The organism is Pseudomonas sp. ASL8 (assembly GCF_056680355.1).
The window spans coordinates 4,730,589-4,957,179 of record NZ_CM155278.1 but is presented as its reverse complement, the minus strand read 5'-3'; the positions used below and the strand labels follow the sequence as shown (position 1 = coordinate 4,957,179).

General features: G+C 57.6%; 216 protein-coding genes, 3 tRNA genes and 5 pseudogenes (2 of these 224 only partly in view). 143 read left to right on the top strand and 81 right to left on the bottom strand.

The window, feature by feature from the left end; all coding sequences use genetic code 11:
• On the top strand, positions 1-714 hold the end of the coding sequence (locus AC1MEA_RS22795) for an autotransporter assembly complex protein TamA (RefSeq protein ID WP_449633491.1). 1,026 nt of this gene lie to the left of the window's left edge; only the last 714 of its 1,740 coding nucleotides appear in the window; its start codon lies off the left edge, out of view; the stop codon is at positions 712-714.
• A gap of 14 nt (positions 715-728) precedes the next feature.
• Entirely contained in the window at positions 729-4,400 is a 3,672-nt protein-coding gene (locus AC1MEA_RS22790; RefSeq protein ID WP_480417497.1) for a translocation/assembly module TamB domain-containing protein, read from the top strand.
• 57 nt (positions 4,401-4,457) lie between these two features.
• Here AC1MEA_RS22790 and AC1MEA_RS22785 read toward each other — a convergent pair whose 3' ends face one another.
• Positions 4,458-5,453 carry an aldo/keto reductase gene (locus tag AC1MEA_RS22785; protein WP_480417496.1) on the bottom strand — a complete coding sequence of 332 codons (996 nt, stop codon included), beginning with the start codon at positions 5,451-5,453 and terminating at the stop codon, positions 4,458-4,460.
• 149 nt (positions 5,454-5,602) lie between these two features.
• Between AC1MEA_RS22785 and AC1MEA_RS22780 the strand changes: the two genes are divergently transcribed.
• From AC1MEA_RS22780 to AC1MEA_RS22745, 8 genes are all read left to right on the top strand, one after another.
• On the top strand, positions 5,603-6,526 hold the full coding sequence (locus tag AC1MEA_RS22780) for a LysR family transcriptional regulator (RefSeq protein WP_480417495.1): 924 nt from the start codon (positions 5,603-5,605) through the stop codon (positions 6,524-6,526).
• A gap of 65 nt (positions 6,527-6,591) precedes the next feature.
• Complete coding sequence (gene tpx / locus AC1MEA_RS22775) at positions 6,592-7,092, top strand: thiol peroxidase (protein ID WP_480417494.1); 501 nt, start codon at positions 6,592-6,594, stop codon at positions 7,090-7,092.
• 161 nt (positions 7,093-7,253) lie between these two features.
• Positions 7,254-8,558: an MdtA/MuxA family multidrug efflux RND transporter periplasmic adaptor subunit gene (locus AC1MEA_RS22770; protein ID WP_219060163.1), complete on the top strand. Its 1,305-nt coding sequence runs from the start codon at positions 7,254-7,256 to the stop codon at positions 8,556-8,558.
• The gene (locus tag AC1MEA_RS22765) at positions 8,555-11,665 is read left to right on the top strand and encodes an MdtB/MuxB family multidrug efflux RND transporter permease subunit (protein ID WP_219060162.1); all 3,111 of its coding nucleotides are present in this window, start codon (positions 8,555-8,557) and stop codon (positions 11,663-11,665) included. Before AC1MEA_RS22770 ends, AC1MEA_RS22765 begins: the two co-directional genes overlap by 4 nt.
• On the top strand, positions 11,662-14,769 hold the full coding sequence (locus AC1MEA_RS22760) for an efflux RND transporter permease subunit (protein ID WP_480417493.1): 3,108 nt from the start codon (positions 11,662-11,664) through the stop codon (positions 14,767-14,769). Before AC1MEA_RS22765 ends, AC1MEA_RS22760 begins: the two co-directional genes overlap by 4 nt.
• Complete coding sequence (locus AC1MEA_RS22755; protein WP_480417492.1) at positions 14,766-16,235, top strand: efflux transporter outer membrane subunit; 1,470 nt, start codon at positions 14,766-14,768, stop codon at positions 16,233-16,235. The genes AC1MEA_RS22760 and AC1MEA_RS22755 overlap by 4 nt, the downstream gene beginning before the upstream one ends.
• 183 nt (positions 16,236-16,418) lie before the next feature.
• Positions 16,419-18,521, top strand: coding sequence for a putative bifunctional diguanylate cyclase/phosphodiesterase (locus tag AC1MEA_RS22750; RefSeq protein WP_480417491.1), 2,103 nt, complete (start codon positions 16,419-16,421; stop codon positions 18,519-18,521).
• 80 nt (positions 18,522-18,601) lie between these two features.
• Positions 18,602-19,348, top strand: coding sequence for an SDR family oxidoreductase (locus tag AC1MEA_RS22745; RefSeq protein WP_219060158.1), 747 nt, complete (start codon positions 18,602-18,604; stop codon positions 19,346-19,348).
• 28 nt (positions 19,349-19,376) lie between these two features.
• On the opposite strand, the gene mapR is transcribed toward AC1MEA_RS22745, so the two are convergent.
• From mapR to AC1MEA_RS22725, 4 genes are all read right to left on the bottom strand, one after another.
• A complete protein-coding gene (gene mapR, locus AC1MEA_RS22740; protein ID WP_449633484.1) occupies positions 19,377-20,786 on the bottom strand; it encodes a GntR family transcriptional regulator MpaR in 1,410 nt (469 codons plus the stop codon).
• A gap of 58 nt (positions 20,787-20,844) precedes the next feature.
• Entirely contained in the window at positions 20,845-22,257 is a 1,413-nt protein-coding gene (ccoG, locus tag AC1MEA_RS22735; RefSeq protein ID WP_480417490.1) for a cytochrome c oxidase accessory protein CcoG, read from the bottom strand.
• A gap of 322 nt (positions 22,258-22,579) precedes the next feature.
• Positions 22,580-22,801: a DUF3203 family protein gene (locus AC1MEA_RS22730; protein ID WP_219060156.1), complete on the bottom strand. Its 222-nt coding sequence runs from the start codon at positions 22,799-22,801 to the stop codon at positions 22,580-22,582.
• Positions 22,782-23,000, bottom strand: coding sequence for a hypothetical protein (locus AC1MEA_RS22725; RefSeq protein WP_219060155.1), 219 nt, complete (start codon positions 22,998-23,000; stop codon positions 22,782-22,784). Before AC1MEA_RS22725 ends, AC1MEA_RS22730 begins: the two co-directional genes overlap by 20 nt.
• A gap of 270 nt (positions 23,001-23,270) precedes the next feature.
• On the opposite strand from AC1MEA_RS22725, the gene AC1MEA_RS22720 reads away from it, so the two are divergent.
• From AC1MEA_RS22720 to glgB, 3 genes are read left to right on the top strand one after another with little or no spacing between them, the layout of a single operon-like run.
• Positions 23,271-25,301: an alpha-1,4-glucan--maltose-1-phosphate maltosyltransferase gene (locus tag AC1MEA_RS22720; RefSeq protein WP_219060154.1), complete on the top strand. Its 2,031-nt coding sequence runs from the start codon at positions 23,271-23,273 to the stop codon at positions 25,299-25,301.
• Between the two features lie 12 nt (positions 25,302-25,313).
• Positions 25,314-28,637: a maltose alpha-D-glucosyltransferase gene (gene treS, locus AC1MEA_RS22715; RefSeq protein WP_480417489.1), complete on the top strand. Its 3,324-nt coding sequence runs from the start codon at positions 25,314-25,316 to the stop codon at positions 28,635-28,637.
• Positions 28,637-30,865 carry a 1,4-alpha-glucan branching protein GlgB gene (glgB, locus tag AC1MEA_RS22710; protein ID WP_449633479.1) on the top strand — a complete coding sequence of 743 codons (2,229 nt, stop codon included), beginning with the start codon at positions 28,637-28,639 and terminating at the stop codon, positions 30,863-30,865. The genes treS and glgB overlap by 1 nt, the downstream gene beginning before the upstream one ends.
• Before the next feature lie 36 nt (positions 30,866-30,901).
• On the opposite strand, the gene AC1MEA_RS22705 is transcribed toward glgB, so the two are convergent.
• Both AC1MEA_RS22705 and AC1MEA_RS22700 read right to left on the bottom strand, forming a co-directional pair.
• On the bottom strand, positions 30,902-32,119 hold the full coding sequence (locus tag AC1MEA_RS22705) for an MFS transporter (protein ID WP_480417488.1): 1,218 nt from the start codon (positions 32,117-32,119) through the stop codon (positions 30,902-30,904).
• 154 nt (positions 32,120-32,273) lie between these two features.
• Complete coding sequence (locus AC1MEA_RS22700; protein ID WP_219060149.1) at positions 32,274-33,863, bottom strand: ABC-F family ATPase; 1,590 nt, start codon at positions 33,861-33,863, stop codon at positions 32,274-32,276.
• A 581-nt stretch (positions 33,864-34,444) separates the two neighbouring features.
• Between AC1MEA_RS22700 and AC1MEA_RS22695 the strand changes: the two genes are divergently transcribed.
• From AC1MEA_RS22695 to kdgK, 8 genes are all read left to right on the top strand, one after another.
• Positions 34,445-35,296: a transporter substrate-binding domain-containing protein gene (locus AC1MEA_RS22695; protein ID WP_480417487.1), complete on the top strand. Its 852-nt coding sequence runs from the start codon at positions 34,445-34,447 to the stop codon at positions 35,294-35,296.
• A gap of 63 nt (positions 35,297-35,359) precedes the next feature.
• Entirely contained in the window at positions 35,360-36,022 is a 663-nt protein-coding gene (locus AC1MEA_RS22690; RefSeq protein WP_480417486.1) for an amino acid ABC transporter permease, read from the top strand.
• A gap of 9 nt (positions 36,023-36,031) precedes the next feature.
• Positions 36,032-36,694 (top strand): amino acid ABC transporter permease, encoded by a 663-nt coding sequence (locus AC1MEA_RS22685; RefSeq protein ID WP_480417485.1) that lies wholly within the window; start codon positions 36,032-36,034, stop codon positions 36,692-36,694.
• Positions 36,691-37,482, top strand: coding sequence for an amino acid ABC transporter ATP-binding protein (locus AC1MEA_RS22680; protein ID WP_219060145.1), 792 nt, complete (start codon positions 36,691-36,693; stop codon positions 37,480-37,482). The genes AC1MEA_RS22685 and AC1MEA_RS22680 overlap by 4 nt, the downstream gene beginning before the upstream one ends.
• Before the next feature lie 79 nt (positions 37,483-37,561).
• Positions 37,562-37,954, top strand: coding sequence for a RidA family protein (locus AC1MEA_RS22675; protein WP_219060144.1), 393 nt, complete (start codon positions 37,562-37,564; stop codon positions 37,952-37,954).
• 79 nt (positions 37,955-38,033) lie between these two features.
• The gene (locus AC1MEA_RS22670) at positions 38,034-38,798 is read left to right on the top strand and encodes an IclR family transcriptional regulator (RefSeq protein ID WP_219060143.1); all 765 of its coding nucleotides are present in this window, start codon (positions 38,034-38,036) and stop codon (positions 38,796-38,798) included.
• A 34-nt stretch (positions 38,799-38,832) separates the two neighbouring features.
• Positions 38,833-40,038, top strand: a complete 1,206-nt coding sequence (locus AC1MEA_RS22665; protein ID WP_480417484.1) for an amino acid deaminase — start codon at positions 38,833-38,835, stop codon at positions 40,036-40,038.
• Positions 40,039-40,059: 21 nt separating this feature from the next.
• Positions 40,060-41,007, top strand: coding sequence for a 2-dehydro-3-deoxygluconokinase (kdgK, locus tag AC1MEA_RS22660; protein ID WP_480417483.1), 948 nt, complete (start codon positions 40,060-40,062; stop codon positions 41,005-41,007).
• A 93-nt stretch (positions 41,008-41,100) separates the two neighbouring features.
• Here the strand turns inward: kdgK and AC1MEA_RS22655 are convergent, their stop codons facing one another.
• Positions 41,101-41,376: a peptidylprolyl isomerase gene (locus AC1MEA_RS22655; protein ID WP_219060140.1), complete on the bottom strand. Its 276-nt coding sequence runs from the start codon at positions 41,374-41,376 to the stop codon at positions 41,101-41,103.
• A 207-nt stretch (positions 41,377-41,583) separates the two neighbouring features.
• Between AC1MEA_RS22655 and AC1MEA_RS22650 the strand changes: the two genes are divergently transcribed.
• Positions 41,584-42,762, top strand: a complete 1,179-nt coding sequence (locus AC1MEA_RS22650; RefSeq protein ID WP_480417482.1) for a PilT/PilU family type 4a pilus ATPase — start codon at positions 41,584-41,586, stop codon at positions 42,760-42,762.
• 12 nt (positions 42,763-42,774) lie between these two features.
• Here the strand turns inward: AC1MEA_RS22650 and AC1MEA_RS22645 are convergent, their stop codons facing one another.
• The 11 genes from AC1MEA_RS22645 to AC1MEA_RS22595 form a co-directional block, all read right to left on the bottom strand.
• A complete protein-coding gene (locus tag AC1MEA_RS22645) occupies positions 42,775-44,730 on the bottom strand; it encodes an acetoacetate--CoA ligase (protein ID WP_480417481.1) in 1,956 nt (651 codons plus the stop codon).
• A gap of 12 nt (positions 44,731-44,742) precedes the next feature.
• Positions 44,743-45,513: a 3-hydroxybutyrate dehydrogenase gene (locus AC1MEA_RS22640; RefSeq protein ID WP_449633470.1), complete on the bottom strand. Its 771-nt coding sequence runs from the start codon at positions 45,511-45,513 to the stop codon at positions 44,743-44,745.
• Between the two features lie 10 nt (positions 45,514-45,523).
• Positions 45,524-46,915 carry a GntP family permease gene (locus tag AC1MEA_RS22635; protein WP_219060136.1) on the bottom strand — a complete coding sequence of 464 codons (1,392 nt, stop codon included), beginning with the start codon at positions 46,913-46,915 and terminating at the stop codon, positions 45,524-45,526.
• Positions 46,916-47,182: 267 nt separating this feature from the next.
• Positions 47,183-48,595, bottom strand: a complete 1,413-nt coding sequence (locus AC1MEA_RS22630) for a sigma-54 interaction domain-containing protein (protein WP_219060135.1) — start codon at positions 48,593-48,595, stop codon at positions 47,183-47,185.
• Positions 48,596-48,597: 2 nt separating this feature from the next.
• Positions 48,598-50,226 (bottom strand): ABC transporter ATP-binding protein, encoded by a 1,629-nt coding sequence (locus tag AC1MEA_RS22625; protein ID WP_219060134.1) that lies wholly within the window; start codon positions 50,224-50,226, stop codon positions 48,598-48,600.
• Positions 50,204-51,226, bottom strand: coding sequence for an ABC transporter permease (locus tag AC1MEA_RS22620; RefSeq protein ID WP_480417480.1), 1,023 nt, complete (start codon positions 51,224-51,226; stop codon positions 50,204-50,206). The genes AC1MEA_RS22625 and AC1MEA_RS22620 overlap by 23 nt, the downstream gene beginning before the upstream one ends.
• Entirely contained in the window at positions 51,226-52,299 is a 1,074-nt protein-coding gene (locus tag AC1MEA_RS22615) for a microcin C ABC transporter permease YejB (protein ID WP_219060132.1), read from the bottom strand. Before AC1MEA_RS22615 ends, AC1MEA_RS22620 begins: the two co-directional genes overlap by 1 nt.
• On the bottom strand, positions 52,300-54,168 hold the full coding sequence (locus AC1MEA_RS22610) for an extracellular solute-binding protein (RefSeq protein WP_480417479.1): 1,869 nt from the start codon (positions 54,166-54,168) through the stop codon (positions 52,300-52,302).
• Positions 54,169-54,458: 290 nt separating this feature from the next.
• Entirely contained in the window at positions 54,459-54,740 is a 282-nt protein-coding gene (locus AC1MEA_RS22605; RefSeq protein WP_219060130.1) for a peptidylprolyl isomerase, read from the bottom strand.
• A 106-nt stretch (positions 54,741-54,846) separates the two neighbouring features.
• Positions 54,847-55,728, bottom strand: a complete 882-nt coding sequence (locus AC1MEA_RS22600; RefSeq protein ID WP_480417478.1) for a lipase family alpha/beta hydrolase — start codon at positions 55,726-55,728, stop codon at positions 54,847-54,849.
• A 299-nt stretch (positions 55,729-56,027) separates the two neighbouring features.
• Positions 56,028-57,128: a 3-deoxy-7-phosphoheptulonate synthase gene (locus AC1MEA_RS22595; RefSeq protein ID WP_480417477.1), complete on the bottom strand. Its 1,101-nt coding sequence runs from the start codon at positions 57,126-57,128 to the stop codon at positions 56,028-56,030.
• 697 nt (positions 57,129-57,825) lie between these two features.
• On the opposite strand from AC1MEA_RS22595, the gene AC1MEA_RS22590 reads away from it, so the two are divergent.
• Positions 57,826-58,278 carry a GNAT family N-acetyltransferase gene (locus AC1MEA_RS22590; RefSeq protein WP_219060127.1) on the top strand — a complete coding sequence of 151 codons (453 nt, stop codon included), beginning with the start codon at positions 57,826-57,828 and terminating at the stop codon, positions 58,276-58,278.
• Between the two features lie 77 nt (positions 58,279-58,355).
• On the opposite strand, the gene AC1MEA_RS22585 is transcribed toward AC1MEA_RS22590, so the two are convergent.
• On the bottom strand, positions 58,356-58,589 hold the full coding sequence (locus AC1MEA_RS22585; RefSeq protein WP_219060126.1) for a DNA-binding protein: 234 nt from the start codon (positions 58,587-58,589) through the stop codon (positions 58,356-58,358).
• A gap of 81 nt (positions 58,590-58,670) precedes the next feature.
• Here AC1MEA_RS22585 and AC1MEA_RS22580 point away from each other — a divergent pair, with 81 nt between their 5' ends.
• The 5 genes from AC1MEA_RS22580 to AC1MEA_RS22560 all read left to right on the top strand — a co-directional run bounded on the left by AC1MEA_RS22580 (position 58,671) and on the right by AC1MEA_RS22560 (position 62,418).
• Positions 58,671-59,036, top strand: coding sequence for a helix-turn-helix domain-containing protein (locus AC1MEA_RS22580; RefSeq protein ID WP_219060125.1), 366 nt, complete (start codon positions 58,671-58,673; stop codon positions 59,034-59,036).
• A gap of 180 nt (positions 59,037-59,216) precedes the next feature.
• Positions 59,217-59,861, top strand: a complete 645-nt coding sequence (gene gacA / locus AC1MEA_RS22575) for a response regulator transcription factor GacA (protein ID WP_219060124.1) — start codon at positions 59,217-59,219, stop codon at positions 59,859-59,861.
• Position 59,862: 1 nt separating this feature from the next.
• A complete protein-coding gene (gene uvrC, locus AC1MEA_RS22570; RefSeq protein ID WP_219060366.1) occupies positions 59,863-61,686 on the top strand; it encodes an excinuclease ABC subunit UvrC in 1,824 nt (607 codons plus the stop codon).
• Positions 61,687-61,718: 32 nt separating this feature from the next.
• Positions 61,719-62,279: a CDP-diacylglycerol--glycerol-3-phosphate 3-phosphatidyltransferase gene (gene pgsA / locus AC1MEA_RS22565; protein WP_219060123.1), complete on the top strand. Its 561-nt coding sequence runs from the start codon at positions 61,719-61,721 to the stop codon at positions 62,277-62,279.
• A gap of 63 nt (positions 62,280-62,342) precedes the next feature.
• Positions 62,343-62,418: transfer RNA gene (locus AC1MEA_RS22560), tRNA-Gly, on the top strand.
• A gap of 344 nt (positions 62,419-62,762) precedes the next feature.
• On the opposite strand, the gene AC1MEA_RS22555 is transcribed toward AC1MEA_RS22560, so the two are convergent.
• The 4 genes from AC1MEA_RS22555 to AC1MEA_RS22540 form a co-directional block, all read right to left on the bottom strand.
• Positions 62,763-63,533, bottom strand: a complete 771-nt coding sequence (locus AC1MEA_RS22555) for a nuclease-related domain-containing protein (protein WP_480417476.1) — start codon at positions 63,531-63,533, stop codon at positions 62,763-62,765.
• 550 nt (positions 63,534-64,083) lie between these two features.
• A complete protein-coding gene (locus AC1MEA_RS22550; RefSeq protein ID WP_480417475.1) occupies positions 64,084-65,358 on the bottom strand; it encodes an MFS transporter in 1,275 nt (424 codons plus the stop codon).
• Positions 65,359-65,421: 63 nt separating this feature from the next.
• Positions 65,422-66,576 carry an acyl-CoA dehydrogenase family protein gene (locus tag AC1MEA_RS22545; protein WP_480417474.1) on the bottom strand — a complete coding sequence of 385 codons (1,155 nt, stop codon included), beginning with the start codon at positions 66,574-66,576 and terminating at the stop codon, positions 65,422-65,424.
• A gap of 59 nt (positions 66,577-66,635) precedes the next feature.
• Positions 66,636-67,502: an IclR family transcriptional regulator gene (locus AC1MEA_RS22540; RefSeq protein ID WP_480417473.1), complete on the bottom strand. Its 867-nt coding sequence runs from the start codon at positions 67,500-67,502 to the stop codon at positions 66,636-66,638.
• A gap of 237 nt (positions 67,503-67,739) precedes the next feature.
• On the opposite strand from AC1MEA_RS22540, the gene AC1MEA_RS22535 reads away from it, so the two are divergent.
• From AC1MEA_RS22535 to AC1MEA_RS22485, 11 genes are all read left to right on the top strand, one after another.
• Positions 67,740-68,525 carry an enoyl-CoA hydratase gene (locus tag AC1MEA_RS22535; protein ID WP_057006094.1) on the top strand — a complete coding sequence of 262 codons (786 nt, stop codon included), beginning with the start codon at positions 67,740-67,742 and terminating at the stop codon, positions 68,523-68,525.
• A gap of 3 nt (positions 68,526-68,528) precedes the next feature.
• The gene (locus AC1MEA_RS22530) at positions 68,529-70,058 is read left to right on the top strand and encodes a 3-hydroxyacyl-CoA dehydrogenase (protein WP_480417472.1); all 1,530 of its coding nucleotides are present in this window, start codon (positions 68,529-68,531) and stop codon (positions 70,056-70,058) included.
• Between the two features lie 23 nt (positions 70,059-70,081).
• Positions 70,082-71,284 (top strand): 3-oxoadipyl-CoA thiolase, encoded by a 1,203-nt coding sequence (locus AC1MEA_RS22525; RefSeq protein WP_480417471.1) that lies wholly within the window; start codon positions 70,082-70,084, stop codon positions 71,282-71,284.
• Between the two features lie 25 nt (positions 71,285-71,309).
• The gene (locus AC1MEA_RS22520; protein WP_480417470.1) at positions 71,310-72,548 is read left to right on the top strand and encodes a CaiB/BaiF CoA transferase family protein; all 1,239 of its coding nucleotides are present in this window, start codon (positions 71,310-71,312) and stop codon (positions 72,546-72,548) included.
• A 61-nt stretch (positions 72,549-72,609) separates the two neighbouring features.
• Positions 72,610-73,359, top strand: coding sequence for an electron transfer flavoprotein subunit beta/FixA family protein (locus tag AC1MEA_RS22515; RefSeq protein WP_480417469.1), 750 nt, complete (start codon positions 72,610-72,612; stop codon positions 73,357-73,359).
• A 15-nt stretch (positions 73,360-73,374) separates the two neighbouring features.
• The gene (locus AC1MEA_RS22510; RefSeq protein WP_480417468.1) at positions 73,375-74,313 is read left to right on the top strand and encodes an electron transfer flavoprotein subunit alpha/FixB family protein; all 939 of its coding nucleotides are present in this window, start codon (positions 73,375-73,377) and stop codon (positions 74,311-74,313) included.
• A 512-nt stretch (positions 74,314-74,825) separates the two neighbouring features.
• Positions 74,826-76,310, top strand: a complete 1,485-nt coding sequence (tcuA, locus tag AC1MEA_RS22505) for an FAD-dependent tricarballylate dehydrogenase TcuA (RefSeq protein ID WP_480417467.1) — start codon at positions 74,826-74,828, stop codon at positions 76,308-76,310.
• A gap of 20 nt (positions 76,311-76,330) precedes the next feature.
• Positions 76,331-77,170 (top strand): aspartate/glutamate racemase family protein, encoded by an 840-nt coding sequence (locus tag AC1MEA_RS22500; RefSeq protein WP_480417466.1) that lies wholly within the window; start codon positions 76,331-76,333, stop codon positions 77,168-77,170.
• Positions 77,167-78,537 (top strand): FAD-dependent oxidoreductase, encoded by a 1,371-nt coding sequence (locus AC1MEA_RS22495; protein ID WP_480417465.1) that lies wholly within the window; start codon positions 77,167-77,169, stop codon positions 78,535-78,537. Before AC1MEA_RS22500 ends, AC1MEA_RS22495 begins: the two co-directional genes overlap by 4 nt.
• Positions 78,538-78,576: 39 nt before the next feature.
• Positions 78,577-79,362, top strand: coding sequence for an electron transfer flavoprotein subunit beta/FixA family protein (locus AC1MEA_RS22490; protein WP_480417464.1), 786 nt, complete (start codon positions 78,577-78,579; stop codon positions 79,360-79,362).
• Entirely contained in the window at positions 79,359-80,360 is a 1,002-nt protein-coding gene (locus AC1MEA_RS22485) for an electron transfer flavoprotein subunit alpha/FixB family protein (protein WP_480417463.1), read from the top strand. Before AC1MEA_RS22490 ends, AC1MEA_RS22485 begins: the two co-directional genes overlap by 4 nt.
• A 1-nt stretch (position 80,361) precedes the next feature.
• On the opposite strand, the gene AC1MEA_RS22480 is transcribed toward AC1MEA_RS22485, so the two are convergent.
• Entirely contained in the window at positions 80,362-81,312 is a 951-nt protein-coding gene (locus AC1MEA_RS22480; protein WP_480417462.1) for a LysR family transcriptional regulator, read from the bottom strand.
• A gap of 100 nt (positions 81,313-81,412) precedes the next feature.
• On the opposite strand from AC1MEA_RS22480, the gene AC1MEA_RS22475 reads away from it, so the two are divergent.
• The 5 genes and pseudogenes from AC1MEA_RS22475 to AC1MEA_RS22455 form a co-directional block, all read left to right on the top strand.
• On the top strand, positions 81,413-82,858 hold the full coding sequence (locus AC1MEA_RS22475; RefSeq protein WP_480417461.1) for an FAD-dependent oxidoreductase: 1,446 nt from the start codon (positions 81,413-81,415) through the stop codon (positions 82,856-82,858).
• Between the two features lie 18 nt (positions 82,859-82,876).
• Positions 82,877-83,608 (top strand): SDR family NAD(P)-dependent oxidoreductase, encoded by a 732-nt coding sequence (locus AC1MEA_RS22470; RefSeq protein ID WP_219061910.1) that lies wholly within the window; start codon positions 82,877-82,879, stop codon positions 83,606-83,608.
• Positions 83,609-83,630: 22 nt separating this feature from the next.
• On the top strand, positions 83,631-84,224 hold the full coding sequence (locus AC1MEA_RS22465; RefSeq protein WP_480417460.1) for a cysteine hydrolase family protein: 594 nt from the start codon (positions 83,631-83,633) through the stop codon (positions 84,222-84,224).
• Between the two features lie 302 nt (positions 84,225-84,526).
• Positions 84,527-85,633 (top strand): annotated as a pseudogene (locus tag AC1MEA_RS22460) (methyl-accepting chemotaxis protein); the annotation flags it as partial.
• A gap of 387 nt (positions 85,634-86,020) precedes the next feature.
• Positions 86,021-86,539 (top strand): annotated as a pseudogene (locus AC1MEA_RS22455) (methyl-accepting chemotaxis protein); the annotation flags it as partial.
• 35 nt (positions 86,540-86,574) lie between these two features.
• Here AC1MEA_RS22455 and AC1MEA_RS22450 read toward each other — a convergent pair.
• Positions 86,575-88,416, bottom strand: coding sequence for a sigma 54-interacting transcriptional regulator (locus AC1MEA_RS22450; protein ID WP_480417459.1), 1,842 nt, complete (start codon positions 88,414-88,416; stop codon positions 86,575-86,577).
• A 494-nt stretch (positions 88,417-88,910) separates the two neighbouring features.
• Here AC1MEA_RS22450 and AC1MEA_RS22445 point away from each other — a divergent pair, with 494 nt between their 5' ends.
• From AC1MEA_RS22445 to AC1MEA_RS22385, 13 genes are all read left to right on the top strand, one after another.
• Positions 88,911-89,801, top strand: a complete 891-nt coding sequence (locus AC1MEA_RS22445) for a VOC family protein (RefSeq protein WP_480417458.1) — start codon at positions 88,911-88,913, stop codon at positions 89,799-89,801.
• Between the two features lie 25 nt (positions 89,802-89,826).
• Positions 89,827-90,714 (top strand): alpha/beta fold hydrolase, encoded by an 888-nt coding sequence (locus tag AC1MEA_RS22440; RefSeq protein WP_219061905.1) that lies wholly within the window; start codon positions 89,827-89,829, stop codon positions 90,712-90,714.
• Positions 90,711-91,247, top strand: a complete 537-nt coding sequence (locus AC1MEA_RS22435; RefSeq protein ID WP_219061904.1) for a flavin reductase family protein — start codon at positions 90,711-90,713, stop codon at positions 91,245-91,247. The genes AC1MEA_RS22440 and AC1MEA_RS22435 overlap by 4 nt, the downstream gene beginning before the upstream one ends.
• A 37-nt stretch (positions 91,248-91,284) precedes the next feature.
• A complete protein-coding gene (locus AC1MEA_RS22430) occupies positions 91,285-92,493 on the top strand; it encodes an acyl-CoA dehydrogenase family protein (RefSeq protein WP_219061903.1) in 1,209 nt (402 codons plus the stop codon).
• Positions 92,494-92,613: 120 nt separating this feature from the next.
• A complete protein-coding gene (locus tag AC1MEA_RS22425; protein ID WP_480417457.1) occupies positions 92,614-94,284 on the top strand; it encodes a DUF1302 domain-containing protein in 1,671 nt (556 codons plus the stop codon).
• Between the two features lie 10 nt (positions 94,285-94,294).
• The gene (locus AC1MEA_RS22420) at positions 94,295-95,668 is read left to right on the top strand and encodes a DUF1329 domain-containing protein (protein ID WP_219061901.1); all 1,374 of its coding nucleotides are present in this window, start codon (positions 94,295-94,297) and stop codon (positions 95,666-95,668) included.
• A gap of 80 nt (positions 95,669-95,748) precedes the next feature.
• Positions 95,749-96,843: a WD40/YVTN/BNR-like repeat-containing protein gene (locus AC1MEA_RS22415; protein ID WP_480417456.1), complete on the top strand. Its 1,095-nt coding sequence runs from the start codon at positions 95,749-95,751 to the stop codon at positions 96,841-96,843.
• Positions 96,844-96,863: 20 nt separating this feature from the next.
• Positions 96,864-99,287, top strand: a complete 2,424-nt coding sequence (locus tag AC1MEA_RS22410; protein ID WP_480417455.1) for an efflux RND transporter permease subunit — start codon at positions 96,864-96,866, stop codon at positions 99,285-99,287.
• Positions 99,284-99,739, top strand: a complete 456-nt coding sequence (locus tag AC1MEA_RS22405; protein WP_449633446.1) for a GlcG/HbpS family heme-binding protein — start codon at positions 99,284-99,286, stop codon at positions 99,737-99,739. Before AC1MEA_RS22410 ends, AC1MEA_RS22405 begins: the two co-directional genes overlap by 4 nt.
• Before the next feature lie 35 nt (positions 99,740-99,774).
• A complete protein-coding gene (gene dmpE / locus AC1MEA_RS22400) occupies positions 99,775-100,563 on the top strand; it encodes a 2-oxopent-4-enoate hydratase (protein WP_257604320.1) in 789 nt (262 codons plus the stop codon).
• A 16-nt stretch (positions 100,564-100,579) separates the two neighbouring features.
• Positions 100,580-101,515 carry an acetaldehyde dehydrogenase (acetylating) gene (locus AC1MEA_RS22395; protein WP_480417454.1) on the top strand — a complete coding sequence of 312 codons (936 nt, stop codon included), beginning with the start codon at positions 100,580-100,582 and terminating at the stop codon, positions 101,513-101,515.
• A gap of 11 nt (positions 101,516-101,526) precedes the next feature.
• Positions 101,527-102,555 carry a 4-hydroxy-2-oxovalerate aldolase gene (dmpG, locus tag AC1MEA_RS22390; protein ID WP_480417453.1) on the top strand — a complete coding sequence of 343 codons (1,029 nt, stop codon included), beginning with the start codon at positions 101,527-101,529 and terminating at the stop codon, positions 102,553-102,555.
• Positions 102,556-102,583: 28 nt separating this feature from the next.
• Complete coding sequence (locus AC1MEA_RS22385; RefSeq protein WP_449633442.1) at positions 102,584-103,429, top strand: alpha/beta fold hydrolase; 846 nt, start codon at positions 102,584-102,586, stop codon at positions 103,427-103,429.
• A 430-nt stretch (positions 103,430-103,859) separates the two neighbouring features.
• On the opposite strand, the gene AC1MEA_RS22380 is transcribed toward AC1MEA_RS22385, so the two are convergent.
• The 12 genes from AC1MEA_RS22380 to AC1MEA_RS22325 form a co-directional block, all read right to left on the bottom strand.
• Positions 103,860-105,152, bottom strand: coding sequence for an acetyl-CoA hydrolase/transferase family protein (locus tag AC1MEA_RS22380; RefSeq protein WP_480417452.1), 1,293 nt, complete (start codon positions 105,150-105,152; stop codon positions 103,860-103,862).
• 100 nt (positions 105,153-105,252) lie between these two features.
• The gene (gene catC / locus AC1MEA_RS22375; RefSeq protein WP_219061893.1) at positions 105,253-105,531 is read right to left on the bottom strand and encodes a muconolactone Delta-isomerase; all 279 of its coding nucleotides are present in this window, start codon (positions 105,529-105,531) and stop codon (positions 105,253-105,255) included.
• 14 nt (positions 105,532-105,545) lie between these two features.
• Entirely contained in the window at positions 105,546-106,850 is a 1,305-nt protein-coding gene (locus AC1MEA_RS22370; protein ID WP_480417451.1) for an MFS transporter, read from the bottom strand.
• 134 nt (positions 106,851-106,984) lie between these two features.
• Positions 106,985-107,863, bottom strand: coding sequence for an acyl-CoA thioesterase (locus AC1MEA_RS22365; protein WP_480417450.1), 879 nt, complete (start codon positions 107,861-107,863; stop codon positions 106,985-106,987).
• Positions 107,860-108,567, bottom strand: coding sequence for a 3-oxoacid CoA-transferase subunit B (locus tag AC1MEA_RS22360; RefSeq protein ID WP_480417449.1), 708 nt, complete (start codon positions 108,565-108,567; stop codon positions 107,860-107,862). The genes AC1MEA_RS22365 and AC1MEA_RS22360 overlap by 4 nt, the downstream gene beginning before the upstream one ends.
• Positions 108,564-109,268, bottom strand: a complete 705-nt coding sequence (locus AC1MEA_RS22355; protein WP_480417448.1) for a 3-oxoacid CoA-transferase subunit A — start codon at positions 109,266-109,268, stop codon at positions 108,564-108,566. The genes AC1MEA_RS22360 and AC1MEA_RS22355 overlap by 4 nt, the downstream gene beginning before the upstream one ends.
• 204 nt (positions 109,269-109,472) lie before the next feature.
• Positions 109,473-110,174, bottom strand: a complete 702-nt coding sequence (locus AC1MEA_RS22350) for an SDR family oxidoreductase (protein ID WP_480417447.1) — start codon at positions 110,172-110,174, stop codon at positions 109,473-109,475.
• A 21-nt stretch (positions 110,175-110,195) separates the two neighbouring features.
• Entirely contained in the window at positions 110,196-111,248 is a 1,053-nt protein-coding gene (locus AC1MEA_RS22345) for a cyclase family protein (protein WP_219061888.1), read from the bottom strand.
• A gap of 124 nt (positions 111,249-111,372) precedes the next feature.
• Positions 111,373-112,296, bottom strand: a complete 924-nt coding sequence (locus AC1MEA_RS22340) for a LysR substrate-binding domain-containing protein (protein ID WP_219061887.1) — start codon at positions 112,294-112,296, stop codon at positions 111,373-111,375.
• A gap of 91 nt (positions 112,297-112,387) precedes the next feature.
• Positions 112,388-113,278, bottom strand: a complete 891-nt coding sequence (locus AC1MEA_RS22335; RefSeq protein ID WP_480417446.1) for an MBL fold metallo-hydrolase — start codon at positions 113,276-113,278, stop codon at positions 112,388-112,390.
• A gap of 33 nt (positions 113,279-113,311) precedes the next feature.
• Complete coding sequence (locus AC1MEA_RS22330) at positions 113,312-114,172, bottom strand: alpha/beta fold hydrolase (protein ID WP_480417445.1); 861 nt, start codon at positions 114,170-114,172, stop codon at positions 113,312-113,314.
• Between the two features lie 13 nt (positions 114,173-114,185).
• A complete protein-coding gene (locus AC1MEA_RS22325; protein ID WP_480417444.1) occupies positions 114,186-115,382 on the bottom strand; it encodes an acetyl-CoA C-acetyltransferase in 1,197 nt (398 codons plus the stop codon).
• 264 nt (positions 115,383-115,646) lie between these two features.
• On the opposite strand from AC1MEA_RS22325, the gene AC1MEA_RS22320 reads away from it, so the two are divergent.
• Entirely contained in the window at positions 115,647-116,885 is a 1,239-nt protein-coding gene (locus tag AC1MEA_RS22320; protein ID WP_480417443.1) for an OprD family porin, read from the top strand.
• Between the two features lie 212 nt (positions 116,886-117,097).
• Here AC1MEA_RS22320 and AC1MEA_RS22315 read toward each other — a convergent pair whose 3' ends face one another.
• Positions 117,098-117,886 carry an IclR family transcriptional regulator gene (locus AC1MEA_RS22315; RefSeq protein WP_480918201.1) on the bottom strand — a complete coding sequence of 263 codons (789 nt, stop codon included), beginning with the start codon at positions 117,884-117,886 and terminating at the stop codon, positions 117,098-117,100.
• A 157-nt stretch (positions 117,887-118,043) separates the two neighbouring features.
• On the opposite strand from AC1MEA_RS22315, the gene AC1MEA_RS22310 reads away from it, so the two are divergent.
• From AC1MEA_RS22310 to AC1MEA_RS22265, 10 genes are read left to right on the top strand one after another with little or no spacing between them, the layout of a single operon-like run.
• Complete coding sequence (locus AC1MEA_RS22310; protein ID WP_480417442.1) at positions 118,044-118,430, top strand: Zn-ribbon domain-containing OB-fold protein; 387 nt, start codon at positions 118,044-118,046, stop codon at positions 118,428-118,430.
• The gene (locus tag AC1MEA_RS22305) at positions 118,427-119,578 is read left to right on the top strand and encodes a thiolase (RefSeq protein WP_449633431.1); all 1,152 of its coding nucleotides are present in this window, start codon (positions 118,427-118,429) and stop codon (positions 119,576-119,578) included. The genes AC1MEA_RS22310 and AC1MEA_RS22305 overlap by 4 nt, the downstream gene beginning before the upstream one ends.
• A gap of 30 nt (positions 119,579-119,608) precedes the next feature.
• Positions 119,609-121,759: an acetate--CoA ligase family protein gene (locus AC1MEA_RS22300; protein ID WP_480417441.1), complete on the top strand. Its 2,151-nt coding sequence runs from the start codon at positions 119,609-119,611 to the stop codon at positions 121,757-121,759.
• Positions 121,749-122,612 carry a MaoC/PaaZ C-terminal domain-containing protein gene (locus tag AC1MEA_RS22295; protein WP_480417440.1) on the top strand — a complete coding sequence of 288 codons (864 nt, stop codon included), beginning with the start codon at positions 121,749-121,751 and terminating at the stop codon, positions 122,610-122,612. The genes AC1MEA_RS22300 and AC1MEA_RS22295 overlap by 11 nt, the downstream gene beginning before the upstream one ends.
• A complete protein-coding gene (locus tag AC1MEA_RS22290) occupies positions 122,609-123,676 on the top strand; it encodes an acyl-CoA dehydrogenase family protein (RefSeq protein WP_480417439.1) in 1,068 nt (355 codons plus the stop codon). Before AC1MEA_RS22295 ends, AC1MEA_RS22290 begins: the two co-directional genes overlap by 4 nt.
• Positions 123,676-124,440, top strand: coding sequence for an enoyl-CoA hydratase/isomerase family protein (locus AC1MEA_RS22285; RefSeq protein WP_480417438.1), 765 nt, complete (start codon positions 123,676-123,678; stop codon positions 124,438-124,440). Before AC1MEA_RS22290 ends, AC1MEA_RS22285 begins: the two co-directional genes overlap by 1 nt.
• 3 nt (positions 124,441-124,443) lie before the next feature.
• A complete protein-coding gene (locus AC1MEA_RS22280; RefSeq protein WP_480417437.1) occupies positions 124,444-125,598 on the top strand; it encodes an acyl-CoA dehydrogenase family protein in 1,155 nt (384 codons plus the stop codon).
• Between the two features lie 30 nt (positions 125,599-125,628).
• Positions 125,629-126,549 (top strand): SDR family NAD(P)-dependent oxidoreductase, encoded by a 921-nt coding sequence (locus tag AC1MEA_RS22275; RefSeq protein ID WP_219061876.1) that lies wholly within the window; start codon positions 125,629-125,631, stop codon positions 126,547-126,549.
• A gap of 28 nt (positions 126,550-126,577) precedes the next feature.
• A complete protein-coding gene (locus AC1MEA_RS22270; protein WP_480417436.1) occupies positions 126,578-127,558 on the top strand; it encodes an NAD(P)H-dependent flavin oxidoreductase in 981 nt (326 codons plus the stop codon).
• A 50-nt stretch (positions 127,559-127,608) separates the two neighbouring features.
• On the top strand, positions 127,609-128,886 hold the full coding sequence (locus tag AC1MEA_RS22265) for an MFS transporter (RefSeq protein ID WP_219061874.1): 1,278 nt from the start codon (positions 127,609-127,611) through the stop codon (positions 128,884-128,886).
• 108 nt (positions 128,887-128,994) lie between these two features.
• Here the strand turns inward: AC1MEA_RS22265 and AC1MEA_RS22260 are convergent, their stop codons facing one another.
• Genes AC1MEA_RS22260 through AC1MEA_RS22250 form a run of 3 tightly spaced genes read right to left on the bottom strand, consistent with a single transcriptional unit; the run spans position 128,995 to position 131,841 of the window.
• Positions 128,995-129,813 (bottom strand): HpcH/HpaI aldolase/citrate lyase family protein, encoded by an 819-nt coding sequence (locus tag AC1MEA_RS22260; protein WP_480417435.1) that lies wholly within the window; start codon positions 129,811-129,813, stop codon positions 128,995-128,997.
• Between the two features lie 9 nt (positions 129,814-129,822).
• Complete coding sequence (locus AC1MEA_RS22255) at positions 129,823-130,986, bottom strand: acyl-CoA dehydrogenase family protein (RefSeq protein ID WP_480417434.1); 1,164 nt, start codon at positions 130,984-130,986, stop codon at positions 129,823-129,825.
• A 27-nt stretch (positions 130,987-131,013) separates the two neighbouring features.
• Positions 131,014-131,841, bottom strand: coding sequence for an HTD2 family dehydratase (locus AC1MEA_RS22250; RefSeq protein WP_480417433.1), 828 nt, complete (start codon positions 131,839-131,841; stop codon positions 131,014-131,016).
• 114 nt (positions 131,842-131,955) lie between these two features.
• Here AC1MEA_RS22250 and AC1MEA_RS22245 point away from each other — a divergent pair, with 114 nt between their 5' ends.
• The 3 genes from AC1MEA_RS22245 (at position 131,956) to AC1MEA_RS22235 (ending at position 134,357) form a co-directional block, all read left to right on the top strand.
• Entirely contained in the window at positions 131,956-132,663 is a 708-nt protein-coding gene (locus AC1MEA_RS22245) for a TetR/AcrR family transcriptional regulator (RefSeq protein ID WP_480417432.1), read from the top strand.
• 72 nt (positions 132,664-132,735) lie between these two features.
• Positions 132,736-134,019 (top strand): MFS transporter, encoded by a 1,284-nt coding sequence (locus tag AC1MEA_RS22240; RefSeq protein ID WP_219061870.1) that lies wholly within the window; start codon positions 132,736-132,738, stop codon positions 134,017-134,019.
• 11 nt (positions 134,020-134,030) lie between these two features.
• The gene (locus tag AC1MEA_RS22235; protein ID WP_480417431.1) at positions 134,031-134,357 is read left to right on the top strand and encodes an EthD domain-containing protein; all 327 of its coding nucleotides are present in this window, start codon (positions 134,031-134,033) and stop codon (positions 134,355-134,357) included.
• A gap of 43 nt (positions 134,358-134,400) precedes the next feature.
• Here the strand turns inward: AC1MEA_RS22235 and AC1MEA_RS22230 are convergent, their stop codons facing one another.
• Complete coding sequence (locus AC1MEA_RS22230; protein ID WP_480918231.1) at positions 134,401-134,859, bottom strand: hypothetical protein; 459 nt, start codon at positions 134,857-134,859, stop codon at positions 134,401-134,403.
• 165 nt (positions 134,860-135,024) lie between these two features.
• Here AC1MEA_RS22230 and AC1MEA_RS22225 point away from each other — a divergent pair, with 165 nt between their 5' ends.
• Genes AC1MEA_RS22225 through AC1MEA_RS22210 form a run of 4 tightly spaced genes read left to right on the top strand, consistent with a single transcriptional unit; the run spans position 135,025 to position 140,910 of the window.
• The gene (locus AC1MEA_RS22225) at positions 135,025-135,261 is read left to right on the top strand and encodes a hypothetical protein (protein ID WP_480417430.1); all 237 of its coding nucleotides are present in this window, start codon (positions 135,025-135,027) and stop codon (positions 135,259-135,261) included.
• A 42-nt stretch (positions 135,262-135,303) separates the two neighbouring features.
• Positions 135,304-136,251: a MerR family transcriptional regulator gene (locus AC1MEA_RS22220; RefSeq protein ID WP_480417429.1), complete on the top strand. Its 948-nt coding sequence runs from the start codon at positions 135,304-135,306 to the stop codon at positions 136,249-136,251.
• A gap of 8 nt (positions 136,252-136,259) precedes the next feature.
• Positions 136,260-136,928, top strand: coding sequence for a biliverdin-producing heme oxygenase (locus tag AC1MEA_RS22215; RefSeq protein ID WP_480417428.1), 669 nt, complete (start codon positions 136,260-136,262; stop codon positions 136,926-136,928).
• Positions 136,918-140,910, top strand: coding sequence for an EAL domain-containing protein (locus AC1MEA_RS22210; RefSeq protein WP_480417427.1), 3,993 nt, complete (start codon positions 136,918-136,920; stop codon positions 140,908-140,910). The genes AC1MEA_RS22215 and AC1MEA_RS22210 overlap by 11 nt, the downstream gene beginning before the upstream one ends.
• A gap of 43 nt (positions 140,911-140,953) precedes the next feature.
• Here the strand turns inward: AC1MEA_RS22210 and AC1MEA_RS22205 are convergent, their stop codons facing one another.
• Together AC1MEA_RS22205 and AC1MEA_RS22200 are read right to left on the bottom strand one after the other, a co-directional pair.
• Entirely contained in the window at positions 140,954-141,631 is a 678-nt protein-coding gene (locus AC1MEA_RS22205) for an RES family NAD+ phosphorylase (protein ID WP_480417426.1), read from the bottom strand.
• Positions 141,631-142,038 carry an MbcA/ParS/Xre antitoxin family protein gene (locus tag AC1MEA_RS22200; RefSeq protein WP_219061863.1) on the bottom strand — a complete coding sequence of 136 codons (408 nt, stop codon included), beginning with the start codon at positions 142,036-142,038 and terminating at the stop codon, positions 141,631-141,633. Before AC1MEA_RS22200 ends, AC1MEA_RS22205 begins: the two co-directional genes overlap by 1 nt.
• A 447-nt stretch (positions 142,039-142,485) precedes the next feature.
• Here AC1MEA_RS22200 and AC1MEA_RS22195 point away from each other — a divergent pair.
• The 6 genes and pseudogenes from AC1MEA_RS22195 to AC1MEA_RS22170 all read left to right on the top strand — a co-directional run.
• Positions 142,486-143,463, top strand: a pseudogene (locus tag AC1MEA_RS22195) (methyl-accepting chemotaxis protein); the annotation flags it as partial.
• Between the two features lie 59 nt (positions 143,464-143,522).
• The gene (locus tag AC1MEA_RS22190; RefSeq protein ID WP_480918200.1) at positions 143,523-143,735 is read left to right on the top strand and encodes an ATP-grasp domain-containing protein; all 213 of its coding nucleotides are present in this window, start codon (positions 143,523-143,525) and stop codon (positions 143,733-143,735) included.
• Between the two features lie 364 nt (positions 143,736-144,099).
• A complete protein-coding gene (locus tag AC1MEA_RS22185) occupies positions 144,100-145,236 on the top strand; it encodes a phosphoribosyltransferase domain-containing protein (RefSeq protein WP_480417425.1) in 1,137 nt (378 codons plus the stop codon).
• Complete coding sequence (locus AC1MEA_RS22180) at positions 145,226-145,984, top strand: HAD family hydrolase (RefSeq protein WP_480417424.1); 759 nt, start codon at positions 145,226-145,228, stop codon at positions 145,982-145,984. The genes AC1MEA_RS22185 and AC1MEA_RS22180 overlap by 11 nt, the downstream gene beginning before the upstream one ends.
• On the top strand, positions 145,977-147,074 hold the full coding sequence (locus AC1MEA_RS22175) for a cysteine protease StiP family protein (protein WP_480417423.1): 1,098 nt from the start codon (positions 145,977-145,979) through the stop codon (positions 147,072-147,074). Before AC1MEA_RS22180 ends, AC1MEA_RS22175 begins: the two co-directional genes overlap by 8 nt.
• Positions 147,071-148,021: an HpcH/HpaI aldolase/citrate lyase family protein gene (locus AC1MEA_RS22170; protein WP_480417422.1), complete on the top strand. Its 951-nt coding sequence runs from the start codon at positions 147,071-147,073 to the stop codon at positions 148,019-148,021. Before AC1MEA_RS22175 ends, AC1MEA_RS22170 begins: the two co-directional genes overlap by 4 nt.
• A 25-nt stretch (positions 148,022-148,046) precedes the next feature.
• Here AC1MEA_RS22170 and AC1MEA_RS22165 read toward each other — a convergent pair whose 3' ends face one another.
• From AC1MEA_RS22165 to AC1MEA_RS22135, 7 genes are all read right to left on the bottom strand, one after another.
• The gene (locus AC1MEA_RS22165) at positions 148,047-148,625 is read right to left on the bottom strand and encodes a TerD family protein (protein ID WP_219061857.1); all 579 of its coding nucleotides are present in this window, start codon (positions 148,623-148,625) and stop codon (positions 148,047-148,049) included.
• A 33-nt stretch (positions 148,626-148,658) separates the two neighbouring features.
• Positions 148,659-149,234, bottom strand: a complete 576-nt coding sequence (locus AC1MEA_RS22160) for a TerD family protein (RefSeq protein ID WP_219061856.1) — start codon at positions 149,232-149,234, stop codon at positions 148,659-148,661.
• A gap of 33 nt (positions 149,235-149,267) precedes the next feature.
• Complete coding sequence (locus AC1MEA_RS22155) at positions 149,268-150,296, bottom strand: TerC/Alx family metal homeostasis membrane protein (protein WP_449633413.1); 1,029 nt, start codon at positions 150,294-150,296, stop codon at positions 149,268-149,270.
• A gap of 11 nt (positions 150,297-150,307) precedes the next feature.
• Complete coding sequence (locus AC1MEA_RS22150; RefSeq protein WP_449633412.1) at positions 150,308-150,757, bottom strand: tellurite resistance TerB family protein; 450 nt, start codon at positions 150,755-150,757, stop codon at positions 150,308-150,310.
• 50 nt (positions 150,758-150,807) lie between these two features.
• Entirely contained in the window at positions 150,808-151,983 is a 1,176-nt protein-coding gene (locus tag AC1MEA_RS22145) for a TerD family protein (RefSeq protein ID WP_480417421.1), read from the bottom strand.
• On the bottom strand, positions 151,980-152,573 hold the full coding sequence (locus AC1MEA_RS22140) for a TerD family protein (protein ID WP_480417420.1): 594 nt from the start codon (positions 152,571-152,573) through the stop codon (positions 151,980-151,982). The genes AC1MEA_RS22145 and AC1MEA_RS22140 overlap by 4 nt, the downstream gene beginning before the upstream one ends.
• A 276-nt stretch (positions 152,574-152,849) precedes the next feature.
• A complete protein-coding gene (locus AC1MEA_RS22135) occupies positions 152,850-153,398 on the bottom strand; it encodes a DUF1523 family protein (RefSeq protein ID WP_480417419.1) in 549 nt (182 codons plus the stop codon).
• Positions 153,399-153,770: 372 nt separating this feature from the next.
• Here AC1MEA_RS22135 and AC1MEA_RS22130 point away from each other — a divergent pair, with 372 nt between their 5' ends.
• The 7 genes from AC1MEA_RS22130 to otnI all read left to right on the top strand — a co-directional run bounded on the left by AC1MEA_RS22130 (position 153,771) and on the right by otnI (position 161,767).
• Positions 153,771-155,918 (top strand): C1 family peptidase, encoded by a 2,148-nt coding sequence (locus tag AC1MEA_RS22130; RefSeq protein WP_480417418.1) that lies wholly within the window; start codon positions 153,771-153,773, stop codon positions 155,916-155,918.
• Positions 155,919-156,191: 273 nt separating this feature from the next.
• Positions 156,192-156,473 (top strand): hypothetical protein, encoded by a 282-nt coding sequence (locus AC1MEA_RS22125; RefSeq protein WP_480417417.1) that lies wholly within the window; start codon positions 156,192-156,194, stop codon positions 156,471-156,473.
• Complete coding sequence (gene ltnD / locus AC1MEA_RS22120; protein WP_449633408.1) at positions 156,470-157,375, top strand: L-threonate dehydrogenase; 906 nt, start codon at positions 156,470-156,472, stop codon at positions 157,373-157,375. Before AC1MEA_RS22125 ends, ltnD begins: the two co-directional genes overlap by 4 nt.
• 10 nt (positions 157,376-157,385) lie before the next feature.
• Positions 157,386-158,678 (top strand): 3-oxo-tetronate kinase, encoded by a 1,293-nt coding sequence (gene otnK, locus AC1MEA_RS22115; RefSeq protein WP_480417416.1) that lies wholly within the window; start codon positions 157,386-157,388, stop codon positions 158,676-158,678.
• On the top strand, positions 158,675-159,313 hold the full coding sequence (gene otnC, locus AC1MEA_RS22110; protein WP_480417415.1) for a 3-oxo-tetronate 4-phosphate decarboxylase: 639 nt from the start codon (positions 158,675-158,677) through the stop codon (positions 159,311-159,313). Before otnK ends, otnC begins: the two co-directional genes overlap by 4 nt.
• 189 nt (positions 159,314-159,502) lie before the next feature.
• Positions 159,503-160,963: a GntT/GntP/DsdX family permease gene (locus AC1MEA_RS22105; RefSeq protein ID WP_480417414.1), complete on the top strand. Its 1,461-nt coding sequence runs from the start codon at positions 159,503-159,505 to the stop codon at positions 160,961-160,963.
• A 21-nt stretch (positions 160,964-160,984) separates the two neighbouring features.
• Positions 160,985-161,767: a 2-oxo-tetronate isomerase gene (gene otnI, locus AC1MEA_RS22100; protein ID WP_480417413.1), complete on the top strand. Its 783-nt coding sequence runs from the start codon at positions 160,985-160,987 to the stop codon at positions 161,765-161,767.
• Between the two features lie 11 nt (positions 161,768-161,778).
• Here the strand turns inward: otnI and AC1MEA_RS22095 are convergent, their stop codons facing one another.
• Positions 161,779-162,597, bottom strand: a complete 819-nt coding sequence (locus AC1MEA_RS22095) for a DeoR/GlpR family DNA-binding transcription regulator (protein ID WP_480417412.1) — start codon at positions 162,595-162,597, stop codon at positions 161,779-161,781.
• Positions 162,598-162,796: 199 nt separating this feature from the next.
• On the opposite strand from AC1MEA_RS22095, the gene AC1MEA_RS22090 reads away from it, so the two are divergent.
• From AC1MEA_RS22090 to AC1MEA_RS22080, 3 genes are all read left to right on the top strand, one after another.
• The gene (locus AC1MEA_RS22090) at positions 162,797-163,696 is read left to right on the top strand and encodes a polysaccharide deacetylase family protein (RefSeq protein WP_480417411.1); all 900 of its coding nucleotides are present in this window, start codon (positions 162,797-162,799) and stop codon (positions 163,694-163,696) included.
• A gap of 289 nt (positions 163,697-163,985) precedes the next feature.
• Positions 163,986-164,059: transfer RNA gene (locus AC1MEA_RS22085), tRNA-Cys, on the top strand.
• Between the two features lie 138 nt (positions 164,060-164,197).
• Positions 164,198-164,284 (top strand) — tRNA-Leu (locus tag AC1MEA_RS22080).
• Between the two features lie 82 nt (positions 164,285-164,366).
• Here AC1MEA_RS22080 and AC1MEA_RS22075 read toward each other — a convergent pair.
• The 9 genes from AC1MEA_RS22075 to AC1MEA_RS22035 all read right to left on the bottom strand — a co-directional run bounded on the left by AC1MEA_RS22075 (position 164,367) and on the right by AC1MEA_RS22035 (position 169,974).
• Complete coding sequence (locus AC1MEA_RS22075) at positions 164,367-165,398, bottom strand: tyrosine-type recombinase/integrase (RefSeq protein WP_480417410.1); 1,032 nt, start codon at positions 165,396-165,398, stop codon at positions 164,367-164,369.
• A gap of 1 nt (position 165,399) precedes the next feature.
• Positions 165,400-165,609: a DUF4224 domain-containing protein gene (locus tag AC1MEA_RS22070; protein WP_480417409.1), complete on the bottom strand. Its 210-nt coding sequence runs from the start codon at positions 165,607-165,609 to the stop codon at positions 165,400-165,402.
• 36 nt (positions 165,610-165,645) lie between these two features.
• Entirely contained in the window at positions 165,646-165,891 is a 246-nt protein-coding gene (locus AC1MEA_RS22065; protein ID WP_480417408.1) for a hypothetical protein, read from the bottom strand.
• Between the two features lie 55 nt (positions 165,892-165,946).
• Entirely contained in the window at positions 165,947-166,840 is an 894-nt protein-coding gene (locus tag AC1MEA_RS22060; protein ID WP_480417407.1) for a phosphohydrolase, read from the bottom strand.
• Positions 166,841-166,889: 49 nt separating this feature from the next.
• Positions 166,890-167,636: a hypothetical protein gene (locus tag AC1MEA_RS22055; RefSeq protein WP_480417406.1), complete on the bottom strand. Its 747-nt coding sequence runs from the start codon at positions 167,634-167,636 to the stop codon at positions 166,890-166,892.
• 82 nt (positions 167,637-167,718) lie between these two features.
• On the bottom strand, positions 167,719-168,303 hold the full coding sequence (locus AC1MEA_RS22050; RefSeq protein WP_480417405.1) for a hypothetical protein: 585 nt from the start codon (positions 168,301-168,303) through the stop codon (positions 167,719-167,721).
• Positions 168,304-168,356: 53 nt separating this feature from the next.
• The gene (locus AC1MEA_RS22045; RefSeq protein WP_480417404.1) at positions 168,357-169,073 is read right to left on the bottom strand and encodes a hypothetical protein; all 717 of its coding nucleotides are present in this window, start codon (positions 169,071-169,073) and stop codon (positions 168,357-168,359) included.
• A complete protein-coding gene (locus tag AC1MEA_RS22040; protein WP_480417403.1) occupies positions 169,070-169,504 on the bottom strand; it encodes a hypothetical protein in 435 nt (144 codons plus the stop codon). Before AC1MEA_RS22040 ends, AC1MEA_RS22045 begins: the two co-directional genes overlap by 4 nt.
• The gene (locus tag AC1MEA_RS22035; RefSeq protein WP_480417402.1) at positions 169,501-169,974 is read right to left on the bottom strand and encodes a DUF4406 domain-containing protein; all 474 of its coding nucleotides are present in this window, start codon (positions 169,972-169,974) and stop codon (positions 169,501-169,503) included. The genes AC1MEA_RS22040 and AC1MEA_RS22035 overlap by 4 nt, the downstream gene beginning before the upstream one ends.
• A 134-nt stretch (positions 169,975-170,108) precedes the next feature.
• On the opposite strand from AC1MEA_RS22035, the gene AC1MEA_RS22030 reads away from it, so the two are divergent.
• Positions 170,109-170,387, top strand: a complete 279-nt coding sequence (locus AC1MEA_RS22030; RefSeq protein WP_480417401.1) for a hypothetical protein — start codon at positions 170,109-170,111, stop codon at positions 170,385-170,387.
• Between the two features lie 58 nt (positions 170,388-170,445).
• On the opposite strand, the gene AC1MEA_RS22025 is transcribed toward AC1MEA_RS22030, so the two are convergent.
• A complete protein-coding gene (locus AC1MEA_RS22025; RefSeq protein ID WP_480417400.1) occupies positions 170,446-172,251 on the bottom strand; it encodes a DNA cytosine methyltransferase in 1,806 nt (601 codons plus the stop codon).
• A gap of 49 nt (positions 172,252-172,300) precedes the next feature.
• Between AC1MEA_RS22025 and AC1MEA_RS22020 the strand changes: the two genes are divergently transcribed.
• A complete protein-coding gene (locus AC1MEA_RS22020; RefSeq protein WP_480417399.1) occupies positions 172,301-173,173 on the top strand; it encodes a hypothetical protein in 873 nt (290 codons plus the stop codon).
• 43 nt (positions 173,174-173,216) lie between these two features.
• Here the strand turns inward: AC1MEA_RS22020 and AC1MEA_RS22015 are convergent, their stop codons facing one another.
• The 5 genes from AC1MEA_RS22015 to csrA all read right to left on the bottom strand — a co-directional run bounded on the left by AC1MEA_RS22015 (position 173,217) and on the right by csrA (position 175,961).
• Positions 173,217-173,579, bottom strand: coding sequence for a hypothetical protein (locus AC1MEA_RS22015; RefSeq protein ID WP_480417398.1), 363 nt, complete (start codon positions 173,577-173,579; stop codon positions 173,217-173,219).
• Between the two features lie 84 nt (positions 173,580-173,663).
• A complete protein-coding gene (locus AC1MEA_RS22010; RefSeq protein ID WP_480417397.1) occupies positions 173,664-173,978 on the bottom strand; it encodes a hypothetical protein in 315 nt (104 codons plus the stop codon).
• Positions 173,975-174,262 carry a hypothetical protein gene (locus AC1MEA_RS22005; protein WP_480417396.1) on the bottom strand — a complete coding sequence of 96 codons (288 nt, stop codon included), beginning with the start codon at positions 174,260-174,262 and terminating at the stop codon, positions 173,975-173,977. Before AC1MEA_RS22005 ends, AC1MEA_RS22010 begins: the two co-directional genes overlap by 4 nt.
• Positions 174,263-175,268: 1,006 nt before the next feature.
• The gene (locus tag AC1MEA_RS22000) at positions 175,269-175,703 is read right to left on the bottom strand and encodes a tellurite resistance TerB family protein (RefSeq protein WP_480417395.1); all 435 of its coding nucleotides are present in this window, start codon (positions 175,701-175,703) and stop codon (positions 175,269-175,271) included.
• Positions 175,704-175,772: 69 nt separating this feature from the next.
• A complete protein-coding gene (gene csrA, locus AC1MEA_RS21995; protein WP_480417394.1) occupies positions 175,773-175,961 on the bottom strand; it encodes a carbon storage regulator CsrA in 189 nt (62 codons plus the stop codon).
• Positions 175,962-176,767: 806 nt separating this feature from the next.
• Between csrA and AC1MEA_RS21990 the strand changes: the two genes are divergently transcribed.
• Together AC1MEA_RS21990 and AC1MEA_RS21985 are read left to right on the top strand one after the other, a co-directional pair.
• Positions 176,768-177,055, top strand: a complete 288-nt coding sequence (locus tag AC1MEA_RS21990; protein WP_480417393.1) for a type II toxin-antitoxin system Phd/YefM family antitoxin — start codon at positions 176,768-176,770, stop codon at positions 177,053-177,055.
• On the top strand, positions 177,045-177,332 hold the full coding sequence (locus AC1MEA_RS21985) for a type II toxin-antitoxin system RelE family toxin (protein WP_480417392.1): 288 nt from the start codon (positions 177,045-177,047) through the stop codon (positions 177,330-177,332). Before AC1MEA_RS21990 ends, AC1MEA_RS21985 begins: the two co-directional genes overlap by 11 nt.
• A gap of 62 nt (positions 177,333-177,394) precedes the next feature.
• Here the strand turns inward: AC1MEA_RS21985 and AC1MEA_RS21980 are convergent, their stop codons facing one another.
• The 9 genes from AC1MEA_RS21980 to AC1MEA_RS21940 all read right to left on the bottom strand — a co-directional run bounded on the left by AC1MEA_RS21980 (position 177,395) and on the right by AC1MEA_RS21940 (position 182,743).
• Positions 177,395-177,871: a hemerythrin domain-containing protein gene (locus tag AC1MEA_RS21980; protein ID WP_447107967.1), complete on the bottom strand. Its 477-nt coding sequence runs from the start codon at positions 177,869-177,871 to the stop codon at positions 177,395-177,397.
• A gap of 305 nt (positions 177,872-178,176) precedes the next feature.
• Positions 178,177-178,518, bottom strand: a complete 342-nt coding sequence (locus AC1MEA_RS21975) for a helix-turn-helix domain-containing protein (protein ID WP_480417391.1) — start codon at positions 178,516-178,518, stop codon at positions 178,177-178,179.
• A 171-nt stretch (positions 178,519-178,689) separates the two neighbouring features.
• Complete coding sequence (locus tag AC1MEA_RS21970; RefSeq protein ID WP_447107965.1) at positions 178,690-178,902, bottom strand: hypothetical protein; 213 nt, start codon at positions 178,900-178,902, stop codon at positions 178,690-178,692.
• Positions 178,903-178,987: 85 nt separating this feature from the next.
• Positions 178,988-179,824, bottom strand: a complete 837-nt coding sequence (locus AC1MEA_RS21965; RefSeq protein WP_480417390.1) for a DUF3037 domain-containing protein — start codon at positions 179,822-179,824, stop codon at positions 178,988-178,990.
• Positions 179,821-180,567: a HipA family kinase gene (locus tag AC1MEA_RS21960; protein ID WP_480417389.1), complete on the bottom strand. Its 747-nt coding sequence runs from the start codon at positions 180,565-180,567 to the stop codon at positions 179,821-179,823. The genes AC1MEA_RS21965 and AC1MEA_RS21960 overlap by 4 nt, the downstream gene beginning before the upstream one ends.
• Before the next feature lie 169 nt (positions 180,568-180,736).
• Positions 180,737-180,940 carry a hypothetical protein gene (locus AC1MEA_RS21955; RefSeq protein WP_447107961.1) on the bottom strand — a complete coding sequence of 68 codons (204 nt, stop codon included), beginning with the start codon at positions 180,938-180,940 and terminating at the stop codon, positions 180,737-180,739.
• 89 nt (positions 180,941-181,029) lie between these two features.
• A complete protein-coding gene (locus tag AC1MEA_RS21950) occupies positions 181,030-181,257 on the bottom strand; it encodes a hypothetical protein (protein WP_480417388.1) in 228 nt (75 codons plus the stop codon).
• Positions 181,258-181,309: 52 nt separating this feature from the next.
• Positions 181,310-181,831, bottom strand: a complete 522-nt coding sequence (locus AC1MEA_RS21945; protein ID WP_480417387.1) for a DUF4124 domain-containing protein — start codon at positions 181,829-181,831, stop codon at positions 181,310-181,312.
• 96 nt (positions 181,832-181,927) lie between these two features.
• Positions 181,928-182,743 (bottom strand): S24 family peptidase, encoded by an 816-nt coding sequence (locus AC1MEA_RS21940; protein ID WP_480417386.1) that lies wholly within the window; start codon positions 182,741-182,743, stop codon positions 181,928-181,930.
• A gap of 38 nt (positions 182,744-182,781) precedes the next feature.
• Between AC1MEA_RS21940 and AC1MEA_RS21935 the strand changes: the two genes are divergently transcribed.
• The 32 genes from AC1MEA_RS21935 to AC1MEA_RS21780 all read left to right on the top strand — a co-directional run bounded on the left by AC1MEA_RS21935 (position 182,782) and on the right by AC1MEA_RS21780 (position 205,364).
• Entirely contained in the window at positions 182,782-183,021 is a 240-nt protein-coding gene (locus AC1MEA_RS21935; RefSeq protein ID WP_480417385.1) for a helix-turn-helix domain-containing protein, read from the top strand.
• Between the two features lie 36 nt (positions 183,022-183,057).
• Positions 183,058-183,261 carry a hypothetical protein gene (locus AC1MEA_RS21930; protein ID WP_480417384.1) on the top strand — a complete coding sequence of 68 codons (204 nt, stop codon included), beginning with the start codon at positions 183,058-183,060 and terminating at the stop codon, positions 183,259-183,261.
• Positions 183,262-183,668: 407 nt separating this feature from the next.
• Positions 183,669-184,094 carry a phage regulatory CII family protein gene (locus AC1MEA_RS21925; protein WP_480417383.1) on the top strand — a complete coding sequence of 142 codons (426 nt, stop codon included), beginning with the start codon at positions 183,669-183,671 and terminating at the stop codon, positions 184,092-184,094.
• 69 nt (positions 184,095-184,163) lie between these two features.
• The gene (locus tag AC1MEA_RS21920) at positions 184,164-184,871 is read left to right on the top strand and encodes a phage antirepressor KilAC domain-containing protein (protein ID WP_480417382.1); all 708 of its coding nucleotides are present in this window, start codon (positions 184,164-184,166) and stop codon (positions 184,869-184,871) included.
• Entirely contained in the window at positions 184,871-185,620 is a 750-nt protein-coding gene (locus AC1MEA_RS21915; protein WP_480417381.1) for a DnaT-like ssDNA-binding domain-containing protein, read from the top strand. The genes AC1MEA_RS21920 and AC1MEA_RS21915 overlap by 1 nt, the downstream gene beginning before the upstream one ends.
• Positions 185,620-186,303, top strand: a complete 684-nt coding sequence (locus tag AC1MEA_RS21910; protein WP_480417380.1) for a replication protein P — start codon at positions 185,620-185,622, stop codon at positions 186,301-186,303. The genes AC1MEA_RS21915 and AC1MEA_RS21910 overlap by 1 nt, the downstream gene beginning before the upstream one ends.
• Positions 186,296-186,499, top strand: coding sequence for a hypothetical protein (locus AC1MEA_RS21905; RefSeq protein WP_480417379.1), 204 nt, complete (start codon positions 186,296-186,298; stop codon positions 186,497-186,499). The genes AC1MEA_RS21910 and AC1MEA_RS21905 overlap by 8 nt, the downstream gene beginning before the upstream one ends.
• The gene (locus AC1MEA_RS21900; protein ID WP_480417378.1) at positions 186,496-186,867 is read left to right on the top strand and encodes a Ref family recombination enhancement nuclease; all 372 of its coding nucleotides are present in this window, start codon (positions 186,496-186,498) and stop codon (positions 186,865-186,867) included. Before AC1MEA_RS21905 ends, AC1MEA_RS21900 begins: the two co-directional genes overlap by 4 nt.
• A complete protein-coding gene (locus AC1MEA_RS21895; RefSeq protein ID WP_447107949.1) occupies positions 186,864-187,295 on the top strand; it encodes a VRR-NUC domain-containing protein in 432 nt (143 codons plus the stop codon). Before AC1MEA_RS21900 ends, AC1MEA_RS21895 begins: the two co-directional genes overlap by 4 nt.
• Entirely contained in the window at positions 187,292-188,572 is a 1,281-nt protein-coding gene (locus AC1MEA_RS21890) for a tyrosine-type recombinase/integrase (RefSeq protein WP_480417377.1), read from the top strand. Before AC1MEA_RS21895 ends, AC1MEA_RS21890 begins: the two co-directional genes overlap by 4 nt.
• A 220-nt stretch (positions 188,573-188,792) precedes the next feature.
• Positions 188,793-189,104: a hypothetical protein gene (locus AC1MEA_RS21885; RefSeq protein ID WP_480918199.1), complete on the top strand. Its 312-nt coding sequence runs from the start codon at positions 188,793-188,795 to the stop codon at positions 189,102-189,104.
• A 32-nt stretch (positions 189,105-189,136) separates the two neighbouring features.
• Positions 189,137-189,718: a hypothetical protein gene (locus tag AC1MEA_RS21880; RefSeq protein ID WP_480417376.1), complete on the top strand. Its 582-nt coding sequence runs from the start codon at positions 189,137-189,139 to the stop codon at positions 189,716-189,718.
• A 218-nt stretch (positions 189,719-189,936) separates the two neighbouring features.
• Complete coding sequence (locus AC1MEA_RS21875) at positions 189,937-190,263, top strand: phage holin, lambda family (protein ID WP_480417375.1); 327 nt, start codon at positions 189,937-189,939, stop codon at positions 190,261-190,263.
• Positions 190,264-191,230: 967 nt separating this feature from the next.
• Positions 191,231-191,599: an HNH endonuclease gene (locus AC1MEA_RS21870; protein ID WP_480417374.1), complete on the top strand. Its 369-nt coding sequence runs from the start codon at positions 191,231-191,233 to the stop codon at positions 191,597-191,599.
• 179 nt (positions 191,600-191,778) lie between these two features.
• A complete protein-coding gene (locus tag AC1MEA_RS21865) occupies positions 191,779-192,258 on the top strand; it encodes a phage terminase small subunit P27 family (RefSeq protein ID WP_480417373.1) in 480 nt (159 codons plus the stop codon).
• Between the two features lie 2 nt (positions 192,259-192,260).
• On the top strand, positions 192,261-193,979 hold the full coding sequence (locus AC1MEA_RS21860; RefSeq protein ID WP_480417372.1) for a terminase large subunit: 1,719 nt from the start codon (positions 192,261-192,263) through the stop codon (positions 193,977-193,979).
• 14 nt (positions 193,980-193,993) lie between these two features.
• Entirely contained in the window at positions 193,994-194,158 is a 165-nt protein-coding gene (locus tag AC1MEA_RS21855) for a hypothetical protein (RefSeq protein ID WP_480417371.1), read from the top strand.
• Positions 194,151-195,503, top strand: coding sequence for a phage portal protein (locus tag AC1MEA_RS21850; protein WP_480417370.1), 1,353 nt, complete (start codon positions 194,151-194,153; stop codon positions 195,501-195,503). The genes AC1MEA_RS21855 and AC1MEA_RS21850 overlap by 8 nt, the downstream gene beginning before the upstream one ends.
• Positions 195,500-196,183: an HK97 family phage prohead protease gene (locus tag AC1MEA_RS21845; protein WP_480417369.1), complete on the top strand. Its 684-nt coding sequence runs from the start codon at positions 195,500-195,502 to the stop codon at positions 196,181-196,183. Before AC1MEA_RS21850 ends, AC1MEA_RS21845 begins: the two co-directional genes overlap by 4 nt.
• 115 nt (positions 196,184-196,298) lie before the next feature.
• A complete protein-coding gene (locus AC1MEA_RS21840) occupies positions 196,299-197,462 on the top strand; it encodes a phage major capsid protein (RefSeq protein WP_480918198.1) in 1,164 nt (387 codons plus the stop codon).
• Positions 197,463-197,534: 72 nt separating this feature from the next.
• Positions 197,535-197,819: a hypothetical protein gene (locus AC1MEA_RS21835; RefSeq protein WP_480417368.1), complete on the top strand. Its 285-nt coding sequence runs from the start codon at positions 197,535-197,537 to the stop codon at positions 197,817-197,819.
• An 18-nt stretch (positions 197,820-197,837) separates the two neighbouring features.
• A complete protein-coding gene (locus AC1MEA_RS21830) occupies positions 197,838-198,314 on the top strand; it encodes a head-tail connector protein (RefSeq protein WP_480417367.1) in 477 nt (158 codons plus the stop codon).
• Positions 198,314-198,649, top strand: a complete 336-nt coding sequence (locus AC1MEA_RS21825; RefSeq protein ID WP_480417366.1) for a phage head closure protein — start codon at positions 198,314-198,316, stop codon at positions 198,647-198,649. Before AC1MEA_RS21830 ends, AC1MEA_RS21825 begins: the two co-directional genes overlap by 1 nt.
• On the top strand, positions 198,642-199,085 hold the full coding sequence (locus AC1MEA_RS21820) for an HK97-gp10 family putative phage morphogenesis protein (protein WP_480417365.1): 444 nt from the start codon (positions 198,642-198,644) through the stop codon (positions 199,083-199,085). Before AC1MEA_RS21825 ends, AC1MEA_RS21820 begins: the two co-directional genes overlap by 8 nt.
• On the top strand, positions 199,085-199,450 hold the full coding sequence (locus AC1MEA_RS21815) for a DUF3168 domain-containing protein (protein ID WP_323566213.1): 366 nt from the start codon (positions 199,085-199,087) through the stop codon (positions 199,448-199,450). Before AC1MEA_RS21820 ends, AC1MEA_RS21815 begins: the two co-directional genes overlap by 1 nt.
• Before the next feature lie 80 nt (positions 199,451-199,530).
• A complete protein-coding gene (locus AC1MEA_RS21810) occupies positions 199,531-200,037 on the top strand; it encodes a phage tail tube protein (RefSeq protein WP_323566212.1) in 507 nt (168 codons plus the stop codon).
• A 9-nt stretch (positions 200,038-200,046) separates the two neighbouring features.
• Positions 200,047-200,487 (top strand): phage tail assembly chaperone family protein, TAC, encoded by a 441-nt coding sequence (locus tag AC1MEA_RS21805; protein ID WP_480417364.1) that lies wholly within the window; start codon positions 200,047-200,049, stop codon positions 200,485-200,487.
• A 23-nt stretch (positions 200,488-200,510) separates the two neighbouring features.
• Positions 200,511-200,720, top strand: a complete 210-nt coding sequence (locus AC1MEA_RS21800) for a hypothetical protein (protein WP_323566210.1) — start codon at positions 200,511-200,513, stop codon at positions 200,718-200,720.
• 3 nt (positions 200,721-200,723) lie between these two features.
• Positions 200,724-203,519, top strand: a complete 2,796-nt coding sequence (locus AC1MEA_RS21795; RefSeq protein ID WP_480417363.1) for a phage tail tape measure protein — start codon at positions 200,724-200,726, stop codon at positions 203,517-203,519.
• A complete protein-coding gene (locus tag AC1MEA_RS21790) occupies positions 203,509-203,847 on the top strand; it encodes a phage tail protein (protein WP_480417362.1) in 339 nt (112 codons plus the stop codon). Before AC1MEA_RS21795 ends, AC1MEA_RS21790 begins: the two co-directional genes overlap by 11 nt.
• A 9-nt stretch (positions 203,848-203,856) precedes the next feature.
• Positions 203,857-204,606, top strand: coding sequence for a phage minor tail protein L (locus tag AC1MEA_RS21785; RefSeq protein WP_480417361.1), 750 nt, complete (start codon positions 203,857-203,859; stop codon positions 204,604-204,606).
• A gap of 2 nt (positions 204,607-204,608) precedes the next feature.
• The gene (locus tag AC1MEA_RS21780) at positions 204,609-205,364 is read left to right on the top strand and encodes a C40 family peptidase (protein ID WP_480417360.1); all 756 of its coding nucleotides are present in this window, start codon (positions 204,609-204,611) and stop codon (positions 205,362-205,364) included.
• A 188-nt stretch (positions 205,365-205,552) separates the two neighbouring features.
• On the opposite strand, the gene AC1MEA_RS21775 is transcribed toward AC1MEA_RS21780, so the two are convergent.
• A complete protein-coding gene (locus AC1MEA_RS21775; protein WP_480417359.1) occupies positions 205,553-205,738 on the bottom strand; it encodes a hypothetical protein in 186 nt (61 codons plus the stop codon).
• Positions 205,739-205,858: 120 nt separating this feature from the next.
• Between AC1MEA_RS21775 and AC1MEA_RS21770 the strand changes: the two genes are divergently transcribed.
• From AC1MEA_RS21770 to AC1MEA_RS21705, 14 genes and pseudogenes are all read left to right on the top strand, one after another.
• The gene (locus tag AC1MEA_RS21770) at positions 205,859-206,125 is read left to right on the top strand and encodes a hypothetical protein (RefSeq protein ID WP_480417358.1); all 267 of its coding nucleotides are present in this window, start codon (positions 205,859-205,861) and stop codon (positions 206,123-206,125) included.
• A gap of 342 nt (positions 206,126-206,467) precedes the next feature.
• Positions 206,468-206,812, top strand: coding sequence for a hypothetical protein (locus AC1MEA_RS21765; protein WP_480417357.1), 345 nt, complete (start codon positions 206,468-206,470; stop codon positions 206,810-206,812).
• Between the two features lie 53 nt (positions 206,813-206,865).
• Complete coding sequence (locus tag AC1MEA_RS21760; protein WP_480417356.1) at positions 206,866-207,462, top strand: tail assembly protein; 597 nt, start codon at positions 206,866-206,868, stop codon at positions 207,460-207,462.
• 56 nt (positions 207,463-207,518) lie between these two features.
• Positions 207,519-212,591 carry a TipJ family phage tail tip protein gene (gpJ, locus tag AC1MEA_RS21755; RefSeq protein ID WP_480417355.1) on the top strand — a complete coding sequence of 1,691 codons (5,073 nt, stop codon included), beginning with the start codon at positions 207,519-207,521 and terminating at the stop codon, positions 212,589-212,591.
• 8 nt (positions 212,592-212,599) lie between these two features.
• Positions 212,600-212,908 carry a hypothetical protein gene (locus AC1MEA_RS21750; protein ID WP_480918197.1) on the top strand — a complete coding sequence of 103 codons (309 nt, stop codon included), beginning with the start codon at positions 212,600-212,602 and terminating at the stop codon, positions 212,906-212,908.
• Positions 212,908-213,588, top strand: coding sequence for a hypothetical protein (locus AC1MEA_RS21745; RefSeq protein ID WP_480417354.1), 681 nt, complete (start codon positions 212,908-212,910; stop codon positions 213,586-213,588). The genes AC1MEA_RS21750 and AC1MEA_RS21745 overlap by 1 nt, the downstream gene beginning before the upstream one ends.
• A 63-nt stretch (positions 213,589-213,651) precedes the next feature.
• Positions 213,652-215,292 (top strand): hypothetical protein, encoded by a 1,641-nt coding sequence (locus AC1MEA_RS21740; protein WP_480417353.1) that lies wholly within the window; start codon positions 213,652-213,654, stop codon positions 215,290-215,292.
• Positions 215,292-215,726, top strand: coding sequence for a tail fiber assembly protein (locus AC1MEA_RS21735; RefSeq protein WP_480417352.1), 435 nt, complete (start codon positions 215,292-215,294; stop codon positions 215,724-215,726). Before AC1MEA_RS21740 ends, AC1MEA_RS21735 begins: the two co-directional genes overlap by 1 nt.
• A gap of 59 nt (positions 215,727-215,785) precedes the next feature.
• Complete coding sequence (locus tag AC1MEA_RS21730) at positions 215,786-216,223, top strand: cell wall hydrolase (protein ID WP_480417351.1); 438 nt, start codon at positions 215,786-215,788, stop codon at positions 216,221-216,223.
• Entirely contained in the window at positions 216,220-216,534 is a 315-nt protein-coding gene (locus AC1MEA_RS21725; RefSeq protein WP_480417350.1) for a ubiquitination-like system serine protease family protein, read from the top strand. Before AC1MEA_RS21730 ends, AC1MEA_RS21725 begins: the two co-directional genes overlap by 4 nt.
• Complete coding sequence (locus tag AC1MEA_RS21720) at positions 216,531-216,905, top strand: hypothetical protein (RefSeq protein WP_480417349.1); 375 nt, start codon at positions 216,531-216,533, stop codon at positions 216,903-216,905. Before AC1MEA_RS21725 ends, AC1MEA_RS21720 begins: the two co-directional genes overlap by 4 nt.
• Entirely contained in the window at positions 216,902-217,159 is a 258-nt protein-coding gene (locus AC1MEA_RS21715) for a hypothetical protein (protein ID WP_480417348.1), read from the top strand. Before AC1MEA_RS21720 ends, AC1MEA_RS21715 begins: the two co-directional genes overlap by 4 nt.
• Positions 217,160-218,156: 997 nt before the next feature.
• Entirely contained in the window at positions 218,157-219,095 is a 939-nt protein-coding gene (locus AC1MEA_RS21710; RefSeq protein ID WP_480417347.1) for a hypothetical protein, read from the top strand.
• 306 nt (positions 219,096-219,401) lie between these two features.
• A pseudogene (locus tag AC1MEA_RS21705) lies at positions 219,402-219,494 on the top strand (DUF4113 domain-containing protein); the annotation flags it as partial.
• Positions 219,495-219,959: 465 nt separating this feature from the next.
• Here the strand turns inward: AC1MEA_RS21705 and AC1MEA_RS21700 are convergent.
• The gene (locus AC1MEA_RS21700) at positions 219,960-221,552 is read right to left on the bottom strand and encodes a diguanylate cyclase (RefSeq protein WP_480417346.1); all 1,593 of its coding nucleotides are present in this window, start codon (positions 221,550-221,552) and stop codon (positions 219,960-219,962) included.
• Between the two features lie 533 nt (positions 221,553-222,085).
• On the opposite strand from AC1MEA_RS21700, the pseudogene AC1MEA_RS21695 reads away from it, so the two are divergent.
• Positions 222,086-222,199: pseudogene (locus AC1MEA_RS21695) on the top strand (hypothetical protein); the annotation flags it as partial.
• 172 nt (positions 222,200-222,371) lie between these two features.
• Here AC1MEA_RS21695 and AC1MEA_RS21690 read toward each other — a convergent pair.
• A complete protein-coding gene (locus AC1MEA_RS21690) occupies positions 222,372-222,704 on the bottom strand; it encodes a helix-turn-helix domain-containing protein (RefSeq protein WP_480417345.1) in 333 nt (110 codons plus the stop codon).
• A gap of 1,174 nt (positions 222,705-223,878) precedes the next feature.
• Here AC1MEA_RS21690 and AC1MEA_RS21685 point away from each other — a divergent pair.
• A complete protein-coding gene (locus AC1MEA_RS21685) occupies positions 223,879-224,358 on the top strand; it encodes a cupin domain-containing protein (RefSeq protein ID WP_480417344.1) in 480 nt (159 codons plus the stop codon).
• 1 nt (position 224,359) lies between these two features.
• On the opposite strand, the gene AC1MEA_RS21680 is transcribed toward AC1MEA_RS21685, so the two are convergent.
• Positions 224,360-226,591, bottom strand: partial view of an excinuclease ABC subunit UvrA gene (locus AC1MEA_RS21680; RefSeq protein WP_480417343.1) — the 3' portion only. Its footprint extends 447 nt past the window's final position; only the last 2,232 of its 2,679 coding nucleotides appear in the window; its start codon lies off the right edge, out of view; its stop codon occupies positions 224,360-224,362.

The following is a 226,591-nucleotide window of genomic DNA, read 5'->3' as shown; positions in this document are numbered from 1 at the left end:
GGCACTGACTCCGTGAGCAAGCTGTTGACCGTCGGCCCCGAGTGGCACAGTCGGCTGTCCAGCGGCTGGGACCGGGTGATTTCATTGAAGTGGCAGCGCGAGGAATATCGCCTGGGCGACGACTCCGGGATGAGTACGCTGCTGATGCCGGGCATCAGTTATTCACTCTTGCGCAGTGACAACCGTATCGACCCGCACAACGGCTATCGCCTGCAGTTCGATGGGCAAGTCGCCAAGGAGGGGCTGGCGTCGGACACCAACTTGTTGCGCGGCACTGTGTTGATTAAAGGCTTGACGACCGTGTGGCAAAACCACCGTTTTCTTGGGCGCGTGCAGTTTGGTGGCAGCGCGACCAACGGCTATCAATCGATCCCTCCCTCCTTGCGTTTTTTTGCTGGCGGCGATCAAAGCGTGCGTGGCTATGACTACCAGACCCTATCACCGACGAACTCCGACGGTGATCGCATTGGCGGACGGTACATGGTCGCTGGCAGCGCCGAATATCAATATTCGATCGCTGAAAAATGGCGCGTGGCGACGTTTGTCGATCAAGGCAACTCTTTCAATACATTGCAACTGCCAAGCTTGAAAACCGGTGTCGGTATCGGCGTGCGCTGGGTCTCGCCGGTCGGGCCGTTGCGCCTGGATCTGGCCCATGCGCTGGATGGTGATGGCGGGTTTCGTGTGCACTTTTCCATGGGCCCTGAATTATGAGGAGTGCCTGAACGGTGCGTCGTGCAACAAAAATTACCGGCCTGAGCCTGATCGCATTACCCGTGCTGCTGATCCTGAGTCTGTGCCTGATCCTGGGCACGCAAGCGGGCAGCCGTTGGGCGCTGGGGCTGGTGCCGGGGCTGAAAATCGAAAACTTCAGCGGACATCTGGCCGGTCAATGGCGCGCCGATCATCTGCTGTGGGTACAGGGCGATAGCCGCGTCGAAGTCGATGCGCCAGTCTTTGCCTGGTCGCCTTCGTGTCTGGCGAAGATGACGCTATGTGTCGATCAATTGCAGGCCGAGCGCGTCAGTTTACAGTTCCCTTCCGGTGCCGACCAAAGCCGTGGCCCCTTGAGCCTGCCGGATCTGAAGCTGCCGTTGGCGATCCGCTTGGGTGACGTGCGCATCGGCAGCCTGATGCTTAATGGCAGCGAGCAATTACGCGGTCTGCAACTGGCAGCGGAGTGGACGGCCAACGGCCTGCAGATCAATGCTGCGCATCTGCAACGGGATGATCTGGTGCTTGATCTGTCCGGGTTATTGCAGCCGAACGGCGACTGGCCGCTGACAGCCCAAGGTCAGCTGAAGCTGCCGGCACCGGGTAATCAGCCTTGGACGCTGGCCTTGAACATTCAGGGTAATCTGCTCAAGACTTTGCAGCTCAAGGCGGATAGCAGTGGTTATCTGCAAGGTCAATTGAGCGGGCAACTGCAACCGCTGATGGAGAACCTGCCCGCACAGATGAAGGTCACGGCGGATGGCTTCAAGGCCAGTGCCGATCTGCCGGACACCCTGCAACTCAATCAGATTGAGCTGGCAGCTCAGGGCGATTTGAAGAACGGTTATCAGGTCTCTGGCAACGCCAGCCTGCCTGCCGAGCAAGGTCCGGTCGCGCTGGTGCTGCAAGGCAGGGTCGATGCTCAAGGTGCGGACATCGCGGCGCTTGATCTGACGGCCAGCGCAGAACAATCACTGAAGCTCAGCGGTCGGCTGGACTGGCGCCAGGGCTTCAGCGCCGACGCAAAAATCGATTGGCTGAGCTTTCCGTGGCATCGGCTTTACCCGGCGATTGATGAACCGCAGGTGGCTGTGCGCACCTTCAACGGCGAAATCTCCTACACCGATGGCAAATACCTGGGCAATTTCAGCGGTGCTTTCGATGGACCCGCGGGGGCGTTCAGCCTAAGCAGCCCGTTCAGCGGCGATCTCAAGCAAATCTTTTTGCCTCAGTTAGAGCTGACTGCGGGACAGGGCAAGGCCGATGGTCATCTCAACCTGCAATTCGCCGATGGCATAGGCTGGGATACAGCGCTGGACCTGAGTGCGATTAACCCGGCGTATTGGCTGGGAGAATTGCCGGGCACCCTGGCTGGACCGCTGCGCAGCACCGGGGAATTCAAAAACGAGCGACTGAGCCTGAACGCCGACCTCGACCTCAAAGGTCGGTTGCGGGGGCAGCCGGCTGTGCTGCAGGCCAAGGTGGACGGCGCCGGTGATAAGTGGACGGTCAGTTCGCTGGATGTACGCCTGGGCGATAACCGCATTCAAGGCAAAGGCAGCTTGCAGCAACGTCTGCTTGGCCAACTGGACATCAATTTGCCGCGTCTGGGCCAGCTATGGCCGCGTTTGCAGGGGCAAGTCAAAGGGCGCCTGGACCTGGCGGGCACACTGCAAGCGCCGCAAGGTCAACTGACACTGCAAGGCGGGCAACTGGCGATGGCAGACAACCGCCTGCAAAGCCTGGCCCTGGCAGCAAAGCTGGACACAGCTCAGCGTGCGACCGTTGACCTCAAGGGTGGCGGTATTCAACTGGGCGACACGCAACTGGGCACGCTGAAGGTCAACGGTCAGGGCAATATCAAACATCAACAATTGGCGCTCGACCTGCAAGGCCCATTATTGAAACTGGGGTTGGCGCTCGACGGCGACCTGAGCAAAGGTGATTGGCGGGGCAGGCTGGTCAGTGGCGATGTGCAAACAGGGGGCCAGGATTGGCGCCTGCAACAGCCGACCAAACTCGAACGACTGGCTGATGGCAAAATCAATTTTGCCGCTCACTGCTGGGTTTCAGGGCAGGCAAGTTTGTGCGGTGAGGATCAGCGGCTGATGCCCGAGCCGAGCTTGCGTTATCACCTTAAGCAATTCCCCCTCGACAGCCTGGCTCAGTGGTTGCCCAAGGACTTTGCCTGGAAAGGCCTGCTCAACGGCAATGTGCAACTCGATCTTCCGGCTTCCGGCCCTAATGGTCAGGTTTCGGTGGAGACCAGTGGTGGCACTTTGAGCATTCGCGAGAAGGACCAATGGCTGGATTTCCCTTATGAAAGCCTCAGGGTAAGCAGCACCCTGACCCCGAAACGCATCGACTCCCGGCTGGACTTTCGCGGTGGAAAACTGGGCACGCTGTCAGTGACAGCGCAGATTGATCCGCTGGCGAAAAACAAACCGCTGTCCGGCGCGTTCAACCTCAGTGGGGTGGATATATCCATTGCCCGGCCTTTCGTGCCGATGGTCGAAAAACTCACCGGCAGGCTCAATGGCAGTGGGCGTTTGTCTGGTGGTCTGCTGGCACCGCAGGTTAATGGCAACGTCACCCTCAGCGAAGGCGAAGTGTCTGGGCCGGAACTGCCCGTCAGCCTGCATGACGTGAAGGTTCAGGCGCTGATCGCTGGCGAAAGCTTACGCCTGGACGGCGGCTGGAACAGTGGAGAGGCTGGGAAAGGTACGTTGGATGGGCAGATATCCTGGGGCGAAGCGCTCGCGGTGGACCTCAATCTGAAAGGCGCGCACCTGCCGCTCACGGTGGAGCCTTATGCGGTGCTGGAAGTGGCACCGAATCTGAACATCACCATGAAGAGCGGTAAGCTGGCGATTTCCGGCAAGGTGCTGATCCCCAAAGGCGCGATTACGATTCGTGAACTGCCGCCCTCGACGGTCAAGTTGTCGGGTGACACCGTGATCGTCGGTCATCAGACCGAACAGGGTGCGCCGCCGCTGATCATGGCCATGGATATCGACGTTGAAGTGGGCCAGGAAACGCTCAGCTTCAGCGGTTTTGGGCTCACCGCGAATCTGGCCGGGCATGTGCATATCGGTGACAACCTCGATGCTCGGGGCGAGCTGACCCTCAACGATGGGCGTTATCGGGCTTATGGTCAGCGTTTGACCATTCGTCGAGCACGGCTTTTATTTGCGGGCCCCATCGACCAGCCGTACCTCGATATCGAAGCCATTCGCAAAACCGATGACGTGGTTGCCGGTATTCGCCTGACCGGCAGCGCCGAACAGCCGACCACCGTCGTATTTTCAGAGCCGGCCATGAGCCAGGAGCAGGCGTTGTCCTATCTGATCCTGGGCCGCCCGTTGAGCACCACTGGCGAAGACAGCAACATGATGGCCCAGGCAGCGCTGGCATTGGGCCTGGCCGGGAGTTCGTCAGTCACGGGTACGCTCGCCAAGGATCTTGGCATCAAGGATTTCGAACTGGACACGTCAGGCAGCGGCAATACGACCAGTGTCGTTGCAAGCGGCAAGATTACTGACAAGTTGAGCTTGCGCTACGGCGTCGGCGTGTTTGAACCGGCCAACACCATCGCCTTGCGTTATAAGTTGAGCAAAAAGCTCTATCTGGAGGCCGCCAGCGGAATCGCCAGCTCGCTGGATCTGTTCTATAAACGGGACTTCTGAGTCGCACGCACCTCAATTGTGGGCGCTAATGAATTCGCGCCCACAATGGGTCTGCTGTTACTGGTTAACCAGTTTCAACGAGCTGTCGCTGTAACGCTTTCCGGCGATAGCGTCGGTGGGGAACAGGTCTTTGAGGGCCTGCAGTTCGTTCTGGCTTAGTTTTATCGCTAATGCTGCGACGTTTTCTTCCAGGTATTTACGTCGCTTGGTCCCCGGAATCGGCACGATGTCATTGCCTTGGGCAAGCACCCAGGCCAAGGCCAACTGCCCGGCGCTGACGCCTTTTTCAGCGGCAAGTTTTTGTACCTTCTCCACGAGTAGCAGGTTTTTCGCGAAGTTTTCACCTTGAAAACGTGGGCTTGAGCGACGGTAATCGTCAGCGGCAAAGTCGTCAGGGCTTTTCAGCGTGCCAGTCAGAAATCCACGCCCCAACGGGCTATAGGGCACAAATGCGATGCCCAGACGGCGACAGGTTTCGAGGCTGCCATTCTCTTCCGGGTCCCGGCTCCATAGCGAGTATTCGGTTTGCAGCGCGCTGATTGGATGCACTTTATGCGCCCGCTCCAGCGTACTGGCAGAGGCTTCGCTCAAACCGAGGTAACGAACCTTGCCAGCCTTGACCAGTTCAGCCATGGCGCCCACTGACTCTTCGACCGAGATTTGTGGGTCGATTCGGTGCTGGTAATACAGGTCCAGGGTGTCGATGCCCAAACGTTTGAGCGTGCCGTCGATGGCGCTGCGAATATATTCAGGGCTGCCGTTAACCCCTCGGGCAGTGGGGTCGCTAGCGTCGCGGACAAAGCCGAACTTGCTGGCGAGAAATACTTGGTCGCGTTTGCCGCGAATGGCCTGACCGATCAACTCTTCGTTAGTGTGCGGACCATACATGTCGGCGGTGTCCAGCAGCGTGACGCCCAGCTCCAGCGCGCGATGGAGGGTCGCTATCGCTTCTTTGGTGTCAGTGCCGGTGGTATAGAAGTCGGTCATGCCCATGCAGCCGAGACCGATGGCGGAAACCTGCGGGCCGTTTGTACCAAGTTGACGGGTTTGCATGGATAAACTCCTACCGATTAAAAGGTGCCCCATTGTTACGCTCGACAGAACAGAGATAAACCGGCTTAAAATGCTTTAACTGTTTAGATAATCTAAATAGTAGTGCCTAAAAATGCCTCCCTGACTTCACCTCACAAGGCCGTCGCCCCATGGATCGATTCAACGCCATGCGCGTGTTCACCCGCATCGTCGAACTCGGCGGGTTTGCCAAAGCCGCCGACAGCCTGCATATGCCGCGGGCTTCGGCGACAATCCTGATCAAACAACTGGAAGCACATTTGGGGGTGCAGTTGCTGCAACGCACCACCCGCCATGTCAGTCCGACCCTGGACGGCCAGGCGTATTACCAGCGGTGTGTCAGCCTGCTGACCGATCTGGAAGACACCGAAGCGGCATTCTCATCGGCGAGCAAGGCGCCACAAGGTGTATTGCGCATTGATATTCCGGTGGGTTTCGGTCGCTTGATCGTGATCCCCGCATTGCCGCAGTTCACTGACCGTTACCCGATGATCGAACTGGAAATCGGCATGAGTGATCGTCCTGTGCAGTTGATTCGTGAGGGCGTGGATTGCGTGGTGCGTGCAGGGCCGTCGCTGGATGAATCTCTGGTGGCAAGGCCGCTGGCGAACATGACGCAAGTGACCTGCGCGAGTCGCGAGTACCTGCAGCGTCATGGCGTACCGTTGACGCTGGAAGATTTGCCGCAGCACAAGGTGATCGAGTATTTCTCGGCCAGCTCCAACAAACGGTACGGCCTGGAGTTCCTGATTGACGGCCAGGTGCGTGATTTCAGTCTGCCCAAGGCGATGTCAATAAACAGCGCAGACGGCTATCTGGCTGCATGCGAAGCCGGGTATGGATTGGTGCAGACGCCGTACTACCATATCGTCGAGCAACTGCGCAGTGGATCGCTGGTAGAGGTGCTAAGTACGTTTCGCCCGCCGACGATGGCCTTGATGGCGTTGTACCCGCAGCATCGGCAGATGTCGCGGCGGGTGCGGGTGTTCGTCGACTGGTTGGTGGAGTTGTGCGCCCGGAACAATCGGTTAGACAAAATCCAGTCAGGCCCATAGGTCCCTACGCACTTTCGTGTTTAACTTCCGGCTCTTCCAAAAACCCTTTAAAAAGGACTCAGCTCATGGCTCAAGTGACCCAGAAAGGCAACCCTATTCAAGTCAACGGCGAACTGCCAAAGGTTGGTAGCTCCGCACCTGCATTTACGCTGGTGGCGGGTAACCTGGCTGACGTTACCCTGGCCAACTTTGCCGGAAAACGCAAAGTGCTGAACATTTTTCCAAGCGTCGACACCCCGACCTGCGCCACCTCCGTGCGCAAGTTTAACGCCCAGGCCAACGACCTGAGCAACACCGTCGTGCTGTGCATTTCCGCCGACTTGCCGTTCGCCCAATCCCGTTTCTGCGGTGCCGAAGGCCTGGAAAACGTCCAGAACCTGTCCACGATGCGTGGCCGCGAGTTCCTTGAAAACTACGGTGTGGCAATCGCTGAAGGCCCGCTGGTAGGTCTGACTGCGCGTGCCGTGGTTGTGCTCGACGAACACGACAAAGTACTGCACAGCGAGCTGGTCTCTGAAATCGGTCACGAACCGAATTACGACGCTGTTCTGGCTGTTCTAAAGTAACGCTTTGTAAAACATTAACGGCCTGGCCTCGTCCGGGCCGTTTTTATTTGTGCTTCAGGGTCTTATCGAAAGTAAGCGCTAAGTAAATTGCCGGTAAAGGCGCTTTGCTTGGGCCCCAACTGTGCTTATTGTTCAGCCTCCCGTAGAAGCTCACGCGCACAATGGTTGATTTATTCATGCAATCGTCTGGCCCCCGTAGTTCCCGTCGCTGGCTGATCAGCCTGGCAGTCCTGTTGATTATCATCGGCCTGTGCTGGTGGTGGTGGCCATCTTCAGCCACACACAAAAGCGCGGCAGCCACCCATCCAAAGTCCACGAGCGGTACGCCTCGTCCGGGTTTTGGCGGTGCAACCGGGCCGGTTCCTGTACGTGTGGCACCTGCCACCGTGGGTGACTTCCCGATTTACTACAAAGCGCTGGGCACTGTGACAGCGATGAACACGATCAATGTTCGCAGCCAGGTAGCGGGGCAGTTGGTCAAACTCAACTTCCAGGAAGGGCAGATGGTCAAGGCGGGTGACCTGCTGGCCGAGATCGACCCACGCAGTTACCAGATTGCGCTGGAGCAGGCCGAAGGTACGTTGCTGACCAATCAGGCGTTGCTCAAGAACGCGCAGATTGATCTGGAGCGTTATCGCGGCCTGTATGCCGAAGACAGTATTGCCAAGCAAACACTGGACACCGCCGCGTCGCTGGTGGGTCAGTATCAAGGCACGATAAAGAGCAATCAGGCAGCGGTGGGCGACGCTAAACTAAATCTGGAGTTCACCAAGATTCGTGCGCCTATCGCCGGGCGAACCGGGCTGCGCCAACTGGATGTCGGTAATCTGGTGGCGGCCAATGACACGACAGCGCTGGTGGTCATCACCCAGACCAAACCGATCACCGTCAATTTCACCCTGCCCGAAAAAGACTTGTCAGTGGTCATTGCGCGTTTTCGCAGTGGCGACAAGCTGCCGGCGGAAGCCTGGGACCGGGGCGACGTGAAACTGCAAGCCACCGGCGTGCTGTACAGCCTGGACAACCAGATCGACATCACCACGGGCACATTGAAGTTCAAGGCCCGTTTCGATAACCAGGACGAAGTGCTGTTTCCCAATCAGTTCGTCAACCTGCGCCTGCGTGCCGACACCCTTAAACACGCAGTGCTGGTGCCTTCTGCTGCGATCCAGTTCGGTACCAACGGGACATTCGCCTACGTGATGGACGGCGACAAGAAGGTCAAGATCCGCCAGTTGCAGACTGGAGCGAGCGACGAAAACGCCACCGTTATCACCAGCGGCCTGGCCGAAGGCGAGCGCGTCGTGCTTGAGGGTACTGATCGCTTGCGCGATGGCAGTGAGGTGGAAGTGGTCAACGATAGCAAGGACGTCCCCGCCACGCCGGTGCAAAAGTTGCAGGGTCAACCTTCAAAGGGTACCGATGAGTCGGCTGTAGCCAATAAGGCGGAAAAAAGCCGCGTATGAACATCTCCCGGCTGTTCATCCTGCGTCCGGTAGCGACCACCCTGAGTATGCTGGCCATCGTTCTGGCCGGCCTGATTGCTTATACCTTGTTGCCGGTCTCGGCCTTGCCTCAGGTGGATTACCCGACTATTCGCGTGCTGACGCTTTACCCCGGCGCCAGTCCGCAAGTGATGACCAGCGCAGTGACCGCGCCTTTGGAGAGGCAGTTCGGGCAGATGCCAGGGCTCACTCAAATGGCCTCGACCAGTTCCGGTGGTGCCTCGGTGATCACCCTGCGTTTCAGTCTCGACCTCAATATGGACGTCGCCGAGCAGGAAGTGCAGGCCGCGATCAACGGTGCGACCAACCTTTTACCGACGGATCTGCCAGCACCGCCGGTGTACAACAAGGTCAACCCGGCCGACACCCCGGTACTGACCCTGGCGATCACCTCCAAAACCATGCTGCTGCCCAAGCTTAACGACCTGGTCGATACGCGCATGGCGCAGAAAATCGCCCAGATCAGCGGTGTGGGCATGGTCAGTATTGCTGGCGGACAGCGTCAGGCGGTACGGATCAAGGTCAACCCTGAGGCGCTGGCCGCCAATGGCCTGAACCTCGCGGATGTGCGCACGTTGATCGGTGCGTCCAACGTCAACCAACCCAAGGGTAACTTCGATGGCCCGACGCGGGTATCGATGCTCGATGCCAACGACCAATTGAAGTCGCCGGAGGAATACGCGGAACTCATTCTTGCCTACAAAAATGGCGCACCGTTGCGTCTGAAGGACGTGGCTCAGGTCGTCGACGGTGCGGAGAATGAGCGGCTGGCAGCCTGGGCCAACGAAAATCAGGCCGTACTGCTCAATATTCAGCGCCAGCCCGGTGCAAACGTCATCGAGGTGGTCGACCGGATCAAGGCGCTGCTGCCCAGCATCACTGATAACCTGCCCGCCGGGCTTGACGTCACCGTCCTGACTGACCGCACGCAAACCATTCGCGCGTCGGTCACTGACGTGCAGCACGAGTTGCTGATCGCCATCGCGCTGGTGGTCCTGGTCACGTTTCTGTTCTTGCGTCGGGTCAGTGCCACGATCATTCCGTCGATTGCCGTACCGCTGTCGCTGGTCGGCACATTTGGGGTGATGTACCTGGCCGGGTTCTCGGTCAACAACCTGACGTTGATGGCGATGACCATCGCCGCTGGCTTTGTGGTGGATGACGCCATCGTGATGCTGGAGAACATCTCGCGACACCTGGAGGAGGGCGACACACCACTGCAAGCCGCGCTCAAAGGCGCGCGGCAGATCGGTTTTACCCTGATCTCACTGACGATTTCGCTGATTGCCGTGTTGATTCCATTGTTGTTCATGGCTGATGTGGTTGGTCGGCTGTTCCGTGAGTTCGCGATCACCCTGGCGGTGGCGATCCTGATTTCCCTCGTGGTGTCCCTGACCCTCACGCCGATGATGTGCGCCAGGTTGCTCAAGCGTGAGCCCAAGGCAGAGGAACAGGGCCGTTTTTATCGCGCCAGCGGGGCCTGGATCGATTGGATGATTGCCGCGTACGGCCGCAAGTTGCGTTGGGTGCTCAAGCATCAACCGCTGACCTTGCTGGTGGCCATTGCCACCTTGGGCCTGACGGTGTTCCTGTACATGATCGTGCCTAAAGGCTTTTTCCCGGTGCAGGACACCGGAGTGATTCAGGGCATTTCCGAAGCGCCGCAATCGGTGTCCTTCGCCGCCATGAGCGAGCGGCAACAGTCGTTGGCGAAAATCATCCTGCAAGATCCGGCGGTGGCGAGCCTGTCTTCCTATATCGGAGTGGACGGTGATAACGCGACACTCAACAGCGGACGCCTGCTGATCAACCTCAAGCCTCACAGCGAACGCGACCTGAGCGCCACGCAAATCATTCAACGCTTGCAACCGCAGCTCGACACGCTGTCGGGCATCCGTTTGTTCATGCAGCCGGTGCAGGACCTGACAATCGAAGATCGGGTCAGCCGTACCCAGTATCAATTCAGTCTGTCGTCGCCGGACTCCGATCTGTTGGCCGAGTGGAGCGGCAAGCTGTCTCAGGCCTTGAGTAAACGAGCAGAATTGACCGATGTCGCCAGCGATTTGCAAGACAAGGGTTTGCAGGTCTATTTGTTGATCGACCGTGACGCGGCCAGCCGCCTCGGTGTCAGTGTGGCGAACATCACCGATGCGCTCTACGACGCCTTCGGTCAGCGCCAGATTTCCACCATTTACACCCAGGCCAGCCAATACCGTGTGGTGTTGCAGGCGGTTTCCGGCAGCGATCTCGGGCCGCAGGCTCTGGATCAGATTCACGTCAAGACCACTGCCGGTACTCAAGTCAAACTGTCGAGTCTGGCGCGGGTCGAACAGCGCCAGGCGCAGTTGGCCATTGCCCACATTGGTCAGTTCCCGTCGGTCATGATGTCGTTCAACCTGGCACCGGGCGTGGCACTGGGCAACGCGGTGGAAGTGATCAATCAGGTGCAGAAAGACATTGGCATGCCGATCAGCGTGCAGACTCAATTCCAGGGTGCAGCACAGGCATTCGAGGCGTCATTGTCGAGCACCTTGCTGCTGATTCTGGCCGCGGTGGTGACGATGTATATCGTGCTCGGCGTGCTGTACGAGAGCTATATTCACCCCATCACCATTCTCTCGACATTGCCCTCAGCTGCGGTCGGTGCGTTGCTGGCGTTGCTGATCAGCGGCAATGACCTGGGGATGATCGCGATTATCGGCATCATTTTGTTGATCGGTATCGTCAAGAAGAACGCGATCATGATGATCGACTTCGCGCTGGACGCGGAGCGCAATCGAGGCGTCGATCCGGAAACGGCGATTTACGAAGCCGCGCTGCTGCGCTTTCGGCCGATCCTGATGACTACGATGGCCGCACTCTTCGGTGCCGTGCCGTTAATGCTCGCCAGCGGTTCCGGCGCTGAATTGCGTCAGCCGCTGGGCTTGGTGATGGTCGGCGGTCTCATGCTCAGTCAGGTACTGACGCTGTTTACCACGCCAGTGATCTATCTGTATTTCGACCGTCTGGCTAGGCGATGGGGGCACACACCGAATGCGCCCGCGAGCCTGGAGCAGGCTGACGTATGAACCTGTCAGGGCCCTTCATCCGTCGACCGGTGGCCACCATGCTCCTGAGCCTGGCGATCATCTTGCTGGGCGGTGTCAGCTTCGGTCTGCTGCCGGTATCGCCCCTGCCGAACATGGACTTCCCGGTGATTGTGGTCTCGGCCAGCTTGCCGGGCGCCAGCCCCGAGGTCATGGCCTCCACCGTGGCGACGCCTCTGGAACGCTCCCTGGGCACGATTGCCGGGATCAGCACCATGAGCAGCCGTTCGAGCCAGGGTTCGACCCGGGTGATTCTGCAGTTCGATCTGGATCGAGACATCAATGGCGCAGCGCGGGAAGTGCAGGCGGCGATCAATGCCTCGCGCAATTTGCTACCCAGCGGTATGCGCAGCATGCCCACCTACAAAAAGGTCAACCCGGCCCAGGCACCTATCATGGTCCTGTCGCTGACCTCCGACGTGCTGGAAAAGGGCCAGCTGTACGACCTGGCGTCGACGATCCTCTCGCAAAGCCTGTCTCAGGTGAACGGCGTCGGCGAAGTGCAGATCGGCGGCAGCTCGCTGCCCGCCGTACGGGTCGAGCTCGAGCCGCAGTTACTCAATCAGTACGGTGTGTCGCTGGATGAAGTCCGCACTACGATTGCTAACGCCAACGTGCGCAAACCTAAAGGGTCGGTGGAGGATGCCGAGCACAACTGGCAGGTGCAGGCGAACGACCAGCTGGAAAAAGCCAAGGATTACGAACCGCTGATCATCCGTTACCAGGACGGTGCGGCCCTGCGCCTGAGTCACGTGGCGAAAGTCAGTGACGCGGTGGAGGACCGCTACAACGCCGGTTTCTTCAACGACAAGCAGGCCGTGTTGTTGGTAATCAACCGTCAGGCCGGTGCCAACATCATCGAGACCGTCGCGCAGATCAAGGCGCAGTTACCGGCCTTGCAGGCAGTGCTACCGGCCAGCGTCAATCTGGACCTGGCCATGGACCGCTCGCCCGTGATCAAGGCGACCTTGCACGAAGCAGAAATGACCCTGTTAATCGCCGTGACCCTGGTGATCCTGGTGGTGTTCTTTTTCCTCGGCAACTTCCGCGCTTCGTTGATCCCGACGCTGGCGGTCCCGGTGTCGCTGGTGGGTACTTTCGCCGTCATGTACCTGTCCGGTTTTTCCCTGAACAACTTGTCGCTGATGGCGTTGATTCTCGCCACCGGCCTGGTGGTGGACGATGCCATCGTAGTGCTGGAGAACATATCCCGGCACATCGACAAAGGCGTGCCGCCTATGCAGGCCGCGTACCTGGGCGCCAAGGAAGTGGGCTTTACCTTGCTGTCGATGAACGTATCGCTGGTGGCGGTCTTCCTGTCGATCCTGTTTATGGGCGGTATCATCGCCAGCCTGTTCCGCGAGTTTTCCATCACGTTGGCGGCATCGATTGTCGTCTCGCTCGTGGTGTCCCTGACCCTGACCCCGATGTTGTGCGCCCGCTGGCTCAAACCCCATGATCCAGATCGGGAAAATCTTTTGCAACGCTGGAGTCGTCGCCTCAACGAGCGGATGGTTGCGGGCTACGACCGCAGCCTTGGCTGGGTGTTGCGTCATCGAAGATTGACCCTGTTGAGCCTGCTGCTGACCATTGGCGTCAACATCGCGCTGTATGTGGTGGTGCCCAAAACGTTCATGCCGCAACAGGACACCGGTCAACTGATCGGCTTCATCCGAGGCGACAACGGCCTTTCGTTTTCAGTGATGCAGCCCAAGATGGAAATTTATCGCAAGGCTGTGTTGGCTGATCCCGCCGTCGAGAGCGTGGCCGGTTTTATCGGCGGCAACGGTGGCTCCAACAATGCCACGATGATTGTGCGGCTCAAGCCCATCAAGGAACGCAATATTGCCGCCGATAAAGTCATTGAGCGTTTGCGCAAGAACATGCCGCAAGTTCCCGGTGGCCGTTTGTTTCTGATGGCCGACCAAGACCTGCAATTCGGCGGCGGACGCGAGCAGACCACCTCTCAATACCAATACATCCTGCAAAGCGGCGATTTGACCAGCCTGCGTCTCTGGTACCCGAAAGTGCTGGCGGCGCTCAAGTCATTGCCGGAACTGACCGCTATCGACGGGCGTGAAGGTCGCGGCGCGCAACAAGTCACCCTGCAAGTGGACCGTGATACCGCCAAACGACTGGGCGTTGACATGAACATGGTCACGGCAGTGCTGAATAACGCTTACAGTCAGCGTCAGGTTTCCACCATCTATGACAGCCTCAACCAGTATCAGGTGGTGATGGAGGTCAACCCTAAATACGCTCAGGACCCGGTCACACTCGAGCAGGTTCAGGTGATCACGGCCGCAGGCGAGCGCATTCCGTTGTCGAGTTTCACCCATTACGAACGCAGCCTGGAAAATGACCGGGTGACCCATGACGGTCAGTTCGCTTCCGAAGACATCTCCTTCGACCTGGCGGAGGGCGTGACGCTTGAACAAGCCTCTACTGCCATTGAGCACGCCGTGGCCAAAGTGGGCTTGCCCACCGATGTCATCGCCAAAATGGCGGGGACAGCCGACACCTTCGCCGCCGCCCAGAAAAGCCAGCCGTGGATGATTCTGGGTGCGCTGGTGGTGGTGTATCTGGTGCTTGGGATCCTCTATGAAAGCTACATTCACCCGCTGACCATTCTGTCGACCTTGCCGTCGGCAGGGGTCGGCGCGTTACTGTCGATCTATCTGCTGGGTGGCCAATTCAGCCTGATCTCGTTGCTGGGTCTGTTCCTGTTGATCGGGGTAGTGAAGAAAAACGCCATTCTGATGATCGACCTTGCTCTGCAATTGGAACGTGAGTCCGGGATGACGCCACTGGAGTCAATCCGCAGCGCGTGCCTGCAACGTCTACGGCCAATATTGATGACGACGCTGGCCGCTATTCTTGGCGCCTTGCCCTTGCTGCTGAGCAGTGCCGAAGGGGCAGAGATGCGTCACCCGCTGGGGCTGACGATTATCGGCGGCCTTATTTTCAGCCAGATCCTGACCCTGTACACCACCCCTGTGGTTTACCTCTATCTCGACCGTCTGCGCCGTCGCGTCAACCAATGGCGTGGCGTGCGCACCGATGCTGCTTTGGAAACTCCGCTATGACCGACCGCCTGCAAATCAAACCCGTTTTACAGCGGCCTGTGCGTTGGCTCGGTCTGGGGCTTTGTGCCGTGTTCCTCAGCGCCTGCGCGGTCGGCCCCGACTATAAAAAGCCGGAAATGACCACGCCCGCGCAGTTCAAACAGGCCGAAGGCTGGCGTCAGGCTGCGCCCAGCGATGCGCTGGCCCGGGGCGCTTGGTGGGAGTTGTATGGCGATGCGCAACTCAACGGTCTCGTGGAGAAACTCAACAGTTCAAACCAGACCGTCGCTCAATTTGAAGCCCAGTACCGGCAGGCCAAGGCTTTGGTGCGCAGTGCTCGCGGTGCGTTCTTCCCGACGCTTGATCTCAGTGCGAGTAAAAATCGCTCCAGTCAGGGGACAGGGAGCAGCAGTTCGAGCCTGACCAGTTCCAGCAGTGGTATCCGCGACACGTACAGCACTCAGCTGGGTGTCAGTTGGGAGGCCGATGTATGGGGCAAACTGCGTCGTGGTCTTGAGGCCGACAAGGCCAGCGCTCAGGCGAGCCTTGCCGATCTGGCGTCGATGCAGCTGAGTTTGCAGTCGGAATTGGTGCAGAACTACCTGCAACTGCGGGTGATCGACGAACAAAAACGCCTTCTCGAATCGACGGTCGACGCTTACCAGCGCTCGCTGACCATGACGCAGAACCAGTACCGTGCCGGTATCTCCGGCAAAGATGCGGTGGCGCAGGCGCAGACCCAGCTAAAAACCACCCAGGCTGATTTGATCGATTTGATCTGGCAGCGTGCTCAGTTCGAGAATGCAATCGCCGTGCTGATGGGCCAAGCCCCGGCGGACTTCAATCTGGCGGCCACCACCGTCATTCCCGCGTTGCCGCAGATCCCGCTGGAGTTGCCTTCGCAGTTGCTCGAACGCCGCCCGGACATCGCTGCGGCCGAACGCTCAGTGATGGCGGCCAACGCCAATATCGGTGTCGCCAAAGCTGCGTACTACCCCGACCTGACGTTGAGCATGAGTGGCGGTTATAGCAGCTCCACGTTCACTAACTGGATCAGCTTGCCGAACCGTTTCTGGTCTGTCGGACCGCAACTGGCGATGACCCTGTTCGATGGCGGCCAGCGCTCGGCGGAAGTCGATCGGACTGAAGCGGTTTATGACCAGACGGTGGCCCAATACCGTCAAACCGTGTTGAACGGTTTTCAGGAAGTGGAAAATTATCTGGTGCAACTCAAGGTCTACGAAGATGAGGCTGGCGTGCGCACCGAGGCCTTGATGTCGGCGCGGGAGTCCTTGCGCTTAACCAACAACCAATATAAAGCCGGCCTTATTGCTTACCTGGATGTGGTCAACGTGCAAACCACTGCGCTGAGTAACGAACGAAGCGTGCTGACGCTGTTGCAAAGCAGGCTGATCGCCAGCGTGCAACTGATCGCGGCGTTGGGTGGCGGCTGGAGTGCCGAGAGCGGATTGAATATTCAAGAGTGATTGATGACGCAGTGCGCCAGAAATGGCGCCATTGCAGGCGCGCCCGTTCCTACACAGCATTCGGGCTGTAGTGGGCGCGAAAAAATAATTAAACCAGCTGCGATTTTTTGTACAAGTTGAGTACAATCCTCGGCCTTTCAGCGGCATGAATGCTCATCATCTGCCACGGTCACGAGAACGCTCATGCTTATTGGCAGTTACACACCCTCGCTGGTTCTGATCTCTATTTTCGTGGCAATCCTGGCGTCTTATACGGCGCTGGACCTGGTCGGTCGCATTGCCACCGCCACGGGTCGCGCGGTTTATCTATGGATGGGCGGCGGTGCGCTGGCGATGGGCATTGGCGTCTGGTCGATGCATTTCATCGGGATGCTTGCGTTCCATCTGCCAGTCGAGCTTGGCTACGACCTGTCGATTACCTTGATGTCGCTGGCGATCGCGATTTTGTCCTGCGGTTTTGCCCTGTGGCTGGTCAGCCAACCGCAACTGCCAGCCCTGCAACTGAGCTTCGGCGCGCTGGTCATGGGCGCTGGAATCAGCGCCATGCACTATTGCGGCATGGCTGCGTTGCGGATGCAGCCAGGCATTGAATATGACCCCTCGTTGTTTGTGGGCTCCCTGCTGATCGCGGTCAGTGCTTCAGCGGCAGCGTTGTGGATTGCCTTTCGACTGCGTCGGCAAACCCCCTACGTGCGCTTGGCTAGAGGCGGGGCCGCAGTATTCATGGGCATGGCCATTGTCGGCATGCATTACACCGGTATGGCGGCGGCAGGTTTTGCCGATGGCAGTTTTTGTGGTGCTGTCGGCAGTGGGCTGCGGGTTGATGGCCTGGACAAGCTCGTGCTGGTCACCAGCCTTGCAGTCCTGACCATTGCCTTGCTGACGTCGATCCTTGATGCGCGCATGGAGGATCGCACTGCCGAGCTGTCCAACTCGCTGAGCGTGGCCAATCGAGAATTGACCCAGCTGGCTCTGCACGACACGCTGACCGGCCTGCCCAATCGTGTGTTGCTGGCGGACCGTATCGAACAAGCCATGGGCAAGGTCGACGAGCATGGCGGCTGTTTTGCATTGATGTTCATGGATCTGGATGGATTCAAACCCGTCAACGATGCGTTTGGTCACCATATGGGCGACTTGCTGTTGCGCCAGGTCGCGCTGCGCTTGCGGGAAGACCTGCACGGCAAGAATACCCTGGCACGTATCGGTGGTGATGAGTTTATCCTGCTGGTCGAACTGAGCGAGACAGAAGACGCCTCGAGCATCGCCGCCCGCCAGGTGGCCTTGATCGCCCAGCCCTTCATGGTCGCCGATCATAGCTTGCAAGTCTCCGCGAGTATCGGCATAGCCCTTTACCCCGGCAATGGCCAGACCCAGCATGAACTGCTGATGAACGCCGACGCCGCGATGTACCACGCCAAAGGTTCGGGGAAAAACGGTTACTGTTTTTTCGATGCGTCAATGAACACCAATGCACGCAACCAGTTGCAGCTGTTGCAGGACTTGCGTCGGGCGCTCAAACAAGAACAGTTTTGCTTGTATTACCAGCCAAAATTTGATGCCAATAGTGGCCTGCCATTAGGCGCGGAGGCCTTGCTGCGCTGGCATCATCCGCAGCTGGGGTTGCTGCTGCCAGACACGTTCATTGGGCTTGCAGAAAAGACCGGGTTGATTATTCCGATTGGCGAATGGGTGCTCAACGAGGCCTGTCGGCAAATGCGCGTCTGGCATGATCAGGGCTATACCCACTGGCGGATTGCGGTGAACCTCTCGGCGTTGCAGTTCTGCCATAACGATTTGGTCACCAGCATCGCCAAGGCCTTGGCGTTACACCGTCTGCCGGCGAACAGCCTGACCCTGGAAATCACCGAAACCACCGCCATGAGTGACGCCGACGTCAGCATGACCGTGCTGCAACAACTGTCGGAGATGGGTGTGGACCTGTCCATCGACGACTTCGGTACTGGCTATTCCAGCCTGATGTACCTCAAGCGCCTGCCCGCTAACGAATTGAAGATCGACCGGGGCTTTGTTCGCGATCTGGAGCACGACAGCGACGACGCGGCGATCGTTTCGGCGATAGTCGCCCTGGGCCAGGCACTTGGATTACGCATCGTCGCCGAGGGCGTCGAAACCGATAAGCAGCAAAGCTTTCTGACCGAACTCGGCTGCAACTCCCTACAGGGGTTTCTTTTAGGTCATCCGTTGCCGGCGGAACGCTTTATGGCACATATCAGTCAGGCGAAGCGCAAAGAGGGGGCTAAGCGTGTGCTTGATGAAGCGTGATCAGTGTCGGATCATGGCTTTCTCTCACCCCAAGCCTGCGCTAGGCTGACCACCATTAGCGATTGATCGGAAGCTCACCCATGGAAAAAGTTCTTCTCATCACCGGCAGCTCTCGTGGCATCGGGGCTGCAACTGCTTTGCTTGCCGCAGAGCAGGGGTATCGTATTTGCATCAATTATCTCTCCGACCATCAAGCGGCCGAGCGGGTGTGCGCACACATTCGCAAGCTCGGGGCGCAGGTGATGGCGGTGCAGGCAGATGTCAGCGATGAAGACGAAATTATCGGTTTGTTCGCCCGGATCGACGCCGAGTTGGGGCCTGTGACGGCACTGGTCAACAATGCGGGCACCGTTGCGGAGGCCTCCCGGGTTGAAGAAATGTCCGAGTTCCGCATGCTCCGAATGATGAAAACCAACGTGGTCGGACCGATGCTGTGCGCCAAGCACGCCTTGCTGCGTATGTCGCCACGTCATGGCGGCAAAGGTGGCAGCATCGTCAACGTCTCTTCGGTCGCAGCCCGCCTCGGGGCCTCGGGAGAATACGTCGACTATGCCGCCTCCAAAGGCGCGCTGGACACATTCACCCTAGGCCTGGCGCGGGAAGTGGCGGGTGAGGGGATTCGGGTCAACGCGGTGCGACCGGGCTATATTTTTACTGACTTCCATGCCTTGAGCGGCGATCCACATCGGGTCAGCAAACTTGAACCTGGCATTCCCATGGGGCGCGGTGGCTGCGCGGAGGAAGTGGCCGAGGCGATCATCTGGCTGCTGTCGGCAAAAGCCAGTTACGCCACGGGGACGTTTATTGATCTGGGTGGCGGTCGATAGCGTCGCGGGGTGCTTGACGCGAGCGCTGTCAGAACGAGCGAATAATCCGGCCCAGGGTCTCCATGGCCTGTTCCGACGCATCATTCCACGGGCTACCGTAGTTGAGGCGGATGCAGTTACGAAAGCGCTGGGTCGGGGAAAATATCGGCCCGGGAGCGATGCTGATGCCTTGGGCCAATGCCATCTGGAACAGCTTCAGGGAGTCCATGTGCTCTGGTAGCTCCAGCCACAGGAAATACCCGCCTGCGGGCTGACTGACCCGCGTCTGTGCGGGGAAGTGGCGGGCGATGGCGCTGAGCATGGCGCTTTGTTGTTCTTCCAGGGCGTAGCGCAGTTTGCGCAGATGCCGGTCGTAGCCGCCGTGCTGCAGATAGTCGGCGATAGCAGCCTGAGCGGGCATCGATGCGCACAGCGACGTCATCAGTTTCAGGCGCTCGATTTTCTGCGCATAACGTCCTGCAGCGACCCACCCGATTCGGTAACCCGGCGCCAGGCTTTTAGCAAACGAGCCGCAATGCATTACCAGCCCTTCAGTGTCGAAGGCTTTCGCCGGCTTCGGCGCTTGCGGGCTGTAATACAGTTCGGCGTAGACGTCATCTTCAATCAACGGCACTTGGTGTTGGCGCAGCAACTCCACTAACTCGCGTTTCTTGGCTTCGGGCATGGAGGCGCCCATCGGGTTCTGAAAGCTGGTCATGCACCAGCACGCTTTGATCGGGTGGCGCTCAAGGGTTTGTGCGAGCACGCCCAGATCGATGCCGTCGCGTGGGTGCACCGGAATTTCCACGGCTTTGAGCTTCAGGCGTTCCAGCACTTGCAGGCAGGCATAGAACGCAGGGGCTTCTATCGCCACCAGATCACCCGGCTCAGTGACCGCTTGCAGGCACAGATTCAGGGCTTCCAGCGCGCCGTTGGTGATCAGCAGCTCCTCCATGGGGAGCATCAGGCCGCCGACCATGTACCGTAGCGCTATTTGTCGACGCAATTGCGGGTTGCCCGGCGACATGTCGGTGACCACCATGCGCGGGTCCATCTGCCGGCTCGCGCTGGCCAGCGAGCGTGCCAGTCGTTGCAGTGGGAACAGCGTCGGGCTTGGGAATGCCGAGCCAAACGGCACGGTCTGCGGATCTTTGATCGAGTCGAGTACCGAGAACACCAACTCGCTGACATCCACCTCAGTGGACTCGCTGGCCTGTGTACTGATCACCGGCTCGGAAAACTGCCGTAGCGCATTATTGTTGACGAAGTAACCGGAACGCGGCCGCGCCCGGATCAGCCCGCGTCGTTCCAGCAGGTAATAGGCCTGGAACACCGTCGAGGGGCTGACCCCATAAGTCTGGCTGGCATAACGCACCGAGGGCACGCGCTGACCGGGGCCGAGCACCCCGGAGCGGATCAGTTCAGCGATATCGTCTGCAAACTTTTCATAACGTTTCATCGGTTCTCGCTGACTGGCGGTCTGACGGGGAGGTGAGGCAAGCACCACTTTAAAGGGATCAGCGATTGAGCGGGGCGACAAACCGGCTTTTTGCCAGACTGCGTACGCTGGCGTCATCGCTGTCCACCACTTCAAAGCTGATGGTTTGCGAACCGCTGCTCGGGTGCTCGGCGATCATTGTCACGGACACGGGGAAATCGAAGATTTCCCCCGCAGCGAGGCTGACCTCGGTTTTGCCCTGTAGCTGGAAGCCGTCCCCATCGACAAGCGTCAGATGATACTGCTGACGCTGCTGGGTTTTATTGATGATTTTCAGGCTGTAGATGTTTTCGATCTGGCCTTGGCTGTTTTCCCTGAACAGGCCCCGGTCCTTGCTGACGTCCAGCGAGACCATGGGCCGCTCGACCAGCGCCAGTACCAGCGCGCCGATCATCACCAGCAATACGGCGCAGTAGCCGATCAAGCGTGGCCGCAGCAGACGGGTCTGACCGCCTTGCAATACGGCTTCCGAGGTGTAACTCACCAGACCACGGGCATAGCCCATTTTGTCCATGATCGAGTCACACGCATCGATACACGCGGCGCAGCCAATGCACTCCATCTGCAAGCCGTCACGGATATCGATACCCGTCGGGCACACCTGCACACACATGTGGCAATCGATACAGTCACCCAGCCCCACCGACGCTGGATCGACTTCACGTTTACGCGGGCCACGGTTTTCACCGCGAGCGGCGTCGTAGGAAACGGTAAGCGTGTCTTTGTCGAACATCACGCTTTGAAAGCGCGCGTAGGGGCACATGTGCATGCAGACGGCTTCACGCAGCCAGCCAGCATTGATATAGGTCGCGCCCGCGAAAAACAGCACCCAGAACAGACTGACGCCACTCAACTGCAAGGTCAGCAGCTCATTGGCCAGCGGGCGAATCGGGGTGAAATAGCCGACGAAGGTCAGACCGGTCAATACGCTGATCGCCAGCCACAGACTGTGCTTGGCCGAGCGCCGCAGCAGTTTGTTCACGCCCCAGGGTGCAGCCTGAAGTTTGATCCGCTGATTGCGCTCACCCTCGGTGAGCTTCTCGCACCACATGAAAATCCAGGTCCAGGAACTCTGCGGGCAGGTGTATCCACACCAGACTCTTCCTGCGAATACCGTGATGGCGAACAAGCCAAAGGCACAGATGATCAGCAACGCCGACAGCAGAATGAAGTCCTGCGGCCAGAATGTCGCCCCGAAAATATGAAATTTACTGTCGGCCAAATCCCAAAGCACAGCCTGACGTCCGCCCCAATCGAGCCAGACGGTGCCAAAGAACAGCAGGAACAGAAACCCCGCGCCGCTCACACGTAAATTGCGGAACAGCCCGGTAAAGCTGCGGGTATGAATCAAATTATCACTGGACTTGACCTTCACATTTGCTCTGGAAGGTTCGACGCGTTCAATGATCTGGACAGGAATTCTTTCGCTCATGGTTGGATGCTCATCAGCCTGTATCAGGCCAATGAACTATGAGCGAGCAACTGATTGCATAACAGACTCAGGTATTTGATAAAAAAGCGGATCAGATGAGGTTTTGTCCCAGTGCTGTGCTGGGTTTTTTATCTGTATAGCGGCATGTGTTCACGCTGTTTTTCGCCTATCCCATCGAGGAGTTTCGAGTGTCAGCCGTTGAACCTCGGCGACCTGAGAGCTCGATAGTGGATTATTTTCTCGGCAGCACCGCCGCAGTAAACGGCAGTACTGTGCCGGGAAAAATCGTCGTAAGGTTGAGCGTGGAACAGAGTCTGGCGTGTCACTCCACAACGGTGTTATGCCGATCGTCTCGCGCGCCACGGGTGAGCAGGCTCTCGGCTTCGGCTTCGGTGATGGGCACGCTTTTGCCACCCACTTGCGCTTCAGACATGTGCGTGGCGTCATTGGTGACAATCACCACCTCGCTGACAAGGCTTTGATAGCGGACGTCCTCGATCAATGCGGAGCAATGCGTGTTGGTGCTATCGAATTCCAGAGGCATGGGTGTACTCCTTGAAAAAAATTGACTCAGGTAGATAACGTTCAAGAATAGCGGGAGGTTCTGCGGCAGGCGGATCGCCCTTAGGTGGCTCGGACGTTGGTGGCATCGTGGGCGGCGGCTCCTGCTCAGGCTTTGGCACGGGTAATGCTGGATCGTCGATCATCGGATCGGGCGTTTCGGCGGGGATAGGGATATTCATCAGTTTCATCTCCTGGTCCCTTCGGTTTATGGATTTTTCCTACGGTTGATGAGTTGGACATCTGAACTGTGCAAAAGACTCCGACCCTTGCTAAAGCTCGGACTAAGCTCATCCTCGCTGTTAAACCCTTTTGAACTTTTACTATAGGGTGGGGCTCGGAACCTATGCGGCCCGGCGAGGAATATCAGCGCAGGAATGGGCTCGCTCATTTTTTCAATCGCACATATTTTGCGCAAGAGCGTCTTTAAAGGGCGTGAGGAGTGATGCTCGATGAATGTGACCGCTGATCAGCCCTACGGCCCGGATTCTTTGGCCAGTGACGTTCCACACCCGACCCGACCTCTGACGTTGACCCAGGCCCTGCAATTACCGCGGATCGTGATCGAAAACACGATGCCAGTGATTGAGGGCGGGTTATTTGCGGTAAAGGCAATCATCGGGCAGCCGGTGAGTGTGACCAGTAAAGTATTTGCCGATGGCCACGACAAGCTGGCGGTGCTGATACGGTGGCGTGCCGCCGATGAAGAGCACTGGCACAGTACTCACATGCAAGAGCGGGTCAATGACAGCTGGGAAGGCGAGTTCACCCCGACGTCGGTGGCCCGTTACGTCTTCAGGCTCGAGGCCTGGATCGATCAGTTCGCCAGCTATCGCTATGAGCTGCGAAAAAAGCATGGCGCTGGGGTGCCGATCCATCTGGAGTTGGAGGAGGGCCGCGTTCATTTAGTCCAGGCCGCTGAACGCAGCCAGGCTGAACTACGACAGCAAATCAGTGCAGTGATCGAGCGGTTTGGGCAGAGCGAGCCCGCGGCTCAGGTCGCGTTGCTGCTGCACAGTGAAACGGCGGCGCTGATGGCCCAGGCCGAGAATCATGCCTACCTGAGCCGTAGCGTCGAATTCCCGCTGGATGTAGAACGTGAACGGGCGCAGTTCGCCAGTTGGTATGAGTTGTTTCCGCGTTCGGTGACTGAAGATCCAGCGCGCCACGGCACCTTCAATGACGTGCTGTTTCGTCTGCCAATGATTCGGGACATGGGTTTCGATGTGCTGTATTTTCCGCCGATCCATCCTATCGGCCGCGCCCATCGCAAGGGGCCGAATAACTCGCTGCAAGCGGGGCCTGACGACCCGGGTAGCCCTTACGCCATCGGTAGCGCCGACGGTGGGCATGACGCGATTCACTCGGAACTGGGTAGCCGCGAGGATTTCCGTAATCTGGTGAAGACCGCTGCTGAGTACGGCCTCGAGGTTGCTCTGGATTTTGCCATCCAGTGCTCACAGGATCATCCGTGGCTCAAGGAACATCCGGGCTGGTTCTCCTGGCGCCCGGACGGCAGCATCCGTTACGCGGAAAACCCGCCGAAGAAATACCAGGACATCGTCAACGTCGACTTCTATGCCCCCGACGCGATCCCCAGTTTGTGGCTGGAGTTGCGTGACATCGTCCTGGGCTGGATCGAGGAGGGCGTAAAAATCTTTCGCGTCGATAATCCGCACACCAAACCGCTGCCTTTCTGGCAGTGGATGATTGCTGATATTCGCAGCCAGTACCCTGAGGTGATGTTCCTCGCTGAAGCGTTCACCAAGCCAGCGATGATGGCGCGATTGGGCAAGGTCGGGTACTCCCAGAGCTATACGTATTTCACCTGGCGCAACACCAAATCCGAGTTGGCGGAGTATTTCACGCAGTTGAACCAGTTGCCGTGGCGCGATTGTTACCGGCCGAACTTCTTCGTGAACACGCCCGACATCAACCCGTTCTTTCTGCATGAGTCCGGCCGCGCAGGCTTCTTGATTCGTGCGGTGCTGGCAGCCATGGGCTCTGGTCTGTGGGGCATGTATTCCGGGTTTGAATTGTGCGAAGCAGCGCCGGTGCCAGGTAAGGAAGAGTACCTGGACTCGGAGAAATATCAGCTGCGGCCTCGGGACTACAACGCGCCGGGCAACATCATTGCCGAAATTGCTCAACTCAATCGTATCCGTCGACAGAACCCTGCGCTGCAAACGCACTTGGGCCTGAAAATCTACAACGCCTGGAATGACAATATTTTGTATTTCGGCAAGCGCAGCGCCGATGGCAGCAACTTTGTTCTGGTGGCTGTCAGCCTCGACCCTGTCAACGCCCAGGAAGCGCATTTTGAGTTGCCGTTGTGGGAAATGGGGCTGCCTGACGACGTGGCGACTTCGGGTGAAGACCTGATGACGGGCCATCGCTGGACCTGGTATGGCAAAACACAGTGGATGCGTATCGAGCCTTGGCATCAACCTTTCGGCATCTGGCGTATTCAGACCACGGATTAAAAGGAATCAACGATGGCAAAGAAACCCAGGCACGCAGCCTTCATCAATGACCCGCTGTGGTACAAGGACGCGGTCATTTATCAGGTTCATGTAAAGTCATTTTTTGATTCAAATAACGATGGGATCGGCGATTTTCCCGGCCTGATCGCCAAGCTCGACTACATCGCCGAGCTGGGGGTCAATACTGTCTGGCTGCTGCCGTTCTACCCCTCGCCACGCCGTGATGATGGCTATGACATTGCCGATTACCGAGGCGTGCATGCCGATTACGGGACGATGGCCGATGCCAAGAAGTTCATCGCTGAAGCCCATGCTCGCGGTCTGCGGGTGATCACCGAATTGGTCATTAATCACACCTCGGACCAGCACCCATGGTTCCAGAAAGCCCGTGCGGCCAAACGTGGCTCCAAGGCACGGGATTTTTACGTGTGGTCGGACAGTGATCAGAAGTACGACGGCACCCGAATCATTTTTCTCGACACCGAAAAGTCCAACTGGACCTGGGACCCGGTTGCCGGCCAATACTTCTGGCACCGTTTTTATTCCCACCAGCCAGACCTCAACTTCGACAATCCGCATGTGATGGATGCGGTACTGCAAGTGATGCGCTACTGGCTGGACATGGGCATCGATGGCCTGCGCCTGGATGCGATCCCGTACCTGATCGAGCGCGACGGCACTAATAACGAAAACCTGCCCGAGACCCATAAGCTACTTAAGCGGATCCGTGCCGAAATCGATGCCAATTACCCGGACCGCATGCTGCTGGCCGAAGCCAATCAATGGCCGGAAGACACGCAGCTGTACTTCGGTGATACAAAAGGCAATGACGGCGATGAGTGCCACATGGCATTCCACTTCCCACTGATGCCGCGCATGTACATGGCCGTGGCACAGGAAGACCGCTTTCCGATTACCGATATTCTGCGCCAGACGCCCGAAATTCCTGCGAACTGTCAGTGGGCAATTTTCCTGCGCAATCACGATGAGCTGACCCTGGAAATGGTCACTGATCGCGAGCGTGATTACTTGTGGAATTACTACGCTGCCGACCGCCGGGCCCGGATCAATCTGGGCATCCGTCGACGTCTGGCGCCACTGGTGCAGCGTGATCGACGTCGCGTCGAGTTACTCAACAGCATGCTGCTGTCGATGCCCGGCACGCCGACGTTGTACTACGGTGATGAAATCGGCATGGGCGATAACATTTATCTGGGCGACCGTGATGGCGTGCGCACGCCGATGCAATGGTCCATCGACCGCAACGGCGGCTTTTCCCGTGCGGACCCGGCAAGCCTGGTGCTGCCGCCGATCATGGACCCGCTGTACGGGTATCAATCGGTCAATGTCGAGACCCAGAACAACGACCCGCATTCGCTGCTGAACTGGAATCGACGGATGTTGACAGTGCGTAAGCAGCAGAAAGCATTCGGCCGTGGCACCTTGAAAATGCTTTCGCCCACCAACCGTCGAATTCTGGCCTACACCCGCGAGTACACGGGGCCGGACGGCAAGACTGAAATTATTCTGTGTGTGGCCAACGTCTCCAGCGCGGCTCAGGCGGCGGAACTTGAACTGTCGCCGTTTGCCGGCATGGTTCCGGTTGAGATGCTCGGTGGCAGCGCATTCCCACCCGTCGGCCAGCTTCCGTACCTGCTGACGTTGCCACCCTATGGCTTTTATTGGTTCCTGCTGGCGGCGGAAAACCAAATGCCGAGCTGGCATGTTGAACCAGCGAAAAGCATGCCGGACTTCCCGACCCTAGTGTTGAAAAAACGCCTCGAAGAGCTACTGGACGAGCCGTTGCGCAGCACCATGGAGAAGACGTCGTTGATGCTCTATCTGCCTAAGCGCCGTTGGTTTGCGGGTAAGGACAAGCCTATCGATCAGGTGAGTATTGTTTACGCAGTACGCTTTGGCGACGCGCAGCATCCGGTGCTGTTGAGTGAAATTGAAGTCATCGCGGGCGATCATCAAGGTCGCTACCAACTGCCCTTCGGTCTATTGGCCGAAGATGACATCAGCAGCGCGTTGCCTCAGCAGTTAGCGTTGGCTCGCGTACGGCGCGGCCGTCAAGTCGGCCTGATCACGGACGCCTTTACGCTGGAGACCTTCATTCGCGCAGTCATTCAGGGCATGCAGGCCAAGACGGTACTGCCGTGCAGTGAAGGCGAGTTGCGCTTTGAGTACACCCCGGCAATGGCCGGCTTGGGTTTGAACAACGAATCCGAAGTACGTTACCTCTCGGCTGAGCAGTCCAACAGTTCCGTGGTGGTCGGTGGCAGCCTTGTCCTGAAAATGATCCGTCGTGTCAGTGCGGGCACTCACCCGGAACTGGAAATGGGCGCGTACCTGACCGCGGCCGGCTTTGGGTATATATCACCGTTGCTGGGCTCGGTCGTGCGTATTGATAAGCAAGGGCAAAGCAATTTACTGATGATTGCTCAGGGTTATCTGAGTAACCAGGGTGATGCCTGGGAATGGACCCAGAACAACCTTGAGCGGGCAGTGCGTGATGAACTGTCCCACGGCCGTTCTGAGCAGGAACAGCATTACAACGCCTTGTTGGAACTGTCGGATTTCGCTGCCTTGTTGGGGCAACGTCTTGGCGAGATGCACCAAATACTGGCAGCGCCGACCGATAATCCGGATTTCGCCGCCGAACCCACCCGTGTCAAAGACAGCCAGCAATTGGGCAGCAGCGTGGCAGCTCAGCTGGAGCGTGCCCTGCAGTTGCTCGAACAACACGCCGTCAGTCTTGAGCCCGTCGACCAAGCCCTGGTTACTGAGCTGCTGAGCAAGCGCGAGCAGGTGATGGCATACATTCAGGCGCTGGCAAAACGTTCTGTGGGTGGCTTGCGCCTGCGCGTGCACGGTGATTTACACTTGGGCCAGGTGCTGGTGGTCAAAGGTGATGCCTATTTGATTGACTTTGAGGGCGAACCCGCGCGTTCATTGACCGAACGCCGAGCCAAATACAGTCCGTTCAAGGATGTCAGTGGTGTGTTGCGATCATTCGATTACGCGGCTGCCATGGCGGTGCGTAATGCGCGAAGCGTGGACACCTCGGCTGAAGCCGCGACCGCTCGACAACGCGTGGCGCAAACCTATTTGACCGAGGCTCGTCAGGCCTTTCTCGACGGTTATCGTCGGGCGACCACTGACCTGGCCCACGGCTGGGAAGACGCGAAGGGCGAGAGCGCCACGCTGGAATTATTTACCCTGGAAAAAACTGCCTATGAAGTTGTCTACGAAGCCGAGCATCGCCCCAGCTGGTTGGCCGTACCTTTGCAAGGCTTACGTGGGCTGCTGACCTTGTCTGATGGAGAATTATAATGAATGCACCTAAGGAAAACGGCAGGGGCATATCGGGATTGCTGCCCGGGGCCGCCGATATGGATGCGTTGATCCGCGCCGAACATCATGACCCATTCTCCATGCTTGGCCCCCGTGACGATGGTGCGGGCGGGCAGTTTATTCGTGCGTACCTGCCCGACGCGTTAAGTGTGAGCGTGCTGTCGCGCGAGGGTGAGCAGGAGCTGGGGACCCTTGAAATGAGCGAGGTCCCGGGTTTTTTCGCCGGACATTTCCCTCGCGCACAGCCTTACTTATTAAAAATCAACTGGGCTGGCGGCGAGCAAATCACCGAAGACCCTTACAGCTTCGGCCCGTTGTTGGGCGAGATGGACCTGTATTTGTTTGCCGAAGGCAATCACCGGGATCTGAGCAGTTGCCTGGGTGCGCAGGTCAAGAATGTCGACGGTATCGACGGTGTGCGCTTCTCTGTATGGGCACCCAATGCGCGGCGCGTGTCGGTGGTCGGCGGCTTCAATAATTGGGACGGTCGCCGTCACCCGATGCGTTTGCGTCACCCCACAGGGGTTTGGGAAATATTCATTCCCCGGCTCAAGCCCGGTGAAGCGTACAAATATGAAATTCTGGGTGCCAATGGAATTCTGCCACTCAAGGCCGACCCTATGGCCCTGGCCACCCAGTTGCCGCCAGACACGGCGTCGGTGGTAGCGGCACCGTTGCAATTCGACTGGCAAGACAATGGCTGGATGCAATCGCGGGGCGAGCGTCACGTGGCGAGCGCGCCATTGTCGATCTATGAGTTACATGCGGGCTCCTGGCAGCTTGATCACAGCGATGAGTTTGTTGTTCGCCAATACAACTGGCACGAACTGGGCGAGCGCCTGATTCCCTATATCAAGGAGTTGGGCTTTACCCATATCGAACTGATGCCAATCATGGAGCATCCGTTTGGCGGCTCATGGGGTTATCAGCCTCTTTCGCAGTTTGCCCCGACGGCTCGTTTCGGCTCGCCAGATGACTTTGCTGCTTTCGTCAACGCTTGCCACCAGGCCGATATTGGCGTGATCCTCGATTGGGTGCCCGCGCATTTCCCGACCGATACTCACGGTTTGGCGCAATTCGATGGCACCGCGCTGTATGAGTACGGCAATCCGCAGGAAGGTTTCCACCAGGATTGGGACACGCTGATTTACAACCTGGGCCGCACAGAAGTGCATGGCTTCATGCTCGCGTCGGCATTGCATTGGCTCAAGCATTTCCATGTTGATGGCCTGCGCGTGGATGCCGTGGCCTCAATGCTTTACCGCGACTACTCACGGAAAGCGGGGGAGTGGGTGCCCAATCGCCATGGCGGTCGAGAAAATCTCGAAGCCATTGATTTTTTACGCCATCTCAACGACGTGGTAGCACTGGAGGTGCCCGGCGCGATGGTCATCGCCGAAGAGTCCACGGCCTGGCCCGGCGTCAGCCAGAGCACGCAGCAAGGGGGGTTGGGCTTTTCCTATAAATGGAACATGGGCTGGATGCACGACACCCTGCATTACATGCAGCAGGACCCTATACACCGCGCCCATCACCATGGCGAGCTGAGTTTCGGCCTGATCTACGCCTGGTCCGAGAAGTTCATCCTGCCGATTTCCCACGATGAAGTGGTGCACGGCAAGCATTCGCTCATTGATAAGATGCCCGGTGATCGTTGGCAGAAGTTTGCCAATTTGCGTGCTTATCTGGCGTTCATGTGGACGCACCCAGGCAAAAAACTGTTGTTCATGGGCTGTGAGTTTGGCCAATGGCGCGAGTGGAACCACGACGAGCAACTGGATTGGTATTTGTTGCAGTACGCTGAACACATCGGCGTGAAGAAGCTGGTGAGCGATCTCAACCGTATTTATCGCGAAGTACCGGCACTTCACGAACAGGATTGCGTGCCTCAGGGGTTTCAATGGGTCATCGGTGATGACGCGGCCAATAGCGTTTTTGCCTGGTTGCGCTGGAGCAAGGAGGGCGATCCGGTGTTGGTCGTCGCTAACCTGACGCCTGTGCCTCGCGAGGGGTATCGCATCGGCGTTCCGTTCGCCGGGTTGTGGACCGAACTGCTAAACAGCGATGCGAGCACCTATGCGGGTTCTAACGTCGGCAATGGCGGCGGTGTGCAGACCGAAGACAGTAAAAGCCATGGGATGCCGGTGTCATTGGCGCTGAACCTGCCGCCTTTGGGTGTGTTGATCCTGCGGCCAAAGCTGGATTGATGTCGCCGGGTGCTGCGGCTTGACGCGCCGCAGCGCTCACCCTTCGTTCTTCACCGCGCCATTGCGGCGAGACAGCAGTAGCGTCAGTGACAGGCCGGCCACCGACAGCACCGCTGCAACGAAGAAAATCCACGCATAACCCAGCCCCAGGACGACGCTGCCCATGACCGGCCCGGCAATGGCCAGCGCCAGGTCGAAGAACACCGCATACGCACTCAAACCCGCGCCCCGACTGGACGTCGGTACCTGTTTGATCGCCTCGACTCCCAGCGCCGGATAGACCAGCGACAGGCCGACACCGGTCAGTCCCGCACCGATCAGCGCGACTGCGGTCGTGGGTGAGATCCACAGCAATACCAGACCGAGGGTTTCGATGGCCATACAGGCCATGGCCGCATTGAAGCCGCCAAATCGGTTGATCGTGTTGATGAAGACCAGCCGCGACAGGATGAAGCAAACGCCGAAGACCGTCAGGCAGTACGCCGCGCCATGCCAGCCCCGGCTTAGGTAGAACAGCGTGATAAACGTGGTGAGGGTGCCGTAGCCAATGGAGGCCAGGGTCAGGCTCAGGCCGAAGGGAGTAACCCGGCCAAACACCGACCAAAAAGGCAGGCGTTCGCCATGGATCACGGGTACTGACGGTTTGTTGCGAATCAGCACCAGCGCCAGCAACGAAACAACAGACAAGGCAATCCCCAGGCTGGCAAAGCCCAGGCTGTCGACCATCACCACGCCAACCGGCGCGCCGATGGCGATAGCGCCGTAGGACGCGATGCCGTTCCAGGAAATCGCCCGGGCAGTGTGTCCCATGCCGACCTGGCCGATGCACCAACTGATTGTGCCCACGCCGATCAGTCCTTGTGCCACGCCAAGACACACACGGCCGATGATCAGTATTGTCAGGCTCGCCATGGGCTGGCTGTCGAGCAGTGTCGCTAGCAAGGTCAGCAGGCCACTGACGGCAATGCCTGACAGGCCATAAACAATCGCGCGTTTGGTGCCGATACTGTCTGCAACACGCCCGGCCAAAGGCCGACTGAGCAGCGTCGACAAGTACTGTGAGCCGATGGTCACCCCGGCAATGACCGCGCTGAAACCCAATTGATCGTGGACGTAACCCGGTATCACTGCGATTGGCAGACCGATACACAGAAAGGCAATGAAGGTATAGAACACGATGGAGACGATCTGCAGAGTGATCGACATAGAGCTGGATGGTTGAGTCTGGAGGTGCGGAGGTTGTACGGCAGACATGGGGCTCGTTCGCTGGCAGGCGGGTGGAGAACGCCATCATCGCCTGAGCAGGCGGTAAAAGGAAGCAGGCTAACGATTGTCTGATGCTCATGATCCTCAGAACGAAAAAGCCCCGTCACATGGACAGGGCTTCTCTCACAGCGTTGACGCTAAATCAGAACACGACGCCTTGACTACGCAGGTAGTCATCGTAAGTGCCGCTGAAGTCGATAACACCGCTTGGGCTCAGCTCGATGATGCGCGTAGCCAGCGACGATACGAATTCACGGTCATGGCTGACGAAGATCAGCGTGCCGGGATAGTTTTCCAGGGCCAGGTTCAGCGCCTCGATGGATTCCATGTCCAAGTGGTTGGTCGGTTCGTCCATGATCAGTACGTTCGGCTTTTGCAGGATCAGCTTGCCGAACAGCATACGACCTTGTTCACCACCGGAAATCACTTTCACCGACTTGAGGATATCGTCGGCGGAGAACAGCATGCGGCCCAGTGTGCCGCGAACTACTTGCTCGCCACCTTGGGTCCAGCGGCCCATCCATTCAAACAGATTGGCCTCATCTTCGAAGTCAGACGCGTGATCCTGAGCGTAGTAGCCCAGCTCGGCAGCGTCGGTCCACTTGACCGTACCGGCATCGGGCGACAGTTCATTGACCAGCGTGCGCAGCAGGGTGGTTTTACCGATACCGTTCGGGCCGATGATTGCTACGCGCTCGCCAGCTTCAACGGTGAAGCTGAAGTCCTTGAACAGAGGCTTGCCATCGAAACCTTTAGCCATGCGCTCAACAATGACCGCCTGACGGTGCAGCTTTTTGTTCTGTTCGAAACGAATGAACGGGCTGACCCGGCTTGAAGGTTTGACCTCGGCCAGATGGATCTTGTCGATCTGCTTGGCGCGGGAGCTGGCCTGCTTGGATTTCGAGGCGTTGGCCGAGAAGCGGCTGACGAACGATTGCAGTTCGTTGATCTGAGCTTTCTTCTTGGCGTTGTCCGACAGCAATTGCTCGCGGGACTGGGTCGCCACGGTCATGTACTCGTCGTAGTTGCCCGGGAACAGACGCAGCTCGCCGTAATCAAGGTCGGCCATGTGCGTGCAGACACTGTTCAGGAAGTGCCTATCGTGGGAAATGATGATCATGAGGCTGCTGCGCTGGGTCAGAATGTTTTCCAGCCAGCGGATGGTGTTGATGTCCAGGTGGTTGGTCGGTTCGTCGAGCAACAGTACTTCTGGATTGGAGAACAATGCCTGCGCCAGCAACACGCGCAGTTTCCAGCCCGGCGACACTTCGCTCATCGGACCGTTGTGTTGTTCAATACCGATACCCAGGCCCAGCAGCAGCTCGCCGGCGCGGGATTCGGCGGTGTAGCCGTCCATTTCAGCGAACTCGGTTTCCAGTTCAGCCACGGCCATGCCGTCAGCTTCGGTCATTTCCGGCAGCGAGTAGATGCGGTCGCGCTCGGCCTTGACCTTCCACAGCTCTTCGTGACCCATGATCACGGTATCGATCACGGTGAATTCTTCGTAGGCGAACTGGTCCTGACGCAACTTGCCCAGACGCACGTTCGGCTCCAGCATCACCTGCCCACCCGAAGGCTCCAGATCATCGCCGAGGATCTTCATAAAGGTCGACTTGCCGCAACCGTTGGCACCGATAAGGCCATAACGGTTACCGCCAGCAAACTTGACCGAGACATTCTCGAACAAGGGTTTGGCGCCGAATTGCATGGTGATGTTAGCTGTGGAGATCAAAAGTGTGTCCTGCAGGTTGCAAAGGCATAGAGGCTCGAAGGCCCGGCACAATGGCGTTGGGCAACCGCCCAAAACAGCCAGAAAGCGCACGGGCTAAAGAAGGTTGAGCGCAGAAGGCGCAACCCAAAATCAGTCAGTGCGGCTTTAAAGGGGCGCAATAGTAACACTTGGCGCGGGGAAGGGCAGCCGGAGAGTGCTGAGCGGAGTGTCGGGAAGCGGTAAAGCCCCTGCAATAGCAGGCGCGCAGGTCGAATTACAGGTATTTGCAGATATACCTGAGCAGCTGGCTTTGCGACTTGCCCGGCGTTTGAACGGTCCCGCGAATAAATGCGCACCCTTCTGAAACATCCCCGCTCTCCATTGGGGCCTTGTTACCCACCCTCGTGGCGAACGGTAGCGGGCGCTTGTTTCAGGCTGTTGCTTCTGAAAAACATTCCCTTTGCGCCACCTCGTTGATCCAGAACACTTTTCTTCGTGCTTATTTTCCTGCTGTTCTCTGTGGCACACTTTCTGCTGTCTATTCCGTTGTTACATACACTATTCCGCTATAGCGGAATTAACATCACGGCGGAGTTCATGTCATGTATAGCGGACCTTCCTTTTTTAAAGCGTGTGCGTTTGTTCTTGCGGCCACGGCCACGTTGATTAACCCGGTGCAGGCGGCGGACGCCAGCAAGCTCGACAGCGTGTTGAAACGTGGCCATCTGGTTGTGGGTACAGGCAGCACCAATGCGCCTTGGCATTTCCAGGGTGCGGACGGGAAGTTGCAGGGTTTTGATATTGATATCGCACGGATGGTGGCCAAGGGCTTGTTCAATGACCCGAGCAAGGTCGAGTTCGTGGTGCAGTCGTCCGATGCGCGGATTCCCAACCTGCTGACCGACAAGGTCGACATGAGCTGCCAGTTCATCACGGTCACCGCCAGTCGTGCTCAACAAGTGGCGTTCACCCTGCCGTACTACCGTGAAGGCGTGGGGCTGTTGCTGCCGGCCAACAGCAAGTACAAGGAAATCGATGATTTGAAAGCGGCGGGTGACGGTGTGACCGTGGCCGTGTTGCAGAACGTGTATGCCGAGGAACTGGTGCATCAGGCATTGCCAAAAGCCAAAGTCGATCAGTACGACAGCGTGGATCTGATGTACCAGGCAATCAACTCGGGTCGTGCCGATACCGCTGCCACCGATCAGTCCTCGGTGAAATACCTGATCGTGCAGAACCCGGGGCGTTATCGCACCCCGGCCTTCGCCTGGAGTCCGCAGACCTACGCCTGTGCTGTTAAACGTGGCGATCAGGACTGGCTGAACTTCGTCAATACCGTGCTCCATGAGGCGATGACTGGCGTCGAGTTCCCGACCTATGCCGCATCGTTCAAGCAATGGTTCGGTGTGGACTTGCCAACCCCGGCAATCGGCTTCCCGATGGAATTCAAGTAACACGTCTCTGAAACTGATGGGTAGGGCGGGCTGTTGTGCCGCCCGATCCAGGTACTGCTGACCATGAACTATCAGTTGAATTTTGCAGCGGTCTGGCGTGATTTTCCGAACTTGCTGGCAGGACTGGGGTTGGGCCTGGAGTTGGCGCTGGTCTCGATTGCGATTGGCTGTGTGATCGGCCTGATGGCGGCGTTCGCGCTGCTGTCGAAATACCGTGCGCTGCGGGTTATTGCCTCGGTGTACGTGACCGTAATCCGCAATACGCCGATTCTGGTGCTGATCCTGTTGATCTACTTTGCGCTGCCGAGTGTGGGCATCCGCATGGACAAACTGGCCTCGTTCATCGTGACCCTGTCGCTATACGCCGGGGCCTACCTGACCGAAGTGTTCCGTGCCGGGTTGCTGAGTATTCACAAGGGACTGCGCGAGGCTGGATTGGCCATAGGCCTGGGCGAGTGGCAGGTCCGCGCGTACATCATCGTGCCGGTGATGATTCGCAATGTGTTGCCGGCGCTGTCCAACAACTTCATCTCGCTGTTCAAGGACACCTCGCTGGCGGCGGCGATTGCCGTGCCGGAACTGACGTATTACGCCCGCAAGATCAATGTCGAAAGCTACCGGGTGATCGAAACCTGGATGGTCACCACGGCGCTGTATGTCGCGGCCTGTTACCTCATTGCCATGCTCCTGCGCTACCTCGAGCAGCGCTTGGCTATCCGTCGCTAGGAGTTTGATATGTACGAATCCCATAGCTGGCTGCAAGAATTATGGATTGCCCGCGAAACGTTGTGGTTGGGATTTTTGACCAGCATCGAGTGCTCCGCACTGGCGATTATGTGCGGGACCCTGATCGGCATGCTGGGAGGCTTGGTGTTGACCTACGGCAAACTCTGGGGCCGCCTGCCATTCCGGGTCTATGTCGACCTGATTCGCGGCACGCCGGTGTTTGTGCTGGTGTTGGCGTGTTTTTATATGGCCCCGGCGCTGGGCTGGCAGATCAGCGCATTTCAAGCCGGTGCCCTGGGGCTGACGCTGTTTTGCGGCTCCCACGTGGCAGAAATTGTGCGCGGCGCCTTGCAAGCCATTCCGCATGGCCAGCTTGAAGCGGGCAAGGCCATCGGGCTGACGTTCAGGCAGTCGTTGGGCTACGTATTGTTGCCTCAAGCGTTGCGGCAGATTTTGCCGACCTGGGTCAATTCCTCCACCGAGATCGTCAAAGCCTCGACGCTGCTGTCGGTCATCGGCGTGGCCGAATTGCTGCTCAGTACGCAACAGGTGATCGCCCGGACCTTCATGACCCTGGAGTTCTATCTGTTCGCCGGGTTTCTGTTCTTCATCATCAACTACGCCATCGAGCTTCTTGGACGGCAAATCGAAAAACGGGTGGCCTTGCCATGACACAGACTCAAACGGCTACTGCCGCCCCGGCTTTGCTGAGCATCGAAGGGCTGCACAAATCCTACGGCGCTGTTGAGGTGCTCAAGGGCGTCGATCTAAGCATGCAGCGCGGCAACGTTGTGACCTTGATCGGTTCCAGTGGTTCGGGAAAAACCACGTTGCTGCGTTGCGTCAATCTGCTGGAAGAGTTTCAGGGTGGGCATATCCGTCTTGATGGTCAGGACATCGGTTACAGCGATATCAATGGCAAGCGTGTTCGTCACCCGGAAAAAGTCATCGCACAGCACCGGGCCATGACCGGTATGGCGTTTCAGCAGTTCAACCTGTTTCCGCACTTGAGTGCCCTGCAAAACGTCACCTTGGGCTTGTTGAAAGTGAAAAAGCTGCCGAAGGATCAGGCCGTGGCACTGGCAGAGAAATGGCTGGAGCGCGTCGGTCTGCTCGACCGGCGCAATCACTTTCCGGGGCAGTTGTCCGGCGGTCAGCAACAGCGTGTGGCGATTGCCCGTGCCATTGCCATGAACCCGAGCCTGATGCTGTTCGACGAAGTGACCTCCGCGCTGGACCCGGAACTGGTGGGTGAAGTGCTGAGTGTGATCAAGGGCCTGGCCGAAGAAGGCATGACCATGCTGCTGGTCACCCATGAAATGCGTTTTGCTTACGAGGTGTCCGACCAGATCGTTTTCATGAATCAGGGCCGCATCGAAGAGCAGGGGCCACCCAAGGAACTGTTCGAACGGCCGAAGTCGGCGCGTTTGGGAGAATTCCTGAAAAGCATCCGGTTCTGATGACCGGAGGCCGTTATCCCGTAAGGCGATGACATCTATCCATGTACATCCACTTTTTTAGAAACAACAGGAGATACCCATGAGCATTACTCGTATTGGCACTGGTGCAGTTGGCGCGGGTGGCCAACCTCTGCCTTTCGCCCGCGCAGTCGAAGCCGATGGCTGGCTGCATGTGTCCGGTCAGGTGGCGATGGAAAATGGCGAGATCATCAGCGGTGGGATTGTCGAGCAAACCCACAAAACCATGCAGAACCTGATCGCCATCCTCACCGAGGCCGGTTATGGCCTGGAAGATGTCGTGCGCGCAGGCGTTTGGCTGGAGGATCCGCGGGACTTCTGGAGCTTTAACAAGGTGTTCGCCGAATACTTCGTCAGCCAGCACGCCCCGGCCCGGGCCTGTGTGCAGGCCAACATGATGGTCGACTGCAAGGTCGAGATCGATTGCATCGCTTATAAGAAACCCACGGCCTGAGTGGTCTCCACGCGATCATTCCCGCTCGGCGCATGGGAATGATTAAACTGCTCAGCACATTTCAAGGGGTAGCGTGAACATGACCGAAGACACGATCAAACGCCGGGCCAGAGGGCTGGATCGGGCGTTTGATATCCTGGATTTTCTCAAGGAAAAAGGCACGCCGCTGCGCCCTAATGAAATCGCCAGCGGCATCGGCAGCCCGAAATCGACAGTCTACGAGTTGGTCAGCTCGCTGCTGGAACGGCGGATTCTGGAAACAGTCGGCAAAGAAGGGCATGTCTATCTGGGCCGACAACTGTATTTTCTGGGGCAGGCCCACCTGCGGCACTTCGACTTCACCCGTGAGGCTGAGGTGTCCTTGGCCGAGATCGTCAGCCAGACCCATGAAACCGCGCAAATGTGCCTGCTCAACGGGCGTAAATATACGGTGGCACTGATGAAGGAGGGCCAGCGCCATTTTCGGATTTCTTCCGACATTGGCGAGAATGCACCGATCCCGTGGACTGCCTCCGGGCGCTTGCTGCTCAGCCATTTGAGCGATCAGCAGATCATCGACTTGATCGATCCCGAGGACTACATCCTGCCGGACGGCGAGCGCCTGCCGCTGGACACGTTTCTGCGGGAAATCCGCAAGGCTGGCGAAGAGGGCTTCTTTTCCTTCGACAGTGTGGCCGACACCTTTACCCATTGTTTCGCGGCACCGGTCAAGGACGAGCGCGGTATCTGCGTCGCCACCCTGTGCATCGTCGCGCCGCGTGCCGACGCCAAGAACAATTACAGCGACTATCGCCGGGTGCTGATCGACAGTGCCAACGGCCTTGCGCGCAGAGTCAACGAATAGTGCGGCAAGAGCCGCGCTGATCAGGAGAACAGCCATGAGCACTGCAGCAGTAGAAAAGGGCGCCGCCGCGCCGGGCGATAGTCTGGTTCGCGATGTCAGTCTGCCCGCGCTGGTGATCCACCGCCAGGCGCTGGAACACAACATTCGCTGGATGCAGACCTTTGTCAGCAACAGCGGCGCTGAGCTGGCGCCCCATGGCAAGACCAGCATGGTACCGGCACTGTTTCGCCGCCAGCTCGAAGAAGGCGCGTGGGGCATCACCTTGGCGACCGCAGTGCAGACCCGCGCCGCTTACGCCCATGGTGTGCGTCGGGTGTTGATGGCCAATCAGCTGGTCGGCACGCCCAACATGGCGCTGATTGCCGACTTGCTCGATGACTCGATGTTCGAGTTCTACTGCATGGTCGATCACCCGGATAACGTGGCAGCGTTGGGCGAGTATTTCGGCGGACGGGGTCTGCGCCTGAACGTGATGATCGAGTACGGTGTGCCGGGTGGTCGTTGCGGCTGCCGCACCGAGCAGCAAGTGCTCGCTCTGGCCGCGGCCATTGCTGCGCAACCCGCGCTGGCCTTGACCGGTATTGAAGGCTACGAAGGCGTGATCCATGGCGATCAGGCCGTGGTCGATATCAAAGCGTTCGCCGCCTCGTTGGTGCGTCTGGCCGTCGAACTCCAGGAAAAAGGTGCTTTTGCACTGGATCGGCCGATTGTCACGGCGTCCGGCTCAGCCTGGTATGACCTGATCGCCGAAGCTTTCGATGATCAGGCCGTGCGTGAACGTTTCCTCAGCGTGCTGCGCCCCGGCAGTTACGTGGTGCACGACCACGGCATCTATAAAGACGCGCAATGCTGCGTGCTCGACCGTCGCAGCGAGTTGAGCGAAGGTCTGCGCCCGGCGCTGGAAGTCTGGGCGCACGTGCAGTCGCTGCCAGAACCCGGTTTTGCGGTGATCGCCATGGGCAAGCGCGACGTTGCCTACGATGCCGGATTGCCCAACCCACTGCTGCGTTACAAAGCGGGCGCGTTGTCTGCGCAAGGTGATGATGTCAGTGCCTGCAAGGTCACCGCAGTGATGGATCAGCACGCGTTCATGACCGTCGCCCCAGGCTGTGAGCTGCACATTGGCGACATCATCGCTTTTGGCACGTCCCATCCATGTCTGACATTCGACAAGTGGCGTTCGGTCTGTCTGGTGGACGAGAACCTGCTGGTCATTGAAACCATGAGTACCTGTTTCTAAACCGAGGAGCCCCCCAACCTGATGAGCGAATTGATCAGTCACCATCATCCGCGTGTCGCCTTGATCGGCGAATGCATGATCGAACTGCAGCGGCACGCTAATGGCAGCCTGCAGCAGAGTTTCGGTGGCGATACCCTGAATACGGCGGTGTACCTGGCGCGCATGCTCGGCGGCGCCGGGCAGGTGGACTACGTCACGGCGCTGGGCGATGACAGCTTCAGCGATGCAATGTGCAAAGACTGGGCGCAAGAGCGGATCGGCCTGAGCAAGGTCCAGCGCTTGCCGGGGCGCCTGCCGGGTCTGTACTGCATTCAGACCGATGCCCATGGTGAACGACGTTTTCTGTATTGGCGCAATGAAGCGGCCGTGCGCGATTGCTTCACCACCCCGGCGGCGGCGCCGATTCTGGCGGCGCTGCCTGATTACGACGTGTTGTATTTCAGTGGCATCACCTTGGCGGTGTTGGGCGAGCAGGGCCGTGCGCGTTTGTTGTCAGTACTGGTCGAGGCCCGTGCGCGCGGGGCCAGGGTCGCCTTCGACAACAATTACCGGCCGCGCCTCTGGGACAGCGTCGAACAGGCTCGCACTGCTTATTTGATGTGTTTGCCGCAGGTCGATCTGGCGCTGTTGACCGAGGATGACGAGCGGGCGTTGTTTGGTTACGCGGACACCGAGCAGTTGTTGGCAGCGTACCGGCAGATGGGCGTCAGCGAAGTGGTAGTCAAACGCGGTGCGGAGAGTTGCCTCGTCGAGACCCAAGGCGAGCGATTCGATATTCCGGCACACCCGGTAACGCGGGTGATCGACACCACGGCGGCAGGGGATTCATTCAGCGCCGCCTACCTGGCTCAACGCCTCAAAGGTGCAAGTCCACGGGAAGCGGCTGAAGCGGGGCACCGATTGGCGAGTCTGGTGATTCAGCATCCAGGAGCACTGATTCCCAAAAGTGTGATGCCGGTGTTTGAGTAGCTGCGGTGTAATGCCATTCGCGAATGAGTTCGTTCTCACAGAAAATCGAAAGCTCCTGTGGGAGCGAAAGCGTCGGCTCAGGCGCAGCCCTGCTCAATCCCGATAAAACACTTGGACCAGGTGATAACCGAATTTGCTTTTGACCGGCCCATGCACGACGCGCAGCGGCTTTTTGAAGATGATCTGATCGATGATGCCGACCATTTGTCCTGGGCGAACTTCACCCAGATCGCCGCCGCGCTTGCCAGAGGGGCAGGTCGAATATTTTTTGGCCAACACGTCGAACGCTTCGCCTTTGGCAATACGCTGCTTGAGTTGTTCGGCTTCTTCGGCGGTTTTCACCAGAATATGGCGGGCGAGAGCTTTCATGTCGCAGGGCAGTCCTGGAAAAATCGGTGGCTATTATGCCTGTCCTTGGCGCCAATTGATCATTTCCTCAGACTTGTCCGCCAGAACACCCATATCGATTTGCGCCGGAAGCGTTATCAATTCAAGCTAGGGGCCGTCAGACAGGTACACAAGCTGCCTCAACTCCCTGCAAGCTTTCATTTACCCTATTTCGTGCGGATGCTGCTCATGGATTTCCCGGCACTGTTGAAAATTCTGGCCAGCCAGGACGGATCGGACCTTTACCTGTCGACCGGCGCACCTCCCTGCGCCAAATTCAATGGCGTGCTCAGGCCCCTGAGCACCGAAGCCTTGAAGGGTGGAGAGGTAGCGATAGTCGCCGCCAGCATCATGGACTCGGAGCAAAAGCTTGAGTTCGAGCGTGAGCTGGAAATGAACCTGGCGGTGTCGCTGGCCGGGATCGGACGTTTTCGGATCAACATTTTCAAGCAGCGCAACGAAGTCTCGCTCGTGGCGCGTAACATCAAACTGGACATTCCCCGCTTCGAAGATTTGCACCTGCCGCCGATCCTCCTCGATGTCGTGATGGAAAAGCACGGTCTGGTCCTGTTCGTCGGTGCCACGGGTTCGGGTAAGTCCACGTCGCTGGCGGCTTTGATTGACTACCGTAATCGCAATAGCAGTGGCCACATCATCACGATTGAAGACCCGGTGGAATATATCCATCGGCACAAAAAGTCGATCATCAATCAGCGTGAAGTGGGAGTGGATACACGCAGTTTTCACGCAGCGTTGAAGAACACCTTGCGTCAGGCGCCGGATGTGATTCTGATCGGTGAAATCCGTGACCGCGAAACCATGGAACATGCCCTGGCCTTTGCCGACACCGGTCACTTGGCTATTTCGACCTTGCACGCCAACAACGCCAACCAGGCGCTGGACCGGATCATCAACTTCTTCCCGGAAGAGCGTCGCCAGCAGCTGTTGCATGATTTGGGTAACAACCTCAAAGCATTCGTTTCCCAGCGGCTGGTCAAAACCCTGGATGGCAAGCGACGGGCCGCTGTCGAAGTGATGCTGGGCACGCCGACCATTCGCGACTTCATCCAGCGCAATGAGCTGGGCGAGCTCAAAGGCATCATGGAAAAGTCGATCAACCTTGGCATGCAAACGTTCGACAGCGCGTTGTTCGATCTGGTGATTGAGGGCGTCATCAGTGAAGAGGAAGCCCTGACGAATGCCGACTCCATGAATAACGTGCGTCTGCGCCTCAAACTGCACCGCGAAAATGGCCCTCCGACGCAGATAACCTCAGCCCCGGCGGCGCCCGAACCGGCCGCCGAAGTGGATGTTGCAAACTGGGGGTTGGTGGATGAAAGGGACGACGGTGGTCCGCGTCGTGGCTGATCGACTGGCGAGCTAGCTGTTTAGCTCGTCTCGATTCCGAAACTGCTCCAGCGCGTGTGGATTGGCCAGCGCATCGGTATTCTTCACCGGCTGGCCATGTACCACATTGCGCACCGCCAGCTCGACGATCTTGCCGCTGATGGTGCGAGGGATGTCAGTGACAGCGACAATTTTCGCGGGTACATGACGCGGGGTGGTGTTGGCGCGGATCACCTGACGGATCTCCTGCTCCAGCTCTGGTGTCAAGTGCAGCCCGTCCTGCAAGCGGACGAACAGCACCACCCGCACATCGTCTTTCCAGCGCTGGCCAATAGCAATGCTCTCGAGCACGTGCTCGACTTTTTCCACCTGACGGTAAATTTCTGCGGTGCCTATGCGCACGCCGCCGGGGTTGAGCACGGCGTCCGAACGCCCGTGAATGATCATGCTTCCACGCTCGGTTTCTTCGGCGTAGTCACCATGCGCCCAGACGCCGGGGAACTGGGTGAAATAGGTCGCCAAGAGTTTTTCGTGCTGTGGGTCGTTCCAGAAACCGATGGGGATCGCCGGAAAATGCCGGGTGCAGACCAGTTCACCTTTCTCGCCAATTACCCGTTGTCCATCGTCATTCCAGACCTCTACCGCCATGCCCAGGCTTTTGCACTGCATTTCGCCACGATACACGGGCAATACCGGGTTACCGATGACGAAGCAGGACACGATGTCGGTGCCGCCGGAAATCGACGACAGACACAAGTCTTCTTTGATTTCGCGGTAAACGTAATCGTAACTGCTCGCCGCCAGCGGTGAGCCCGTGGACAGCAGGGTTTTGAGTCGCGTCAGGCGATGGGTTAAACGGGGCTGGATCGCGTGCCTTTCCAGTTCCGCGAGGTATTTGGCACTGGTGCCGAATACGCTGATGTTTTCATCGTCTATCAAGTCCATCAGCCGCTGCGGACCAGGGTAAAACGGCGAGCCGTCGTAAAGGACGACCGTCGCCCCCAACGCCAGGCCAGAGACCAGCCAGTTCCACATCATCCAGCCGCAGGTGGTGTAGTAGAACAGGCAATCGTCACGTCCCAGATCGGCGTGCAGGCCTTGTTCTTTGACGTGCTGCAACAGCACGCCGCCCGCGCTGTGGATGATGCATTTGGGCACGCCGGTGGTGCCGCTCGAATAAAGAATATACAGCGGGTGGGCAAAAGGCACCGCAACGAAGTAGGGCTCGCCACCGATGGAGTAGAAGTCATTCCATAGCGCCACGTTGGCCGGTGTCTGGAAATCCTCCACTCGGGCTTCCGGGCGAGCGTAGGGCACGATGATCAGTTGTTGCAGAGAGGGCAGTCTTTCGAGAATCTCATTGACCTTGGCGGTCTGGTCAATGGACTTGCCAGCGTAGTGATAGCCCGCACAGGTGAGCAGGACTTTCGGTTCGATCTGACCGAAGCGATCGATTACGCCCTGGGTGCCGAAGTCTGGAGATGAACAGGACCAGATCGCCCCAAGACTGGTGGTGGCGAGCATGGCAACCAATGTCTGCCAGGTATTGGGCATACAGGCCGCCACGCGGTCGCCCACGCCAACACCCACAGCCCGCAAGCTCTGTTGCAAGCCAGCGACATGCGCGGCCAGTTCGGCGTAGGTCAACTGCATCCGCTGGCCATCTTCACTCACGGAGATCACTGCGGGGTAATCGTCGCGACGGCGCAGCAAGTGTTCGGCGAAATTCAGCGTTGCGCCCGGAAACCACTGGGCGCTGGGCATCCGCGGGCCTTCGATAAGCACAGCGCTGGGCGACGCGTGGAATTCAATGCCGAACACATCGACAATCGCCTGCCAAAAATTTTCGCGCTGGTCGATACTCCACGGGTGCAGTGCCGAGTAATCATGCAGCTCAAGGCCGTGGCGCTGATTGATGAAACGCCGAAAGGCGTCCATGCGCGTGGCACCCATTCGCTGCGCGCTCGGGGTCCAAAGTGCTTCAGTCATGGTCCGCTCCGTTTACTGCGCCAACCAGCCGCCATCGATGTTCCACGCGGCACCACGCACCTGGCTCCCGGCCTCACTGCAGAGGAACAGCACCAGTTCGCCCAATTGCGGCGGCGTGACGAACTCCAGCGAAGGCTGTTTCTCCGCCAGCAAATCATGTTTGGCTTTTTCCAGGTCGCCATCAACGGCGCCGCGGGCGTCGATTTGTTGCTGCACCAGCGGCGTCAGCACCCAGCCGGGGCAAATCGCGTTGCAGGTGATATGGCTGGCAGCGGTTTCCAGCCCGACCACTTTGGTCAAGCCGATCACCCCATGCTTGGCGGCGACATAGGCTGCCTTGCCGGTTGAGCCCACCAAGCCATGCACTGACGCGATGTTGACGATGCGCCCCCATCCCTTGGTGCGCATTCCCGGCAGGCACAGGCGGGTGCTATGGAACACGGATGACAGGTTGATCGCGATGATCGAGTCCCAGCGCTCCACCGGGAACTCTTCCACCGGGGCCACATACTGGATACCCGCGTTGTTGATCAGAATATCGACGCCACCGAACTCGCGCTCGGCGTAGGCGATCATGTCGGCGATCTGTGCGGGGTCGCTGACATCCGCTGGATGGTGGCCGACCTTGCCGCCAAACTGTCTGACCTCGGCCAGTACGGTTGTGGCATCGCCGAAGCCGTTGAGTATCAGGTTGGCGCCCGCTTTGGCCAGGCTCAGGGCGATGCCCAGGCCGATGCCGCTGGTGGAGCCGGTGACCAGTGCGGTTTTTCCTTGAAGACTCATGTGCAATTCCTCAAACGATGCCGGTGGCGTAGAAAGTGCCGATCACAACGAAGACCGCCAATGTTTTGATAATCGTGATGCTGAATATGTCTCGATAGGCCTCGCGGTGGGTCAGGCCGGTGACCGCCAGCAAGGTAATCACTGCGCCGTTGTGCGGCAGGGTGTCCATGCCGCCGCTGGCCATGGAGGCCACGCGGTGCAGCACTTCCAGCGGGATGTTGGCCGCGTGGGCCGCTGCGATAAAGCTGTCGGACATGGCCGCTAATGCGATGCTCATGCCACCCGATGCCGAACCGGTGATGCCCGCCAGTAACGTCACGGTGATGGCTTCATTGACCAACGGGTTGGGAATGCTTTTCAGCCAATCGGCGAGTACCAGGAACCCGGGCAGGGAGGCAATCACCGCACCAAAGCCGTATTCCGACGCCGTGTTCATCGCAGCGAGCAGTGCACCGCTGACGGCACTTCTGCTGCCTTCGGCCAGCTTGCCGCGAATGGCGTTAAAGCCGAACGCCAACACCGCCAGAATGCCGATCAGCAGGGCCGCTTCAACTGCCCAGATCGCGGTCAGTTTGGCGATTTCGGTTTGCACCGGTGTCGCCATGCCTGGCAGGCTGAGGGTGTGGGTCTTGCCATACCACTGTGGGATCCAGCGGGTAAACAGCAGGTTCATGATGCCTACCAGCAAGAGTGGCGACAGCGCGATCCATGGGTTGGGCAGTTTGATGTTCTCGGCGGTTTCCGGCTCGTTGCGCAGTTCGGTGCCGTAGCCTTCGCCAGCGCGCTGAGCCTTGTTACGTTGGCGCTGCAAATACAGCATGCCGGTGCAGAACACGAACAGCGTGCCGACCAATCCCAGCCACGGTGCAGCCCAGGCGGTGGTATTGAAGAAGGTCGTGGGGATGATGTTCTGGATCTGTGGGGTGCCGGGCAGGGCGTCCATGGTGAAGGAAAACGCACCCAGGGCGATGGTGGCTGGAATCAAGCGTTTGGGAATGTCGCTCTGGCGGAACATCTCGGCAGCAAACGGATACACCGCGAACACCACCACGAACAGGGAAACACCGCCGTAGGTGAGCAGGGCGCAGACCAGTACGATCACCAACATGGCCTGTCGTGTGCCCAGCAACCGGATGGCTGCGGCGACGATGGAGCGGGAGAATCCCGACAGCTCAATCAATTTGCCGAACACGGCGCCGAGCAGAAAGACGGGGAAGTAGAGTTTGACGAAGCCGACCATTTTTTCCATGAACACCCCGCTAAACGCAGGGGCTACGGCCGAAGGATCGGTCAACAACACCGCGCCAAGGGCGGCAATGGGGGCGAAGAGGATAACGCTATAGCCACGGTATGCAGCGAGCATCAACAGCCCGAGGGCCGCTAAGGCGATGATTACACTCATTGAGTGTCTCCTGTTGTTATTGTTTTTTTGGCTGCGGTTGAACCGCGCTGCATGAGGTATAGCTAGTTTCGTGCCATTACGCTAAGTGTATGAATTTATTGGTTATTTATTTTTTGCTGGAAATAAGAGCGCTTTTTTTGTCTCTTAACAGAGACATCGCGGGCAAGCGCGCTCCTACACTGATGGTGTTTTCCATGTAGGAGCGGGCTTGCCCGCGATGAGGATCATCTATGAAATGCACATCTCCTTAAAGAGACTAAAATCTCTTTAAAGAGACTCTACAATCCCCAGCGCTGTCATTTTTTTGTACAGCGTAGAACGTCCTAGTCCAAGCTGCTTGGCCGCTTCAATGACATTTCCCTTACAGCGCGACAGTGTCGATTCAATCAATTGCCGATCACATCGCTCACGGGCAGCGCTGAACGTTTCTAATTCAGCAGGGCCTTGAGGTATCGCGGGTGTGCTCACTGGAACAAGGGTGCCGATGGCGGCCCGAATCTCGTTGGCATCGAGGATCAGGTCGTCGCTCAGTAAGGCGGCGCGCTCCAGGACGTTTTGCAGTTCGCGGATATTGCCTGGCCAGGCATGTTGGCCGAGCAGGGTGAGGGCCTCGTGGTCCAGTTCGTGCTGGCTGCGCAGTTCCTCCAGAATGGCTTCGCTGAGCGCGGGCAGGTCGTCCAGGCGATCTCGCAGCGGTGGAACCTTGATGGGCAGGACGCTCAGGCGGTAATACAGGTCGGCGCGAAACTCGCCACGCTTGATTGCCGCTTCAAGGTCGGTCGAGGTCGCCGCGATCAGACGGATATCGCTCTGAATCACCTCATTCGAGCCGACCGGTTCGTATTCCTTTTCTTGCAGTACCCGCAGCAATTTGCTTTGCAGGGGCAATGGCATGTCCCCGATTTCATCGAGAAACAGCGTGCCGCCTTGAGCTATCTTCAGCTTGCCGGGCCGACCTTTCCGGTCAGCACCGGTAAACGCGCCGGGTGCGGTGCCGAAGAACTCGGCTTCCAGCAGGGTTTCCGGAATGGCTGCGCTGTTGATGCTGACGAAGGCTTTGTGTGCCCTGGGTGAAGCGCTGTGGATTGCATGCGCCAACAGTTCTTTGCCGGTGCCGGTTTCGCCCAGCAATAAAATCGGTGATTCGGTGCTCGCGCTGCGTCGCGCCCGGCGTTTGACTTCCAGGCTGGCTGCGCTGGTGCCGATAAAGTGGGCGAAGCTGTATTTGGCTTGTCGCGCGCGCAGTAAAGAGCGGGTGGACGCCAGTTCTTCTTGCATGCTCAGGTAGCGTTTGAGCAGGGGCGACAGGGCGTGCAGTTCGTCAAACAGGGCAAAGCCGATTGCGCCGATGACCGCGCCGGCATCGTCATGGATCGGCAAGCGCATCACCACCAACGGGTCCTTGGCCGTGTCCATCATGTCCAGGAGGATTGGCCGGCCGTTGTTGACCACCTCGCGCAACAGGCTGCCCGGAATCACGCTTTCACAGGGCTGGCCCACCGCCAGGCTGGCGTCTTGCAGCCCAAAGCGTCGGGCATAACGCTCGTTGATCCAGACGATGCGTGCTTCTTTATCGACGATGACCGTGCCTTCGCTGGACTGCTCGATAATCTCGAACAACGAACGAATCGCCAGCCGCCGTACTCGCGTGTAATCCTTGAGGCTGTCACTGTCTTTCATGGTCAAGCGAACTCCGGATGAGCCGCTGCCAGCAACTCCTTGGTGTACGGGTGTTGCGGCGAATCGAACACATCATGGCTGGCGCCATGCTCAACGACTTTGCCGTCCTTGATCACGATCAGGTCGTGAGCAAGGGCTCTAACCACCGCCAGGTCGTGACTGATGAACAGGTAGGTCAGGCCGTGTTTTTCCTGGAGCTGACGCAGCAGCGCGACGACTTGTTTCTGTACGGTGCGGTCAAGCGCAGAGGTCGGCTCGTCGAGCAGAATCAGGGCCGGCTTGAGCACCAGCGCGCGGGCGATGGCGATGCGCTGGCGCTGCCCGCCGGAAAACTCATGCGGGTAGCGATGGCGGCTTTGCGGGTCAAGGCCGACCTCTTCAAGTACCCGAATCACTTCAGCTTCGCACTGCGCTGGACTGAGTTCGCTGTGAACTTCGAGGCCTTCGCTGATGATCTGCTCAACCGACATGCGTGGGCTCAGGCTGCCGTAGGGGTCCTGGAATACCACTTGCATCTGCTTGCGCCAAGGCCGCATCTGCTTGTGGTTCAAGCCGTCCAGCGCGTGCCCCTGAAAGCGGATGCTGCCGCGCGACTCGACCAGCCGCAGGATCGCCTGGCCCAACGTGGACTTGCCCGAGCCCGACTCACCGACGATGCCCAGGGTCTTGCCGCGCTGGATGCTAAGGCTGATGTCGTCGACGGCCTTGAGGTATTCCTTATGGCGACCAAAAATGCCGCCTGCCATGGAAAACCACACGCTCAAGTTGTCGACCTGCAGCACCTTCTCACGGCTATCCCGTGGCAGAGGTTCGCCGGCAGGCTCAGCATCGAGCAGCAGTCGACTGTAAGGGTGCTGTGGATGTTTGAACAGCAGATGGCAGTTGGACTGCTCGACGATTTCACCCGCGCGCATCACGCACACGCGCTGGGCGATGCTGTGCACCAGATTGAGGTCATGGCTGATCAGCAACAGCGACATGTTCAGGCGTTGTTGCAGTTCCTTGAGCAGCAGCAGAATCTTGCGTTGCACCGTCACATCAAGGGCCGTGGTTGGCTCGTCGGCAATCAGCAGTTCAGGCTCGCAGGCCAGTGCCATGGCGATCATCACCCGCTGCCGTTGGCCGCCGGACAGTTGATGCGGGTAGGCTTTTAGGCGCTTTTGTGGATGCTGGATGCCCACCAGTTCCAGCAGTTCGAGAATTCGCCATTGGGCTGCTTTGCCGCTCAGGCCCTTGTGCAGCAGCAACGTTTCGCCGATCTGTTTGGACACCGTGTGCAAAGGGTTGAGCGAGGTCATCGGCTCCTGGAAAATCATGGCAATGCGGTTGCCGCGGAGTTCGCGCAGGGCTTTGTCATCGGCACCGATCAACTGCTGGCCGCGATAACGGATACTCCCCGTGGTCTGCGTGCCGCTTTTGGGCAGCAGTTGCAGGATCGAGTGGGCGGTCACCGACTTGCCCGAGCCCGATTCACCTACTAGCGCCAGACACTCACCGATCGGGATATCCAGGCTCAGGTTGTTGACCACGGTCTGCCCATTGAAGGCGACAGTCAGGTCGCGAATTTCAATCAGGTTGTCGGACGTTGCAGACAGAGTGTCTGACATTTCAAGACCTCGGGTCGAAGGCATCACGTAACGCTTCGCCAATAAAAACCAGTAGGGACAGGATGAGCGCCAGGGTGAAGAACGCCGTCAGGCCGAGCCAGGGGGCTTGTAGGTTCTGCTTGCCCTGACCGATCAGTTCGCCCAAAGAGGCGCTGCCCGCAGGCATGCCGAACCCGAGAAAATCCAGCGCGGTCAGGGTCGAGATCGCCCCGGTCAGAATAAACGGCAGGTAGCTCAATGTGGCGTTCATGGCGTTGGGCAGGATATGGCGCATGATCACCTTGCTGTCATCCAGGCCCAGCGCTCGGGCTGCCTTGACGTATTCCAGGTTGCGTCCTCGCAGGAATTCGGCGCGCACCACATCCACCAAGGTCAGCCAGGAGAAAAGCGCCATGATCCCCAGGAGCCACCAGAAATTCGGTTCGACAAACCCCGACAGAATGATCAGCAGATAAAGCACCGGCAGGCCGGACCAGACTTCCAGCAAGCGCTGGCCGATCAAATCAACCCAGCCCCCGTAATAGCCTTGCAGCGCGCCAGCTGCAATGCCGATCAGCGTGCTGATAAAGGTCAGGGCCAAGGCAAACAGGATCGACACTCGCGCCCCGAAAATCACCCGTGCCAGCACGTCGCGCGACTGGTCGTCGGTGCCCAGCCAGTTGGTGGTGGTCGGTGGGCTGGGCGCTGGACGGGTCAGCTCATAGTTGGGAGTGTCGTCGCTAAAAGGAATGGGCGGGAACAGCATCCAGCCACCGTCCTTGGCGATTAACGTGCGCACGTAATCGCTTCGGTAATCCGGCTGGAAGGGCAGTTGTCCGCCGAATTCCTGCTCGGTGTAGCGTTTGAACGCCGGGAAATACAACGAATGCTGGTAACTGAGTACCAGCGGCTTGTCGTTGGCGATCAATTCGCCGCCCAGGGTCAGCAGGAACAGCCCGACGAATAGCCATAGTGCCCACCAGCCTCGACGGTTGTGGCGAAAGCGATCGAAGCGGCGGCGGCCTAGTGGGGAAAGTCTGAACATCAGGCGTTCCTCGCACTGAAATCGATTCGAGGGTCGACCAGCGTGTAGCAGACATCGCCGATCAGTTTTATCACGAGGCCGAACAGGGTAAAGATGAACAACGAGCCGAATACCACCGGATAGTCCCGCGACACGGCAGCTTCGTAGCTCATGCGGCCCAGGCCATCGAGGGAGAAAATCACTTCGATCAACAGCGAGCCGGCGAAAAATACGCTGATGAATGCTTGAGGAATGCCCGCTACCACCAGCAACATGGCGTTGCGGAACACATGGCCGTACAGCACGCGACGCTCGCTTAACCCCTTGGCCCGTGCCGTGACCACGTATTGGCGCGTGACTTCGTTGAGAAACGAGTTTTTGGTCAGGATGGTCAGTGTGGCAAAACCGCCGATCACCAAGGACGCCACAGGCAGTACCAGATGCCAGAAGTAATCGGCGATCTTGCCCACGGTCGACAATTGCTGAAAGTTTTCCGACACCAGGCCGCGCACCGGGAACCAGTTCAATGAAGTGCCACCGGCAAATACCACTACCAGCAACATGGCAAACAGAAAGGCCGGCATGGCATAGCCGATGATGATGGCGGTACTGCTCCAGATATCGAAGTGGCTGCCATGTTTGACGGCTTTGCGGATGCCCAGCGGAATCGAGATCAGGTAGGTGATCAGCGTCGCCCACAGCCCGAGAGATATCGAGACGGGCATCTTCTGCAGGATCAGGTCTGTCACTTTGGCGCCGCGAAAGAAGCTGTTGCCAAAATCCAGTTGGGCGTAGTTCTTGAGCATCAGCCAGAGACGTTCGTGGAGCGGTTTGTCAAAGCCATACTGGTGTTCAATTTCCTTGATCAGCTTGGGATCAAGGCCGCGACTGGCGCGTGAAGCATTGCTGCCGCCGACCGACTCTGCCGCCGCGCCACCGACTGCAGTGCTGGCGCCGCCGATGCCTTGCAGTCGGGCAATCGCCTGTTCTACCGGCCCGCCAGGTGCAGCCTGAACGATAAAAAAATTGACCAGCAGGATGCACAGCAGCGTGGGGATGATCAGTAGCAACCGTCGCAGCAGATAACCGAGCATTCAATTCACCTCCGCTGGGTTGGCCGAAGCACCGCGCTTGGCCGCGAATTGTTCGTTTGTCAGCGCAGCCGGGCTGATTTCCCACCAGGTCTCGACGGCTTCACCGTTGCTCGCCTGCACGGCTGGAATGCCAAAACGGTTCCACCAGACGGTGGCCGAGCCAGGCGGGTAATAGTTGGGAATCCAGTAGTAACCCCATTGCAACACCCGGTCCAGGGCGTGGGCGTAGTTGACCATGGTCGATTTTTTATCGGCCTTGACCAAATTACTGATCAGGCTGTCGACAGCGGGGTCCTGTAACACCATGTAGTTGCTCGAGCCTGGGTCCTTGGCGCCTTTGGAGCCGAAGCAGTTATATAACTCCGCTCCGGGCGAGGACGACACAGGATAGCCGCTGACGATCATGTCGTAATCCCGGGCCATAACTCGATTGAGGTACTGCGCAGCGTCGATGCGGCGAATGTCGAACGTAACCCCGATTTGCGCCAGATTGCGCTTGTAAGGCAGTAGCAGTCGCTCGAACCCGGCCTGGCCATTGAGGAAAGTGAAACTCAGTGGTTCGCCAGCAGCGTTGACCAACTTGTCGCCCTGGGGCATCCAGCCCGCTTCTTCCAGCAGCCCGAGAGCCTTTAACTGCTTGTCGCGGATGAACCCTGAGCCATCGGTTTTCGACGCCTGGAATACCTGGGTGAATACCTCGCCCGGAACCTGGCCGCGCAATGGCTCGAGAATCTTCAACTCTTCAGCATTGGCGGCGTGATCAGCAGCCAGCGGTCCATTAGAGAAGTAGCTGCTCTGACGCACATACACGTTGTGCATCATCTGCCGGTTGCTCCACTCAAAATCCCAGAGCATGGACAACGCTTCGCGTACCCGGCGGTCTTGAAACATGGGCCGTTGCAGATTGAAAACAAACCCCTGCGAGCTCTGTATGGCGCCTTTGGCCAACTGCGCCTTTTGCAAGCGACCATCGCTCAGGGCTGGGCTGTCATAACCGATGGAGTAGCTGGTTGCCGAGTACTCACGGTTGTAATCGTAGGCGCCGCCGCGCAGCACTTGGCGGGCAACGTCGATGTCGCCAAAGTATTCGACGCTGAACTGATCGAAGTTATAGAAACCGCGGCTGACCGGCAGGTCCTTGCCCCACCAGTTCGGGTCGCGTTCGAACGTGATGCTACGTCCGGCATCGACTTTGCTCACTTTATAGGGACCGCTGCCCAACGGAATTTCAAAACCGCCACCGTTCGCGAAGTCGCGGGTTTTCCACCAATGCTCGGGGAAAACCGGCAGTGAGGCCAGATCCAACGGCAGGGTGCGGTTATCATTGTTTTTGAAGTCGAAGCGGATCTGTGTCGGCGACTCGACCTCGACGTTCTTCACTTCTTCGAACTGAGTGCGGTATTGCAGGCTGCCCTGGGTCATCAGCAGATTGAAGGTGTAACGCACATCTTCAGCGGTTATCGGCGTGTCATCAGCGAAACGTGCGTTGGGATTGAGGAAGAAACGCAAGGACAAGCCGTCTTCACTGCGCTCCATCTGCTGCGCGACCAAACCGTAAACCGTGTAGGGCTCGTCCAGCGAGCGCACCGCGAGCGGGGAATAGAGCAGGCCGCTGAGCTGCGAGACGCCGGTGCCCTTGTCGATATAGGGCAGCAAGTGGTCGAACTGGCCAATTTCCTGCGCCGAACGACGCATGCTGCCACCTTTGGGGGCATCAGGGTTGACGTAGTCGAAGTGGGTGAATGTGGCTGGATATTTGGGCTGCTCGCCATAGACAGTCAGGGCATGCTGGGGGGCTGCGGACACGTATTGAAAGCCTGAAATCAAGGCTAGCGCTGCGAAAATCAGTGATGAAAAAACAAAACGCATTGCTCGATCCTGACTGACGTCCGCAAGCGAATGTCAGGGTTAAGGGTAAAAAAACCAAGGCCTTGAAGAAACCTGCTGGGTCACAGGCTGCATTGTGTCTGAATGCCGAGAGTGAATAGCCGCGCGGTAACGATGTCACTGACATATGAAGTTGCACAATCTGTTTTTTTGCCCGGCGGCATGAATGGCTTGAATAACCCAGGCCATTGGGGAGTTCTGGAGAGGAGGGAGCACACATAAAAACGGCCCGTCAGGCAGACGGGCCGTTTGAGGCGATCAGCGGCGGACTATCAGTCCTGGCGGCTGGTCACTTCCAGCAAGTGATAACCGAACTGGGTTTTCACGGGGCCTTGTACGACGTTGACTGGCGCGCTGAACACGACAGTGTCGAATTCCTTAACCATCTGGCCTGGACCGAACGAGCCCAGATCGCCGCCTTGACGGCTGGAAGGGCAGCTCGAATTGGCTTTGGCGACTTCGGCGAAATCAGCGCCGGCTTCGATTTGGGTTTTCAGTTCGTTGCACTTTTCTTCGCTGGCAACAAGGATGTGGCGGGCAGTGGCTTTAGCCATGGGAACGTACTCCTGTCAAAAAAAGGAAGAGCCTACCGGATTAAGGAAGGCATTTCTCGCGAAAGTTCCTTCCAGCGTCCCAGCGGTCAGCTTCGCTTTGGATGTTTTATAAACCTTCGCTTTTAAGCCGCATGGCGTGTTCCACATAGAGCTTGATCGGGTCGACGCCTTTTCGCACTGCGCCTGCAGTTTGATTCACCGTGTCCAGGTGATCCATCGCATAGTCCGAGCGGATCACCTTGCCCAAGTGCGAGATGTAACGGCCGACGAAGCCGTCATTTTGCTCTTTCTCGTTCTGGAATAGTTGTGCATAGCTGCGACACGCCAAGTGCAGCGGGTCCACGATGTTGTGCCCTTCTTCGAATAGCGTTCCTTTGATGACCCCACTCCAGGAGTAATAACGCACACCGTCCACCTGCTCAGCGCCTTCACCGCCCCAGGTTGCGGGCAGGCCTTGCGGGTATTTTTGGTTGAATGAGGCAACGCCTTCTGTGGTCAATGCGTCAAGCGCCTGTAGGGTGTCTTGCGGCAGTTGGGGATTACCGCTGAGCAAGGCCAAAAAGTGCGCAAACCCTGCGATCAGGGTGGCAGCAACTTTTTCCGGTAGTGCTCCGGGCGTAAAAGCCTTACGCAGCTGGTCCGCCAGCTCCGAGCCATGATTGGCGCCGCTGACAGAAGTTACCGAGGCGATGTGTTCTGGATGGGTCGCGGCGGCATAACGCGCCGCCAGCGGGCCTTGGCTGTGGGCAATCAGATTGACTTTCTGTGAGCCGGTTTGCTCCAGGATGTGGGCGATCTGTACGAGCAGTTGCTCACCACGGACTTCGTTGCTGTGGGCGCCGGACAGGGAGGGTACGTACACCCGGGCGCCGGCGTTTTCCAGCGCTTCTTTTATGCCATGAAAAATGGTGATGTTGCCGATCCGCTCGAAGCCGAACAGGCCGTGGACCAGCAGTATGGGGAATTTTGTTGTCGCGTGAGCGTTCATCGTTGACCTGTGTGTTTGCCTGGAATGTGCAAACCACATTAGCTGCAGATGGGCCGTCGCAATGGCCCTGGATTTTGCCTCGGTAGTGCCGGCGACACAGGCGCTTGATTCAGTGGTTGAGGGCCAGTCCGGCAGACTGCGTGGCGTGCAGCGGCATGCACGTCCACCGGGTCTTGTTTCGGAGAGCGACCGGGAGGGTTCCCGACAACCTGTGCCGGGATAACCGCGCGGTCCAGATGCTTTTTATGGCTGAAAAAAAGCAGGTCGGCTACGGGCTGCCAGCCGATTTCCTGCTCCGGTCAACATGTGCTCGCTGCCTGGCGCCGCAAGGCGGTCGCCGCGTCGCGCAATAACTGCTCGGTACCGTCCCAGCCCAGGCAACCATCTGTGACCGAAACTCCGTAACGCAAGGTTTCGCTCAGTGGCTGGCACCCTTCAAACAGATGGCTTTCCAGCATCATGCCGATCAACGACCGGTCGCCCTGCAAGCGCTGCTCAAGCACATCGTTGAATACTTCAGGCTGACGCAGCGGGTCTTTGCCACTGTTGGCGTGGCTGCAATCGACCATGATTCGCGTCGGGATGCCGACCTTTTCCAGGCGGGTGCGTACGCTCGCAATGCTTTGACTGTCGTAGTTAGTCCCGCGATGACCGCCGCGCAAGACCATGTGCGTGTCCGGGTTGCCCCGGGTTTCAATGATCGCTGGATGACCGTGTCGATCAATGCCGAAATGCCGATGCGCATGCGCCGCTGAACGCATGGCGTCGGTAGCAATCGCGACTCCGCCATCCGTGCCGTTCTTGAAGCCGACAGGCATTGCCAAACCACTGGCCATTTCCCGATGGATCTGCGATTCGGTGGTCCTTGCGCCTATGGCCACCCAACTGAGCAGATCGTCGAAGTAACCGGCTACCATGGGCTGCAGGATTTCGGTGGCGATGGGCAGGCCCATACGCAGCATGTCGCGCATCAGTTCGCGGGACAGTGCCAGGCCACCGGCCATGTCGTCACTGCCATCAAGCTGCGGATCGTAGGCCAATCCTTTCCAGCCAACCGTGGTGCGTGGTTTTTCGACGTAGGCACGCATCACCAGCATCAGTTGATCGTCGACCTCAGTGGACAGCTTTGCCAGCCGTTCGGCGTATTCGAGGGCAGAGCGCGGGTCGTGGATCGAGCAAGGGCCGACGATCACTAACAGGCGGGAGTCTTCACCGTCGAGAATCGCACGGGCCGCTTGGCGATGGGCTGCAACCTGATGGCTAAGGGCAACGTCGAGGGGCAACTGGTGTTTGAGTTGCAGGGTGCTGGGTAGACGCTGTGGGGCAGGGACGCTGTCGATCAGGGTCACACTGTGGGGCAACAGGTCAGAGAGAGGTTTTACGGCGACGGATGAGTTCATGTTCTGGCTTCCTGGGCGGGCGCGGGGGATTTCCGCGCTCGACGCCCTATTGGGGTGTTCGACAATTGGCCGTACTGGCCTTTAGTGCTGTCTTGCCACCTGAAAGTGACCGGTCGGAGGCGGCAGGCTGTCCCGAGCGGAGGCTGCTAAATCGCCAGATGAAGCTGATGTCGTTGCGGTAATAAGTGGCGTAGTTCATGTCGTGTTCCTTGATTCGATTCAATGGGGTTGCAATTCAGTACAAGCAGATGTTTCTGGTGGCCCGAAAAAACAAAACCCCCGGTCGGGTAGCCGGCCGGGGGTAGAGAATTCTCTGGTTGGCGGCCCTTTTAGTGTGGGCGCCGTATGGGTATCAGGCGCGCCAGTGGCTAAACCAATACCCAAAATAAGAGTTGACCTGCTGGGAGACTGCGCATTGTACATTCCACGCAGCCACTGCCGTTACCGGGCGTTGGACGCTGGTAAAATTGCAGTTCGGCGATTGGATGTGCGACATGGCGGCTCTCCAGTAGGTACAGTGAGCTTACTGTAGACAGGGCTTTGGGTTCAATGGGGTATTTCCATCGGGTCTCAAAACACTACGTCTTTTGCGTGCTGCCAGTGCTGGCGGAGATCTGTCACGGATAGCCAATCGGGATTTGCAAGGCTGATCAGCCAGGGCTGTGCCTGTGGTTGATTGAAGCGCTAGGGGGTAGGGATGACTGTGAAGCTTCGCAAGGCCACCGCTGCCGATCTGAGTTTTGCTCGTGAGCTGACGAGGGTGAATATGCGTGAGTATTACGCCGAATATGCTCGGGTTTGGCAGGGGCAGTCGTTTGATGATGAGTGGGAGGCACGCCAGAGCTTCATCATCAACAAGGCAGACAAGCCTGTCGGCTTTCTCAGTTTCAGCCTGGAGCCGCACTATTTGTATCTGCGCGATGTGCAGTTGTGCGAACCCTACCGAGGCGAGGGCATCGGGGGGTGGGTGATGGGGCAGATAACGTCGATGGCTTACGCGTTAGGGGCCAGGAGCATCCGGCTGAAAGTGTTTAAAAGTAATCCAGCGGTGCAATTGTATCGACGGCAGGGCTACGAGGTTGTCGGGCAAGAGAAGGCGTTGTTCTGGATGGAGCGTATATTAGAGGGCTCAGCTGTTTGCCGAGAGTAATCGACCACGCTTCGTCTAGACTGTTTCAACAGGTACATCAACCAAGGTACTGTGAGGCGATGCATCGTTTGCGGGCGTTAGTCGAGCGCCAATGCGGGACCCAACACTTTGTCGGTGGGTATGCTGCCGATTTTCATTCCCAGCAAAACTGCTACTTTGTGAGCTTCTCCGCGCCGACCTTTTTTGCGCCCTGCAAGTACTTGATAGGTAGTGGCCGGGTCAATGCTGTTTTCCCGAGCGAACTCCTGAACAGATTTACCTTGTTGTTCAAGCCAGGCCTTGGCTTGTGCAGCGGTGCGTATTCCGGGCATAGTTCAAAACCGTTCAAATTAGTTTAACTTAGCTCGATTCTACCATTCGTAAGGATGGGGTCAACAGGATTATGCATTCAAATGAGTGGAATAGGTTCCAGGCTACGAAAAGAAAGAGAACGCCTAGGGCTGTCTCAACGAGCTTTTGGTGAAATAGGTGGTGTAGAAGCGAATGCTCAGGGAAAGTATGAAAGCGGCGACCGCGCCCCAAAGGCGGATTATCTGGCGGCTGTAGCAGCCAGAGGCGTGGACGTTTTGTTTGTACTCACCGGCACCCATACCCCGACGCCTGTCGATAACCTGAGCCAGACGGAAGAAAAAATACTGGGAAGTTTCAGAACCTTGCATAAAGAAGACCAGGACGCCATCAGGCGACTGACCACGACCATGGCTGAGCTGTCTGCGTCATACGCAACCAACAATAAGGCAACGTCAGAGGAGGGGTAGGCGGGCTTGTCTTTTAAGGTTTTCAGAAAAAAATCAAATATATGAATACGTTAGTGGTAGCGTGTGTAACACGCTGTCCACGCATCGACTTTGCACCAATATCGAGCTTCGGGCTAGGTCTTGCGCGCCGTTTTTGCTAAGGTCACAGCCTTTGTTATGACCGTTTTGTGAGGTGTCTGCTTGATTAGGGTGCTAGTAGTCGATGACCATGATCTCGTTCGAACAGGCATTACACGGATGTTGGCCGATATCGATGGCTTGCAGGTAGTCGGGGAGGCTGATTCAGGTGAAGAGTCCCTGAAACAAGCGCGTGAGCTAAAACCCGATGTTGTGTTGATGGACGTCAAGATGCCTGGCATAGGCGGTCTGGAAGCAACCCGCAAGTTGCTACGCAGTCATCCCGACATTAAAGTTGTGGCTGTGACGGTGTGTGAAGATGACCCATTCCCGACCCGGCTGTTGCAAGCAGGCGCGGCAGGTTACATGACCAAGGGTGCAGGCCTTGCTGAAATGGTTCAGGCCATCCGGCTTGTTTTTGCCGGGCAGCGCTATATCAGCCCGCAGATCGCCCAGCAACTCGCGCTCAAGTCTTTTCAGCCGCAAAGTAATAATTCGCCGTTCGACCTGCTGTCGGAGCGCGAAATTCAGATTGCCCTGATGATCGTGGGTTGCCAGAAAGTCCAGGCTATCTCCGATAAACTGTGCCTGTCGCCCAAAACCGTGAACACCTACCGTTACCGTATCTTTGAAAAGCTCTCGATCAGCAGCGATGTCGAGCTGGCCTTGTTGGCGGTACGTCACGGCATGGTCGATGCCAGTCTCTGAAATGACCCAACCGTTCGATCCAGGCGCATTTCTTTCAACCTGCAGTGGCCGTCCCGGCGTGTATCGCATGTTCGATGCCGAGGCACGCCTGCTGTATGTCGGCAAAGCCAAGAATCTGAAAAAGCGGCTTGCCAGCTATTTCCGCAAGACGGGGCACGCGCCCAAAACCGGTGCGCTGGTCGCTCGAATCGCACAGATCGAAACCACCATCACCGCCAATGAGACTGAAGCCCTGCTGTTGGAGCAGACACTCATCAAGGAGTGGCGGCCGCCTTACAACATCCTGCTGCGCGACGATAAGTCTTATCCCTACGTCTATCTGTCGGACAGTGATTACCCGCGGCTGAGCATCCATCGCGGCGCAAAGAAGCCCAAAGGTCGATACTTCGGTCCGTATCCAAGCGCCGGTGCTATTCGGGAAAGTCTGAGTCTGCTGCAAAAAACCTTTCTGGTTCGTCAATGCGAAGACAGCTATTTCAAGAATCGCACCCGTCCGTGTTTGCAGTACCAGATCAAGCGTTGCAAGGGGCCCTGTGTCGGCCTGGTCGAGCCTGAGGTATATGCCCAGGACGTGCGGCACTCGATCATGTTTCTCGAGGGACGCAGCAACGCGCTGACTGACGAGCTTAATGCCGCCATGGAAAAAGCCGCCATGACCCTGGATTTTGAACGTGCCGCCGAACTGCGTGATCAGATCTCGCTTTTGCGCCGTGTCCAGGATCAACAGAGCATGGACGGCGGAACCGGCGACGTAGATGTGGTCGCGGCGTTCGTCAATCCGGGTGGCGCCTGTGTTCACTTGATCAGCGTGCGCGGTGGGCGCGTGTTGGGCAGCAAGAGCTTTTTTCCTCAGGTGGGTATCGAGGAGGAGGTGGGCGAAGTCATGGCAGCATTCCTGGCTCAGTATTTCCTGGGGGGGCATGACCGTGAGCTGCCGAGCGAAGTTATCGTCAACGTGGTTCATGAGGACTTTCCGACCTTGATCGACGCGATTGAAGCGTTGCGAGGGCATGAAATGACCATCAGTCATCGGGTCCGGGGTACGCGGGCGCGCTGGCAACAATTGGCCGTGACCAATGCCGAGCAGGCATTGTCGGCACGCCTGGCCAACCGTCAGCACGTGACAGCTCGTTTTGACGCGCTGGCCAAGGTATTGAACCTCGACGAATCACCACAACGCCTTGAGTGTTACGACATCAGTCACTCCAGTGGTGAGGCGACGGTCGCTTCCTGCGTGGTCTTCGGTCCAGAAGGGCCGATAAAGTCGGATTATCGGCGCTACAACATCGAAGGCGTCACGGCTGGCGACGATTATGCAGCGATGCACCAGGCCCTGACTCGTCGCTTCAGCAAGCTCAAAGAGGGAGAGGGCAAGTTGCCCGATATCCTGTTGGTAGATGGCGGCAAGGGGCAGTTATCCATGGCCCGCGATGTACTGAACGAACTGGCGGTGCCCGATTTGATCCTGCTGGGCGTTGCCAAGGGGGCCACACGCAAGGCAGGATTCGAGACGCTGTACCTCAACGACGCTGCGCATGAGTTCACCTTGCCTGGCGATTCTCCGGCATTGCACCTGATCCAGCAGATCCGTGACGAAGCTCACCGCTTCGCCATCACCGGGCATCGCGCGCGACGCGGGAAGACACGGCGCACCTCGACTCTTGAGGGCGTGGCCGGTGTCGGCCCGACTCGGCGCCGCGACCTGCTCAAACACTTCGGTGGATTGCAGGAATTGTCCCGCGCCAGCGTTGAAGAAATAGCCAAAGCACCCGGAATTAGTAAAAAGCTCGCAGAGTCGATTTATGCAAACCTGCACAGCGAGTAGAATGCTCGCTCACCTCGTAGCCAGTTGTGCCGATGAATATCCCTAATCTGATCACCGTATTACGTGTCCTGCTGATTCCGATCTTCATTCTGCTGTTTTACCTGCCTTATTCATGGAGCTACATGGCAGCCAGTACGGTCTTCGCGATCGCTGCGGCTACGGATTGGCTCGATGGCTATCTGGCGCGTCGCCTTGAACAAAGCACGCCCTTTGGTGCCTTTCTCGACCCTGTGGCCGACAAGCTGATGGTGGCCGTGGCGCTGGTGTTGCTGGTTCAGGAACACGCCAATCTATGGCTGACACTGCCAGCGGCGGTCATCATCGGCCGCGAGATCGTGATTTCCGCATTGCGTGAGTGGATGGCCGAGATAGGTGCTCGGGCACACGTCGCCGTTTCCAATCTGGGTAAATGGAAGACTGCCGCGCAGATGCTTGCACTGGTGATTTTGCTGGCTAACCCGCCTGCCTTCACCTTTTGGGTGGTAGTCGGCTACACGCTGCTGCTGATTGCTGCCGGGCTGACTTTATGGTCGATGTTGCAATATTTGCGTGCAGCCTGGCCGCACCTCAAAACCTCAGCGGAAAAAAAATAAGTTTTTGAATCAAAGGGTTGACGTATCAATTTGAATCTATAGAATAGCGGCCTTCACCAAGATGCGGGAATAGCTCAGTTGGTAGAGCACGACCTTGCCAAGGTCGGGGTCGCGAGTTCGAGTCTCGTTTCCCGCTCCAAAATTTGGCTCATGAGCTTCATTGAAGTTCATGAGTTGTAAAAAAAAGCGACCTTAGGGTCGCTTTTTTCGTTGTGCCGAAAAACACTTCAGTCCAGTGCTCGCCAGTATTCAGAGACGCACCGTAAACAGCGGGTATAACGTCGAAGTGGTGTTCAATCGGTTGGTCGAGTTCCGCTGTTGGCTGGCCGAGACTACAGAACCCGCCAGCGCAGTTGTAGCGACAGAGGCGGCCATCGCTATAGGCAAAGTGCTCAGTGTTCGGCCGCATGCGGATAACTTTCCTGGCCTCATTTTTCGAAACCATCCTTGCTCCAGGCGCAGGGTTGATGGCGTTGGCGTGTGTTAAAGGCTCTGCGTGGTTTTGCATTTGGGGAAGGTTGAGCAGCCCCAGAATTGTTGGCCGGCATTGGCACCCGTTTTACGGATGCGAATAACCAGTGCGCTGCCACATTTCGGGCATTGTCGTTCGGCTGTTGGGTCGCTACGGCGTTTGAGGTTTTGCACGTGCTCGCGGTGGGTTGCGAGCGTCGGGGCTCTGCGGCCGGTTTGCAGGGCGCGCATGAGGGCATCGACTTCAGCCTCGCTGAATACCGGCTGCTGGAATGACTTGATGTAGCGGATAAAACCGATGCCCTGGGTGACGTTGTCCGGCACCTCGGTTTTGAAGGTACTGCCGCCGATGAAGGTAATAACCGAGTGCAGGTGCTCCGGGTTTACGCCAAGGGTGGCCTCCAGTGCCTTGAGGTGCTTGTAGTTTTGGCGCAGCGGGTTCTGGAACTTGAACGTGCATTTATAGAGCTTCTGCGTCCACTGTGGCTGCTTTTCGCTGCCGAATATCCAGCCGTTCATGTTCTTCGTTTCCAGCACGAAGACGCCATAAGGCGAGAGGAATACGTGGTCGATCTGCGTGGTGCCGTCAGGTGTGCTCAGGGTGACGTTGTGCAGTCGGCGGTAGGCTTGCTTATCCAGCTGCCAATGAGCAAACAAGCGCACTAGGAGTTCGCCGGTGTGGCCCTTGGCCCAAGGCGACTTGAGAAGGCCGATCAGCAGCATCAGCGGGATAAACCAGCCCAGCGTGCCCCAGACCTGCGCGATGATGGGGGTGAAGTCCATTTCTCTGTTTCCTTTTATTCGGTACTGAACAGATGAGCCGAATTATGAACCTATTCGGTTCATCGATGGGTTAACAACCACCAGCACGATTACTCGAACGTTTACAGGTAGGGTGCTGCGCTGCTGCGAATCGCCTGGACAACGCGCGGGGCTTGCTCGCAGTGCTCTCGGTGAAGAGTTAGCACCCGTTCCACGGCTTACAGCCACCTGTGGATGCGCTCCTTGGGTTGTTCGATGTCGCCGTTTTGGGCGAACTCCAGAAGGCCCTGGCGGGCGGCAAATAGCGACTTGTTGCCCGCAAGCTCGGCTTGGGTGAGGCCACGATTGAGACGTTATCAATACACGGACGAGCGGTCCGGTTGGCATGCAGGATATTTACGCAGCCATCGACCAAGAGTGATTACCACGCTGTTTACCGAATAAGGGTCGCGTGGTGCCCTAAAAACCCAATCTGTGTTCGTCGCGTTGCTGCCAATTTGACCAACGGCAGAGGTCTGTCGGATAAGGGTGGGTACCGACAGACGACTGCAGCATCGTTGCTTTGCTGGTTCTATTGCTTCTGTGGGTCGAACTGTTTGTCCTTGATAAACAGTGCCGGAATCACACCACAGATGAAGTAGGCCGCGCCCATGACTAGAAACCCCACGCCTATCGAGCCATGAGAGGCGAGGAAGCCGATAGCTGCCGGAGCAATCGCTGCGCCCAGGCGCCCGATGTTGTAGGCGCCGCCTACGGCGGATCCGCGGAATTTGGCCTCGAAGCTTTCAGTCATGTAGGTGGCGTTCACACCGTAAGGAATGCCGTACAAAAAGCCGAACACCACCAACATCCACAGGATGTTTTCCGGGCTTTGAAACAGGACGATGACCGGTAGGAATACCGCAGTTCCCAGGGCACCAAAGGCGAACACGGTACGACGACCGATACGGTCAGCCGCCAGGCCGGCGAGAATCTTGCCGAGGATCATGGCGGTGTAGGTGCCGACCATGTAGCCGGTCATGGATTTGAGGTTCATGCCCAGTTCGCTTTCCAGATACGTCGGCATCCAGTTGTTCACGCCGTAGTAGCCGAACTGCAGAAAGCCGGCAGTCAGGGCCCAGGAGATAAACATCCGGCGAGCCTGCGGATCACCGAAGATCAGCTTGTACATGCTCTCGCGCTTTTCGGAGGATGGCTTTTGGATGCCCTTGATTTTTTTCTTGGCGCGCTCGGCCTGAGCGTTGATCCAGGCTTGCGGCTCCGGCACGAAACGTTGCATCACCACGGCCAGGATCACCGGGATAATGGCAATGTAGAAAAGCCAGCGCCAGCCATGGCTAGGCAAGATCCAGCCGGCCAGCAGCGTCGCGACGATATAGCCCACTGACCAGCCCGCTTGCAGGGTGCCCAGTACCGTTGTGCGGTAGCGAGTGGGTACGTATTCGGCCATCAGCGTGTTACAAGCCACGTACAGTGCGCCAATCCCCAGCGATGCCACCAATCGGGTGATCGCGAACTGCCAATAGTTATGCGTCAGGCCTAGCACAGCCGTGCCGGCGGAAAAAAGTACGATGCTCCAGACCACGGTTTTTACCCGGCCGAAACGATCGCAAGCCCAGCCACCGTAAATGCCACCAATGGCCATGCCGGCCAGGGTGAAACTACCCAGGCTGCCGGCTTCGACGTTGCTCAACCCAAATTCAGCCTTCAGGCTGCTGAGGCTGTAGGAAAGCAGCATCAGATCGGCGCCGTCGATTAACAGTCCAAGAAAGCAGAAAACAAATACCAACACCCAGGTGTTGGTTTTGGCCAGTGTATTTGCACTGACCTGAGCAGCAGCGTCCATCACGTCACCTTATTATATTTATGGGAACAGGGGGCTTGAACCAGAGTTTGAAGGCCTGAGGCCTCAGCTTTGAGCGTCGCGGATCATGTTTCGGGCGATCACCAACTGCTGGATCTGGGTGGTGCCTTCATAAATGCGGAACAGGCGAACGTCCCGATAGAAGCGTTCGATGGCGTATTCGCTGACATAGCCAGCGCCACCATGGATCTGCACGCAGCGGTCGGCGACCCGGCCGCACATCTCAGTGGCGAACATCTTCGAGCAGGAGGCTTCGGTACCAATGTTCAGGCCCAGGTCACGTTTTTGTGCCGCATCCAGGACCATGCAGCGTGCTGCGTAGATTTCCGCCTTACTGTCGGCGAGCATCGCCTGGATCAGTTGGAACTCGGCGATCGGCTTGCCGAATTGCTTGCGCTCAATTGCGTATTGCAGCGAGTCCGCCAGCATGCGCTCGGCTGCGCCGACGCTCAGGGCGGCAATATGCAGGCGACCTTTATCCAGTACTTTCATGGCGGTTTTGAAACCCACGCCTTCAACACCACCGATCAACTGGCTGGCTGGAACGCGGACATTTTCGAAGATGACGTCACTGGTGTGAGCGCCTTTTTGTCCCATCTTGTGATCGCGTTTACCCAGGGAGATACCGGCCGTGTCGCGCTCTACGATGAATGCACTGATGCCGCCGGAACCCTTGATGTCCGGGTTGGTGCGCGCCATTACGGTGAAAATATCGGCGTGGGGGGCGTTGGTGATGAAGCGCTTGGTGCCGTTGATGATGTAGTGATCGCCATCGCGCACGGCACTGGTTTTCAGCGAGGCGGCATCGGAACCCGAGTCCGGCTCGGTCAGGCAGAAGGCGCTGAGTAGCTCGCCCGAGGCCAGGCCTGGCAGGTACTTGAGTTTCTGCTCTTGGCTGCCGTCGAGCAGAATGCCGATGGAGCCGATACCGTTATTGGTGCCAATGTAGGAACGAAAGGCTGGAGAGGTGCGCCCCAGTTCGAAGGCGATATTTACCTCTTCTTCCATGGTCACACCCATGCCGCCGAATTCTTCCGGGATAGTCAGCCCGAACAGCCCCATTTCTTGCAACTGGACAACGATGTCGTCCGGGATGTTGTCGGTCTCGGCAACCTCGTTCTCCCGTGGGATTAGCGCTTCGTTGACGAACTGGCGAAGGGAATCCAGCAGGATCTGTAGGGTTTCTGTGTCACGGATCATGTGCGCTCCTTGAGGCTCGCAAGCGAGCCGGTTTAGTAGGGCGCCGTCACTCCGTTGTTTCAGCGAGCAGCGGCGCCAATGTTGTTAACCATATTGATCAGACGAGGTCCGATATCGTCTTCAAGCTTTTCGCGCGGCAGCTGGAAGCTAGGTCCACCACAGTTGAAGGTCAGCAACCCGTACTGCGGGTGCAGCAACGGCACTGCAACGGAGTTGACGTCGCGGTGCCACTCACCGATCGACAGGCAGAACCCGTAATCGGCAAAATCCCTGAATGCGCGGTCCAGCCCCTTGCGGATAGCTGGCCATTGCTCCGTTTCGCGCTGGCGAATGTGGTCGAGCAGAAACTCCCGTTCTGTTTCCGGCATTGCTGCCAGGCAGGCTCGGCCCACCGAACTCTGTGCCAGCGGCAAGTAGCTGCCTGTTTGTCGCCGCATGGTCATGTTGCCCTGACCCTGAACCACATCCAGGTAGACCATTTGAAGACGATCGCGGGCGGCCATGGCGACGGCGGCCTGAGCGTGGGTTGCCAATTCCTCCATCAATGGATGGGCCACCGTACGAATTGAAAGGTTCGATAGCATTGCGTAGCCGAACCCGAGTACACCGACATCCAGTTGGTATTTGCCCGAGTGCACTTCGCGCTTGAGGCATCCAAGACGCATCAGCGTATTGGTCAGGCGCGTCACGGTCGGCTTGGGCAGCCCGGTCATTCTGGCCAGGTCCTGATTGCCGAGTACGTTCTCGCGCGGTGTGAAACACCTCATCAGCTCAAGTCCACGAGCCAGTGCTGTCACGAACTGGCCACTGCTTTCTTCTTCGCTCATCCCGCTTGCTGGATCGAGCATGCCCATTCTCAGCAAGCCAATCTCATCTGCTCCACTCATCTTGTCCGCTGCGGAAGGGTCGGTCTTGTTGCGTCGCATGTTAGGGCCTCGATTCTGAGAAATGCAAGAAAATAAAATACAGTTTCGTCTAGCGAAATTATATTCGTTATTTCAATAAAATCAAAACCACATTTAAAAATTACTTAAATATTTGATATATAAGGTTTTAATTAAATTTATAGATTGTTTGTTTACAGAGCTTTGAGACCGTATCTATGATAATTCACTATTTCGGTATTTAGTTTCGCACAGCGAAACGCAAATTGAGGGGAAAGTATGAGCTCCCAGCACGCGTCAGTCGTGACTCTGGAAATCCGCGATGATGCTGTCGCAGTTGTGCGGATCTCGCGTCCCGATGCGAAGAACGCACTCAATAGCGCGGTCCGCGAGCAATTGGCCGAGCACTTTCGTGCACTTGCCGACGATGCTCGGGTGCGCGCTATCGTCCTGACCGGCGGCGAGCAGTGCTTCGTAGCGGGTGCCGACATCCGCGAGTTCGCCGACGCCAGTCCCATCGAGATGTACCGTCGACATACCGAATACCTGTGGGAGGCCATCGGTCGTTGTCCGAAACCGGTGATCGCAGCGGTGAATGGCTTTGCCCTGGGTGGCGGGTGTGAGCTGGCGATGCATTGCGACATCATCGTTGCAGGGGAGTCGGCGCGCTTCGGTCAACCGGAGGTCAAGTTGGGCCTGATGCCCGGAGCCGGTGGGACTCAGCGCCTCATCCGCGCGGTCGGTAAGTTCCAGGCGATGCGCATCGCGTTGACTGGCTGTTTGGTCCCGGCGCAACAAGCACTCGCCATGGGGATGGTCAGCGAGGTGGTGAGCGACGAGCACACGCTACCGCGCGCACTTGAGCTGGCGGCTGAAATAGCCGCCTTGCCACCACTGGCAGTGGCGCAGATCAAGGAGGTCATGCTGGCCGGCGCCGACCTGCCGCTGGACAGCGCACTGGTCCTGGAGCGCAAGGCGTTCCAGTTGCTATTCGACTCGAAAGACCAGAAAGAGGGCGCTCGCGCCTTTCTGGAAAAGCGTAAAGCCAGCTTTGCAGGGGAATGAACCATGACACGCGTAATTAGCCATATGGCCATCGTAGGTGCTGGCGTGATGGGCACCGGCATTGCCCAGATTGCCGCCCAGGCGGGTATCCGGGTAATGCTGTTCGACAATCGCGAAGGCGCGGCCCAGGCAGCCCTGGATAACTTGAAGCAGACGCTGAACACGCTGGTAAGCAAGGGCAAGATCGCCAGTGGCGACGCGCAACGTACGCTTGAGCATCTTGAGGTGGCAACGACTCTGGCGGAGTTGAAGAACGTTGACCTGGTGGTTGAAGCAATCATCGAGCGTCTCGATGCCAAGCAGGCATTGCTAGCCGAGTTGGAGGCGGTGGTCGCCGACGATTGCATTCTGGCAACCAATACCTCGTCGTTGTCCGTTACCCGTATCGCGCGCAGATGTCGGCACCCCGAACGTGTTGCAGGATTTCACTTCTTCAACCCGGTACCGCTGATGAAAGTGGTGGAGGTGATCGACGGCTTAGCCAGCGATCCGCTGGTCGGTGACTGCCTGCAGGCGTTGGCGGCGCGCATGGGCCACCGCGGTATTCGGGCCAAGGATACGCCCGGTTTCATCATCAACCACGCGGGTCGCGCCTATAGCACCGAAGCCCTGCAAATGCTCAAGGAAGGCATTGCCGAGCCTGCGGAAATCGACCGCATCCTGCGCGAGGGCTTGGGTTTTCGCATGGGGCCACTGGAGCTATTCGACCTTACGGCTCTGGACGTTTCTCACCCGGTGATCGAGTCGATCTATAACCAGTTTTACCAGGAGCCGCGTTATCGCCCGTCGGCGCTGACTCGGCAGATGCTAGACGCCGGGTATGTCGGCCGCAAAGTGGGACGCGGGTTCTACCGGTACACCAACGGGCAAATGATCGATCCGCCGTCGGCGCAGCGAGTGCCGGTTGTCGAGGCTATGCCACCGGTATGGCTCGGTACCGAGAACGAGGAGGATCGTGCCACCTTGAATGCGCTGCTGGAAGCGTTGGGCGCGCAGGTCGAGCAGGGTGTCACACCGAGCAGTGAGGCGCTTTGTCTGCTCGCGCCCTACGGCCTGGATGCCACCGCTGCCGCTGGCCTGTTCGCCACCGATCCGGCACGCACCGTGTGTATCGACCCGCTGCTCGACCCTCGTCGCTACCGCACGCTGATGCCGACACCGGCCACGCGAGTCGATATGCGCGATGCTGCTCATGCTTTGCTGGCCCGCGATGGCGTCGGCGTCAGCGTGATCAATGACAGCGTTGGTTTCGTCGCCCAACGCGTGCTGGCAATGATCGTCAACCTGGCTGGCGACATCGTCCAACAACGCATCGCCAGTGTCGACGACCTGGATGAGGGCGTCCGCCGTGGCCTGGGTTATCCGCAGGGTCCGCTGGCCTGGGGCGATAGTCTCGGAGCAAAACGCTTGCTGACCATTCTCGAACGTATGACCGATCTGACAGGGGATCCACGTTATCGCCCGGGCCCCTGGCTGCGTCGCCGAGCGGCCCTGGGCCTATCGCTGCGCCATATTGAACCGACGCTCAACTGACCTCTGACATTCAGGAATTTTCCATGCTCGACGCCTATATCTTCGCAGGGCTGCGCACCCCCTTCGGCCGCCACGGTGGGGCACTTGCACCGGTACGTCCGGACGATCTCGCTGCTCACGTTATCCGCGAACTGCTCGCCCGTCATGCCATTCCCGGTGATGCCATCGAGGACGTGATTCTTGGCAACACCAACCAGGCGGGGGAGGACAGCCGTAACATCGCTCGCCATGCTGCGCTGCTTGCCGGACTGCCGGTGACGGTACCGGGGCAGACGGTCAATCGCCTTTGCGCCAGTGGCCTGGCGGCAGTGATCGACGCGGCACGTGCGGTCACCTGCGGGGAAGGTGATCTGTTCATCGCTGGCGGCGTGGAAAGCATGTCCCGCGCGCCATTTGTCATGGCCAAGGCGGAAACAGCCTACAGCCGCGAGTTGACGGTATTTGACAGCACTATCGGCGCACGCTTCCCCAATCCGAAAATCGTCACCGAGTTTGGCAATGACAGCATGCCGCAGACCGGTGACAACGTGGCCCGCGATTATGGCATCGACCGCGCTCAAGCGGACCTTTTTGCCGCAGGGTCCCAAGCCCGATACGAAGCCGCGCGATTGTCCGGTTTCTTCGCGGACGAATTGCTTGCGGTGAGCGTACCCACCGGTCGCAAGACACCGCCCACTGTCGTAGAGCAGGACGAACACCCCCGCCCGCAATCTGATCTGGCGGCCTTGGCGCGGCTCAAACCCCTGTCCGAGGGCGGCGTGGTCACTGCTGGCAACGCATCGGGCCTCAACGACGGGGCCGCTGCGCTGCTGATTGGCTCCAGGGCTGCCGGGGAACGCCATGGTCTGGTGCCAATGGTCCGCATTCTATCTGCCGCCGCTGTGGGCGTTGAGCCTCGCATCATGGGCGTCGGCCCGGTCGAGGCGATCCACAAGGCTTTGGACCGCGCCGGGCTGAGTCTGGCGGATATGGACATTGTCGAGATCAACGAAGCTTTCGCTTGCCAAGTACTGGGCTGCCTCAAGGGGCTTGGCCTTGCTTTCGACGATCCTCGCGTGAACCCTAATGGCGGCGCTATTGCGGTCGGCCATCCATTGGGCGCGTCTGGCGCGAGGCTGGCACTCAGTACCGCCCGCGCGTTGCAAGTGAGCGGCAAGCGCTACGCTGTGGTCAGTCTGTGCATCGGTGTTGGCCAAGGGCTGGCGATGGTTATCGAGCGCGTATGAGCGCGGCAAACAAAGGTGAAATGAAATGGGTGCTTTGACTGGATACCGCGTGCTCGATCTGAGCCGTGTGCTGGCCGGTCCCTGGTGTGGCCAGACGTTGGCTGACCTAGGGGCCGAAGTGATCAAGATCGAACGGCCTGGTGTGGGCGATGATACCCGTGGCTGGGGTCCGCCGTGGATGAGTGATGAGAACGAAGAGCCCACGCAGGAAGCCTCTTATTACCAGTCCACCAACCGTGGCAAGCTGTCGGTAGCACTCAACCTGGCCACGCCCGAAGGTCAGGAAATGGTGCGTGCTTTGGCCGCCAACTGTGACGTACTGATCGAAAATTACAAGGCTGGCTCATTGGCCAAATACGGGCTGGACTATTCAAGCTTATCCAAAATCAACCCGCGTCTGGTCTACTGCTCCGTAACCGGCTTCGGCCAGACCGGCCCGCGCGCTGCTGAGCCAGGCTACGACTTCATCATCCAGGGTATCGGCGGGCTGATGAGCATCACTGGCGAACGTGATGATCTACCGGGGGGCGGTCCGCAGAAAGTTGGAGTGGCATTCTCCGACCTGATGACAGGGCTTTACTCCACCGTCGCCATTCAGGCTGCATTGCTCAGTCGCGAAAAAACCGGCTTGGGTCAGCACGTCGACATGGCTCTGCTTGATGTGCAGGTCGCCACCCTGTGCAACCAAAGCCAGAACTACCTGGCCTCAGGGAAGCCGCCGGGGCGCTATGGCAATGCTCACGCCAACATCGTTCCTTATCAGGTGTTCCGTGCCAGTGATCGTGATTTCATCATTGCCTGCGGAAATGACAGCCAGTTCATCTCCTTGTGCGACGCCATCGGTCTCTCTGAGTTGCCCCGAGACCCGCGTTTTGCCCGCAACGCTGACCGGGTGACCAATCGCGAGGAGATCATCAGGATTCTGTCGCAACATTTCCTCGGCGATTGTGCTGATGAGTGGGTGCAACGAATTCACCCGCAGGGCGTGCCAGTCGGTGCGATAAACAGCATCGCCCAGGCACTTGACGAGCCTCAGGTGAAAGCACGCGACATGCTGGTAAACATTCCTCACCCACTGAATCCGGACTTTGTCACGGTTGGCAGCCCTATTAAGTTGTCGGGCACGCCGGTGGAATACCTGCGTCCCGCGCCGATGCTGGGTGAGCACACGGACGAAGTTCTCAAGCGCCAATTGGGTCTCGGTGATGTACGCCTGGCCGAATTGAAGGCTCAAGGTGTGATCGAGCAGCTTGGCGACCGCTGAACATAAGCACCCCGAGCACGATCAGGTGTTGTCGGGGCAATTCTTCTAAATGGAGCCTGCCATGAAAGTCCTCGTCGCTGTCAAACGAGTGGTCGACTACAACGTCAAGGTTCGCGTCAAAGCGGACAACTCCGGCGTCGATCTCGCTAACGTCAAAATGTCGATGAACCCCTTCTGCGAAATCGCTGTGGAAGAAGCCGTCCGCCTGAAAGAAAAAGGCGTTGCGACCGAGATCGTCGTCGTTTCCATTGGTCCGGCTACCGCTCAGGAGCAACTGCGTACCGCCTTGGCTCTGGGTGCTGATCGCGCCATCCTCGTTGAGTGTGCCGACGAGCTGAATTCCCTGGCGGTGGCCAAGCTGCTCAAGGCTGTGGTCGACAAAGAACAACCGCAGTTGGTGATCCTGGGTAAACAGGCCATCGACAGCGACAACAACCAGACTGGCCAGATGCTGGCTGCGCTGAGCGGCTACGCCCAGGGCACCTTCGCCTCTAAAGTCGAAGTGTCTGGCGACAAAGTCAGCGTCACGCGTGAAGTCGACGCCGGCCTGCAGACTGTGTCCCTGAGCCTGCCAGCGATCGTGACCACAGACCTGCGTCTGAACGAGCCACGCTACGCCTCCTTGCCAAACATCATGAAAGCTAAGAAGAAGCCTCTTGAAGTGCTGACTCCGGACGCTTTGGGCGTTTCTACCGCCTCCACGACCAAAACCCTGAAAGTTGAAGCGCCGGCTACCCGCAGCGCAGGCATCAAGGTCAAGTCGGTGGCTGAACTGGTCGAGAAACTGAAAAACGAAGCGAAGGTGCTTTGAGTTAAGGAGCCTTAAATGACTATCTTGGTTATTGCTGAACATGAAAATGGTGTCGTTGCCCCGGCAACCCTGAACACCGTAGCTGCCGCTGTAAAAATTGGTGGTGATATTCACGTACTGGTGGCCGGTGCCAACGTTGGCGCCATCGCTGAAGCTGCCGCGAAAATCGCCGGTGTTTCGAAGGTGCTGGTTGCTGATAATGCGGCCTATGCCCATCAGTTGCCGGAAAACGTTGCGCCGCTGGTTGCCGAACTGGGCAAGGCTTACAGCCACATCCTGGCGGCTGCTACGTCCAACGGTAAAAACATCCTGCCACGCGTCGCCGCGCAGCTGGACGTTGACCAGATCTCCGAGATCATCGCCGTTGAAAGCGCTGACACCTTCAAGCGTCCGATCTATGCCGGTAACGCCATTGCGACAGTGCAGTCTTCGGCTGCTGTCAAAGTGATCACCGTGCGTGCTACGGGTTTTGATCCGGTTGCTGCTGAAGGCGGTTCCGCTGCAGTTGAAGCAGTTTCGGCTGCTCACGATGCGGGCAAGTCCACCTTCGTTAGCGAAGAACTGGCCAAGTCCGATCGTCCAGAACTGACCGCTGCCAAAATCGTCGTTTCCGGCGGTCGTGGCATGCAGAACGGCGAGAACTTCAAGCACCTGTACGCCTTGGCCGACAAGCTGGGCGCTGCTGTGGGTGCTTCGCGCGCCGCAGTCGACGCAGGTTTCGTACCGAACGACATGCAGGTCGGTCAGACCGGCAAAATCGTTGCGCCACAGCTGTACATTGCGGTCGGTATTTCCGGCGCGATCCAGCATCTGGCCGGTATGAAAGACTCCAAAGTGATCGTTGCGATCAACAAGGACGAAGAAGCGCCGATCTTCCAGGTGGCTGATTACGGCCTGGTGGGTGATCTGTTTGAAATCGTGCCGCAGCTACAGCAAGCGCTCGGAAGTCTCTAAGGAAACTCCGATCAACTTGCAGTGAACGCGCCACCCGTCGAAATGACAGCCGTTTCTGCCTTTATCAGCGAAAAATGGCCTCAAACACCAAAGAATCGGGCTTTTCAGCCCGATTTACCTTACTGCAGCCAAGGGCATGTACGGCCAGGGCAATCCGCGGGAGAGGCAATCCTGGAGCGCAGGCTAACGCCCATCCTTCAACACTCCTTCCTCATGTCACTCTCGATCTCCAGGCCGATCAGTTTCTCCTGTGGCAGGGCATTGCGGGCGCTTCTGAGCACCTGAAAAAACCGAACGAGTTCAGGATCGCCCTGACTGCGTTCCCCAAGACTCCATAGGGGGATGCGACATGAGTTCATGAGCAACAGCTATGCATTGCTGCGGATGCACCTTGCAGCTTTACTGAAAAGCCCCTTCGAACGTCCTGCCTACAACCCCGCAATCCCTCTGTAGATAATCCCTCTTGCAGCGCCACCGACCCGAGCGTGGTGCAGTTGTGTGAGATCGGAGACATGAATCATTACGATGTGATTGTGCTCGGCAGCGGGAATGCCGGGTTATGCGCTGCACTGTCGGCCCGCGAGCAAGGTGCTCGGGTGGCCCTGCTGGAACGTGCACCGCTGGAGCAACGTGGCGGCAACTCGGCCTACACCGGCGGCGCATTTCGCGTGGCGTACCGTGGTGTCGATGATTTGCGCCTGTTGATGCCGGACTTGCTCGACAGCGAAATCGAGAGCAGCGATTTCGGCAGCTATACCCAAGAAGCGTTCTATGACGAGCTGGCGGCTCAAAGCCAATACCGGGCCGACCCGGAGGTGCTCGACACTGTCGTCACCGAGAGCCTTGATACGTTGTGCTGGATGACCCGCCAGGGCGTGCGCTTCATGCCGATCTATGGCCGTCAGGCGTTTAAAATCGACGGTCGATACACGTTTTGGGGTGGGCTCACCGTTGAGGTCTCCGGCGGCGGCCAAGGGTTGGTTGAGTCGCTGATGCGTCGTGCCGAGCGCAACGGCATCGAGTTTTTCTACGACAGCCGGGCCCGCCACTTGTCCCGTGATTCACAAGGCCGTTGGCAGATCGAATGCGCCAACGGACAGCTCTTTAGTGCGGACGCGTTGATCCTGGCCACCGGCGGTTTTCACGCCAACCTGCAATGGCGCGCCAAATACCTGGGGCCCGGTTGGGATTTGGCCAAGGTGCGCGGCTCGCGCTACAACACCGGCGACGGCATTCGCATGGCGCTGGAGGTCGGCGCTCAGGCACACGGTAATTGGTCGGGCTGTCATGCGGTGTTTTACGACGTCAATGCACCCGAGCTGGGCGATCTGAATCTGCTCAATCAGCAGAAAAATTACTTTCATCTGGGGGTCGTGGTCAACGCCGATGGCAAACGCTTCGTTGATGAGGGCCTTGATTTTCGCAACTACACCTACTCGGGCATGGGCGCCAAGGTGCTTCAGCAACCGGGCGGCGTGGCCTGGCAGTTGTTCGATCAGCACAGTGAACACCTGCTGCCGGACGAATACCGTGTCCGCCATGCCACCCGTATCCAGGCCGACACCCTGCAAGAATTGGTGGCGAAGCTTGAGGGCGTCAATGCCACCGCTCTGCTCGATACGCTGAACGACTACAACGCAGCGGTGCGCCGTGAGGTGCCGTTCAATCCGGCCGTGCGTGATGGGCGTTCGACCGTGGGCCTTGCGGTTCCCAAATCTAACTGGGCCAACCCATTGGAGCGACCGCCATTCGTTGCCTATGCGGTGACCTGCGGCATCACCTTTACCTTCGGCGGCCTCAAGGTGAACAGCGACGCCCAGGTGCTCGATGAGCAGGGGCAATCCATCACGGGCCTCTACGCAGCTGGTGAGCTGGTCGGCAATCTCTATTACGTGAAGTACGCCGGCGGTGCCGGGCTGACCTCGGGCTCGGTTCTGGGCCGTATCGCCGGTAAAGCGGCGGCAACCCATCAATCCAGCCCAGGCCAATACAACTGACGTGTCATTGAGGAAAGAACATGACTATTCGCATCTGGCATCAAAGCTTCACCGTGCTCAGCGATCTGGGTGCTTATGACCAGGCCTTGCGCGCACACTTTCGCAACGTCGCGCGGCCCGATACCGAAATCCATCTGCACGGCATGCAGCCTGGAACCTACCGCAGCAACTACCCGGGCGACGATATCAAGCACAGCGCCCTGCAATACTTGCACGGTTTGCAGTTCATGGCGGCGGGGTTGAATGCTGAAGATCAGGGCTTCGACGCCTATGCCATCAGTACCCTGCCGGAACCGGCATTGCGCGATATCCGCAGCCTGCTGGACATCCCCGTGGTTGGTTATGGCGAGTCGGCCATGCTCACTGCTTGCATGCTCGGGCGAAAGTTCGGAGTGCTGGTGTTCATCGACGAACTGGCTGAGTTGGTAACGGAAAACGCAGCGCGGCATGGTCTGAGCGAGCGCCTGGCGAGTGTGCGACATGTCGGTTTTCGCTTTGCCGATGTCCTGGCCGCCTTCAGTGATCCGCGTGAGTTGATTGAGCGCTTCCGTCTGGCTGCCCGGCAACTGATCGCTGAGGGTGCCGAAGTGATTATCCCGGGTGAGGCGCCATTGAACGTGTTGCTCGCCAGTCAGGGCATCAGTGAGATCGACGGCGTTCCCGTGCTCGACTCTCTCGGCGCCTGGATCAAACAGGCTGAGGCCATGGTTGACCTCCGTCGCGCCAGCGGGGTCCGGCCGTGCAACCGTGGTTATTTCTCTGCGCGACCCGAGCGCGCAAGGGTCAAGGAAGTCTTCGCTTTCTATGGCCTGGGAGAACGCTTCCTGCAACAGCATCCAGCCAACGAGGTGACGGCATGAATACGCGTGAATGCGATTTGCTGGTGATCGGCGGCGGTCTCGCCGGTTTCGCCGCAGCATTGACCGCCGCCGAGGCGGGTTTACAGGTCATCCTTTTGGAAAAAACCGCTGAGACGGGCGGATCTTCGGCAATGAGCGGTGGTTGCCTGGCGTTCGCGGGCACCGATCTACAGCGCGAGAACGGTATCGATGACTCTGCGCAGTTGCTCTTTAGCGACCTGCTCGAAGTGGGTAAGGGGGAGTGCGACGAGGCGTTGGTGAAGGTCTATGCCGACAATCAGTTGGCCACCTATGAATGGCTGTGTGCAAACGGCGTGGTATTTGCACCGGTCATCGAGGCGGCTTCCGGGCAGTCGGTGCCGCGGGTCCACAGCGTCGATCCGGCGGACATGATTCGCCAGCTCGAACAGGCTGCTAGCCACAGCGGTCGGGTCCAGGTGCTCAAGCAGACCCGTGCTCGCCGTTTGCTGCGCGAAGAAGGTGGGCGTGTAGGGGGGGTGCTTGCTGAGCAGGCAGGGGAAACCGTCGAACTGTTCGCCCGCAAAGCGGTACTGCTGGCTTCGGGAGGCTTCGTTCATGACCGTGAGCTGGTCCATCGTTTCGTCCCACACTATGACGGCGCAGTGTTCATTGGCGGTGCTGGCAATGAGGGTGACGGTTTGCGCATGGCCTGGGCGCTGGGTGCGGATGTGCGCGACACCGCCTATATCAAGGGGACATTTGGCAAACACCCGGTGGATGAGACCAATCACCATGCCTGCCTGGCCGTCTATAAGGGTGCCATTGCAGTGAATCAGGAGGGCCGACGCTTTGTCGATGAGTCGCTGTCCTACAAGCTCTTGGGGGATGCCTGCATGCAGCAATCCTATGGTGTCGCTTATCAGATTCTGGACCGCGACATCATGCTGAGCGGTGACAACCGTGTGCGTATTCTGGATTTCGAGCGACGCCTGGAGGAGGGGCTATTCGTTGAGGCCGACACTCTAGAAAAACTCGCGCAACTGATTGAGGTTCCCGAGCAGGTACTTCTGGCCGAGGTGGCCGCCTATAACCAGGCGGTCAATGAGGGGCGATCTCCCGACTTCGGTCGCCGCCATCTGGTGCATCAACACGGACAACTTCGTCCGATTGAACGCGCGCCGTTCTATGCCTACCCCTCTACGGCTGCGGTTTTCGGGACTTATTGTGGTTTGTGCATTGACGCGCAGATGCGCGTTCACGACGTATTCGGCGACCCGATTGAGGGTTTGTTGGCCGCCGGAGAGGTGGTCGGTGGCTTGCATGGCGCTGCCTATATGACCGGTTCGGCGCTCGGCAAGGCGGCTATCTTCGGCCGCATTGCCGCGGCTACCGCACAGACCCTGTAACGGCTGACTGGATCAGTGCCGCAAGCGAAGGAGTTGAATATGAGAATTTTGCTGTTACTGGCGGGTGTGACGGATATCCGCTTTCCGCTCCACGCGTTGGCGATCAATGAACAAGGTCTGATTGAGGAGGGCGACAATGCCAGGCGCATCCTCAGTCCGTTCGACGAGGCGGCGTTGGAGATAGCGCTGAAATTGCGTGATACCCGGGACAATGTTCAGGTCGATGTGCTGTTGCTTGGCGGCACCAACAATGAGGCGCTACTGCGTACGGTGGCGGCATTGCGGCCTGACTCGGTGCGGCGTCTTGATCTGCAGCCGGCGTGTTTATGGGATGCACAATTCACCGCCAGACAGATCGCTGACCTGCTGGCCGCTGAAGCGACGCCTGATTTACTGTTGATCGGCCGTGAGTTCGGCGACCTCGACGAAGGCAGCATTGCCGTGATGTTGGCGCAACGCCTCGGCTATTCACTGTTCGCCCTGACCCAGCATGCCGTATGGCAGGGCGATACGTTGTGCTTGTTGCGTGAGCGCGGTACGAGCGAAGAATCGCTACGCGTGAGCGGGCCGTTGTTGGCAAGCGTGACCAATGACCGACGCAATAAATTGCGTCATCCGTTGATGAAGAACGTTTTCGAGGCCAAGCGCATGACCTTTGCTGCTGTTACCGCTGGCACAGACGGGGGCACAGGGCTGCCCCTGATCAGCCTGGAGGCGGAACGAGTGGTCGAGCGCGGTGGCACGTGCCAGTTGCTCGAAGGCGGCATAGCCCTGCAGGCCGAGGCACTGGCGGCCTATCTCAAAGATCAGAGGACGCAAGCATGAGTACGCGCGAATCGGCGGCCTGGACAACCTTGGCGCTGATCCCGTTGGCGTGGGGGGAAGAAGCGCTGGAGGCTGCGCTGGCAGCACAGCAAAGCATGGCCGCGACCCATGGTGGCGACTTCGAAGTGGTACTGCTAGGTGCAGAGGAGCAGGCGGCAGCTTGCGAGCGGGCAGCGCAGGCCGGGGCAGTCCGGGTATGGCAGGTCATCCACGAGGGTCTGGCGGGCAATGACGATATGGCCGTTCTCGCCACAGCGGCAAGCGAGGCATTGCTCCGGCCACTGGCCGAGGCAGGGCAACGAACATTGGTGTTGTTGCCGCCGGGTGCCGGGGGAGAGGAACTCGCCGCACGCCTGGCCCATCAGTTAGACGGGCACGCCCTCGGCCGCTGCGCGGGGTTGCGTTGGGAGGGCAATGCCTTGCTGGCTGAACGCGTTACTTGGGGGGGACGCATACGCTTGAGCCAGCGAGTCGAGTCCGGTCTGAGCTTTGCCTGTCTGCGCAGTGGCCGGGCGAATTTCGCCAGTACCGAGCCCGCCAGGGTGACGCATACGGTGTTGGAAGGAGCGTTGCCAGTCCCTATCGGGTTGGAGAGGCGTCCGACTGGGCAGCGTCTTCCGGCGCTGGAAGGCGCAAAGCTGGTGGTGTCAGGTGGTCGCGGAGTCAACGAGCGAGGGTTTGAGCTGCTCGAAGCACTGGCTGTGGCGTTGGGGGGCACCGTCGGGGGCAGCTTGCCTGCGGTGGACGCGGGGATGGTCCCTGTGATGCGTCAGGTCGGCGTCTCGGGGAAATTCGTCAGTCCGTCAATCTATCTGGCTGTGGGGATCTCAGGCACCCCGCAGCACTTGGCCGGTATCAGCCCGCAAACGCGGATCGTGGCGATCAACACGGATGCCAAGGCGGACATCTTCAAGGTCGCCAATGTTGGCGTGGTTGCGGACTGGCAGCACCTGCTACCCGAACTGCTGCGTAGGGTCGAGGCGCAGGCGCGGGTCTGACTCAGTTGCGCCCGCGCCGTCCCGGGTGCAGCGAAACACTGTTGCTGGGAGGCGGGCGCCGTTGTGCATCCAGGGTGGCGAGCATGAAGTCGATGAACGCGCGGGTGCGTGGGGCGATAAAGCGCGCCTTGGGGGTGACGGTGTAGAACGTCCTCCCGCTGGTAGTCCAATCGGGGAACAGTTCGACCAACTGGCCGGTCGAAATCAGCGTATTGACGAAAACATCCAGTACATAGATAGCGCCTTGATCGGCCAGCGCTGCCTGGATCAGCGCATCAGTGCTGTTGAAGCGCAACTTGCCCTGAGGCACCAGTTCGACGGTCTCTTCGTCTCGGCCAAAATACCAGTTGGCAGAGGTATAACGCCCTTGGCCGAATAGACCCAGGCACCATTGTGGAGGAAGCTCACGAGGGCTTTGCGCAGTGCCGAGCTGCGCCAGCAGGGTGGGAGACATACACGCGACGTAGTGCGCCTGATAGAGCGGGCGGGCCACAAGGTCGGCGTCGTTCACCGAGTCTATGCGGATGGCGACATCGGTGCCGCTGGCAATCGGGTCCTCGGGATGATCGGTCAGGCGCAATGCCACCGACAACTCGGGGTACTGCGCGGTAAAACTCGGCAACACCGGACAGATCAGCGTTCTGGCAAATGCAGCGGGTGACGCGATGCACAACTGCCCATCAACCTCTCCTTTCTTTCGTCGCACGATGGACTCGGCCTCGTCCACCTGACGCAGCAGGGCAATGCAACTCTCGAAATAGTCTTTGCCTTCATCGGTCAGACGCAACGAACGAGTGTTGCGTGACAGCAGCGTAACCCCTAGATAGTTCTCCAGATTACGCACGCTTGCGGTAACGGTCGCATTGGCAATATCCAGAGACTCCGCCGCACGGCTGAAGCTGTCGCACTCGACGACGCGTACGAACACTTGCATGGCCCAAAGTCTGTCCATTCAGTTCTTCATCTTTTCCTAAAAGCCCATTAGCCGACGCCCACTCGTACCCCTTCGAAGCGGTTCTTATAGTACCAGTCAATTAAAGGGAGGCACTGACATGGCTGAATTTAAGTTCGATCTTGTGGTAGTGGGTTGTGGCGTCGCGGGACTTTCTGCGGCAGTAGCAGGGGCCGAGCGTGGCCTGCGAGTTGCAGTGTTGGAGCGCGCTACCCGCGAGGAGCGAGGTGGGCAGAGCCGGTTTACCGAAGCCTATCTGCGGATGAAAAATCACGATGAAGTGACCGACGACTTTGACTCGTTTCTCGCCGAACACTCAGGGTATTACCAGGACCCGGATTTCGTCGCCGAGGGACTGCGCGAACGTGAGTGTTTTTCGGCTCAGACCCGGGCTCTGGCGTCGATCGATGCCGGGGTAATCAGTGCTTTCTCCGGGCAGGTACAAGACACCATCAGTTGGCTCAAAGGCAATGGTGTGAAGTTCGACTTTCTGCCAACCCAGTTTCTGACCAGCACTCAACCTCGGCTTTTGCCGGTCGGTGGCGGTGAGGCGATCGTCGAAGCGTTGGCAACCCGGGCTGAAAAACTGGGCGCCGAATTTTTCTACGAAACCACCGGGCGTAGCCTGATTACTGCGGGATGCAACACGGTGACCGGGTTGCGGGCCTGGTCGCGTGAACACGGTGAGCACTCTTTTCTGGGCGCCGTAGTACTGGCGTGCGGCGGGTTCGAGGGCAATGCCGAAATGCTTGCTCGCTACCTGGGGCCGCGCTCGGTATTTCTTCGTCCAGTGTGCAAGGGCGGCTATTACAACCGTGGCGAAGGTATCGAGATGGCGCTGAACATTGGTGCCGCTCCGGCTGGCGAGTTTGGCAGCTATCACGCCGAGCCGGTGGACCCACGCTCGGGCGTCTCCGAGCCCTCGATCTTCATCTTTCCCTATGGCGTGTTGGTCAACCGCCTTGGTGAACGCTTTACCGATGAGGCGCCCGGCACTGTGGACGCCTGGTATGAGCGGGTGACGCGGCAGATTTATGCCCAGCCCGAGGGCATCGCATGGGTGATTCTGGATCAGCGTGTCAAGAACATTCCTAACTATCGGCTCGGCATTCGCACCGATCAACCGGCCATTGAAGCGCCGAATCTAGCCGAACTGGCGCAGAAAATCGGCGTTCCTGCTGCAACCCTGGAGGCCACGCTGGCTGGATACAACGGGGCGTGTCGCGAAGGTGGATATCACCCGTTGAAAGTCGATGGCCTGTCCACCGAAGGCCTGCAACCCCCTAAAAGCAACTGGGCGCTGCCTGTCGATCAAGGCCCCTACCTGGCCTATCCGATCATCTCTGCCAATGTATTTACCTTCGGCGGGCTGAAAGTCGACGAGCAGGCCCGGGTGGTCAACGGCGATGGCCAGCCTATCGACAATCTTTACGCCGCCGGCGAAACCGTGGGCCTTTATTTTGGCAACTACGCGGGAGGCACATCGGTACTCAAGGGGTTGGTGTTCGGGCGTCTTGCCGGCTATCACGCGGCTGGCGCCGTCTAACTGATCGGAGACATCGAGATGGGTGTAGCAATTGTTACAGGCGCCAATGGCGCTATCGGTTCAGCGGTGTGTCGCCTGCTCAGCGCAAAGGGCGAGCGGGTGGTGGCGCTAGATGTCATGGCGCCGCAACTCAAGGGTGTAGAGGGCCTGATGCTGTCTTGCGACGTCACCTCGCGCAGCGAGGTCCGAAGGGCAGTGGAGGAGGCACAGGATCGCTTCGGAGCAGTGACATCACTGGTTAATGTCGCTGGAGTGGTTTCAAAAGGAAGTGTGCTGAGCCTGAGCAATATGGAGTTCGATCGAGTCATGCGCATCAACGTGCTGGGCACGCTGATTCCCTGCCAAGTGGTGGGGCAAATAATGGCTGATCAAGGGCGTGGCGCCATCGTCAATATTGGTTCGGTTGTCGGGAAAAACGGTGGCAATGCTCGCGCATGGCTTGATCGCAGCGAAATTGAAGTCGCCGGTGGGGTGGCCTATGGCATGTCCAAGTCTGCGGTGCATACGCTGACTTTTTTCCTGGCCAAAGAGCTGGCGAGTTTTGGCGTGCGGGTCAATGGCGTAGCGCCTGGGCCTATCGGAACGGCAATGACCGATGCATTCCCGGAGAACTTGCGAGCACTGATCCCTCAAGGTCGCATGGGAAGACCGGAAGAAGTGGCGAGCGTGGTGGCCTTTCTCCTCAGCGAGCAGGCGAGTTTTATTTGCGGTGAAATTATAGATGTCAACGGCGCACTGTGGTGCGACTGAATCAACCCCGGGAGAGAGCACTATGAAAAGTATTTATCTGGTATTGGATATGCAAAACGATCTGATTCACCCAGAAGGCGCGAGCGGCAAATCGCCCATGGCCGAGCAGGTGCAATCGCGTGAAATCATCGCTCGCACTGCCGCAGCTATTGCTACGGCACGGGCTAACGGGATTCCGGTGGCGTTCGTTCGGGTTGCGTTCTCTGATGACCATCGTGAAGCCAATCCGGCCTCACAGGTGTTTGGGCCTATCGCGAAAAACGGCATCCTCAAGCTGTCGCAGTGGGGCGGTGCGGTGCATGAGGCACTGGCACCGCACGTGCAGGATTGGGAAATTATCAAGCATCGGGTTTCGCCGTTCTACGCCACGCGCCTGGAACTGCTGCTTCGCCGTGAAGGTATCGAGCGTATCTATTGCAGTGGGGTGAGCACGCAGGCCGTGGTCCAGGCGACCGTGCGCGAGGCTCATGACCGCGATTTCGATGTGGTGCTGCTGGAAGATTGCTGCGCTGCGCACTCTGCAGAAGAACATGCCAACTCTGTCGCGAGCATTGGTCGTTTCTGTCGCGTGATGGATAGCGCCACGGCGTTCGGGATCAACCAGGCCGCGCAATAGATTAGTCGGCATCGACTGGAGCATCGTGACGTGCCTGCTTCCAGTTTTCCTGGGCTCAACCTGCGGGATGAGCCTGGGTCGGTGGCCGTGCAAATCGCCTACCGGATCGACCCACACGCGCCTTCTTCTGGCGTATCTACCGTGAGCTGAACCACCCCGATTGCTACCTGGAGCGCGTCAGGGCGTTGCATTGCGGAGACGGCCCACCCGAGGTTTCACATTTCATCGGTGACAGCCTGGTTCGGTGACAGGCGCATCTTGCGATGTTTTGCCCATAACAATAATAAACACAGGAGTGCGTCATGAAGGCTTTGTTTCACCCGGGTATCTGGCTGATGAACCGTCTGGGGTTCGCCATGAAGTTCAGCCTGATCAGCGTCTTGTTCTTCGTTCCATTATTGTCTGCCAACCTCTATCTGGTACGCGATGCTTACCATGAATGGCGCGTCAGCGACACCTTGTTGGGCAGTCTGAGCGCTGTGCAACGAACCCTGCAATTGCAGCAGCAGCTTGATCTGCTCAAGGACCTGACATTGGTTCGGCAGCGAGTTGGTCAGGTCGAGCAGACGAGTGATATTCGCCAGCGGATCCTGTTGGCGGAAGAAAGCGCCGCAACGTTGATCACTGAACTTGACCAGACAGACATGAAGACTGCCGTCATTGAGCCCAAGCTCGATGCGCTGGCCCAGGACCTGAAAACGTTGCGCAACACAGACGGTGCTGCACCCAAGATGGAGCTGGCCAGCCAATTGGCGACCCATTGTGCGCTGTTCCTTGACGCTGTCATCGAACAGCAGGGATTAAGCCAGGACAACGAGCAACTGGTGCGTCAACTGAGCACGTTGGTCAGTGTTCAAACCCCTCGTCTGACGGCTCTTCTGAACAGCGCCAGAGCCTTGGGGTCGATCACGCTGGGGCAGGGCTATTTGAGTTCCAGTGACACTGTTTCCCTGGAGCAAGTCGTGGTCGGCATGGAGCATGCGAGCGTCGAGAGTGCGCAGAAATTCGAGGTGTTCAATGCACAAGAAGCAACGTCGTTGACGCCGGCGCTGCAGGCCAGCTTGCAGAGTTTTGAAACCGGCAGGCGCGCTCTCGACAAGCAAATACTCAACGCTACGGATTTGGGTCAACCATGGCCCTTTTATTTCGATCAGATGACCGTCTTGAGCAACAATGTCTACGCCTTGAACGACGCCGCACTGGTACTGCTTTCCCAGGCGTTGCACCAACGTCTGGATGAAGCGCGCGGGCAGATGATCCTGCTGTCTGCTGCATCTCTGTTAATCCTGTTGTTGATCACCTATCTGTATGGCGCGTTCTATCTTGCCACTCGCGGTGTCATCGAAGATCTGAGTCGAGTGATGGGCAAAGTGGCGAGGGGGGACATGACGGCGAATTTCGAGGTTGTCGGGCAGGATGAACTGGCAGCCCTCGGACAGGTTTTCAATGGCACGGTCGGACAGATCCAGGACTTGATCCGTCAGGTCGACGGCGTGGTGGTGCAGGTAGGGCAGCAGACCGATCTGGTGCAGTCGGTCGCCACCACCAGCTCCAGGGAAGTCACCGACCAGCGTGAGCAACTGGAACGTGTTGCCTCGGCCATGAACCAGCTCTCGGCCACTGCTCAGCAGGTGGCTCGTAACGCTTCAACCGCCGTCAGCAGCGCTCAGGATGTGAACAGGGAAACCGAGCGGGGTCGATTCAGGGTGCGCGAGCAAGTTGAAGCCATTCAGCGATTGGCCGGTGAAATCGACGACTCCATGCAGTTGATCCATCAATTGGCAACCGATAGCCAGTCCATCGGTCAGGTGCTCGAAGTGATCAGAAGTATCGCCGAGCAAACCAATTTGCTGGCGCTCAATGCGGCCATAGAAGCGGCGCGTGCGGGTGAACAGGGTAGGGGGTTCGCCGTGGTCGCCGATGAGGTTCGTACGCTGGCGCGCCGGACGCAGCAATCGACCCATGAAATCGAGCAGATGATTGGCGGCTTGCATAGCCGGGTGGCGGCCACTGTCAAGGCCATGAGCAATAGCCATCAGACTGCGAACGTGACGGTAAGTCAGGCGGATGAGGTGGAGCGGACATTAGAGAATATTGTCGTGGCCATCGGCCTGATCGTCGAACAGAGTCAGCAGATCGCGGTAGCCGCTGAACAACAGACGCAAGTCTCACTGGACATCGACAGAAGTCTGGTCGACATCAGTCGAGTGGGGGAGCGAACCGCCAGCGGCGCGATCAGATCAGAACAGGCCAGCCGCGATCTGCGCGGACTGGTCAGTACTCTGCAAAAAGTGATTGGTGCATTTCGCATCTAAATCGAAGCGAAGGACGACACAACCCTCCGTGTTGGTCAGGACAGTTGAGGCAGTTGCATCTTCTTCAGGCGGTAGTCGAGCTGAGCGCGGGTCAGCCCCAGCATGACTGCCGCTCGGGAAATATTATTAGCAGCCAGCTCCATGGCAACCTCGATATACACATCCTCAATCTGGCCAAGATCGATCGGGCCACGCTGCAAGGCTTGTCGGGCCACCGCGAGCAATTGATCGTGACTGACCTTTTCCTGTTGACCGAGGCCAACCGAAGCCACCGACTCTTCGGGCAGGCGGATACCGATAAAGCACCCATCTTCCCATCCGACTGTACCGACCCGTTCGTGTTTTTGCTGCTGTTCGATGCCTGCCAGGTGTCGCAGGTCCAGGGCCTCTCCGTCGTCGGCGAGGATCACTGCGCGCTCGATGACGTTCTCGAACTCGCGAATGTTGCCTGGCCACTGGTGGTCAAGCAGCACCTGCAACGCCCTCGGGGTAATGCCCGTGAGGTGGCGGCCATGCAATTTTGTCAATTTGCCCAGGCAGGCTTCGAGCAGCACGGGGAGGTCATCCTTGCGCTTGCGCAAAGGATCAATGGTGATCGGGAAAACGTTAAGCCGATAGAACAGGTCGCTGCGAAAGCGGCCTTCCTTCACGGCATCGACCAACTGTTCGTTGGTCGCGGCAATCACCCGTACGTTGACCTTGACCGTTTTGTTGCTCCCCAGCCGCTCGAACTCACCGCTTTGCAGCACCCGCAACAGCTTGCTTTGTGCGGTCATGCTGAGGGTGCCGATCTCATCCAGGAAGATGGTCCCCCCGTCGGCGATTTCAAAGCGCCCCGGGCGGGCTTCGGTCGCGCCTGAATAGGCACCGCGCTGGACCCCGAACAGCTCGGACTCGATCAATTGTTCCGGGATGGCGGCGCAGTTGATCTCAATGAAGGGGCAATCCGCCCGCTGGCTATTGGCGTGCAACTCATGAGCGAACATGGTCTTGCCGACCCCGCTTTCGCCAAGCATCAGTACGGTAGCGTTGGTTCCCGCAACCCTCAGGATTTTGTGCAGCACAGCGTGATAGGACGCCGAGTTGCCCACCGGGCGGTCAAGCACTAGGGCGCTGATCTTGCTCTCGCCGAGGCCGAAAGGCGAGGGCGACAGAGTGGCTGCCTGCGCCACTTTGCTGGGGGGCGGTGAGCGTCGGTGATCGGCGGCGCGAGGTTGAAAATACTTGAGATCCTCTTCAGGGTCCTCCCATTCCTCTACAGGCTTGGCGATGGCGCGGCAGACATCGTCACCCATGGCGCTGCATTCGGTTTCCCTGACCAGCACCCGCTTGCCCATCAGCCGAGTCAGAAAGCCTGAGCTGTAGCCAACCTCCATCCAGCAAATAGGGTCGGAACTGACACCTTCGGTCATGATGTGCATGTCACTTTCGATGGAGTGCTTCCATAGAAACTCGCCATACAGGTAGCCCTTTGCCTGGTCGACTTCAATGCAGACCGGAGTCACCTCGATCATGCCGGTCAACGAGCGCAACTGGGCTCCGGCTGCGAGGATGTCCAGTTGTGTGCCATTGGTGCGAGTACGGATCGCCAAATCAGCACTGCGGGTCCCGCTCAGATAACCAAGGCGGGTAAAAACCCCACGGGTGTACTCAATACCCATGCTCTCCACCAGCTCTTGACGCAAGGCACCGAACGCTTGTGCCTGCATCAACATCATTCGCTGATCGCCCAGCCAGATAATGCCCTCTTGAGCATTGAAATAAAGATGCTCGGCCAAGTCGCGCATATCAGGAAAGCGTAAGTCTGTAATCACATTGCGTGGGTTTGGACGCGCCGTTTTTTTGGAAATGGAATCTCGGCTTTTCGACGAACTCATAAACCCCTACCTTTTTTATTATTGGGCTGATTGCAAGATCGCGGTGACAACGTTTCTTGTCTTTGAAGTCCATTCACTCAGCCAACAGTCGCGGGTTATCAAACCATATTTTCAGCCTTTTGGATGGCCCTTGAGCATTTGTTTTTTAACCGGGCTGTTTATCGGCGGGTGTGAGTCTCCGGGCGCGTAAGTGGATCTCACATAATTCGTTATGAATTTGATGAAGATTCATAAAAAGGTGAAAGGACCTCGCGTTTGCCTGGCCCATTTTAGACATCGAAATGGGTGACGAATGCGCATCGCTATATTTTCTATCTTTATGAAATATAAGAGAAAAATATATTTCTTGTCACGTTTTTAAGCACCCCATTCGGTTATGGCATAGCCGTTGCAATTGCTCTGTCAACGCCCCGTGATTGCCTTCGCACGGCGGGGAAGGGGGATTGAAAATGCCCCTCCCTGAAAATAACAACAATGACAGAGGAGCTTCTCAAGTGGCTGAAATTACCAGTCTGGCCTATGCGGGATTTGGTGTTAGCGATCTCGATAAATGGCAATGGTTTGCGACAGACATATTAGGCATGCAGGTGAGCCAGCGTGATGCCGGTGGCTTGAGCTTGCGCATGGATGAATATAAGCAACGTTTCTTCCTTGAAGAAAATAGTTGCGACGATTTGCTGGTCGCAGGTTGGCAGTTGGACTGCGAGGATGAGCTTGAGGAGTTCGTCGCTGAGCTGCGCGAAAAGGGCGTCGAAGTGTCGCTGCTGCCTGCCGAAACGCTGAAGCGGCGGATGGTTGAAAAAGCTTACAGCTGTTCCGATCCGAACGGTTTCAATCATGAGTTCTTTTTTGGTCACAGCATTGCGCTGTTGCAGGATCCGTTTCGCTCGACGGTGCTTAAGGGGCGTTTCGTCACGGGTGAATTGGGCATCGGCCACCTGCTGCCCTTTGCCAAGAATGGCCCGGAGACCGTCCGCTTCTATCGTGATGTCCTGAAACTCAAGGTCAGTGATTACATCCGCGAAGAAATCATGCCGGGGGTGACGGTCGACGCGACCTTCTTCCATACCAAAACCGGGCGCCATCACTCCATTGCTACCGCTCAGGCGCCAGCTCCAAAAATCCTCAACCATTTCATGGTGCAGTCTGAGGACATCGATGACGTAGGCCAGGCCTACGACCGTTGTATCGCGGCCGGTGTACCGATCGTTCTGGAATTGGGGCATCACCCGAACGACCGGACCTTTTCCTTCTATGCGCAGACACCCTCGGGTTTCAACTTCGAGTTCGGTTGGGGCGGGGTGGTGATCGACGATGCACATTGGGAAGTTCGCAGTTATAGCCAGTTGAGCGACTGGGGACACAAGCGTAATCCGGTCGTATGAACGGGCGGCTAACGGGAGAGGCATCATGAGTATCTGGCTGGATTTTATGGGCGCGCAGATCCGCTATATCGATCTGCCTACCTATGGTGTAACCCGCATTGCCGAGGCAGGCCGTGGCAAGCCGCAGGCGCTGCTGTTGATGCACGGCATCGGCGGACACCTCGAAGCTTATGCCAAGAATGTCGTGGCACTGGCGGAGTACTTTCACGTTATTGCGTTTGACTTCGTTGGTCATGGTCTATCCGAGAAGAAGACCGATATTGACTACTCCATTGCCGACTATGTTGAGCAGTTGCGTGAATTGATGGACGCACTGGACATCGACAGGGCGCACCTTTCCGGCGAGTCGCTAGGTGGCGTGGTGGCCGGAACGTTCGCCGTACGCTATCCGAAACGAGTCTTGCGTGCCGTCCTGAACACCACTGGCGGTATTCCTGTCGTCACTGAAAAGGGCCGTCAAGACTTGGCGAATCTGGCTGCGCTGTCCGCTCGCAGTATTGGGCAAGTTCCGACGTTCGAGAGCGTTAGAGCCCGCATGCAGTGGCTGATGTATGAGGGCAACTGGCATCTGCTCAGCGCCGAGCTGATTGGCGCTCGTCTGGCGATTTATGCCTCTGAAGGTTTTCAGAAAGTGGCGCCGCTGATTTATACACGGCTGCGCAAAGTGACCTCGGGTGAAGCACAGCCAGACATGATCGAGTTGGAAAAAGTCGAGTGCGAAACCTTGCTGTTGTGGACACGCCACAACCCGATTCATGACGTAGCTGCCGCCGAATCGGCATTGCCCCGGCTGCCCAAAGGTCAGCTCTATGTCATGCACACCGACGCGGGTCACTGGCCCCAATACGAAGACGCCAAAGAATTCAACCACGTCATGGTCGAGTTCCTCTCGACCGGGAGGGTACCCGCATGATGAGCGCCGCGCTGAACACCCCTTCGCAGAGGCCCGCACCACCGCCGGTGGAAGTGGCTGACTTTTGTAAGGGCATGCGTTATCTGGCCGCCAGTTGTGTGGTCATTGCCAGCGGTGACAAGCATGAGCGTGCCGGGTTGACCGCAACGGCGGTGTGCTCGGTGACCGCCAACCCGCCGCGTCTGTTGGTTTGCGTCAATCGGAACGTGCGTGCACATGCGGTGATCCAGGCGCACCAGGCGCTGAGCATCAACGTATTGAATCGCGATCAGGAATCCATCGCCCGGCGTTTTGCCGGCATGGTTGAGGGCGTGGTGGCTGAGGCGCGTTTCGATGAAGGCCATTGGGTTTACGGAAAAGGCGGCGTCCCCATTCTGGACGATGCCCTCGCCAGTTTTGAATGCCGGGTCGTCGAGACATTGCCCGCCAGCACCCACGACATGTTCCTTTGTGAAGTGATCAGCGTTGGTGGTTGTGGTGAGGATGTCGACCCGCTGCTGTATTTCAACAGCCGCTTCACTGCGCTGCGCTAAGCCGCCTGCGCCGATAACAATAAGACGAGGAAAGACGATGAACGGATTACTCAAACAGGCCACGCCGGTATTTGGCCAGGCGATTCCCACACAAGCAGAGCTGGTGCAGCGTGCGCGCGACATGATTCCGATGCTGCGTGAGAAAGCGGCCTCGGTGGAGCGCAATCGCATGGTTTCGGCAGAAACTATCGCGACCTTCAAGGCGGCTGGCTTCTTCAAAATTCTACAACCGGCACGCCATGGCGGCTGGGAAATGAACCCTGCGGTGTTTTACAAAGTACTCATGGAGCTGGGACGCGGCTGTGGTAGCAGCGGCTGGAACATGATGATCCTGGGTATCCATCAATGGGAATTTGGCAGCATGGACCCGCGTGCCGGACAGGACGTCTGGGGCGAAGACGATGGTCTGATCGTCGCCTCGTCCTACCCTCCGTTCGGTAAGCTCGTGGAGGTCGATGGGGGCTATCGACTCAGCGGTACCTGGAAGACTTCTAGCGGCTGCGATCATTCCCACTGGGCGTTTATCGGTGCCATGCGCAAGGACGCTGAGGGCCGCATGACTGATCGCATGGCGATGTTGGTACCTCGTTCGGAGTATGAAATTGTCGATGACTGGCATGTCTTCGGTCTGGCGGGGACCGGCAGTAAAAGTCTAGTGATCAAGGATGCATTCGTCCCGGCTCACCGTGCACACAGCTTGATCGACTATCAAATGTCTGATCGGCCTGCGCATTACCTGTACCCGTTCAATCAGGTGTTTTTTGGCGCTGTTTCTGCGGTGTTGGTGGGGATCGCTCAAGGCGGCATTGACGAATATATCGAGCAAATGAAAGTACGCACCGACACCACTGGCGGTATACCTGCGGCCATGAGCCCTTACGTCAAGGATCGATTGGGCAATGCCGTGGTTCGTGTTCGGTCGGCGCGTGCCCGCTTGTTGCAGATGATGACCGAGACCACCGAACAAGTGGAGCAACGGCAGTTGGTACCGACCCATGATCGTGTGCATCACATGCTGGATATCGCGCGCGTCGGTCGCGATTGCGAAGAGGCGGTGATGTTGCTGTTCAAGGCGACTTCGGCTCGCGGCATCTACCTGGACAACGCCTTGCAGCGGATTCTGCGCGACATCATCGCGGCGGCCAATCACATCACACAGAACGCCGATGACACCGCCGGGCTGCTGGGCGGTTATCTCCTGGGGCAGAAACTACCCCCGATGGTTTTCGAAAGAGATGCCGTCTGACCGATACATGTAGTGCCTACAACAGTCAGCACTGTCGCTGGGTAGACGCCTGGCGCAGTGCAATTAAAAACAATAAGAAAGCGACGGCCAGTCCGTCACAAAGAGGCAGTGGTTATGCATATGAATGCAGCTCTCCAAACGCGCCTACCCTTTTTATCTCGTCACCGCTTTGCTCTTTCTGCGATATCCACCGCGATAGCCACGTGTGCATCACTTTCAGCATCAGCATTCCAGCTGGATACCGGAAGCGATGTGCAGGTCCGCTGGGACAACACCCTCAAGTACAGCAATGCCTGGCGGGTTAAGGGGCAATCGGACAAGTTGACCGCCGACCCTACTCTTGATGATGGCGACCGAAATTTCGATAAGGGCCTGATCTCTGATCGGGTGGACTGGCTTTCGGAGCTGGATATCTCGCGTAATGGTGCGGGTGTTCGTTTAAGCGGCGCGGCTTGGTATGACGACGTTTATAACAAGCAAAACGATAATAACTCTCCGGATACCGCGAACTCGGTCAGCGTTGATCACAACCACTTCACGCACGATACCCGTGACTTGCATGGACGCAAGGCTGAGCTGCTTGATGCCTTTGTCTACAGCGACTTCACCATGGGCGACGAGATGTGGGGGGTTGCCCGACTTGGTAAGCACGCGTTGGTGTATGGCGAAAGCCTGTTTTTTGGCAACAACGGTATTGCTGTCGGACAGCAACCGATTGATGCAGTGAAGGCGCTTTCGGTGCCGAACACCCAGTTCAAGGAACTCGGTCGGCCGGTTCAGCAATTCTCCACCCAATTGCAACTGACACCCACTGTCTCCGTGGGCGGTTATTACCAGTTTCGATGGGAGGCCAACCGTATTCCAGCCGCTGGCAGTTACTTCAGCCCGGCTGATCTGTTGGATGAAGGCGGCGAGCGGATTGTTGTGGCGACCCAGCCGGGCCTAGGCCCCGTGGCTTCCTTCTACAGGGGCCGGGATGTCAAAGCGCGTGATTCCGGCCAAGGTGGCCTGCAACTGCGTTACCGCTCCGAGGAGCTGGACACCGATTTTGGCTTCTATGCGATTCGCTATCACGACAAGAACTTTCAGGTTCAGGTTCGTCCTGGCGTCGGTGTCGGAGCAGGCGAGCCCGCAGACAAAATTGGCGAATACATGCTGGTTTACCCGGAGGACATCAAGGCTTACGGCTTCAGCGCCAACCGTGGTATCGGCAACGCCAACTTTGGCTTCGAAGCGTCCATTCGCCGCAATGCACCTTTGGTCAGCCTGACCCTGGTCGACCTGACGGGCAATGGCGATAACGATCACAACCGGCTGTATGCGGTGGGTAATACCGCTCATGCGCAGATCAACGTGATCAATGTCCTGCCCACCGATACGTTCTGGGATACCGCGACCTTGCTTGGCGAGCTGGCCTGGAACCGGACCCTGAGCATTACAAGCAATCCTGATGCTCTCGACCCGAACAGTACCCGTGATGCCTTGGCGATGCGCTGGGCGTTCACGCCGACCTACTTCCAGGTGTTCGATGGCACCGACTTGTCCGTGCCCATGGGCTTCAGCTATGGCATCGATGGACGTTCTTCTGCCGTAGGTGGTTTCAGCCAGGCCAAGGGTGGCGATTACAACATTGGTCTCTCTGCCGAGTATTTGAAGTCGCTGACGGTTTCGCTCACCTACAACGGTTTCTACGGTTCTTCGGCGCCGATAAATATCAACGGTATCAAAACCTATAAGCAGACCAATGCCGACCGCGACTTCGTTGCATTCAGCGTATCGCAAACCTTTTAAGGGGTTGAACATGTACACGAATAAAACAATAAATCGGCTGGCCTGCTTCTCGCTTTTGGCTCTGTGCCTCGATGTGGCCCACGCCGCAGTCAGCCCGCAGGAGGCTGATGCGCTGAAAGGCAAACTCACGCCCATGGGCGCCGAGCGTGCAGCCAATGCCGACGGCAGCATTCCGGCCTGGACCGGTGGTTTTACTCAAATCCCGGCAGGGTTTCAGAACGGGCATCGCAATGTCGATCCGTTTGCGGCCGACAAACCGTTGTTCAGTATTACTGCGAGCAACATGCCGCAGTACGCCGATAAGTTGGCCGACGGCGTCAAGCAACTGTTCAAGGACAATCCGCAGACGTTCCGTATCGATGTCTATCCGACCCGCCGTACTGCGGCCGCGCCGCAATGGATCTATGACAACACCTTTAAAAACGCGACCGAGGCCAAGCTTGAGGGCGACGGTTTGATCGTCAAGGGCGCTTATGGCGGCGTGCCGTTCCCGGTCCCGCAGTCGGGACTAGAGGTGCATTGGAACCATCTGTCACTGTGGCGCGGGGAGTCGACTCACAGCAAATACAAGGTATGGACCACCACTGCCGATGGTAAGCAAGTGCTGGCCACCTCGGCAGTCGATGAGGCGCAGTACCCCTATTACTACAAAGAAGGCTCGGCAGCGACCGTGCCCGATCCTGAATACATGCTGGCCATTCAGGTGACCAACGCCCCTGCCTTTCGCGCCGGTGAGGCACTGATGCTGCACAGCGGTTTTGACTACGTCAAAGGCCGCACACTCTGGCAATACCTGGCTGGCCAACGTCGTGTTCGACGCGCGCCAAGCATCAACTTCGATACGCCTAACGTTGTTGCCTCGGGGGTGAATTTCATCGATGAGAACTTCGGTGGCGTGGGCTCTCCCGAGCGTTATGACTGGAAGTTGCTGGGCAAGAAAGAAATGTACATTCCCTACAACGACAACAAGTTGCTGGCCCACAGCGATCAGGACGTGATGGGGCCACGGCACGCCAAACCGGACATGATGCGCTGGGAGTTGCACCGTGTCTGGGTGGTTGAATCGACGCTCAAGCCGGGCAAGCGTCACGCCGTACCCAAGCGTGTCTATTACTACGACGAAGATAACTGGGGCTCGGCGATTATGGATGGCTGGGACGCCGAAGGCACGCTGTGGCGTACCTCGATGACCACCCCGTTTGCTGCACCGGACATCCCGGCCACCGTCAACTACTGCACCAGTTTTTTCCATGACCACCGGACTAAGGCTTGGGTTTACAACTGCGCCTTGGGTGATGCTGGCAATGATCAATACAGCACTGCCGAGCGTCGTCGTGAAAGCTTCTTCTCGCCGGAATCACTGACCAACCAAAGTGCTCGTTAAGCGCTGATGGCGGTTGCTGCCTGCCCTTACTGTCAGGGCAGGCAGAGTGTCGGGTTGTTTGTGGGAACGGAGGTTGCACCGTGAAAATAATAAGGTTTACCCGTTGGTTGTTCTTGATGTGCCTGCTGGGTGGGGGCGGTCTGGCGTGTGCTGATGAGCTGGCAGCCAGCGCCCCAGTGCTCAAAAATGTGCAGGATACGCTCCAACAACGTTCGCCGGTTTCAGCGCTTGCGCAGCGCTCCATGCTCAGTGCCATCACTCAGGCCGGCGACCGCTTGATAGCAGTCGGCGTGCGTGGGCATATCCTTTATTCGGATGACCAGGGGCAGAGCTGGCAGCAGGCTCATGTTCCGGTCAGTGTGACGCTCACCGGGGTGTGCTTCGCCGACCGCAACACAGGCTGGGCAGTTGGCCATCGAGGCGTGATCCTCAAAAGTGACGACGCTGGCAAGAGCTGGGCCGCGCAACTGGATGGCATCAAAGCCGCACAAGCGATCCTTGAGGCCAGTGATGAAAAAAATGCAGCAAGTCTGCAGAACGCGCGAAATCTGGTGACAGATGGCGCGGATAAACCCTTCCTCGATATCCAGTGTTTCGACAAGGATCACGCACTCGTCGTAGGTGCTTACGGTCTTGGTTTCTCCACCGCAGACGGTGGCCGCAGTTGGTCGCCCTCCCTGGCGCTCCTCGATGGCTCCGCTCAGCGCCATATCAATGTTGCGCGCACCTTGGGTGACAAGGTCTATCTGGCCGGCGAACAAGGTGGTTTGTACCGCATGAGCAAAGATGCGCGTGATTTCAAGTCGCTGGGTGAACCCTATGTGGGGAGCTTCTTCGGCTTGGTGGTCAGCCCCCAAAACAGCCTTTTGGCATTCGGCTTGCGCGGCCACCTGTTCCGTTCGACCGATGCCGGCGGGACCTGGACGCGAGTGCGTGTGGACACCCGCCAGAGCCTGACAGCGGGGACTGCGTTAGTCGATGGCTCGATCCTGCTGGTGGACGAGTCTGGAGTGGGCTGGCTCAGCCGTGATGATGGCCGAAGCTTCGGCCGTGTGCTGCCGACCCAGCAGTTTCCGTTTCTCGCGCTCCAGGCATCGGCTCAGGGTGGGGCCGTCGCAGTGGGTATGAACGGGATTTCTTTCTTCACGCCAGACACTCTTTCCTTGAGTCGGTAAACCTGTAAGGGGTTAATAAAATGGGTATCGGCACTTCTTCAGATGGCTTTCCGACCATCGCCAGGCTTGAGGACTTCAACACGTCCTCGGGCAATCGCCTTGAGCGTCTGCTGTTCAATCACCGGTTGACGGTCGTGGTGTTCTGTTTGCTGTTAACGGCCTTTTTCAGCCTGTCGGCGACTCAGGTGCGGCTAAACGCCAGCTTCCTCAAAACCATCCCTGCGAACCATAAGTTCATTCTCAACTACTTGAAACACGCGGATGATCTCAAGGGCTCGGCTAACACCCTGCGCGTAGCGGTCGCGGTGCAGGGCGAAGGCACTATTTATAGCGCCGAATACATGGACACCCTGCGCCAGATCAATGACGACCTGTACCTGGTGCCCGGTGTTGACCGAGCGTTCATGCGCTCGTTGTGGACGCCCCTGACCCGTTGGCAGGGCGTTACCGAGGAGGGCTTCGATGGCGGTCCGGTGGTTCAGGACAGCTTTGATGGCAGTAAAAAGAGCCTTGAGGTTTTACGTGCCAATGTCGAACGCTCTGGCGAAATCGGTCAGTTGGTCGCTCGTGATCTGCGCTCGACCATCGTTCAGATGCCCTTGCTGGATATCAATCCGAAAACCGGTCAGGCACTCGATTACAAGAAGCTCTCCGATGCGCTGGAGGACATTCGCAGTCGTTATGCGGCCAAGGGCGTTGACATCCATATCATTGGTTTCGCAAAGGTCATGGGCGACCTGATCTCTGGCTTGTATGCAGTGCTGGGTTTCTTTGCCGTCGCGGTGTTGATTACGTCGAGCATTCTCTACTACTTCACGCGTTGCTGGCGCAGCACGCTGATGGTGCAGGCGTGCACCCTGGTCGGAGTGGTGTGGTTACTCGGTATGTTGCCGTTGTTGGGCTATGAGCTGAACCCGTATTCGATCCTGATACCGTTTCTGGTCTATGCCATCGGCGTCAGTCATGGCGCGCAGAAAATGAACGGCATCATGCAGGACATCGGGCGTGGTACTCATCGTTTGATTGCTGCCCGCTACACCTTCCGTCGACTGTTTGCCGCGGGCATGACTGCGTTGCTGGCGGACGTCGTCGGTTTTGCCGTGCTGACCATCGTCGACGTGCCGGTCATTCAGGAACTCGCGATCATCGCCAGTGTGGGTGTCGGCATTCTGGTCTTTACCAACCTGGCTCTGTTGCCGATCACGCTGTCTTTCACCGGGGTGTCGACCAAAGCGGCGCAGCGTAGCCTGAAGAACGAAAGTGACATGGAGCAGGTGGGCGGGCGCACGCCATTGATGATGCGTCTGCTCGTTCGATTCACCCAGCCACGTACCGCAATTCTGGCGCTTTTTGTGGCCGTCGTTGTGGGACTGTTTGCCTTTAAAACCAGCGAGCAACTCAAGGTCGGCGACCTTGATCCAGGTGCGCCGGAGCTGCGGGCCGACTCGCGTTACAACCAGGATAACGGTTTCATCATCAATCATTACCAGGCCAGCAGTGACGTGTTCGTGGTCATGGTCGAAACACCTGCCGGGCAGTGCGTCGACTACGGCACCCTGCGCAAGGTCGAGGAGTTGGAATGGCGCTTGCGGCAACTGCCGGGTGTCGAAGGCACCAACTCCATTGCCGGGCTGGCGCGTAAGGTCAACGTCGGTATGAATGAGGGCAATCTGAAGTGGGATGAGCTGTTGCCCAATCAGTCGACGATCAACTCCGCTGCCGTTCGCTCGCCGCGCGAGCTGTTCAATGCGACCTGCGATCTGCTGTCGGTGTATGTCTACCTCAAAGATCACAAAGCGGACACCTTGGTCTCGGTGGTGGAAGTGACTGAGCGGTTTGCCGCCCGGCACAACGACAACGCGGCCAGTTTCCTGCTGGCAGCAGGCAATGCCGGGATCGAGAGCGCCACCAATATCGTGGTCAAACAAGCCAATGGGCGGATGTTGTTGGGGGTCTACCTGGCTGTAACGCTGTTGTGTTTTATTGCCTTCCGCTCCTGGCGTGCGGTGGTCTGCGCCATCGTGCCGCTGGTTCTTACCTCGGTGCTGGCCGAAGCGTTGATGGTCAAACTCGACATGGGACTTAAGGTTGCCACGCTGCCGGTGGTGGCGCTGGGGGTCGGCATTGGCGTCGACTATGCGCTTTATATCCTCAGCGTAACGCTGTTCTGGCTCAAGTGCGGGGCGAGTCTGTCCCAGGCCTATTATCAAGCGCTGATGTTCACCGGTCGCGTGGTGGTGTTCACCGGCATCACCTTGTCCCTGGGCGTGGTCACCTGGATTTTCTCGCCCATCAAGTTCCAGGCGGACATGGGCATCCTGCTGACCTTCATGTTCCTCTGCAACATGCTCGTGGCACTGGTGCTGATTCCGGCGCTGGCGTGCTTCCTTCTCAAACCGAAGTCAGCGAGCACCGTAGTTGAAGCCAGCGAGGTGCTTGTATGAACTCGTCGTTCACTGTCGATGATTTCTGCCTGGCTGACCCGCTGAGCCTGCCAATGGTCGACCGGGCCATTGCCGCAGCGCTGTTGTATGCCCAGGAAAAAGGGCTCCAGGTCAGTGTCGCGGTGGTTGATGCCGGCGGGCATTTACTGGGGTTCTCACGCATTCCAGGCGCATCGCTGCATTCGATCGATATCGCACAGGACAAGGCCTGGACCGCCGTGTCCTTCTCGATGCCCACGTGTGCCTTGGCCAACCTGATGAGGCACGCCGACGAGCACGTACGTCAATGCCTGATCTCCCGACCCAGGATGGTGCCTATGGGTGGAGCGTTTCCGCTAATGCTCGGCTCCAGGTTGCTGGGGGCAATTGGAGTATCCGGCGCCAGTGAAGAACAAGACGCCGGCTGCGCCACTGCCGGATACGACGCCATTCGATCGGCTGAAGCCCCATGACGCCTATTCCTTTTAACTCGCAGGAGGACCTGACTGTGACCGATACCTTCATCAATATTGATGCACTGGGTGACGAGCTGTTTCATGCACTGAAATCGGTTGAGGCGATTGCCCCTTTGACCGAGCGCTACCCGCATTTGACCCTGGCTCATGCTTACGCCATTCAGCAACGCCTGATGGCCCGGAGACTGGAACAGGGCGAGCGGATCATCGGCAAAAAAATCGGTGTCACCAGCAAGGCAGTGATGGACATGCTCGGTGTCGGTCAGCCTGATTTCGGCCAGTTGACCGACCGTATGGTGGTCAATCAGGGCGATGCGGTGGACATGTCTACATTGATTCAGCCCAAGGCCGAAGGCGAAATTGCTTTCGTCCTCAAGCACGATCTGGCTGGGCCCGGCGTCACGGTGGCCGATGTTCTGCGGGCAACCGAGGGGGTGATGGCCTGCTTTGAAATCGTCGACTCACGGGTTCGCAACTGGCAAATCAAAATCCAGGACACGGTTGCCGACAACGCCTCCTGTGGTGTGTTCGTGCTCGGAGACCGGCTGGTCGATCCACGCCAGCTGGACCTGTACACCACGGGGATGGTGTTGGAGAAGAACGGCCAGGTGGTTGGGACTGGCGCTGGCGCTGCGACCATGGGCTCGCCAGCCATTGCCGTGGCCTGGCTGGCCAACACCCTCGGTGAGCTGGGCATGAGCCTCAAGGCAGGTGAGGTGATTTTATCCGGTGCGCTGTCGGCCATGGTGCCGGTCGTTGCCGGAGACAACTTGCGGGTCAGCATCGCCGGAATCGGCGGCTGTTCTGTGCGTTTCGTTTAAGCCTGAGGCAAACACAATGAATAAACTCAAAGTCGCCATCGTTGGTTCCGGCAACATCGGCACTGACCTGATGATCAAGATTCTGCGCAACGCCAAGCACCTGGAAATGGCGGTCATGGTCGGCATCGACCCCACTTCCGATGGCCTGGCCCGCGCGCAGCGCATGGGCGTGGCCATCACCCATGAAGGCGTTGCAGGCCTGACCCGCATGGACGTATTCAAGGACATCGACTTCGTGTTCGATGCCACCTCGGCCGGTGCCCACGTGAAGAACGACGCGCTTCTGCGCTCGATCAAACCCGGCATCCGCCTGATTGACCTGACCCCAGCAGCCATCGGTCCGTACTGCGTGCCGGTGGTCAACCTGGAACAGAACCTCGATCAGCTCAACGTGAACATGGTCACCTGTGGTGGCCAGGCGACCATCCCGATGGTCGCGGCGGTCTCGCGTATCGCCAAGGTGCATTACGCCGAAATCGTTGCCTCGATTGCCAGTAAATCTGCCGGTCCCGGCACGCGCGCCAACATTGACGAGTTCACCGAAACCACCTCCAAGGCCATCGAAGTCATCGGCGGCGCAGCCAAGGGCAAAGCGATCATCGTGATGAACCCGGCCGAGCCGCCATTGATGATGCGCGACACGGTGTTCGTGCTGTCCGAAGCCGCCGACCAGGCTGAGATCGAAGCGTCCATCGAAGAGATGGCCGCCGCGGTAGAAGCCTATGTACCGGGATATCGACTCAAGCAAAAGGTGCAGTTCGACGTCATTCCTGAAGACGCACCGCTGAAGATTCCGGGCCTGGGCACGTTCTCGGGCCTCAAGACCTCGATCTTCCTCGAGGTCGAAGGCGCCGCCCATTACCTGCCAGCCTACGCCGGCAACCTCGACATCATGACCTCCGCTGCCTTGGCCACCGCCGAGCGCATGGCGCTGTCGATGCTGAACGCCTAAGGAGAAGCGCCATGAGTTTTAATCCCGGTAAAAAACTGTACATCTCCGATGTCACCCTGCGCGACGGCAGCCATGCCATCCGCCACCAATACTCGATCCAGAACGTGCAGGACATTGCCCGTGCACTGGACAAAGCCAAGGTCGACGCGATCGAAGTCGCCCACGGTGACGGTCTGCAGGGTTCGAGCTTCAACTACGGCTTCGCGGCGCACACCGATCTGGAGTGGATCGAAGCGGCGGCCGACGTGATCAGCCACGCCAAGATCACCACGTTGTTGCTGCCCGGTATCGGCACCGTGCACGACCTGAAAGCGGCCTACAACGCCGGTGCTCGTGTGGTGCGGATCGCCACCCATTGCACCGAAGCGGACGTCTCGAAACAGCACATCGAATACGCCCGCGAACTGGGCATGGACACCGTCGGTTTCCTGATGATGAGCCACATGATCCCCGCCGAGCAGTTGGCCGCGCAGGCCAAGCTGATGGAAAGCTATGGCGCGACCTGCGTGTACATGGCCGACTCCGGTGGGGCGATGAACATGCAGGACATCCGCGACCGTTTCCGTGCGTTCAAGGCTGTGCTCAAGCCAGAAACCGAAACCGGTATGCACGCCCACCACAACCTCAGCCTGGGGGTGGCCAACTCGATCACTGCCGTTGAGGAAGGTTGCGACCGGATCGACGCCAGCCTCGCCGGCATGGGCGCCGGCGCGGGCAATGCGCCGCTGGAAGTGTTCATTGCGGCGGCCGAACGCCTGGGCTGGAATCACGGCACCGACCTCTACACGCTGATGGACGCCGCCGATGACATCGTGCGTCCGTTGCAGGACCGTCCGGTGCGGGTTGATCGCGAGACCTTGGCGCTGGGTTACGCCGGGGTCTATTCGAGCTTCCTGCGCCACGCCGAAGTCGCTGCCGCCAAGTACGGCCTCAAGACCCTGGACATCCTCGTCGAGTTGGGTAAACGCCGGATGGTCGGTGGCCAGGAAGACATGATCGTCGACGTCGCTCTCGATCTACGTAACAGCGTTTCCCTCTGAATCCTGCATCAATAATAGGAAAATAAGAATGAGCACATTTACTGAAGCCTCCACCAGCAAGTTCGTACAAACCCCCGAGTGGAACATCCACTACAACGAAGCCGGCGAGGGCGAAACCGTCATCATGATCCACGGCTCTGGCGCCGGGGCAACGGGCTGGGCCAACTTCCATCGCAACGTGGACGATTTCGTCGACGCCGGTTACCGGGTCATTCTCATGGACTGCCCTGGGTTTGGTAAATCCGACCCCTTGGTCACTGCCGAGCCACGTTTTGTGATCAATGCCCGTGCGGTAAAAGCGCTGATGGATGGGTTGGATATCGATAAGGCACACCTGGTTGGCAACTCCATGGGCGGCGGCACCGCACTGGGTTTTGCCGTGGCCTCACCGGAGCGCCTGGACAAAATGATCCTCATGGGAGCGGGCGGCGTGGGCCGTACCAGTATTTTCACGCCGCTGCCGATGGAGGGCATCAAGCTGCTGTTCGATGTTTACCGGGAACCGACCCTGCACAACCTGAAAAAAATGCTCAATGTTTTTGTCTACGATTCGAGCGCTCTCACCGAAGAACTGATTGGCCTGCGCCTCAAGAGCATTCTGGATAAACCGAATCACCTGGAAAACTTCCTGAAGAGTATCGATCTGAGCAAGTTCCAGATGGGTGACTTCACCGACAACTTGCCCGATATCAAGGCCAAAACCCTGATCACCTGGGGCCGCGACGACCGTTTTGTACCTATCGACTGGAGTCTGAAGCTGCTCAACGGAATTCCCGACTCGCGTCTGCACGTCTTCAGTAAATGCGGGCACTGGGCACAGTGGGAACATGCCCCTGCGTTCAACCGTCTCGTCATCGACTTCCTCAAGCACTAAGCACGCGCCTGAACAGTGCCGCTCAAGCCTCCCTGTGCGCTTCTGTGCAGAGGGGCATCGAGCAAGGATGACGTACCTTCCTGCAGCACAAGCAGATAGACCAGGAACGGATATGCACCATTACGACCTAATAGTGCTGCGCACTGGCAACGCAGGGCTTTGCGCAGCACTTTACGCTCGCAAGCAAGGGACTCGAGGTAAGGGATGAACATAAAAAAAATAATTCTGACGTTACTTGTGTTGGCATTGTTGGCGTTGCCATTCTGGCTGGGAAGTCTCGAACCTAAGCAAAAGCTCGCAGGGCAGGCATATATATGCCAAGGCCTTAACGTCCCCTGCAGCTTGCCTGTTACGTTTAAAGGATGGCCGCAATAGAAAGAACGGCTCAAGGCTTGCGACAAATATCCAAGTGTTTAGTGGCGTTGAGCCGTCACGTTTTCGCTGAAGACTGATCCCTTGGAGCCACGCCAGTGAAATCATCAAGTTGCGCCTGAAGTGCAGCCCTGTGTTCAGGATGGGCGATGTCCAGCAATTTTGTGATTCGCTGATTGAGAGTCATGCCGCGCAGATCGGCTACGCCGTACTCGGTGACGACAATGACCGCGTCACTACGTGCGATGGTTACCGGTCCGTTTAACCTCGCCACGATTCTGCTATGGCTGCCCGCGGTAGACGGCAGCGCGATAATGGGCAATCCGCCTTTAGAGCGCCGTGCGCCACGGATAAAGTCGACCGCTCCGCCGATGGCGCCGACGTAGCTGCCTGCGGCCAACTCCGAATTAATCTGACCGGTCAGGTCGACTTCGACGGCTGAGTTGATCGCTACCAGTTTGTCGATGCTCTCAAGGATGTGCGCATCGTGGGTATAGCGTGTCGAGCGTAATTGAATGGCCGGGTTGTGGTGAGCATAGTCATGAAGCAGGCTGCTTCCCATGAGAATGCCACCTACGCTGATGCCTCGGTCGATCGTCTTGCGCTGGTTGGTGATAACACCGCTTAGCATCAGGCGTGCCACACCATCGCCAAGGCTGCCTGAATGCACGCCCAAATGGCGATGTTCGCCTAATGCACTCAAGACGGCGTCGGGTATGGCACCGATGCCCATTTGCAGGGTGGCGCCATCCTCGATCAGTCCGGCGATATGCCTGGCGATGCGCTGATCGACTTCCCGGACAGGGCTGGCCGGATTTTCCATGGGCGCCCGATCGGTGAACAGGATGGCGTCCAAGTCATCGTCGCTCAAGGTCCGGTCGCCGTAAGTCCAGGGGGCCCGAGCATTGATTTCTGCAATCACCAGGCGAGCGCTGTCGAGTGCTGGCAGTAAATACTCGTTGGCCAGGCTCAGGCTGTAGCGGCCCTCGGCATTGGCGGGCGCCAGTTGCAGCATCAACACATCGATACGCAAAGCGCCGCTGCTGATCAGGTCCGGTAGGTCGGAATAGTGGCTGGGCATCACCTCCAGCAAACCGGCGTTAGCCAGCTCGCGGTTGGCTCCCGCGCCGCAATAAGCGATGAAATCCACGTGATCGGTGTGCTCGGGCATACAGGTCGGGCTGTTGGAGATCCCTAACATCACCCGGAACCTGCCAATTTTTTTCCGCTGGGCCATTAATGCCTGCGTCAATGGCAGGGGCTCGGCGTTGGCTTGGCCCCACATCACCGTGTCACCAGGTTGAATCAGTGCGGCCAGGTCCAGCGATTCGAGGTGCAAGAGCTGTGGCATCTGGGAATTCTCGGCAACAGTCAGCCGCAGCTACTGGTTGGGTAGCCAAAGCGCCAATAAAAGGTAGGGAGAAGCGGCGGCGCGAAGGCCGCCGTGGTCTTCAGACGATTGAGGAGGGGTGCTTGGCCAAGGGCGTGACCTGGAGGGTCATGTACGGGAACAGTGGCAGGCTGGACAGCAGCTCATGCAGTTCGTCGTTGCTGGCCACGTCGAGGATGCTGATGTTCGAATATTGCCCGACTATTCGCCACAGATGCGGCCATTTCCCTGCTTCTTGAAGCTCGGTGGCGCGTTTCTTCTCGGCAATTTTGATCGCCTCCACTGTGTCGGCAGGGATATCGCGAGGAATGTTTACGTCCATTTTTACGTGATAAAGCATGGGTTCTACTCCAATTAGATTTTGTTGTTGATCAAGGTAGGGTCGGCAACCCTGGCATCGTGATCGTCTAGGTTGTGACCCAGATTGGCGTCGATATCTTCCAGACGCACACCGCGGGTCTCTGGCAGCAGCAACACGGCGATAATTGCCAAGGCGTAGGCGACCAGGCAAAAGCCGCCTATCGCTTCAGCCAGGCCAAAACGCTCAGACAGAACCCCGACGCCTGCGATGGACAACGCACCCAGGGATTTACCCAGGTTGTAGGAGAAGCCCATGCAAGTGGTGCGTATGTGGGTAGGGAACAGCTCGCTGAGGAAGGGACCGACGACGGCGAAGATGCCCGTGGCGAAGGCGCCGACAGGAAAGCTCATCAGCATCAATACGGTGGGGCTCATCGGCACGAGCATATAAACCACGGTGAATATCCATGCGCCCAGGCAGAAGACCAGCAGCGCAGGCCGACGACCGAAGCGATCGGAGAGGTACGCGGTGAGTACGAAACCGGCGAACGCACCTGCGCACATGATCAGCATCGTGATGACGACTGGACCTGGCTTCAGCCCTCGGACCTGCACCATCAGCGTTGGCAGCCACGCCATGATGGTGTAGGCGGCGGCCTGCAGCCCCGTCACTAACAGCGCGCCTAACAGGGTCAGTCGGATCACGGAAGGGCGGAAAGCGGAGAGGATCGAGGCCTTCTCATTACTCGCGGCCTTGGCTTCCTTGAAGATTTCGGCGTCCTTGACGTTGCGGCGAATAAACAGCACGAACGTGGCTGGAATGATCCCCACCCAAAATGCGACACGCCACGCCATCTCCGGCGGCAAGTAAGCGAGTAGAGCGGTCATCACCACCGCAGACAGTGCCCAGCCCACCGAGAACCCGCTCTGTACGAAGCCTAAAGCCTTGCCGCGATGTTCGGGACGAATGACTTCGGCCATCAGTGCAGCACCCACTGCCCACTCACCACCGAAGCCCAGGCCTTGCAAGGTACGCACGACCAGCATTTGTTCGAAGGATTGAGTAAAGCCTGCCAGTACCCCGAAGACGGTGAACCAGCAAATGGTGAAAATCAGAATGCGCACCCGGCCGTAGCGGTCGCTGAGGATACCCGCGGCCCAACCGCCCAGTGCGGCAGAGAGCAGTGCGGCGGTGCCGAGGATCCCGGCCTCGCCCTTGGATATCTGCCAGACCGCCATGAGGGTCGGCAACAGAAAGCTGAACATCTGGGCGTCGTAGGTATCCAGCGCCCAGCCTGAAAAGCATGCCCAGAACGTTTTGCGTTCTTGTGATGAGCCGGTTTTGTACCATTCGAACATATCGCCGTCCTTCTTGTTATTGGACTTTTTATTGGAGGGACCTTGGGCTTATGAGGCCGTGATCCAGAGTGCAGCAGTTAACGCGTGGTGCCCATTTGCCTTTGCAAAACCCAGCCTTCCAACCAGACTAAAGCTCAGGCATCGCGCGGTGAAATCAATAAATCCTGGGCCATGCTGGCGACCAGACGGCCGTCTCGCTGGTAGATGTGAGTCATGGTCAGCCCTCGACCGGACAGACTGCGCACCGCATCGTTGACGAACAACAACCACTCATTGACGTCGATCTCCAGGCTGTGAAACCACAGCGTGTGGTTGAGATTGCTGACGTAATGGTTTTGCCAGAGGTCAAGCATCCCTTGCCCGGGTGCCAGGCTGGCGTTCAGCCAACAGTCAGACAGGTACGCCAGCGCCGCGTGGTGCAGGCAGCCTTCGGCCGCAAGAGGCTGGTTCAAGCGCACCCAATAAGCGATGTCTCGTCGGTCGGCGGGGCGTTCAAAATGATCGTGTGGGTGAATCGGCCGGATATCGAGTACCGGCCGGGCGCTGAAACGCAGTTGCACGGCCTCGCTGTCCAGCGGGTAACGCGCTGCTAATTCAGCGAGGGTCGGCAGATCTTCCGGTGCAGGCATTTGTTGCGGCAGTCGGTGCGGGTCACCGGGTTCGGACTGTGCCACTTGAAAGCTGGCGTTGGCGCTGAGCACCAGGCCGGTACCCTGGACACCATAGACGTGGCGGGAGGAAAGGCGCCGCCCGTCCTGGAGCGCCTCAACGCTGAATTCGATAGTGTCTTGTGGGCGCGCGCCTTGCAAAAACGTCATTTGCAGCATGCTGGGGCTGCGTCCGTTCGCCGTCTGCGCCGCAGCCCACAACGCCTGCCCCAGCAACTGGCCACCATAGACCCGACCGTTGGCATTGGTGTCATAGGCATAGCTGCGCCAGTTGTGCTGGCCCGCCGGTTCCAGGGTCAGCAATTCGGTGAGATCACGCTGGTCCCAGCGGCGCTCGCTGTTCATTTGCTTAGGGCCGCTAGTGCGCTGTGGGTCGATGACTTTTTCACGGGCAGGAGCACCGCGCTGAAGTCCAGCGGCACTTGTGTCATGTCCTGTAATGCCTGTGGCGTGATGTCACCGATCAACTCGAGCACTTTTACGCCGTTGGCGGTGATATCCATCGTTGCCAGGTCGGTGTAAACACGGCTCACGCAACCCAGCCCGGTCAATGGATAGGTGCATGCTGGCAGTAACTTGCTGCGACCGTCTTTGCCCAGGTGTTCCATCATGACGAAGACCCGCTTGGCGCCGATGGCCAGGTCCATTGCGCCACCCACTGCCGGAATCGCATCCGGTGCGCCGGTGTGCCAGTTGGCCAGATCGCCTGTGGCCGACACTTGGAATGCGCCCAATACGCAGACATCCAGATGCCCACCGCGCATCATCCCGAAGGAGTCGGCATGGTGGAAAAAAGCACCGCCAGGGGCGAGCTCGATGGGTTCTTTACCCGCGTTGATCATGTCCCAGTCTTCTTCGCCTGGCGCGGCAGCCTGCCAGCGTCCCAGCACGCCATTTTCACTGTGCAGGAAGAAGTCTTTATCCAACGGTAGATAGTTTGCTACCAAGGTCGGCAAGCCAATTCCAAGGTTGACGTAAGAGCCTTCGGTGATGTCTCGGGCGACTCGCTGCGCCATGGCAATGCGTACATTCTTGTCCATACCAATCATCCCGCTTGATTTAGAAGTGTCGCTGGTTCATCGGTCGGGTCGCGGCGCAGCACCAGGTGCTTAACGAAGATCCCCGGCGTTACGATGGTCTCGGGGTCCAATTCGCCCAGTTCACAGAAGCGCTCGATGGAGGCAATTGTGTTTTTTGCCGCCATGGCCATGACCGGGCCGAAGTTACGTGCTGTCTTGCGATACACCAGGTTGCCCCAACGATCACCTGCCTCGGCCTTGATCAAGGCGTAATCCACGTGGATCGGATACTCAAGAACATAATCACGGCCCTTTATAGTGCGGGTTTCCTTGCCTTCAGCCAGCAACGTGCCAAAGCCGGTGGGCGTATAAAACGCGCCGATACCGCAGCCAGCGGCGCGTAAGCGCTCGGCCAGGTTGCCTTGGGGTACTATTTCCAGTTCGATTTTTCCAGCGCGATACAGGGTTTCGAAAACGTGGGAACCGGTCATGCGTGGATAGGAACAGAGAATCCTGCGAACCCGCCCAGCCTTGAGCAATGCAGCAAGGCCGGTATCTCCCTGGCCCGCGTTATTGCTGACGAGCGTAAGGTTGCGAGCGCCCTGGTTGATCAGCGCCTCAATCAAGTCGTCGGGCATACCCGCACCGCCGAAACCGCCCACGGCGATGGTGGCCCCATCGGGAATATCAGCCAGAGCCGCCTGTACGCTGTTGGAAAGCTTGTCGATCATGGATAAGTCCTTGTTTTGAGATCTTCCACCGTTATCGTCCAACGTCGGGATAAAGGCGGGATCCAGGCAGTCGAGGCGTCGGGTGCGTGGCCTGGACGCTTCGATTTCCTGGTTTGATCAGCTTGCCCAAGGCGGCCAGCAGTCACAATTTCGGTCTTCGGAAGGCTTGATTAACCAGTGATTAACAGCCGTTCGACGAGGGCTTTAAACGCCTGCAACGCCGACCGTCATTCCGCCGCAGACGTACAGCACTTGACCGGTCACAAAGCCACTTCGGGTGTCTAGAAAAAACGCGGCAGCCTGGGCGATATCGTCCGGCATGCCTAAGCGCTTGACTGGAATCGAATCGATGATGGCCTGCGTGCGAGGGCTGTCGGGTGGATTGGCGCGCTCGAACAATTCAGTGCGGATGGGGCCAGGGCCAATAGCGTTGGCCGTGATACCAAAGCGGCCCAGCTCCAGCGACCAGACCCGGGTCATACCCAATAATCCGGCCTTGGTCGCGGCATAGGCGCTGCGTAGCTCTTTGCCTAAGGCTGCGCGAGAAGACATGTTGAGGATGCGCCCGAAGCCAGCCTGTTTCATGCCGGGCAATAGGGCCTGCATGCACTGCAGCGAGCAGCGCAGGTTGAGCGCCCATACCTGCTCCAGCTCCTCAAGGCTTTGCTCTTGCGCGCTGTTGGGGCAGACCATGCCGACGTTGTTGACCAGCCGGGTGATAGGGCCGCCAGCAAGCGCTTCTTCTAGCGCGTGGGCGGTAGCTTTCACATTACTAAGGTCAGCAATAAGGCCTTCTCCGATGCGGTCGATAATCACCGGTTCGAAGCCGTCTTTAATGCAACGCTCAACAATCGCTGCGCCAATACCTGAGGCGCCCCCGGTAATCAGTACTCGTTCTCTGGACATAAGTGTGCTCCTTAAGTGGCTCTAGACTGTTGCGACAGGATTCAACGGTGCACCCACGGCGCCCGGCAGGCGCAAGGGTGGGGCGGTCAGCAGAAAACGATTGCGCTGGTGGGCGCGTAACCAGTTGGCCAGAGGCGTGAGGTGCCACAGTTCGCCAAGGTGAACCCCCAGCTTGAACAGGCAGTGGTGATGCAGCGGCATGACAGAGCAACAGCCATCACCCTGCCCGTTAGGAAAGATTTCCACCGAGTAATTGTCGGCAGCGATAGCGACCAATCCGCTGTCAGTGATCCATTGCAGCAGACGCTGGTCATTACCGTCGAGCACCGCTCCGAGCGAGTCCAGGACCTGGGTGTCCGGTTGTTTGTTCATCCCGAGCACCGCGTCGGCGTAACCGGTGTGCAGGCAGACAATATCGCCAGGTTCGACCTTTACCTGATCAGCATCGAGCACGTACATCAATTCGTCATAGCCAATATGGGTACGAGCATCGCCGTAATGATGGTGCAGGTCGATCATCACACCACGGCCTTGCACGCAGGTTTCGGCCATGCGTTCGATGCCCAGGGCATGGGCGCATGAGGTGCTGTGCGGGGCGATTTCGCCTTCAAAGCCACAATCGGCGATATCGCTGGGGCCGACGATATCAATGCCCGCCGCGTAGCCATTGTAATAAAGCGGCTCAGCCACGCCGTCGCCGTTGGCGTCGAACAGGGCGCCAACGTGAGAGAGGGCGTCCCACTGGGTGGAGTATTGCAAATGCAGAATGGCCAGATCGTCGCTCAGCACGTCGGGTCGGCCAGCCTGGATACGGTCGTACTGATAATTCATGTTGACCCCGCCTTTACGCAGCAGGGGACGCAGAATCGGAGGCCGGCGATTGACGTTCATGGCGTTGCCGCCCGGGTAGTCCAGCGGCAGGCTCAAACAGAAAGCCAGACCTTCGCGGACCTCGGCGATGCCCTGCAGAACCTTGTCGGCGGTGAGCAGGTTGAGTCGGCCCTTCTGATCGTCGGGGCCAAAATCCCCCCAGTTCGAGCCTTCGGGACGATGTTTCCAGCGTTGATGGGTCATGCGGCCTTCCTTTTTATTATGAATCGTAGGCTGCCGTCAGCCGTCCAAAGGCTTTGAGCCTCCGTCTCTCAGGCTCGCGTAGCGCGAGCAATTCTGTGTTCTATCGCGCGGCATCAAGCGCCGTTCACGCCGCCGGGGCTGCGCTGTCCGAGGCGTGGCACCAGTCGATCAAGCTGTTGGCGAAGTCTCGGGCGAACGACGAAAGCCCGTCAAAATCCTGTGCGCACAGCTGGAAGGTGCGGACCGCCCAAGGATCGAGCAGGGCGCACGAGCCAATGTTTTGCTGGCCTTTGAGCCGGGTAAAACCGGCCTGGGGTACGATGGCGATTCCGGCACCGGCTTCGACCATCCGGAAAATCGCATCGGAGCTCGCCACCTGTACGCGAATCGTCAACGGCGTGTGCAGCGCGGCGGCGGCCCGACTGAGGAATACATGGATCGCGCTGCCTTCGAGTAACGAGACGAAGGCGTATTGCAGGGCTTCTTTGAAAAACACCTCGTTGTTGGCCAATATCGGATGTCCGAGCGGGGCAATAACCATCAGGCGGCTGGACACCAGCGGCACGCTTTGCAGCCCGTCGGTGACGACACTGCCAGACACGATCCCGAGGTCGGCACCGCCATCGCGAATACTGCGCACAATGTCGTCGCTGAGGCGCTCGCGCATGTCGATGTGCACGTCCGGGTGGGTCTTCAAGTACTCGCCCACGACCGGTGGCAAGTATTCGGTGATGGCTGTGGTATTGGCCAGCAATCGCAACTGGCCCTTAAGGCCAATGGCATATTCCTGGAGATCGCCTGTGAGCAATGCCAACTGCGCGAGGATCACTCGCGCATGTTGCAAATAGGTCTTGCCGGCATTGGTCAGGGTCACGCCCTGAGGTGAGCGTTCCAGCAGGCGCATGCCCAGGTTGTCTTCAAGGTTTTTGATGCGATTGCTGGTCGCGGGCACCGAGAGAAACGAACGCTCGGCGCCTCGAGTCAGGCTGCTGGTTTCCGCAATGTTGATGAACAGGCGGAAATCGGTGATATCAAAATGGGTCGCCATTATTGTTTTACTTCTTGGTCAGAGATGACCCAAGGTAATGGCAGTCGCCACCCCCTGTCCATGCGCGAACGGCAGCGTCTAGCCCAAGGGTTTACCACTGCGCCGGCTCAAAGCGAAAGCCATCGCCCTGGCGCCGGATATAACCGCAGTGTGGCTCGCCAAAGTGCACCGGCATGATTAGCGCTTCCCGATCAGCGGCGCGGTTCAGGAACTCCATTCGCGTTTTGCGAGCCGTATCTTCCCAGATGCAATAACCGGAATTCACGTCTGGACGCACGATCTGAATAGGGCTGTGCAAAATGTCGCCACAGAACAGACCTTCCTCACCGCGAGAGCGTACGCGGAATGCCACTTGCCCAGGGCTGTGTCCTGGCGCAGGTTCGACCACCAGGCAATCGGCGATTTCCTGCGGCGGCTCAATCATTACCCCAAGCCCTTCGTCGATGATCGGCATCACGCTGTCAAAGAACGAATCGCCAAACACGTCGATGACGCCAGTTTCCTTATTCTTGCCTTCCTTGCAGAACACGAAGTCTTCCTTGGGAATGTAGTAACGAGCGTTGGGGAAGGTCGGGACCCAGCGTCCGTCTTGCCATGTGGTGTTCCAGCCGACGTGATCGGCGTGCAGATGCGTCAATACGACATGGGTCACTTTTTCCGGAGCCGCTCCAGCGGCGATCATCCATTCACGCACCAGGGTATTAAGCATGTTCATCCGGGGGATGCCCGCACGCGGCTTGAAATTTCCGACACCTGTGTCAACGACGATGATGTTGTTGCCGGCGTGGACCACCCAGAATTGGATTGTCACGATCAATTTATTCATGTGCGGCACCCAGTGATTAGGTGCCATCAGTTGTTGGTGCTCGTCGAGCACGCTGCGGTCGATAGAGGGGAACAGGAAGGCGGGATCGTGGGTCGGCCCTGCGTATTCCAGGATACGGGTGACTTTGATATCGCCGATCATGCGTGACTGCATCATGGTGTTTTTCCTCTTTTCTCTTATAGGATTCAGCTAGGCGGCGTGCCCGCTGGCGGCGACCCGGTGTTCAGGGTTGGCCATGAAAGCGAGATAAATTTCGGCCCCTGCACGGTCCTCAAGGATGTATTGCTCAAGCAGGGCGCTGACCCAGAGCGGGCTCTGTACGGGCATAAAATGCCCCGAGGCCACTTGCAGCGCTTCGATATGGTTGGCAAATCCCGCGAGCCGATTGATTTCCTCGATCGGGCGCAAACCATCATATTCACCTGCGATCAGCAGTGTGCGGAGTGGCAAGCGCAGCAGGTCATCCTCAAGCTCCATGCGCGCAAGCATGGCGAAGATAGCGGCGAAACTTTGTGGGTCCGCGCTTAGCCAGCGCAGGCTGAAACGCTCGAATGCTGCCGCGTCAGTCCGTAACGGCGCGGGCCAGGTCTTGTCCAGCAGCGCCGGGATCAGTGCTTTCAAGCCTTCGTGGCGAATCGTGTTGGCGCGCTCCAGGGTGGCCTCGCGGGCTGTGGGCGCCACTCCACAGGCAGGCGCCAATCCGATCAGGTGGCTGACTCTCTCGGGATAAAGGGCCGCGAAACGAATGGCAATGGCTGCGCCCACCGCAACACCGGCCAATGCCAGGGGACCCTTGATCTGCAGCGTGTCCAGCAATGCAGCGAGATCGTGGATGTGTGCATCGAGGTCGATTTCGCCGACAATTTTTTCCGAAAGCCCTGAGCCGCGTACGTCATAGCGCAGTAGCTGGAACTTCCCTTGGAGGAGGGTGCAGACCTGGTCCCAGCTCTCCAGGGCGCCGCCCATTTCATGAATCAATACCAGCGCAGGCCCGGTCGTGGGGCCCAGTTCATAGCGCAGCACATGGTCGTTTACCTTCACCCAATTCATGTCGCTGCCTCGCTCAAACGCGCTCGAAGATCGCGGCCATACCTTGGCCGCCGCCGATGCACATGGTTTCCAGACCATAACGCACACCGCGTCGGCGCATTTCATGGAGCAGGGTGGTCATGATGCGCAGGCCGGTAGCGCCAATCGGATGCCCCAAAGAAATACCCGAACCGTTGACATTGACCCGTTCGATATCCTGGATGTCCCAGGCGCGCAACACCGCCAGCGCCTGTGCGGCAAATGCTTCGTTGACCTCGATCAGGCCCATGTCGGCCAGGCTCAGACCTGTGCGTTGAAGCAGTTTGGCTACGGCAGGGACCGGGCCGATACCCATGCGTGCCGGGTCGCAGCCCGCTGAGGACCAGTCCACCAGCCGGGCGATCGGTTGCAGGTTATGACGTGCTGCGTATTCGCGGGACACCACCAGGCAACCGGCAGCGGCATCATTTTGCTGGCTGGAGTTGCCTGCCGTGCAAACCCCGTCGGGCAACAGTGTGCGCAGGCTTGCCATGCTTTCTACACTGGCATCGGCGCGGATACCTTCGTCCATGCTCACGCGTTCGCTTGCGCCACGTTTGCGGGGCACGTCAAGGGCAATGACCTCATCGGCAAAACGCCCTTCGCGCCACGCCGTTGCGGCATTCAAGTGGCTGCGCACGGCGAATCGGTCAGCTTCTTCACGAGAAATATTGTAATCGCGGGCCAGGTTTTCAGCGGTCTCCGGCATGCCCGAGATGCGACCAAAACGCGCCTCGGGTTGTGAGCGCTCACGGCCTCGTTCCAGGCGGTCGTGCATTTTCACGCTGCCAGCCCGCGCGCCCCAGCGCATGTCGTTGCTGTAGTACTCGATGTTGCTCATGCTTTCGACGCCGATGACCATGACAGCTTCGGCGTGGCCTATCTGGATGCGCATCGCGGCATCGGCGATGGCCTGCAGGCCCGAACCGCATCGTCGGTCAAGCGTGTAACCCGGTACCTCGATGGGCAGGTCGGCCAGCAGTGCAGCATAACGGCCCATGCAGGGCGCTTCACTGTTGGCGTAAGACTGGGAAACAATGACTTCATCCAGCGAGTCAGGGGCAATATTCAGGCGACTCACCAGGGTACGAATCACGGTAGCCGCCAGGTGGTCGGCTGTCAGCGAGGCGAGGGCACCGCCAAATTTGCCGATGGGCGTTCTAAGGGGCGACACGATCAAAGCGTCTTTCATCACGCTAGTACCTTTTATTATGGGCGTGTGCGACAGGTTCAAACCAGCATGGCGGTGGTTGGTCTGACACACAATTTCGTTTAGCAAAAGGCTGCGTTTCGTACTGCTTAACCACAGCCCTTTGCGGGTGTGTGTTTTCCTCTGCGCAAGTGCCGCTTAAGCAAATCCCAATACCCAATCTGTAACGGGCTGCCCATGCTGGCTTTGCCCTGGGCGTCCGACGCCGTGGCGACCTAATAAAAACAATTATCGGAAACCACCCCCATGCAAAAGCTTCCCCTGGCGCACGCGTGCGCACTTACCTGCATTGCGCCAATCCTGGCCCTTCCTTGTATCGCCCACGCTGACTTTCTCGGCGACAGCAGCACCACGCTCAGCCTGCGCAATTTCTACTTCAACCGTGATTTTCGCCAAGACAATGCGCCTCAGTCCAAGCGCGAGGAATGGGCGCAGGGCTTCATGTTCAATGCCAAATCAGGCTACACCGAAGGTCCGATTGGCTTTGGCGTGGACCTGTACGCCGCGCTAGGGGTAAAGCTGGACTCATCAGACGCTCGCGCGGGCACTGGTTTGTTGCCTAACGCCTTCGGTAACGCTGGGCCCGACGAGTACAGCGATCTGTCGGGGGTGTTCAAGGCAAAAGTGTCGAAAACCGAACTCAAGGTCGGTGGTTTGATGCCTAAGTCTCCCGTAGTGTTGTCCAGCGATGCGCGGCTGTTGCCACCGTTTTTTAATGGTTTCGCCCTGACGTCCAGCGACGTGGACAATCTGATGATTGATGTCGGGCAGTTTCGCAGCGTCAACTATCGCAACTCCAGCGGTAACCATGATGACCTGAGGACGGGTAACTATTCGGCGAGCAGTGATCGTTTCGATTACGCCGGTGCGGCCTATACGTTCGGTCCTCAGCTGACGGCCTCTTTTTGGCGGGCGGAACTGGAGAATGTCTACCAGCAGAACTACTACGGCCTGCTGGCCACTCAAACACTTGGCAGCTGGACGCTGGGAGGCAACCTGGGTTACTTCGATTCCTCCGAGGCGGGAGCCCAGCGGGCAGGAAAGATCGACAGCGGACTGACTTCTGTGCTGTTGTCGGCCAATCTGGGCGGGCATACCTGGCGTGTCGGCTACCAGGATAACCGTGGTCGTTCACCGCTTCCCTTCTTGCAGGATGCCGACCCTAACGTCGCAAACGTGGTGCAAATCCTCGACTTCACCCGCGCTCAGGAGAGCTCATGGCAAGCTCGCTACGATGTGAACATGGCCGCCTTTGGTGTGCCGGGCCTGACCTTTCTTGCGCGCTATTTGCGAGGTGATGGTTTTGAGGTGGCGGGCAGCAACGCCCAAGAATGGGAGCGCGATCTGGACGTGAGCTACGTCATCCAGAGTGGACCGCTGAAAAACGTCGGAATGCGCTGGCGCAACGCTATGGTGCGCTCCGATGCGCTAGGAGACCTCGACGAAAACCGGCTGATCCTGTCGTATACCTATGCGTTCAAATAACTGAATTAACCGCGCTCCATTTAAGCCGTTAAAGGACCACCCGTACCGGGTGCTTCTTTAACGGTACAGCCCCGTTGCCCGCCCGTCAGTCGATTAGACATGACCCGCGCCATGGGCAGGATATGAGCCAGGCAGTTCGCCTGGCTGTTACAGGCAGGGCCAGAAGTCAGAACTTAATTGTGAATGCCATTTACTATTCAGAATAATCAGTGCTATTTCGCCGGAAACAATGCTCGGCTGATAAACGCTGATGCACTGCTTAGGGCTTGGCCCATGGCTTCCAACTGTGCTCGGTCGTACTGCGCACTGATGCCAATGCCAGAAATCACGAAACGAGGTTGGTCGTGGTGGTCGGTGACGGCGCTGGCGACCAGGCTGACGCCCCGATACAGGTTGCCTTCATCAATGGCCCAGCCGGTCTGTAAGGTCAGACGGGCTTCGTGCAGGTAGCTGTCAAAGCTCGGAGGATTTTCCCAGTGTAGACGTGCAAAACGTCGGCGCAGCTCGTCTTCGGGCAGATTGCGCAGGGCTGCAATGCAGCGCCCGCTGGCACCCAGCAGCTCAGGCAGGCGGGTGTTAATGCTGACATCAACGTGCGCGACGGCCGGGATTGCACGGGCTATGGCGCGAATATGGTTGTCACCTGTTACTTCCCAAAGTATCGCCATGATGCGGTGATTGAGGCTTAGCCGTTCCAGTTCCGGCTGGATCAGGTCTGCATAGCTGTGGCCTATGAAACTCACTGCCAGCTCGGAAAGGCCTAGTCCCAAGCGATAGGTTTTGCCGCTGTCATTGAAGGAGACCCACTGTTCATGGGTCAGTGTGCGCAAGATGTTGAAGGCGCTGCTGGGGCTGACGCCGGTTGCCCTGGCGATAGCCGCTACGCCTTCGGGTTCAGTGCATTGCGCGAGGTGACGGAGGATCTGGATGGCGTTGACAACCGCGCCGACTTCTTTGGGGACAGGGGTGCTCGCAATCGCCGTGGTGCTTTCTTTTTCTATTTTCATATTCAGTATTCGGATTGACATTCACCATTGTGAATGTATTCTAGATTTTAATTCTCGCCAGTCAACGGCCAGAAATAAGCGTGAACCGCCTCCAAGGTTCGCCCAGGGCCGTAAGGTGCACCTGAATCAATAAAAATAAGCAGGAGGATCCATGAGCCAAACATCCGTCAACGCCCCGACAGGGCCGCAGGCAGAGTATCAGGCGTTCCTCGATGAGGGGCGATTCATGCTGCAATTGAGTCCAAGCACACGCCGTCACGTGTTTTATCCGCGCGTCCTCGTGCCGGGCAGTGGTGAAACTGATCTGCAATGGGTACCGGCCAGCGGCTTGGGCACTCTGTATGCGATCACTGTCAATCGTTCCCGCGCCGGGTCCTACAACATCGCCTTGGTTGACCTCGATGAGGGGCCGCGCATGATGTCGCGGATTGTTGACTGCGAAACCGCCCCGATTGGTTGTCGTTTGCAGGCGCATATTGCCGAACTCGATGGGGTCAAGGCAGTGGTGTTTCGGCAGATTGATCAGGTGCAGCCATGAGCGGTTCGCTGCGGGGGCAAACCGCCATAATCGGTATCGGTCAGGCTGGCGTAGGCATTGCTACCGGCTACAGTGCCCTTGAGTTGTTGGGGCAGGCCACGATCAGCGCCTTGAAGGACGCTGGCGTGCAGCTTTCTGAGATTGACGGGCTGTTTGCAGCCAGCAGTTCGCACGCCTTCCCGACTTTATCCGTGGCCGAATACCTGGGCATCCGTCCGACGTTTTTTGACGGCACTAATGTCGGCGGTTCGAGTTTTCAGATGCACCTGCTGCAAGCGTCATTGGCCTTGCAAGCAGGTCTTTGCAATGTCGCGCTGATTTGCTACGGCTCCAATCAGAGCAGCGCGGGCAAGCGATTGGTCTCGATGAGCGAGGCGCAGTGGCACGAGACGCCGTATCAGCCGCGCCACCCGATCTCGGCTTATGCCTTGGCGGCAAGCCGGCACATGCATCAATACGGAACTACTCGCGAAATGCTCGCGGAAGTCGCCGTGTCGGCGCGTCACTGGGCCAACCTCAATCCGCAGGCATGCGCCCGTGGTCCGTTGAGCATCGATCAGGTGATGAGCGCACGAATGCTCAGCGACCCCTTGAGCACCGCCGATTGCTGCCTGGTCACCGACGGTGGCGGGGCCTGCATTATGGTTCGCGCTGAGCGGGCAGGGGACTCGTCGAACAACCCGGTTTATTTCCTGGGTGCGGCAGGTGCGCAATGGCACCGTTCGATTGTCGCCATGCCCGACCTGACCGTCACAGCTGCCTCTGAAAGTGGCCCCCGAGCGATGAAAATGGCTGGTATTACCCACGCCGACATCGACCTGGTAATGCTGTACGACGCCTTCACCATCAATACCCTCCTGTTTCTCGAAGACCTCGGCTTTTGCCCTAAGGGTGAAGGCGGTCGGTTTGTGCAAAACGGTCGTATCGCTCCTGGCGGTGAACTGGCCGTCAACACCAATGGCGGTGGGCTGTCCTGCATGCATCCAGGCATGTACGGCATGTTTTTGATCATCGAGGCCGTCCAGCAAATCCGCGGCGATGCAGGTGAGCGGCAATTGCCCAAAGTCGATATCGCCTTGCTGCATGGCAACGGAGGGACGTTGTCCAGCCAGGTTACAGCCATTCTCGGCAGCGCCGCGACGCTCTGATCCCTGCGAATAATCAATAAGGTGCACAGCATGCAAGATAAAAATAATCATGCAACGAACGCCGTCCCGTCACGCTTCGAAAGCCTGACGTCTCTGTTGCAGCCACGTTCCGTGGCGGTGGTTGGTGCGTCCTCGGATCCGACACGCATCGGCGGTCGCCCCATCTCGTACATGCTGCGTCAGGCGTTTCAGGGCCTGCTGATGCCGGTCAACCCTAACCGCGAAGAAGTCCAGGGTATTCAGGCCTATGCCAGTATCGAGGCGCTGCCACAGACACCGGACACTGCAATCATCGCCTTGCCGGCGGCGCAAGTGCTGGACACCGTTCGGGCTCTGGGGCAGCGAGGGACGCGCAGTGCGCTGATATTTTCTTCCGGTTTCAGTGAGGTCGGCGGCGACGGGGTTGTTTTGCAGGAGGCCATCGTCGCCGAGGCTCGGCGCTGGAACATGCGACTGCTCGGGCCTAATACTGCCGGGGTGTTCAACTCCAACATTGGCTACTACGGCAGCTTTGCCTCGGGCCTTGAGCGAGGCTTTCCGTTGCCGGGCCGAGTCGGCATCGCTTCCCAGTCGGGGGCTTATGCCGCGCACATGCTGGGGCTGTCGCGTGCTCGTGGGCTGGGCACACCGATCATGGTCGCGACCGGCAATGAAGCGGATATCACCTTGGGCGAGTCTATTGGCTGGCTGGTGGAAAACCCTGAAATTGACGTGGTCATGGCCTATGCCGAATCAGTGCGTGACGTCGATAACTTCATTGCCGCCCTTGAAGCTGCCCACAAGGCACGCAAGCCGATCATTCTGCAGAAAGTCGGGCGTAGCGCCTTGGGCCAACGTGCGGCGTTATCCCATACCGCATCACTGGCGGGCGATGACAAAGTATTCGACGCAGTACTCCGCGACTATGCCGTGATCCGCGCCGACAGCAGCGCCGAGTTGCTGAACATGGCGTATACCGCGACCCGGCGAATCTACCCGGTCAGCAACAGCCTGGGCATGGTCACCATCAGCGGTGGGGCCGGCATTATCGTCAGTGACGCGGCGGAAGAGCTGGGCCTGCCAATGCCGCCGATGCCCGATGCCGCTCAAGCCGTCTTGAAGGAAAAACTGGCGTTTTGCTCGCCGATCAACCCGGTGGACTTCACAGCGCATGTGCTCAATGACCTGTCGTTGGCCAGCAGCTTCACCGAAAGCCTGATCACTGACGGCGGCTATAAATCGGTGATCGCGTTCTTCAGTCAGGCGGGGACCGTTCCCTCCATTGCTCCGCGTTTATGCGCCGAATTCAAGAAGGTCAAGGACGCCCATCCCGACATCCTGTTCGTGATGTCATTGATTGGGGATGCCGAGCAGGTGGTGCCCTATGAAAAAGAAGGGTTCGTCCTGTTCGAGGATCCGACCCAAGCCGTCACAGCAATACATGCCATGGGGCGGCTGGGCGATGCCTTTGCTCGTCCTTTGCCTACGCGGCCAACGTTGACGCCACTGAGTTTGCCCGCCGGGACCCTGAGCGAAGCAGATTCCAAGGCGCTGCTGGCGGAATTTGGCATCGCCAGCGTACCGGAGCGTGTGTTGAAGCAGGTAGAGGAGGCTGAGCGCTACGCCGAGCAAATCGGTTACCCGGTGGTCATGAAAATTGCCTCGGCGGACATCCTGCATAAATCTGAAATCGGGGGTGTGTTGCTCGATATTAAAGGCCCCGAGGCTTTGCGAGAGGGCTTTGCGACTCTGATGGAGCGCGCCCGCCAGCATGCCCCACACGCCCGTCTGGATGGGGTGCTGGTTGCCCGACACATCAGTGGCGCGGTGGAATGTTTTATGGGCATTCAACGTGACCCGATGTTTGGACCAGTGGCGGTATTCGGTCTCGGTGGGATTTTTGTTGAAGTGCTCAAGGATGTGACGTTACGACGTTGCCCGTTCGGGGTGACCGACGCCGAAGCGATGATCCGCAGTATCCAGGGCGCGCCGCTGTTACTCGGTGCGCGGGGTCGACCTCCGGTGGACATTCCGGCGCTGGCACACATGCTCGCCAGCCTGTCTGAGTTTGCGTGCCGGGCGGGCGACGCGTTGCAGTCGATTGACCTCAACCCGGTGTTCGCCTTGCCCGAGGGGCAGGGGGCCTTCGCCGCCGACGCCCTCGTGGTTAGCCTGGCCGAGGAGCACAACGATGAGGCTTGATCCAGAAAAACTCCTGAATTACCCGATCCCGGATGTACGCCAACACCTGACACGTCGGGACACAGCGTTCTATGCCCTGTCGGTCGGCATGGGCATGAACCCGATGGATCGCCACGCGTTGGATTATGTCGATTCAGCCCGGAATTTTCGTGCGCTGCCCATCATGGCCGTGGTGCTGGCGTATCCGGGTTTCTGGCTGGGCAATCCGAACACGGGTGTGAACGCGCTTAAATTGGTGTTAGGCGAACAGAGCGTGCAGTGGCACCGGCCGCTGCCCGTCGAAGGGGAAATTCTGGGCCGCACCCGGGTCACCGGCTTGCTGGACAAGGGGGATGGCAAGGGCGCGTTGCTGTACAGCGAAAAGCAGCTGATTGACGTCGAGTCTGATGAACTGATCGCGACCACTTCTAGTACCACCTTCTTGCGCGGTGATGGTGGCTGTGGGTCGCTCACCCCCCCGCAACCTGACGTTCACGTGCTACCGGATCGCGCGCCGGATCGTACTGTCGACTTACCGACTCGCCCTGAACAGGCGTTGTATTACCGCCTCAATGGCGATGACAACCCGTTGCATGCTGACCCTGATTTCGCTGCCCGCGCCGGGTTCCAGCAGCCGATCCTGCATGGTTTGTGCACCTTGGGCGCGGCTTTCCATGCTGTGTTGCGTGAAGTGGCGGACTACCGCAGTGAGCGGATGAAAAGCCTGAAAGTGCGCTTCAGTGCCCCCGTGTTTCCCGGCGAAACCATTCGCACTGAGATTTGGAATGATGGCTCATTTCGCTCTCGGGTACTGGAACGTGACGTCGTTGTGCTCAATAACGGCTTGGTCACCCTGCATGGAGATCGCTCATGAACGCGGCATTGGGTATTCAACAGGATGACGAGCGCCAGGAGCGTTTGAGCTTGATACGCGATAGCGCCGCGGCGATGGTGCCCCGCGATGGCGACCTGAGCCGGATCCGGGCGCTGCGCTTCAGTGCCGAGGGTATGGACCGAGAAAGCTGGCGGCAAATTTGCGCCATGGGCTGGGTCGGATTGCGCCTGGACGAGGAGGCTGGCGGCATCGGACTGGGTGCCGCGGAACTGGCTGCTTTGCTTGAGGAGCTGGGAAAGGGGCTGTTGCCAGAGCCCCTGATCGAGGCGGTCATGGTCGCCGGGTTGTTACCACCGGATCTGTGCCAGCAGCAACTGAGCGGTGTGCGCTTGATTATGCCCGCCGGCCTGGCTCAGCCAGCGCGGTTGGAAGTCCGCGATGGGCAGCTCACGGGGCAGTTGGACAACGTATCCCTTGCCGCTGTTGCCGATGCTTTTGTGGTGAATACGCACCAGGGGCTGGTGCTGGTCGAGGCCAACAGCGCGACGCTCCACGTGGACTGCCAACTGACCCAGGACGGTGGGCACCTTGGCTGCCTGCATTTCAATGCAACCCCGGTCCGTAGGCTCGATGTTTCTGAGTCACGGTTGGCGGCGATCCTTGACGAAGCCTCGCTGGCAACCTCCGCTTACCTGTTGGGCTGCATGCAAGGTGCTTTTGTACGGACCTTGGACTACCTCAAGGTGCGTAAGCAGTTTGGTCAAGCGATCGGTAGCTTCCAGGTGCTTCAGCACCGAATGGTCGACCTGAATATTCAAATTGAGTTGAGCCGCGCCGCCATTGAACAGGCCGCAGCCTCCATCGACAGCGGCACAAGTACCGGGCAACGCGAGCTGCACGTCAGCGCTGCGCGGCTACGCACCACACGAGCGGCGCTAAAGGTATGCCGTGAGGCGATTCAACTGCACGGGGCGATTGGCTACACCGATGAAGCGGATATCGGCCTGTTCCTGCGCAAAGTGCTGACGCTGATGAATACCTGCGGTTCGCTGCAGTATCACCAGCAGCGCTACACGACTTGGGTCTGCGAGGAGGTGCATTGATGGACAACTCACTGCTCAAAGAAATGCGCGGGCGCACCCTGATCCTTTCGATCAACGTCCCTGAGCGCCACAACTCGGTTTCTCCTGCACTGCGCGGATTGCTGTATGAGGCCCTGGTGCAGGCCGATGAGGACCCGCAGGTTCGCAGTGTGGTGTTGACCGGTGTCGGGGGCGTGTTTTGTGCCGGCGGCGATATTACTGACATGAGCGTCAGCGACTTGAGCTCAGGGCGTGCGCGAATGCGCCGCAGTCATCGTTTGATCCGCCAAATGCTCTGTATGGGCAAGCCTATTATTTGTGCCGTCGAAGGCTGGGCAGCCGGTGCTGGACTGTCGCTGGCAATGGCCTGCGACAGCGTGGTCAGCAGTGACTGTGCTCGCTTTGCGGCAAGCTTTGGTCAGGTGGGGCTTATGGCGGATATGGGCCTGCTGTTCACCCTGCCGCAACGGGTCGGCATCGGCCGCGCCAAGCAGATTATTTTCTACGGCGAAAAATGGAACGCAGTGGACGCCGAGCGGCTTGGCCTTGTCGATCATTTGGTCGCTGAGGGTCAGGCATTGGAAGTCGCGCTGGGTCGCGCTCAAGTGCTGGAGCGTCAAGCGCCGTTGCCATTGGCGTTGAGCAAGGCAGTGCTGGCGCGGGGTTTGGACGCTTTGCTCGATCGCGAATGCGAGCTGCAGAGCCAACTGTTTTTGAGTGCCGATCACGCCGAAGGCAAGGCGGCTTTTATAGACAAGCGACCTGCGCAATTCAAAGGAGCCTGAGACATGACCTCGCCACGTGATTACACCACGATGGACGATTCGACCTTTCGCCAGCAGGTAGGTGACTGGGTGCGTGCGCACTACCCGGAGCAGTGGCGCAATCCACGCAAGCGCCTCGGCACCGAAGACAGTCGCGAGTGGTACCAGTTGTTGTCGCGTCAAGGGTGGCTTGCGCCGGGATGGCCCTTGGCGGTGGGCGGCATGGGGCTGAGCGCCGGCAAGCAATTGATCATGATGGAGGAAATGGAAAGCCACGGTTGCGCCCGCTTACCGGATACCGGCCTGACGATGCTTGGCCCATTGCTGATTCGGTTTGGCACTGAGGAGCAAAAAGCCTTCTACCTCCCAAAGATTCTCAGCGGTGACCATATCTGGTGCCAAGGCTACAGCGAGCCTAATGCGGGTTCTGATCTCTCCAGTCTGCGCACCGAGGCGATTGATGCCGGCGACCACTGGCGTGTAAATGGTCAGAAAACCTGGACCACGATGGGCAGTGAAGCCAATTGGATATTTGTCCTGGTGCGCACTGATCGCAGTGCCAAGGCCCAGGCAGGCATCAGCTTTCTGTTGGTGCCCATGGACAGCCCAGGCATAGAGGTGCGGCCAATCCTTAACCTCGACTTGCATGGCGAGTTCTGCGAGGTGTTCTTTGACGACGTCAAAGTGCCCAAGGCCAATTTGGTTGGCGAGATTAATCAAGGCTGGAGCATGGCCAAGGCTCTGCTGGGTTTCGAGCGGATTTTCCTCGGTTCGCCCAAACAGTCCACTCATGCTCTGGAGCGCTTGCGTCGTCTGGCGCAACTGACCGGGGTCTGGACCGATCCGGTGTTTCGCCAGCGCTATGCCGACCTGCACCTGGATCTGGACAGCCATCGCGCCCTCTATGAATCGTTCGCCAATGCCTTGCGGCGCGGTAAACCTCTGGGTGCGGAAGTCTCGATGCTCAAGATTTTTCAGTCCGAGCTGTATCAACGCATCAACGAGGTGGCGCTGGAAATAGCAGGAGAGCAATCGGCGCTTCTTGATCCTTTACCCGAGGATCGCGCGCTTTACCCGGCCGGGCTGTTTATCCAGTCGCTGCCCACGACCATCTACGGCGGCAGTAACGAGATCCAACGCAACATTCTGGCCAAACAGGTACTAGGCCTGTCGGCGTGAAAACTATCGCTCTATCGAAGGAATGCCCAGATGACAGTACAACAATCGATTGAAGGCAAAGTTGCGATCGTCACCGGCGCGGGTGGGGGAATTGGTCAAGCTATCGCACTGGCCATGGCGGCTGCGGGCGCACGGGTGGTGATCAACGACATTGGCGTTTCGCTTCACGGTGAGGGTGGCTCGCAAAGCCCGGCCATGCAGACCCAGGCACTGATCCAGGCGCGTGGAGGCGAGGCGGTGATCAATACCGACAGCGTCGCGGAGTGGGACAACGCCAAACGCATCGTCGAGTGCGCGGTGGATTCATTTGGTCAGGTGGATATCGTGGTCAACAACGCCGGGATCTTGCGTGATGCGATTTTTCACAAAATGAGCCCGGAGGAGTGGCTGGCGGTAATCAACGTGCACCTCAACGGTAGCTTCTTTGTCAGCCGTGCGGCCTCCGAGCATTTTCGCAAGCAGGGGAGCGGGGCATTCGTGCACATGACCAGCACCTCGGGGCTGATTGGCAACGTGGGTCAGGCCAACTATTCGGCCGCCAAGCTGGGCATCGTTGGGCTGTCCAAGACGATCGCCATGGACATGCGTCGTTTTGGGGTGCGCTCCAACTGCATTGCACCGTTTGCCTGGGGCCGCATGACCGATTCAATTCCGGCCGACACCCCCGAGCAAAAGGCTCGTGTCGAGCGCTTACAGCAAATGACCCCCGACAAAAATGCGCCACTGGCGGTGTTTCTGGCTTCTGATCAGGCGCAAGACGTCACGGGACAGGTGTTCGCCTCTCGCAATAACGAATTGTTCCTGATGAGCCAGAGTCGCCCATTGCGCAGTGTTCAGCGCAGTGATGGCTGGACGCCGCAGCTCATTGCCGAACACGGCATGCCCGCTCTGCGCGCGGGATTCCTGCCGTTGGAAGCCAGCGCCGACGTCTTTTCCTGGGACCCGGTGTAAGCATGCCTAATGTTAAGGGAGGTGGCCGATGAGTGGATTGCAGACGCGCTTCACCGAGGTGTTTGGTATCAAACACCCGATCATGCAAGGTGGCATGCAGTGGGCAGGGCGGGCGGAGCTGGTCGCCGCGGTGGCGAATGCCGGAGGGCTGGGGACATTGTCAGCGTTGACGCAGCCGTCCGCGCAGGCATTGGCTGATGAAATTCGTCGCTGCCGGGAACTCACTGATCAGCCATTCGCGGTCAACTTGACGATATTGCCGACGCTCAAGCCCGTGCCGTATGACGAGTACCGCGCCGCCATCATCGAATGCGGTATTGGCATCGTCGAAACCGCAGGCAGCAACCCGCAGTTGCACATTGCTGAGTTCAAGCACAACGGCATCAAGGTCATCCATAAATGTACCTCGGTACGCCATGCGCTCAAGGCGGCGGCGCTAGGGGTGGATGCGGTTTCCATCGACGGCTTCGAGTGCGCCGGCCATCCCGGTGAAGACGATGTGCCGGGATTGGTGTTGATCCCCGCCGTTGCCCGCCAGCTGAATATCCCACTGATTGCTTCAGGCGGCTTCGCCGACGGAGGGGGGTTGGTCGCAGCGCTGGCGCTGGGCGCAGATGCAATCAGCATGGGGACGCGATTTCTGTGCACCGTGGAGAGCCCGGTGCATGAACAGGTCAAGCGGACCATCGTACAAAACGATGAACGCAGTACCGACCTGATTTTGCGCAGCCTGAACAATACGGCCCGGGTCGCTCGAAACGCCATTAGCCAGCAAGTGCGTGCGATGGAGGCACGCGGGGCGACATTTGAGGAGGTCGCCCATCTGGTCGCGGGACAGCGGGGACGCGTTGTGTATGAACAAGGTGACCCCGACCATGGGGTCTGGTCTGCCGGCCTGGTGCAAGGGCTGATCGACGACGTACCCACCTGTCAGGCGTTGATCGACCGGATCGTCGAACAGGCAGCGACGATTATTCGCAGGCGTCTGAGTAATGTCTTGATCCAGTAGCTTGCGCCGCTGGGCACTCCACACAGAGATCAATTCAGAGAAGAAAAATAATGGAAATGCTCGCTGTTTCAACCCAGGCACAAACTCAGGCAATCCCGACACGCACGAAAGTGATCGTGTTCATATTCTGCTTTCTCGGGCTGCTGGCCGACGGTGCGGACTTAATGTTGCTGTCATACAGCCTCAGCAGCTTGCGCGATGAGTTCGGGCTCAGCAGTTTTCAGGCTGGCAGTCTGGGCAGTATTACCCTGGCCGGTATGGCGGTTGGCGGCATCTACGGTGGATGGGCCTGCGACCGGTTCGGCCGGGTCAAGGTGGTTTTCTGGACCACGATAGTGTTCTCCATCGGCACTGCGGCCCTCGGCTTTACCAACAGTTATTGGCAGTTTGCAGTCGTGCGCTTCATCGCCTCACTGGGCTTGGGCTCACTGTTCGTGGCCTGCAACACGCTTATGTCTGAGTACGTCTCTACCAAATACCGGACGACGGTGTTGGGGACGCTTCAGGCTGGCTGGACCGTGGGCTACGTCGTCGCGACCATCATGGCCGGGGCTATCATCCCGGAGCATGGCTGGCGCTGGATGTTTTTCGTGGCTATCGCGCCCGTTGTCCTCGCTCTCTTCGTCAAGCCGCTTGTGCCCGAGCCGCCTGCCTGGCTCGCTGCTCAGGCTGAGCGCCTGCGAATCAAAAAGGCCGGTGGTGCTTCTGCGGTCCAGCAAAAGCCCGGCTCGCTCAAGACGCTGATTGCCGACAAAGGTGCCCGGCGCATGTTCATCTTGTGGACGCTGACGGCGGGGTTCCTTCAATTCGGTTACTACGGGGTTAACAACTGGTTACCGTCCTATCTGGAGCGCGAGCTGCATATGGACTTCAAAGCCATGACGGGCTACATGGTCGGCACTTACGCGGCGATGATCTTCGGCAAAGTGTGCGCTGGATTCGTTGCTGACTGGATAGGTCGACGCAAGACGTTTGTGTTTGGCTGCCTGGGCACCGCTGTGCTGATCCCAATGATCGTTTACCTCAACTCTCCCGATAATATCCTCTACATGCTGGTGTTCTTCGGGTTTATCTACGGAATTCCGGTGGGCGTCGTCGCAACCTACATGACCGAGAGTTTCGAGACCCGTGTGCGTGGTTCGGCAGTAGGCGGCGCCTACAACTTCGGCCGACTGGGTGCGGCATTCGCTCCCGCGATTATTGGGCTGCTGGCAGCTCAGGTGTCGATTGCCGCTGGCATGCTGGTCATGGGCCTGGCGTATCTGGTGACCGCGTTGATACCTGCACTCTTCATTCGCGACAAAATCTACGATCCGCAGAAGGCGTAACAGGGAAACGCCACTAGGGGGTGCTTGGCCCACCACTGTATTGGCGGTAGAACCATGCAAAACGGACCACAGGGAATCCCGGTGGTCCGTCAACAGTATCGCTTGGCGTCAGGCGTTACTGACTGATGCCAGGATATTTCGTGCACGTTGAATCACCGGGGCGTCGATCATTTGTCCGTCGAGCTGAAAAGCGCCTGCTTTATCAGCACCCGCCAGCACACGACTGGCCCAGTCCACCTGAATGGGCGTCGGCGCTAATGCCCGATGCACGACGTCGACTTGGCGCGGATGGATGCACAGCATGCCTGCAAACCCCTTGGTTTGCGCGCTCAAGGCAAAGTGTTCAAGCCCGATGGGGTCGTCAATGCGGGCATAGACGGTCTCCAGCGGGGAGGCCAAGCCAGCGAGGCGGCTGTGCTGCAACAGGGCGAACCGAACCTGATCCAGCATGCATTCAGCGCCAACGGTGCCGGCAACCAGCCCCAGGTCCAGACTCATGTCCAGCCCGCCGTAGGTCAGCCGGTCCACACCCGCAACCTGCGAAATTGCGGCGAGTGCCTGTAACCCCAAGGCGCTTTCAATAATAGGCAAGACCGGGTGGCCGGTGGCAGCAACGCGGGTGACCTGTCCTGCGCTTTCAGCCTTCGGGAGCATGACGCCGCACACGCCGGATTGGCCTGTGCAGAACGCCAGGTCAGCATCATGCTGGGCGTGACTCGCCCTATTGATCCGTACCCAAACGCGGGCGGTCGGCTCTGCCTGCAAAAACGCTTCGAGATTTTTCCGGGCCAGGGCTTTGTCCGATTCCTGGACGGCATCCTCGAAATCGACGATGACCACGTCGGCGCCACTGGACAGCGCTTTGGCGAAACGTTCGGGCCGGTTGCCGGGCACAAACAGCGCCGAGCGCATCAGTTTGTCATTCATGACCGCTCCTCAGAAGCTGCGTGGCAGGTCGAGCAAATGCTCGGCGACGTAGGACAGAATCAGGTTGGTCGAGATAGGCGCGACCTGATACAGACGGGTTTCGCGGAACTTGCGCTCCACATCATATTCACAGGCGAAACCAAAACCGCCGTGGGTTTGCAGGCAGGCATTGGCTGCTTCCCAGGACGCCTTGGCCGCCAGGTATTTGGCCATGTTGGCGCTGGCACCGGCATTTTTGCCGCTGTCGTACTCCTCGCAGGCGCGCCAGCGCATCAGGTCGGCGGCTTCGATCTCGATGTGCGCTTCGGCAATCGGGAATTGCACCCCCTGGTTCTGGCCGATGGGACGCCCGAACACCACCCGATCTCTGGCATAAGCGCTGGCTTTTTCGATGAACCAGCGGCCATCACCGATGCATTCGGCGGCAATCAGCGTGCGTTCGGCGTTCAGGCCGTCAAGGATGTACCTGAAGCCCTTGCCCTCTTCACCGATCAGGCTGTCCAGAGGCAGTTCCAGGTTGTCGAAGAACAACTCGTTGGTCTCGTGATTGACCATGTTGGCGATGGGCTGAACGGTCAGGCCGTTGCCAATGGCCTCGCGCAGGTCGACGAGAAAGATCGACATGCCTTCGGATTTCTTCTTTACGTCAGCCAACGGTGTGGTGCGCGCCAGCAAGATCATCAGGTCCGAATGCTGGACTCGGGAGATCCAGACTTTCTGACCGTTGATCACGTACTTGTTGCCCTGCTTCACCGCAGTGGTCTTGATCTTGGTGGTGTCGGTGCCGGTGGTGGGTTCGGTGACGGCCATCGATTGCAGGCGCAATTCACCGCTGGCCAGTTTCGGCAGGTAATAGCTTTTTTGGACCTCACTGCCGTGGCGCAACAGGGTGAACATGTTGTACATCTGGCCGTGAACGGTGCCGGAGTTACCACCGCAGCGATTCACTTCCTCAAGGATCACCGACGCTTCGGCCAGACCCAGGCCTGAGCCGCCGTATTCAGTCGGGATCAGCGCCGCCAGCCAGCCGGCATCGGTCAGCGCCTTGACGAACGCTTCAGGGAAGCCCTTCTCTTCATCGACCTTGCGCCAGTAAGCCGCGTCGAATTCAGCACACAGGGCACGCACGCCTTCGCGGATGGCATTCAGTTCTTCGTTATCGTTGGGGTTCATCTTGATTCCTTTGGAGTGATGCGAAGCTCAGTCGAATTCGACGCTGGCGCGTTGGCTGATACCGGTGATATCGCCTGCCCACAGGTCGGCGAAACCGTGTTGGGCATGGTGCCCACCGACCTTGAAATCGGCGGGCGCAATCAGGGGGCGGATGCCGCGAAAGGAAAACTGTCGGACGTGTGCTAATGGGTTTGCCCGCACGAAAGCGGCCAGATTCAGGGTTGCGGTCAGTGGGCCATGCACGACCAGTCCGGGATAACCTTCGGTCTGGGTGACATAAGGCCAATCGAAATGGATGCGGTGGGCATTGAAGGTGACGGCTGAGTACCGGAACAGCAGCAGCGGGTCGGGGCTGATGTTTTCGCTCCATTGCGTTTCGGGAAGCTGCTCTCCGGCGCTGAGCTTGGGTGGGTTCGGTTCACGATAAACAATGTCCTGCTCTTCGCTCACGCACAGCTGCTCGTCTTGCCATACGTCATGGGCGAGCGTGACGAACAAGAGCGATCCCGTGCGCCCCTTTTTTTCCTCGATATGCTTGATCGTGGTGTGACGGCTGGCGGGCGCGTCGACGCGTAGTGGGTGGATAAAGTTGACCCGACTACCTGCCCACATGCGGTTACGCCCATGCGCGGGCGGCATGAACTCACCCAGCGTAGGGTGCCCGTCGGGACCGAGGTCGCATTGTTCTGCGCAGTCATCAAAAAAGCACCAGTGCCATAGCCAAGGTAACTCTTGGCCCTCAGTGGGTGCCGGGGTATTGAACATCGCCGCGATGCGCCGTACCAAAGGGAGGCTGAAGTGGTCATTGCGCACCTGTTTTCGGCCTACCCAGTTGCCCGGTTCGAAATCTTGCATGCTGTGCTTTCCCTATTGGATGCAGTTGCAAGCAGGATGACGGGTGCTGCTGAGGTGGGGAATTTGCTTTTGCGTAAGTCAGTGTGAAGCTTTGCCTAAGGTCGGGCAGGCAGGGTGCAACGCCGCCTTCCATTTTTTGAAATTGCTGCCTATGAGGCTGCCGATCATGCTGCTGCCAGACTTTCGTGGGAGCAGGCGGCTATGAACAAATTTCTGGATACACGCCAACAAGCGCTTTCGCTGTTTGCCAGCAAGGGCTACGCCAATGTGGGCATGCGCGAGCTAGCCTCGGCCTTGGGGATCAACTGCGGTTCGATCTACAACCACATCGAAAGTAAGGAAGCGTTGCTCTACGAGTTGTTTGAAGAGCTGCTGGGGTTATTACAGACCAAAGCCACGCAGATACAGCGCAATGCCGAGGTCCCCAAGCGGCTTCGCAAGATCATTGAAATGCACTTGCGTCTGCAGGACTGTATGCCGTGCCATTTTCAATTACTGGAACGTGAATGGCGCCATCTAAGTGAGCCTTGGCTCAGCCATGCCGACGCCCACCTGACGCGGTATGAAAACATCATTGCCGCTGCCGTTGGGCCTTCGGTTTGCAGCCGCGGCTGCACGAAAAGCATCGTCACGCTACTCAATCAAGTCCCCACCTGGTTGCCAGCGTTAGCGCTCACGGTGAAAGCTCGCCTGGATCTTGTTCACGCCATGGTCGAACTGATTCTTGCGCAGACGCGCAGCGATTCTACTGATCCGCGCGCGGGGCACGCGGCCAATTCGGGCTTCTTAGCCAAAGCAAAAGAGGGGCTTTCAATAACGTAAATGGGCACATCAACAAGACTGATCCATGCTCGGCGTTAGAGAGATACCCCCCATAACAATAAGGATCGGCCCATGTTCGCCTGGTATAAAAGCGGCACCCCACGTGAGAAGAAAACTTTTTGGGCCTGTTATGCCGGCTGGGCCCTGGATTCCTATGACATGCAGATGTTCAGCTTTTTGCTGCCCACGCTGATAGGCATCTGGGGACTGACCAAAGGCGAGGCGGGCATTGTCGGGACGTCGGCTCTACTGTCGGCCGCACTGGGAGGATGGATCGCGGGCATATTGAGCGACCGTTTCGGGCGCGTGCGAATTCTGATCTTTACCGTTTGCTGGTTCACCCTGTTTGGAGTCGTCGCAGGCTTTGCTCAGAATTTCGAGCAATTGCTGGTCGCACGTACGTTCCAAGGCTTGGGGTTTGGTGGCGAATGGGCCATCGGTGTAGCGCTCATGGCCGAGGTCATCAACCCGAAGAATCGTGGCAAGGCGCTGGGTTTCGTGCAGTCCGGGTTTGCCTTGGGATGGGCCGGCGCGGTGCTGGTCGTGACCGGCATCCTTGCGTACTTCCCCGCCGAGTACGCTTGGCGTGTGGCGTTCTGGGTCGGTGTGGTTCCGGCGCTGGTTGTGATTTTTATTCGGCGTAACGTCAAGGATTCGGACGCGTTCAAGCAATCGCAGAAGCTGGACACAGATAAAGCATCCATCGGGACCGTTTTTTCCCCCAAGTACATTCGGGTCAGCATGCTTGCGAGTCTGTTAGTTATTGGGCTGCAGGCGGGCTGCTACGTGATCCTGGTTTGGACGCCTTCGATGATGGCCGAGCGCGGCGTTGTGTCTGGATCGCTTATCCTGACGATTCTGATCATGGCGCTAGGCAGCCTTTGCGGGTTCGCTACTACTGCCTACATGTCTGACCACTTGGGCCGACGCCCGACTCTGATGATCTTGTCGTTGGCCTCCTGGATTGTCACCGTCGCTTATATGTTCGTGCCGCTCAACCCGCTTGTAGCGCACGTCATGGGCTTTTTGGTAGGTGCGTTGGCGATCGGCATGTTTGCGGCGCTGGGTCCCTTCCTGAGCGAGTTATTCCCGACCCAGGTTCGCACCACTTGCATGGGGTTTTCGTACAACGTAGGCAAATCGGTGGGCGCAATGGCTGTCACGGGGGTTGGGCTACTGGCTGCTAAATTCGGTCTGTCCCAGTCTGTTGGCGCGTTTTGCCTTGTCGCTTACGCCATCGCTGTATGTGCCTTGCTGCTGCTACCCGAAACCAAGGGGGTCCGGCTTGATGAAATTGAAAGTGTTGAGAATGAAGCCGGTCAATCCCCGCAACCGTTGTCCGGACAACGTACGTGAAGGAAGTTCAAATGATTAGAATCGTCTATCTGCTGGCTAAACCTCAAACCATGAGCGATGCGGTCTTTAAGCAGGAATGTGTACGTCACTTCGAAATGAGTGAGGGTATCCCTGGCCTGCACAAATATGAGATCAGGCTTGTGTCAGACAACCCAAGCGACACCCACGTACCCTATCTTGAGGTGCCGACTGTGCATGCTATCGGGGAATGCTGGTTTCGCGATCAGTCCGACTATGAGCTTTACATGGAGGCCGAGAAAAGAAAGGTTTGGTTTGAGCATGGCAAAACGTTCATTGGCGGGCTCAAGCCATTTGTGACGTGCAATGTAGTGTTGTAGTGGTCGAGTATCGCTTTCCGCTTCAAAATTTGGCGGGTGAGCCTCATGGAAGTTCATGGATGCCCAGCAACTTGAGCCCATGGTCAAGGCTGCCAAAGAACAGTTGCAGCAGAGCGAACTGAGCGTGACCGCCGATGCGGGCTATTCCAGCGGCAAGCAGTTCCAGGCGTTTGAAACGCCCCGGACAAGTCGGGGCGTTTGCTTGGGCCGCCTTCAGCATGTTTTTACACAGTCTGTTTAAGGTCGCTTTTTTCGTTGTAGCGTAAAACACTTCAGTTAAGTGCTCTCCAGTATTCGGAGAGGCACCGTAAACAGCAGGCATTACGTCGAAGTGGTGTTCAATCAGGGGGTCGAGTTCCGCAGGATGAGCCTGAAGGTCGGGCGCCAGAGCATCCTTTCGCTCGCGGGTGAAAGTCGAAGGACTTGAACAGAATCCAGCGTCAGATATCGATGTCATAGCACTTATCAAACCTCCGGTTGCGCACAATCCGCTTTTGCGCATGGACGAGCTGCCCGCATTGATGGCCGAACTTCACGGGTTTCGGGGGGTAAGCCAAATCCGGTTTGAGTCGGAGTCGGTAGCAGCATATCGAGCAGCTTGCTGAAGCCTTGGGGGCAAGGCATTAGAGCTGCTGCCTGAGCAGAGCCCCCCCAAAGCAATAATTGTATGTCCGGCGTTTGCATCGCGCGATTCTGCGGCATGGCCAGCATGTTGAGTAACGCTGTCAGGCAAGCCTCTCAGGGGCGGATGTATGCGCTGGGCGGGCAGCGGCCGATTGCCGCAGGCAGCGCCGTGCAGGCAGCATCGGCAGCCTTGGGCGCTGCTATAGCCCCGTCGGGGCGCTCCCCAGCAGGCGGCTTCACTCAGAGAGCCAACGGCTCGCATTTCCTGCATTGTCCGTGACACGCTGGAGCGGACAAGCGTAATAAACTGTATAATGGCAAAATGATATCTATTCATCCTTTTGTGCAGGCTATCGATCTCGAACGCGAAACCGGTCTTAGTAAGGACCTGTTGCGCAAGTGGCGTTCGCGTTACGGCTTTCCGCACCCCATCCAGCAAGAGCCGGCCGGAAGCGGCTATCCACGCGAGCAGATCGCTCAGCTGTGCTTGATCAAACGCTTGCTGGATGTCGGTTTCCGTCCGGCGCAAGTCGTCGGCAAGCAACTGGCGGAGTTGGAGCGCCTGGCCCAGGCCGTCGCGGTTTCTTCCTTCAAACCCGCTTTGTGTCTCTCAGCTCAAGCGGCACTCGAACGGCTGCGGGTGGACGACGTCGACGGGCTGGAAAAAAATCTTGCGCAGGCCCTTATCGAACAGGGCCTGACCGGTTTCGTGCAGCAGACGGCGGGGCCGTTGATGGCAGCCGTGGGCACTGGCTGGGCCTGTGGCGAGATCGAAGTCTATCAGGAGCACTTGTGCAGTGCCGTCCTGATGCGTCTGTTGTTCGCGGCCATCAGCGCGATAAAACCGCTTCCCGGTCATCCGCGTATCCTGTTCGCGACACCGCCCGAAGAACTCCATGTGCTGGGGCTACTGATGCTCCAGGCGGTACAGGCTGAGCATGGCGCCCATTGTCTGCATGCGGGGACGCAATTGTCCCTGGACGAGCTCGACAAGGCTGCCCGTGCTTATCGCGCCGATATAGTCGCGCTGTCCTTCAGTGGGGCCTACCCGCAACGCCGCGTCCGGCCTTTCTTAATCGAGTTGCGGGCGCGCCTGCCCGATGCCGTACAGCTCTGGACGGGGGGGGCGGGTGTCGCGTCGATCAAGCGAGCACCTGCTGGTGTACGGGTCTTTTCCGGCGCTTTGCAACCCGTTGAGTTTTTCCCGGGCCGAGCCGGGCCCGCAACTGTTGTTTCCCTACCCGGCACATCGTCTGCCGCCTGTCTGTGAGTACGCCCTTGTCCCGTGAATTGCCGCTGAATGCCGGTCCAACCCATGACCCTCTACCGCCGCACGATGCCGGTGGCTCCTTGCGTCATTTATTGCGACAGAGTACCCATGCGGAACATGCTCAGCTCAATCGTCAGCCGTTGCTGGCCGGTATCACCCAAGCCGGCTACCCCATTGAGCATTACCGGCTGCTGTTGGCCGCCTACATGCCGTTCTATCAGTCACTGGAGCACGCCATCGGCGGCTTTTCCCAACGCTCAGCCGTGAGCTTCGCTTACACCCCCAAGCTGCCCTGGTTGCTCGCTGATTTGCAGCATTTTGGCGGTGGGCCGGATGAAGTCTCAAGTGGCCCGCAACTGCCGAGCGCGGTCTTTGAAATCAACACGCTGGGGCAGTTTTTGGGGGTGCTGTACGCAGTGGAAGGCGCCACGCTGGGCGGGCAGCTTATAGCCAGACAGGTTGCCGCTCATCTCGGGCTGAAGGCCAACGCAGGGGCGCGATTCTTCAATGGCTACGGCCCGCAGACCGCCCACCGATGGGAGCAGTTCCTGGTGTACCTGGAAGTGCACGGCAGCGATGCCGTAGTCAGGGACCAGGCGGTGAGTGCAGCCAAGACCACCTTCTCGCGGGTCAGGGAAGTTCTGGATAGATATCAGGCAGACGCTAATGTCGAATAATCATGAGTCAGAAGTGCTTGAGGACGCGCTGAAGAACTGCGCCCGCGAACCTATCCACCTGGTCGGCAGTATCCAGCCGTTCGGGGTGTTGCTGGTTGTGGATCCGCGGCACTGGGTGATCCATACGGCCAGCCAGAACCTTGCCAGCATTTTTCCCGTCAATGCTGACGAGGCGCTCGGCAAACCATTACAGGAACTGATCGGACTGGAGTCGGTGGCATGGCTGAAAGGTCTGAACCTGGATGATGAGGCGATGGGGCCGAAAATCTGGTCTCTGTCCTTGCTTCGCGAAGGGCAGTGGCTCAAGTATGACGCTCAGGTCTTTCGCTCGGGGAACTCACTTGTAATCGAGGTGGAGCACTGGCAGCCACCTGCTGGCGACGTGTTCCATGAGCTGTTCATTCCCATCCGCGATGCCCTCTGGAAGCTGGACGCGGAAGCCGATCTGGGGCGTTACGCCCAGGCGACCGTGGATCAGGTGCGCTTATTGACTGGTTTCGACCAAGTGATGATCTACCGCTTCGATGGCAACTGGGACGGCGAAGTCATCGCGGAGAGCAAGGTCGAGCAAGCCCTGTCCTATCTGGGCAACCGGTTTCCGGCATCGGACATCCCGGCCCAAGCCCGGGAGCTGTATACCAAGAACCTGGTGCGAATCATTGCCGATGTCGATGCCGAACCCGTGCCATTGGTTAGGCAAGACGCCAGGCAGCCGGGCGCGCCGCTGGACCTTAGTCACTCTTGGTTGCGTAACCTATCGCCAGTGCATGTTGAGTACCTGCGCAATATGGGGGTGCGTGCCAGTTTGAGCATTTCCCTGGTGCAAAATGACCGGCTCTGGGGCCTGATCGCCTGTCATCACTTGACGCCCAAATACGTGAGCTTGCGCGCCCGGGAGTTGGATGAGTTCATCGGACGCTCGGCATCCCTCAAACTCACCAACATGGACAAGGACGAACGGGATGCCCTGAATCGGCGGATTCGCGACCTGTTGTTCGAAATGACCGAACTGATTCGACGCTCCGACGACCTCGATCGGGTGATCCATCTGCTGCAGGACAAGCTGCTCGGCCTAGTGCGCTCATCGGGTGCTGTGTTCATTCTGGATGGCAAGCGGCATGTACTCGGCGATACGCCCCCGATGGTGATGGTTGAGCGCTTGCTCGAGGTCTTGCGTGATCGCCCGCTTGCGACGGTTTTCCACACTGACGACTTGCGCCAGTTGCTCAGTGAGCTAGGCAGTCCGCTCGCGCCGGATGAGTCCTTCACTGGCGGGGTACTGATTGCCCCGCTGGACCGGAAAACCAAGAATTTCGTCATATGGTTTCGCCCGGGTCTGCTGCGCACCCTGCGCTGGGCGGGCAAACCGGACAAGACGGTAGTGGTGGATGCTGCGGGTGTGCATCTGTCCCCCCGCAAGTCGTTCGAGACCTGGGTCGAAACTTACCACGACAAGTCGTTGGCCTGGTCCCAAGTAGAAATCGTCGCGGCCAATTCGATATCACTTGCCCTGATCGAACTGATGGCCCATAAAGCCCTCGAAATGAGCGAGGAGAGCTATCGGCTGCTGGCCGAGAACTCCACTGATATGATCGCGCGCCTCGATTTCAATGGTTGTTTCCGTTTCGCCTCTCCGGCATGCAGAGAGCTGCTGGGACGCGATAGCGCGCAACTTGTCGGTCTGCCGTTGGCCGCGGTGTTCGACGAGGGCGTGGTCGCCGAGCAAGGCTTGCTGGCGGGCCTGAAGTCCCTCGGCGCCGTGGTGACTCGAGTCGTGCGCGGGATTCGTCCAGATGCACGGCCCTTATGGGTCGAGGCTACCTTGCGGCATACGCTAGGCAGTCGCGGTGAGAACGAAATCCTGCTGAACGCACGCGACGTCACTCAGCGTTACAATTACCAGTTGGCGATCGAGGATGTTCACCGGCGCAATACCCAGATCATGGAAGCCGCTGGCGAGGGCTTGGTCAGCCTGGATAAACAGGGGCTCATTGTCTACGCCAACGAAATGGCCGTAAAGATACTGGGGCGCAACGAGGATCGTCTGGTCGGAGTTCATTGCCGCCAAGTCTTTCGATGGGCTGATGAGACTTCCAGCGCTGACTGCGGCCAGGCCGAGTGCCCCATGCTCTCCACGCTGCGTGATGGCGAGTCACGCCAAGGGATACGAGGCCTGGCGGGGTATGGGGGCGGGGCGTCATGGTTGGCGGAGTACGTCTGTACCCCTCTGGTCGATAATCACCACATTGTCGGGTGTGTGGTGGTGTTCAGTCAGTCTGCTCAGCCGCTATTGCTCGGGCAGGCGGCGGCCACCGAGGTGATCCTTGATCAGGCGCTCGAAGCGGTGATGGTGACCGACCCTGCCAGCCGCATCACCTCAGTCAATCGGGCCTTTAGCGAAATAACCGGCTTTTCAGCAGCGGAGGCCATTGGCAGTACCCCCACGATTCTCAAGTCCGGGGTCCACACGCCGCATTTTTACCAGGAACTCTGGCGCGTACTGAAAGACAAGCGACGCTGGGCCGGGGAGATCTGGAACCGCCGCAAGAATGGCGAAATCTACCCGCAGTGGGGCAGTCTCTCTGCCATTCTCAACGCCTCGGGTGAGGTGCAGAACTACGTCGCCGTGTTCTCCGACATTTCGAAGGCCAAGCAGACCGAGGAAAAGCTTTACCACCTGGCCAACCATGATGCCCTCACCGGGTTGCCCAATCGCCTGCATTTTACCGACAAACTGCTGCAACTCCTCGAGCGCAGTCAGCAGCGTGGCAAAGGAGCGGCGGTGGTATTTATCGACCTCGATCGCTTCAAAATCATCAATGACACCCTGGGACATGCGATCGGTGACAGTTACCTGAAGGCCATTTCCGAGCGACTGTTGGCATCCATCCGCAAGCAGGATGTGTTGGCGCGCTGGGGCGGCGATGAGTTCATTCTGGTGATGGAGGATGTCAGTGATCGCCAGGCAATCGGCGCTGCCATGACGCGTATGCTGAACCAACTGGCCGAGCCTATCTACTTGGCTGGGCATGAACTCCTGCCGAGCGCGAGCATTGGCATCAGCCTCTATCCGGATGACGGCAACCGAACTGTCGAGCTGATCAAGGCAGCCGATACGGCGATGTACTGCGCCAAGACGCGGCGTAACTGCTTCGAGTTCTATGCTGAAAGCATGGCGATGTCAGCGGACCTGAGCATGAAGCTGACGCTGACCAGCGAATTGCGCCATGCCCTGCAAGAACACCAGTTCTTCCTGGTGTACCAACCCCAAATTGACCCAGAGAATGGCATCGTCCGTGGTGTGGAGGCGCTGGTGCGCTGGCAGCATCCGCAACGGGGTACCCAGGCGCCCGCGACTTTCCTGCCCGTGATCGAAGAACTCGGTCTGATGGAGGCACTCAGTCTCTGGGTCTTGGCCGAGGCGTGCCGGCAGATGAAGGAGTGGACCGAGCAAGGGGTGTCGATACCCCGAGTTGCGGTGAACGTGGCGCCGTCGCAATTGAATGATGCCTTTGTCGCCACAGTGGCACGGGTCATCGCTGAAACGGGGATCGCCTCGCAGCAGTTGGAGCTGGAAATAACCGAGGGGACTCTGGAGTCAGGGGAACTGGCGCGCCGGATCACCAGCGGGCTGCGTGGCCTTGGCGTGCTGCTGTCCATCGACGATTTCGGCACCGGCTACTCGTCGCTTTCCCATCTCAAGTTGTTTCCCATCACCTGCTTCAAGATCGATAAATCCTTTATCGACGGAGTGCCTGGCGATGAAGATGATGTCGCCATCGTACGCACCATTCTGGCTCTGGGTACTATCTTCAAAGTGGAAGTAGTGGCGGAAGGGGCAGAGACGGCGGAGCAGGTGGCTTTTTTGCGGGCAGAAGGTGTGAGGAGTATTCAGGGCTATTTCTACGCCCGCCCGATGCCCCCTATGCAGCTCCAAGCCTGGATGGCTGAACAATCCATGGATGCGGTACTGCTCTTATAGCGGCCAAGCGCTGGTGCTCGGCACGCCGGTGCCGAAGCGGCGATCACAACTGAGTAATTTCGAAGAAGTACCCGATTTTTTGGCTTCTGGCTTCCCATACGTAGCGGATGTGTTTGCCTTGCACAGGTATGGATACTGCTGGAGGGCGGAAGGCGGCTATGCACTCATGCCCGCTGGCGCGAACACTGTTGTACAGGAGCCCCCACGATTTCTCCTCGCGGAGCTTTTTGGCAAATGCTTGTGCGGAACTATAGTTGGCAGGATCAGGGTCATGCAGGTGAGCAAAGCCTGCGCGAATATCGTGCATCGGCTTGACGACCTTGTTCACGTACGTGCGCATGGTCAGCTCAACATCCGGCTCATTGGTCGCCGCGAGGAATCGTTCCTGGTGGAAGCTGGTCTCGGCGATGGCAGCGCTTTGACTGCTGGCCGCGTAGTAGAGACCGAACGTTCCATCGGTGAACCGGCTGACCTTTCCTATATGCGTGAACGCGGCCATAACAGGCGTTGAGCCGTGCCCTGATACTCGGTCTTCAGGGGCTACCCGGCTGATAAGGCCAACCTCTTCGGCTAGTCGGTCATTGGTCAGAGACTCCAGTGCATACGCCATTTGCAACTCAGCAGGATCGAGGATGTCTTCGAAGAGGGTAATCGGCGGGAACGAACTGCTGATCACTCGGTAAGCACTGTCCCAAACGGGTATCTCCAACTTCTCAGCCATTATCCGCGCACCCCATCCAGATAACGGCGGACATCTGCAATATCGACCACACGGCCGGCAAGCATGTATTTCAGCGCGGTCTGACCGTTGAAGGGGGCCGCCGTGTTCGGACTGTTAACCCAGGCATACACGCGGTCGCGGTTGTTGCTGAATATGATGCTGAGCGCCTTGTGGATGCCCATCAGGTAAGAAATACGCTCCAGCGTATCGTGCGGCAGCCGCACGCTTGGAATGCGTCGGTATTTGTAAAAAGTCGTGGTGCTGATCGCCCCCAACAACGCACGCTGCTGATCGGCTGAGCAGTTCCAGTGTTCCATGAGACCGAAAAAGAATTTCAGCGCAACCCGCCCAGCCTCTGGGCTATCAATGTCATTAGTAGCGCTATGGGCGTGGTTTGCCGTGACCATGAGGATTCTCCTGAGAGATAAATGACTAATCCCAGTGTATTACGCATGCGAAAATAAACAAGAACTTCATTCGTATGCGTAAAAACTTGGCGGGTGACTGAGTCGAGTCAGCTAGCCAGATAACCCTCAAGTATCATCTCAACGACTTCATAGTCCAGATGCCGGCTGATCGGATAGGGCTTTGAAACCTTTCCACATGCCATTTTCCAACGGAGTACTGGTGCCATATTCCAAAAGAGCTATCTCCTTATGGATAGTTCCCTCGTCGTCCGCTTGTAATACCGTTGGCGTCACTGTGAGTGACTCCCCTCGGCCTTCCGAGTGCAGGAGCCTGCGGTGACAAAATGCGTCCCCGTTGGCTGGAGAATGGCTAGCCATATAGTGCATGACCTGCGACCGAGCACGGGCCATGCACGTCAATAGTCCTGCATTAAGGAGTCGTAGCCAATGTGGTTCAGAGATGCCTCCAAAGAGCTGGTCGGTGACCTGACTCGCCTGCTGACCCAACTGCTCTCAGAAGAGCCGGTTGAAGTGAGCCCGCATTCAGGCCTGAGGCGCTACCCTGATCTGCTCAGCTCCTGCCAACGGTTAACCCAACACTTACAGGACCAGTTGCAGTTGCGGAATCAGGCGCGCGCCGTGCCTCCGGCGCCCTGTAACGCCGAGCAATACCAACAGTTGCACCTGCAGCTGAGTGACGCCGAGCGGCAACGCCAGCAACTAGAGCAGGAGTTGAAGGAATGCCGCGCCCAACTGGCTGTCGACGCCATCAGACAGGCGAGCTGGGAACAGGACGAGCAAGCCTGGGAACTCACCAAGCAGACCCTGACTGAAGGCTGCTGGGACCTCACTGTGGTCAACGGCGATGCTGATCACCCAAATAACCTGATCCGTTGGTCCGACCAGTTCCTCAATCTGATTGGCTACAGCCGTACGGAATTCGCCGATGGCTGGGACAGTTTCTTTGCGGTCGCACATCCACAGGACCTGAAGAAAGTCATGCAAGTGTTCGGCGACTACATCGCCGACGCCAAAGGTCAATCAGCTTATGTTGTCGAGTACCGCATGCGTCACAAGACTCGCGGGGAAATCTGGTATAGGGAGCGTGGTCGTTGTCTGCGCGATAGCGGTGGCGTGCTGGTAAGGGTGATTGGAGCGGTACGCGACATCAGTGATGAAAAGGCTGCCGAAGCGTTGCGTGCCCGCGAGCAAAGTAGCATTCAGAACACCTATGGGCAGATATCCCAAGTCGCCGGGGCGATCAAGGGGATAGCGGAGCAGACCAACCTGTTGGCACTGAATGCCGCTATCGAAGCAGCTCGCGCTGGCGATCAGGGTCGTGGTTTTGCCGTGGTGGCCGATGAGGTACGCAACCTGGCCAAGCGCACCCAAGAGTCAGTACAGAAAATCCAGACCATGCTCCAGTAGTACAACTTGATGCCCCTGCGAGTGCGGGCTGTGCAGGGCAGGGGGCACGTCGAAAACTGCAGGTTGGCCAGCATGATGCTGAAGGTAAGCCGCACCTTCTTGAGATCAATCCACACGACTCAGGTCGTATCGGATATGCCCGAGAAACCGGTACGAATTTACCAGGAACTTTCACTGCCCGTCGTCCTGGCCTGCCCGAGCCCGTTACAAATTGGCGCAATAATGTTCGGGTAAAAGCGATCTTGGTTGCTGTGCCAGTAACCCTTTAACACTAAGATGGCCACGCTTCAGTAAGGGTGCTTTGTGCAGAGCGTGGAGTGACCCGATGAAGGTGCCGGCGCCAGGCGCGAACGCGAGTCGGCCATCATGATGGTGCAGTGTTATCCCACTCAAAAATCGTCCAGGCCTGACTCTGCCCGAAGGGTGGAGTGCACAACTGGCACTGCCTTCGCTGTAGGTTCTTCCTGCCTTTTGACATGTGTTCATGTCATTGAGGGGATGGACGACTTACCTATCACTTCCTTCGATGGGCGCTTCAAGGCCGAGCCCGTTATCGTCGATCTTAAAAACGATATTGGAGCATTCACGTGAACCTCTAGCGTCTCCGTCGGCGTAATTATCAGGATCAAATCGATGGAAAGCATTGCAGTAGCCCATGAACCATCGTTGATGAGTGCCGATTTTCTACGCGGTCGTCTTGATGTGAATGTTGAGTCTTCTTCCTTTCCCCCTCAATCCCTTTTTGGATTTGCGGAGAGACGTAATCCCAAGAGGGCATTCCTTTTTGTATCGCGAGTTCTTGGCCGGCATATACCTGCCCGGCCATCACTGATGGTGGAAAGCTTCGAGGACCTGGCTGCGAAAATTCCTGAAGATCTGCCGGGCCCGGTGTTGGTGATAGGGATGGCTGAAACCGCGGTTGGCCTCGGGGCGGGCGTCCATCGTGCCTATAGCTCGACACGGCCGGATACGATGTACATCGTCAGTACCCGTCATCCACTGGGCACCGGGTTATTCGCTCGCTTCGAAGAGGAGCATAGCCATGCCAGTGCTCACCTGATCCATCTTCCGCTCGACCCGGTTATCCGGGAAATGATGCTCAATGCTCGCTCAGTGGTGCTGTGCGACGATGAAGCGTCGACCGGGAAGACATTCATCAATCTTCATCACGCGCTTGTGGATGCCGGGCTTTCTAAGGTGGAGCGTGTTGTCACTTGCGTCCTCACCGACTGGTCGGCTGGATCGGTACGTGCCGCAATGGGTCCAACAGTAGAGCAAGTGTCTCTGCTGCAGGGGTCCTACACCTTCACCGAGGACAAGAATGCCCCGTTGCCAGAGATGCCGGATGTTGGCGCAGTAGCAATCGGGGATTGGCCGCTCATTCCGGCTAACGATTGGGGGCGGCTTGGTGTTCGCCGCGTAGAGGACACCCTCGCTCCGGGCATTCAGATCAAGCCGGATGAGCGCGTTCTGGTTATCGGGACGAGTGAGTTCGTGTGGCGGCCTTTTTTGCTGGCTGAGCGACTTGAGCAAGCCGGGGCGGATGTTCATTTCAGCTCGACGAGTCGCTCGCCCATTGCTTTGGGACACGCCATCGATCATGCGCTGAGCTTTTCGGATAATTATGGTCTGGGCATTCCTAACTTCCTCTACAACGTACGGCCTGGTCAGTTTGATCGCGTCTTTATCTGTACCGAGACGCCTGCGCACTCTGTGCCCGCAGAGTTGATTCAAGCGCTTGGCGCAGAGGTGATTGTTGATGCGCAATAATCGCCCGTTGGTCTTTGCCGACCTGGATGACACGCTCTTCCAGACGACTCGTAAAATGCCAGCGGGGGCCGAGCGTCACCCGGCGACGTACGACATTAGCGGCGAGCCTAATGGCTTCATGAGCGCAACGCAGAAAATGTTGCTCGAGTGGCTTCTAGGTACTGCCGATGTCATTCCCGTGACCGCACGCAGTGTAGAAGCCTACAGCCGAGTGAAGATTCCGTTCACCTCCGGGGCGATATGCTCCCACGGTGGAGTCATCCTGGGGCAATCCGGCGAGGTTGATCGAGACTGGCACGCCCACATGGCCGAAACCCTTAGCGACTTTCAGACCCGACTTCCGGACCTGAGTGCCACAACATTGTCCATCGGACAGGCGCTTGGGTTCTCATTGCGAGGCTGGGTCGTTGATGAAGCGGATCTGCTGCACTACGTCGTGATCAAGCACAACGAGTCTGACGATTCCGTGCTGGCCAAGGTCCGCGCTGAAGTTCAGGCCCGCGGTATGTTGGAGGGCATGCACATTCATGGCAATGGCAACAACTTGGCGTTTCTTCCGAACGGCTTGGCCAAACGGTTTGCTGTTGAAGAGTGGCTGCGCCGAGATCGGGCTATCCACGGTGAGCGACTGGTGATCGGTCTTGGTGACAGCATTACCGATCTGGGCTTCATGGATGCTTGCGATTTTTGGGGTACTCCCGCGCGCAGCCAGTTGGCCAAAGCGGTGGACGGGCTTCTCCATGCATGACGCCATCCGCTCATTGGCAACGGTCGGTTGCGGCAGCTATGAATGTGGTGACGTCCATTTTCTGCTCAAGCCCGTGAGCATCGAAGTGACCGACGTCCACGAAAAGGAACGTCTGATTCAGTCCCGGCTCAAGCACTACTCCGAGATGATTAGTCACGAGAGTGCGCCTACCGCCCTGCATAAGGCTTTGTACGAGAAAGCCCTGGTGCAAAACGGCGCGCGTATGGCGGGTGACGTCCAGGCGCTGGCGCTGGCACTTAATGATTTGCACACCGGCCCGACCATTGCGCTGGTCTCCTTTGTACGTGCGGGGTTGCCACTGGGTGTGCTGCTACGCCGCGCTCTGCTGGATCAGGGGCGTGATGCGCACCATTACGGCATCAGCATCGTGCGCGACCGTGGTATCGACATGACGGCGCTTGAGGCGATCATTCAGGCCCACGGAGCCGAGAACATTGTCTTCGTTGACGGCTGGACCGGGAAGGGCGCCATTTCTGGTGAAATTCGTCGCAGTCTCGCCGGCGACGCACGTTTCCCTGTTGACCCCCGATTGGTTGTTCTTGCCGATCCTTGTGGGCGGGCGTGGCTGGCAGCGTCAGCCGAAGACTGGGTCATCCCGTCGGGGATCCTTGGCGCAACGGTGTCTGGTCTTGTCTCCCGATCAATCTGGCCCACCCACGGCGGGCTGCATGGCTGCGTTGTGTACGACCACCTGCACGACCATGACGTCACGCGCCCCTTCATTGAGCAGATCAACGACCTGCGCAAGAACGTGGGTGTGCGTTATGCAGCAACTCCCTGGACATCTTCAGAGCAGCACGCCTTACAGGTTGCGGCGGCCGCAGTGGTGGACCGGCTCGCCCAACGATTTGATATCTCAAATTTAAATCGAGTGAAACCCGGGATTGCCGAGGCTACCCGGGCAGTGCTCCGCCGTGTTCCTGACCATGTACTTGTCAGAGATCGCAGTGACCAGGACGTGCAGTTGTTGTTGCATCTCACGGAGCGAGCGGGTGTTCCGGTTGAAGAGGTGGGAAGCGATCTAGGTCCATACAGGGCTGTGACAATAATCCGGAGTGTGAGCGAATGAGGACGATCTCGGCTTACGCCCTTGGCGCGACCCTCTACATGCCGGCTACACGCGGCGACATCCTTGATGTTGTGTTCCGCGAGAAACTCCCTGAACTGCGATCACTGGTTGTTTGCCTTGAAGATGCCGTCGCAGACATTGACGTCGATCAGGCGCTTCAAAATCTGCACTTATTGCTTACCCGCATCCACGAACGAGGTGGTCTTCCGGTAGATGCTCCGTTGCTTTTCGTCCGTCCGCGTGACGCTGAAATGGCGGCTGTTCTGAACGACTGGTCTTTGATGCAGCACGTAAACGGTCTTGTTGTCCCAAAGTTGACGATGGGCAACCTGTTCGAGTGGGAGAACGCCGTCACCAATCCGTGCATGCTATTGATGCCGACCCTGGAGACCGCTGACGTTTTCAACCCGAGTGCGATGGTCGAGCTTGGCCAGGCCCTGCGTGAGTCGCTTCACGAACGGATCATCGCCTTGCGAATCGGTGGCAATGACTTAATGGGGTGCCTTGGCCTGCGCCGGAACCCGCTGACGACGCTTTACGCAACGCCCATGGGTTACGTCATCCCTATGCTTACGGGCGTTATGGGCTCCCTCGGCTTTGCTTTGACCGCCCCGGTTTTTGAGCAGTTGGCGACTCCGCAATTGCTCCAGGACGAGTTGGAGTTAGATATCGCTCATGGACTGGTTGGGAAAACGGCCATTCATCCCAGCCAGATTAACCTTATTCAGGACGCCCTTCGCGTATCCCTTGATGACTTGAACAGCGCTCGCTTGATCTGCAGCGACTTGGCTCCCGCGGTCTTCAAACACAACGATGTCATGTGTGAACCCGCGACCCATTACAAGTGGGCGACCAGTATCCTGGCGCGTGCCAAATGGCATGGCGTCACGCCGCAGGTGAGCGGCGCTAGTGAAAGCCCTGTTCGGCTGGCTGAGCGTGTCAGATGAGCCGAGCAGCACTTAGCCGTTAGAGTCAGCCGATACTCACGCCATGAGCTTCCGCCAGTGGTTTCAATCCACCAACGAACCCTTGGCCAATGGCCTTGAACTTGAACTCCTCGCCGCTGCGATACAACTCACCAAAAATCATGGCGGTTTCGGTGGAGGCATCTTCAGACAGGTCGTAGCGAGCCAACTCTTTGCCATCTGCCTTATTCACAACGCGGATAAAGGCGTTCGAAACTTGGCCAAAGCTTTGTTTCCGCGCTTCAGCATCATGGATGGTGACTGCGAATACCAGCTTCTTGACTGCGGCTGCTAGACCATTGAGTTTAACGGTGGCTTGCTCATCATCACCGTCGCCAGCACCTGAGCGGTTATCACCCAAGTGCTCGACCGAACCATCAGTCGACTTTTTGTTGTTATAGAAAATGAAGCTATTGTCGTCGAGTACCTTGCCACTCTCACCCACAATAAAAATGGATGCGTCCAGGTCGAACTCCGTTCCGTCAGTGACGCGAGGGTCCCACCCCAGACCGACGATGACTTCCGTCAGGCCTGGAGCCTCTTTGGAGAGCGAAACATTACCGCCTTTCTGCAGACTTACAGCCATGATTGAATCCTTGTGCTGATGAGTTTGAATAAATCAGAAGTTCATGCCATAGGAGTTGGCCAATGCTTTCAGGCCACCCGCATAACCTTGACCCACTGCGCGGAACTTCCATTCGCCATTGCTGCGGTACAACTCAGCGAACACCATTGCGGTCTCGGTAGAGGCGTCTTCAGCAAGGTCGTAGCGAACGATTTCAACGCCGGACAACTCGTTGACGATACGGATGAAGGCTCCACCCACTTGGCCGAAGTTCTGTTTGCGTAATTCAGCATCATGGATAGTAACGACGAACACCAACTTGTCGACATCGACGGGTACATGGCTCAGGTCGATTTTGATGCTTTCATCGTCTCCATCACCGGCACCGGTACGGTTGTCTCCCGTGTGCTCGACCGAACCATCTGTTGATGCTTTTTGGTTGTAGAAAATGAAGTCTGCTTCACTGCGAACTTTACCGTTTGCACCCAGCAGCATCGCGCTGGCATCCAGGTCGAACTCTGTGCCATCGGTAGCGCGAGGGTCCCAGCCAAGGCCAACCACAATCTTCGTCAACGAAGGGTCGGTTTTGGAGAGAGAGAGATTGCCGCCTTTTTGAAGTGTCAGTGCCATTGAGTTAATACGCCTTGTGGTAAGTGTTTGTGCTTAAGCTTTTTCAGGTTCTTCTTTGCCTGGGAACATCAGACTTGCAACGACACCGATTGCCAACACGACCATGACGATCATGAGACTGGTGTTGGGGTCGATGGTGTAACCATGGTGGAACAGGTGGTTGGTCGCGTTCAGACCGAGTTTCGCTGCGATGAAGAACAGCAGTGCAATGACTGATTTTTCCAGGTGAACGAGGTAGCGCTTTAAGGCTTCAAGGACGAAGTACATGGTCCGCAGACCTAATATCGCAAACAGCATTGCCGAATAGACGATCAAGGGCTCGCGACTCACCGCAATGACGGCGGGCACCGAGTCGAACGCAAACAGGACATCGGAGATTTCAGTCACGACAACACACAAAAAGAGTGGAGTGGCGAACAGTGCGCCTTTGCCCACTAAGGTCATGCCTTTGTTTTCCGGATTTTTAAGTTCTGTTTCCAGCTCGGTACGGCGTACGAAGAATCGGTCACCGTGCAACTTCGGCCACACAGGGAACAGTTTTTTGGCAAAGCGATAAGCCATGTGTTGGGAGTAATCCACTTCTTCCTCGTTATCACCGCCTGCTCTGAGCATCATGACTGCTGTCCAGGCCACAACGAGAGCAAACACCACCTCGACCCATGGGCCGAACGCAAGCAGGCCTGTGCCGATGGCAACGAAGATCAAACGGAACACAATGGCGCCCATGATTCCCCAATAGAGGACGCGATGACGCAAGACATTGGGGATTTTGAACCAGGCGAAAATAGCCATGAACACGAACAGATTGTCCACGCTCAGGACTTTTTCCAGTGCATACCCCGTCACGAACAGGGTCGCGATGGTTGGGCCATGTTCGACGTAAAGGAAGCCGGCAAAGCCTAGCGAGATGACTATCCAGAACACTGACCAGACGGAGGCGTTGAGTAATGTAACTGGCTTATTACCGCGGTGGGTCAGCATGTCGATGAGCATGGCACTAAGTGCCAGCCCGACAAAAACCGCCATCGTCAGCGGGGGGAATCCGAGATTCGTAGTTTCCACAATACCGCCCCTTAAAGATCGAAATTAGCTGGATTCAAACCCAACTCGTTACACATGAGGCGGCACATAGCCTGTTCTTTCTCGTCAAAACTACCGTCTGCTCCCCCGATCGCGCAGCAGACACGGACCAGCAGGCGCGCGGCATCTTCTTTTTTACGGATTTTAGCGATCGTTTTAAGCGCTTCTGCTTTCCCGATTTGATAGTCAAATTCAAATTTTGAGCAAACATCCTGAAATGACTTGATCACATCCTTCAGGTCAAACACCTTCAATTCCTGAGAGTTCTGGATATAACCGGTCATCTTCAGTTTTTCTTCTGCACTGATATCGCCGTCGGCGGCAGAGACCAAGGCGCAGCCTGCGACAACCGCATCCATGAACTCGCGGTTCTTGAATTTAGTGACTTCAGACGCGAGTTTGTCGCGGGCTGTTGCAGCATTAGTTTTCAACCAACCAAGCATGACCATTTCTCCCAAAAGCGAGACTGAGTAAGCCTCGCAAGTAACATTAGTTATTTAGAACCGGCCGCCCAGCGCATGCCCCAGCCATAGACCTTGTCCATCGCACTGTGGCCTTTGTGAAAGTCCACACAGCGAGTGACCTTGACGGTGCCGTTTTCATTTTCGAGCAGCGCAATAGCGCACATCCCGTGGCGACCTCCTTCCTCGTTGAGGCGCACTTCAATCGGCGGTTGGTTCGGGATGGAGATGACCACAACCCCGCCGGTTTCTTTCCAGTTTGGTGCGCCTTCGTAAATGAAGGCGTACACCAGAATGCGGCGTATCTCTTTCCACTGCTGGCCATTGATGTGCAGCCATTCACCATCACTGACTGAGCCAGTGCGGTCATCGCCCATCAGTTGAATAAAGGGCTCACTGCCGAGATTGCCAAAGGAATTACCCAGCGCCTGAACCGCGCCTTTCTGGCCATTTTGCAATTCGTACAGACAGCCCACATCAAGGTCGATAGCGTTGTTTTTCTTCGAGAAAAATCCGCCACCAGGGGGTGCGTGATTCCAGTTCAGGTTGACTTTTATTTCGCCAAAATCGCCATTACCTTTTTCCAGGCTGATCGTCGATCGTGACTTGTCCAGAGTGATTTTGCTGAGGCTGACACTCGGCTTTATGGCGGCGGGTGGCGCTGCCGTGGGCATGGGCGGGGCAGCAACGGACGTAGGCGTCGGGGCTGCGATCTCGACACCAAAATGCTTGGCCAAGGGTTCCAGCCCACCCGCGAAACCCTGGGCTACGCAGCGAAATTTCCAGCCCCCCTGACGACGATAAAACTCACCCAGGATCAGGGCGGTTTCCTTCATTCCGGTCGTCGGGACCACGACGTCTACTCCGCCGGTCACGCTTAGCGACAGGTGAGAGACACTGTCAAAACTGGCTTTGTTTTCATAGAGGGTTGCGGTCAGTGCGATTTTCTCAATCGCTGGCTCGAGACGACTCAGGTCGAGCATAAAAACTGCGCGCCCGGACGAGGTGTCAGTCATTTGCACTGCGCCCCCGTTAACGCTCTTCTGACCGTAAAAGCACATATCCTGATCACCGCGGACCTTGCCGTTCGCATCGAGAACAAATGCCGAAATATCGATGTCGGCAACCGACAATGCCAAGTAGCTGACCTCAACCGTCAACTGCCCCGTGGTCACCGATGTATTGGCCCCGGGAGCCAGATTGATCATGCGCGCACCGCACTGACGGCCAGAGCGACGAGGTCATCAGCCGTGCGGCCGTTGGTTACTTCACCAATAGCTGTGAAGTTCCAACCTGTGTCGGTGCGTGCGAGGCAGGCCATCACGATACCGGTATGGCGACCTTTCTCAGACAGGTTGAAGCGCGCCAGCTCTTTGTTGTTTCCGGCGTCGACGATGCGGCAGGTGGCGTTTTCGACCTTTTCAAAGGTCTGCCCAGTGAAGGAGTTGACCGTAAACACCAGGAACTGTGCCGCAGCCGGCAATTTGTCCAGTTTGACGTTGATGGTTTCATCATCACCGTCGCCTTCGCCGGTGCGGTTGTCACCCGAATGGGTAATCGAACCGTCTCTGGATTGGAGCTGACGGAACCACACCAGATCCATGGATTTCTTGTTGGCGTCAAGCATGATGCAGGAAGCATCGAGATCGATTTCGTCACTACCGCTGCCCAGTAAACGGCCTATAAAGCCACGAGCTTTCACGGGGTCCCAGCCCAGGCCCAGGCTGACATTTTTAAGGCTGCTACCTGCAGTTTTTTCAAGAGAGATGGATTGGTTTTTTGCCAAAGTAAGTGTCATGTCTACGCTCCTTTTTTGCGTTCGGAATTTGCGTGGTGTGGGCGCCGCTCTTAACCGTCGGGCCAATAAGCACCACACCTGTATCGCAGGCACGGCGTGAAGGTGTATTGCTCGGGGGCGTGTATAAGATCGCTGAATTGGGCAGCCACGAGTCTTGATCGGGCAGTACAAAAAACTGGCGAAGTGCGGCTATCGCGACTGACGTTTACCTTCCGGAATAACCGACCTCATCAATTCCACTTGCAGCCGATGAGGCTCCGGAGTTCGGGCTCGCAACTAGTCTTTCGGAGCCATCGCCAGGGAACTGCGACGTCGCAATAAAGACCTGACGACCGTGACGAGTGCTAGCGTTATCAGGGTAAGTGCGGTGAAGAAAAGGGTATTGAAGACGGGGAATGGCTCGGCTCGACTGTCTGTAGGCTCAACCGAGGTAATGTTTGGAAAAACCGAGAATATCTGGATGCGCCAGCCATAGGAGCGGATGAGAGACAACTGTTGGGCGTCACGGGAATAGCCTTGGGCTTTGGCTTGCACGTCGGCAGCATCAAATTTGAAGTACCACGGAAAGCCCCAGCCCGTGTCTTCATTGCGGTACACCACCACCTTCTTGGTGTCCGGGTCTTCGGTATTGATGAAATAGACGTCCCGGGTAGGGCCGTCGGAGGGGTTCTCGGCATTGATCACGCCGTCAGCGTCGATACGCTTCACTTCCACTCCGGTGATCAAGACGACGTCATGTCGAGGCAGGACGTAGTAAAGGCCCAGCGCGCTAACGCCGACCACTACGAAAACAGCCCCTATCACCATCCGCTTAAACCACTTCATGCCATGCTTGCCTTCCTGATTAAGGTTGCGAACCTTGCGCTATTTTCATTTCTGCGGCATGCCGAGATTGTTGCAAAATCAGACAAGCGAGGAATCTGCCGGCCTCAGATATCGTTTTTTCACGCGGAGAGGCTTGGGATTTAAAGTCAAGTCAAGCGTCTGCCGAAGGCACCTGATTTATTGCTTTTTGAGCGGTTTAAAAGGGAGAGAAATCACACCTTTAATTGAGTTCCAGCTGTCCGCTAAAGGCGGCCCGCCACCGCATTGACTATGCTTCGTCGAGATATCGAACCTCGACGGTTTCCCACATGGCTGGGGGGCGCAAAAGCGTCAGTAGTGCCAGTCGCATAACGCGGCAAAGGAGCACTCGAAATGGCATCTAGAACAGGTCGTTCCAAAGGCAAAGAGGTCAGCAGTGCCGCTGAAGCGCCAGCCGCTGAAACGGCACAAAAAAAGGCGCCGAAGAAGGTACAGAAGAGCGACGTCGGTAAAGCCACTCCAAAGAAAACCTCATCTGCTCGCACCTCCGGGGCTGCTCAGGCGCGCGTGCTGAATGTCAGGCCTGACGGGCTGGACTTCCGAGACAGCATGTATATCCCCACCTTGGTGGAGGTCCCGATACGAAGGGAGCTCAGCGACTATCAGAAGGCAGCTGTACCTGTCCTGGATCAGGGCCACGAGAGCGCCTGTACCGGATACGGCCTTGCGACAGTCGCGCACTATCTCTTGCGTACCCGTAAGTACCAATCTGACCAGACTCGGGTGAGTCCGCAGATGTTCTACGACCTGGCCCGTCGCTACGACGAATGGGCCGGTGTGGACTACGAAGGTTCAAGTTGCCGTGGCGCGATGAAGGGTTGGTACAAACACGGCGTTTGTACGGCAGAGCAATGGCAGTCGAAAAGCAAGGTGCCGGCGCTGACCGAAAAACTTGCGCAGGAGGCGGCATTGCGTCCGTTGGGTGCCTATTTTCGGGTCAATCATACGGATATCGTGGCCATGCACGCCGCGATCGCCGAGGTCGGCGTGTTGTATGCCAGCGCCACTGTACATGCCGGATGGAGCGAAGTCGGCGCTGACGGGTATATCCAGCCATCATCAGAAATCCTCGGAGGCCATGCCTTCGCGATAGTGGCGTATGACCAGGACGGCTTCTGGATTCAGAACTCCTGGGGTGAGGCTTGGGGTCTGGGAGGGTTCGGTCGTGTGCGTTATGACGACTGGCTCACTAACGGGGCGGATGTCTGGGTCGCTCGGCTTGGCGCCCCCATCAACGTGACAGCAGTGGCGCGTATTGCCAGCCCGACAATCGGTACCACAGCGGTGTCTTCCAGTGAGACGCTCAGGGAAATTCGGCCGCATGTCATCAGCATCGGCAATGATGGCACGCTCGACCCTCGCGGCGACATTGGCACCACGCTCGCCAGCGTGCGCGAAATTCTGGATGTGGACTTTCCGCGAATCACCGAGAAGTGGAACAAAAAGCGCATCGTCGTCTATGCCCACGGCGGGCTCGTCAGCCAGGCAAGCGCGATTGAAACGGTCGCAGGCTATCGACAGACCCTGCTTGATGCAGAGTGCTATCCACTGGCATTTATCTGGAAAACCGACTACTGGACCACCCTGGGCAACATGCTGGCCGATGCAGCCCGGCGTCGGCGCCCCGAAGGCGTGTTGGACGCGACAAAGGACTTCATGCTTGATCGTTTGGACGATGCTCTGGAACCCATTGCGCGCCTGCTGACTGGCAAATCCGAGTGGGATGAAATGAAGCAAAACGCGCTACTTGCCACCGTGAGTGCTGAGGGTGGTGCACGGGTGGTAGCCGAGGGGCTCGCGGTGCTTGCGAAACAGGGCGTAGAAATCCATCTGGTGGGACACAGCGCCGGGAGCATTTTCCTCGCGCCGCTGGTGCAGTACCTGGTCTCGAAGGGTGCCATGAGTAGTGGTCCGATGGCACGTAGCAGGGTGGAAGGGCTTGGAACAACGGTTGCCAGTTGTCACCTGTGGGCGCCGGCCTGCACCGTGAAGCTTTTCCAGGAGACGTACCTGGAACCCATCAGTGATAAGCGCATTGGGCAGTTCGGCCTGTTTACCCTGACTGACCAGGCCGAACGCGACGACAATTGCGCGCATGTCTACAACAAGTCTCTGCTCTATCTGGTGTCCGATGCCTTCGAGGATCAGGTCCGCATTCCGCTCATTCGTCCCGACGGCGAGCCGATTTTGGGCATGGAGAGTTTCATTCGGAGCGAGCCGGCACTAAGTGGGCTGTTCCAGTCGGGAACAAACGCTGATTGGGTTCGTGCGCCCAATGACCTGCCAAAGGGTAATCAAAGCGCATCCCAGGCGCGGCATCATGGCGACTTCGATAATGATGAGGCCACCGTCCGGGCGACACTGGCTCGCATACTGGGTCAGCGCCAAACGCCCCAGTCAATGGCTATTCCGCAATCAACTTCCGTGCTGGCGCAGCGCCGGCGGCAGGTGGACCGGGCGAGCGCAATCGGACGCCGGTAGCTGTCCACAGACTGCCTTTGTCGGCGCGACTTCAGGGCGTTGAGTCTGTGGGGCGTCAGAGCGCGCCTTCACGCATCAATCAAATTTTGGCAGGGATGCCTCGCTCTGGATGCGTTGAGTGCGGCCCAGAACCGGTACGCACGCACCTGCATTTCAGGTGGCAATGTTAAAAAATGTTATTTTAAAAAATAACTTCACATAATCCGTTCATTGGTGGATTATCTGTCCAGCCTGTACGACAACCTGAAAACAAGACAAAACAGGATTGCCTCGATGTTCGACAAGGTCCCGACTCACACGCTGAGCGACAGCATCGATCAGCCGCTTCCGGATGAGATTGAGGTCGGTGTGTTCCCCACCGGCAGCAAACCATCCAGTGAAGCCATTTCCCGCTTGAAGAACCCAGGTGTGCTGCAGCCCCGGCAAGGGCGCGGCACCTTCGTCGTGGGCAACGTTTACGCCCTCAATGCGCTGAATAATCTCTACAACGTGGCCCGCCGTCTGCGCCTTGCTGGCGCGGAACAAGCCGCTGTTTCCTTCTGGAGTACGCCATGAATAACAAGAATGTCGGTGTGGTTGGTTTGGGCGCGATGGGCCTGGGCATTGCTCGCTCGTTGTTGCGCAGCGGTTTCAATGTGCATGCCTGTGATGTGCGCGCTTCGGTGACGGAGCAGTTTGCAGGCGAGGGCGGCGTGGCGTGTTCTTCGCCATCTCACATGGCCGCTGAGTGTGACGTGATCATTACCGTGGTGGTGAACGCTGATCAGACCGAAGCCGTATTGTTTGGCGAAGGGGGAGCCGTGGCCGCGCTGCGTCCTGGCAGTCTGGTGATCGGCTGCGCCACGGTGGCGCCGACTTATGCCGTGGATTTGGGACAGCGCCTGACTGACAAGGGCCTGCTGTATCTGGATGCACCGATCTCCGGTGGGGCGGCCAAGGCTGCTGCGGGTGAGATGACCATGATGACCTCGGGTCCGGCGGATGCCTATGCCAAGGCCGAAGCGATCCTTCAGGGCATGGCCGGCAAAGTCTACCGCCTGGGTGACGTTCATGGCCTGGGCTCGAAGGTGAAGATCATCAACCAGCTCCTTGCCGGGGTGCATATCGCGGCCTCTGCCGAAGCCATGGCGTTGGGCTTGCGTGAAGGGGTCGATGCCGACGCGCTTTACGAAGTGATCACTCACAGTGCCGGCAACTCCTGGATGTTCGAAAACCGCGTGCCGCACATTCTCAAGGCCGACTACACGCCGCTGTCTGCGGTGGATATTTTCGTCAAGGACCTGGGCCTGGTGCTGGATACCGCGCGGGCCAGCAAATTTCCACTGCCGCTGTCGGCCACCGCTCACCAGATGTTCATGCAGGCTTCCAGCGCGGGCTTTGGTCGTGAGGACGACTCGGCGGTGATCAAGATATTCCCGGGTATCGAGCTGCCGACAGCCAAGCCTGAGCCTGTTTGAGGAACGCACCATGAACACATCCACTGCACGGCCATTGCTGGGCTGCATCGCCGACGACTTCACGGGTGCCACGGACCTTGCCAACATGCTGGTGCGCGGCGGTATGCGCACCGTACAAAGCATCGGTATTCCGAGCGCTGAAGTCACCGCCGGGCTCGACGCCGATGCGATCGTCATTGCCCTGAAATCACGCACCATTCCCGTCGCCGAAGCGGTCGAGCAATCCCTTGCGGCGCTGGCGTGGTTACGTGAGCAAGGCTGCGAGCAGATATTCTTCAAGTACTGCTCGACGTTTGACTCCACCGCAGCTGGCAATATCGGCCAGGTCAGCGAAGCGCTGCTGGCCGCGCTGGACAGCGACTTTACCCTGGCCTGTCCGGCATTCCCGGAAAATGGTCGGACCATTTTTCGCGGTCACTTGTTTGTACAGGATCAGTTGCTCAGCGAGTCCGGCATGCAGCATCACCCGTTGACGCCGATGACCGATGCCAACCTGGTTCGGGTCCTGCAATCGCAGACCGGCCTGAATGTCGGTCTGTTGCGCTACGACACAGTCTCTCAAGGGGTCGATCAGGTACGTGCGCGCATCGCCGAATTGCGGGCCCAAGGTATCGGCATGGCAATCGCCGATGCCTTGTCGGATAAGGATTTGTACACCCTGGGTACCGCTTGCGCCGATCTGCCGTTGTTGACCGGCGGCTCGGGATTGGCGTTGGGCTTGCCCGAGAACTTCCGTCGCACCGGCAAGCTGCGTGACTTCGACGCCTCGAAGCTTCCGGCTGTGTTGGGCGGTGAAGTGGTGTTGGCCGGTAGCGCCTCCGTGGCCACCAATGGGCAAGTCGCAGCCTGGCTCGAAGCCGGTCGGCCGGCCCTGCGGATTGATCCATTGGCCTTGGCCGCAGGCGAACCCGTAGTGTCCCAGGCATTGGCCTTCGCCCGCGATAATGAACAAACGGTGTTGATCTATGCCACCAGTTCGCCGGAAGAGGTCAAGGCAGTGCAGCACCAGTTGGGTGTCGAGCAATCTGGCAGTCTGGTTGAGAACACTTTTGGTGAAATTGCGCAGGGCTTGCGCCAGAGCGGCGTGCGCCGCTTTGTGATCGCAGGGGGTGAAACCTCGGGTGCCGTGGTTCAGGCGCTGGGTGTGCAGTTGCTGCAGATCGGCGCGCAGATTGATCCGGGTGTGCCGGCGACTGTCAGCAACACGGATGAGCCTCTGGCGCTGGCACTCAAATCGGGCAACTTCGGAAGCCGGGATTTTTTCAGTAAAGCTTTGACGCAACTGGCGGGAGGCGCGCAATGAGCAAGGAAAACGCATTGCGCGAAGAAATCTGCGAGGTTGGCCGCAGCCTTTATCAGCGCGGTTACACCGTCGGCAGCGCAGGCAATATCAGCGCCCGTCTGGACGATGGCTGGTTGATAACGCCGACGGATGTCTGTCTGGGGCGCCTCGATCCAGCGACCATCGCCAAGGTCAATTTGGCTGGCAAATGGGTGTCCGGAGACAAACCTTCAAAGACTCTCGCGCTGCATCGCCAGGTCTACGACCGCAACCCGGGCGTCGGTGGCGTGGTGCATACCCACTCCACCCATTTGGTGGCGTTGACGCTGGCGGGTGTCTGGCATCCAGACGACATTTTGCCGCCGTTGACGCCGTATCAGGTCATGAAAGTCGGGCACATTCCGTTGATTGGCTACCAGCGACCGGGCTCGCCAAAAGTCGCCGAGCAGGTCGCGCAGCTGGCTAACAGCGTTCGTGGCGTGATGCTCGAAAGGCTGGGGCCTGTGGTCTGGGAGAGTTCGGTATCCCGCGCAAGCTATGCCCTGGAAGAGCTTGAGGAAACTGCCCGGCTCTGGTTGATGAGCAATCCCAAGCCCGAACCGCTGGATCGGGCTGCGTTGGATGAGCTGCGAGAGATTTTTGGTGTGCACTGGTAAAACGCAGATTTAACACGGTAGATCGATAAAGCAGGCCCTGTCCTGGAGACGCGCAGCGAGCTTCGACGGCCCCGGCTGGCCTGACAAAACAATAACAACAGGAAATCCAAGCATGACTTACCTTGATTGCGGCATTTTCAGATTCAGTGGTAGAACCGTTTCGTTCACCCGGCGTGGGGGGCTTCTGAAATGAGCCCGCTATTCCTGATGGTGACCGCCGGGCTAGGGATAGCACTGTTGTTGTTCCTTGTGCTCAAGTACAAGTTTCAGCCCTTTGTGGCTTTGATGCTGGTAAGCATCCTGGTGGCGTTGGTGGCCGGGGTGAAGCCGGCCGATCTGGTCGCCACCATCGAAGGCGGCATGGGCAAGACCCTGGGCCATATCGCGATCATCATTGCCCTGGGTGCGATGATCGGGCGGATCATTGAGCTCTCCGGCGGTGCCGAGGCGTTGGCCAAGACCCTGATCACGCGCTTCGGTAACCGACGTACGCCCCTGGCGCTGACGGTTGCCGGGTTTATGGTCGGGGTGCCGGTGTTCTTCGAAGTCGGCGTAATCATTCTGATGCCGCTGGCCTATGGCGTTGCCCGCACTGCGCGTAAACCGCTGCTGGTGTTCGCGCTGCCGATGTGTGCGGCCTTGCTGACCGTCCACGCCTTCCTGCCGCCACACCCGGGCGCAGTTGCCGCTGCCAGCCAGTTGGGCGCCGACTTGGGTCGGGTGCTGATGTTCGGCCTGCCGTTGACTGCGCTGCTGTGCTACGTCGGTTATCGCGTAGCAGGGCGCATGACCCGTCGGGTGTACCCAATGACCGACGACATTCGTGCCGAAGTGTATGGCCCGCATGTCACCAACGAGGATCTGGTCGCCTGGTCCAATGGCAACGGGAAGAGCACTGAGCGCGCCGCTGTGGCCGCGTCCCACATGGGCCTTGAAGAGTCCACCAGCAGCATTGTTTCCAAACTGCCGCCAGCTCCACCACCAGGTTTCGGTTTGATTGTCAGTCTGATCCTGCTGCCGATCATTCTGATTCTGCTGGGTACGCTGTCGACTTCGTTGCTCCCGCCCGAGTCGACCCTGCGCAGCATCATGACTGTGCTTGGCGCACCGTTGGTGGCGCTGCTGCTGGACACTTTATTGTGTGCCTGGCTGCTGGGCTCGCGTCGTGGCTGGAGCCGCACTCAGGTGTCCGACGTGATCGGCTCGGCGTTGCCCGGCGTGGCGATGGTGATCTTGATTGCCGGTGCTGGCGGTGTGTTCGGCAAGGTGCTGGTGGATACCGGCATCGGCGCTGTGGTCTCCGATATGTTACGCACGACCGGTCTGCCGGTGCTCGCTCTGGGCTTTCTGCTGACCATGCTGTTGCGTGCGGTCCAGGGGTCGACCACTGTGGCCTTGGTAACTACTGCAGGTATCATCAGCCCACTGATTGTTACCCTCAACCTGACCCCGAACCACATGGCTCTGCTGTGCCTGGCCATGGGTGGTGGCGGGTTGGCAATGTCCCATATCAATGATGCCGGTTACTGGATTTTCACCAAGCTGGCTGGGTTGAACGTGGCTGACGGCCTGCGTACCTGGACCGTACTGACCACATTGCTCGGTACGCTGGGTTTCTGTATTACCTTGCTGATCTGGCCTTTTGTTTAACCCTTTATCCAAGGAGCTACCATGCCTCGTTTTGCTGCCAACCTCAGCATGCTCTACCCGGAACATGAGTTTCTGGATCGCTTCGCCGCAGCCGCCACCGATGGTTTCGAGGCGGTGGAGTATCTGTTTCCTTACGATTACAGCGCTCAGGAGCTCAAGCAGCGCTTGAGCGACAACGGCTTGGTGCAGGCGCTATTTAATGCGCCGCCCGGCGATTGGGCGGCCGGCGAGCGGGGCACGGTGTCGTTGCCGGGCCGTGAGAGCGAATTTCGCGGTGGTTTCGATCGCTCACTGGAATACGCCGCGGTGTTGGGTAACTCACGAATTCATGTCATGGCTGGTCTGCTGCCCTCCGAGAATGAACGGGCTCGGCATCATGCCATTTACCTGGAAAACCTTGCCTACGCGACCGCCCAGGCGGCCAAAGTCGGGGTCACGGTGTTGCTGGAGCCCATTAACACCCGAGACATGCCGGGCTTTTTCCTCAACCGGCAGGATCAGGCGCAAGCCATCTGCAAGGAAGTCGGCGCCAGTAACCTGAAGGTTCAGTTCGACTGCTATCACTGCCAGATCGTCGAGGGCGATTTGGCCAGCAAATTGCGACGGGATTTTAACGGTATTGGCCATATCCAGATCGCGGGCGTGCCGGACCGGCACGAGCCAGACCTGGGAGAGGTTAACTATCCCTATCTGTTCGAGTTGATCGATAAGTTGGGCTATGACGGTTGGGTAGGGTGCGAATACAGGCCGCGTGGCAACACGTCGGCCGGTTTGCAGTGGCTGCGGGACTGGAACGCCCGCTAACGCGCAAAACCCTACACGCCTTCATCAGAAGGCAGCAGCAGTTCAACCCCCTGTTTGCGGATGCTGTCGGCGGCGGCAGAGGTCAGCGCGTCGTCACTGATGATAATGTCGAACTGCTCGATCCCGGCAATCTTGTACATGCTGAAGGTGCCGTACTTCGAGCTGCTGGCCACCAGCACCACTTGCGAGGCCGATTGCATCGCGACTTGCTTGACCTCTACCTTCAGCGCCGAAGGCGTTGTTAGGCCGCGACGAAAATCCCACGAACTGGTCGATATGAAGGCGATATCGGTGACGATCTGGCGCAACGTGGCCACCGCCAAACCGCCTACGCATGAGTGGTTGGAATGATCCAGCTGTCCGCCGGTATGAATGACGGTGACATGGAGCGCATCCATCAACGCCTGGACAATGCCGAAGTCGTTGGTCACCACGGTCATGCCGGGCAGGGCCTTGATGAAAGGGACGATTTCCAGTGTGCTGGTTCCGGCATCCAGGTAAATCGTCATGTCGGGGTGCAGTAACCGCGCGGCCAGTTTTGCCATCGCCTGCTTCTGTGGCAATTCGACGACCGCTTTGAGTTGATGGCTAGGTTCGCTGTGCAGCTGGCTGGCGATCCGCACGCCACCCGTGACCGAGTAAGCACGTCCTTCCTGTTCAAGCAGCGCGATATCGCGGCGTATGGTCATGTGCGAACAGTCGAACATTTCCATCAATTGATGAACGCTCAGCACCTGATGCTTGCGTAACTGCCGTAGCATAAGCTCACGGCGCTGCTCAGGGATCATCGGTGCGCCGCTTTCGGCGGCGATGTCTTTTTGACTAGACATTCGAGCTCCAGAATGAAGAAGTCCGCAGAAAAGAAACGCGGAACAAATATAGTAGCGAATCTACGGTCAGGGAACGACACGTTTGACATTCCGCGCGACTGCGCCGGGATGCCAGCCACTCAATGGGCTTTGAATAACTTGCCGCCATCTGTCTTCGCCCGACAGTCTTCCCTGGCGTGGGACGCTCTAAGGTAGAAGTATGAAGCACATTGTCACCGTTTTATCCGCGCTTGCTATCGCTGTCGGCCTCCTGGGTTGTATCAGCGCGCCGGTCGCAATGACGCCACAGACTGAGCAGCGTTTGCACTCACAAGCCCCTATCCGTTTTTTGCTGACCTTTGACGACGGGCCAAGCGCGTCCGGTTTTTTTAATCCGACGCTCTCCGTTCTCGATGATCTTGCCCATAATCCGGTGCAGCCGGGCATCAAGGCAGTGTTTTTTGTGCAGACCCGTGCGGCGCGGGCGGGCGGCAGCGAACTGGGCCGAAAAATCATGCACCGTGAATATGACGAAGGTCACGTGCTGGGCTTCCATACCGCCACGCCGGGGCATACCAATCATCGTTCTCTCAGCCCGGAAGAGCTGGAACAGTCGCTAACAGAAGGCAGTGCGGACATCGCTGCGATCACCGGCGCGCCACCGGCTTTGGTGCGACCGCCATTCTGGAATTACGACAAGCGCACCTTCGCCGCCTATCAGCAGCATGGCATGCACGTTTTGCTGACCGATCTGAGCGCGAATGACGGCAAGATCTGGGGCTACAATTTCAGCCTGCGCAGACGGTCCAGCATGCTGAGGCAATTGTCCGAAGTGCGCGAACGGATTGCTGCAGGTGAGTTACCAGCGGTCGATGGCGCTATTCCGGTGGTCGTCACGTTTCACGACCTCAACCGCTACACCGCTCGGCACGCGCAGGAATACCTACAGATACTGATCGACAGTGCGCGCGAGACGGGTCTGACAACCGCAGCCAAGCCTTTTTACGATGATCGATCAGAGTTGCAGCATGCCGTCATGGCGCGCACCGTCAGGGACAGTTCTGAGCCTGTTCAGTTGCCTGGGTTCTGGAGCTGGTTTTGGGACAGTAATTCGCATTAGTTTCAGGAAGTTATAACGGTTGAAACACGGGGCGCGCGCGATCAGCGCCTACCGCGCAAGATGGCTGCTTTATCAACGGACTGTCGAGAGCTCGCGGGAGCAGGGCATGGAAATATTTTCCTCCAGCGATTGACATGCTATCCGAACAAGTCCAGAATTGCGTCCATTCCTGATGTGGGAATGCAAAAAAACCTATAGATTTCAAAGAGTTGGAAGCTAGATTAGATTCAAGTTTTCAGCTTATGTGTGTATGCGTTCAATGTCAGCTGTATCGACGTTGTACGTTTGGGGCCGAGTAGCAAAATGGTTATGCTGCGGATTGCAAATCCGCCTACGCCGGTTCGATTCCGACCTCGGCCTCCATCATAAACAAGCTCCGTAGATCCATGATTTACGGAGCTTTTTTATTGGTTTCGCGCGCAATATTTTGTCGTATTGACGGGACCAGTAAACTTGCTTCACAGGGTAGGGGTGTATATATTCCCTGCACATCGCGCTACCGCCCGAATGGCGAAATTGGTAGACGCAAGGGACTTAAAATCCCTCGTTCGTAAGGACGTGCCGGTTCGACCCCGGCTTCGGGCACCATTTAAAATCAAGGGCTTACACGCGATATCGCATGTAGGCCCTTGTTTGTTTTTGGGTCGCAATTATGGCTTTGGGTCGCAATTCATCTGGTAGGGGTGACTTTCTTACCCTTTCGATCGCGGATGTACTGCTCGGTCATTACGACGGTGGTATGCCCAAGTTGATCTCTGGCCTGCATGATGTCGCCACTGGATTCAGCCTTGTCAGTGCCCGCTTTTGCGCGCAAGTCGCGCAACTGAAACTCAGACTTGTTGACCCCGGCTTTCTTCCTGGCCGCATCAAACCTTCCCCGCAACATGCTCGCCGACATCGGTGTGCCATCCTCGGTAACGATCAGTCGGGTCGAGCGGACCTTGTGACCAGTCTTCCTGGCCATGATCCTGTCGATCAAGATTTTCAATTCGCCGATGATCTCGATTCTGCGCTTAGCCTTCGTTTTACCCTGAAGCACGCCGATTTGACCGTCTCGCACATCACGCTCGTCCATGAGTCTGGTATCAGTGACCCGCTGTCCGGTGAGATAGGCCAGGTCCATCGCATCCTGCAGCCCGACGTCGGCAGCGTCATAGACCTTCTTAAATAGCCCATCCTCAACGTACACATCGCGCCCAGTCTCTCTGTTGCCCTTGATCCCGGCGCAGGGGTTTGCAAGTGCCGTATAGCCCCGATCTCGGGCGTAATTCCAGATGGCGCTTAGCAGAGCCTTTTCCCTGTTGGCGCGAACGGGTGCCGACTTCCGCCAGGTCAGATACTGCCGCACATGCTGCGGCAGAATGGTTTCAAGCGGTGCTGGTGGATCATCGAAGAACGCCAGCAAGTTCTTGAGCTCCCGTTTGTTGTCTAATTGGGTCGCCGATCCTTTGGTCGGCACGATATCGACGAAGTATTTTTCAGCGACGTATCTGAACGTGATTACCTTGTGGACCAACGCAGTAGCCGCTCGGTCGCGCTCGAACGTCGCGTACTTCATAATGGCCAGGCCATAGTCGCTACCTAGCGCGATCTCCTTCCGGTCCTTGCCGCCGGCTTCGTAGTAGTAAAAAACCCGCCCGCTCGACTTTTTCCGTTCCCGTAGTCTGGCGACGGATCCAGACTTACTTGGTCTTCTTCCCATTTCAACCTGCCTTGCGCGGTGTCCATACGGGTGTTTCGGCCTCAAACGCACCAACGGCGGTGACCGCCATTGCGGTAACGCTTGGCCAGCCACTCACCTTGATCGTGTGCCGAACGCCATTTCTTTTGAGGTTGAGGATCTGGCCGGCCTTGGTGCGCGCGCCGGTCAGCTCGCAAACCTCGTCGTGCGACAAAAACTGAATGCTGCTCATGAGGTATCCAAGCCGCCCTATGGCGGCAGAAGGTGGTTAGGATTTACTGGCGACCCATTTGATGAGTTCTGATTCGTCGTCCGGACGGACTTTTAGTTGACTCCATCCAAGCCCGCGAACCATCCCGAGGATTTCGGTTGAATCCATGCCGCCACGCTCGGCGAGGCGCTGCAGAGACTGGCTGTGATTGCGTTGGGCGTGCTCTTCGTATGGCAAGAGCAGATGCATTGGGATCGACTTGATTTTCTTCCCGCGCATGACGGGCATGTTTTCGATGGGCATGCAGAAATCCTCGCCCGCCATTCACCGGCAGGCTGTGTAATTTTGGGAGGGGGTGTTAGATAGCCAGGATGTGGCCGAACGGAACGCGGAACCCTGAGGCGTTGCGATGACCGCCACCGCCATACTGCTGAGCGATTGCCGAGACATCCTCGCCAGCATCAGAGCTGCGTAGGCTGAAGGATCGGCCTTCTGGCGTGTCCCAGTAGCAGGCGGCGAAGGGCTCGCCCGCGCACATCAGGTGCCCGGCATCGCTGGTCAGCGTGTACGGCAGGTTTGCCACTGGCACGTCATGGCCACCGATCATCATCCGGCGCTTGGTCACCCCAACCAATTCCGCGACGTCCTTGTGGTGCTTGCGCTCAATCGCCTGGCCATCCGAGCGTAAGGCGCTGACGTCGGCGGAGAACAGCCCGTCCCAAACTTCGAAGTCATACGGGTAGCTGAAAACGCTGGCCTGTATCTCGCGAGTGCCTTCCAGCTTGAACAGCCACAAGTCACGGTCCTCGATGTGATTGATCAGTGCGGGGCGGGGCATGCCTGGAAAGAAGAAGTCCCATGTGATGCCGGCACCGGACCTGGTCATGTCGAAGAGCGCGCCAATGTGGGGTGAGTTGTTGCAGTGGCACTCTGCTTTGCAATCGCTCTGGAAGTCCTTATAGGTAAGACCAGCCCAAAATAGATTCTTCAGGTCTTCGTGCGCAGTTTTGTGGTGGTCGAGGATCAGCAATGATGCCGCTTCGTAGGACATCTGGACGAGGGTGTCATAGGGGTAGGAAAAATCGACGATGACGACATTCTTGCCCGTAACGTCTGGCACCGGCTGGCCGTAGGTTGCTGCATGAAACTCGATGTTGGCGCCCAGGGCTTTGCGAACCACCCAGGCGGCGCCGAAGCCGTCGGCACAGTTGCCGTGGTAGATGCAGATGGTGGGGTGCTGATTTATAGACATGGGTGATCCTCGGCCGCCATTCTCTGGCAGGCTGGTAGTTGAATTGGGGTTAGAGCAGTGTGCCCTGAGTCGGCGCCACTTCGGGGATGTTGTAAGCCCAGCGTGGGGGCGAATTGTGCGACTCGATGCGGCTACGCATCACCGACGCTCGTGCCTCCTTGGTCGGTGGCGAGTACGTCCCGCGCCAGGCCTGGTCGATGCCTATGTTCCGGCCGATATTCGTGCTGTCTGCGCTGGAGAGCGGCAGGTGACCGAAGATCGCAGGGTCAAGCATCCGCAAGCCGTGAAGTCTGCACATGGGGCGCCCATCGTCGTCGCAAACCACACGCATGGCCTTTCCCATCTGCACCCACCAAGCAGCGCTGCCTGGCTGCGAGTAGTCGCCTGAGCTGCCGATGCAGACTCTTGGCCATCCACTGGCCAGGCGCTCCAGCCGTTCAAGGCTTTCGTGCATGTGCCAAACCGGTGCGCCAAACCATCGAGGCAGCGGCCACTCCTCAAGCAATGCGTCGTTCGCCTTCTCGTCACCGTCAATCACATCGGGTATCACGACGAAGTCGCACGCAGGAATCAGCTTGGCGTCCGCTGCCCAGCGGTAGAAGGGTTGCCAGTCAGTGATGGGTTTTCCTTGTTTCCAGGCAGAGAACGCCCCGTTATCAATTGCGAACGACTGGCAAACCTGAGCCGCCAGTGCGAGTTGTCGGGGATCACTGAAACTCACAAAGGCGTGGCCGCCGCCAATCGCCGCAGCGGCCGCTGTCTCGGGAGTGATCGGCAAGCCGTGGTAATGGATCATTTACCTAAGCCCCGCTGTTTCGATGGTTTGCTCTGTCATCACCGCATCCCCGAGCAGTGCCAGGCCATGTAGGCGAGGGCGATCATGGCGTCACCCGATCAGCAGCAATTTCATCAATGAAGGACTGCGGGAGCGTGGCGGTGAATTTACCTTGCGACCATGATAGCGGCTCAGACTTGCTGATCATTTCGTTCAGCAGATCGAAAGCAGCAAGTAGATTGCCGTCGCGAATTTCGCCATCCTCTGGCAAGTCATCGCAGAACATGTCGCTGGGATCGATCTCGCTGGGCATATTTGGCTCGCAGATGCACAGCTGCAGATCAGCCAGTTCGATTTCACTGTCGATGATGAAGTCACGCAAGCTGTCCGAGTCAAAGAAGTACTGATCGCCGTCGAAGATAACCAGGGGCTCTCCGGACCACTCCTTGACGGGCATGGCCGCGAATTTCGCTTGGCGACTTTCTTCATGGCACTGTGCGCAGTAGCTGCGCACCTTATAGATTGGATGGTCGAGGCTCTTCTCACAGCGGCGATGAGTGGCGCCACAGAATCGGGCAAGGTTCTCGTCCTGACCGAAGAAGCGGCCATCCGCAGAAACCCAGCCGGTAACAGTTTTAATGCTCGCTGCTTCCGGCGATTCGTACATCACAACATTTTCTTCCGGCATGACTTCGTCCTTACCGCTATAGCGGCTGACTTTGAATTGGGGGATGGGGAGGGTTACTGCTTGGAGTGGGTTGCGTTCCAGTGCTCGAAAGCTTCCTGCGTGGTGGCCGCAACAATCTTCTCGTCGCACTGGTAGCAGTGTGCAATTCCGCCGGATGCACCGACATCGCGATGACCTTGCTTGCAGGGGTTCATGTGCCAGTCTTCAGCCTTGTCCGCCACTACCGGCGTGGGCTTCTTGCTTAACCGCTGCAACTCACGCAACCCAGCCCACTCCTGATCGAGCTGCGCCCGCTCTTGCAGGAAAGTCTTTAGCGCGGGCTGCTCGGCTGGGTGGCGGTAGAGAGGAACTAAGCCTGAAGCATCGTTCGCCCACATCCACTCACGAGCATAAAGGCCGCCAAGGCGCGCAAGGCTTTTGAAATTTTCAAGCGACTTCGGGTCTGCATACGCCACCGGCTTGCCCTGGCACTGAACATCCAGCTCACGACACAGCAAAGCCATGGCGCTACCGAAACGACCCTCGGCTATGTTGACGCCTTCCTGGCTACTGTCAGCGATGGTTGCGGCCCGGATGCGCTCAGCGATTGTGAGGAATGCCGCTGACTCGCCCTGGCGCTCGACGACAGGGGCGGCTACATCAGGAAACGGCCAGCTTTCGATATCTAACTCTACGCCGCAGTGAGGGCAGTCCCCATCTGCATCGGCCCGCTGCGCCATGGTCACGGGATCTTTGCAGCTCCAGCATGCCCGGCTATTTTTACTGCTCATTCGCTTGCTCCCGATTCGGCAGGGTTGAGTGCGGAAACCTCATCGCAAATGCTAAGCACCCAATCAACCCACTCCTTGCGCTGCATGTACTGAGGCTCATCGTCACCGGGAGCGAATATCTCGTGATGCTTACCGCGATTGATTGAACGAACGGCGCTGACCAGTTCCGCATTCCGCTGCTCGGCGGCGCTCAGGCGCTGCTGGAGTTCATCTGCGCGGCGCCAAGCATTGAAGTCTGGCACCGGCTTACCGGCCATGCGGTGCTCGATCATCGCCCATACAAGGCGGTATTCAGGCCAGTCATGCTCGACCACTACGCAATCAACCATCGCTTTCGCTTGGCAGTCGCGCAGATATTCCGCCTCGTCTTTTGCCAGGCGATTGAGTTTCAAAACGATGTAGCGGTCTTCGCGCTTGAATTCGTTGCTCATCCTGCAATCTCCATCGATACCAGATCACGGGCATTCACAATCTTCATGCTGAGGCGCCCTGCAATCAGCACTTCGAGGCGGGCTCCCTGCGATTCCTCCCAGCCTGGCAGTAGGGCGATCACGCCGCACAGGCCGAGACGCGTCAGGTCGTACGCCATGTAGTCGGCCCACTGCGCGCCCTCGACGGTGCCGTGATCTGCTGGGTTCTCGACTTCGTAGCCCTGGGAGCGCAGTTGGTCGGCGACAGCGTTGAAGGCCGGATAGTTGAAGCCCTCAATCCCGGTCATGGGCCCGGCCACGTACACCCGGTTGGTACGGGCAGTCGCAAGGGTAACGCCAGGGGTGACGAATGCCCGAATGCGATCCACCGCACGGTCAATCGGGCCTTGGATGAAAGGTGGCGGTGGCTTGTTCGCCGGCGGTACCAACTGGGTAACCGTTGCAATCATGCCGATTAGGGACTCGGTCACTATGGTGCGGAGATCCGATTTTCGGTTTTCTATGGGCATGGGGCGTCCTATGCCGGGTCATGCCCGGACTGGCGTGATTTTAGGTTGTGGTCTATTGATGTAATTCAGATTGGATCCAGATTAGGGAGATCGATATGCATTCAGATGCAGGAAGGCCTTATCCGGTTGATTACATCCACCCAACTGGAGAGCAAACAAGGATTGACTTCATCTGGGGGGAGCCACAAAAAGTGGCGCCTATCGGAATTATTATTTGGGTGAAGGATGGAGAGAGTTACGCAAAGCTCGGCGAAACGACCGGCGAGTGGCAGACCTTCAGAGATGCAAAGCTGCACGGCATTGACCTGGCATCCAAACTGATTAGTCTCTATGCCGGTCTTTCTGATGTTCTTGGTTGGGCAGATGTCAGGTAGTTGCGTGATTCGTTGCAACGGTATTGCTCCGGCGCTCAGCTTAATAGGTAAGCGCGGGTTATGCGGCGAGTTGCCGATATAGCTCGATCAGCTCCGCTGCATTGGCGGATACGAGGGCAGCCGCTTTGTCCGGACAGACACTATTACCGATCAGTCGTACTTGGTCCGTTTTGTTGATTGCGCGCCATTCCTCGGCGCCGGTTATAGGATCAACGAATAAACCTCGGTCGATGATGTAGCTTTCTGGGAAGCCCTGGGCTCTCTTCAGCTCTGGCGGCTGCAACATGCGCAGCGTGATGTCGGTCAGCACATAACCGCCAACCATCACCATTTCTGCCGGGTCTTTGAAATGCTCTGGTAAAAACTCGTGCATGAAGGCGGCGCAGCGTCGGGCGCCTTCCATCTGCTCAGGTGTCAGCATGTCCGGTACCTGCACCACTTCGATCAGTGCTACTCGATCCTTGGTCGGAAGCGTGTGCATCGGTTCGGTCAGCGATATGCCGTCCTTCTCGTTGCCGTAGTACTTCACCAGGTAGGCGCTGACCAGACGTTGGTTGGCGCCAGATCCGCAGATGGTCGAGATCGGCACATCAGCAGCGCGGCCATCACCTTTATAAAAGCCGCCATTGGCTTGCTCGAAGAAGGCGGTCGATACGGCATGGTGCCCGGTACTGGTTGCTACCACTGCAAGCGGGCTCGTTACGTCAGAGCCGATCGAGCCTTTGCGAAGAGTGACTAGCGAAGCGGCAACAACCGCGAAGTGCCCACCCTTAACCTGTGCTACCTGTGTGCGCAGCGGCTCCTGTACGTCAAAGTTACGTTGTGATGATCCGTTGGCACATTCGGTGAGGAAGGGCGCCAACGCTGGCGTTACCAAGGCGTGATGCGTACCGCCTGCGCTGATCGTTGATAAGGCCTCATCAACACCGTGCGTACTGGTGTGTGATTCCGACGTTCCGCGCATTGGGACAATGAATGGCTTCGCGCTGGTCAGTACGTGGCGCCACAGCCCTTTGGCAACCCGTCGCATCGTGTTGGACGCCATCGGCTTATCTCGGAAGATCGTACGACCAAGATTGCTCCAGTCGATACATTCAGCCGCGCCGCGCCATGGGAGTTGCTTGCCGACTGGTTTCTTATAACGAACTGGCTCAGGCCAGACGATCGGCTGACCGTCACTGCGCGCTACCAGGTACAGACGCTTGCGGATGGTCGGTGCGCCGGCGCTGGCTGCGATGCGTTCACGCCATTCGACGTTATAGCCAAGCCCGCGAACCAAGGCCGCGAGCGGTACGAAGTCGCCGATTGAATCCTGAATCTCTTGCATGTCCGGGTGGTCAGCGGCTAGACCCGTGCTTAGCGCTGCGATGAATGAGCGGAAGGTTCGACCCTTCTCCGACTTGATCGGATATCCGTCCTCATCGATGGGCCCCCAGTCGCAGAACTCTTCGACGTTTTCCAGGAAGAGCAGTCGTGGGCGAGTAGCGAACGCCCATCGAATTACAACCCAAGCCAGCCCTCGCACCTTACGATCACGTGGCGCGCCACCCTTTGCCTTGCTGTGATGGCGGCAATCAGGCGAGGCCCAAAGAATACCGACCGGCTGCCCGCCAGTTGCCAGCACCGGGTCAACCTCGAACACGTCAGCGACGTAATGCTCCGTGCCCGGGTGATTAGCACGGTGTACGGCCAGGGCAATCTGATTGTGGTTTACGGCAACGTCCGGCTCCCGGTACGCCCGGGCAATACCGGTGCTGGCGCCGCCACCACCCGCAAACAAGTCGACTACCAGTTCTTTCTGGAAGGGCAGGCCCATGCTTGGCTGGCCATGGATGAACTGGGGTTTCTTCTGTTGTGCGGACATAGGGGATCCTCGCAGGTATATTCGGAGCGATTCGAATTGGAGATATAAGATGGATCGAAATGAGCTGCTTAAAGAGGTGGAAACCTTCAGGTTCGCACTTCACGAACTGGTGAAGAGCGGTTTCTTTTTCCTGATATCGATTAGCAATAGGTTTCCGGCAGGATGCTGTGATGACTCATCTGCATTGTTGGCAACATACCTAACGGAAAGGGGATTTCCTGGTGCTCTTAGAATCTCTGGCGCAAGTGGCGGTCGCAAAGGAGAGCTTGGCTCTCACGTTTGGCTAAGACTTGATCAGATCCAGATAGATATCACTGGCAGCCAATTTGAGGAGTACAACCAGCCCGAGATACTGATTGCCGAGCAGGACAGTTTTCTCGATACATTTAAGCTAGTAGATGATCCAGAGGTGGCGGATTTTCGCGAGAAATTTGCTGACGATCCGATGTTCAGGGGTTATTTCTCTCAGGCATACAAAGCACTTGCAGCTCACTTGCCGCCATCTAGCGCTCTTCAGCTATATGGGGTATTACGGGTGACCGGCATGGAGCCGGATCAAGGAGATACAATGAAACTCAATGACGAATTCAAGCCAAAATGCCCAGGCTGCAAATCTGATGTGGCAAATTTCGGTGCGACTCAGGTGATTGTCGATCGCGCAGATAAACCCATCACTCTTCTTTCCTGCGTTGGTTGCGGCCATGTTATCGGAGCGTTCCCAGAAAATTCGCATCAGGAACCTGCCTTAGAAGCCCAGACTGTAGCGGCCAAATCACCTTGCTGCGGCTCTGAGAAGTTCGTCGCATACCTCGACCGCTACAGTTCCGGCTTAAAAGACCAGCCTGCACTGATCCTTTGCGGTGAGTGCGAGAACACGGTAACCGCGACCCTGGCAGCGACTTCTGTTTGGAATGGTATTTAAGCTAGCACCGCCCTCCGTTACTGGATGCAACGATCCGGATGGGTTATGAAGGTCTTTCGATTTCGTCTTCAGGCTCAGGCGGGTCGTCGGCGAGGGACTTCAGTCCGGCCGTTCGAATGATCTGCGACACCTTATCGGTAATAACAAAAGGTGTCGTGACACAACGGAGCATCTGGGCTTGGGTTTCGAAGTCGGCGGCGATCAGGTTCATCAGCAGTAGTTGGTGAACCTCTTGTTGGCTGTTGATGCCGTGAGCTTTCATGACCTTCCTCACGTCAGGCTTGAAAACACCCGCCACCTCAACCGTGAACTTCTCGATGCCCAGCGCGGCGTTCTTGGCCGCTTCCTTGTCGCGCTTCTTGCGCTGCTTCTTGGCTTCCGCCGTGAGCTCCTGTTCCTCGGCCATGTCCTGCCTCTTCAATTTCGTGGGCCGGTAGATCCAGCCATGTCTGTCGGCGGCGCTGGCGCACCTTGGTGTTGATCCGGCGCATCAGGTCTTCTTGCTGAAGGTGAAGCCGTTTTCCCTGGCAATGAGGGCCACGGTTTTTACGTGGATGCCTACTGCCTTCGCTGCTTCCGCAACGGTCAGTCCGGCATCGGCATGCTTTCTCAGTTCAGGCGCCTTAGCATCACGCTGGGCCCGAAGCTTTTCGGAGTGGGTGGTGGTACCGAAGAACGGGGCGTCAGCACTGACACCGCGAGGGATGTCCTGGATCTTCTTGCCGGTAGCAAGGAAGTAGTCGATCTGGGCGCTGAGGTCCGCGATGGTCTTGTGCCGAGGGTCAGACATTGGTACGCCGATCATTGCTGTGCACCTTTTGACAACACAACAACGACACCGTCGGCTTTTGCCTCAAGCTGCTGAGCGAAGTTGACCGCGTCCTTCCAGCTAAACCGGAATCCCTTCACCTTGCCGGTCGACAGCTCGATGATGTGGTATGCCTTCGGGCCCTTGGTCGTGACCTGGTAGCGAACGGCTTGTGCTGGTGCGTCCCTGCCAATCAAGGCGTAGAAAGCTGCTGTGGCGATACTGGAGCGGACGTGAAGGGCTTTAACGCCGTCCACTCTCTGCTGAATTGATGGGTGCATGGCTGATCCTCTTGTTGGTTCACGTCTATTCGAATGCTGGCTCGACCTGAGGGCGCATTCGAATAAATGCGGGTAATAAAAAGCCCAGTCGAAACTGGGCTCTGTTTGGCTCACTAACGCCTCCGTATGTGAACCTGCGCCGTCCGCTGCATGAGGCAGCCGCACGGGTGATTGGCGGTTACATGGCTGCAAATCCTCTTAGGGTTGTTCGGAATTGATGAAGGTGGGCGGTTATAGGCCGCAGTTTCGTCCGCATCGGAGATCGCTCGAATCCGCTCTGAGTGTTGCCCGTCTTTACAAGGCGCTATTTATCGCGCCAGCTCAGGGCAAGGTGGCCACCCTGCTATCACGGCAGAGGGCCGAGTGATCTCCTATGCGGCCTGGTGCTGGGGAGTACCAGGTGCTCGGGCAGTTAACGTCAGGCTGACGTGGCGCTGGTTGATCAGTCGCTGCTGCTTGAGCTGGAAGAGCTGCTATCGCTCGACGAACAACTCGAACTGTCACTGCTGCTGTAACTGTCGCCGCTGCTGTACCCGCTACAGTGCGACCGGTTCGGTGTGTCGTCGCTTGAGCTGTAAATCATGGTGCTCACCGGATTTAGCGGGTTGCTGAACGTGTCGTCGACGTTTCTCCGATCTGCTGCTGGCATGGCTCGAGGTGAATCGCCACGCCGTATTGGCGGAGGCGGCACGGGTGATGCAGTTCGAACTGTTGGCCGTGGGGTTGGCTTGACTGGTGTAGTCGCCTGCCTTGTTTCCGGTTTCGCTTGAATCGCTTCTGGTGGCTTGCGGCTGAATAGCCTGGCCAAGAACTTGATCATGCTGTCGCCCTCGTTACGTTTTCTCTTTGGTCTTTCCGGTCATCAGCACTATCAGCAGAAGCGATACCAAGATCAGGTCTCCTACCATTGAGAAGATGCGACTTGCCGAGTCGACGAATACCACGCCACCGGCAAGCCCGAAGGCCGCCCAGCGCCGAACCTTATTGCTGAGCGCGCCCAGCACGGTTACAGATGGTCTTTGAGGTTGAGCCCGAGCAACTTGGCGCTACGCTCAAGCGCTACCATTTCTGCCGGCTCGATCTCGCCGTCAGCTTCTGCCACGGTGAGCATGATGTTGAGCACGGTCAGCGCTTCGGCTGGGCTGTGAGCCAGGTCGCCAAGTTCTTTCTCCGCGTTTTGGCGCAGGATGCGTGCACCTGACTTGAAGTCAGTCTTGGCGCGGTCGATGGTGTTCGACAGCTCTGCGCCGAAGCCTTGTAGCGATGGGTTGTTGCTGAGAATGGTCTCGACCTTGCTCAGTTCGCTTTCCTCGAGGTCGCCATCAGCTGCGGCGACGTAGATCGCTCCATAAACCACAGCCTCCATCAGGTCGCGGTTTGCCAGCTTGGCCACTGCGGCGCGAGCCTGACTGGTTTTCTTGCCGAACAATTTGCCTAACATGGTGTTACCTCTGGTTGGTGGTCATCCCAAAACGCCCGATCGCTCCGGCGTTTTAGTGATGCTTTCCAATCAGGCCGCTTTATCAGCCTTTGGTTTTTCTGCCTGGATGCGCTGGTAGATCTCTTCGCGATGCACAGCGACATCCGCCGGTGCCGAAATACCAACTCGCACTTGCTGCCCTTGCACGCTTATCACTGTGATGCTGATGTCGTCATTGATGCGGATGGTTTCGCCTGGCTTGCGGGTGAGTATCAACATGGTCTTGCTCCTTGGTTATCTTCCCGCTACCGACGATCCGTCGGTACTGGTGAAGACGGCTCGCTTGAATCAGCGAGCTGTCCGTGTTGTGCCCAGGCTTGCTACTGGCAACAGCCTGGGTTTGTTGCGTCATCATCCGGGGTATCTCAGGTCGGCCTACCTTTCGGCCGATGCGCGGTCACATCGGCGGCACGCTTTCCGCTGCCTGTCAGGTATTGGGCGCAGCCTTCAGGCTTACTGCGTCACACAGGTGAATCGCTAACTACTTCATGGCTTGGTTCCTCCGATTGGTTGGTCACCTGTCCACGCCTTGCCAGTGAAAACCCTCATCTTGGATCTGGTAGGTGGCGACCTTGGTGCGCCTCTTTATCGTGCCCTGCGCGGCCAACCCTGCGTTCCTGGCTGACTGGCGCTCATCACGACATTGAGTCGGCGGGTTCTCCCGCGATATCCAGTTCCAGCGCTGGCATGGGGATCGAAATTTGTGTTTCGCGTTGTTCGCTAGTTTCAGCGATGCCTTAGGGCTGCCCGTTGCCGGGGATCGATCCGCGAAGATTTCAGATTGAGTAAAGAGCGGCAGCCTTGTGAGGGCCTGTCGCTGCCAGTCCCTGATTAGGTACTCGTTGGCGACGGAGCAAATATGTACTATAGGTTCACAATGGTCAAGTACCAAAAGTACATAATTAAACTGGGGGCGTAAAAAAAGCCCGCTCAGTGGCAGGCTCATTGACCAGGTAAGGCGAGTAGGGTGCTTGCCCGTATGAAAAATAAAGACCAAAATAAAGACCTCTAAAGGAGTCTTCTCTATGCAAAGCGTCTTGGCTGATGTGGTCGTCAGCGTATCCGAGCTCAAAAAGAACCCGTCTGCCGTGCTGAATGGTGCGGGGGGGGCGACAGTAGCTGTACTGAACCACAACCGCGTCATGGGTTATATGGTCCCGGCTGATGTCTACGAGGCGATGATTGAGCGCCTGGATGACCTTGAGCTGGCACAAGTGGTTAAGGCGCGGATTGACGCCAACGAGACGCCTGTTCGAGTGTCTCTCGATGATCTCATTGGCGAGGCTGAGGCCGATATTGCTAATGAGCGCTGAGTACGGCGTTGAGTGGGATCCGAAGGCACTGAAGGAACTCCGAAAGCTCGACGGCGCCGTACGCCTTCAGTTTCTGCGAAAGCTTCAGGAGCGGCAGAGTCATCCGCGAGTGCCCGGCGATGCGCTCCACGGCCTCAAGGACTGCTACAAGATTAAACTGCGCGGGGCGGGTTATCGTCTGGTGTATCGCGTTGAGGATGAGCGGATTGTCATCCTGGTGCTGGCTATCGGTAAGCGTGAGCGCAGCTCAGTGTATGAGCAGGCAGGGAAGCGGTAGGCAGATACGAAAAGCCCGGCGCTGGGCCGGGCTTTAATAACAATTTTGTCAGCTGGCGGTACTCATCCCGCGATGCTTCCAGCACCGAGCCCTTTTTTGTACTCCGCCTTCATTACTTCCATTTGCTCACCCAATGTATCCAGCATCTCCTTGCCGAGCAGCTTTTTAGCCTGAGGAAACATCTCGGTCTCCTCCTCCTCAATGTGATGCTCAAGCAACTCCTTAACGACCTTCGTGCGACCCGCAAACTCAGGCGTCGATGGGTCTGTTGCTTTGAGGTCAGGGAGCACCAGGGAGTCGACAGTGCGGTGTTCTTCCTTGGCCTCGTAATACATTTCTTCCTGCTCTTTACCACCAGCTTCTTTGAAGGCGGGGTAGAGGATCTCTTCTTCCAGCTTGGTATGGATGGTGATTTCCATTTCGAGCTTGGCTATCAGGTCGGTACGTTTTTTTTGGGCCCGATCAGTCGACTCGCTCAATTGGGTGAGGATGTCCTTCACTCGTACGTGGTCAGCTTTTAAAAGGTCGATGGCATTCATTTTTGGTTGCCTCATCTATCACGGAATGACGTGGGCCGGTCGGTGCCAGCACCGCTTTGTTTTCCTGGGTAGAGGAGCATTGCTCGTGCCAATCGCAGCAATAAGCGATCAGCTTAACTTTCAATGCCTTAGGCGCGGTGATGGCAGTAGGGGCTCATGCATGCTGCACGAGGGATGTTTCGCGGCATTGCAAATAGCGGGCATAGGAAGGGGCGGACAACAAAAGGCCCGCGCGTGGCAGGCCTTAACTCAAGTCTTGGTCAGTTTTCTGACATCAACCTCTACTTCCGGCTTCCGGCTGATAATCAGCGCTGGTGCTTACCTGGCTCTTTGAATCGCCTCTGGCCCGATACCAAACTCTCTAATGCGTCGGACAACATGGAAACGCTCGATCTGAAATCATCGATGCTGGACAAGGTGGTCGGCTCTGACGGGTTAATCGGCGGGGTGTAGCGCCCCGTGATCACATACAAAATATCGATGCCTGCTGAGGATATCCTTGCCAAGTAGTCCGCTCTCGGACATCGCTCACCACTCTCATACTTACCTTGCGCGTTGGATTGGACTCCGCCGACATCCGCAAGCATCCGCTGGGTCAGGTTAAGCCGAATCCGCTCACTTTTCAGGCGTGCGCCTATCTCAGTCATGGCTGTCTTCCATATGCACTGCTTTGAAGGGTGTTCTCCAGCTTAGCAGCGCCTTGCAATGGTGTTAAGCGCAAGTAAAGGTCGGGCGGTAGGCATAGGGAATACGGCGCCAGTCCGGATAGCTGCGCGACGTACAGGCGGGCAAGACGAGACGATAGTTAACGAAAGCGCCTATCGCTCCGGCCCCATAAGCTCAGCGATCCCGAGCGTCATAAACTCCAGGTTGTCCTCGATGGTGCTCAGCGCCCCACGTACGTTCCCGCCGACATCTGTCGATCCGCGCTGCTCAACCCACAGCGCAAGCTCCATAATGGCAGCCTCCAGGGCGATCTGATTCTCGTTGAGCTTGAAAAGCAGGGAAGGGAGAAGATCTTTGTCTGCCATGGATTGAGCCTCCGCTGAAAGAGGAAAGCGTAGCAGGCAGGGGAGGGAGGGAATGAAAAAGCCCGGCGCTGGGCCGGGCTCTGTTTTAGTGGAGGCTTTCTGGAACGCCTTGCTTTATTTCTTCCAGCTTTTGCGCATTCGGCATAAGTGCACTGATAACCCTGACGCCATCAAGTCCTGCAAGAGCATTTGTCACCTCTTCATAAGCCTTGAGCAGCTTGAGCTTTCCTGGCGTGGGCGGCTCGGCAATGAATAATGTATCCCTTGCGAGCTTGTTAGCTGTGTTGAGCCGCTTAACCTTAGAAAGCCACGCATCTCCGTGCTCCAAAATCTTGGATGGCTCGGCCTGTCCGAAATAAATCGGTTTGATTGCCTGCTCAGCAACTTGGTTTGCCAGTATTACGAATGGGAACCTGACATCGTATTCTTGGTTACCAAGGCGCTGCTCTTTGTAGTGCTGCCTTAAGCTCGACGAGGCCAGAAGCGTCCCAAGCTGTCGCTCTAGGACCTTTTCTTGGTATTCCTTGCCAGCGAAACTGTGGTTCACGTAATGATCAAACAGCTCATCGACAGCCAAGCCGATGTTCTCGGTAGTCATTGTCCCAGGCTGGCTAAAGCGCATCATGGTTTCACGAGGGTGAATAAGGTTCTTAAAAGCGCTAACCAAGAGTTTGGTCTCGTTTTTGCGCGAAGCAAAGAAACCCACCAGGCGGCTGAACTCTTCTTCGACCTCACTCCGAGCCCGAAGGTACACCTTGTGGTCCAGGGTTTCGAAAAATCTGGTCACGCGCTGTCGCTTGGTTGCGATCCTGAATCGGAACTCACCATTATTTGCGAGCAATACGATCCCAATGTTCACGAACTCGCCCGTTTCCGGGTAAGGCAGGAACCTGAGAACCGAGTAGTTACAGATAAAATTCATAATTGCCCCCAGAACTGCTCATCCTTGAACCTTTCCAGTATTTGAAGCCTTTGCTGAAGGGTTGGCTCGTATCTGTCGTCGGGATCATGGTTACGACAAAGCCACTCCTCCGGTACAAGGGATGTAATCCTACCCCAGTCGGCAATGGCTGCGTCGAGAAGTGGCAAATAATCCAGACGAGCGAGAAGGTTTCCGTCAAATGATCCCAATTGATCGCGGAAGACGTGATACTGACGGAATTCACTGCTGTCCAATGCCAAGTCAAAAGCCACGTTGTGGTCAATCACGGCAAGCTCGCCTTTAGGGTTGAGAATCAGGTTGACGTTCCCTCCCAGCTCTCCAAGCCCGCGGTCACCATTCAATATCCACCAATCAAATAGCAGAACCTTCCGCTTTAGCTCTGCCGAAAGATGGTCAAGTCCCGCCCACATGAGGTCGGATGCATTCTCAACCTGAAGGGATGCGAATGCTGGTCCACCGCTCAAGTCTCTCACGCCATCGATCACGCTGAAGTCGATTAAGGCTGGAGGGATATCCATCACTCGCCATGGGGGAATGGGTAGGCCCAAGTGCATCCCAAGCTCTGCAGCTAAAGCTTCTGAAACCAACCCATTCCCAAGGGCTCTTGAGAGCCCCTTGACGAAGTACGTTTGATCATCGTCGCCTCGGACCAAAAATGGCTGCACTGAGACGCCCTGATGGCTCTGCCTTATGATTTCCTTTGCGGTAATACGTTCGAGCATTTGCTTTCCTAGCTGCTACTTCAGGCTGCTAACTATCAGTATTTGATGACCGCTAAATGCAGCAACCCCTACAAATCCTCGGCGCGCCACCTACCCATCCTTTCCCCGCACAATCCTCTCAGCTCGCACCTCATCTCATAACCCGCCAGCCGCCAGCTAATTTGTACCCTCAATGGAGAATCCTTCGACTCTCTCCAATCCTGATTCGATCAAGCGCCCGGTTTAATGCGTCCAAGGCGTCGAGGAGAGCTTTCGCCTCAGCCTCTCGACCATCTCCCCAAAGGCGTTCCGCCATTTTGTTCAGGGCCTGGATAGAGCGCTCAATTTCAGCAGCAGTCACTGCAACTTTACTTTCCGGTTGTTTCTTCGGCATTCAGTAACCCTTCTGCAGGGCATTACTTTGTCTTTCAATTTTTAGCGCGAATACGTCGCCCGCCAAAATGCTTGGGCTAGGATCGCGAGCTATTCAGCCTTCACCCGTACAATCCGCCCATCCTTCACTTCATCCGCAAGCGCCGCCAGGCGATCCGCTTCCTCATACAGCTTCGAGATCAGCTTCAGAGCAGCAACAACGTCGGCATCCCCGCAGCTCTTGGTGATTTCGAGTACTTCGGATGCTGCCTGCTCCAGACTCAGCGCTGCGTCTTTGAGTTCGCGCTTCAACTCTTGGGTTGGCCTGTTGAGTCCCATTTCGATCTCCTGCAAATCCCCACCCCGCCAGATAACGCTGAGCGGCAGTCAATTAAGGTCTGTATCCCGACTGATAGCTCGATTGAGTGCAGCCGTTGCGGTCATAGGTAACACTCACTACCTGCTTATATCGGTCGCTCCAGTACGACGACCCGCCAGCGCCTTGGGCTCCCTTGTCAGTGGCATTTCCGTAAATTTTTTGGATTTCACTTCTGGTCATGCCCGGCACAATCTCTCCTCTGACTTTTGCGGTACGGAGATCTCGCGCATTAAGTCCGGTTGAGCATGGGGAGGATGGTGATGCCTGCGTCGCCGCATGTTGAGTGGCGCCCGCTACCGCCTGCCTGGTGTGCGCTGCGCCATTTCTAGTTGGCGCCATTAGCGTGGACTCTCCCGACCGGCTGATAGTTGGGTTTTCTACAGACATGACGTCATTTAGATCGTGATTTTCTGGGCAGTTGGCATTTGCTGTGAAATGAATATTTCCCTGAGCGTCGACGCACTTGAACACGGTAGCCGCGTGAGCTCCGCCACTAATTACAGTCAGGGCGAGGGCTAGATTTGAAAGCCGCATGTTTACGAATCCTTTCATTGGGCTGCGAGCTGAGCAGAAGCTTCTGCGCTCCACTCCAGTAGCGTTACCTGAAAAATCCTTGTCGAACTAGATCGGCTAGAGATCCCCGCCGCGCCAGATCACCCGACCCAGGATGCGGTGCTCGTAGATTTCTCCGTCGGGCAATGCTAAGTCACCGTGACTGATCTTATCGGCGTTGTCGCTGCGGATAATCCACCCGCCAAACTCTGACTTGATCAGGCGCTTCACAAGCGTTCCACGCTCTTGACCTTGAAGGGCGAATATCTGCCCGTCTACCGGCTCGATTCGCGACTCATCAACAAGCAGCACGTCGTGATCGTTGATCGTTGGCCACATACTCTGTCCGGTGGCATAGATAACTTTCAGATTCTTCGGATTGACGCCCTTAAACCTCAGCCAGTCGCGCTTAAAGGCCAGGGTACCGCGAAGCTCTACATGAGTATTCTCGTGGCCGCTACCAGCTGAAGCCAAAGCGTCGTACTGAGGGATGAATGCGTACTTCTCATAGGTGACTGGAGTTTCCCCGTCGTCGCCGGCAGGGAAGGGCAATGCCTCAGGCATAGATACGGGGGCAGTCAAGCGAGTCTGCAGCGCTTCCGACTCTAGGATCTCCCCGCGCCCATACTCAAGCCATTCCACTCGAACCTTTAAGGCGGCGGCAAGCGCCAGCATATTTGCCCCGCCCGGCATCGACTCGCCGTTTAGCCACTTGCTACTAGCTTTGGGGGTGACGCCAGCCATTTTCGCTAGGCGAGCGCCTGCACCCCATTCCTGGATTTCGTTCTGTGCAAGTGCCTGCTTGAGCCTCGCGACAAAAGCATTTCGTATTTCTTCGATGTGAACCATGAGTTCATTAACGCACGGACTTGCATGTACTTTCAGTTCCGACATAATATGTACTGTAAGTTCATATTTAACCCGGAGGCCTTATGCGGCCGCTCAAGAAATCGATTGATGATGCAGGCGGCGTTCCCGTAGTGGCTATGGCCTGCGGGAAGTCGCCGAGAGCTGTTTATAAATGGCTGACTGCCGACTGCCTTCCTCGTACTGAATACACCGGCGAGACACGTTATGCCGAGCGCATAGCTGCTCTTGCTACAGCCAAAGGAAAGCCATTTGAGCCAGCTTGGCTTTTGGCCGAGGCACATCCGAAGAAATCCGCCGCCTAGGCCCAACCCCATCACGCCGGATACGGAAGAAACCCTATGGCCTACGACGAGCCCCCACATCGAAACGAGCACCAGGTGAAGACACGCCTGAATGACGAGGTGTTCGAGAAGCTGAAGGTCGCCGCTCGTAGCGTCAGCCTGCAGCACAGCGTGCTGAGCAGGGAAATCATCGAAGCGGCGCTGGCGTATTGGGAAGAGCACGGCGAGTTGCCGTTTGAACTTGAAAAAAAGCGGGCCTGAAGAGGTCGTTGAGGGGGAAGTATGCCCAGCGCAGTTGAGAACGAAGTGGATCTCAGAAGGGGCAGCAGGGAACGGTTGGATCGGATGGCTAAGGCCATGGGCATGACTGGTGACGAATTGTCCTCCGCGCTGGTGGATGCGGCATTGCCGGGCATAGTCCGGGCAGTTCTAGCGATGACGACACCGGCAAGCAACGTAATTCCGTTCGCTCCGAAGCGGTGATTGGAGTCCCTGATTAGGGACCACTGGGACGGTAAGGAGTCTTGGTAGCTGATTCCTTTGTTAGTCCTGGTCCCTATTAAGGGACTTGAAGGTAAGTCGGTCATGGATTCGCCCTTGATCAGTTGATGAGCAAATGATCGCGGAACTAGTGGCACCAAGCCACGTAACAGAATTCGAGGTGTTACATGCAATCGCTGATGCAAGCAATTTACGACGTAGTCGATGAGGTCGGGACGAAGAAGATTGCAGAAGGCGCAAGTTTCAAGTCGCGCACGCTTCTTTCCCAGAAGGCCAACCCCGACTACGAAAGCCATAACATGAATGTTGAGGAATTGCATCGGATCATGAAATTCACCCAAGACTTCCGCCCGCTAATCGCATGGGCGGACAGCTTTGGTTTTGATCTTGTGGCCCGCAAAAGGCCAGAGCCAAAACAACTACTCGTCTCGCTTGGCCTGGTATCTGCCGAGTACGGCGATACGGCTCGCTTCGTTATCGATGCCCTTGCCGACAATTTTGTTAGCCGGAGCGAGAAAGGACAGGGCGACAAAGCCATTCAAGAAACCATCGACGCACTGCTTGTGCTGCGCGAATCGCTGAAGGCTGCCTGAATTTCAGACACAAAAAAGCCGACGGCTAGGTCGGCTTCTTCAACAACGGTGTATCAACGTGGGGCCATTATGAACACGATCACCACTTCAAGCAACACAGTCACTATGAGCAGCCGGGAAATCGCCGAGCTGTGTGACAAGGAACACAAGAACGTCAAGCGCGATATCCAGAAGACGCTTTTAGAGTTGAATTTAGATGCGCTCAGTTTTGAGCGCATCTATCTGGATGACTCCAACCGCCGCCAGACTGAGTTCTTCCTTGACCGGATTCTCACCGAAACCCTATTGACCGGTTACAGCATCCCGCTTCGCCACCGTGTCATTACACGTTTGAATGAACTCGAAAACGTGTCACGTCACGATGTTGTAACGGACCTTCCAGATTTCTCCAGTCCAGCAGCTGCAGCTCGCGCTTGGGCCGAGCAGTACGAGCAACGTCAGCTAACCAGTCAGGCGCTTGCACTGGCTGCGCCTAAAGCTGCATTCGTTGATCGCTATGTTGAATCAACTGGCCTGCTTGGCTTCCGCCAAGTTGCAAAAATCCTCAAGGCCAATGAGCGTTCCTTTCGGCAAATGCTGATCGACAGCAGCGTGATGTATTACCTGAATGGTGAGCTGACTCCTAAACAAGCCCATATCGATGCAGGCCGGTTTGAGGTGAAGACCGGCACCTCTGAGCGCACCAGTCATGCCTTCGCGCAAGCGCGATTCACATCCAAAGGTGTCGAGTGGATCGCTGGCAAGTGGGCCTCCTACAGCATGCGGAGGGTCGCGTAATGGCTGGCGATTGGATCAAGTTCGAACTGACAACGCTGGACAAACCAGAGGTCTGCCAGATTGCTGACCTTGCTGATATCGATCCCGATGCAGTAGTTGGAAAACTGATGCGTGTGTGGGGATGGTTCGACCAGCAGACCCAAGATGGTAACGCTCCGAGCGTTAGTAAAAAGTTACTCGACCGTTTGGTTGGCGTTATCGGTTTCTGTGAACACATGAAGTCAGTGGCATGGATGGCCGAGGCTGACGGAGTTATTTCCCTTCCTCATTTCGACCGTCATAACGGGAAGACCGCCAAAAATAGGCTTCTTACTGCGAAGCGCGTCGCAAACCACAAGGCAGGTAACGCTAAAAGTAACGCTTCGAACGTTAGCGGTGCGTTACCTAAAGAAGATGTAGAGAAGAATAAAAACCCTCTCTACGCGCAGGAGTCCGTCGATCCTCGCATGCCCTGCGAAATGACCTTGGACTGGGCGCCTGATGCCATGACCCTGAAGACCTACGCATTTCACCAGGGGCTGTCACTGGACTTGTTCACTGAGGCCGTTCGCACGGCGTTCACCGGCCACTATGAACCAAAGGGCCAGGTGAATACTCACGGAGAGTGGGTGAGCATGCTGGTCAAGTGGGTGAAGAACGACACGGTGCGGGCTGCTGCGTCGAATGTTACCCCGATCCGGCAAAAAGCTGCGGGCTCTGTCGACTTTGACGATGACGACACGTCTTGGCAGAACGGGGTGCAATCGTGATGAAGCAGGTATCAGCGATTGCGGGAAGCTTGTGGGCAAACGCGGCCGCCGGGGAGTTTATCCCCGCCGATGAGCGCGCAGCACCAGTTGATGAAGGCCGCCGCCAAATGGCTTTCGCCATCAACGAACTCTTCAAGGAGCTGCGGCTCATTCGATCGGCATGGCGACAGGCTTGGCCGGAAAAGGAAATATACCAGGCGGCAAAGGTTCAGTGGATGCAGGCGTTCCTTGATGAGGGGATCCGGACTCAAGGGCAGATCGAATTCGGCATGGTGAAAGCCAGAAAGCATGTTTCGGACTTCATTCCGAGCCCCGGGCAATTCATCGAGTGGTGTCGGCCCACCCCCGAAATGCTTGGCCTGCCGCCCCTGGCCGCTGCGCATCGCGAGGCTTGCCGGAATGCCCATCCAAGCATGGCAGGTCAGGCCAGCTGGTCGCATGACGCAATATGGCACACCGCCAAGGAGTGCGGCTTTGAAAGCCTAAACAAGCTCGACACCACACTGAGCCTGAAGCTGTTCAACCGTAACTACACCATCACCATCCGCCGTCTTCTCGAAGGTCTTCCGCTTCAGGCGATGCCGAAGGCGCTGACAGCACGAGCCGAAGCAAAGAGTACTCCGGAGGTCGGCAAGGACGCGCTGGCACAGATGCGCGCCAAGCTTGGAGGTGCCCGTGGCTGATCGTCGACTGGCACCAACTGACCCTGCCGAATACCGCTTCGCCGTGCACTGCTGCGGCTACAAGTGGGATCTCACCGACAAGCCTGACCGCGCCGTGGGTCTTTTTGAGCATCGATCCGTCGCCGTTCAATTTGGCCGCGCGCTGTGGCCAAGCACCTTTGAAGTAATCGATATCGTCACCGGAGAGAAGGTATGAAAGGCCGTTCCGTCACTGCCCAGCAGAAGCGCTGGCACAGCATGCTGGTACAGACCATCGGATGCGTCGCGTGCCGCGTCGGCCAGGATATCTACAACGACCAGTGCAGCATTCACCACGTCGACGGCCGCACCAAGCCGCACGCGCACTGGTACGTGCTGCCGCTGTGCGCCGGACACCACCAGCATGGCTACGGCGCCGAGGGCTTCCCCGGTTACGCTGTGCACGGGCAAAAGGTGCAGTTTGAAGAGGCATACGGAAAGCAACCGGAACTGCTGAACTTCTGCGCCAAGTTCATCTCCGAGGCTGGCCAAGATGTGCCGGCGGGCTTCCTCGCTTGGCTAGATGGTTCGGAGGTGGAAGCGTGAAGCCCCTGGTCATCAAGCCGTTCAAGGTCAAGGTCGCACGGGCCAAGCCTATCGACTGGGAGGGCATGGAGCAGAAAACGCTTCTGCTCGAACTGGCGTTGCGGCACCCGATGGCCTCCAAGCTGATTTTCCATGTGCCCAATGGCGGACACCGGCACAAGCTGGTGGCTATTGAATTGAAAAAGCAGGGCGTCAAAGCGGGGATCCCCGATCTGGTTTTACCAATGGCACGGGGCGGATATTTTGGCCTGCTGATCGAATTCAAAGCCACACCGCCGCACGATTCTCCGGTCTCCCCCCAGCAAGACGCCTGCCTTCATACGTTCAACGAGCAGGGTTATCTCGCCGTAGTATGCCGTGGGCACCGCGAGGCGCTCGATGTGATTGGTGCGTATCTGAAACAGCCCCGTACCGTGGTGGCCGCATGAGCACCGCCGCCGTAAAGATCACCGATGCCGAGATTAAGCGACAGGTCTCCGGTGATGTCCGGGATTTGCGCGATATTGAGAATCGCGGGCTGTACCTGCGTTTCACTCGGGACCGCGCCCGGGCTTCGTGGTACCTGGTGCGTAAGGGGAAATGGAACCTCGTCGGCAGCTTCCCTGATCTGAGTGCCAAGCAGGTCATTGCGGCATTGCCGGGCATCCGCCTGCGCCTCGCTGATGGTGCTGGTTCGAACTTGTCGAAGTGGGTGACAACCGGCGAGCTGCTGGATTGGTACGCCGACCGGATGTCCCGCGACCGCAGCCTTTCCGCCAAGCGCAAGAAGACCGGCGCTTCCTTGATCAAGTGTCACCTCAAGCCGCGCTTGGGTGACGTGCCGCTGACCACTATCGACAAATCCACCCTGGACGATCAGTTCATGTGGCCAGCGCAGGAAACGATCGGCATCGACTACGTGCGTTCTGCGTTCCAGCTGCTGGCCCTGGCATTCCGGCAAGCCTTCAAGCTGCGCCTGATCTCGGCCAACCCGATGAAGGACATCAGGTTCAGCGACTTCTCCAAGGCCAAGGTGGGCGTGAAGCCTTCCCGGCTGCGCGTTACCCAGCTTCAAGACCTGATTATCCTGCTGCGTGACGCCATGGCCAGCACGCCAGCTGATGCCATGCTCGCCTTGATGATGCTTTGCCATGGCACACGCATTGGCGAGACCCGGCAGGCCCAGTGGTCGCACATCAGCCTGGCTGAGCGGGAGTGGTTCATTCCAGCGTCGAACACCAAGACCGGCGTCGAACACCATTTGCCTCTGACTGATCAGGTGCGGCAGTTGCTAATCAGCTACCGCGATATCCAGTGGGCGAACGGCTACGACGGGCAGTTCCTTTTCCCCTCCCGCAACGGCAAGGCCCTCAGTGAAGGCCAAGCCTGTGCGGTGTTCAGTCGGTTGGGGCAGGGCGAGTGGACCAGTCATGACCTGCGCAAGGTAGCGCGCACCGGCTGGGCAGACATCGGCATCGACCACTTGATTGGCGAGCTGCTGATCAACCATGCCATGGGCCACAACGTGAAGGTGTACATCCAGTCGGACGTGATGGCCCGCAAGCGTGAGGCTTTGGATCGTTGGTGTGCATACCTAGACGCAAAGGGGTTCAAGCGCATCCATACATTGACCGGCTTTAGATTGGGAGATTCTGGTAATGGGCTGGAAGCCACGGCTTATAAGGGCTGCGACCCTACCCAAGAAACAACCATAGGCGAGGTTTAAAAATGGCATTTCATCACGCTCTTGCCTGCAAATCCTGCCGGGCGATCAGCCGCATTGATCGTCACTGCGCCGATTTCTACAACTCGTTCGAGAACCTGAAACTGTGCGGGCATTGCGGTTTAAGGGAGGGCTGGAGGGATACGGTAGTTGTCTGGGTTCCTGCTTGGCGATGGTTCAACCCTGCAAGCTGGGGCCGCGGCGAATGGATCGAGTGATGACTATGAAGAAGAGCCACGGACCAGCCTTTCGCAAAGCATTGAAGCCACTTCGGGAATGCCTCGACTGTCGCGGTACCGGCCTGGTCAGCGGCGTGTTTCACCAGATGGACTGCGCTACGTGTCATGCCTCGGGCTGGGTTTGCGAGGCGACCGGCCAGGCACTGCCGCTGGAAGAATTGGTGCTTCAACTGAATATGAAGCTGCGTGCCATGGCCCGCGATCTGGCCCAAGACGGTCAAGCGTCAGGCGCTCAGCAGCAATACGAACAGAACAACCGCCGCGGTGCCGGCAGATCGAATTACACCGGCGACTAACCGGTTCGACTTTTGATTGGGGAGAGCAGTACATGAAGTTGATAGGAGCCCGTCAGGCCTGGCATGACTGCAATTACAACCCGGCACCCGGGCAAGCCTCTGATGCCGCCGAGCTAGGGGTGGTCGTGCAGGCCACTCAGCGTGGCCCGACGGCGAATCACGCGATGCACAGCGTGCTTGCTGGGTACGTCCAGTCAGCAATTGCCAGGCTTCACTATCAGTTGCGTGCCTTCGGTAACGCCATGTACGCAGCCGAGCCAACTGATGATGATCGGGAGGAGGCGGAAGAGGCGGTATTCAATTTGGCCTGCTCACGGGTCGAGCGCATGACTGCCAGTAAGCGGCATCGAGCCGGCTATGTCGCAAAAGCAGTGTTTCGCCGGTATCGCTACATGCACCAGGGCGGCCAATCGTCCAATCCAGACCCTCTGGCCAACGCCGAGGTGTTCCGTAAATGGATGATTGCTGAGTACGAAGTGAAGCTTCCATCTGCGGCCTGGGGGAGGGACTGGGAGCCCTTCGTTCAGCTTTGTTTCGATGCGTGTTATGACATTGACGCCAAGGCATTAAGCCCAATTGGGGGGGTGATTTATAAGATGAATGAGGCAGCTTGACTTCCCGCACGGCTGGAGGCATCATTTTGCCATATTGAGTATTTTGCCTACGGCAACTTGCTCCACCAACCCTGCTTTCGAGCGGGGTTTTTTGCGTCCAGAATTCCCCAAAAGACCTCCAAGCCTCTGATCTAGATCAAGCGCAAATCGGAGGCGCCTTTTCGTTTGGGTGGCAGTCACCCTTTTTTATTCACGCTCCCCGCAAGGGAGGACGCCGGATGCGAACCATGCCTGAAAAGAACCCAGATGCATGGGCCGCGCTCTGGGTAGCCCTGAGCAATCCACTATGGCAGGGCGCAATCATGGCGGTCCTAATCTCCTTCCTGCGCGTCCTGTATGACGCTAAAGAGACCAGTAAGCGCCGGATCTTCTTCGAAGCGCTGATCTGCGGCGGCCTGAGCCTGTCCGCAAGCAGCATCATTGAGTGGATGGCCTGGCCATCGAATCTGTCAGTTGCTGCCGGTGGAGCCATTGGTTTCCTCGGCGTTACCGCGATTCGTGAAATGGTTACCCGGTTCCTGGGTCGGAAGGTCGACTCGCTGTAGCTCGCGACACGTTTTGCGAGATAACGAATTGTGTCGCGACACTGGAGATAACCCATGACCATCAGCGCTCAACACCTGCTCATCGGCCTAATAGCCCTTTGTGTATGGGCAAGCCAGCAGCCAGCGCTCGCTAGCTGCCTGCCGTGACCAAGAAAAACTGGTCAATCACCACTCCAGGCTACAAGCCATTCCCGATGATCTTGATGGACGCAGCGCTCGATCATGCTGGGGCGCTGGAGTTTGCGCGGTCGATCTGGCCGGAATGCGAGGTGTCCTGAATGAGGGTCGTCTAATTCGGCCGACTACTCAGGAGTAGACGTTGCTTTAGCCGCCTCCCGTCCAAGCTCATCGGCGGCGCGCTCAAGGTTATCCGTATCGTCCACCAGCCTATCCGTGCTGGGGATCGTCGGACGGACCCTGCCTTGAGACGTCTGCACCACCTTCCATCGTGAGGGTATGCCGTCTTCAGGTTTAGATGGATCGATTGCTGACGTCATAGTCTTGCTCCTGGCATTGATTGATCCTCACTGATAACGGCAACCGGCCACTATTTCAAGTAAATCGAGATCACCATGACAACCAAGCAACCCGACTGGGAGGCGCTCGATCATGCAGAAGCGTTGGCGTTCGCCCAGTGTATCTGGCCATCCGCAACAGTCGAGTGAGGTACCGCGTATACCCCTGATCACGATGAGGCTGAGCTGCTCGGTTAGTTGGTGGGTAGTGCCGTATATCCGGTGCATCGCGGTTATGTGCTGGTTGACCGGGCTGGGGCCGAATGTGGACAGGGTCACGACCTTTGCCATGCGCGGTATCAAGATCGTCATAAAGGATGACCAATGAGCGGATGCAGTGGATGTGCTGCCCGCCGTGCGCGAGCAATCAAATGGCTTAAGGTGTCGATGGATCGGGCGAAGAGCCTGATCAAGCCCGCAGCCCCAATCAATCCACCCAAGGAAAGTTCCTGATGGTAGCCCGTCCATGCCGAACGCGCGGCTGTCCCAGTCTGATCAAGTCGAAAGAGCAGCGCGGCTTCTGCGACACCCATGCAGCAATGCGCAGTAACTGGAATGCCAGGGTGGACAGGTCGGGCAGCACCACCCAGAGAGGATACGGCGCGGCATGGCAGCGCCTGCGCAAGGCGATTCTCGATCGTGACCATCACATGTGTCAGTGCGTTGAGTGCAAGCGCATTGGTCGCGTGCGTCCAGCCCATGAGGTTGACCACATCATCGCCAAAGCCAAGGGTGGAACGGACGCCCCAAGCAACCTGCAAGCCATCAACCGAGATTGTCACCGGACGAAGACCGCAAACGATTCGAAGCTGTGCGAATGACTCTTATTCTTCGGGCTGGATCGTCGGAATTCGTGCGGAATGCACGAAAATAGGCAAACCCTATCGATTTTTCGTTACCCATAGGGGGGCGGGTCAGAAGTCTGGGGCTTTACCCCTCCTGACCGCACCTGAGGTCCAATTCATACGCCCGCGAAAAATGAAATCCAGGAGTTGCGCCGATGCCGGGGGTCAAGGGGCGGTCCGGCCGTCGCCCGAAACCTACGGCCAGCAAGGCTTTGGCCGGAAATCCCGGTAAGAGAAAATTGAACACCGATGAGCCCGATTTCGCGCTCGTCACCAAGATTGAGCCCCCCGAGTGGCTATGTGCTAACTCGCAGGAAATGTGGAAACGGGTTGTCCCGTCTCTGCTTGCTGAGAAGATTCTTTGCATCACCGATTTGCACAACGTCGAGGCATTTTGTACGGCATATGCGAACTGGCGCGCCGCTCAGGCCGCAGTGGTTGAATTTGGAATTGTTGTCACGTCAGCCATGGGCTCGCCCATCAAAAACCCTGCACTTACCGCCGCAAAAGAGGCCATGGCCCAGATGGTGACCTTCGGCTCTCTGCTCGGTCTGGACCCTTCAAGCCGGTCCCGACTCACTGGTGGCAAGAAGGCTAGCGGGGCCAACGAATTTGCAGCACTCATGAACGGATAACCATGGCCTACAAATACCCCAACGTCGAAGCGGCGAACCGCTGGGCGCGGGATGTTGTAAGGGGCCGTGTTCCGGCATGCCGGTATGTCCAGTTGGCGTGCCAACGTCACTTGGACGATATCGTTCGGAGCAAGTCAGCAGGATTTGTTTACAAGTTCGACGGCAAGAAGGCAGAAAAAAAGCTGAAGCTCGCCCAGATGCTTCCGCATGTAAAAGGGGAATGGGCGTTCAAGCGTCAACTGATCACGCTTGAACCTTGGCAAAAATTCGGCCTTTCGATGACCTTCGGATGGGTAAAAAAGCGCTCAGGCTTGCGGCGCTTTCGGGAAAGTTACTGGGAGGTTCCACGGAAAAATGGCAAGAGCGTGATCGCCGCAGCGGTCGGTATCGGCATGTTCGTGCTGGACAACGAGTTTGGTGCAGAGATTTACAGTGGTGCGACCACTGAGAAGCAGGCGTGGGAGGTTTTTCGTCCGGCGCGGCTGATGGTGAAGCGCTCGCCGATGCTTATGGAGGCGGCCGGCATTGAGGTCAACGCCTCAAACATGAGCCGACCCGATGACGGAAGCCGATTTGAGGTTGTGATTGGCAACCCAGGTGATGGTGCGTCGCCGAGCTGCGCGATCGTGGACGAGTACCACGAACACGACAGTGCCGCACTTTACGAAACCATGCTCACCGGCATGGGTGCCCGGCGACAGCCGTTGATGTTCGTCATCACCACTGCAGGCAGCAACATCGAGGGGCCGTGCTACGACATGCGCGGCCGCGTCGTCGAGATGCTCGAGGGCACCGTCCCGGACGACGAGTTGTTTGGCTGGATCTGGACCATCGATGAGGGGGATGACTGGACTGATCCGAAAGTTATGGCCAAGGCCAACCCAAACATGGGCGTTTCGGTCTACCAGGATTACCTGGTCAGCCAACAACAGAAGGCAATCAAGAATGCCAGCTTCCAGAATACGTTCAAAACGAAGCATTTGAATGTGTGGGTTTCGGCCCGAACGGTCTATTTCAACATGGAAACCTGGCGTGATTGCTCTGATCCGGGCCTCACCATGGAGGATTTCGAAGGCAGCGAGTGCCTGATGTGCCTCGACTTGGCTTCCAAGACCGATATCTGCGCTCGGGTGAACCTGTTTTATCGAGTCATTGATGGCGTACTGCACTACTACAGCGTCGCGCCACGCTTCTATTTGCCTGATCAAACCATTCAGTACGGCACTGAAAAGTCTGTCGTCGAGCGTTATCAGAAGTGGGTCAACATGGGCCTGCTGACTGCGCACGATGGTGCGGAGGTCAGCTTCAACCAAGTCCGCGATGACCTTTTGCAGGATGCAAAACAGGTTTCGCTGACGGAGATCCCACTTGATGAATGGGGTGCCTTCCAGATCTCCCAGGACTTCGAGGGAGAGGGGTATACCCCGGTCAAAATACCCAAAACCACCAAAACGTTTTCGCCGGCCATGAAAGAGGTTTATGGGGCGATCTTGAACGGTCGTTTCCACCACGATGGCAATCCGATCCTCACCTGGATGATGGGCAATGTCACCGCGAAGCCTGATGCCAACGAAAACGTCTTTCCCCGTAAAGAAAAGTCTGCCAAGAAAATTGACGGTGCAGTAGCCCTATTGATGGGTGTGAGCCGCGCGATGTTGCTCGCGGGTGAAACCAATGGCGGGCTCGACAGCTTCTTCTCAAACCCGATTATCGTCGGATAACCCAGGTACAGAACATGAACTCCGGGCTCATCATATTTCTGGTTGTGGCCATTGCTGGTTTCGGCCTGTTCACGGCCGGCATATACATGCTGGCCGGATCAGGCTGGTCATTAATTGCCGGGGCCGCTTCAATGTTTGCTGTCGCCGGGTTCTTGCGTAAGGGGCTCATCAGTGGCTAAGCGATTTTCCGCAGTGCTGAATCAGGCCATGGTCAAGTCAGCAGAACCGAGCCTCGCAAAATCTTCACTGGCAGGCTGGATTGGTCGAACAATCGGTCTTCGCGACAGCAATTTTTGGCAGTCTTTTCTCAGTGCTGGTTCCTCCTCTGGCAAGTCGGTAACCGTCGAGAAAGCACTGCAGCTTTCAGCGGTTTGGTCTTGCGTGAGGCTGCTGGCAGAAACGATCGCAACACTGCCTCTCAACTTTTTTGAGCGTGACGGCGAAGAGCGCAAAGCGGCAACCGATCACCCGCTCTACGAGCTGTTGCACAACCAGCCGAACGCAGACATGACGTCCGTCGAGTTCTGGGAGATGGTGATGGCTTGCCTGCTTTTGCGGGGCAACGCTTTCGTTGAAATTGACCGCATTGGCAAACGCATTGCCTCTTTGACTCCGCTTTTGCCTGAGCGCATGAGCATCACCAGGCGAAGTGACGGGTCGCCAAAGTTCACCTACAACGACGACCAGACCGGTAAAACGCGAGAAATTGCCGAGGCTGACATGTGGCACATCAAGGGTTTTGGCATTGGTGGGCTGCTAGGGCTTTCGCCAGTCAGTTACGCGCGTGAAACACTGGGTTCGGCGATGGCGGCGGACGAGGCGTCGGGGAAGATTTTTGCCAACGGAATGCGTCCAAGCGGGCTGCTTTCCATGGAGCAGATCCTGAACGCAAAGCAGCGGGAGGAGGTTCGGGAAAGCCTGGCTGGTCAGTTTGCGGGCTCGATGAACACCGGGAAGATGATGGTGCTTGAGGCTGGGATGAAGTTCCAACAGATCACCATGAACCCCGAAGATGCCCAGATGCTTGAAACGCGGTCGTTCAACATCGAGGAAATTTGCCGATGGTTTCGCGTACCGCCGGTGCTCATCGGTCATAACAGCCAGACCACGTGGGGCAGCGGGATCGAGCAGATCATTATCGGCTTCCTGACATTCTCGCTGACGCCTTGGTTCCGGCGTATTGAAATGTCGATTCGGCGCTCACTGTTGGCGCCAGGCGAACGTAACCGATTCTTCGCTGAGTTCAGTGCCGAAGGATTGTTGCGGGCCGACAGTTCAGCTCGGGCCGCGTTCTTCTCAACCATGGCGCAGAACGGCGGCATGACCCGAAACGAGTTCCGCAAGAAAGAAAACCTCCCACCGTTGCCTGGCGGCGACATCCTCACCGTGCAATCAAATCTCGTGCCTCTCGATCAGCTTGGCAAGGCTGACGTTGGGCAGGGAGCAGCGAAATCCGCCCTGCGTCAGTGGCTGGGCATTACCGAGCAGGAGGACCCGGCATGTTCCGGAAAAGCGCAGTCTTGAAAATCAAGGCTTTCGAATTCGACACCAAGGCTATCAGCGATGATGGCCTTTTTTCTGGCTACGGTTCCGTGTTTGGTGTGGTCGACAGCTACAACGAAGTGGTCGCACCTGGTGCATTCCTCGAAAGCATCGCGGAAACCAAGGCCAAAGGCCGGACCTTCCCCGTTCTGTGGCAGCACCGCACCGGGGAGCCGATCGGCGATTGGAAAATTGATTCGCTCAAGGAAGATGATCGCGGCCTGTTTGGTGACGGCGAACTCTGGATGGACGACGCTGCATACGCCAAAACAGCGTATCGCGGCATGAAGTCGGGTGCTATTACCGGGCTTTCGATTGGTTATTGGGTGCGCGAGTCAACCTTTGATGAAAAGACGCGTATCCGCACCCTGACCAAGCTGGATCTGGTCGAGATATCCATCGTCACCACGCCTGCCAACGATGAGGCTAGGGTCGACGCCGTCAAGGCACGCCTGGCTCAAGGGCAATATCCAACTATTCGCGAGTTTGAAGAGCTTCTTCGGGAGAAGGGGTTCTCACGCTCGGAGTCTGAGGCCATTGCGGCCACTGGCTTCAAAAACTGGCAAGGACGGGAGTCCGAGACAGACCAAGGCGACACCAATTCCGCATCCATTCAGCAAATGAGTGAGCTGATGCGTGGCTTTCAACTCCCCAAAATTTGAAGGAAGACTCCCAATGTTCGAGAAAAAATTCCCTACGCAGCGTGAGTTCGGGCGCAAAGATGCATCTGGTGGCGGTGATGATCTGGGTGCTGTGACCAAGCAGCTCGGCGAGGTGATGAACCAAGTCAAAAACTTTGGTGAAGACATCGCCAAAAAGATGCAGGCCGGCGGACAGGTCACCGAAGAGCTGAAGCAAAAGGCCGATGCCGGCTTGACGCAAATGAACGAGCTCAAAGGCCTGTTCGATGAGCTCAAGGAGCGTCAGACCGAACTGGAGCAGAAGTCCACCCGTCGCGGCCAGGATGAGCCGACGGAGTTCAAGTCGGCGGGTCAACTGATCATCACTGATGAGGCGATGAAGGGCTTCAACAGCTCTTCGCGTAATTCGGTTCGTGTGCAGATGGATCGCAAAGCGCTGATGAACGTGCCAGCCACCGTTGGCACCGGCGTCAGTTCCGGCAACTCTCTGGTCCCTGCTGATCGCCGCCCGGGGATCATCACGCCCCCCGAGCATCGCTTGTCCATGCGTGATCTGCTGGCGCCGGGCCAAACCGGCGCCAACAGCGTCGAGTACGCTCAGGAAACCGGCTTCACCAACAACGCTGCAACCGTGGCTGAAGGCGCGGCCAAGCCTTACTCCAGCATCACGTTCAACCTGAAAACCGCAAATATCCGCACCATCGCGCATCTGTTCAAGGCTTCGCGTCAGTTGCTCGATGATGCACCGGCTCTGCAAAGCTACATCGATGCCCGTGCTCGCTATGGCTTGCGGCTGGTCGAGGATCGTCAGTTCCTGATGGGCGACGGCACCGGGCAAAACCTGCTCGGGATCATGCCGCAGGCCATCGAGTTCGTGGCGCCAATCGTTATCGCTAATGCCACGGCCATCGACCGTATGCGCCTGGCGCTCCTGCAGGCGGTGTTGGCCGAGTTCCCTTCGAGCGGTTTCGTGCTCAACCCGATCGACTGGGTCGGCATCGAACTCACCAAAGACAACGAAGGTCGCTACATCATCGCTCAACCGGTAAACGGAATCGGCCCGCGCCTTTGGGGTTTGCCGGTGGCTGAAACCATTGCCATGCCGCAGAACAACTTCCTGGCTGGTGCTTTCGACCTGGGCGCGCAGATCTTTGACCGCATGGACGTGGAAGTGCTTATTTCCACCGAAAACGACAAGGATTTCGAAAACAACCTGGTTTCGATCCGTGCTGAACAGCGGACTGGCCTGGCGGTTTACCGCCCAGAAGCATTCGTCACCGGTTTGGTCACCCCGGCCTGACGCGGTCTACCACCGAAGCACGAAAAAGATAGCCGCCTGCGGGCGGTTTTCTCGTCTCAGAGGACATTGAAAATGGCAAAAGCAGACGCTAATCAACAATTGTCTAGCGCTGATGATGCGTTGGACAACGACTCTTCGGCTGGCCCGTCGAGCGAAGCCAAAGAGGGGGAGGTCACGATCACTCCGGTTCGCCGTTATCACGGTGAAGACGGCTTCAAGAAGCCAGGTGACGAGCCATATCCCGTGTCGCGAGGCCGCGCTGCAGAGTTGATTGCAAACGGCCTGGCTGTCGACAGTAAAGACGCTCAAAAGGCGTTGAACAAAATGGACCCTTCACCAGATAACAAGGGCGCCTGATCAGAAGGGATATCGGCAATGAGCGTTATCGAAATCGAAGTCGCGATGCAGCACCTGCTCGCGGAACCTGAGGACCAAGACACTGTTCAGCTGAAGCTTGGGGCCGCCGAGCGCGCTGCCGCAAATTTCATGCAGCGCCGATTTTTTGTTGATCAGGCAGCATTGGACGTCGCCCTGGCTTCTTTGCCGATTTCTGTTACCGCCGCGCGAGTGGCGTACGAGCAGGCGGTCGCTGACGCTCAGCAGATAGAAAATGCTGAAGATCGGGCATCGTTTCTGGATGGCGCCCGTGCTCGATTTTGCGATTTACGGCAGCAGCTTGAGGCGATCTCCCGGGCAATTGTCATAAATGACGCCGTAGTCGCCGCGTGCCTTCTGATTTTGGGCAATCTGTATGCGAACCGAGAAGACGTGGTGATCGGTACGATTTCGTCAGAACTGCCCATGGGGTCAAAGTCGCTACTGATGCCTTACCGCGTCGGGATGGGTGCCTAATGCGCGCTGGCAAGTTGAGGCACCGGGTCGATATTCAGGTTAAGCAGCAGTCCCAAAACCCAGAAAACGGCGAGCCGGTCGATGAATGGGTCCCCGCGTGGAAGAAATGCCCGGCGGCCGTCGAGCCGGTGAGTGGTCGGGAGTTCATTGCCGGCCAAGCGACTCAGTCAGTGGTGACGGGGCGCATGATCATCCGGTACCGGCCCGGGGTCACAACCGACATGCGAGTACTGTACCGCGGCCTAATCCACAACATTCAAGCTGTCCTACCTGACTCAGGTTCTGGGAAGGACAACATGACGCTGCTGGTATCGGCGGGGGTGAATAATGGGTGATCACGTTACCTACAAGCTCACCGGCACCGCCGAACTGTCTAAGCGTTTTCGTGAGCTAAGCGAGCAGGTACGTACCAAAGTTGCCGCACCGGCGGCAAAAGATGCCATGGATATTGTGTTGGCTGATGCGAAGGATCGGGCCTCTCGGATTGATGATGCGAAAACGCGAAACTACCTCCCGAACAACATCGCCATGGTAGAGCGCAAGGCATTGGGCGCCGAGCTGGGGGCTGTCATTGTTTCGGTCGGTGTACGCAAGACCAAGTCCGGCCAGCGGGGCGGAAATACCTTCTACTGGTGGTGGGTAGAGTTGGGCACTGAACACGCTGCAGCCCATCCCTTCATACGGCCGGCCTTGGCCAACAACCGGGAAGCCGTGTTCAAAGAATTCATTAGTTCAGCGAAATACCAACTGCTAAAACTTGGAGAGAATTGATGGGGGCGCCAATCTTTAAGGTCTGCGCAGCGGCCCCTGGAGTTACAGCGTTGCTTGGGTCCGTTCCGACGAGGCTCTATCCGCATGGCGAAGCACCCCAGGGTGTGGTCAAACCATATGCGGTCTGGCAGGTCATCAGCGGTTCGCCACTCAACTTCATCAGTGGCCGCCCTCAGGCTGATCGATACGGTTTGCAGGTAGATGTCTATGCAGACACCGCAGCAGTCGCCGATCAGGTCGCCACGGCCATTCAGCATGCGATCGAGTTACAGAGCTATGTCACCAGCTTCAATGGTGCACCTCGTGACCCCGAGACGAAGAGCTACCGCAACAGCTTCGACGTTGCCTGGCTTGTAACCCGGTAACCAGAACACAACAAACGACCCGCTCCGGCGGGTTTTTTAATGCCCGCTGAAAAGATTTTCCATGAAAATCGGGAGTTTTAATGAAGACCCAAGGCACCGACCTTTACGCGATCGATCCAGCGGACCACACGCTTATCAATGTGGGCTGTTTCACCTCGCTCGAGGGTATCGACACCACGATTGCCCAAATCGAAACGACCTGCATGAACTCGAAGGCTCGCACTTACGAGGCGGGCTTGGCCGAGCCCGGCTCAGCATCTTTCGGCATCAACGTAGACACGGCGAATCCTGCGCACATTCGTCTGCATCAGCTGAAGAAATCTGGCACCACCTTGCAATGGGCTGTTGGCCTTTCCGATGGCCTTGATGCCGAAGGTAACGGCATTCCACCAACCATTGAAGCGACGGCTGGTGCTGACGGTATGCGTGACTTCGTGCTGCCTACCACCCGCAGCTGGATCACCTTCGAAGGCTACATGAACAGCTTTCCGTTCACGTTTGGCCTGAACGAAGTCATCAAATCGAGCGTAGGGATCCAGGTGTCCGGCGATCCTGAGCTTATTCCTAAAGTCGCTGTTGCACCGTAAGGACGCCTCATGGAACTCAGCATTGAAACGTTAAAAGCCGCCGGGGCTTTTGTTGGCCCACTGGTGTTGAAGGACATCACCTGGCACTCCAACGGCGAGCAGCACACCGCGACGATCTATGTCAGGCCTTCGTCCTACGCGACCATCACCCGCGACTGGGCTGCGGAACGCGAAGGCCGCGAAGGCACGGCAGCGCGCATTGCGAACAGCATCTGTAAAAAAGATGGCCAGCCGGTGTTCACCGCGATGGATATCGAAGGGAACGATGCAGAAGGCCGCGGCGCTCTGTGTGCCGAGCTCACCATCGCGCTGCTGAATGCGATGTCCGCCGCAAACGGGCTTGGCAAAGAATCCGCTGAAAAAAAATCGAAGCCTCCGAAGAAATCTGGTTCGACCTTGTCCTCAACGGCATCGGCGGTAAAAGCGTTGCCGAGGCCAAAGAGAATCTGAGTTACGAGGAGGCTATGTCATGGATGACATACATCCAGCAAAACGGCCCGTTGAATCTCGGTATCCGGATAGAGCGGGGTATTGCCCTGCTCGCGACAGTATTGAACCGAGTGCACGGCGGAAAAGCTGAGTTTTCCGATTACCTGCCAGACCGAAACCCCGAAGCTGAAATCGCGCAGGTAGCAGCTTCTGCCCAAGATATTTTTAGCCTGTTGCAGGCCGTGAAGAGGTGACAAATGGCAGTCGACTCGCTCGGGCAACTAACGGTTGACCTTGTTGCCAATACTGGCGGCTTCGAGAAAGGTATGGACCGGGCCCAGCGTGCGCTGAAGTCGGCCACCAAGGAGGCGGCCTATCAGGCGTCTCAGCTTGATAAGTTGGTCGGTCAGATTGATCCGGTGACTGGCGCTTACAGCCGGCTCGACAAGATGGAAGAGCAGCTCAGGGCTCACCGGAAGAGCGGAAGTCTTCCGACTGAAGATTTTAACCTCTACCTGAAACAGCTGAACGAGCAGCGGGATGCGCTTGGTAAAACCGACAAGCTTATGGCTCAAAACGGCCAGACAGCGAAGCAGTACGCCAACAACCTGCGCAACGTTCCCGCTCAGTTTACGGACATTGCGGTATCGCTTCAGGGCGGACAAAAGCCTCTCACGGTCTTGCTCCAGCAGGGTGGTCAGCTCAAGGACATGTTTGGTGGCGTAGGGCCGGCAGCCAAAGCACTGGGCGGTTATGTTCTCGGGCTGATTAACCCTCTCGCTCTGGCGGCTGCTGGCGCTGCTGCATTGGCTTACGCATATGAGCAGGGATCAGCGGAAGCTACCGCCTTCAATACCGCCCTTATCAATACAGGTAATGCGGCCGGGACCAATGCCGATAGATTGGGTTCTTCCGCTCAAGCAATATCGAAAACAGTGGGCACGGTCGGCGCCGCTGCTGAAGTACTGACCACGCTTGCGGCCTCTGGTAAAATTGCATCTGGCTCATTCGACGTCATTGCTATAGCGGCATTAAAGACGCAGGAGGCTACCGGACGCGCCGCCACTGAGATTGTCGGCGACTTCGTGAAGCTGGCACAGGATCCGGTCAAGGCATCCAAAGAGCTCAACGATCAGATTAACTATCTGAGTGCCAGCGTCTACACGCAGATCGCGGCGATGCAGGCGAGTGGAGACGTGCAGGGTGCCGCAGCATTGGCCGAGAAGACCTATGCCGAAGCGTTGAGCAGTCGTGCCGACAAGATCATCAGTAATCTTGGTCTGGTCGAGGGAGCATGGAACACCGTCAAGAATGCTGCCAAAGGTGCGTGGGATTCGTTTCTTGATGTGGGGCGCGAGTCGACCCTTGATCAGAAGCTAAAGGTTCTCAATGATCGCCTCAATGCAATCAAGCAGAATCAGTCGATCAGCCAGGGTGTGGCGCCGGATGACTCAATTCGTCAGCAGGCCACCAGTAACGAAATGACTCAGCTTTTGGTTCAAAAGCGCGAGACAGAGAATAGGCTGGCTGCCGGTGTTGCTCTGCAAAAGATCAACAAGGACGGCATCGATGCGCAGACGGCGCTCAATGAGTCCCTCGTCACCACTGCTTCAAATGCGGACAAGCTCAAGACCCGTTACGCCGAGATAGAAAAACAAGTCGAGCGGGCCCGGGTAACCGGCAAAGCTTATTCAGAAGAGCAAATCCAGCAACTTCGTGACGCGGCCGCCAAGCAGTTTGCCGATCCTAAGGTAAAGGCACCGAAGGCTTACACCGAAGATGCTGGTACCAAAATGCTCGACAGTTTGACTAAACAGACAGCTGCACTTGAGGCGCAGGCCGGATCCACCGTCAAGCTCAACCAATCCCAGCAGGATCTGGTGAAGTGGGAGCAGGAACTGGCGGATATCAAGAATAAGAAAATCCTTACGGCTGATCAAAAATCGCTGCTGGCCAATGCTGATCAGATCACCGGTCAGCTGAAAATAAATGCTGCGCTTGAGGTGGAAAACGACCTTCGCAAAAAGGCAACTGCGGAAGCCAAGAAATTCACGGCGTTTCAGGAAAACTTGAGCAGCCAGTTGGCCAGCGCCCAGCTTGGCCTGAGCAACAACCTGGCAGGCACGGGGCAGGGTGATGTCCAGAAACAGCGCTTACAAGAACAGCTGAGCATTCAGCAGTCCTATCAATCGCAGCTCGACAAGCTTGAGTCTCAGCACAATAAGGGCCAGATCAGCGATAGCCTGTACTCGCAGGAAACATCAGCGCTTCAAGGTGCGCTGAACCAGCGTATGGCCATGCAGGGCAAGTATTACGAGGATCTTGATAAGGCCCAGGCAGACTGGACCAATGGGGCGTCATCGGCCTATCAGGACTATTTGCAAAGTGCCAAGGACGTTGCGGGTCAGGCCAAGAGCCTATTCAGCAACGCGTTCAGCTCCATGGAAGACGCCGCCGTAAACTTTGCCATGACCGGCAAGTTGTCGTTTGGTGACTTTGCCAAATCAGTGCTGTCTGACTTGGCTCGAATTGCTGCGCGACAGGCTGCTTCGTCAGGGTTGAGCGCAATATTTGGTGTGGCTACGTCAGTCGCAGGGGCATATTTCGGGAGCGCTCCAGCATCTGCCGGCTCTACGGCTGCGGGCTACAGTGCCAAGTATGGATTTGATGAGGGCGGCTATACCGGCCCTGGTGGGAAGTACGAGCCTGCTGGCATTGTTCATGGTGGCGAGGTTGTGATCCGCAAGGATGTCGTAGACCAGCCAGGGATGAAAGATTATCTGGTGAACCTGAACAAGCGAGGTTACGCCGACGGGGGCTATGTCGGTCTCAGCGCTGGATCTGGTGCTGCACAGGCGGGCGCTGCTCCGGCTGGGCAGGTTCTAATCCAGCAAACGATAGCGGTGCCAGAGTCGGGTAGCAGTACAACTCAGAAAGACTCCCAGTTCATGGGCCAAGCTTATGCCGAGGTAGCCAAGCGTGGTGCCGAGCAGGCTATTGCCCAGGAGTTGATGCCGGGTGGAAAAATCTGGAGGCTCGTCAATGGCCGTTGAAACATTCACCTGGTGTCCTAAGGTTTCATCGACCAGTTCGCCTGAGTACCGAACCCGATCGTCCAAGTTCGGGGACGGTTACGAACAGGTAGTTGGCGAGGGCATCAACAACCGAGTTGATGCCTGGCCACTCACCTTCGTTGTGAACGAGGAGGTGGCGCTGGAGATCAAGGCGTTTCTCGATCGTCACGGCGGATTCAAGTCCTTCCTATGGACGCCGCCGCTTGGACAGTTGGCTTTCTTCCGGGCAACGGCGCCGGCGGTCACACCCAATGGTGCTGGCATGTTCAACCTATCCACCACCTTTACACAGTCATTCCTTCCATAGGGGGCATCCATGCCGCTGATTAGTGATATCCAGACTCTTGAGCCTGGCAGCGAAGTGTTGCTCTTCGAATTGGACGGCAGCGACTACGGGGCAGACGTTCTGCGCTTTCACGGGCATTCCATCCCGCACACACCGGCAGAAATCATCGCTGCCGGTGTGAACGCAGACCAGTTGCCGGCGAAGGCTATCTGGTGGCAGGGCAATGAGTACGGCGCCTGGCCAATGCAGATTGACGGCATTGAGGCCAATGGTGACGGTACGGCGGTTCGCCCATCGTTGTCGGTTGGCAACGTCAACGGCCGGATCACCGCGCTGTGCCTGGCATTCGACGACCTGCTCGAGTTCAAGCTGACGATGCGGCACACCTTGGGTCGATATCTGGACGCGCAGAACTTCCCGGACGGCAATGCCGAGGCGGACCCTACTCAAGAATCCATCGAGGTTTGGTACGTCGACCAGAAGACAAACGAGGATGGGGAGACTGTCAGCTGGGAGCTTGCCAGCCCGGGCGATATTGGTGGTGAATCCATTGGCCGACAGATGACCACCTTGTGCCACTGGTGCCTAACTGGCGGATATCGGGGGCCGAACTGCGGCTGGACGGGGCCTTACTTCACAAAGGATGGTGTGCAGACGGATAACCCTGAGCTGGACGCATGCGATGCCACCCTGGGGCGCGGCTGTAATCCGAGATTCGGCGACGGTAACGCACTCCCATTCGGTGGCTTTCCTGCGGTTTCCCTGATAGCCCGGAGCTGATCATGCGCAAGTACATCATCACCGCCATCCAGGCGCACGCGGTCGCCGAGTACCCGAAAGAGTGCTGTGGCCTGTTGCTGGCGATCGGGCGTAAGCAGAAGTACTTCCCGTGCCGGAACGTCTCTACCGATCCGACCGAAGAGTTCAGAATCGATCCAGAGGACTATGCCGCAGCGGAAGACGTCGGCGAAGTAATTGCCGTGATTCATTCACATCCGGACGCAACCAGCCGGCCTTCGCCGCGCGACTTGGCCATGTGTGAGGCCACCGAGCTGCCCTGGCATATCCTGAGCTGGCCGGAGGGCGATCTGCGCACGGTCACGCCGACCGGCGCCACGCCATTGCTCAAGCGCCCGTTTGTACATGGGGCGTGGGATTGCTGGCAGGTTTGCGCGGACTGGTACATGCGCGAATGGGGGCTGGAGTTCGAGGCATTCAAGCGAGAGGACGGCTGGTGGGAGGATCCGAATGGGCCGAGTCATTATGAGCAGCTGCATGAGGGGGCCGGCTTCTATCGTGTCGATGCCCCGCAGCGCGGCGACATTGTGATCATGTCGATCGGCAAAACTGCGCATCCGAACCACGCTGGTATTTTCCTCGGTACCGATCCGGCATTACCGGGCGAAGAGGTTGATGTATTTGGCCCTGGTCCTTTCCTGCTGCATCACCTATACGGAAGGCCTTCAGAGATCATCGTCTTTGGCGGCCCTTGGCATGCGCGCGCGCGCTTGATTCTGCGTCACAACAACGCGAAATAATCACATGATGCGGCGATGCCGCTGGAGAAGGGTATGAGCAGCAATCACGAAGAAATTGCAAAGAAAGTGGAAGACCTAGAGCGCGAGATTCGTGAGTTGAAGGCCCGAATCGATCAAGAGTCGGGTCAAAGGGCTTCGGCAGACCAAAGCCTTTCGTCCCGAATTCATATGCTGTCAGTCAATGCTTGTTAGCAGGCATGCTCCTTCGCGGCTTCATGTTTCGCCAATTGTTCAATTTGAGCGATGGTCAAACTGTGAATCGGAGAGTTAGGCGTTACCCATATCTGGGTTTGAGTACCTGACGCATTGCTCTTAAGAGCAACCAACAGACGACCATCTTCCGAGATGCTTACGCTTGTGATGTTGAACGACATTTGACCTCCAGGTCATAAAAGCGCCGAAATTGGCGCACTCCAGTCCTTGGGCTTGCAGGCAAAGGACTGGGGGATCCTTTAATTCATTTCTCGCTGCCCATCCGGCAGAAGGAGGGCTGCATGCAAACCTCGCAACGCTACATGCTGACCATTCACGACCTTTTCACCATTACCGATGGCGTTATCTGCGGGGCTGAAACCGAGGTCGCAATTTTGGACGCCGGTGTCAAGATCGATCGCATGAAATTCTCCGGCAAGTGCCAGAGCAAGGACGGCTATCGCCGTGCCTACACGGGCACGCCGGAGCTGACCGCCGAACTTTTTTCCGGGCCGGGTCGAATTCTCTTTGAGAAATCCGAAGTCACTCCGGCAGCGTCAGTCCGCTGACGAAGTCATCAGAGCCAAGCCTATGAGAACCATATCTCACGACATATTCGGCGCTTAGGTGAGATGCTGCGGATTCAGCTATATGTTTGCTCGCGTAAACGTCAATCAGATGCCAAGCGGCAGGACTCTCCCTCAATACCGCCCAGCCCAGCACCCAGCCTTTATTGTCAGGGTCTGGCGGAAGGTTTTTAGCGAGACTCTTGATTAGCATGGTTGCTCCTTGATTTGCAAAGCGGAAGAAACTACTCCTGAACGCTGGCGCTGCGCCACTGTCATTCCGTCCATGCTGGATGCCCGAACAGGCCGTGATACAGTCCCCTCATATCTCAACGAGGGAAGAGCATGAGAATTTTAATAGGGCTTATAGCGGTCGCCCTGCTGGCTGGGTGTGTTTCGCCGAGTGATTTGAAAGGAAATGACCCGACCGTCAATACCACTACGAAGAAAACGCCGAAGCAATACGCTTTGTGCGTATTTCCAAAGTGGCAAGATGCAAGGTCTGAGGCAGTAATGTCTGAAACTGCGGAAGGTTATAGGCTGGTCATTGGAGCAATGAATCTCACAGATGAGCTTCTGGAGATCAAAAAAACATCCGCTGGGAGCTCAGTTAATTTTTATCAGCGAGTCGCGTGGATGCCCGGTGTTGGCAGATCTGCGGTCGAGACTGCTGTGAAATCTTGCCTGTAACTCAATTGAGTAACCATCCACCTCCGGGCGGTTTTTTATTTTCGGGAGAAGTAATGTCCGTTTCAGTAGCCCACTACGCGCCGATGACAGACATTAGGTTGTCTGGTTCTCTAGCGAAGAAGTTTGGTCGAGTTCATCACCGACAGATGGACTCAGGAGATACTTGGGAGGTTTTTCGAGCGCTGAAGGTGACGCTTGATGGGTTCGATGACGAAATCAAACGATTGGCTCGACTGGGAATGCGCTTCGCCATATTCAGAAATCGAAAAAACGCGGGGACTGATGAGTTTGGTATTGGTGGCACTAGAGAGATCCGGATTGTCCCAGTGGTGGAGGGTAGCAAGCGAGCTGGTTTACTACAGACGATAATTGGCGCTGTAATTTTCGCTGCTTCTTTCTTTATTCCTGGTATGCAGGGGTGGGGACAAAGCTTGGGAGCCTCGCTCGCCCTGGGAGGCGTAATTCAGATGCTCAGTCCCCAGGCCTCCGGCCTCAAGCAGAGCGCATCCCCTGACAACATGCCGTCATACGCCTTCGGCAGCGCCAAGAACACCACGGCCAGCGGTAACCCTGTGCCGATCTGCATCGGCGAGCGCCGGTGGGGTGGTGCAATCATTTCCGCATCGATCTACGCCGAAGACAAAACGTAGTCAGGACGCAGCAAGCAGGCCGCCAATTGGCGGTTTTTTTTCGCCTGGAGGAAAGCATGGGCGCAGCACAGAAGATCAACATCCACGGCGAGAAGGGCGGCAGTAGCAGCCCGAAGTCGCCAGTTGAGGCCAGCGATAGTCTGCGCTCGACCAATCTTGCAAAGCTCCTGATCGCAGTGGGCGAGGGTGAGTTCGACGGTACTCCGACCGACTATGACATCTACCTGGACAATACGCCGATCAAGGACGCCAGCGGAAACCTCAACTTCCCGAATGTGAAGTGGGACTGGCGCTCGGGCTCCGTCGATCAGACCTACATTCCTGGTATCCCATCGGTCGAGAACGAAACCTCACTGAATATTGAGTTGCGCAGCGACAGTCCTTGGGTGCGTTCGATCACCAACACACAGCTTTCGGCAGTGCGTGTGCGCCTGGCGTGGCCGGCGCTCCAGCAGCAGGACGATAGCGGAAACGTCGGCGGGTACCGAATTGAGTACGCAGTCGACGTATCAACGGACGGTGGCGCCTACCAGCAGGCCCTGATCGAGGCTGTGGATGGGAAGACCACCACGCGCTACGAGCGGTCGCGCCGTGTAGATCTACCTGTGGCCACCAGTGGTTGGCAGATCCGCGTTCGCCGGATCACTGCGAACCAGAACAGCAACAAGATCGCGGACACTATGTTGGTCGCCGGTTACACGGAAGTGATCGACGCCAAGCTGCGCTATCCAAACACCGCGTTGCTCTATATCGAGTTCGATGCCGAGCAGTTCACCAACATCCCGGCCGTGACTGTGAAGTGCAAGGCCCGCAAATGGCAGGTGCCGAGCAATTACGACCCTGTTGCCCGCACTTACGCGGGGATTTGGGACGGCACTATGAAGCAGGCCTGGACCAATAACCCGGCCTGGATCACGTTCGGCGTGTGCACGGAGGACCGTTTCGGTTTGGGCAAGCGCATCAAGTCGTTCATGGTCGACAAGTGGGAGCTGTATCGGATTTCGCAGTATTGCGACCAACTAGTGCCTAACGGCATCGGCGGTACCGAGCCGCGGTTCCTGTGCGATATGAACCTTCAGGGTAAGGCTGATGCCTGGTCGCTGCTTCGTGATATCGCTGGCATTTATCGGGGTATGACCTACTGGGCCCAGGGCCAGCTGGTGATGCAGGCTGATATGCCGCGCGCGCAGGACTTCGACTACGTCTTCACCCGGGCAAACGTCATTGACGGCAAGTTCTCCTACGGTAGTGCTTCATCCAAGACCCGTTACACCCGGTCCCTGGTCAGCTACGACAATCCGGCGAACAACTACGACACTGACGTCATTCCGTTCGCAGATTTGGACCTGCAGCGGCGCATGGGTGACAAGCCAACCGAAATCAGCGCTATCGGTTGCACCCGTGCCTCTGAAGCTCAGCGCCGCGGAAAATGGGCAATCCTGAGCAACAACCAAGACAGAACTGTCAGCTTCAAAACGGGTATGGAGGGTGTGATTCCTCTGCCGGGGCACATCATCCCGGTGGCGGATTCGCTGCTGGCTGGTCGAGAGGTTGGTGGCCGAATTTCGGAAGCTGCTAGCCGGGTCGTGACATTGGACCGCGATACCCAGGCGAAAGCCGGTGACCGTTTGATCATCAACCTACCTGGTGGCCGCGCCGAAGGCAGGACGGTACAAAGCGTTAATGGCCGCGCCGTTACCGTAACTACGGCCTACAGCGAGCAACCATTACCGCAACTTCAATGGGCTATCGACGCCGATGATCTCGCAATCCCTCTGTACCGGGTTCTGCGGACAAAACGCACCACTGAAGGCGATTTTGAGATTAGCGCTCTGCAGTACGAGCCAAGCAAGTTCGCGTACATCGATACCGGAGCGCGGCTGGAAGAGCGGCCGATCAGCGTGATCCCGATTACCGTCGTCCCGGCACCGGCAAGCGTCAGCCTGACTTCAAACACCGTTACCGCTCAAGGTCTGGCCGTCACTACCATGACCATCGCCTGGCCTGCAGTTGCGGGCGCAGTCGCATACGACGTGCAGTGGCGCAAGGACAGCGGCAACTGGATCAGTATGCCGCGCACCGGTACCGCGAGCGTCGATATCGTCGGCATTTACGCTGGTGCTTATCTGGCTCGAGTGCGTGCCGTCAGTGCGTTCGATATCTCGTCGATCTGGAAAAGTTCGAACCTGACCCAGCTGAACGGTAAGGAAGGACTACCTCCGGCTGTCACCATGCTCACCGCGACCAGCCTACTCTTCGGGATTGGCCTCAAGTGGGGGTTCCCAGCCGGAGCCGAGGACACCCAGCGTACCGAGATCTGGTACGGGCCGACCACAGACCTCACTGCTGCGACCAAGCTGGCAGACCTGGCTTACCCGCAAAGCGATTACTCGATGCAAAGCCTGCTCGCGGGCGCCTCGTTCTTCTTCTGGGCGCGGCTTGTCGACCGGACTGGCAACATTGGGCCCTGGTATCCAGTAGGGAACGGCGTATTGGGCCAGGCCAGTTCGGACGCTGGACCGATTCTTGACCAGATCGCCGGGCAGATTTCCGAAACCGAACTGGGGCAGCAGCTTGCAAGCCGCATCGACCTTATCGACGGGCCGGCCTCGTTGGCTGGATCGGTTGCTAACCAAGTTGCTCAGGAGGCGCAGGCCCGGGTGGTTTCTGACCTGGCCAATGCAACCGCGATTACCAAAGAGGGGAGCGACCGTGCGACGGCGATCCTCGGGGAGGCCTCGGCCAGAACGGCCGCAATTCTTGTGGAGGCTCAGGCGCGCCAAGCTGCGGTCACCACTGAAACAACCGCGCGGCAAGGCGCTGATACCTCGTTAGGTCAGCGCATCGATACCGTCACCGCAGCTAACGGCACCACCGCGGCCGCTATTCAGACCGAAGCCACGGCACGTACCAGCGCAGACACGGCGCTCGGGACGCGCATCGACACCGTCACTGCTACAACCGTTTCAAACACTGCGGCGATCACCAGTGAGTCCACAGCCAGGACATCGGCAGATACCGCGCTGGGTACTCGCATCGATACGGTGGTCGCTACGGCGACTGCCGATAGGACGACGCTGAACGCGGCCGTCACCAGCGAGTCAGCCGCAAGAGTCGGCGCCGATACAGCGCTGGGCTCTCGGGTTGACACCGTCTCTGCGACTGTTGCAGGCAAGGCTGACGCGTCGGCAGTCAATAGCCTGACTACACGAGTGACCACAGCAGAGGGCACGATCACCAGCCAGGGCGGTTTGATCACTGGATTAAATAATGGCCTGGCCACCACCAACACCAACGTCACTGCTGCGCAGACCGCAGCCAACAACGCAAACACGCTGGCCGGCGGCAAGGGGAAAGTCCTGGTCCAAACGACGACTCCTATCGTTGCTGATCAGCTTGCTCAGAATCTCTGGATCGATATCACGGGAGGTGCCAATACCCCAAAACGGTGGACTGGATCTGCCTGGGCCGCAGTGACGGACAAGGTGGCAACGGACGCCGCCACTGCTGCCGCTAATGCACTCAGTGTTGCGAATACCAAAGCTGATTCGTCTGCGGTTACTGCTTTGACTACGCGCGTGACATCGGCGGAAGGGACGATCAGTTCACAGGGATCGAACATCACGACTCTGACCAATAGCCTCACCACTACCAATGGGAACGTGACGACTGCGCAGAATGCGGCGACCGCAGCACAAACCGCAGCACAGGCAGCGTCGGATCTTGCGGGCGGGAAGGGCAAGGTGCTTGTCCAGTCGACAACACCGATAGCGGCGGATCAGCTCACCCAAAACTTGTGGATCGACACGACTGCCAGCGCAAACACTCCGAAACGCTGGAGCGGGAGCGCTTGGGTTGCTGTTACGGACAAGGTGGCCAGTGATGCGGCAGCGGCAGCGGCGAACGCTCTCAGCGTGGCCAACACCAAAGCAGATGCGAGCGCAGTCAACAGCCTGACGACTCGAGTCACCAGTGCTGAGGGTACGATCAGCTCTCAAGGCACAGCACTCACAAGCCTGAGCAACAGCCTAACGACCACCAACACTAATGTCGCAGCAGCACAAGCGGCCGCGGCGAACGCTGCGACATTGGCGGGCGGGAAGGGCAAGGTGCTCGTCCAGTCGACAATCCCAGTTGCTGCGGATCAGTTGCCACAGAACCTGTGGATCGACATCACCAGCAATGCCAACACGCCAAAGCGCTGGGATGGATCAGCCTGGACGGCTGTTTCGGACAAGGTCGCTACGGATGCAGCGACCGCTGCGGCTGCTGCGAGTGCACTGGTCGCTAGCAAGGCGGATGCCTCGACAGTTTCAGCGCTGACAACCCGCGTTAGTTCGGTCGAGGGGGTGATCACAAGTCAGGCCGACTCTGTGATGGCATTGCGGGCTAGCGCTAGGAGTGATGACGGGGAGGGTGATCTGGCGGATGCGTTACAGGGCTACAACGCCAATGCCAGTTTCACGCAGGAGGTGACGGTCCGGGCAAGTGCTGACGAGGCCCTATCCCAGCGCATCACGACGTTCGATGCGACTCTCGGCCAGATGAGCGCGAACATTACCGATCTGGAGCAGGTGGTGGTAACCAGCGAGGCAGCGACCGCTCAGGCAATCCAGACCCTCAGTGCGACTGTCGGCGAGAACAGTTCAGCCATCCAGACCACAGCCACGGCCTACGCCGACACTGCTGGCAAGCTAACCACCATGTGGTCGGTCAAAATGCAGGTGGCCAGTGACGGAAAGTATGTCGCTGCGGGCGTAGGCCTGGGCATTGAGAACACCGATGCAGGCCTGCAAAGCCAGTTCATCGTCAGCGCGGATCGGTTCGCTATCGTCAACACGATGGCTGGGGGAGCGGCATCAGTTCCATTCGCGGTGCAGGGCGGTCAAGTTTTCCTGGGGGCCGCATTTATCCGGGACGGAACGATCACCAACGCCAAGATTGGCAGCTACATCAGTTCGACCAACTACATCGCTGGTCAACAGGGATGGATTCTCAATAAAGACGGAACGCTTGAGATAAATGGTGTGGTGGCGGGCGGCGGAAAGCTGGTTATCACCAATCGCTCGGTACGGGTCTATGACGCGTCAAACGTCAAGCGTGTGCAGCTTGGAGATCTCTCTGAATGAGTTTTGGAATGCAGATATGGGGCGCCGACGGGGCGCTCCAGATTGACGAGAACTCATTCACTTGCCGGGTGGTTTTATCGGCTGTTGTTACATTCGCGGGAGGGGCTAAAACAAACCAAGATTTTTCGGTTCCAGGCTGTAATGCGAATAACTCAATAGCCGTTATGGTGCCAATTGGCCCATATGATGACAACAGCTTACAGCTCGAAACCGAAATGCTCGACGGAGTTGCTAGAGTTTATAATTACTGCAGGACATTCGCAGCCAGCAATGTTGTAGCAAACTCAATGCGCCTAAACGTTATAAGGTTCAGCTAATGACATTTGGATTGCAGTTCACCAATGCAAGTAACGTGGTGACGATTGATTCTGAGTACTCTAGGCTTTGTGTTATCACAAACGGTCGATATTCTCCAACTGAAGAGAGTGGGCTAGGGTCAACCACTTATTTCCCAAGGGCCATTACATCGCAGGAGCCACCATTGGTTTTTGTACGTCCGGATACGGTATCTGGAAGCGCCGGGCTATGCCTGATGAGGCTGATTGGATCTGCTGGAAATTGGACTGGATTTTATGTTCGGGCACTCGATGCGCTAACCGCACAGCCAAATGGGAGCTACTTTGTAGCTGCGTTCAGCGCACAAGCAGTTGCTCAGTTTGGAATGCGCCTATGGGACGGCTCTAGCAAAATGCTTTTTGATTCTGGAACAGCCTGCGCTGTATTTACCCGCGCGTTTCAAAATTGGACGTACGAACGAACCGATCAAGACCCACAAGGATTATACCGAAACTACTATTCCGTCCCGTTCAATTTTCCTCAGAACGAATTCATGCTAATAAATAGCTTCAGTATGGACATGGTTACGGGAGGTACTAGGGGGAGAAGGCTTTACTGTGTTTGGGATTTTGCAAATAGCAAACTCACAGCTAGAACAGTTGCGCTATCAAATCCATATGCATTTTGGCTACCTACCTTGTTTGCCAAAATGAATAACTGACATACCCCATTCAATCAAACCCGCCAAGTGCGGGTTTTTTATCGCCCGAATAAAGGAAAATCCATGACCTGGTACAAGCAGGGACTTGTTGCTGTCACGAATAATAGCAACGCGATCATCGGATCAGGTACCGCCTTCATTTCCAACGCACGTGTGGGTGATGGCTTTCGCGGTCCCGACGGTGGCTGGTACGAAGTCACCAATATCGCCAGCGACACAGCGATAGCCATCGCTCCGAACTATCAAGGGGTGACTGCTGCGGGAGGCGTATTCTCCATTGCGCCGATGCAGGGCTATGTCAAGGATTCGGCAGACAGACTGCGGGTCGTTACTGACCAGCTCAATGGTGTTCCGGAGGGCGTTACTCAGGCGCAGAATGCGGCCGCTGCATCTACCGCATCGGCATCGGCGTCAGCTACATCAGCTGCGCAGGCATCGGCATCAGCAGCGAGTGCCGCCACCTCGGTGACAGCGGCCTCAACATCAGCAACCAATGCGGCCGCCTCGGCAACCGCCGCAGCCACCTCGGCGACGGCAGCTTCAACATCAAAAACAAATGCCGCAAACTCCGCGACAGCCGCAGCAACTTCGGCTACCAACTCCTCTAATTCAGCGACGAACTCAGCGAGCTCTGCATCAGCGGCCGCTGCATCGGCGGCACAAGCTGCTCAGTTTCCCCTGGCGGGCGGCAACCTGACGGGAGTCCTCAACGACGCACCCACCCAGACAATCGCCTCGGCAGCCACGACCAACCTGGCAGCATCGACTTCAAACGTAGTAGCGATCAGCGGCACGGCGACAATTACAAGCTTCGGTACTCTGGCTTCTGGCCGGCGCTTCCTGCGGTTTCTGGGTGCGGCGACATTGACGCACAACCCCGTCTCGCTGATTTTGCCCGGCGGTATAAATATCACCACGGCAGCAAACGATACGATGGAGGTACTCAGCCTTGGCGGCGGTAACTGGTTCTGTCTGGAGTACAGTCGCGGAGGGAGGGGGCCGGATTTGATTACGGGCTCTGGCTATATAGATGGGCTTGTCCCTGTATGGAACAGCGCCTCGTCTGTCAGCGTTACCTCTGGCTCAGCATATATACCCGGACTGGGCGCGAACCTAGCCGTTCCTGCTATGTTGACGCTATCTTCTCTGAGCCTAACTGCAAGTACATGGTATTACCTGTATCTGTATAACAACGCTGGGGTTGCAGCGATTGAGCTGGTAACTGCAGCTCCAGATGTTGCGTATAGCGGTACGTCACGAACTAAGAGTGGGGACACATCGAGGCGCTTTCTTGCTGCGCTTAAAACGGGTGCTGGCGGAGCGCTTAGCGCGTTTATATGGATAAACAATGGGTTTGTCCAGTATAGCGAGGCTATTAATATAGCCCCTTTTAGGGCTCTAGTAGGCGGAACAGCCGGCACGGCAACCACGGTATCATTAGCTACTGTTGTACCCCCTACTACTAGGACTGTAGCGACAATAGTGTCCGCGTCAGGTAGCACCACAGCTATTTTTGACGTGTACCTAACTACCCCGGACTACATTGGTAGGATTTTAAGGTACGGCTCAGGCATCCCTAACACAATTGTGCGAACACCTATGGATTTGCAAACCGACGCTACTCAGCGAGTCTCGTACTTGGTTACAGGCGGTGTTAGCGGCTCCATTACACTAGACGTCTACGGCTACGGGAGTGACCGATAATGCCATACGCAATTAACGCAACAGGCTGGCGCGCAGTAGGCGACGACTTCACTGAGGCAGACCTTGCCCCCGGTGAAACCCTCGTCGCTGAGATCCCGCAGTCGCTCATTGACTCCATTGCTGCGCAGGAAGTCCTGCGGGCAGCCACTGCTGATCTCAATGTCCGCACCCGTCTGGCAACAGCGCAGGTGACCGCACTGCAGGCGCGGGTCGATACGATCAACGACGCTGTCAGCGGCGGTTACGCCCTACCAGAGGAAGAGGCCGAGCTGCCGACGCTGACCGTGCCCTTGGCAGCATGGAAGCGGTACCGCGTGCTGCTCGGGCGCGTAAGCACCCAGACCACTTGGCCGAATGATCCACTCTGGCCGGAGCAGCCAGAGCCATACACGAACGAAACTTCGTCTGCTCGACTAGCAGCCTCTTCCGCCTGATCTGTCACCGAAATTTATAGCCCGCCATGAGCGGGTTTTTTATTGCCTGGAGAAAACCAATGACCGCAACAGATCGCGACAGAGACGTGCTCGCCCGGACACTTTGGGGTGAATCTCGTGGAGAAGGCTATTCAGGAATGATCGCCGTGGCCTGGTCTATCCGCAACAGAGTGGATATCGACCTGCACAGTGACGGCAAGCCTGACTGGTGGGGCGAAGGCTATGCCGGAGTCTGCCAAGCGCCGTGGCAGTTCAGCTGCTGGAACAAGAACGACCCTAACTATCCATTCCTGAGCGGCGCGAAGCCGATCCCGGCTGGTGAGTTTGCGACTTGTCAGCGTGCGGCGGCAGCGGTGATCGATGGCGCGGCGCCAGACCCAACTGGCGGCGCGACTCACTACTACGCCACGACCATGCCCAAGGCTCCAGCATGGGCGGCGAAGGCCAAGCAGACCATGAATCTGGGGCATCACATTTTCTTCAAGGACGTGCCATGACAGCCTTCAGCCGATTGTCTCGCGTGCTGGCCAAGTCCGAAGAAGACCGGCTGTTTTTCGAGTGCCCGGGCTGCGACATGATCCACGGAATCTCGTACGGGCCAGGCGCCGGACCGCGCTGGGGCTGGAATGGTGATATTGAGAAACCCACCTTTACCCCTTCGGTGCTGGTTCGGTATCGCTGGTCTGATGGCGATCGTGTCTGCCATTCGTTCGTGACTGACGGCCGCATCCAGTTCTTGGGTGACTGCACGCATGAGCTCGCTGGCCAGACCGTTGATTTGCCCGACTGGGATGAGGAGGAGCTATGACGGATTCCGCGTGGAAATTGATCGGCGCAGCCCTGGCTGTGGCACTGCTGCTAACGCTGGGCGTCGGTGGCGGCGTATGGCTGGCATCAGGGCATTACCGACCGTTGCTCGACACCGCCGAGACCGATCTGGCCTCGGCCAAAACCATCAATGGCAACCTGCTGGCGCTGACCACTGAACAAGGGCTGGCGCTTGGTGGGCTGGTGCAGGCGGGCGAGAAGCGGCAGGAGGCCGCCAAGGTGGCAGTGGCTACGGCAAAGGAAGAGGCGAAGCCTGACTACGCTGCGGCGAACAGGATCCAGCAGGGGCATACAGGCGGTGACCCGGCCACAGCTGCGGCGTCGATTATCGATCAGGAGTTGGGGTTATGAGACTGCTACTGGTGGGGGCGGTGTTTTTGCTGGTGGGATGCGCTGTGCAGGAACCCGAAATACGCACTGTGCGAGTGGAGGTTCCGGTGCAGGTTCCGTGCAAGGCACCAATGATTGCGGCGCCGGCGTTCGCTGCGGCTGGCCTGAAGAAAGCAGATTCACTCGAGGTAAAGGTGAGGGCGCTGCTGGCTGAGCGTCGACAGCATATTGGCTATGAAAAGGAGTTGGTGGCGGCGGTAAGCGCTTGCCAGTAGCGCTCGATTCCCTCGACTGCGTGCTAATTTTTCGTGCCTACATTGTTGGTCGTAAAAATTAGCACGACCTCAATTCATGCAGGAAAACCGGAATAGGCTTCACGGCTGCTCAAGATGTGGTGGCCTGGCTCGAGATGGACGGTTATGAGCTACGCTGATTTGAGGATCAATCCATGCGGAAGGAGGGGCAATGGAGCAGCGCCTTATCTGGATCTGGCTGATAGTACTACTCACTACTTTTTGGGTCGCGGCCGTGACGATGGTCATCTATGCGATGGTTGAATAAGCAAAGCCCCGAAGGTTCGCGGCTTCGGAGCTTCTATTTTCGCCTCCATCCCTTAATGGGTGGTGAAGGTGTGCGATATATTACAGCGGCGCAAGGCCGGCTCACTACTGCTATGCGGGGATTGTGTTCGGTCGGCAGGACGCCGGGGAGGTTCTTGGGCCAATTTTCGGGCCAATGGTGCCAAGTCCTTTTGGCCCGCTCAATCTGCGCTAAAGTCTGTGAATATTTGGTGAAAAGGATGTCGTGGATACGAAAAGCCCGGCGCTAGTGTGCTGTTCTCGAAATAGCTTTTCTCAGATCTTGGCTACACTCTCCCTGTCATTCGTATGCGTCCGGGTATCCCGTCTTGCGTAACTAAACGGGTTGCCCGGACGCATACACTTGATCAAAGCGTCGCCCGCCTTAACAGTAATCCTTCCCTCCTGCATAAAGTAGTAAGCACAACCCTCCAATGAGCGCGCGGATAGCCGGTGTGCTCCAATCAAAGCAATTTTGCAACCAGCAAGTGGACATCGACTGACCGCGATTCCTCTTTTAATGCATAAAACCCGCTGATCTTGCCCTGCCATTGCAAACTGCATGATCTGGTGACATGAGAAAAAAATAACTAATTGAAATTAAACAATTTATTTAAACCATACGACTGGCACGCTGAGTGCATTTTCTTACAAGAGTTGTAACGCCATTTTTCACGCCGGGAGCAGAACAACCATGAACAGAACCTCTGATACTTATCTTCCCGCGGACGAGTCGAGCACCCTCTCAGGCGTTTCCTGGGGGGCGATATTTGCCGGGGCGGCGGGTGCCGCGGCGTTGTCGTTGATTCTGGTGTTGCTCGGGTTCGGCTTGGGATTCTCGGCGGTGTCGCCGTGGGCCGGTAGCGGCATCAGCGCCAAGGGCTTCGGGATTTCGACAATTGTCTGGCTGGCCTTCACGCAAATCGTTGCTTCTGGCTTGGGCGGTTACATAGCCGGTCGCTTGCGGGTGAAGTGGTCGAACATGCACGGCGATGAGGTGTACTTCCGCGACACGGCCCATGGTTTTCTTGCTTGGGCTGTTGCAACCCTGGTGACCGCGACCCTGGTGGTTGGCTCCGTAAGCAGTATCGTCAGCGGCGGTGTGCAGGCCGGTGCCAGCGTGGCGTCGGGTGCAGCTAGTGCAATGACCCAGGCTGCCGGAAGTGCCGCCAGCAACAGCAGCGGTGAGGATTATGGATACTTCGTGGATATCCTGTTCCGCGATGATCGTCCGGCGGCGGTCAGCGATGATGCTGCGCGCGGCAGCGTGACCCGGATCTTCGTCCACACGCTGAACAACGACGGCCAGTTGGCTGCGGAGGATCGGACCTACCTGAGTCAATTGGTCGCCCAGCGCACCACCCTCAGCCAGGCCGATGCCGAGCGCCGGGTTGACGAGGTGGTTGCCAAAGCTCGCAAGGCTGTGGATGACGCCAAACTTGCAGCCAAACAAGCCGCCGACACCACTAGAAAAGTCGCCGCCTGGTCCTCGCTGTGGATGTTTGTCACTCTGCTCTGCGGTGCGTTTTTCGCCAGCTTCGCCGCGACCTTTGGTGGGCGCCGCCGGGATGCCGTGGTGTATCTCGAAACCGAAGCCTATGTCACTTCCACTTCGCTCCCAACTGTTAGCTAATCCAGGAGAATGACCATGCGCTCATTACTGCTGTTATTCCTCGGTGTGCCAATCCCGATCATCATCCTGATCGCCTTGTTCATGCATTGATGGTCTGACGTTGCTGTTCAAAGCCGCTTTCCCGTAAGGAGAAGCGGCTTCTTTGTTGGTGCGCCGGGCATGGCACGTTGCGCGTAAACGCAACCAGTTTGGCTATGGTGGTCACGTTGGTGACTTGGAGGTGAAAGCCCTCCACACACCTGGCAAGGGGAAGTGTTAGCCAAAGGCAAGAGTGTCGCGGGTGACTGCGAATCGGTCGCGGTAGGGCCGGCAGAGCCGGATTGGGGGATGCGCAGAGAGATGATGAGCCAGAGTTATACAACGCGGATCGACCAGTTATGGACGGTGAGTTGTAAATAAGCGAGTGGCCAACCTAGGCGATGTCATGGAATTGAAAGTCGAGCTGATAAATAATTTGTGTTCTGTCGGCAGGACGCCGAAGGAGGGCGGAGAGGCTCTTGGGCCAATTTTTGGGCCGATGGGTGCTTTTTACCGCATGTCAGAGAGAGATAGGGAGGGTTTCGGCCCAGCAAGGTTGGCCTATACCTGCGTGCTAATTTTTCGCGCCTACATTGTTGGTCGTAAAAATTGGCATACAGCCCGTCGATCTTTACGTCTTCAAACCTGGTGTAAAGGAGGTCATTCGGACCGAATCCCGTTATCTGTTTAATTGCGGTCACCTTACCAGGCGTTTGCATCCGTATTGACCACTTCGCATACTACTTGGGCAGCAAGCTCTGGTTACCATCCATCAGAGGGATCTCCGCTACCGAATCGCTGTAGTGCCGTACAACGTTGATTCCAGTTAACAGGCAGGCACTCGCACTAAACGCAGTCCAAGCTATCAGCAGCCTCAACCCGGTTGCGCCCGTTACGTTTGGCCTTATAAAGCATATTGTCGGCAACCTTGAGAACGGCTTCGACATCTCCAGAGTCTTGGCTCCATTGAGCAACACCTAAAGAAATGGTGATTTTTCCTACAGGCCCAAACTGCGTTTGCTCCACCTGCCGACGAAGTCGCTCTGCTACCTCTTTGGCGACTGTAGAGCGAACGCTAGGAAGCAGAATAAGAAATTCCTCCCCTCCAAGTCGGCAGACCACATCCTCATCACGCGAGACGTTTTGCATTATCTTAGCCAAACTCTGTAACACCTCATCACCGGCATCATGACCATAGGTGTCGTTAACGGATTTGAAGTTATCAATATCCAATGATACCACTGAGAAATTGCTGCGCGCCGACTGCATCAAGTCAAGCGCCACATCTAGACCTCGGCGATTGTGTAACCCGGTCAGTGGATCTGTCTGTACGTCTAGGAGAAGCTTGTTGATCTTGTAATGTAATAGCTTGAAGCCAATCAACATCGCACGCTTGATTTCGGAGGACTCGAAATACCAGGAGTGAACGTTTTGAATGCGCTCAGCTGTGGTCGCTCGGTCCATTTTCTGCGCGCTATCAGCAAGTTCGCGCAAAGGTTTGGCGATAATTTTAGCGAACCACCAAATAAATAGCAGAGTTAAAATAGCCAGCGGCAGGGTATTTAGCAGCATGCTGGACATCAACCCACTAATCGGAGCCAAAGTAGCTTGTGTCGGTCGCTGGGCTACGACCCCCCAATGAGTCATCGGCACTATGGCGTAACCAGTCAGCATGTCAATACCGTGACTGTTATTAATACGCATGTCTCCTGTTTCACCACGAAGTACCGCATCGACAACCAGATTTTTTCCAACCTCTTCACCCACACGTGCAGCGTCTGGGTGATATAGCAAACGCCGACTCTGATCGACCACATACAGGTAGGAACCATCGTGGTAGTAATGCTCGCCGAGCAGGTTGTTGAGAATGCTTTTCTGCTTCAGGTAGATCGCGCCGCCGATATAACCTAAGTATCGCCCCGCGCTGTCGGTAACAGGGTGCGAAATAAAAACCAGCAGGTTACCTGCCGCTGAGATATAGGGCGCGCTGATTGCCGGCCGTCGCACATTCAAGGCTTCGTTTGCACCAGGCGAATTCAGCTTTTTCCCAAGAATACTAAGAGTGTCCGGAGATGTTGCTACTACCTTTCCGTTAGCGTCGACAAAAACCACTGAATTGAAACTGTTAGTCTGCAAGCGCAACCGTTCCGCTTCAGCCATAAGCAGTTCTGCATCCCCGAATTTTGCTGCAAGCAAGCTGGCACTGTAGGCCAGTTGTTGCTGCGTCGATTGCAAAAATTGATCAATGCTGTCAGCTAGTTTGCTTGCATAGGCGCGATTACTCGCAAGCGTATTATCGATCAGCAATTGACGCTGGACGCTATAGCTTGCGTAAAACGTATTGAACTGGATGACCAGGGCGCTGAGAAGCGCAAGAAATAGGATCAAGCGGCGTAAATTCACGCGAAAAAAATGTGGAAATTTGATATTCGACGCCATAGAACCAAATCCGAGTTTTTAGATAAAATATTCATTTTAGAGGGTGTATGCCTCTTTCCATGATTCGTAAGGCGCTTCTAACTAAATTGAACAGTATCCCATAACTCCTAAATTATGCGACGACTCACTTGCTTCTGACCGCAATGGCTTTGCGATGTCGCTTGAGTCTATCGCTGATACTCAATTATCTGCGACATAACATGCGATAGATATGGTGTTGAGAAGGATGGGAGGTGAACGCCATACGCTCTGGTTCCCACTCAGGGCAAAAATCTGGAGCCGCAGCGAGACACGCTGGCGAGTTTATGTCTGTCACGACTGACCGGAAATGGCCGATTGCTGCCGGAGTTCGAGATACCAGGCAGTTGCCATATGTTCATGCCGATTGGTCAAGTGGAGTGCGATTTCGCACTGAGTGGCGTGGATGAGATCGATGGCTGTCTTTATTCGCTGTCGTGGTATTGCAAGCCGCGTGATTGAGATTGTGTTCGGTCGGCAGGACGCCGAGGAGGCCAAGCCTTTACTTGGCATGCGACCTGAGTAAGTCCGAAAGTCTAGAGCAGAAGGTGAGGGCTCTGCTGGCTGAGCGTCGACAGCATATTGGCTATGAAAAGGAGTTGGTGGCGGCGGTGGCCGCATGCCAGTGATTTAGGTGTTGAGCTGTTTTGTACAAAATTGAACGATTGGGCGGCGAATGCTCCATCATGGGTATCATCCTTTTGAGCAGCCATCATGACCACGCGCGCCTTCGTAGAAGTGTTGATTGTGGCTGGGTCTTGTGTGGGGCATGGTCGCTTGGCTGGGATAGGAAGACCTCTCTTACCTATCTGGCTTCTCGGATCGCCCCTGGCCTGAGACCAGAATTTCGAATGCATTGGATAATATGGAAACGCCAGCTTTGAAATCATCGATGGCAGACAAGGTGGCCGCCTCGGAAAGGTTGGACGGAGGGGTGTAGCGTCCCGCGACCACATACAAAATATCAATTCCTATCAAGGATATCTTTTCCAGATAGTCAGCTCTCGGATATCGCTTGCCGCTCTCATACTTGCCTTGTGCATTGGGCTGGACACCGCCGATCTTCGCAAGATCCCGCTGCGTTATGTTGAGCTTCTGTCGCTCGCTTTTAAGGCGTACACCCATCTCAGTCATGCTCGCTTCCGTCTGCGCTGCTTTAAGGTTGTTTTCCAGCTTAGCAGCGCTCTACAAGGGTGTTAAGCGCAAGGAAAAGTCAGGTGGTAGGGCAGAGGTCAGGTCGCCAAGGGGAGGTAGGCAAGGCGTTTCCTCCGCAGGGAAGGAGTGATGCATATAAGGGAAGGTTGTTCGGTCGGCAGGACGCCAGGGGAGGCTACATTGGCTGATACCAATTCTGATACCAACCAATGCGTTCTAGCGCGTATTCGAAAGTGCTAACTCCTTGAAATATCTACTCATTACCACGCAATAAACCGCCTTTTAGACTGCATGGTGATGTTGGCAGTGGAGATCAAGGACGTTTTTTGACGAGAGGATTAGGTCGCTTTTTTAGTCTGCAAAACCCGCCGCTAAGCTTTCGGCGCGTACGGCTCACGGTATGCGGGATCGGCATAACGCAGGCTTTTTCCAAGTGGCGTCGCTACTGAGATTTTGAGCATTTGGCAGGGGTTTTTCCGGGCCGCAATCATTTGCCGACATGCGGAAACATTGGGCTGTATGGCAGGCTTATAGCTCTGTTTGCGGTCCGGAAAATCTATCACAGGGTGCGGCCTGATTGATTTTCCCGTGGGACTTAAAATCCCTCGTTCGTAAGGACGTGCCGGTTCGACCCCGGCTTCGGGCACCATTTAAAATCAAGGGCTTACACGCGATATCGCATGTAGGCCCTTGTTTGTTTCTGGTCCGCAATACATCGGGTGAGGGTTACTTTCTTGCCCTTGCGGATGTACTGCTCGGTCATTGCTCCATGCAGTTTCAGCCGGCACAGGGTCACGCCCTCCAGCTAGACCTGATCAAAGGCGTGCAGCGCTGAGGTAATCAGGCCGTACTGCCAAGATAAAAAACCTTGCCCACGCGGGGTTTTTTATTGCCTGGAGAAAAGTAGGATCGTGACAGAGACGCACTCTCCCGGACCTTGTGGGACAAAGCGCGCGGGGAAGGGCAAGCAGGAATGATTGCCGTGGCCTGGTCGATCTGCAGTCGAGTGGATATCGACCGGCACCATCGCCCTTCAGGTTCATCAGCTAAAACGCGCTTATGCTAGATATCCGATCAGGCTTCAAGTGAGACGCCTCTTGAGCCATATTGAGCCTGGCGCGGGCGATCAGAACGTGAAAACGGGGAGAGGTTGATGTCATCTATAAAAAGTCCAACTGCCATTATGGCGGCTGACGCTCCGAAACGGGCTAAGCCGAGCAGCTACCCTGAACCGTTCGCCTCGCTTATGTCGGGCAGGATCAAGCATCCGCTGGGCGATATTTTCGGTATCAAGAACTTTGGTGTAAACCTGACTCGACTGTCACCGGGCGCGGTATCCGCGCTGCATCATTGCCATTCTCGGCAGGACGAGTTCATCTACGTCCTTGAGGGCGAACCCACGTTATTCACCAATGAGGGTGAAACCAGGCTGCGGCCCGGTATGGTGGCCGGGTTTGCGGCAGGTGTGACGCCGCATCATCTTGAGAATCGCACTGAGTCCGACTGTGTGATTCTGGAGGTGGGGGATCGCGCATCAGGCGATACGGTGAATTATCCTGATGATGATCTCGAGGTGGCGCTGCAGGCGGACGGCCAGTGGCTGTTTAATCATAAGGATGGCAGCCCCTATTAGGTCATCGCCCTGCCAATGCTTTCGCCAAAAACGGCGCCGTCTTGCTTGTTTTAACACGGGCAACGGTCTCTGGTGTGCCGTGAGCCACCAGCTTGCCGCCTTGGTCGCCCGCACCCGGGCCGATGTCGATGACCCAGTCGCTTTGGGCCACGACGCGCATTTCATGTTCGACGACGATGACCGTATGCCCAGCGTCCACCAGGCTGTTGAGTTGTTTGAGCAGGCGATCGACATCGCAAGGGTGTAACCCGGTTGTGGGTTCGTCGAGAACGTAGAGCGTGGCGCCGCGTTGGATGCGTTGCAACTCGGTAGCCAGTTTGATCCTTTGCGCTTCACCGCCTGAAAGCTCGGTTGCCGGCTGGCCAAGTCGCAGATAGCCCAGGCCGATATCGCTCAACACCGATAGTGCACGCAGCACGCTTGGGTGCTGAGCAAATACCCTGACGGCGTCGTCCACTGTGAGTTGCAGCACTTGTGCGATGTTCAGGTCCTCCCAGGTGACTGCCAATGTTTCCTGGTTATAGCGCGCACCATGGCAGGTTGGGCATGGCGCGTAGACGCTGGGCATGAACAGTAATTCCACACTGACGAAGCCTTCTCCTTCGCACGTCGGGCAGCGGCCTTTGGCGACGTTGAAAGAGAACTGACCGGCGTCGTAATTTTTTTCACGTGCCTGCGGCGTTGTCGCGAACAGCTTGCGGACACTGTCGAACAACCCGGTGTAGGTCGCCAGGTTTGAGCGGGGCGTGCGTCCGATAGGTTTTTGGTCTACCTGCACCAGTCGCCGAATGGACTCCAGGCCCGCCGTGACCTGCCCGGTGCTGACGGGCGGGGCATCATCTTCGAGGCTTAATTCTTCTTGTTCTGCGCTAGAAGCGCTGCGCCCTAGGTGTGTCCCGACCAACTCCAGCAACGCCTGGCTAACCAGGCTCGACTTGCCTGATCCGGAAATGCCAGTGACGGCCGTAAAGCAACCCAATGGGAATCGGGCTGAAAGGTTGTTCAGATTATTGCGGGTGATGCCCTTTAGTTGAAGCCAGCCCTTTGCCTCGCGCCTGGTTTGAATCAGGGGCGAGGGCTCAGCAAATAGATACAGCCGTGTCTGAGACGCTTTGACATGCGCCAGCCCGGCAGGCGGTCCGCTGTATAACACGCGACCACCATGCTCGCCGGCCGCGGGGCCGACATCGATCAGCCAGTCAGCGCGGCGCATGGTTTCCAGGTCATGTTCCACCACAAACAATGAATTGCCAGCCGCTTTTAGTCGCTGCAACGCGTCGAACAGTGCCTCGCCATCAGCGGGATGCAAGCCTGCGGAGGGTTCGTCCAGCACATAGATGACGCCGAACAGTTGGGAGCCCAATTGGGTTGCCAGGCGCAGACGCTGCAACTCGCCGGATGAAAGCGTCGGTGTGCTGCGTTCCAGGGCCAAATAGCCGAGGCCCAGGTCGGTCAGGGTGCTGACCCTTGCCAGCAAATCCTGAGCAATACGCTGGGCTGCCAGGCGTTTTTCCACGGACAGGTTGGGCGTGTGCCTGACATCTGGTGCGGCTTGATGCGCCGAGCCTCCGTGAGCGACGCGTTGCTTGCGGGCTTCCTGAGTCTGGACTCGGTTCAGCATCGGCTCGCCGCGATCCTTGTCATCGGTCTCGTTATCGATGAAGGAATTTGCGGCAACCGGGCGTAATACCTCGGCGAGGCGCAGCAAGGGCATTTGCGATAGTTCGCCAATGTCTAAACCGGCGAAGGTCACCGACAAGGCCTCACGTGTGAGGCGTTTGCCTGAGCATAAGGGGCACTGGCTGCCGAGCATGAAGTGCGCGACGCGCTTTTTCATCAGGGCACTTTGCGAGTGGGCAAAGGTGTGCAGAACATAACGGCGAGCCCCGGTAAAGGTGCCTTGGTAGCTGGGTTCAAGTTTGCGCTTGAGCGCTTGCCTTGTTTCTTGTGGCGTTAGCCCGGCATAAACGGGCGCGGTGGGCTGTTCGTCGGTGAACAGAATCCAGTCCCGCTGTGCCTTAGGCAAATCGCGCCAGGGAATATCGACGTCGTAGCCCAGAGTCACCAGGATGTCGCGCAGATTCTGTCCTTGCCACGCGGTTGGCCAAGCTGCGACGGCGCGCTGGCGGATGGTTAGCGCGTCGTCCGGGACCATTGATTGCTCTGTTACCTCGTAGACCCGGCCCAAACCATGGCACTGGGGGCAGGCACCTTGCGGTGTGTTGGGCGAGAA

Excerpts from the sequence above, each read along its gene's own strand:
- AC1MEA_RS22680 (WP_219060145.1), top strand. The coding sequence starts at position 36,691 with ATGACACAGACTCAAACGGCTACTGCCGCCCCGGCTTTGCTGAGCATC.
- AC1MEA_RS22485 (WP_480417463.1), top strand. The coding sequence starts at position 79,359 with ATGAGTACGCGCGAATCGGCGGCCTGGACAACCTTGGCGCTGATCCCG.
- AC1MEA_RS21775 (WP_480417359.1), bottom strand. The coding sequence starts at position 205,738 with ATGTCGTTCAACATCACAAGCGTAAGCATCTCGGAAGATGGTCGTCTG.
- AC1MEA_RS21890 (WP_480417377.1), top strand. The coding sequence starts at position 187,292 with ATGAGCACCGCCGCCGTAAAGATCACCGATGCCGAGATTAAGCGACAG.
- AC1MEA_RS21715 (WP_480417348.1), top strand. The coding sequence starts at position 216,902 with ATGAGACTGCTACTGGTGGGGGCGGTGTTTTTGCTGGTGGGATGCGCT.
- AC1MEA_RS21945 (WP_480417387.1), bottom strand. The coding sequence starts at position 181,831 with ATGCGGCTTTCAAATCTAGCCCTCGCCCTGACTGTAATTAGTGGCGGA.
- AC1MEA_RS22465 (WP_480417460.1), top strand. The coding sequence starts at position 83,631 with ATGAAAAGTATTTATCTGGTATTGGATATGCAAAACGATCTGATTCAC.
- ccoG (WP_480417490.1), bottom strand. The coding sequence starts at position 22,257 with ATGAGCGAAAGAATTCCTGTCCAGATCATTGAACGCGTCGAACCTTCC.
- AC1MEA_RS21710 (WP_480417347.1), top strand. The coding sequence starts at position 218,157 with ATGAACAGAACCTCTGATACTTATCTTCCCGCGGACGAGTCGAGCACC.
- AC1MEA_RS21825 (WP_480417366.1), top strand. The coding sequence starts at position 198,314 with ATGCGCGCTGGCAAGTTGAGGCACCGGGTCGATATTCAGGTTAAGCAG.
- AC1MEA_RS22065 (WP_480417408.1), bottom strand. The coding sequence starts at position 165,891 with ATGCCCATCGAAAACATGCCCGTCATGCGCGGGAAGAAAATCAAGTCG.
- AC1MEA_RS22105 (WP_480417414.1), top strand. The coding sequence starts at position 159,503 with ATGAGCCCGCTATTCCTGATGGTGACCGCCGGGCTAGGGATAGCACTG.
- AC1MEA_RS21900 (WP_480417378.1), top strand. The coding sequence starts at position 186,496 with ATGAAAGGCCGTTCCGTCACTGCCCAGCAGAAGCGCTGGCACAGCATG.
- AC1MEA_RS21920 (WP_480417382.1), top strand. The coding sequence starts at position 184,164 with ATGAACACGATCACCACTTCAAGCAACACAGTCACTATGAGCAGCCGG.
- pgsA (WP_219060123.1), top strand. The coding sequence starts at position 61,719 with ATGAATATCCCTAATCTGATCACCGTATTACGTGTCCTGCTGATTCCG.
- AC1MEA_RS22320 (WP_480417443.1), top strand. The coding sequence starts at position 115,647 with ATGCAAAAGCTTCCCCTGGCGCACGCGTGCGCACTTACCTGCATTGCG.
- mapR (WP_449633484.1), bottom strand. The coding sequence starts at position 20,786 with ATGAAACGTTATGAAAAGTTTGCAGACGATATCGCTGAACTGATCCGC.
- AC1MEA_RS21800 (WP_323566210.1), top strand. The coding sequence starts at position 200,511 with ATGACATACATCCAGCAAAACGGCCCGTTGAATCTCGGTATCCGGATA.
- AC1MEA_RS22335 (WP_480417446.1), bottom strand. The coding sequence starts at position 113,278 with ATGATGCAGTCACGCATGATCGGCGATATCAAAGTCACCCGTATCCTG.
- AC1MEA_RS22050 (WP_480417405.1), bottom strand. The coding sequence starts at position 168,303 with ATGCCGGAAGAAAATGTTGTGATGTACGAATCGCCGGAAGCAGCGAGC.
- AC1MEA_RS22440 (WP_219061905.1), top strand. The coding sequence starts at position 89,827 with ATGAGTATCTGGCTGGATTTTATGGGCGCGCAGATCCGCTATATCGAT.
- AC1MEA_RS21840 (WP_480918198.1), top strand. The coding sequence starts at position 196,299 with ATGAACCAAGTCAAAAACTTTGGTGAAGACATCGCCAAAAAGATGCAG.
- AC1MEA_RS22590 (WP_219060127.1), top strand. The coding sequence starts at position 57,826 with ATGACTGTGAAGCTTCGCAAGGCCACCGCTGCCGATCTGAGTTTTGCT.
- AC1MEA_RS21805 (WP_480417364.1), top strand. The coding sequence starts at position 200,047 with ATGGAACTCAGCATTGAAACGTTAAAAGCCGCCGGGGCTTTTGTTGGC.
- AC1MEA_RS22045 (WP_480417404.1), bottom strand. The coding sequence starts at position 169,073 with ATGAGCAGTAAAAATAGCCGGGCATGCTGGAGCTGCAAAGATCCCGTG.
- AC1MEA_RS21985 (WP_480417392.1), top strand. The coding sequence starts at position 177,045 with ATGAGCGCTGAGTACGGCGTTGAGTGGGATCCGAAGGCACTGAAGGAA.
- AC1MEA_RS22580 (WP_219060125.1), top strand. The coding sequence starts at position 58,671 with ATGAGTGGAATAGGTTCCAGGCTACGAAAAGAAAGAGAACGCCTAGGG.
- AC1MEA_RS22615 (WP_219060132.1), bottom strand. The coding sequence starts at position 52,299 with ATGCTCGGTTATCTGCTGCGACGGTTGCTACTGATCATCCCCACGCTG.
- AC1MEA_RS21860 (WP_480417372.1), top strand. The coding sequence starts at position 192,261 with ATGGCCTACAAATACCCCAACGTCGAAGCGGCGAACCGCTGGGCGCGG.
- AC1MEA_RS22755 (WP_480417492.1), top strand. The coding sequence starts at position 14,766 with ATGACCGACCGCCTGCAAATCAAACCCGTTTTACAGCGGCCTGTGCGT.
- catC (WP_219061893.1), bottom strand. The coding sequence starts at position 105,531 with ATGCTTTATCACGTAAAAATGGACGTAAACATTCCTCGCGATATCCCT.
- AC1MEA_RS22490 (WP_480417464.1), top strand. The coding sequence starts at position 78,577 with ATGAGAATTTTGCTGTTACTGGCGGGTGTGACGGATATCCGCTTTCCG.
- AC1MEA_RS22140 (WP_480417420.1), bottom strand. The coding sequence starts at position 152,573 with ATGACACTTACTTTGGCAAAAAACCAATCCATCTCTCTTGAAAAAACT.
- AC1MEA_RS22145 (WP_480417421.1), bottom strand. The coding sequence starts at position 151,983 with ATGATCAATCTGGCTCCCGGGGCCAATACATCGGTGACCACGGGGCAG.
- AC1MEA_RS22365 (WP_480417450.1), bottom strand. The coding sequence starts at position 107,863 with ATGAACAGCGAGCGCCGCTGGGACCAGCGTGATCTCACCGAATTGCTG.
- AC1MEA_RS21915 (WP_480417381.1), top strand. The coding sequence starts at position 184,871 with ATGGCTGGCGATTGGATCAAGTTCGAACTGACAACGCTGGACAAACCA.
- AC1MEA_RS22625 (WP_219060134.1), bottom strand. The coding sequence starts at position 50,226 with ATGCCTTCGACCCGAGGTCTTGAAATGTCAGACACTCTGTCTGCAACG.
- AC1MEA_RS21875 (WP_480417375.1), top strand. The coding sequence starts at position 189,937 with ATGCGAACCATGCCTGAAAAGAACCCAGATGCATGGGCCGCGCTCTGG.
- dmpG (WP_480417453.1), top strand. The coding sequence starts at position 101,527 with ATGAGTTTTAATCCCGGTAAAAAACTGTACATCTCCGATGTCACCCTG.
- kdgK (WP_480417483.1), top strand. The coding sequence starts at position 40,060 with ATGAGCGAATTGATCAGTCACCATCATCCGCGTGTCGCCTTGATCGGC.
- AC1MEA_RS22360 (WP_480417449.1), bottom strand. The coding sequence starts at position 108,567 with ATGATTGGTATGGACAAGAATGTACGCATTGCCATGGCGCAGCGAGTC.
- AC1MEA_RS21690 (WP_480417345.1), bottom strand. The coding sequence starts at position 222,704 with ATGACTGAGATGGGTGTACGCCTTAAAAGCGAGCGACAGAAGCTCAAC.
- AC1MEA_RS21730 (WP_480417351.1), top strand. The coding sequence starts at position 215,786 with ATGACCGCAACAGATCGCGACAGAGACGTGCTCGCCCGGACACTTTGG.
- AC1MEA_RS22385 (WP_449633442.1), top strand. The coding sequence starts at position 102,584 with ATGAGCACATTTACTGAAGCCTCCACCAGCAAGTTCGTACAAACCCCC.
- AC1MEA_RS22635 (WP_219060136.1), bottom strand. The coding sequence starts at position 46,915 with ATGAGTGTAATCATCGCCTTAGCGGCCCTCGGGCTGTTGATGCTCGCT.
- AC1MEA_RS22780 (WP_480417495.1), top strand. The coding sequence starts at position 5,603 with ATGGATCGATTCAACGCCATGCGCGTGTTCACCCGCATCGTCGAACTC.
- AC1MEA_RS22055 (WP_480417406.1), bottom strand. The coding sequence starts at position 167,636 with ATGATCCATTACCACGGCTTGCCGATCACTCCCGAGACAGCGGCCGCT.
- AC1MEA_RS22420 (WP_219061901.1), top strand. The coding sequence starts at position 94,295 with ATGTACACGAATAAAACAATAAATCGGCTGGCCTGCTTCTCGCTTTTG.
- AC1MEA_RS22670 (WP_219060143.1), top strand. The coding sequence starts at position 38,034 with ATGACCGAAGACACGATCAAACGCCGGGCCAGAGGGCTGGATCGGGCG.
- AC1MEA_RS22520 (WP_480417470.1), top strand. The coding sequence starts at position 71,310 with ATGGGTGCTTTGACTGGATACCGCGTGCTCGATCTGAGCCGTGTGCTG.
- gpJ (WP_480417355.1), top strand. The coding sequence starts at position 207,519 with ATGGGCGCAGCACAGAAGATCAACATCCACGGCGAGAAGGGCGGCAGT.
- AC1MEA_RS22160 (WP_219061856.1), bottom strand. The coding sequence starts at position 149,234 with ATGGCACTGACACTTCAAAAAGGCGGCAATCTCTCTCTCTCCAAAACC.
- AC1MEA_RS22200 (WP_219061863.1), bottom strand. The coding sequence starts at position 142,038 with ATGGTCACGGCAAACCACGCCCATAGCGCTACTAATGACATTGATAGC.
- AC1MEA_RS22300 (WP_480417441.1), top strand. The coding sequence starts at position 119,609 with ATGCAAGATAAAAATAATCATGCAACGAACGCCGTCCCGTCACGCTTC.
- AC1MEA_RS21975 (WP_480417391.1), bottom strand. The coding sequence starts at position 178,518 with ATGACTGAGATAGGCGCACGCCTGAAAAGTGAGCGGATTCGGCTTAAC.
- AC1MEA_RS22175 (WP_480417423.1), top strand. The coding sequence starts at position 145,977 with ATGCATGACGCCATCCGCTCATTGGCAACGGTCGGTTGCGGCAGCTAT.
- ltnD (WP_449633408.1), top strand. The coding sequence starts at position 156,470 with ATGAATAACAAGAATGTCGGTGTGGTTGGTTTGGGCGCGATGGGCCTG.
- AC1MEA_RS22555 (WP_480417476.1), bottom strand. The coding sequence starts at position 63,533 with ATGGACTTCACCCCCATCATCGCGCAGGTCTGGGGCACGCTGGGCTGG.
- AC1MEA_RS22230 (WP_480918231.1), bottom strand. The coding sequence starts at position 134,859 with ATGCGCAAAAGCGGATTGTGCGCAACCGGAGGTTTGATAAGTGCTATG.
- AC1MEA_RS22770 (WP_219060163.1), top strand. The coding sequence starts at position 7,254 with ATGGTTGATTTATTCATGCAATCGTCTGGCCCCCGTAGTTCCCGTCGC.
- AC1MEA_RS22675 (WP_219060144.1), top strand. The coding sequence starts at position 37,562 with ATGAGCATTACTCGTATTGGCACTGGTGCAGTTGGCGCGGGTGGCCAA.
- AC1MEA_RS22325 (WP_480417444.1), bottom strand. The coding sequence starts at position 115,382 with ATGAAAGACGCTTTGATCGTGTCGCCCCTTAGAACGCCCATCGGCAAA.
- AC1MEA_RS22640 (WP_449633470.1), bottom strand. The coding sequence starts at position 45,513 with ATGAGTCTTCAAGGAAAAACCGCACTGGTCACCGGCTCCACCAGCGGC.
- AC1MEA_RS22090 (WP_480417411.1), top strand. The coding sequence starts at position 162,797 with ATGAAGCACATTGTCACCGTTTTATCCGCGCTTGCTATCGCTGTCGGC.
- AC1MEA_RS22070 (WP_480417409.1), bottom strand. The coding sequence starts at position 165,609 with ATGAGCAGCATTCAGTTTTTGTCGCACGACGAGGTTTGCGAGCTGACC.
- AC1MEA_RS22125 (WP_480417417.1), top strand. The coding sequence starts at position 156,192 with ATGTTCGACAAGGTCCCGACTCACACGCTGAGCGACAGCATCGATCAG.
- AC1MEA_RS22395 (WP_480417454.1), top strand. The coding sequence starts at position 100,580 with ATGAATAAACTCAAAGTCGCCATCGTTGGTTCCGGCAACATCGGCACT.
- AC1MEA_RS22180 (WP_480417424.1), top strand. The coding sequence starts at position 145,226 with ATGCGCAATAATCGCCCGTTGGTCTTTGCCGACCTGGATGACACGCTC.
- AC1MEA_RS21735 (WP_480417352.1), top strand. The coding sequence starts at position 215,292 with ATGCCATACGCAATTAACGCAACAGGCTGGCGCGCAGTAGGCGACGAC.
- tpx (WP_480417494.1), top strand. The coding sequence starts at position 6,592 with ATGGCTCAAGTGACCCAGAAAGGCAACCCTATTCAAGTCAACGGCGAA.
- AC1MEA_RS22075 (WP_480417410.1), bottom strand. The coding sequence starts at position 165,398 with ATGGGAAGAAGACCAAGTAAGTCTGGATCCGTCGCCAGACTACGGGAA.
- AC1MEA_RS22585 (WP_219060126.1), bottom strand. The coding sequence starts at position 58,589 with ATGCCCGGAATACGCACCGCTGCACAAGCCAAGGCCTGGCTTGAACAA.
- AC1MEA_RS22150 (WP_449633412.1), bottom strand. The coding sequence starts at position 150,757 with ATGCTTGGTTGGTTGAAAACTAATGCTGCAACAGCCCGCGACAAACTC.
- AC1MEA_RS22425 (WP_480417457.1), top strand. The coding sequence starts at position 92,614 with ATGAATGCAGCTCTCCAAACGCGCCTACCCTTTTTATCTCGTCACCGC.
- AC1MEA_RS21830 (WP_480417367.1), top strand. The coding sequence starts at position 197,838 with ATGAGCGTTATCGAAATCGAAGTCGCGATGCAGCACCTGCTCGCGGAA.
- AC1MEA_RS22305 (WP_449633431.1), top strand. The coding sequence starts at position 118,427 with ATGAGCGGTTCGCTGCGGGGGCAAACCGCCATAATCGGTATCGGTCAG.
- AC1MEA_RS22270 (WP_480417436.1), top strand. The coding sequence starts at position 126,578 with ATGAGTGGATTGCAGACGCGCTTCACCGAGGTGTTTGGTATCAAACAC.
- AC1MEA_RS22235 (WP_480417431.1), top strand. The coding sequence starts at position 134,031 with ATGATTAGAATCGTCTATCTGCTGGCTAAACCTCAAACCATGAGCGAT.
- AC1MEA_RS21990 (WP_480417393.1), top strand. The coding sequence starts at position 176,768 with ATGCAAAGCGTCTTGGCTGATGTGGTCGTCAGCGTATCCGAGCTCAAA.
- AC1MEA_RS22275 (WP_219061876.1), top strand. The coding sequence starts at position 125,629 with ATGACAGTACAACAATCGATTGAAGGCAAAGTTGCGATCGTCACCGGC.
- AC1MEA_RS21725 (WP_480417350.1), top strand. The coding sequence starts at position 216,220 with ATGACAGCCTTCAGCCGATTGTCTCGCGTGCTGGCCAAGTCCGAAGAA.
- AC1MEA_RS22630 (WP_219060135.1), bottom strand. The coding sequence starts at position 48,595 with ATGAAAGACAGTGACAGCCTCAAGGATTACACGCGAGTACGGCGGCTG.
- AC1MEA_RS21965 (WP_480417390.1), bottom strand. The coding sequence starts at position 179,824 with ATGAATTTTATCTGTAACTACTCGGTTCTCAGGTTCCTGCCTTACCCG.
- AC1MEA_RS22750 (WP_480417491.1), top strand. The coding sequence starts at position 16,419 with ATGCTTATTGGCAGTTACACACCCTCGCTGGTTCTGATCTCTATTTTC.
- AC1MEA_RS22250 (WP_480417433.1), bottom strand. The coding sequence starts at position 131,841 with ATGCAAGATTTCGAACCGGGCAACTGGGTAGGCCGAAAACAGGTGCGC.
- AC1MEA_RS21820 (WP_480417365.1), top strand. The coding sequence starts at position 198,642 with ATGGGTGATCACGTTACCTACAAGCTCACCGGCACCGCCGAACTGTCT.
- AC1MEA_RS22295 (WP_480417440.1), top strand. The coding sequence starts at position 121,749 with ATGAGGCTTGATCCAGAAAAACTCCTGAATTACCCGATCCCGGATGTA.
- AC1MEA_RS22205 (WP_480417426.1), bottom strand. The coding sequence starts at position 141,631 with ATGGCTGAGAAGTTGGAGATACCCGTTTGGGACAGTGCTTACCGAGTG.
- AC1MEA_RS22410 (WP_480417455.1), top strand. The coding sequence starts at position 96,864 with ATGGGTATCGGCACTTCTTCAGATGGCTTTCCGACCATCGCCAGGCTT.
- AC1MEA_RS21955 (WP_447107961.1), bottom strand. The coding sequence starts at position 180,940 with ATGCCGAAGAAACAACCGGAAAGTAAAGTTGCAGTGACTGCTGCTGAA.
- AC1MEA_RS22290 (WP_480417439.1), top strand. The coding sequence starts at position 122,609 with ATGAACGCGGCATTGGGTATTCAACAGGATGACGAGCGCCAGGAGCGT.
- AC1MEA_RS21980 (WP_447107967.1), bottom strand. The coding sequence starts at position 177,871 with ATGAATGCCATCGACCTTTTAAAAGCTGACCACGTACGAGTGAAGGAC.
- AC1MEA_RS21720 (WP_480417349.1), top strand. The coding sequence starts at position 216,531 with ATGACGGATTCCGCGTGGAAATTGATCGGCGCAGCCCTGGCTGTGGCA.
- AC1MEA_RS22545 (WP_480417474.1), bottom strand. The coding sequence starts at position 66,576 with ATGATCCGTGACACAGAAACCCTACAGATCCTGCTGGATTCCCTTCGC.
- AC1MEA_RS22745 (WP_219060158.1), top strand. The coding sequence starts at position 18,602 with ATGGAAAAAGTTCTTCTCATCACCGGCAGCTCTCGTGGCATCGGGGCT.
- AC1MEA_RS21855 (WP_480417371.1), top strand. The coding sequence starts at position 193,994 with ATGAACTCCGGGCTCATCATATTTCTGGTTGTGGCCATTGCTGGTTTC.
- AC1MEA_RS22530 (WP_480417472.1), top strand. The coding sequence starts at position 68,529 with ATGACACGCGTAATTAGCCATATGGCCATCGTAGGTGCTGGCGTGATG.
- AC1MEA_RS21910 (WP_480417380.1), top strand. The coding sequence starts at position 185,620 with ATGAAGCAGGTATCAGCGATTGCGGGAAGCTTGTGGGCAAACGCGGCC.
- AC1MEA_RS21870 (WP_480417374.1), top strand. The coding sequence starts at position 191,231 with ATGGTAGCCCGTCCATGCCGAACGCGCGGCTGTCCCAGTCTGATCAAG.
- AC1MEA_RS22655 (WP_219060140.1), bottom strand. The coding sequence starts at position 41,376 with ATGAAAGCTCTCGCCCGCCATATTCTGGTGAAAACCGCCGAAGAAGCC.
- AC1MEA_RS22025 (WP_480417400.1), bottom strand. The coding sequence starts at position 172,251 with ATGTCCGCACAACAGAAGAAACCCCAGTTCATCCATGGCCAGCCAAGC.
- treS (WP_480417489.1), top strand. The coding sequence starts at position 25,314 with ATGGCAAAGAAACCCAGGCACGCAGCCTTCATCAATGACCCGCTGTGG.
- AC1MEA_RS22475 (WP_480417461.1), top strand. The coding sequence starts at position 81,413 with ATGGCTGAATTTAAGTTCGATCTTGTGGTAGTGGGTTGTGGCGTCGCG.
- AC1MEA_RS22380 (WP_480417452.1), bottom strand. The coding sequence starts at position 105,152 with ATGCCACAGCTCTTGCACCTCGAATCGCTGGACCTGGCCGCACTGATT.
- AC1MEA_RS22515 (WP_480417469.1), top strand. The coding sequence starts at position 72,610 with ATGAAAGTCCTCGTCGCTGTCAAACGAGTGGTCGACTACAACGTCAAG.
- AC1MEA_RS22330 (WP_480417445.1), bottom strand. The coding sequence starts at position 114,172 with ATGAATTGGGTGAAGGTAAACGACCATGTGCTGCGCTATGAACTGGGC.
- AC1MEA_RS22240 (WP_219061870.1), top strand. The coding sequence starts at position 132,736 with ATGTTCGCCTGGTATAAAAGCGGCACCCCACGTGAGAAGAAAACTTTT.
- AC1MEA_RS21960 (WP_480417389.1), bottom strand. The coding sequence starts at position 180,567 with ATGCTCGAACGTATTACCGCAAAGGAAATCATAAGGCAGAGCCATCAG.
- AC1MEA_RS22430 (WP_219061903.1), top strand. The coding sequence starts at position 91,285 with ATGAACGGATTACTCAAACAGGCCACGCCGGTATTTGGCCAGGCGATT.
- AC1MEA_RS21700 (WP_480417346.1), bottom strand. The coding sequence starts at position 221,552 with ATGGCGTCGAATATCAAATTTCCACATTTTTTTCGCGTGAATTTACGC.
- AC1MEA_RS22280 (WP_480417437.1), top strand. The coding sequence starts at position 124,444 with ATGACCTCGCCACGTGATTACACCACGATGGACGATTCGACCTTTCGC.
- AC1MEA_RS22350 (WP_480417447.1), bottom strand. The coding sequence starts at position 110,174 with ATGTCCAGAGAACGAGTACTGATTACCGGGGGCGCCTCAGGTATTGGC.
- AC1MEA_RS22345 (WP_219061888.1), bottom strand. The coding sequence starts at position 111,248 with ATGACCCATCAACGCTGGAAACATCGTCCCGAAGGCTCGAACTGGGGG.
- AC1MEA_RS22060 (WP_480417407.1), bottom strand. The coding sequence starts at position 166,840 with ATGTCTATAAATCAGCACCCCACCATCTGCATCTACCACGGCAACTGT.
- AC1MEA_RS22525 (WP_480417471.1), top strand. The coding sequence starts at position 70,082 with ATGCTCGACGCCTATATCTTCGCAGGGCTGCGCACCCCCTTCGGCCGC.
- AC1MEA_RS22030 (WP_480417401.1), top strand. The coding sequence starts at position 170,109 with ATGCATTCAGATGCAGGAAGGCCTTATCCGGTTGATTACATCCACCCA.
- AC1MEA_RS22720 (WP_219060154.1), top strand. The coding sequence starts at position 23,271 with ATGAATGTGACCGCTGATCAGCCCTACGGCCCGGATTCTTTGGCCAGT.
- AC1MEA_RS22620 (WP_480417480.1), bottom strand. The coding sequence starts at position 51,226 with ATGTTCAGACTTTCCCCACTAGGCCGCCGCCGCTTCGATCGCTTTCGC.
- AC1MEA_RS22650 (WP_480417482.1), top strand. The coding sequence starts at position 41,584 with ATGGATTTCCCGGCACTGTTGAAAATTCTGGCCAGCCAGGACGGATCG.
- AC1MEA_RS21745 (WP_480417354.1), top strand. The coding sequence starts at position 212,908 with ATGACATTTGGATTGCAGTTCACCAATGCAAGTAACGTGGTGACGATT.
- AC1MEA_RS22500 (WP_480417466.1), top strand. The coding sequence starts at position 76,331 with ATGACTATTCGCATCTGGCATCAAAGCTTCACCGTGCTCAGCGATCTG.
- AC1MEA_RS21765 (WP_480417357.1), top strand. The coding sequence starts at position 206,468 with ATGAGAATTTTAATAGGGCTTATAGCGGTCGCCCTGCTGGCTGGGTGT.
- glgB (WP_449633479.1), top strand. The coding sequence starts at position 28,637 with ATGAATGCACCTAAGGAAAACGGCAGGGGCATATCGGGATTGCTGCCC.
- AC1MEA_RS22220 (WP_480417429.1), top strand. The coding sequence starts at position 135,304 with ATGATATCTATTCATCCTTTTGTGCAGGCTATCGATCTCGAACGCGAA.
- tcuA (WP_480417467.1), top strand. The coding sequence starts at position 74,826 with ATGAATCATTACGATGTGATTGTGCTCGGCAGCGGGAATGCCGGGTTA.
- AC1MEA_RS21935 (WP_480417385.1), top strand. The coding sequence starts at position 182,782 with ATGCGGCCGCTCAAGAAATCGATTGATGATGCAGGCGGCGTTCCCGTA.
- AC1MEA_RS22015 (WP_480417398.1), bottom strand. The coding sequence starts at position 173,579 with ATGGCCGAGGAACAGGAGCTCACGGCGGAAGCCAAGAAGCAGCGCAAG.
- AC1MEA_RS21780 (WP_480417360.1), top strand. The coding sequence starts at position 204,609 with ATGCGCAAGTACATCATCACCGCCATCCAGGCGCACGCGGTCGCCGAG.
- AC1MEA_RS21940 (WP_480417386.1), bottom strand. The coding sequence starts at position 182,743 with ATGTCGGAACTGAAAGTACATGCAAGTCCGTGCGTTAATGAACTCATG.
- AC1MEA_RS21750 (WP_480918197.1), top strand. The coding sequence starts at position 212,600 with ATGCAGATATGGGGCGCCGACGGGGCGCTCCAGATTGACGAGAACTCA.
- AC1MEA_RS22130 (WP_480417418.1), top strand. The coding sequence starts at position 153,771 with ATGGCATCTAGAACAGGTCGTTCCAAAGGCAAAGAGGTCAGCAGTGCC.
- AC1MEA_RS22170 (WP_480417422.1), top strand. The coding sequence starts at position 147,071 with ATGAGGACGATCTCGGCTTACGCCCTTGGCGCGACCCTCTACATGCCG.
- AC1MEA_RS22005 (WP_480417396.1), bottom strand. The coding sequence starts at position 174,262 with ATGCACCCATCAATTCAGCAGAGAGTGGACGGCGTTAAAGCCCTTCAC.
- AC1MEA_RS22310 (WP_480417442.1), top strand. The coding sequence starts at position 118,044 with ATGAGCCAAACATCCGTCAACGCCCCGACAGGGCCGCAGGCAGAGTAT.
- AC1MEA_RS22165 (WP_219061857.1), bottom strand. The coding sequence starts at position 148,625 with ATGGCTGTAAGTCTGCAGAAAGGCGGTAATGTTTCGCTCTCCAAAGAG.
- AC1MEA_RS22540 (WP_480417473.1), bottom strand. The coding sequence starts at position 67,502 with ATGCGACGCAACAAGACCGACCCTTCCGCAGCGGACAAGATGAGTGGA.
- AC1MEA_RS22000 (WP_480417395.1), bottom strand. The coding sequence starts at position 175,703 with ATGTTAGGCAAATTGTTCGGCAAGAAAACCAGTCAGGCTCGCGCCGCA.
- AC1MEA_RS22730 (WP_219060156.1), bottom strand. The coding sequence starts at position 22,801 with ATGCCTCTGGAATTCGATAGCACCAACACGCATTGCTCCGCATTGATC.
- AC1MEA_RS21785 (WP_480417361.1), top strand. The coding sequence starts at position 203,857 with ATGCCGCTGATTAGTGATATCCAGACTCTTGAGCCTGGCAGCGAAGTG.
- AC1MEA_RS22665 (WP_480417484.1), top strand. The coding sequence starts at position 38,833 with ATGAGCACTGCAGCAGTAGAAAAGGGCGCCGCCGCGCCGGGCGATAGT.
- AC1MEA_RS21795 (WP_480417363.1), top strand. The coding sequence starts at position 200,724 with ATGGCAGTCGACTCGCTCGGGCAACTAACGGTTGACCTTGTTGCCAAT.
- uvrC (WP_219060366.1), top strand. The coding sequence starts at position 59,863 with ATGACCCAACCGTTCGATCCAGGCGCATTTCTTTCAACCTGCAGTGGC.
- AC1MEA_RS22040 (WP_480417403.1), bottom strand. The coding sequence starts at position 169,504 with ATGAGCAACGAATTCAAGCGCGAAGACCGCTACATCGTTTTGAAACTC.
- AC1MEA_RS22185 (WP_480417425.1), top strand. The coding sequence starts at position 144,100 with ATGGAAAGCATTGCAGTAGCCCATGAACCATCGTTGATGAGTGCCGAT.
- AC1MEA_RS22135 (WP_480417419.1), bottom strand. The coding sequence starts at position 153,398 with ATGAAGTGGTTTAAGCGGATGGTGATAGGGGCTGTTTTCGTAGTGGTC.
- AC1MEA_RS22760 (WP_480417493.1), top strand. The coding sequence starts at position 11,662 with ATGAACCTGTCAGGGCCCTTCATCCGTCGACCGGTGGCCACCATGCTC.
- AC1MEA_RS22510 (WP_480417468.1), top strand. The coding sequence starts at position 73,375 with ATGACTATCTTGGTTATTGCTGAACATGAAAATGGTGTCGTTGCCCCG.
- AC1MEA_RS22495 (WP_480417465.1), top strand. The coding sequence starts at position 77,167 with ATGAATACGCGTGAATGCGATTTGCTGGTGATCGGCGGCGGTCTCGCC.
- AC1MEA_RS22605 (WP_219060130.1), bottom strand. The coding sequence starts at position 54,740 with ATGGCTAAAGCCACTGCCCGCCACATCCTTGTTGCCAGCGAAGAAAAG.
- AC1MEA_RS22340 (WP_219061887.1), bottom strand. The coding sequence starts at position 112,296 with ATGGCGACCCATTTTGATATCACCGATTTCCGCCTGTTCATCAACATT.
- AC1MEA_RS22435 (WP_219061904.1), top strand. The coding sequence starts at position 90,711 with ATGATGAGCGCCGCGCTGAACACCCCTTCGCAGAGGCCCGCACCACCG.
- AC1MEA_RS22225 (WP_480417430.1), top strand. The coding sequence starts at position 135,025 with ATGTCCGGCGTTTGCATCGCGCGATTCTGCGGCATGGCCAGCATGTTG.
- AC1MEA_RS22370 (WP_480417451.1), bottom strand. The coding sequence starts at position 106,850 with ATGTTCGAATGGTACAAAACCGGCTCATCACAAGAACGCAAAACGTTC.
- AC1MEA_RS22785 (WP_480417496.1), bottom strand. The coding sequence starts at position 5,453 with ATGCAAACCCGTCAACTTGGTACAAACGGCCCGCAGGTTTCCGCCATC.
- AC1MEA_RS21685 (WP_480417344.1), top strand. The coding sequence starts at position 223,879 with ATGTCATCTATAAAAAGTCCAACTGCCATTATGGCGGCTGACGCTCCG.
- AC1MEA_RS22685 (WP_480417485.1), top strand. The coding sequence starts at position 36,032 with ATGTACGAATCCCATAGCTGGCTGCAAGAATTATGGATTGCCCGCGAA.
- AC1MEA_RS21865 (WP_480417373.1), top strand. The coding sequence starts at position 191,779 with ATGCCGGGGGTCAAGGGGCGGTCCGGCCGTCGCCCGAAACCTACGGCC.
- AC1MEA_RS22450 (WP_480417459.1), bottom strand. The coding sequence starts at position 88,416 with ATGAGTTCGTCGAAAAGCCGAGATTCCATTTCCAAAAAAACGGCGCGT.
- AC1MEA_RS22535 (WP_057006094.1), top strand. The coding sequence starts at position 67,740 with ATGAGCTCCCAGCACGCGTCAGTCGTGACTCTGGAAATCCGCGATGAT.
- AC1MEA_RS21835 (WP_480417368.1), top strand. The coding sequence starts at position 197,535 with ATGGCAAAAGCAGACGCTAATCAACAATTGTCTAGCGCTGATGATGCG.
- AC1MEA_RS22095 (WP_480417412.1), bottom strand. The coding sequence starts at position 162,597 with ATGTCTAGTCAAAAAGACATCGCCGCCGAAAGCGGCGCACCGATGATC.
- AC1MEA_RS22725 (WP_219060155.1), bottom strand. The coding sequence starts at position 23,000 with ATGAATATCCCTATCCCCGCCGAAACGCCCGATCCGATGATCGACGAT.
- AC1MEA_RS21925 (WP_480417383.1), top strand. The coding sequence starts at position 183,669 with ATGCAATCGCTGATGCAAGCAATTTACGACGTAGTCGATGAGGTCGGG.
- AC1MEA_RS21790 (WP_480417362.1), top strand. The coding sequence starts at position 203,509 with ATGGCCGTTGAAACATTCACCTGGTGTCCTAAGGTTTCATCGACCAGT.
- AC1MEA_RS21770 (WP_480417358.1), top strand. The coding sequence starts at position 205,859 with ATGCAAACCTCGCAACGCTACATGCTGACCATTCACGACCTTTTCACC.
- AC1MEA_RS22595 (WP_480417477.1), bottom strand. The coding sequence starts at position 57,128 with ATGAACTCATCCGTCGCCGTAAAACCTCTCTCTGACCTGTTGCCCCAC.
- AC1MEA_RS22470 (WP_219061910.1), top strand. The coding sequence starts at position 82,877 with ATGGGTGTAGCAATTGTTACAGGCGCCAATGGCGCTATCGGTTCAGCG.
- AC1MEA_RS22550 (WP_480417475.1), bottom strand. The coding sequence starts at position 65,358 with ATGGACGCTGCTGCTCAGGTCAGTGCAAATACACTGGCCAAAACCAAC.
- AC1MEA_RS22610 (WP_480417479.1), bottom strand. The coding sequence starts at position 54,168 with ATGCGTTTTGTTTTTTCATCACTGATTTTCGCAGCGCTAGCCTTGATT.
- csrA (WP_480417394.1), bottom strand. The coding sequence starts at position 175,961 with ATGTTGATACTCACCCGCAAGCCAGGCGAAACCATCCGCATCAATGAC.
- AC1MEA_RS21810 (WP_323566212.1), top strand. The coding sequence starts at position 199,531 with ATGAAGACCCAAGGCACCGACCTTTACGCGATCGATCCAGCGGACCAC.
- AC1MEA_RS22260 (WP_480417435.1), bottom strand. The coding sequence starts at position 129,813 with ATGAATGACAAACTGATGCGCTCGGCGCTGTTTGTGCCCGGCAACCGG.
- AC1MEA_RS22210 (WP_480417427.1), top strand. The coding sequence starts at position 136,918 with ATGTCGAATAATCATGAGTCAGAAGTGCTTGAGGACGCGCTGAAGAAC.
- AC1MEA_RS22690 (WP_480417486.1), top strand. The coding sequence starts at position 35,360 with ATGAACTATCAGTTGAATTTTGCAGCGGTCTGGCGTGATTTTCCGAAC.
- AC1MEA_RS22020 (WP_480417399.1), top strand. The coding sequence starts at position 172,301 with ATGGATCGAAATGAGCTGCTTAAAGAGGTGGAAACCTTCAGGTTCGCA.
- AC1MEA_RS21760 (WP_480417356.1), top strand. The coding sequence starts at position 206,866 with ATGTCCGTTTCAGTAGCCCACTACGCGCCGATGACAGACATTAGGTTG.
- AC1MEA_RS22265 (WP_219061874.1), top strand. The coding sequence starts at position 127,609 with ATGGAAATGCTCGCTGTTTCAACCCAGGCACAAACTCAGGCAATCCCG.
- otnC (WP_480417415.1), top strand. The coding sequence starts at position 158,675 with ATGAGCAAGGAAAACGCATTGCGCGAAGAAATCTGCGAGGTTGGCCGC.
- AC1MEA_RS22695 (WP_480417487.1), top strand. The coding sequence starts at position 34,445 with ATGTATAGCGGACCTTCCTTTTTTAAAGCGTGTGCGTTTGTTCTTGCG.
- AC1MEA_RS21880 (WP_480417376.1), top strand. The coding sequence starts at position 189,137 with ATGAAGTTGATAGGAGCCCGTCAGGCCTGGCATGACTGCAATTACAAC.
- AC1MEA_RS22255 (WP_480417434.1), bottom strand. The coding sequence starts at position 130,986 with ATGAACCCCAACGATAACGAAGAACTGAATGCCATCCGCGAAGGCGTG.
- AC1MEA_RS21950 (WP_480417388.1), bottom strand. The coding sequence starts at position 181,257 with ATGGGACTCAACAGGCCAACCCAAGAGTTGAAGCGCGAACTCAAAGAC.
- AC1MEA_RS21815 (WP_323566213.1), top strand. The coding sequence starts at position 199,085 with ATGGGGGCGCCAATCTTTAAGGTCTGCGCAGCGGCCCCTGGAGTTACA.
- otnK (WP_480417416.1), top strand. The coding sequence starts at position 157,386 with ATGAACACATCCACTGCACGGCCATTGCTGGGCTGCATCGCCGACGAC.
- AC1MEA_RS21930 (WP_480417384.1), top strand. The coding sequence starts at position 183,058 with ATGGCCTACGACGAGCCCCCACATCGAAACGAGCACCAGGTGAAGACA.
- AC1MEA_RS22285 (WP_480417438.1), top strand. The coding sequence starts at position 123,676 with ATGGACAACTCACTGCTCAAAGAAATGCGCGGGCGCACCCTGATCCTT.
- AC1MEA_RS22645 (WP_480417481.1), bottom strand. The coding sequence starts at position 44,730 with ATGACTGAAGCACTTTGGACCCCGAGCGCGCAGCGAATGGGTGCCACG.
- otnI (WP_480417413.1), top strand. The coding sequence starts at position 160,985 with ATGCCTCGTTTTGCTGCCAACCTCAGCATGCTCTACCCGGAACATGAG.
- AC1MEA_RS22405 (WP_449633446.1), top strand. The coding sequence starts at position 99,284 with ATGAACTCGTCGTTCACTGTCGATGATTTCTGCCTGGCTGACCCGCTG.
- AC1MEA_RS21885 (WP_480918199.1), top strand. The coding sequence starts at position 188,793 with ATGAAGAAGAGCCACGGACCAGCCTTTCGCAAAGCATTGAAGCCACTT.
- AC1MEA_RS22765 (WP_219060162.1), top strand. The coding sequence starts at position 8,555 with ATGAACATCTCCCGGCTGTTCATCCTGCGTCCGGTAGCGACCACCCTG.
- AC1MEA_RS22355 (WP_480417448.1), bottom strand. The coding sequence starts at position 109,268 with ATGATCGACAAGCTTTCCAACAGCGTACAGGCGGCTCTGGCTGATATT.
- AC1MEA_RS22010 (WP_480417397.1), bottom strand. The coding sequence starts at position 173,978 with ATGATCGGCGTACCAATGTCTGACCCTCGGCACAAGACCATCGCGGAC.
- AC1MEA_RS21970 (WP_447107965.1), bottom strand. The coding sequence starts at position 178,902 with ATGGCAGACAAAGATCTTCTCCCTTCCCTGCTTTTCAAGCTCAACGAG.
- AC1MEA_RS22600 (WP_480417478.1), bottom strand. The coding sequence starts at position 55,728 with ATGAACGCTCACGCGACAACAAAATTCCCCATACTGCTGGTCCACGGC.
- AC1MEA_RS22705 (WP_480417488.1), bottom strand. The coding sequence starts at position 32,119 with ATGTCTGCCGTACAACCTCCGCACCTCCAGACTCAACCATCCAGCTCT.
- AC1MEA_RS22480 (WP_480417462.1), bottom strand. The coding sequence starts at position 81,312 with ATGGACAGACTTTGGGCCATGCAAGTGTTCGTACGCGTCGTCGAGTGC.
- AC1MEA_RS21740 (WP_480417353.1), top strand. The coding sequence starts at position 213,652 with ATGACCTGGTACAAGCAGGGACTTGTTGCTGTCACGAATAATAGCAAC.